The 210,947-nt window shown below is 70.0% G+C and carries 188 protein-coding genes, 2 tRNA genes, 1 other RNA gene and 1 pseudogene; 92 read left to right on the top strand and 100 right to left on the bottom strand.

The features are described 5' to 3' along the window. The 7 genes from J8J14_RS11745 to J8J14_RS11710 form a co-directional block, all read left to right on the top strand. On the top strand, positions 1 to 2,128 hold a 2,128-nt coding region (locus J8J14_RS11745), incomplete at its 5' end, for a mechanosensitive ion channel domain-containing protein (RefSeq protein ID WP_209379681.1). A 240-nt stretch (positions 2,129 to 2,368) separates the two neighbouring features. After that, a complete protein-coding gene (locus tag J8J14_RS11740) occupies positions 2,369 to 2,701 on the top strand; it encodes a hypothetical protein (protein WP_245215677.1) in 333 nt (110 codons plus the stop codon). A 135-nt stretch (positions 2,702 to 2,836) separates the two neighbouring features. Beyond that, positions 2,837 to 3,232 (top strand): DUF983 domain-containing protein, encoded by a 396-nt coding sequence (locus J8J14_RS11735; protein WP_209379680.1) that lies wholly within the window; start codon positions 2,837 to 2,839, stop codon positions 3,230 to 3,232. Between the two features lie 49 nt (positions 3,233 to 3,281). Continuing rightward, on the top strand, positions 3,282 to 4,682 hold the full coding sequence (locus J8J14_RS11730; RefSeq protein WP_209379699.1) for an aminotransferase-like domain-containing protein: 1,401 nt from the start codon (positions 3,282 to 3,284) through the stop codon (positions 4,680 to 4,682). 133 nt (positions 4,683 to 4,815) lie between these two features. After that, a complete protein-coding gene (locus tag J8J14_RS24985) occupies positions 4,816 to 6,459 on the top strand; it encodes a cytochrome ubiquinol oxidase subunit I (protein WP_245215676.1) in 1,644 nt (547 codons plus the stop codon). A gap of 5 nt (positions 6,460 to 6,464) precedes the next feature. After that, positions 6,465 to 7,520: a cytochrome d ubiquinol oxidase subunit II gene (cydB, locus tag J8J14_RS11715; protein WP_209379679.1), complete on the top strand. Its 1,056-nt coding sequence runs from the start codon at positions 6,465 to 6,467 to the stop codon at positions 7,518 to 7,520. 1 nt (position 7,521) lies between these two features. Continuing rightward, positions 7,522 to 7,626 (top strand): DUF2474 family protein, encoded by a 105-nt coding sequence (locus tag J8J14_RS11710; RefSeq protein WP_209379678.1) that lies wholly within the window; start codon positions 7,522 to 7,524, stop codon positions 7,624 to 7,626. A gap of 59 nt (positions 7,627 to 7,685) precedes the next feature. On the opposite strand, the gene J8J14_RS11705 is transcribed toward J8J14_RS11710, so the two are convergent. From J8J14_RS11705 to J8J14_RS11680, 6 genes are all read right to left on the bottom strand, one after another. Then, on the bottom strand, positions 7,686 to 8,366 hold the full coding sequence (locus J8J14_RS11705; RefSeq protein WP_209379677.1) for an FkbM family methyltransferase: 681 nt from the start codon (positions 8,364 to 8,366) through the stop codon (positions 7,686 to 7,688). 190 nt (positions 8,367 to 8,556) lie between these two features. Then, on the bottom strand, positions 8,557 to 9,168 hold the full coding sequence (locus tag J8J14_RS11700) for a malonic semialdehyde reductase (protein WP_209379676.1): 612 nt from the start codon (positions 9,166 to 9,168) through the stop codon (positions 8,557 to 8,559). Positions 9,169 to 9,315: 147 nt separating this feature from the next. Then, positions 9,316 to 9,879 carry a NifU family protein gene (locus J8J14_RS11695; RefSeq protein WP_209379675.1) on the bottom strand — a complete coding sequence of 188 codons (564 nt, stop codon included), beginning with the start codon at positions 9,877 to 9,879 and terminating at the stop codon, positions 9,316 to 9,318. 108 nt (positions 9,880 to 9,987) lie between these two features. After that, the gene (locus tag J8J14_RS11690; protein ID WP_209379674.1) at positions 9,988 to 10,452 is read right to left on the bottom strand and encodes a universal stress protein; all 465 of its coding nucleotides are present in this window, start codon (positions 10,450 to 10,452) and stop codon (positions 9,988 to 9,990) included. 17 nt (positions 10,453 to 10,469) lie between these two features. After that, positions 10,470 to 11,258: a TIGR02186 family protein gene (locus tag J8J14_RS11685; protein ID WP_209379673.1), complete on the bottom strand. Its 789-nt coding sequence runs from the start codon at positions 11,256 to 11,258 to the stop codon at positions 10,470 to 10,472. Continuing rightward, a complete protein-coding gene (locus J8J14_RS11680) occupies positions 11,255 to 12,163 on the bottom strand; it encodes a sulfite exporter TauE/SafE family protein (RefSeq protein ID WP_209379672.1) in 909 nt (302 codons plus the stop codon). The genes J8J14_RS11685 and J8J14_RS11680 overlap by 4 nt, the downstream gene beginning before the upstream one ends. A gap of 261 nt (positions 12,164 to 12,424) precedes the next feature. Between J8J14_RS11680 and J8J14_RS25430 the strand changes: the two genes are divergently transcribed. The 3 genes from J8J14_RS25430 to J8J14_RS11665 all read left to right on the top strand — a co-directional run bounded on the left by J8J14_RS25430 (position 12,425) and on the right by J8J14_RS11665 (position 15,361). After that, on the top strand, positions 12,425 to 14,035 hold the full coding sequence (locus J8J14_RS25430; protein ID WP_209379671.1) for a bifunctional metallophosphatase/5'-nucleotidase: 1,611 nt from the start codon (positions 12,425 to 12,427) through the stop codon (positions 14,033 to 14,035). Positions 14,036 to 14,141: 106 nt separating this feature from the next. Continuing rightward, positions 14,142 to 14,525: a histidine triad nucleotide-binding protein gene (locus tag J8J14_RS11670; protein ID WP_209379670.1), complete on the top strand. Its 384-nt coding sequence runs from the start codon at positions 14,142 to 14,144 to the stop codon at positions 14,523 to 14,525. Beyond that, positions 14,525 to 15,361, top strand: a complete 837-nt coding sequence (locus tag J8J14_RS11665; protein ID WP_209379669.1) for a SirB1 family protein — start codon at positions 14,525 to 14,527, stop codon at positions 15,359 to 15,361. Before J8J14_RS11670 ends, J8J14_RS11665 begins: the two co-directional genes overlap by 1 nt. A gap of 45 nt (positions 15,362 to 15,406) precedes the next feature. Here J8J14_RS11665 and J8J14_RS11660 read toward each other — a convergent pair whose 3' ends face one another. The 9 genes from J8J14_RS11660 to J8J14_RS11620 all read right to left on the bottom strand — a co-directional run bounded on the left by J8J14_RS11660 (position 15,407) and on the right by J8J14_RS11620 (position 26,349). Beyond that, on the bottom strand, positions 15,407 to 16,708 hold the full coding sequence (locus J8J14_RS11660) for a glycosyltransferase family 4 protein (protein ID WP_209379668.1): 1,302 nt from the start codon (positions 16,706 to 16,708) through the stop codon (positions 15,407 to 15,409). After that, a complete protein-coding gene (locus J8J14_RS11655; protein ID WP_209379667.1) occupies positions 16,705 to 17,739 on the bottom strand; it encodes a glycosyltransferase family 4 protein in 1,035 nt (344 codons plus the stop codon). The genes J8J14_RS11660 and J8J14_RS11655 overlap by 4 nt, the downstream gene beginning before the upstream one ends. Next, a complete protein-coding gene (locus J8J14_RS11650; RefSeq protein ID WP_209379666.1) occupies positions 17,736 to 18,752 on the bottom strand; it encodes a glycosyltransferase family 4 protein in 1,017 nt (338 codons plus the stop codon). Before J8J14_RS11650 ends, J8J14_RS11655 begins: the two co-directional genes overlap by 4 nt. Further along, on the bottom strand, positions 18,749 to 19,948 hold the full coding sequence (locus J8J14_RS25615; RefSeq protein ID WP_209379665.1) for an FkbM family methyltransferase: 1,200 nt from the start codon (positions 19,946 to 19,948) through the stop codon (positions 18,749 to 18,751). The genes J8J14_RS11650 and J8J14_RS25615 overlap by 4 nt, the downstream gene beginning before the upstream one ends. A gap of 107 nt (positions 19,949 to 20,055) precedes the next feature. Beyond that, complete coding sequence (gene recR, locus J8J14_RS11640; protein ID WP_209379697.1) at positions 20,056 to 20,685, bottom strand: recombination mediator RecR; 630 nt, start codon at positions 20,683 to 20,685, stop codon at positions 20,056 to 20,058. A 34-nt stretch (positions 20,686 to 20,719) separates the two neighbouring features. After that, the gene (locus J8J14_RS11635) at positions 20,720 to 21,061 is read right to left on the bottom strand and encodes a YbaB/EbfC family nucleoid-associated protein (RefSeq protein WP_209379664.1); all 342 of its coding nucleotides are present in this window, start codon (positions 21,059 to 21,061) and stop codon (positions 20,720 to 20,722) included. A 65-nt stretch (positions 21,062 to 21,126) separates the two neighbouring features. Beyond that, a complete protein-coding gene (locus tag J8J14_RS11630; RefSeq protein WP_209379663.1) occupies positions 21,127 to 23,178 on the bottom strand; it encodes a DNA polymerase III subunit gamma/tau in 2,052 nt (683 codons plus the stop codon). A gap of 55 nt (positions 23,179 to 23,233) precedes the next feature. Then, positions 23,234 to 23,328, bottom strand: an RNA gene (ffs, locus tag J8J14_RS11625) — signal recognition particle sRNA small type. A gap of 135 nt (positions 23,329 to 23,463) precedes the next feature. Then, positions 23,464 to 26,349 carry a molybdopterin oxidoreductase family protein gene (locus J8J14_RS11620; RefSeq protein ID WP_209379662.1) on the bottom strand — a complete coding sequence of 962 codons (2,886 nt, stop codon included), beginning with the start codon at positions 26,347 to 26,349 and terminating at the stop codon, positions 23,464 to 23,466. Positions 26,350 to 26,607: 258 nt separating this feature from the next. Between J8J14_RS11620 and nudC the strand changes: the two genes are divergently transcribed. Together nudC and J8J14_RS11610 are read left to right on the top strand one after the other, a co-directional pair. Continuing rightward, positions 26,608 to 27,537, top strand: coding sequence for an NAD(+) diphosphatase (gene nudC / locus J8J14_RS11615; RefSeq protein WP_209379661.1), 930 nt, complete (start codon positions 26,608 to 26,610; stop codon positions 27,535 to 27,537). Further along, positions 27,534 to 27,821 carry a hypothetical protein gene (locus tag J8J14_RS11610; RefSeq protein ID WP_209379660.1) on the top strand — a complete coding sequence of 96 codons (288 nt, stop codon included), beginning with the start codon at positions 27,534 to 27,536 and terminating at the stop codon, positions 27,819 to 27,821. The genes nudC and J8J14_RS11610 overlap by 4 nt, the downstream gene beginning before the upstream one ends. A gap of 33 nt (positions 27,822 to 27,854) precedes the next feature. On the opposite strand, the gene J8J14_RS24965 is transcribed toward J8J14_RS11610, so the two are convergent. From J8J14_RS24965 to J8J14_RS11570, 8 genes are all read right to left on the bottom strand, one after another. Next, complete coding sequence (locus J8J14_RS24965) at positions 27,855 to 28,247, bottom strand: phosphoribosyl-ATP diphosphatase (RefSeq protein ID WP_245215697.1); 393 nt, start codon at positions 28,245 to 28,247, stop codon at positions 27,855 to 27,857. Positions 28,248 to 28,504: 257 nt separating this feature from the next. After that, on the bottom strand, positions 28,505 to 29,284 hold the full coding sequence (gene hisF / locus J8J14_RS11600; RefSeq protein ID WP_209379658.1) for an imidazole glycerol phosphate synthase subunit HisF: 780 nt from the start codon (positions 29,282 to 29,284) through the stop codon (positions 28,505 to 28,507). 102 nt (positions 29,285 to 29,386) lie between these two features. After that, entirely contained in the window at positions 29,387 to 30,625 is a 1,239-nt protein-coding gene (locus J8J14_RS11595; protein WP_209379657.1) for a NupC/NupG family nucleoside CNT transporter, read from the bottom strand. Beyond that, positions 30,622 to 31,014 carry a gamma-butyrobetaine hydroxylase-like domain-containing protein gene (locus tag J8J14_RS11590; RefSeq protein ID WP_209379656.1) on the bottom strand — a complete coding sequence of 131 codons (393 nt, stop codon included), beginning with the start codon at positions 31,012 to 31,014 and terminating at the stop codon, positions 30,622 to 30,624. The genes J8J14_RS11595 and J8J14_RS11590 overlap by 4 nt, the downstream gene beginning before the upstream one ends. Before the next feature lie 7 nt (positions 31,015 to 31,021). Continuing rightward, entirely contained in the window at positions 31,022 to 31,237 is a 216-nt protein-coding gene (locus tag J8J14_RS11585) for a Trm112 family protein (RefSeq protein ID WP_209379655.1), read from the bottom strand. An 11-nt stretch (positions 31,238 to 31,248) separates the two neighbouring features. Then, on the bottom strand, positions 31,249 to 31,911 hold the full coding sequence (locus J8J14_RS11580; RefSeq protein WP_209379654.1) for an LON peptidase substrate-binding domain-containing protein: 663 nt from the start codon (positions 31,909 to 31,911) through the stop codon (positions 31,249 to 31,251). Positions 31,912 to 31,998: 87 nt separating this feature from the next. Next, positions 31,999 to 32,925: a tetratricopeptide repeat protein gene (locus J8J14_RS11575; RefSeq protein ID WP_209379653.1), complete on the bottom strand. Its 927-nt coding sequence runs from the start codon at positions 32,923 to 32,925 to the stop codon at positions 31,999 to 32,001. Between the two features lie 69 nt (positions 32,926 to 32,994). Continuing rightward, entirely contained in the window at positions 32,995 to 33,504 is a 510-nt protein-coding gene (locus J8J14_RS11570) for a prolyl-tRNA synthetase associated domain-containing protein (RefSeq protein ID WP_245215674.1), read from the bottom strand. Between the two features lie 75 nt (positions 33,505 to 33,579). Here J8J14_RS11570 and J8J14_RS11565 point away from each other — a divergent pair. The 6 genes from J8J14_RS11565 to J8J14_RS11540 all read left to right on the top strand — a co-directional run bounded on the left by J8J14_RS11565 (position 33,580) and on the right by J8J14_RS11540 (position 39,324). After that, positions 33,580 to 33,654, top strand: a tRNA-Gly gene (locus J8J14_RS11565). Positions 33,655 to 33,710: 56 nt separating this feature from the next. Beyond that, a tRNA-Gly gene (locus J8J14_RS11560) sits at positions 33,711 to 33,785 on the top strand. Positions 33,786 to 34,656: 871 nt separating this feature from the next. Then, positions 34,657 to 35,295, top strand: a complete 639-nt coding sequence (locus tag J8J14_RS11555) for a transglycosylase SLT domain-containing protein (RefSeq protein WP_209379651.1) — start codon at positions 34,657 to 34,659, stop codon at positions 35,293 to 35,295. A 530-nt stretch (positions 35,296 to 35,825) separates the two neighbouring features. Further along, the gene (locus tag J8J14_RS11550) at positions 35,826 to 36,674 is read left to right on the top strand and encodes a vWA domain-containing protein (protein WP_209379650.1); all 849 of its coding nucleotides are present in this window, start codon (positions 35,826 to 35,828) and stop codon (positions 36,672 to 36,674) included. A 26-nt stretch (positions 36,675 to 36,700) separates the two neighbouring features. After that, complete coding sequence (locus J8J14_RS11545) at positions 36,701 to 38,011, top strand: protein kinase domain-containing protein (protein ID WP_209379649.1); 1,311 nt, start codon at positions 36,701 to 36,703, stop codon at positions 38,009 to 38,011. 290 nt (positions 38,012 to 38,301) lie between these two features. After that, positions 38,302 to 39,324, top strand: coding sequence for a metallophosphoesterase (locus J8J14_RS11540; protein WP_209379648.1), 1,023 nt, complete (start codon positions 38,302 to 38,304; stop codon positions 39,322 to 39,324). A 1,072-nt stretch (positions 39,325 to 40,396) separates the two neighbouring features. Here J8J14_RS11540 and J8J14_RS11535 read toward each other — a convergent pair. Beyond that, positions 40,397 to 41,026 carry a 2-hydroxychromene-2-carboxylate isomerase gene (locus J8J14_RS11535; RefSeq protein ID WP_209379647.1) on the bottom strand — a complete coding sequence of 210 codons (630 nt, stop codon included), beginning with the start codon at positions 41,024 to 41,026 and terminating at the stop codon, positions 40,397 to 40,399. Between the two features lie 316 nt (positions 41,027 to 41,342). On the opposite strand from J8J14_RS11535, the gene J8J14_RS11530 reads away from it, so the two are divergent. Then, positions 41,343 to 42,110: a DUF3891 family protein gene (locus tag J8J14_RS11530; protein WP_209379646.1), complete on the top strand. Its 768-nt coding sequence runs from the start codon at positions 41,343 to 41,345 to the stop codon at positions 42,108 to 42,110. A 344-nt stretch (positions 42,111 to 42,454) separates the two neighbouring features. Then, positions 42,455 to 43,360: a c-type cytochrome gene (locus tag J8J14_RS11525; RefSeq protein WP_342452436.1), complete on the top strand. Its 906-nt coding sequence runs from the start codon at positions 42,455 to 42,457 to the stop codon at positions 43,358 to 43,360. Positions 43,361 to 43,410: 50 nt separating this feature from the next. On the opposite strand, the gene J8J14_RS11520 is transcribed toward J8J14_RS11525, so the two are convergent. The 9 genes from J8J14_RS11520 to J8J14_RS11480 are packed head-to-tail and all read right to left on the bottom strand — an operon-like array spanning position 43,411 to position 50,795. After that, positions 43,411 to 43,920, bottom strand: coding sequence for a c-type cytochrome (locus J8J14_RS11520; RefSeq protein ID WP_245215671.1), 510 nt, complete (start codon positions 43,918 to 43,920; stop codon positions 43,411 to 43,413). Beyond that, positions 43,910 to 44,803 (bottom strand): cytochrome c oxidase assembly protein, encoded by an 894-nt coding sequence (locus J8J14_RS11515; protein ID WP_209379645.1) that lies wholly within the window; start codon positions 44,801 to 44,803, stop codon positions 43,910 to 43,912. Before J8J14_RS11515 ends, J8J14_RS11520 begins: the two co-directional genes overlap by 11 nt. Continuing rightward, the gene (locus tag J8J14_RS11510) at positions 44,791 to 45,123 is read right to left on the bottom strand and encodes a hypothetical protein (RefSeq protein WP_209379644.1); all 333 of its coding nucleotides are present in this window, start codon (positions 45,121 to 45,123) and stop codon (positions 44,791 to 44,793) included. The genes J8J14_RS11515 and J8J14_RS11510 overlap by 13 nt, the downstream gene beginning before the upstream one ends. After that, the gene (locus J8J14_RS11505; protein WP_245215670.1) at positions 45,120 to 45,722 is read right to left on the bottom strand and encodes a cytochrome c oxidase subunit 3; all 603 of its coding nucleotides are present in this window, start codon (positions 45,720 to 45,722) and stop codon (positions 45,120 to 45,122) included. Before J8J14_RS11505 ends, J8J14_RS11510 begins: the two co-directional genes overlap by 4 nt. Continuing rightward, positions 45,719 to 47,632, bottom strand: a complete 1,914-nt coding sequence (gene ctaD, locus J8J14_RS11500; RefSeq protein WP_209379643.1) for a cytochrome c oxidase subunit I — start codon at positions 47,630 to 47,632, stop codon at positions 45,719 to 45,721. Before ctaD ends, J8J14_RS11505 begins: the two co-directional genes overlap by 4 nt. Then, positions 47,629 to 48,618 carry a cytochrome c oxidase subunit II gene (gene coxB, locus J8J14_RS11495; RefSeq protein ID WP_209379642.1) on the bottom strand — a complete coding sequence of 330 codons (990 nt, stop codon included), beginning with the start codon at positions 48,616 to 48,618 and terminating at the stop codon, positions 47,629 to 47,631. Before coxB ends, ctaD begins: the two co-directional genes overlap by 4 nt. Beyond that, the gene (locus tag J8J14_RS11490; RefSeq protein WP_209379641.1) at positions 48,615 to 49,157 is read right to left on the bottom strand and encodes a c-type cytochrome; all 543 of its coding nucleotides are present in this window, start codon (positions 49,155 to 49,157) and stop codon (positions 48,615 to 48,617) included. The genes coxB and J8J14_RS11490 overlap by 4 nt, the downstream gene beginning before the upstream one ends. Beyond that, positions 49,154 to 49,462, bottom strand: coding sequence for a PQQ-binding-like beta-propeller repeat protein (locus tag J8J14_RS11485; protein WP_209379640.1), 309 nt, complete (start codon positions 49,460 to 49,462; stop codon positions 49,154 to 49,156). The genes J8J14_RS11490 and J8J14_RS11485 overlap by 4 nt, the downstream gene beginning before the upstream one ends. Further along, complete coding sequence (locus tag J8J14_RS11480; protein ID WP_456307512.1) at positions 49,419 to 50,795, bottom strand: outer membrane protein assembly factor BamB family protein; 1,377 nt, start codon at positions 50,793 to 50,795, stop codon at positions 49,419 to 49,421. Before J8J14_RS11480 ends, J8J14_RS11485 begins: the two co-directional genes overlap by 44 nt. A 60-nt stretch (positions 50,796 to 50,855) precedes the next feature. On the opposite strand from J8J14_RS11480, the gene J8J14_RS25755 reads away from it, so the two are divergent. Together J8J14_RS25755 and J8J14_RS11470 are read left to right on the top strand one after the other, a co-directional pair. Then, positions 50,856 to 51,209, top strand: coding sequence for a transposase (locus J8J14_RS25755; RefSeq protein WP_408895880.1), 354 nt, complete (start codon positions 50,856 to 50,858; stop codon positions 51,207 to 51,209). A gap of 112 nt (positions 51,210 to 51,321) precedes the next feature. Next, on the top strand, positions 51,322 to 52,893 hold the full coding sequence (locus tag J8J14_RS11470; protein WP_209379637.1) for a GMC family oxidoreductase: 1,572 nt from the start codon (positions 51,322 to 51,324) through the stop codon (positions 52,891 to 52,893). A gap of 222 nt (positions 52,894 to 53,115) precedes the next feature. Here the strand turns inward: J8J14_RS11470 and J8J14_RS11465 are convergent, their stop codons facing one another. Genes J8J14_RS11465 through J8J14_RS11455 form a run of 3 tightly spaced genes read right to left on the bottom strand, consistent with a single transcriptional unit; the run spans position 53,116 to position 57,307 of the window. Next, a complete protein-coding gene (locus J8J14_RS11465) occupies positions 53,116 to 54,207 on the bottom strand; it encodes an ABC transporter ATP-binding protein (RefSeq protein ID WP_209379636.1) in 1,092 nt (363 codons plus the stop codon). Continuing rightward, a complete protein-coding gene (locus J8J14_RS11460; protein ID WP_342452435.1) occupies positions 54,204 to 55,946 on the bottom strand; it encodes an ABC transporter permease in 1,743 nt (580 codons plus the stop codon). The genes J8J14_RS11465 and J8J14_RS11460 overlap by 4 nt, the downstream gene beginning before the upstream one ends. A 5-nt stretch (positions 55,947 to 55,951) precedes the next feature. Next, a complete protein-coding gene (locus J8J14_RS11455; RefSeq protein ID WP_245215669.1) occupies positions 55,952 to 57,307 on the bottom strand; it encodes an ABC transporter substrate-binding protein in 1,356 nt (451 codons plus the stop codon). 528 nt (positions 57,308 to 57,835) lie between these two features. Here J8J14_RS11455 and J8J14_RS11450 point away from each other — a divergent pair. Next, complete coding sequence (locus tag J8J14_RS11450) at positions 57,836 to 58,324, top strand: hypothetical protein (protein WP_209379635.1); 489 nt, start codon at positions 57,836 to 57,838, stop codon at positions 58,322 to 58,324. Between the two features lie 166 nt (positions 58,325 to 58,490). On the opposite strand, the gene J8J14_RS11445 is transcribed toward J8J14_RS11450, so the two are convergent. Beyond that, positions 58,491 to 59,507 carry a tripartite tricarboxylate transporter substrate binding protein gene (locus tag J8J14_RS11445; protein WP_209379634.1) on the bottom strand — a complete coding sequence of 339 codons (1,017 nt, stop codon included), beginning with the start codon at positions 59,505 to 59,507 and terminating at the stop codon, positions 58,491 to 58,493. A gap of 41 nt (positions 59,508 to 59,548) precedes the next feature. On the opposite strand from J8J14_RS11445, the gene J8J14_RS11440 reads away from it, so the two are divergent. The 3 genes from J8J14_RS11440 to def all read left to right on the top strand — a co-directional run bounded on the left by J8J14_RS11440 (position 59,549) and on the right by def (position 62,813). Further along, a complete protein-coding gene (locus J8J14_RS11440; protein ID WP_209379633.1) occupies positions 59,549 to 60,388 on the top strand; it encodes an amidohydrolase family protein in 840 nt (279 codons plus the stop codon). Between the two features lie 305 nt (positions 60,389 to 60,693). After that, positions 60,694 to 61,893: a M20 aminoacylase family protein gene (locus tag J8J14_RS11435; protein ID WP_209379691.1), complete on the top strand. Its 1,200-nt coding sequence runs from the start codon at positions 60,694 to 60,696 to the stop codon at positions 61,891 to 61,893. 341 nt (positions 61,894 to 62,234) lie between these two features. Then, complete coding sequence (gene def / locus J8J14_RS11430; RefSeq protein WP_209379632.1) at positions 62,235 to 62,813, top strand: peptide deformylase; 579 nt, start codon at positions 62,235 to 62,237, stop codon at positions 62,811 to 62,813. A 74-nt stretch (positions 62,814 to 62,887) separates the two neighbouring features. Here def and J8J14_RS11425 read toward each other — a convergent pair whose 3' ends face one another. The 4 genes from J8J14_RS11425 to J8J14_RS11410 form a co-directional block, all read right to left on the bottom strand. Further along, positions 62,888 to 63,721: an alpha/beta fold hydrolase gene (locus tag J8J14_RS11425; protein WP_209379631.1), complete on the bottom strand. Its 834-nt coding sequence runs from the start codon at positions 63,719 to 63,721 to the stop codon at positions 62,888 to 62,890. 261 nt (positions 63,722 to 63,982) lie between these two features. Beyond that, positions 63,983 to 65,389 carry a sigma-54-dependent transcriptional regulator gene (locus tag J8J14_RS11420; RefSeq protein WP_209379630.1) on the bottom strand — a complete coding sequence of 469 codons (1,407 nt, stop codon included), beginning with the start codon at positions 65,387 to 65,389 and terminating at the stop codon, positions 63,983 to 63,985. 9 nt (positions 65,390 to 65,398) lie between these two features. Further along, positions 65,399 to 66,709 carry an ATP-binding protein gene (locus tag J8J14_RS11415; RefSeq protein WP_209379629.1) on the bottom strand — a complete coding sequence of 437 codons (1,311 nt, stop codon included), beginning with the start codon at positions 66,707 to 66,709 and terminating at the stop codon, positions 65,399 to 65,401. A 484-nt stretch (positions 66,710 to 67,193) separates the two neighbouring features. Next, positions 67,194 to 67,442 (bottom strand): hypothetical protein, encoded by a 249-nt coding sequence (locus J8J14_RS11410; RefSeq protein ID WP_209379628.1) that lies wholly within the window; start codon positions 67,440 to 67,442, stop codon positions 67,194 to 67,196. Between the two features lie 829 nt (positions 67,443 to 68,271). On the opposite strand from J8J14_RS11410, the gene J8J14_RS24960 reads away from it, so the two are divergent. Both J8J14_RS24960 and J8J14_RS11400 read left to right on the top strand, forming a co-directional pair. After that, positions 68,272 to 69,120, top strand: a complete 849-nt coding sequence (locus J8J14_RS24960) for a PEP-CTERM sorting domain-containing protein (protein WP_408895874.1) — start codon at positions 68,272 to 68,274, stop codon at positions 69,118 to 69,120. A gap of 170 nt (positions 69,121 to 69,290) precedes the next feature. Continuing rightward, positions 69,291 to 70,556, top strand: coding sequence for a tetratricopeptide repeat protein (locus J8J14_RS11400; protein ID WP_209379627.1), 1,266 nt, complete (start codon positions 69,291 to 69,293; stop codon positions 70,554 to 70,556). A gap of 108 nt (positions 70,557 to 70,664) precedes the next feature. Here J8J14_RS11400 and J8J14_RS11395 read toward each other — a convergent pair whose 3' ends face one another. Both J8J14_RS11395 and J8J14_RS11390 read right to left on the bottom strand, forming a co-directional pair. Then, positions 70,665 to 71,129, bottom strand: coding sequence for a hypothetical protein (locus tag J8J14_RS11395; protein ID WP_209379626.1), 465 nt, complete (start codon positions 71,127 to 71,129; stop codon positions 70,665 to 70,667). Beyond that, entirely contained in the window at positions 71,126 to 71,725 is a 600-nt protein-coding gene (locus tag J8J14_RS11390; protein ID WP_209379625.1) for a hypothetical protein, read from the bottom strand. The genes J8J14_RS11395 and J8J14_RS11390 overlap by 4 nt, the downstream gene beginning before the upstream one ends. Positions 71,726 to 72,182: 457 nt before the next feature. Here J8J14_RS11390 and J8J14_RS11385 point away from each other — a divergent pair, with 457 nt between their 5' ends. The 6 genes from J8J14_RS11385 to J8J14_RS11360 all read left to right on the top strand — a co-directional run bounded on the left by J8J14_RS11385 (position 72,183) and on the right by J8J14_RS11360 (position 79,475). Beyond that, the gene (locus J8J14_RS11385) at positions 72,183 to 73,577 is read left to right on the top strand and encodes an ATP-binding protein (protein WP_209379624.1); all 1,395 of its coding nucleotides are present in this window, start codon (positions 72,183 to 72,185) and stop codon (positions 73,575 to 73,577) included. Positions 73,578 to 73,609: 32 nt separating this feature from the next. After that, positions 73,610 to 74,923, top strand: a complete 1,314-nt coding sequence (locus J8J14_RS11380; RefSeq protein WP_209379623.1) for a sigma-54-dependent transcriptional regulator — start codon at positions 73,610 to 73,612, stop codon at positions 74,921 to 74,923. Between the two features lie 267 nt (positions 74,924 to 75,190). Then, complete coding sequence (locus tag J8J14_RS11375) at positions 75,191 to 75,655, top strand: tripartite tricarboxylate transporter TctB family protein (protein WP_209379622.1); 465 nt, start codon at positions 75,191 to 75,193, stop codon at positions 75,653 to 75,655. Positions 75,656 to 75,657: 2 nt separating this feature from the next. After that, positions 75,658 to 77,163: a tripartite tricarboxylate transporter permease gene (locus tag J8J14_RS11370; protein WP_209379621.1), complete on the top strand. Its 1,506-nt coding sequence runs from the start codon at positions 75,658 to 75,660 to the stop codon at positions 77,161 to 77,163. A 306-nt stretch (positions 77,164 to 77,469) separates the two neighbouring features. Then, entirely contained in the window at positions 77,470 to 77,925 is a 456-nt protein-coding gene (locus J8J14_RS11365) for a tripartite tricarboxylate transporter TctB family protein (RefSeq protein ID WP_245215668.1), read from the top strand. Further along, a complete protein-coding gene (locus J8J14_RS11360) occupies positions 77,925 to 79,475 on the top strand; it encodes a tripartite tricarboxylate transporter permease (RefSeq protein ID WP_209379620.1) in 1,551 nt (516 codons plus the stop codon). The genes J8J14_RS11365 and J8J14_RS11360 overlap by 1 nt, the downstream gene beginning before the upstream one ends. A 125-nt stretch (positions 79,476 to 79,600) precedes the next feature. Here the strand turns inward: J8J14_RS11360 and J8J14_RS11355 are convergent, their stop codons facing one another. The 4 genes from J8J14_RS11355 to J8J14_RS11340 all read right to left on the bottom strand — a co-directional run bounded on the left by J8J14_RS11355 (position 79,601) and on the right by J8J14_RS11340 (position 83,204). Next, positions 79,601 to 81,145, bottom strand: a complete 1,545-nt coding sequence (locus J8J14_RS11355) for a phospholipase D-like domain-containing protein (RefSeq protein ID WP_245215667.1) — start codon at positions 81,143 to 81,145, stop codon at positions 79,601 to 79,603. Positions 81,146 to 81,286: 141 nt separating this feature from the next. Beyond that, positions 81,287 to 81,451 (bottom strand): DUF411 domain-containing protein, encoded by a 165-nt coding sequence (locus J8J14_RS11350; protein WP_209379619.1) that lies wholly within the window; start codon positions 81,449 to 81,451, stop codon positions 81,287 to 81,289. A gap of 41 nt (positions 81,452 to 81,492) precedes the next feature. Beyond that, positions 81,493 to 82,773 carry a PQQ-dependent sugar dehydrogenase gene (locus J8J14_RS11345; protein ID WP_245215666.1) on the bottom strand — a complete coding sequence of 427 codons (1,281 nt, stop codon included), beginning with the start codon at positions 82,771 to 82,773 and terminating at the stop codon, positions 81,493 to 81,495. Beyond that, positions 82,773 to 83,204, bottom strand: coding sequence for a DUF2231 domain-containing protein (locus J8J14_RS11340; RefSeq protein ID WP_209379618.1), 432 nt, complete (start codon positions 83,202 to 83,204; stop codon positions 82,773 to 82,775). The genes J8J14_RS11345 and J8J14_RS11340 overlap by 1 nt, the downstream gene beginning before the upstream one ends. 417 nt (positions 83,205 to 83,621) lie before the next feature. Here J8J14_RS11340 and J8J14_RS11335 point away from each other — a divergent pair, with 417 nt between their 5' ends. The 12 genes from J8J14_RS11335 (at position 83,622) to J8J14_RS11280 (ending at position 99,937) form a co-directional block, all read left to right on the top strand. Further along, the gene (locus J8J14_RS11335; protein WP_209379617.1) at positions 83,622 to 84,824 is read left to right on the top strand and encodes a coiled-coil domain-containing protein; all 1,203 of its coding nucleotides are present in this window, start codon (positions 83,622 to 83,624) and stop codon (positions 84,822 to 84,824) included. Between the two features lie 169 nt (positions 84,825 to 84,993). Then, entirely contained in the window at positions 84,994 to 86,601 is a 1,608-nt protein-coding gene (locus tag J8J14_RS11330; RefSeq protein ID WP_209379616.1) for a GMC family oxidoreductase, read from the top strand. An 83-nt stretch (positions 86,602 to 86,684) separates the two neighbouring features. Continuing rightward, positions 86,685 to 88,265, top strand: coding sequence for an ABC transporter substrate-binding protein (locus J8J14_RS11325; protein WP_209379615.1), 1,581 nt, complete (start codon positions 86,685 to 86,687; stop codon positions 88,263 to 88,265). Positions 88,266 to 88,501: 236 nt separating this feature from the next. After that, positions 88,502 to 90,322, top strand: coding sequence for a methyl-accepting chemotaxis protein (locus J8J14_RS11320; RefSeq protein ID WP_209379614.1), 1,821 nt, complete (start codon positions 88,502 to 88,504; stop codon positions 90,320 to 90,322). Positions 90,323 to 90,326: 4 nt separating this feature from the next. Continuing rightward, positions 90,327 to 91,784, top strand: coding sequence for a chemotaxis protein CheW (locus J8J14_RS11315; protein ID WP_209379613.1), 1,458 nt, complete (start codon positions 90,327 to 90,329; stop codon positions 91,782 to 91,784). Beyond that, entirely contained in the window at positions 91,781 to 92,914 is a 1,134-nt protein-coding gene (gene cheB / locus J8J14_RS11310) for a chemotaxis-specific protein-glutamate methyltransferase CheB (protein WP_209379612.1), read from the top strand. Before J8J14_RS11315 ends, cheB begins: the two co-directional genes overlap by 4 nt. Then, on the top strand, positions 92,911 to 93,765 hold the full coding sequence (locus J8J14_RS11305) for a CheR family methyltransferase (RefSeq protein ID WP_342452434.1): 855 nt from the start codon (positions 92,911 to 92,913) through the stop codon (positions 93,763 to 93,765). Before cheB ends, J8J14_RS11305 begins: the two co-directional genes overlap by 4 nt. Further along, the gene (locus J8J14_RS11300) at positions 93,762 to 95,723 is read left to right on the top strand and encodes a chemotaxis protein CheA (RefSeq protein WP_209379611.1); all 1,962 of its coding nucleotides are present in this window, start codon (positions 93,762 to 93,764) and stop codon (positions 95,721 to 95,723) included. Before J8J14_RS11305 ends, J8J14_RS11300 begins: the two co-directional genes overlap by 4 nt. After that, on the top strand, positions 95,720 to 95,968 hold the full coding sequence (locus tag J8J14_RS11295; RefSeq protein ID WP_209379610.1) for a hypothetical protein: 249 nt from the start codon (positions 95,720 to 95,722) through the stop codon (positions 95,966 to 95,968). Before J8J14_RS11300 ends, J8J14_RS11295 begins: the two co-directional genes overlap by 4 nt. Before the next feature lie 71 nt (positions 95,969 to 96,039). Further along, complete coding sequence (locus J8J14_RS11290) at positions 96,040 to 96,423, top strand: response regulator (RefSeq protein ID WP_209379609.1); 384 nt, start codon at positions 96,040 to 96,042, stop codon at positions 96,421 to 96,423. Next, positions 96,420 to 97,070 (top strand): chemotaxis protein CheC, encoded by a 651-nt coding sequence (locus J8J14_RS11285; RefSeq protein ID WP_245215664.1) that lies wholly within the window; start codon positions 96,420 to 96,422, stop codon positions 97,068 to 97,070. Before J8J14_RS11290 ends, J8J14_RS11285 begins: the two co-directional genes overlap by 4 nt. Positions 97,071 to 97,174: 104 nt before the next feature. Beyond that, entirely contained in the window at positions 97,175 to 99,937 is a 2,763-nt protein-coding gene (locus J8J14_RS11280) for a hybrid sensor histidine kinase/response regulator (RefSeq protein ID WP_245215663.1), read from the top strand. 12 nt (positions 99,938 to 99,949) lie between these two features. Here J8J14_RS11280 and J8J14_RS11275 read toward each other — a convergent pair whose 3' ends face one another. From J8J14_RS11275 to J8J14_RS11255, 5 genes are all read right to left on the bottom strand, one after another. Then, positions 99,950 to 100,759 (bottom strand): shikimate dehydrogenase family protein, encoded by an 810-nt coding sequence (locus J8J14_RS11275; RefSeq protein ID WP_209379608.1) that lies wholly within the window; start codon positions 100,757 to 100,759, stop codon positions 99,950 to 99,952. A 98-nt stretch (positions 100,760 to 100,857) separates the two neighbouring features. After that, the gene (locus J8J14_RS11270; protein ID WP_209379607.1) at positions 100,858 to 101,541 is read right to left on the bottom strand and encodes an alpha/beta hydrolase; all 684 of its coding nucleotides are present in this window, start codon (positions 101,539 to 101,541) and stop codon (positions 100,858 to 100,860) included. Between the two features lie 72 nt (positions 101,542 to 101,613). Further along, the gene (locus tag J8J14_RS11265) at positions 101,614 to 102,594 is read right to left on the bottom strand and encodes an aldo/keto reductase (RefSeq protein WP_209379606.1); all 981 of its coding nucleotides are present in this window, start codon (positions 102,592 to 102,594) and stop codon (positions 101,614 to 101,616) included. An 18-nt stretch (positions 102,595 to 102,612) separates the two neighbouring features. Further along, positions 102,613 to 103,023: a DUF4267 domain-containing protein gene (locus J8J14_RS11260; RefSeq protein WP_209379605.1), complete on the bottom strand. Its 411-nt coding sequence runs from the start codon at positions 103,021 to 103,023 to the stop codon at positions 102,613 to 102,615. 29 nt (positions 103,024 to 103,052) lie between these two features. Continuing rightward, entirely contained in the window at positions 103,053 to 104,324 is a 1,272-nt protein-coding gene (locus J8J14_RS11255) for a family 1 glycosylhydrolase (protein WP_209379604.1), read from the bottom strand. A 319-nt stretch (positions 104,325 to 104,643) separates the two neighbouring features. Between J8J14_RS11255 and J8J14_RS11250 the strand changes: the two genes are divergently transcribed. The 3 genes from J8J14_RS11250 (at position 104,644) to J8J14_RS11240 (ending at position 108,250) form a co-directional block, all read left to right on the top strand. Further along, positions 104,644 to 105,750, top strand: coding sequence for a glycosyltransferase family protein (locus J8J14_RS11250; RefSeq protein ID WP_209379603.1), 1,107 nt, complete (start codon positions 104,644 to 104,646; stop codon positions 105,748 to 105,750). A gap of 10 nt (positions 105,751 to 105,760) precedes the next feature. After that, on the top strand, positions 105,761 to 106,987 hold the full coding sequence (locus J8J14_RS11245) for a beta-glucosidase (RefSeq protein WP_245215661.1): 1,227 nt from the start codon (positions 105,761 to 105,763) through the stop codon (positions 106,985 to 106,987). 147 nt (positions 106,988 to 107,134) lie between these two features. Continuing rightward, positions 107,135 to 108,250: a glycosyltransferase gene (locus J8J14_RS11240; RefSeq protein WP_209379602.1), complete on the top strand. Its 1,116-nt coding sequence runs from the start codon at positions 107,135 to 107,137 to the stop codon at positions 108,248 to 108,250. Positions 108,251 to 108,281: 31 nt separating this feature from the next. On the opposite strand, the gene J8J14_RS11235 is transcribed toward J8J14_RS11240, so the two are convergent. From J8J14_RS11235 to J8J14_RS11195, 9 genes are read right to left on the bottom strand one after another with little or no spacing between them, the layout of a single operon-like run. Beyond that, positions 108,282 to 109,304: an MBL fold metallo-hydrolase gene (locus tag J8J14_RS11235; RefSeq protein WP_209379601.1), complete on the bottom strand. Its 1,023-nt coding sequence runs from the start codon at positions 109,302 to 109,304 to the stop codon at positions 108,282 to 108,284. Then, the gene (locus tag J8J14_RS11230; RefSeq protein ID WP_209379600.1) at positions 109,301 to 110,821 is read right to left on the bottom strand and encodes an AMP-binding protein; all 1,521 of its coding nucleotides are present in this window, start codon (positions 110,819 to 110,821) and stop codon (positions 109,301 to 109,303) included. Before J8J14_RS11230 ends, J8J14_RS11235 begins: the two co-directional genes overlap by 4 nt. Beyond that, complete coding sequence (locus tag J8J14_RS11225; RefSeq protein ID WP_209379599.1) at positions 110,818 to 111,834, bottom strand: NAD(P)H-dependent flavin oxidoreductase; 1,017 nt, start codon at positions 111,832 to 111,834, stop codon at positions 110,818 to 110,820. The genes J8J14_RS11230 and J8J14_RS11225 overlap by 4 nt, the downstream gene beginning before the upstream one ends. 11 nt (positions 111,835 to 111,845) lie before the next feature. After that, positions 111,846 to 112,661 (bottom strand): SDR family NAD(P)-dependent oxidoreductase, encoded by an 816-nt coding sequence (locus J8J14_RS11220; protein ID WP_209379598.1) that lies wholly within the window; start codon positions 112,659 to 112,661, stop codon positions 111,846 to 111,848. A gap of 9 nt (positions 112,662 to 112,670) precedes the next feature. Then, positions 112,671 to 113,465, bottom strand: coding sequence for an enoyl-CoA hydratase/isomerase family protein (locus J8J14_RS11215; RefSeq protein ID WP_209379597.1), 795 nt, complete (start codon positions 113,463 to 113,465; stop codon positions 112,671 to 112,673). An 11-nt stretch (positions 113,466 to 113,476) separates the two neighbouring features. Further along, positions 113,477 to 114,625 carry a thiolase family protein gene (locus J8J14_RS11210; protein ID WP_209379596.1) on the bottom strand — a complete coding sequence of 383 codons (1,149 nt, stop codon included), beginning with the start codon at positions 114,623 to 114,625 and terminating at the stop codon, positions 113,477 to 113,479. Then, positions 114,622 to 115,026, bottom strand: coding sequence for a Zn-ribbon domain-containing OB-fold protein (locus J8J14_RS11205; RefSeq protein ID WP_209379595.1), 405 nt, complete (start codon positions 115,024 to 115,026; stop codon positions 114,622 to 114,624). The genes J8J14_RS11210 and J8J14_RS11205 overlap by 4 nt, the downstream gene beginning before the upstream one ends. A 5-nt stretch (positions 115,027 to 115,031) precedes the next feature. Further along, a complete protein-coding gene (locus J8J14_RS11200; protein ID WP_209379594.1) occupies positions 115,032 to 115,994 on the bottom strand; it encodes a Bug family tripartite tricarboxylate transporter substrate binding protein in 963 nt (320 codons plus the stop codon). After that, positions 115,991 to 116,977, bottom strand: coding sequence for a Bug family tripartite tricarboxylate transporter substrate binding protein (locus tag J8J14_RS11195; protein WP_209379593.1), 987 nt, complete (start codon positions 116,975 to 116,977; stop codon positions 115,991 to 115,993). Before J8J14_RS11195 ends, J8J14_RS11200 begins: the two co-directional genes overlap by 4 nt. Before the next feature lie 164 nt (positions 116,978 to 117,141). Between J8J14_RS11195 and J8J14_RS11190 the strand changes: the two genes are divergently transcribed. Then, positions 117,142 to 117,792 carry a TetR/AcrR family transcriptional regulator gene (locus tag J8J14_RS11190; RefSeq protein WP_209379592.1) on the top strand — a complete coding sequence of 217 codons (651 nt, stop codon included), beginning with the start codon at positions 117,142 to 117,144 and terminating at the stop codon, positions 117,790 to 117,792. A gap of 34 nt (positions 117,793 to 117,826) precedes the next feature. Here J8J14_RS11190 and J8J14_RS11185 read toward each other — a convergent pair whose 3' ends face one another. Together J8J14_RS11185 and J8J14_RS11180 are read right to left on the bottom strand one after the other, a co-directional pair. Then, positions 117,827 to 118,801 carry a Bug family tripartite tricarboxylate transporter substrate binding protein gene (locus J8J14_RS11185; protein WP_209379591.1) on the bottom strand — a complete coding sequence of 325 codons (975 nt, stop codon included), beginning with the start codon at positions 118,799 to 118,801 and terminating at the stop codon, positions 117,827 to 117,829. A gap of 82 nt (positions 118,802 to 118,883) precedes the next feature. Next, positions 118,884 to 119,636, bottom strand: a complete 753-nt coding sequence (locus J8J14_RS11180) for an IclR family transcriptional regulator (RefSeq protein WP_209379590.1) — start codon at positions 119,634 to 119,636, stop codon at positions 118,884 to 118,886. A 256-nt stretch (positions 119,637 to 119,892) separates the two neighbouring features. On the opposite strand from J8J14_RS11180, the gene J8J14_RS11175 reads away from it, so the two are divergent. Together J8J14_RS11175 and J8J14_RS11170 are read left to right on the top strand one after the other, a co-directional pair. Further along, positions 119,893 to 121,041 carry an acyl-CoA dehydrogenase family protein gene (locus J8J14_RS11175; protein ID WP_209379589.1) on the top strand — a complete coding sequence of 383 codons (1,149 nt, stop codon included), beginning with the start codon at positions 119,893 to 119,895 and terminating at the stop codon, positions 121,039 to 121,041. Next, a complete protein-coding gene (locus J8J14_RS11170; protein WP_209379588.1) occupies positions 121,038 to 123,131 on the top strand; it encodes an acetate--CoA ligase family protein in 2,094 nt (697 codons plus the stop codon). The genes J8J14_RS11175 and J8J14_RS11170 overlap by 4 nt, the downstream gene beginning before the upstream one ends. 280 nt (positions 123,132 to 123,411) lie before the next feature. On the opposite strand, the gene J8J14_RS11165 is transcribed toward J8J14_RS11170, so the two are convergent. The 3 genes from J8J14_RS11165 to J8J14_RS11155 form a co-directional block, all read right to left on the bottom strand. Beyond that, the gene (locus tag J8J14_RS11165; protein WP_209379587.1) at positions 123,412 to 124,485 is read right to left on the bottom strand and encodes a CaiB/BaiF CoA transferase family protein; all 1,074 of its coding nucleotides are present in this window, start codon (positions 124,483 to 124,485) and stop codon (positions 123,412 to 123,414) included. A gap of 271 nt (positions 124,486 to 124,756) precedes the next feature. Then, positions 124,757 to 125,254, bottom strand: a complete 498-nt coding sequence (locus J8J14_RS11160; RefSeq protein WP_209379586.1) for a hypothetical protein — start codon at positions 125,252 to 125,254, stop codon at positions 124,757 to 124,759. Positions 125,255 to 125,331: 77 nt separating this feature from the next. Then, complete coding sequence (locus J8J14_RS11155; protein WP_209379585.1) at positions 125,332 to 126,282, bottom strand: mechanosensitive ion channel family protein; 951 nt, start codon at positions 126,280 to 126,282, stop codon at positions 125,332 to 125,334. 140 nt (positions 126,283 to 126,422) lie between these two features. On the opposite strand from J8J14_RS11155, the gene J8J14_RS11150 reads away from it, so the two are divergent. The 4 genes and pseudogenes from J8J14_RS11150 (at position 126,423) to J8J14_RS11140 (ending at position 129,953) form a co-directional block, all read left to right on the top strand. Beyond that, entirely contained in the window at positions 126,423 to 127,802 is a 1,380-nt protein-coding gene (locus tag J8J14_RS11150; RefSeq protein WP_209379584.1) for an amidase family protein, read from the top strand. Positions 127,803 to 127,886: 84 nt separating this feature from the next. Continuing rightward, the gene (locus J8J14_RS11145; RefSeq protein ID WP_209379583.1) at positions 127,887 to 128,615 is read left to right on the top strand and encodes a hypothetical protein; all 729 of its coding nucleotides are present in this window, start codon (positions 127,887 to 127,889) and stop codon (positions 128,613 to 128,615) included. Positions 128,616 to 128,654: 39 nt separating this feature from the next. Beyond that, a pseudogene (locus tag J8J14_RS25930) lies at positions 128,655 to 129,026 on the top strand (HAMP domain-containing protein); the annotation flags it as partial. Beyond that, on the top strand, positions 129,012 to 129,953 hold the full coding sequence (locus J8J14_RS11140) for a methyl-accepting chemotaxis protein (RefSeq protein ID WP_456307513.1): 942 nt from the start codon (positions 129,012 to 129,014) through the stop codon (positions 129,951 to 129,953). The pseudogene J8J14_RS25930 and the gene J8J14_RS11140, both read left to right, overlap by 15 nt. 97 nt (positions 129,954 to 130,050) lie before the next feature. On the opposite strand, the gene J8J14_RS11135 is transcribed toward J8J14_RS11140, so the two are convergent. The 3 genes from J8J14_RS11135 to J8J14_RS11125 all read right to left on the bottom strand — a co-directional run bounded on the left by J8J14_RS11135 (position 130,051) and on the right by J8J14_RS11125 (position 134,115). Then, positions 130,051 to 132,336: a type IA DNA topoisomerase gene (locus J8J14_RS11135; protein WP_209379581.1), complete on the bottom strand. Its 2,286-nt coding sequence runs from the start codon at positions 132,334 to 132,336 to the stop codon at positions 130,051 to 130,053. 169 nt (positions 132,337 to 132,505) lie between these two features. Beyond that, a complete protein-coding gene (locus J8J14_RS11130) occupies positions 132,506 to 132,811 on the bottom strand; it encodes a hypothetical protein (RefSeq protein WP_209379580.1) in 306 nt (101 codons plus the stop codon). Between the two features lie 107 nt (positions 132,812 to 132,918). Continuing rightward, positions 132,919 to 134,115 carry an MFS transporter gene (locus tag J8J14_RS11125; protein ID WP_209379579.1) on the bottom strand — a complete coding sequence of 399 codons (1,197 nt, stop codon included), beginning with the start codon at positions 134,113 to 134,115 and terminating at the stop codon, positions 132,919 to 132,921. A 196-nt stretch (positions 134,116 to 134,311) separates the two neighbouring features. On the opposite strand from J8J14_RS11125, the gene J8J14_RS11120 reads away from it, so the two are divergent. Beyond that, positions 134,312 to 134,896 (top strand): histidine phosphatase family protein, encoded by a 585-nt coding sequence (locus J8J14_RS11120; protein WP_245215660.1) that lies wholly within the window; start codon positions 134,312 to 134,314, stop codon positions 134,894 to 134,896. 96 nt (positions 134,897 to 134,992) lie between these two features. Here J8J14_RS11120 and J8J14_RS11115 read toward each other — a convergent pair whose 3' ends face one another. Continuing rightward, a complete protein-coding gene (locus tag J8J14_RS11115; protein ID WP_209379578.1) occupies positions 134,993 to 136,129 on the bottom strand; it encodes an RMD1 family protein in 1,137 nt (378 codons plus the stop codon). Positions 136,130 to 136,275: 146 nt separating this feature from the next. On the opposite strand from J8J14_RS11115, the gene J8J14_RS11110 reads away from it, so the two are divergent. The 3 genes from J8J14_RS11110 (at position 136,276) to J8J14_RS11100 (ending at position 142,084) form a co-directional block, all read left to right on the top strand. Then, positions 136,276 to 136,677 carry a hypothetical protein gene (locus J8J14_RS11110; protein ID WP_209379577.1) on the top strand — a complete coding sequence of 134 codons (402 nt, stop codon included), beginning with the start codon at positions 136,276 to 136,278 and terminating at the stop codon, positions 136,675 to 136,677. A gap of 129 nt (positions 136,678 to 136,806) precedes the next feature. Beyond that, positions 136,807 to 140,646 carry a Calx-beta domain-containing protein gene (locus J8J14_RS11105; RefSeq protein WP_209379576.1) on the top strand — a complete coding sequence of 1,280 codons (3,840 nt, stop codon included), beginning with the start codon at positions 136,807 to 136,809 and terminating at the stop codon, positions 140,644 to 140,646. Between the two features lie 124 nt (positions 140,647 to 140,770). Then, complete coding sequence (locus J8J14_RS11100) at positions 140,771 to 142,084, top strand: O-acetylhomoserine aminocarboxypropyltransferase/cysteine synthase family protein (RefSeq protein WP_209379575.1); 1,314 nt, start codon at positions 140,771 to 140,773, stop codon at positions 142,082 to 142,084. 308 nt (positions 142,085 to 142,392) lie between these two features. On the opposite strand, the gene kdgD is transcribed toward J8J14_RS11100, so the two are convergent. Next, positions 142,393 to 143,316 (bottom strand): 5-dehydro-4-deoxyglucarate dehydratase, encoded by a 924-nt coding sequence (gene kdgD / locus J8J14_RS11095; protein ID WP_209379574.1) that lies wholly within the window; start codon positions 143,314 to 143,316, stop codon positions 142,393 to 142,395. A gap of 69 nt (positions 143,317 to 143,385) precedes the next feature. Beyond that, positions 143,386 to 144,138, bottom strand: a complete 753-nt coding sequence (locus J8J14_RS11090) for a FadR/GntR family transcriptional regulator (protein ID WP_209379573.1) — start codon at positions 144,136 to 144,138, stop codon at positions 143,386 to 143,388. Between the two features lie 148 nt (positions 144,139 to 144,286). On the opposite strand from J8J14_RS11090, the gene J8J14_RS11085 reads away from it, so the two are divergent. Further along, positions 144,287 to 144,817 carry a gamma carbonic anhydrase family protein gene (locus J8J14_RS11085; RefSeq protein WP_209379572.1) on the top strand — a complete coding sequence of 177 codons (531 nt, stop codon included), beginning with the start codon at positions 144,287 to 144,289 and terminating at the stop codon, positions 144,815 to 144,817. Between the two features lie 304 nt (positions 144,818 to 145,121). On the opposite strand, the gene J8J14_RS11080 is transcribed toward J8J14_RS11085, so the two are convergent. Further along, positions 145,122 to 146,651, bottom strand: a complete 1,530-nt coding sequence (locus J8J14_RS11080) for a CYTH and CHAD domain-containing protein (protein ID WP_209379571.1) — start codon at positions 146,649 to 146,651, stop codon at positions 145,122 to 145,124. A 394-nt stretch (positions 146,652 to 147,045) separates the two neighbouring features. On the opposite strand from J8J14_RS11080, the gene J8J14_RS11075 reads away from it, so the two are divergent. After that, the gene (locus J8J14_RS11075) at positions 147,046 to 147,975 is read left to right on the top strand and encodes a L,D-transpeptidase family protein (protein WP_209379570.1); all 930 of its coding nucleotides are present in this window, start codon (positions 147,046 to 147,048) and stop codon (positions 147,973 to 147,975) included. Positions 147,976 to 148,023: 48 nt separating this feature from the next. On the opposite strand, the gene J8J14_RS11070 is transcribed toward J8J14_RS11075, so the two are convergent. Then, on the bottom strand, positions 148,024 to 148,287 hold the full coding sequence (locus J8J14_RS11070; protein WP_209379569.1) for a hypothetical protein: 264 nt from the start codon (positions 148,285 to 148,287) through the stop codon (positions 148,024 to 148,026). Between the two features lie 267 nt (positions 148,288 to 148,554). Here J8J14_RS11070 and J8J14_RS11065 point away from each other — a divergent pair, with 267 nt between their 5' ends. The 6 genes from J8J14_RS11065 to J8J14_RS11040 all read left to right on the top strand — a co-directional run bounded on the left by J8J14_RS11065 (position 148,555) and on the right by J8J14_RS11040 (position 154,929). After that, the gene (locus J8J14_RS11065) at positions 148,555 to 149,871 is read left to right on the top strand and encodes a hypothetical protein (RefSeq protein ID WP_209379568.1); all 1,317 of its coding nucleotides are present in this window, start codon (positions 148,555 to 148,557) and stop codon (positions 149,869 to 149,871) included. Positions 149,872 to 150,220: 349 nt separating this feature from the next. Continuing rightward, a complete protein-coding gene (locus J8J14_RS11060; RefSeq protein ID WP_209379567.1) occupies positions 150,221 to 151,504 on the top strand; it encodes a D-alanyl-D-alanine carboxypeptidase family protein in 1,284 nt (427 codons plus the stop codon). A 66-nt stretch (positions 151,505 to 151,570) separates the two neighbouring features. Further along, positions 151,571 to 152,137 carry a DNA-3-methyladenine glycosylase gene (locus tag J8J14_RS11055; protein WP_209379566.1) on the top strand — a complete coding sequence of 189 codons (567 nt, stop codon included), beginning with the start codon at positions 151,571 to 151,573 and terminating at the stop codon, positions 152,135 to 152,137. Positions 152,138 to 152,252: 115 nt separating this feature from the next. Beyond that, positions 152,253 to 152,933: an LbetaH domain-containing protein gene (locus tag J8J14_RS11050; protein WP_209379565.1), complete on the top strand. Its 681-nt coding sequence runs from the start codon at positions 152,253 to 152,255 to the stop codon at positions 152,931 to 152,933. 17 nt (positions 152,934 to 152,950) lie between these two features. Further along, positions 152,951 to 154,402, top strand: a complete 1,452-nt coding sequence (locus J8J14_RS11045) for an alkaline phosphatase family protein (RefSeq protein ID WP_209379564.1) — start codon at positions 152,951 to 152,953, stop codon at positions 154,400 to 154,402. Further along, positions 154,399 to 154,929, top strand: coding sequence for a GNAT family N-acetyltransferase (locus J8J14_RS11040; RefSeq protein ID WP_209379563.1), 531 nt, complete (start codon positions 154,399 to 154,401; stop codon positions 154,927 to 154,929). The genes J8J14_RS11045 and J8J14_RS11040 overlap by 4 nt, the downstream gene beginning before the upstream one ends. Before the next feature lie 65 nt (positions 154,930 to 154,994). Here the strand turns inward: J8J14_RS11040 and J8J14_RS11035 are convergent, their stop codons facing one another. The 8 genes from J8J14_RS11035 to J8J14_RS11000 all read right to left on the bottom strand — a co-directional run bounded on the left by J8J14_RS11035 (position 154,995) and on the right by J8J14_RS11000 (position 164,446). Further along, positions 154,995 to 155,885: an ABC transporter permease gene (locus tag J8J14_RS11035; RefSeq protein WP_209379562.1), complete on the bottom strand. Its 891-nt coding sequence runs from the start codon at positions 155,883 to 155,885 to the stop codon at positions 154,995 to 154,997. After that, a complete protein-coding gene (locus J8J14_RS11030; RefSeq protein WP_209379561.1) occupies positions 155,885 to 156,820 on the bottom strand; it encodes an ABC transporter permease in 936 nt (311 codons plus the stop codon). Before J8J14_RS11030 ends, J8J14_RS11035 begins: the two co-directional genes overlap by 1 nt. Then, positions 156,820 to 157,866: an ABC transporter ATP-binding protein gene (locus J8J14_RS11025; RefSeq protein ID WP_209379560.1), complete on the bottom strand. Its 1,047-nt coding sequence runs from the start codon at positions 157,864 to 157,866 to the stop codon at positions 156,820 to 156,822. Before J8J14_RS11025 ends, J8J14_RS11030 begins: the two co-directional genes overlap by 1 nt. Then, the gene (locus tag J8J14_RS11020; RefSeq protein WP_209379559.1) at positions 157,863 to 158,843 is read right to left on the bottom strand and encodes an ABC transporter ATP-binding protein; all 981 of its coding nucleotides are present in this window, start codon (positions 158,841 to 158,843) and stop codon (positions 157,863 to 157,865) included. Before J8J14_RS11020 ends, J8J14_RS11025 begins: the two co-directional genes overlap by 4 nt. After that, complete coding sequence (locus tag J8J14_RS11015) at positions 158,843 to 160,492, bottom strand: ABC transporter substrate-binding protein (RefSeq protein ID WP_456307511.1); 1,650 nt, start codon at positions 160,490 to 160,492, stop codon at positions 158,843 to 158,845. Before J8J14_RS11015 ends, J8J14_RS11020 begins: the two co-directional genes overlap by 1 nt. Further along, complete coding sequence (locus J8J14_RS11010; protein WP_209379558.1) at positions 160,492 to 162,114, bottom strand: ABC transporter substrate-binding protein; 1,623 nt, start codon at positions 162,112 to 162,114, stop codon at positions 160,492 to 160,494. The genes J8J14_RS11015 and J8J14_RS11010 overlap by 1 nt, the downstream gene beginning before the upstream one ends. Then, entirely contained in the window at positions 162,114 to 163,631 is a 1,518-nt protein-coding gene (gene pehA, locus J8J14_RS11005; RefSeq protein WP_342452433.1) for a phosphoric/sulfuric ester hydrolase PehA, read from the bottom strand. The genes J8J14_RS11010 and pehA overlap by 1 nt, the downstream gene beginning before the upstream one ends. A 161-nt stretch (positions 163,632 to 163,792) precedes the next feature. Continuing rightward, the gene (locus J8J14_RS11000; protein ID WP_245215659.1) at positions 163,793 to 164,446 is read right to left on the bottom strand and encodes a glutathione S-transferase family protein; all 654 of its coding nucleotides are present in this window, start codon (positions 164,444 to 164,446) and stop codon (positions 163,793 to 163,795) included. A gap of 194 nt (positions 164,447 to 164,640) precedes the next feature. Here J8J14_RS11000 and J8J14_RS10995 point away from each other — a divergent pair, with 194 nt between their 5' ends. Then, complete coding sequence (locus tag J8J14_RS10995) at positions 164,641 to 165,633, top strand: cyclase family protein (RefSeq protein WP_209379555.1); 993 nt, start codon at positions 164,641 to 164,643, stop codon at positions 165,631 to 165,633. A gap of 313 nt (positions 165,634 to 165,946) precedes the next feature. Here J8J14_RS10995 and J8J14_RS10990 read toward each other — a convergent pair whose 3' ends face one another. Beyond that, positions 165,947 to 166,738: a DUF1206 domain-containing protein gene (locus tag J8J14_RS10990; protein ID WP_209379554.1), complete on the bottom strand. Its 792-nt coding sequence runs from the start codon at positions 166,736 to 166,738 to the stop codon at positions 165,947 to 165,949. 394 nt (positions 166,739 to 167,132) lie between these two features. On the opposite strand from J8J14_RS10990, the gene J8J14_RS10985 reads away from it, so the two are divergent. After that, a complete protein-coding gene (locus tag J8J14_RS10985; RefSeq protein ID WP_209379553.1) occupies positions 167,133 to 171,713 on the top strand; it encodes a choice-of-anchor I family protein in 4,581 nt (1,526 codons plus the stop codon). 506 nt (positions 171,714 to 172,219) lie between these two features. On the opposite strand, the gene J8J14_RS10980 is transcribed toward J8J14_RS10985, so the two are convergent. The 8 genes from J8J14_RS10980 to J8J14_RS10945 form a co-directional block, all read right to left on the bottom strand. Next, a complete protein-coding gene (locus J8J14_RS10980; protein ID WP_209379552.1) occupies positions 172,220 to 173,059 on the bottom strand; it encodes a metallophosphoesterase family protein in 840 nt (279 codons plus the stop codon). A gap of 83 nt (positions 173,060 to 173,142) precedes the next feature. After that, positions 173,143 to 174,432, bottom strand: coding sequence for an ABC transporter substrate-binding protein (locus tag J8J14_RS10975; RefSeq protein ID WP_209379551.1), 1,290 nt, complete (start codon positions 174,430 to 174,432; stop codon positions 173,143 to 173,145). 20 nt (positions 174,433 to 174,452) lie between these two features. Further along, positions 174,453 to 175,286, bottom strand: a complete 834-nt coding sequence (locus J8J14_RS10970; RefSeq protein ID WP_209379550.1) for a carbohydrate ABC transporter permease — start codon at positions 175,284 to 175,286, stop codon at positions 174,453 to 174,455. Then, positions 175,279 to 176,187, bottom strand: a complete 909-nt coding sequence (locus J8J14_RS10965; RefSeq protein ID WP_245215658.1) for a carbohydrate ABC transporter permease — start codon at positions 176,185 to 176,187, stop codon at positions 175,279 to 175,281. Before J8J14_RS10965 ends, J8J14_RS10970 begins: the two co-directional genes overlap by 8 nt. Next, positions 176,177 to 177,319, bottom strand: coding sequence for an ABC transporter ATP-binding protein (locus J8J14_RS10960; protein WP_209379548.1), 1,143 nt, complete (start codon positions 177,317 to 177,319; stop codon positions 176,177 to 176,179). The genes J8J14_RS10965 and J8J14_RS10960 overlap by 11 nt, the downstream gene beginning before the upstream one ends. Before the next feature lie 113 nt (positions 177,320 to 177,432). Continuing rightward, entirely contained in the window at positions 177,433 to 177,819 is a 387-nt protein-coding gene (locus tag J8J14_RS10955) for a TadE family protein (protein WP_209379547.1), read from the bottom strand. Between the two features lie 37 nt (positions 177,820 to 177,856). Further along, a complete protein-coding gene (locus J8J14_RS10950; RefSeq protein ID WP_209379546.1) occupies positions 177,857 to 178,267 on the bottom strand; it encodes a TadE/TadG family type IV pilus assembly protein in 411 nt (136 codons plus the stop codon). A gap of 4 nt (positions 178,268 to 178,271) precedes the next feature. Then, on the bottom strand, positions 178,272 to 179,540 hold the full coding sequence (locus tag J8J14_RS10945) for a pilus assembly protein TadG-related protein (RefSeq protein ID WP_209379545.1): 1,269 nt from the start codon (positions 179,538 to 179,540) through the stop codon (positions 178,272 to 178,274). A 656-nt stretch (positions 179,541 to 180,196) separates the two neighbouring features. Here J8J14_RS10945 and J8J14_RS10940 point away from each other — a divergent pair. The 14 genes from J8J14_RS10940 to J8J14_RS10875 all read left to right on the top strand — a co-directional run bounded on the left by J8J14_RS10940 (position 180,197) and on the right by J8J14_RS10875 (position 196,039). Next, positions 180,197 to 180,364, top strand: coding sequence for a Flp family type IVb pilin (locus J8J14_RS10940; protein WP_209379544.1), 168 nt, complete (start codon positions 180,197 to 180,199; stop codon positions 180,362 to 180,364). Between the two features lie 84 nt (positions 180,365 to 180,448). Continuing rightward, a complete protein-coding gene (locus J8J14_RS10935) occupies positions 180,449 to 180,970 on the top strand; it encodes an A24 family peptidase (RefSeq protein WP_209379543.1) in 522 nt (173 codons plus the stop codon). A 3-nt stretch (positions 180,971 to 180,973) separates the two neighbouring features. Then, the gene (gene cpaB / locus J8J14_RS10930) at positions 180,974 to 181,825 is read left to right on the top strand and encodes a Flp pilus assembly protein CpaB (RefSeq protein WP_209379542.1); all 852 of its coding nucleotides are present in this window, start codon (positions 180,974 to 180,976) and stop codon (positions 181,823 to 181,825) included. After that, positions 181,822 to 183,363, top strand: coding sequence for a type II and III secretion system protein family protein (locus J8J14_RS10925; protein ID WP_209379541.1), 1,542 nt, complete (start codon positions 181,822 to 181,824; stop codon positions 183,361 to 183,363). Before cpaB ends, J8J14_RS10925 begins: the two co-directional genes overlap by 4 nt. 4 nt (positions 183,364 to 183,367) lie before the next feature. Continuing rightward, entirely contained in the window at positions 183,368 to 183,673 is a 306-nt protein-coding gene (locus J8J14_RS10920; RefSeq protein WP_209379540.1) for a hypothetical protein, read from the top strand. Beyond that, entirely contained in the window at positions 183,663 to 184,904 is a 1,242-nt protein-coding gene (locus J8J14_RS10915; RefSeq protein ID WP_209379539.1) for an AAA family ATPase, read from the top strand. Before J8J14_RS10920 ends, J8J14_RS10915 begins: the two co-directional genes overlap by 11 nt. A gap of 10 nt (positions 184,905 to 184,914) precedes the next feature. Further along, positions 184,915 to 186,261 (top strand): CpaF family protein, encoded by a 1,347-nt coding sequence (locus J8J14_RS10910; RefSeq protein ID WP_245215657.1) that lies wholly within the window; start codon positions 184,915 to 184,917, stop codon positions 186,259 to 186,261. Further along, a complete protein-coding gene (locus J8J14_RS10905) occupies positions 186,261 to 187,220 on the top strand; it encodes a type II secretion system F family protein (RefSeq protein WP_245215681.1) in 960 nt (319 codons plus the stop codon). Before J8J14_RS10910 ends, J8J14_RS10905 begins: the two co-directional genes overlap by 1 nt. Further along, positions 187,220 to 188,164: a type II secretion system F family protein gene (locus J8J14_RS10900; protein ID WP_245215680.1), complete on the top strand. Its 945-nt coding sequence runs from the start codon at positions 187,220 to 187,222 to the stop codon at positions 188,162 to 188,164. The genes J8J14_RS10905 and J8J14_RS10900 overlap by 1 nt, the downstream gene beginning before the upstream one ends. 53 nt (positions 188,165 to 188,217) lie before the next feature. Beyond that, the gene (locus J8J14_RS10895) at positions 188,218 to 188,943 is read left to right on the top strand and encodes a tetratricopeptide repeat protein (protein WP_209379535.1); all 726 of its coding nucleotides are present in this window, start codon (positions 188,218 to 188,220) and stop codon (positions 188,941 to 188,943) included. Between the two features lie 311 nt (positions 188,944 to 189,254). Continuing rightward, complete coding sequence (locus tag J8J14_RS10890; protein ID WP_209379534.1) at positions 189,255 to 190,325, top strand: cache domain-containing protein; 1,071 nt, start codon at positions 189,255 to 189,257, stop codon at positions 190,323 to 190,325. A gap of 13 nt (positions 190,326 to 190,338) precedes the next feature. Next, on the top strand, positions 190,339 to 191,547 hold the full coding sequence (locus tag J8J14_RS10885; RefSeq protein ID WP_209379533.1) for an HlyD family secretion protein: 1,209 nt from the start codon (positions 190,339 to 190,341) through the stop codon (positions 191,545 to 191,547). Next, the gene (locus tag J8J14_RS10880) at positions 191,547 to 193,514 is read left to right on the top strand and encodes a glycosyltransferase family 2 protein (RefSeq protein WP_209379532.1); all 1,968 of its coding nucleotides are present in this window, start codon (positions 191,547 to 191,549) and stop codon (positions 193,512 to 193,514) included. Before J8J14_RS10885 ends, J8J14_RS10880 begins: the two co-directional genes overlap by 1 nt. Positions 193,515 to 193,684: 170 nt before the next feature. Continuing rightward, positions 193,685 to 196,039: a putative bifunctional diguanylate cyclase/phosphodiesterase gene (locus tag J8J14_RS10875; RefSeq protein ID WP_209379531.1), complete on the top strand. Its 2,355-nt coding sequence runs from the start codon at positions 193,685 to 193,687 to the stop codon at positions 196,037 to 196,039. A gap of 117 nt (positions 196,040 to 196,156) precedes the next feature. Here the strand turns inward: J8J14_RS10875 and J8J14_RS10870 are convergent, their stop codons facing one another. The 3 genes from J8J14_RS10870 to J8J14_RS10860 all read right to left on the bottom strand — a co-directional run bounded on the left by J8J14_RS10870 (position 196,157) and on the right by J8J14_RS10860 (position 198,597). Further along, positions 196,157 to 197,290 carry a patatin-like phospholipase family protein gene (locus J8J14_RS10870; RefSeq protein WP_209379530.1) on the bottom strand — a complete coding sequence of 378 codons (1,134 nt, stop codon included), beginning with the start codon at positions 197,288 to 197,290 and terminating at the stop codon, positions 196,157 to 196,159. A 65-nt stretch (positions 197,291 to 197,355) separates the two neighbouring features. Further along, on the bottom strand, positions 197,356 to 197,556 hold the full coding sequence (locus J8J14_RS10865; RefSeq protein WP_209379529.1) for a hypothetical protein: 201 nt from the start codon (positions 197,554 to 197,556) through the stop codon (positions 197,356 to 197,358). Between the two features lie 66 nt (positions 197,557 to 197,622). Further along, positions 197,623 to 198,597 (bottom strand): TIGR03885 family FMN-dependent LLM class oxidoreductase, encoded by a 975-nt coding sequence (locus tag J8J14_RS10860; RefSeq protein ID WP_209379528.1) that lies wholly within the window; start codon positions 198,595 to 198,597, stop codon positions 197,623 to 197,625. 302 nt (positions 198,598 to 198,899) lie between these two features. Between J8J14_RS10860 and J8J14_RS10855 the strand changes: the two genes are divergently transcribed. The 7 genes from J8J14_RS10855 (at position 198,900) to J8J14_RS10825 (ending at position 206,449) form a co-directional block, all read left to right on the top strand. After that, the gene (locus J8J14_RS10855; RefSeq protein ID WP_209379527.1) at positions 198,900 to 199,445 is read left to right on the top strand and encodes a hypothetical protein; all 546 of its coding nucleotides are present in this window, start codon (positions 198,900 to 198,902) and stop codon (positions 199,443 to 199,445) included. Continuing rightward, entirely contained in the window at positions 199,445 to 200,227 is a 783-nt protein-coding gene (locus tag J8J14_RS10850; RefSeq protein ID WP_209379526.1) for a DUF2243 domain-containing protein, read from the top strand. The genes J8J14_RS10855 and J8J14_RS10850 overlap by 1 nt, the downstream gene beginning before the upstream one ends. 79 nt (positions 200,228 to 200,306) lie before the next feature. After that, complete coding sequence (gene cphA / locus J8J14_RS10845) at positions 200,307 to 203,060, top strand: cyanophycin synthetase (RefSeq protein ID WP_209379525.1); 2,754 nt, start codon at positions 200,307 to 200,309, stop codon at positions 203,058 to 203,060. 2 nt (positions 203,061 to 203,062) lie between these two features. Then, positions 203,063 to 203,938: an isoaspartyl peptidase/L-asparaginase family protein gene (locus J8J14_RS10840; RefSeq protein ID WP_209379524.1), complete on the top strand. Its 876-nt coding sequence runs from the start codon at positions 203,063 to 203,065 to the stop codon at positions 203,936 to 203,938. Then, positions 203,931 to 204,770, top strand: a complete 840-nt coding sequence (locus tag J8J14_RS10835; RefSeq protein WP_209379523.1) for a cyanophycinase — start codon at positions 203,931 to 203,933, stop codon at positions 204,768 to 204,770. Before J8J14_RS10840 ends, J8J14_RS10835 begins: the two co-directional genes overlap by 8 nt. Further along, the gene (locus J8J14_RS10830; protein ID WP_209379522.1) at positions 204,770 to 206,083 is read left to right on the top strand and encodes an NAD(P)/FAD-dependent oxidoreductase; all 1,314 of its coding nucleotides are present in this window, start codon (positions 204,770 to 204,772) and stop codon (positions 206,081 to 206,083) included. The genes J8J14_RS10835 and J8J14_RS10830 overlap by 1 nt, the downstream gene beginning before the upstream one ends. Positions 206,084 to 206,086: 3 nt before the next feature. After that, a complete protein-coding gene (locus J8J14_RS10825; protein WP_209379521.1) occupies positions 206,087 to 206,449 on the top strand; it encodes a hypothetical protein in 363 nt (120 codons plus the stop codon). 40 nt (positions 206,450 to 206,489) lie between these two features. Here the strand turns inward: J8J14_RS10825 and J8J14_RS10820 are convergent, their stop codons facing one another. The 4 genes from J8J14_RS10820 to J8J14_RS10805 are packed head-to-tail and all read right to left on the bottom strand — an operon-like array spanning position 206,490 to position 209,207. Beyond that, positions 206,490 to 206,939, bottom strand: a complete 450-nt coding sequence (locus J8J14_RS10820) for a DUF2383 domain-containing protein (RefSeq protein ID WP_209379520.1) — start codon at positions 206,937 to 206,939, stop codon at positions 206,490 to 206,492. 56 nt (positions 206,940 to 206,995) lie between these two features. Next, positions 206,996 to 207,304, bottom strand: coding sequence for a hypothetical protein (locus J8J14_RS10815; RefSeq protein ID WP_209379519.1), 309 nt, complete (start codon positions 207,302 to 207,304; stop codon positions 206,996 to 206,998). 2 nt (positions 207,305 to 207,306) lie between these two features. Beyond that, on the bottom strand, positions 207,307 to 208,407 hold the full coding sequence (locus J8J14_RS10810) for a sensor histidine kinase (RefSeq protein ID WP_209379518.1): 1,101 nt from the start codon (positions 208,405 to 208,407) through the stop codon (positions 207,307 to 207,309). Positions 208,408 to 208,466: 59 nt separating this feature from the next. After that, positions 208,467 to 209,207, bottom strand: coding sequence for a Crp/Fnr family transcriptional regulator (locus J8J14_RS10805; RefSeq protein WP_209379517.1), 741 nt, complete (start codon positions 209,205 to 209,207; stop codon positions 208,467 to 208,469). Positions 209,208 to 209,369: 162 nt separating this feature from the next. Here J8J14_RS10805 and J8J14_RS10800 point away from each other — a divergent pair, with 162 nt between their 5' ends. Beyond that, complete coding sequence (locus J8J14_RS10800) at positions 209,370 to 209,714, top strand: response regulator (RefSeq protein ID WP_342452432.1); 345 nt, start codon at positions 209,370 to 209,372, stop codon at positions 209,712 to 209,714. Positions 209,715 to 209,749: 35 nt separating this feature from the next. On the opposite strand, the gene J8J14_RS10795 is transcribed toward J8J14_RS10800, so the two are convergent. Continuing rightward, a complete protein-coding gene (locus tag J8J14_RS10795; RefSeq protein WP_209379515.1) occupies positions 209,750 to 210,199 on the bottom strand; it encodes a helix-turn-helix domain-containing protein in 450 nt (149 codons plus the stop codon). A 138-nt stretch (positions 210,200 to 210,337) separates the two neighbouring features. After that, a partial coding sequence (locus J8J14_RS10790; protein WP_209379514.1) for an EAL domain-containing protein occupies positions 210,338 to 210,947 on the bottom strand: 610 nt, incomplete at its 5' end.

Below are 210,947 nucleotides of genomic sequence, written 5' to 3'. Positions count from 1 at the left end.
CGGCGCCGCGCCTGGCCCCGGGGCCGCCCCGGCGCCGGCGGCCGACGCGCCCCCGCCTGCCGCATCGCCACCCGCCGCAGCCCCGCCCGCCGCGCCGGCGGAGACGGCGATCCTGGCGCCGAACACGCTGGGCGCGCAGCTGATGATGGGGGCGTCGCAGCGCCTGGCCTTGCTGTCGGACCAGATCGTGGCCGGCGTGCAGGCCCTGACGGACCTGCCCAATGTCATCGCCTGGGCCTCGGGCGTGGCGCGGGACCCGGTGACGCAGGCGCGGGTGCTGGATGCCTCCTGGAAGCTCGTGCTGCTGTTCGGCCTGGGGCTGCTGGCCGAATGGGCGGTGTGGCGGCTGCTGGCCCGCGCGCGGGACCGGCTGGACGCCCATGCGCCGGAGCGGGAGGACCTGTGGAGCTGGTTCCGGCGGATTCCCTATGTGCTGGCGCGGCTGCTGCTGGACCTGCTGCCGGTGGGTGCCTTCGCCGTCATCTCCTACGGGCTGATCCGCGCGGTGGAACCCTTGCCGACGACGGAACTGGTGCTGCTGCTGGCGAACAACGCCTATATCGCGATCCGCGCGGTGATGGTGACGTCCCGCATGCTGTTCTCGCCCAACTCGGCGCATCTGCGGCTGGTGCCGCTGCATGACGAGACGGCGGCCTACATCACCGTGTGGCTGCGGCGGGTGGTGGCCGTGCTGGTGGTGGGCTGGGCGCTGGCCGAGGCGGGGCTGCTCTTTGGCGTGCCCTGGGCGGTGTATGACGGGATCACGCGCTTCTCGCTGCTGATCGTCTCGCTCTTCCTCATCATCATCGTGATGCAGAACCGCCATGTGGTGGCGGAGTTCCTGCGCGCGCCGGAGCTGAAGCCCGGCGACAATCCGGACCGTTCCCGCCGGATGTTCCGCGCGCTGCGGGACCGGCTGGCCGAGATCTGGCACGTGCTGGCTATTCTCTACCTGCTGGCGCTCTGGGGCGTCTGGGCGCTGGAGGTTCGCGACGGCTTCGAGCGGCTGCTGCGGGCCAGCGCGCTGACGCTTGCGATCATGGGCTGCGCGAAGCTGGTGGATTACGGGGTGCGGCGGCTGCTGGAGCGTGGCTTCCGCATCTCGCCGGACCTGGCCCGGCGCTATCCGGGGCTGGAGGGGCGGGCGAACCGCTACCTGCCCGTGCTGAAGGGCATCGTCTCGGGCATCGTGACGGTCGTCACCCTGTTGCTGCTGCTGGAGGCCTGGGGGATCGAATCGCTGTCCTGGTTCGCGCGCGGGCAGCTGGGCGCGCGGGTGCTGGGCAGCCTGGTTTCCATCGGGCTGACCGCGCTCGCGGCGGTGACGGTGTGGGAGGTGACGAACGCGGCGATTCAGCGGCGGCTGACGAAGCTTTCGCGCGATGCCCAGCCCGCGCGTTCCGCCCGGATCCGCACGCTGCTGCCGATGCTGCGGACGGCGCTGCTGATCGTGATCCTGATCTTCGTGGCGCTGAACGTGCTGAGCGAGATCGGGGTGAACGTGGCGCCGCTGATCGCCGGTGCCGGTGTCGTCGGCGTTGCCATCGGCTTCGGCTCGCAGAAGCTGGTGCAGGACGTGATCACCGGCCTGTTCCTGCTGCTGGAGGATGCGGTGGCGGTGGGCGACGTGGTGTCCGTGGCCGGGCAGGCCGGGGTGGTGGAGCAGCTCAGCATCCGCTCGATCCGGCTGCGCGCGCAGGATGGCTCGCTGCACATCATCCCCTTCAGCGGGGTGACCACGGTGACGAACATGACGCGCGACTTCTCCTTCGCGGTGATGGACGTGCAGGTGGGCTACGGGGAGGACACGGACCGGGTGACGGAGGTGCTGCGCGAGGTGGCGGCGGAGCTGCGCAAGGACCCGAAGCTGGGCCCGACCATCCGCGACGACCTGGAGGTGCTGGGCGTGGAGATGCTGGGCGAATCCGGCGTGGTGGTGCGGGTGCGGCTGAAGACCGACCCGATGGGCCGCTGGAACGCGCTGCGCGAGATGAACCGGCGGGTGAAGCGCCGCTTCGAGGAGGTGGGGATCGAGATCCCCTTCCCGCATCGCAAGGTCATCGTGCAGTCCCAGGCGCAGCCGCAGGGCGAGGTGCCGGCGGCGGTGGCCGCGGCGGCGAGCGACTGAGTTCCACGGGGGCGGTGGCATCCGTGCGTGAGGCGCATGGCTGCCACCCGCCCCGGGACTTGCGCCGGGGGAACGGGCGGCGGATCATCCGGGGATGTTGTTCTTCCGCAGCATGAGCGGGCGCCGAATGCGCCGAATTACCCGCCCGGTCGTCTGACCGGCGCGGGAGCTTTCGCTCATGTCGCGCGGGCGGGCGGCCGGGCCTTTGCCCCGCCCACCTTCGGAAGAAAAGACCATTCCATGTTCGATGCTGTTCCCGGCGCCCTGCTGGCCGCGCCCCTTCCTGTCCATCCTCCGGTTTGCGAGGAGGAGGGCGAGCGCCTTCTTTCCGTGCGCTACATGTTGCGGGCGGAGCCCTCGCCCGGCTTGTTGCCGCGCCTCCTGCAGCCGCTGGCCAAGCGCGACCTGACGCCGGAGCGCTTCCGCGCGGCGCGTGAGGGCGAGGTGCTGCGGGTGGAGATCCTGGTGACGCTGCCCGAGGGCATGGTGCATCTGGTGGCGGGCAACCTGCGCTCGGTGGTGGGCGTGGCCCGGATCGAGGTGGAGCATGGGCGGGTGATGCGGGAGGCCTGAGGGCGCCCGGCCCGATCCATACAATCCCGCGGCCTTGTCTGCGGGCAATCTGCTTGAGGGGCGAGGCCGGACGGCCGAGATAGGCCCCGTGGGAGCGGCCTTTCCGTGGCTGCTCCGAGGAGCGGGATGCCGGCCATGGACGAGGAGAGGTTCGAACTTGCCGGAGGGCGGTCGTCCTTCGCGCTGGGGGTGCGGGGGCTGTGCCCGCGCTGCGGCAAGGGGCACCTGTTCCAGGGCTTTCTCGGGCTGCGGCGGGAATGCGGGGCATGCGGGCTGGATTTCGGCTATGCCGATCCGGCGGATGGGCCGGCCTTCTTCGTGATGTCCACCGTGGCCGTGCCGGTGACGATCTTCGCCGGCTGGCTGGAGCTTCGGTACGAGCCGGCCTTCTGGGTGCACCTGCTGACGACCTTGCCGCTGCTGGTGCTGGGTTCGCTGGCGCTGCTGCGGCCCTTCAAGGGCTGGCTGGTCTGTTCCCAGTTCATCCACAAGGCGGAGGAGGGGCGGCCGGTGATGCGGGCGGCTCCCTGAGCCGGGCAGCCCGGCCCTTCTGTCGGACCCCATGACGGAGCGCCTTCCCATGCCGCCCGATTCCGCCGCGCTGGTGATCCGCCGGCATATGGAGGGGCACCAGGGGCCGCTCTATCGCGGGATCGTCGAGGCGATCCGGCTGGCGATCGAGAGCGGGGACCTGCAGGACGGGGACCGCCTGCCGCCGCAGCGGCAACTGGCGGCGGTGCTGAAGCTAGACCTGACGACGGTGACGCGCGCCTTCAACGAGGCGCGGCATCTCGGGCTGCTGCAGGCCGTGGTGGGGCGGGGCAGCTTCGTGCGCAGCGGGGCTTCCGCCCGGCTGTGGCGCGAGGGCGGGCGGGCCCTGATCGACATGACGATGAACCTGCCGCCGCCGCTGGAGGATCCCTCGCTCAAGCGGCTGGTGCAGGAGGGCATGGCGTCTCTGCTGCGGCGGCAGGAGGTGGGCGGGCTGATGTCCTATCGCAGCACCGCGGGCACGCCGGAGGAGCGGGCGGCGGGGGCGGCTTGGCTGCGGCCCGTGCTGGGGCGGCGCGGGCCGGTGGAGGTGCTGGTGGCACCGGGCGCGCAGGCGGCGCTGCTGGCCCTGCTCTCCACCCTGGCACGGCCGGGGGATGCGGTGCTGGCGGAGCGCTGCGCCTATCCGGGGCTACGGGCCGTGGCCGCGCAGCTGGGGCTGGTGCTGGTGGGGGTGGTCATGGATGGCGAGGGGCTGGTGCCGGAGGCGCTGGACCGTGCCTGCCGGGATCATGCGCCGCGGCTGGTCTGCTGCACGCCGTGCATCCAGAACCCGACGACGGCGACCATGTCCCTCGCGCGGCGGGAGGCGGTTCTGGAGGTGGCGCGGCGGCACGGGGTGATGGTGGTGGAGGATGATCCCTATGCGCTGCTGCCGGAGCATCCGCTGCCCGCGCTGGCGCGGCTGGATCCGCGACGCGTGTTCCACCTGGCCACGGTTTCGAAGGTGCTGTCCCCCGGGCTGCGCACGGCCTTTCTTGCCGTGCCGGACGAGGGCTGGGCGGAGCGGATGACGGCGGCATTGCGCGCCGTGGCCATGATGGCGCCGGGGCTTCTCACCGGGCTGGTGCACCAGTGGATCTCGGGCGGGCAGGCGGAGGCGCTGCTGCGCGGCGTGCGGCGGGAGATGACCGCGCGGCAGGCGATGGCGCACACGGTGCTGGGCGAGGCGGCGGAGGCGCATCCGCAGGGGCTGCATCTGTGGCTGCGGCTGCCGGCGCACTGGCCGAGCGCGGCCTTCGCCGCGCATCTGCGGCGACAGGGGCTGGCGGTGGTGCCGAGCGAGGCCTTCGCGGTGGAGGGCGAGGCGCCGTTGCGCGCGCGGCTGGCGCTCGGGCCCGCCACGGATCGCGCTCTGCTGCGGCATTCGCTGGAGATGGTGGCGGGCGTGCTGCAGAGGGATCCGCACCGCGACGCGGTGGTGGTCTGAGGCATGTCCGCGCGTTGGAATGGAAAACGCGCGCGGGGCGTCAACATGGCGTGCGAATGCGCGCCGCCGCATTGGCGCGGGCGGGGCGGCATCACATCTTCTGTCCTGGGAAGCCTCGGGGGGCCCCTGGAACATGATTGAAGCTCTGTTGCCCAGCGCGCTGGATCTGGCGCGCTTCCAGTTCGCCTTCGTGGTGGTCTGGCACTTTCTCTTTCCCGCTTTCACCATCGGGTTGGCCAGCTATCTCGCGGTGCTGGAGGGGCTTTGGCTCTGGACCGGGAAGGCGGTTTATCTCGACACATTCCGGTACTGGCTGAAGATCTTCGCCGTTGCCTTCGCGATGGGCGTCGTGTCGGGGATCGTGATGTCCTACCAGTTCGGCACGAACTGGTCCGTGCTGTCGGACAAGGCGGGGCCGGTGATCGGGCCGCTGATGGGATATGAGGTGCTGACGGCCTTCTTCCTGGAGGCGGGCTTCCTGGGCGTGATGCTGTTCGGGCTGAACCGGGTCGGCAAGGGGCTGCACATGCTGGCCACGTCCCTTGTCGCGATCGGCACCTTCTTCTCGGCCTTCTGGATCCTTTCGGCGAATTCCTGGATGCATACGCCGGCGGGTTTCTCCGTGACGCCGGATGGGCGCTTCATCCCGGAGGACTGGTGGGCGATCATCTTCAACCCGTCCTTTCCGTTCCGCCTCGCGCATACGGTTACTGGCGCGTATCTGACGACGGCGCTGATCGTGGGGGCGGTGGGCGCGTGGCACCTGCTTCGGGAGCGGCGGGGCGAGGAGCCGGTGCGGGATACCGGGATCGATTCGAGCACGGCGGCGCGCTTCCATGATGCCGGCCAGGCGCTGGTGCAGGGCGCGGAGGCACCGGACCGGCCGGGCCCGGGCAGCGCGGGCGAGAAGCGGGGAGTGGAGTCGAGCGAGCGCGGGTTGAACCCGCGCGCGAAGCTCATGTTCTCCATGGCGATGTGGATGCTGCTGATCGTGGCGCCCATCCAGGCCGTGCTGGGCGACCTGCACGGCACCAACACCTATGAGCACCAGCCTGCCAAGGTGGCCGCGATGGAGGGGCATTTCGAGACGGAGCGCGGCGCGCCTTCCATCCTGTTCGGCATCCCGGATGCGGAGCAGGAGCGGACGAAAATGGCGATCGGGATTCCGAATCTCGCCAGCCTCTATCTGACGCATGAGTGGAACGGCGAGGTCCGCGGGCTGAAGGACATTCCGCGCGAGTACTGGCCGACCAACATCCCGCTGGTCTTCTTCGCCTTCCGCGTGATGGTCGGGATGGGGCTGCTGATGATCGGGCTGGGCCTGGCCAGCGGGATCATGCGGTGGCGCGGGCGGTTGTACGAGACGCCCTGGCTGCTGAAGGCGGCGGTGGCGATGGGGCCCGCGGGGCTGATCGCGGTGACGGCGGGGTGGATCGTGACGGAGGCGGGGCGGCAGCCCTTCACCGTCTATGGGCATCTGCGCACGGCGGACAGCGTATCGCCGATCGGGCTGCCGGCAGTGGCGACCTCGCTCGCGCTGTTCGTGGTGGTGTACTTCCTCGTGTTCGGGGCAGGCATCTGGTACCTGTTCAAGCTGTTCTCGCAGACGCCGCGCCACCATGAGGGCTCGCCGCCGCATGGGCAGCCGATCCGCACGGCGGGCATCACGCCCGCGCCCTCGGTCGCGGCGGGTGCCGCGCCGGGACCGAACCTGGGCGCCGCCGCGCCTGGCTTGAATCAGGGCGCCGTCGCGCCCGGCGCGCAGCCGGCGGAGTAGGGGCCATGGAACTCGCGAACGGGCTGACGGGCTGGGCCTTCTGGCTGCCCCTGATCTGGGCGGTGCTGATCGCGCTGGCCGTGTTCTTCTATGTGTGCATGGACGGGTTCGACCTGGGGATCGGGATCCTGTTCCCCTTCATGCGCGAGAAGGCCGAGCGGGACGTGGCGGTGAATTCCGTCGCGCCCGTCTGGGACGGGAACGAGACCTGGCTGGTGCTGGGCGGCGGCGGGTTGCTGGCGGTGTTCCCGCTTGCCTATGCCGTCGTGCTGCCCGCGCTCTACATGCCGCTGATTATCATGCTGCTGGCGCTGATCTTCCGCGGCGTGGCCTTCGAGATGCGGTTCCGGGCCGAGAATGACGGGCAGCAGCGCTGGTGGGACCGCTCCTTCTCCTGGGGCTCCATGGTCGCGGCCTTCACCCAGGGCATCGCGCTGGGGGCCTTCGTGCAGGGCATCCAGGTGCAGGGGCGCGCCTATGCCGGGGGATGGTGGGACTGGCTGACGCCCTTCTCCATTCTCACCGGGCTGGCGCTGGTGATCGGCTATGGGCTGCTGGGCGCCTGCTGGCTGCTGTGGAAGACGGAGGGCGCGCTGCACCGGCGCGCGGCGGGGCTGGCCTGGACCTTCGCGGTGGGAACGGTGGCGGCGATCGTTCTCGTCTCGGCCATCATGCCCTTCCTGCAGCCGGCCTTCGCGGCGCGGTGGCTGAGCTTTCCGAACCTGCTCTATGCGCTGCCCGTGCCGGTGCTGGTGGCGGTGTTCGTGTGGCGCTTCTTCCATGCGCTGTCGCAGGACACCGGGCGGGGCGGGATGGCGGATGTGCGGCCCTTCCTGCTGGCGCTGGGGCTGTTCGCGCTGGCCTATGTCGGGCTGGGGCTTTCCATGTGGCCGATGATCGTGCCGCCGGCCTTCGATATCTGGCAGGCCGCGGCGCCGCCGGCTTCGCAGGGCTTCCTGCTGGTGGGCGCGGCCGTGCTGATCCCGATCATCCTGGCCTATACGGGCTATGTGTACTGGCTGTTCCGGGGGAAGGTGACGAGCGAGACCGGGTACCACTGAGATGTGGGGACGCCGGCTGCTCTGGTTCATCGGCTTGTGGGCCGCCAGCATCCTGGTGCTGGGGGCCATCGCGATGGTGCTGCGCTACGTGCTGAAGGTGGGGTGAGCGGGCAAGACGGCAAGTGGTGTGCCCTGCCGACTGTCCATTCTTTATACCTTCTCCGCTCAGAGCGTGAAGATCGAGGTTACCCAGACCTGGGAGCGTAGCTGGTAGCCCTTCGATACCAAAAGCTGAAAGACCCGGTTGGATGCGGGATCGTGCAGGTTCATGCCATGGGTTTCGACTGCGATCACAGCGGGCCTGAAGCGTGTCCAGTCATTAGCTTGGAGCGCAATGAAGTCGATTCCCTCCACGTCGATGTTCAAGAAATCGATCGTAGCCCCTGGCGGCAGGTGCTCATCTAGCAGGGAAGGGATGGTCCGCATCGGCACGCTCCGCTTCTCAGCAGATGTATTATCCTGCATCAAGCGCGCTTGGCGGCCAGGGTCAGCAGTGTTGAAGGCACCGTTCTCAAAAATTACTGCATCGATCGTGCCGTTCTCTCCACCGATGGCACAGCAAAGGTTGATGTCGCGTGGGCGTTGCTCTTGCAGGCGGTCCACATAGCGTTGGTCAAGATCGACGTTGATGCCGCGCCATCCCTTCTCATGGTAAAGAAGCGCGGTGTTCGAGAACACAAAAGGGTCGTGAGCCCCAATGTCGAGGTAAAAACCCTCCTTCTTTTTTTTAAGCAATATGTTGATAATGATGTCTTCGCCAAACTGCGAGAAATGCAAACTGGCTTGTCCTCTTGCCAGTCGCCCATAATACATCAAAGTTTTTTCATTCAAGTTCAAAGATTTCATGGGCGGCTCCAACATGGCCTCGGCGGCGCTTCTAGTGATTGTTGCGTATCTCGCCCGAAGGAGGAAGCCCGCGCACGGTTTGTCATGAGAAATTTCGCTTCTGCCACGAAGCAGAAAGCGCAACTGCCAAGGCGTGCTGCCTAGTCAGATCTGGCATGAAGGGGCGCAGCCCTCCATGCCATCCGCGTATTCAGGCCAGGAGCGCTGCTTCGTCGAAGCCCAGGCGGGGCAGGCGGCCGAAGGTCTTGGCGTGGTCGCCATAGCCGAGATTGATGAGCATGGTGGATTTCCAGCCGCTCTCGGCGAAGAACAGCTCGTCCACCTTCTTGGAATCGAAGCCGCCCATGGGGCCGGCATCCAGGCCGAGCGCGCGGGCGGCGAGGATGAGGTAGCCGGCCTGCAGGGTGGAGTTCATGAAGGCGCTGCGCTCGGCGAAGGCGGCGTTGCCGGTGAACCAGGACTTGGCATCGGCATGCGGGAAGAGGCGCGGCAGGTGCTCGTAGAATTGCGGGTCGAAGGCGATGATGGCCGTGACCGGGGCGGTGCGCGTCTTTTCCGCGTTGCCGGCGGAGACGGCGGTGAGGAGCTTCTCCTTCGCCTCGGGCGTGCGGACGAAGACGAAGCGGCCGGGCAGCTGGTTGGCGCTGGTGGGGCCGAGGATCACCAGCTCATAGAGCTTGCGGAGGGTGTCGTCGGAGACGGGGCGGTCCTGCCAGGCATTGGCTGTGCGGGCCTGGCGGAAGAGGCGGTCGAGCGCCGCGTCGTCGGGGGTGGTGCTGGAAGCGAGGTTGGTATCGGGCATGAGGGGTTCTCCTTGGGCCCGATACTTGTCCCGATGGTGCCGCGCAGCAAAGGCCTGCGCGGCATCGCCATCATAGGCCCGGTGAATGGCGCCTGGCCGGGCCTGGATCCCGGTGGATGCCGTCAGGCTTCCGCCCGGCGGGGGCCTTCAGGCCTCCACCTGCTCCACGGCCACGACCTCGGGCACATAGTGGCGGAGCATGTTCTCCACCCCATGCTTGAGGGTGGCGCGGGAGGAGGGGCAGCCGGAGCAGGCGCCCTGCATGCGCAGCTTCACGATGCCGTCGCGGAAGCCGCGGAAGACGATATCCCCGCCATCGCCGGCCACGGCCGGGCGGACGCGGGTGTCCAGCAATTCCTTGATCTGGGCGACCACCTCGGCATCGGCGGGGTCGGTGTCCTCGGCGTCGTCCTCGGCCTCTTCGCCGGCCAGGACGGGGCGGCCGGCCATGGCGTGCTCCATCAGCGCGCCGAGGACCTGCGGGCGGAGATCGGCCCAGTCCGCGTCATTGGTTTTGGTGACGGTGACGAAATCCGCGCCGAGGAAGACGCGGGCGACGCCGGGAAGCTGGAAGAGGCGGGCGGCGAGGGGGGAGCGGGCCGCGGCTTCCTCGGAGACGAAGTCGGCGGTGCCGCGGGCGCCCATCACCTCCTGGCCCGGGAGGAACTTGAGGGTCGCGGGGTTCGGCGTCGCCTCGGTCTCGATGAACATGGGGGACTTCCCTTCTGCGGCATGGACGCCGCGCTTTTCAGGAGGGGATGTGGGGCAGGCGGGGCGGGGGTGCAACCGTTCCGGGCGCAGGCTTGGGCTGCGCGGCGCTCAGGTGACCCGGTCCAGCTCCGCATCGTCCAGCCCGCCGGGCACGATGGTCATGGGGCAGCGGAGGCGGCCGGCATGGCGGCCGGAAAGGGCGCTGATCAGCGGGCCGGGCCCGCCCTCCGTGGCGGTGGCGAGGACGAGGATAGAGATGCGCGGGTCCTCCGCCAGGACCTCGAGGATCTGCTCCACCGCGTCGCCCTCGCGGATGATGAGGAGGGGAAGGCCGCCGGTGAGTTCCTGGACCTGGGCGGCGAGGGCGGAGAGGAGCTGCTCCGCCTCCTGGCGGCGCTCCTCCTGCATCAGGGCGCCGACGCCGGCCCATTCCTGCAGGCCGACCGGTTCGGTGATCCGCATCAGGGCGACGCGGCCGCCGGACTTGCGGGCGCGGAGGCAGGCATAGCGGAGGGCGACGGCCCGTTCCGGGCTGTCATCCACCACCACCAGGAAGACGCGGTCCTGCGGCATGCGGCGGTCCTTTCCCCTCAGCCCCTGCGGAAGATGACGCTGCCGAGCCAGCCGGCGAGCGCGGCGAGGCCGATGCAGGCCAGGCCATACAGCAGGGGATGGTCGCGCGATACATCGGCGATGCGGGCGGTGGCGCCCACGCGGTCCACCCGGAAGGGCAGTTCCTGGCGGGCGATGATGCGGTTGGCGCGCACCAGCAGCACCTGCACCACGTAATCCCCGGTGGCAATGGTGGAGGGCAGGGGAAGGCGGGCGTGGAAGAGGCGGCCGCCGGAGACCTCGACCGGGGCTTCCTCCTCGTTCCACTGCTCCGAGCCCTGCTTCAGCTCGATCAGCGCCTGGCGGAACGCGGGATCGCGCGGGCCGGGGATGCGGGCGGTGAGCATGTCGAGACCGAGGCGGCGCTCACGGCGGGCGGCTTCCTCGAGCAGGCCGGCGACGGGCGCGGTGGAGGCCAGGGCGTAGTAGTTCGGCACCTCGCGGAAGCGGGCGGCGGCGCCGTTCACCCAGATGCCCAGGCGCTTGACCCGGCGGCGCACCACCACGTCCCGCGCGGGGCCGATGCCGAGGATGACGACATTGTCCCCGGCGGGGCCGAGGAGGCGGTCGGTGGCGCCGAAGACCAGGAGGTTCGCGCCGCTGAAGGCGGTGTCCACGGCGATGCTGGGCTGGGCAATCTCGGCGGCCAGGGCCGGGCCCGGCTGGGGCGGCGGCGTGGGCTGGGCATCCCGCTGCGCGAGGGCGGGCGTGGCCATGGCGAGGAGGGCCGCGAGGAGCGCGGCGCCGGCGGGCAGGCGCGGTTTCACGTGGCGGGGCCGAGGAAGTAGAGGCTGCCGGGGGTCTGCAGCAGGTCCCAGAGCAGGCGGGCGGCGACGGCGAGGACGAGGAGGCCGAGCAGGGCGCGGGTCTCCTCCCCCCGCAGGCGGGAGCCCATGGCGGCGCCGAACTGCGCCCCGGCCACGCCCCCGGCCAGCAGCAGCAGGGTGAGGACGATGTCCACCGAGCCGGTCTGGAGCGCCTGGAGGAGGGTGACGTTGGCGCTGACGAAGGTGACCTGGAAGAGCGAGGTGCCGATGGTGGTGCCGGTGGGCATGCCCAGCAGGTAGATCATGGCGGGCACGAGCATGAACCCGCCGCCCACGCCCATGATGGCCGAGAGGATGCCGATGCCGAATCCCACCAGCATGGGCGGGATGACGGAGATGTAGAGGCGCGACTTGCGGAAGCGCATCTTGAAGGGCAGGCCGTGCAGCCAGGAATGCTGGTGCGTTCGCGCGGGCTTGGCGTGGCGGCGGCGCAGGATGGCCCGGACGCTTTCGCGCACCATGAGCGCCCCCACGGTGCCGAGGACGACGACGTAGAAGAGCGAGACGGCGAGGTCGATCTGGCCGAGGCTTCGCAGGAAGACGAAGAGCTGCGTGCCGGCGGCCGAGCCTGCCAGGCCCGCGACGAGCAGCACGGCGCCCATGCGCGGATCGACATTGCCGCGCCGCCACTGGGCGATGAGGCCTGAAACGGAGGCGCCGATGGTCTGGTTGGCGCCGGAGGCGACTGCGACGGGGGCGGGAATGCCGATGAGGATGAGAAGGGGGGTGAGGAGGAAGCCGCCGCCCACGCCGAAGAGACCCGACAGCCAGCCGACGCCGAGGCCTATGCTCAGGAGGAGCAGGGCATCCACCGACATCTCGGCGATCGGCAGGTAGACGGACATGCGTTCGCCGCTCCTCCCCCGGAAAGGGGGGCGCGTGGGGTCCGCGCGGGCCGCGCGCGGGCGGGGCCGCGGCCCGGCGGGCCGGGCGCGGCGCGATGGCGGTGCCGCCCGGGATGCAAGGCCTTCCCGGGAGCGTTCCCGGGCCGTTTGGACCCGCATCCCGTCCCGCGCAAGATGCATTCCGGTTCCCGCCGTGGTGGCGTAGGAGCCTTCCTGCCGGCGCGTGGCGGCGCCACATCCTGGCCGGCGAAAAGGGCATCCATGCGGCAGGATCCGGCGAATCGACCTCTCTCCCGACGGGGGCTGCTGCGCGCGGCGGCGGCGCTGCCGCTGGCCGCGCCGCTGGTACGGCGCGCGCTGGCCGCGGATGGCGCGCGCATCGCGCTGCTCCACATGAACGACTTCCACTCCAAGCATGAGGGGGTGGCGGAAGGCGGGAGCGTGTGCCGGGAGGGGCGGCCCTGCGCGGGTGGATCGGCGCGGCTGGCCGGGGCGATCCGGGAGGCACGGGCGGCGGCCATCGCGGAGGGGCGGGCGCCCTTCCTGCTGGATGCGGGCGACCAGTTCATGGGCAGCCTGTTCTACACGCAGCATCGCGGGCTGGCGGAGGCGGCGGTGCAGCGCGCCATGGGCACCATGGCCATGTCCCTGGGCAACCACGAGTTCGACAACGGGCCGGCGAACCTGGCGCGCTATGCGGCGGCCGTGCCTTTCCCGTTGCTCTCGGCGAATCTGGATGCGAGCCGGGAGCCGTTGCTGCGGGACCGGGTGAGCGGCTTCGCCGTGCTCGAATCCCATGGGGCGCGGATCGGGGTGGTGGGGCTGACGACGCAGGAAACGGCGACCTCCTCATCGCCCGGGCCGAATCTGCGCTTCACCGATCCCTTCGAGGCGGCGGAGCGGGCGGCTTTCGCCCTGCGGCGGCAGGGAATCGGGACGGTGGTGGTGCTGTCCCATCTCGGCCTTTCGCTGGATCGGCGGCTGGCGGCCGAGGTGGAGGGGGTGGATGCCATCATCGGCGGGCATTCGCATCTGCTGCTGGCGAATGGGCTGGCCGGGGCGGTGGGGCCGCATCCGCTGGTGGTGCAGGGGCGCGGGCGGGACGTGCGGATCGGGCAGGTGGCCTGCCATGCGCGCTATCTCGGGCGGATGGACCTTGACCTCGGGGCCGATGGGCGGGTGGCGTCACATGGCGGCGGCGTGCGGCCGATCGGGCCGGATGTGCCGGAAGACCCGGCAGTGGCCGCGGTCGTGGCCGAATACGCGGCGCCGCTGGGCGAGATCCGGCGGCGGGCCCTGGCGGTGGCGGAGGGGTTCTTCCCCAACGAGCCCTGCCGCGAGGGGGAATGCGCCCTGGGGAGCCTGGTGGCGGATGCGGCGCTGGCGCGGGTGCCCTCGGCCGAGATCGCCATCGTCAACGGGGGCGGGATGCGGGCGGCGCTGCCTTCGGGCACCGTGACCTATGGCGACGTGCTGGCGGTGCTGCCCTTCGGGAACACGCTGGCGACGCTGACGATCCGGGGCGGGGCGATCCGCGCGGCGCTGGAGAACGGGCTGTCGCGCCTGCCGCGGGATGCCGGGCGCTTCCCGCAGGTGGCGGGGCTGCGCTTGCGCTTCGATCCCGCGGCGCCCGTGGGGCAGCGCGTGCGGGAGGTGCGGATGGCGGACTGGACGCCGCTGGACCCGGACCGCGCCTATCGCGTGGTGACGATCAGCTTCATGCGCGCCGGCGGCGATGGCTATGCGGTGCTGCGGGACGAGGCGCTGGAGGCCTATGACGAGGGGCCGCCGATGGAGGAGGTGGTGGCCGACCACCTGGCCGCACGCGGACGGGTGGCGCCGGTGATGGACGGGCGCATGGCGCGGGATTGATCCAGGCCACCCCGGAAACGTGAAGGGGCGGATGGGGACGGGGGGGAATTCCGTCCCCCCGGGCTTTTCCTCTAGGAAGGAAGCGATGCCCGCCTGAGGAGCCGAGATGACCACCGGCCTGCCGCCCTATGACGAGAACAACATCTTCGCGCGCATCCTGCGCGGGGAGATCCCGAGCAAGCGCGTGCATGAGGACGAGCACGCGGTGGCCTTCCACGACATCAACCCGCAGGCGCCGGTGCATGTGCTGGTGATCCCGCGCGGAGCCTATGTGTCGCTGGCGGATTTCAGCACGAAGGCGTCGGATGCGGAGATCGCCGGGTTCTGGCGCGCGGTGGGGCAGGTGGCGAGGGAGTTGGGCCTGGAGAGCGGCGGCTACCGGGCGCTGACGAACATGGGGCCGGAGGGCGGGCAGGAGGTTCCGCATTTCCATGTCCATCTTTTCGGCGGGCGCCGCCTGGGGCGGATGGTTCCGGGCGTGCAGGGCTGATGCCGGATTCCGTCGCCGAGGCGCGGGCCGCGATCGAGGCCGCCGGGAACCTGCCGGATGACGAGCTGGACCTGGCCGCGGTTGCGCTGCAATTCGCGCGGATCGATGCGCCGTCGGCCGATTGGCGCGCGGCGGCGGAGCGGGTTTCCACCCTGGTGCGGGCGGTGCTGGCCGAGGAGCCGCCGGGGGATGTGGAGGGCCGGCGCGCGCTGATCGCGCGCGTGATCCATGAGGAAGGCGGCTTTGCCGGCGATTCCGAGACCTATGACGACCTGCGCAACGCCAATCTGATCCGGGTGACCGAGCGGCGGCTGGGGCTGCCGGTCGCCATCGGGCTGCTCTGGCTGCATGTGGCGGAGGCGGCCGGCTGGGCGGCGCGGGGGCTGGATTTTCCCGGCCATTTCCTGATCAGGCTGGACGGGGCGGAACGGGGCGGTTCCCTGGTGGTGGACCCGTTCAATGGCGGGGCGGCCGTGCCGGTGCCGGCGCTGCGCGCGCTGATCAAGCAGGTGGAGGGACCTTCGGCCGAGCTGCGGCCGGGGGTGCTGGCGCCGATGAGCCGCCGTGCCGTGCTGCTGCGGCTGCAGACCAATATCCGGCTGCGGCGGCTGCAGGACGACGACTTCGAGGGCGCGCTGGACTGCACCCTGGACATGCTTCGCCTGGCGCCGGATGCGGCGCCGCTGTGGCGGGAGGCCGCGGTGATGAACGCGCGGCTGGGCCGGCTGGGCGCCGCGATCGAGGCGATGGAGCGCTTCCTCGGGCTGGTGCCGGCCGGAGAGGCGGCGGAGCGCGGGCGCGAGATGATCGAGGAATGGCGCGGGCGGCTGAACTGAGGCCGCCGGGCGGGCGGGAAGGCGCCGGGCCTTCCCTGCCGGCCGCTATTTGCCCGGCGCCAGCCCCATTCCCTTGAGCAGGGTTGCGGCCCGCTGGCGGGCGGGGTCCTCGGGCGGCAGGCCGAAGCCGGCGAGGGTGGAGGCGATCCTCTCCGCCGCATCCTGGCGCGGGCGGTCGGCCACGATGCGCTGGAGGAAGGGGATCAGCGCATCCGCATAGGCCGTGGGGGCATGGCGCGTGAGGGCGACCATCCGCGCGCGCTCCCCCAGGGCCTCGATCTCGGCCGGATCGGCCACCAGGCGCTCGAGGTGGCGCATGGCGTCCAGCGCCTCGGCCTCCGGGCGGCAGGGGAGGACGGCGTCCGCGGGGATTTCCGCGTAGCACCCATGGTCGGTGACGAGGGTGGGACGGCCGGAGGCCATGGCGGTGACGACGGAGGCGGATGCGCCTTCCAGCACCGGGTTCCGCAGGCAGGCGATGACATGAACGTCGCGCAGCTGGCGGCGCAGCTCGTCGTCATCCACCCAGCCCGTGAATTCGGGAGGCTCGACGCCGAGCGCGGCGGCGATCCCCTCCAGGCGCGTGCGCTCCTCGTCCGGGGCCTGGCCGATCACCCGCAGGCGGCAGCGGCCGCGCAGGATGACGGAGGAGCCGATGGCCATGATCACCTGGTCCACGCGCTTGTTGGCGTTGGCATGGCCGATCACCGCCACGGTCAGCCGGCCTTCGCCCTGGGGCGGCGCGGGCGGCATGTTGGGCGCGACGAAGGCGAGGGGAATGACCGCGACCGGGCCGGGGCAACAGGCGCGCAGGCGCTCGGCGTAGTGGCTGGAATGGGCGACCGCGCCGATGCAATGCGTGGCCAGCCATTCGAGCATCGGGCGGCGCCGGACCATTTCCTCGAGATCGGTCCAGAAGGGCTGGCCCTCGGGCATGCCTTCCTCGCCATAGAGTTCGCGGGCCAGGCGGGAGGGGCCCAGGGGATCGCCGATGTCGTGGAAGTACTCGGCGGCCAGATGGGCGAGGAAGAGGTCGTGGAACACGCCGACCATGTGGTTGCCGGGCAGGCGGCGCACCTGGGCGTCGTGGAAGGGGTGGTGGTTGCCGACATGGGCCACCACCACGTCGAAGCGCGTGTGCAGGGCCTCGTCGTCCAGCTCGTCCATGTGGAAGACGGGGAAGGGGCCGGGGCGCGGGGGCAGGGCGGCGGCCTCGCGCGCCTCGCTGCGGAGGATGGTCACCTCATGGCCGCGGGCGGCCAGGACATGGGCCACCTCCCCGGCGAAGTCGGCAATGGCGGAGCGGGCGTTCCAGGGGGTGGACCAGCCGATTCGCAACGCGTTCATGACACGAGCCTCTCGATGGTGGTCGGCCAGTCCAGGCGCTGGGCCTCCATGGCGGCGCGGCCGGCCAGGCCCATGTCGCGGGCGCGGGCGGGGGCGGCGTGCAGCCGGGCCATGGCGCCGGCCAGGGCTTCCGGGCTGGGCGGGACGACATGGCCGTTCTCGCCTTCGCGCACGATGTCCAGCACGCCGCCGGAATCCGTGGTGGTGATCACGGGCTTGGCGGCGCGGAAGGCCTCCATGGTGCAGTAGCCCAGGCTGTCCTCGTCGAAGGGAAGATAGGCCACGCCCAGGGCGCCGTTGACGAGCTGCGCGAGATGGGCGCGGGGGACGAAGCGGAGGTCGAGCGTGACGCGGTCCTCCACGCCCTCCTGGGCGGCGATGCGGTGCAGCACCTCGGCGTCGGCCGGACTGTCCGGCGGGCCGGCGACGACGAGGCGCAGGCCCGGGACCCGGCGCAGGGCGCGCACGAGGAGGTGCTGGCGCTTGGTGTCGTTCACCCGGCCGGTGGCGAGGATGTAGCCCTCGGACTCGCCGCCGGGGAAAAGCTCGGGGTCGTTCAGGGGCGGGCGCAGCACCTGGCTGTCGAAGCCGTTGTAATGCTTCAGGCGGCGGCCGGTGATCGGAGCGTTGGTGTAGATCTGCCGGGATTCGCGGAAGGCCATGGCATCGGCGGCGCGGATGGCGTGGAGGATGCGTTCGCCGCTTGCGTCGCCGGGGATGTTGCTCTGGCCGGCATCCAGCAGGTCATAGGCCTGGCGGTACTGGTGGAGGAGCCAGAGCACCTTGTCCGGGAAGGGAACCATATAGGCCGGGAACTTGAGCGCGATCACCCGGTCCACCCCGCTCACGCGGAGGTTGCGGGCGAGCAGCATCTCCTCGATCAGCTCCTCCGCCGGGTTCCAGTAGAAGGGGATGCGCATGCCCTCCGCCTCCATGCCCTGGCGGCGGAGGTTGAGGACGAGATGGTCGTAGAGCTCCTCCGCCCCTCCATGCACGAAGGGGACGAGGGTGCTCAGCACGAGGACCTTCATGCGAGCAGCCTTTCAACGACGGCATCCCAGCCGGTGCCGCGTTGCGCCGCCCTGGCGCGGGCGGCGGCGCCGAGGCGGACGGCCAGGGCGCGGTCGGCCTGCAGGCGATCGAGCGCCTGGGCGAGGGATGCGGGATCAGGGGAGGTGACCAGCCCGGTTTCGCCATCCGCCACCGCATCGGCGGCTTCGCCCGCGTCGGTGGTGGTGAGGATGGGGCGCGCGGCCTGCGCGGCTTCCAGGACGGGATAGGCATGGCCGTTGCCGTGCCGCGGGAGGGTGGCGACGGCGAGCGCGTTCTCCAGGAGGTTCGCCTTCTCCTCCTCGGTGATCCAGCGGGGCTCGATGGTGACGCGATCCGCGATGCCCAGGCGCCGCGCGGCGTCCCTCAGCGCCTGCGGATAGGCGGGGTCGGAGGCGGTGCCGCAGAGGCGCAGGCGGAGGGGCCCCTGGGTGAGGGCGAGGGCTTCGAGGAGGAGGTGCTGGCGGTTCCAGGGTGCCATCCGGGCGATGACGACCACCTCATCCCCAAGGGGACCGGCGCGGAGGCGTTCCGGATGGGGCAGCGGGGGCGGGAGCACGCCGCTGCCGGGAAGCTTGTCCCGGTACAGGATCTCCCGCGCGGCCTCGGAGCCGGCGAGGACGGCATGGGCGGCGCGCAGGGCCGCCGCGTCGGCCCGGGTCACGGCGGCGCGCAGGGCGCGGGCGTGGCCATGCTCCTGCTCCGGTTCGTGGATGGAGCGCAGGGGGTGGGTGAACCAGACCACCTTGCGGCGATGCGCCACCGCATGGGCGGGGGCGCGGAGGGTGATCACGCGGTCGAAATACCCATCCAGCCGAACCATGCGGAAGGCGGCCATCTGGGGCAGCACCTCGCCGGGCGTGGCGTCGAAGGGGAGCCAGACGGGCTCGACCTCGTGCCCGCGGGCAACCAGCTGCTCACGCAGCCCTTCCAGGATCAGGCGATGGGCGCCGCCCGCCAGCGGAAGGGCCGCGGTGATCAGGCCGATCCTCATGCGAAGCGCAGCTCCGGATAGGCGGAAGGCGCGTCGCGCAGCATGAGGAGATTGACCGAGTGGACCTTCCCGAGCTCGGCAAGGGGGCGGACGGGGCGGAGCGACCCGTCGGCCTCGTCCACCTCGAACAGGGTGAAGCCTGCGGAGGTGAAAAGATCCGTCCACGCCTCGGGGGTGAGGCCGGCGCGGCGCAGATGGTCCGGGCCGAATTCCACCAGCAGGGCCAGCTGCGGATTCTCCACCGCGATGCGGCGCATGCCGCGCCATGCCTCGGCCTCGTATCCCTCCACGTCGAGCTTGGCGAGGCGGAGGCGCGTGCCGGGGGGGACGAGGTCGTCCAGCGGGCGGACCTCCACCTCCTCCGTTCGATCGGCGCCGGGCTGGCCGAGGAGCGAGGAATGGCCTGAGATGGCGCCGACATGCAGCGCGGCCTTGCCCGGGGCGGCGCCGGCGGCGCAGTCATGCAGCGTGACCCGCCCTTCCAGGCCATTGAGCGCGATGTTCCGCCGCAGCAGGGCGGCGGCCCGGGAGGCGGGTTCCACCGCGATCACGCGCCCGGCGGGCCCCACGCGCCTGGCCGCGGGCAGGACGGTGAGGCCGAGATTGGCGCCGGCATCCAGCACCACGTCCCCTTCGCGCAGGATGGCCTGGATGACCGCGACCGTGCCGGGTTCCAGCCTGCCGCCGCCTTCCACCATGGCGGTGAGGAGGGGAACATCCTCGGCGGGGAGGAGGAGGTACCCTTCCGGCATGCGCACCAGCGTCTCCCCGCCCAGCGGGATGGCGACGCGGCCCAGCAGCCGTTCGGTGCGGTCCCCGACCATGCCGGCGAGGTGGCCGGAGGCTTCGCGCAGCTGGCCGCCCAGGGCCTCTTCCCCGCGCGCCTGGGCGGAGAGCATGTCCTTGCCGAGCTGGTCCAGGCGTTCGCGGAGGGCGCGATGGGCGTCCCCATGGTCAAGCCGGAGGGCGTCCACCGCGATCTGCGTGCGCTGGAGCTGGATTTCGAGCTGTTCCAGCCGATGGAGCAGGGGGTCCTGCCGCGGCGTGGGATTCCGCGCCTCGGCCGATGCGTCGAGCACGCCGCGCAGGCGGAACCTGATGCGGGCCAGGACCGGCTGCGCGAAGGGGCGGAGGCGCCGTATCAGGCTGCGCGCGGCCCGCCGGTGGAGCTGGCGAAAGTCTTCCGATGATGCCACGGCCTGCCCCGATAATGCGTTGTCCCTCGCGGCGGCTCCCGCGAATCCGTGGGGTTCTGAGCGATCCACCCAGCCGCAGCAAGTGCGGCGAATCGGTTCGCGTGGCTTCAGGCCGGGCGGCGGGCCCGCAGGGCGGCGGCGAGGGTGCCGTCGTCCAGCACGTCCAGCGCGCCGCCCATGGGCACGCCCTGGGCCAGGCGGGTGACGGGAACCTGGAGGGGGCGGAGCCGGTCCGCCAGGTAGTGGCCGGTGGTGGCGCCTTCTACGGTGGCGGGGAGGGCGAGGATCACCTCCTCCACCTCGCCGGCGGAGACGCGCTCGACCAGCGGCTGGATGGAGAGGTCTTCCGGCCCCACGCCGCCCAGGGCGGAGAGGGTGCCGCCGAGCACGTGGTAGAGGCCGCGATGGGCGCCGCCGCGCTCCAGCGCCCAGAGATCGGCCACGCCTTCGACCACGCAGACCAGGCCGCGTTCCCGGCGCGGGTCGCGGCAGACATTGCAGGGGTCCTGGGTGTCGAGATTGCCGCAGACGCGGCAGGGGCGCACGGCGGCGGCGGCGGCGTTCAGCGCGCCGGCGAGGGGCAGCATGAGGCGCTGCGGGTCCTGCAGCATCTTCAGCGCCGCGCGCCGCGCGGAGCGGCGCCCTAGCCCGGGGAGGCGGGAGAGGAGGACGACGAGCTGCTCCACCGGGTCGTTCGGAACGGGCCCGCGGGACACGTCGGAGGGGTCGAAAGGCATCCTTCTCATATAGGAAGGATGCCCCCGGATGGCATCAGAAAGGCAGCTTGAAGCCGCCGAGGCCGCCGCCCATGCCCGGGATGTTCAGGCCGGAGGTGGCCTTGCCCATTTCCTCGGCCATCATGGCCTCGACCTTCTGCTTCGCATCGGCATGGGCCGCCACGATCAGGTCCTCGAGCACTTCGCGCTCCTCGGCCGCCATGAGGGAGGGGTCGATGGTGATGCCCTTGAGGTCGCCCTTGCCGGAGAGGGTGACCTTCACCATGCCGGCGCCGGCCTGGCCTTCCATGGTGGCGGCCTCCAGCTTGGCCTGCATCTCCTGCATCTTGGCCTGCATCTGCTGCGCCTGCTTCAGCATGTTGCCCAGGTTCTTCATCGGCGGTCCTTTGCTCTCTGCACGGGGCAGTCGGTCTCGGGGGAGGGGGCAGATGGGGCAGGGCGCTAGGGCCTGTCCATCCCCGCGGGCTCCGCATCCAGGGGCGCGAAGCCGAAATCGGCGTCGTCATCCGGTGGGGCGAAGGCGATGTCGTCCTCCCCCACCGGCTCGCCATCGCCCGTGACATCGGGCGGGGGGAGGCCATAGGCGTCCAGCGAGGCGTCGCGCACCTCCCGGATCTGGGCGCCGGGGAAGGCCTGCATGACGGCCAGGACGAGGGGATGGCTGCGCGCCACCTCAAGCCGGGCGACGGCGGCGGCGCGGCCCTGCTCGGCCAGGGTCGGTTCGCCCTGGGCATTGGAGAGGGAGACGGTCCAGCGCGTGCCCGTGACCTCCTGCAGGAGGGCGGAGAGCTGGCCGGCGAGGTCGCGCGGGGCGTCGGGCAGGGTGCGCAGCTCGATCCGCCCGCCCTCCGCCCGCGCCTCGAAGCGGACGAGATGGACGCTGTGGACGAGATGGGCGTGCAGGAAGGGCTTCCGGCCCGAGGCCAGGGCGACCACCTCGCGGAAGGTGGTGGGCAGGGGCGCCGGGGCGGCTTCCGTTTCCGGCTGCACCGCGGGCATGGGCGCCGCTTCCGGGGAGACGGCGCGCAGGGCCGCGCCGCCGGCGATGGCGCGGAAGCCACCGGCCGGGGCGCCGGCGACGGCGGTGCCGGAGACCGCATCGGCCATGGGCCCGGCGCCGTTGCCGCCGCCATTCGGCAGGGAGGGGCCCGGGCCACCACGCGGGACGGGCGCGGCGCCGGAGAGGCGGCGGACGATCTCGCCCGGGGTGGGCATCTCGGCCAGGTGGGCGAGGCGGATGAGGACCATTTCCGCCGCCGCGCGGCGGTCGGGGCTCTCGGCCACCTCGTTGATGCCTTTCAGCAGCACCTGCCAGGCGCGGCCGAGCACGGGGATGGTGAGGGTTTCGGCCAGGGTGCCGCCGCGCACGCGCTCGGCCTCGGGGATCGAAGGATCGGTGCGGAGGGCGGGGACCGCGCGGAAGCGGGTGAGGGTGTGGGTGAGCTCGGCCATGTCCGCCAGCACCACGCCGGGATCGGCGCCGCGCTCATGCGCGCGGTCCATGCCGGCGAGGAGGGCGGGGAGGTCGCCCCTCATGGCGGCCTCCATCAGCTCCAGCACCAGGGCGCGGTCGGCGAGGCCGAGCATGTCCCGCACCCCTTCCGCCGTGACCTGGCCGCCTGCCTCCGGCATGGCGATGGCCTGGTCGAGCAGGGAGAGGCCATCCCGCACCGAGCCATCGGCGGCGCGGGCGATCATGGCCAGGGCCTCCGGCTCCACCGAGGCGCCTTCCTTCTCCGCGATGCGGGCGAAATGGGCGCGCAGTGTTTCCTGCGGCACGCGCTTCAGGTCGAAGCGCTGGCAGCGGGAGAGGATGGTGGCGGGAACCTTGCGGATTTCCGTGGTCGCGAAGAGGAACTTCACCTGGGGCGGGGGTTCCTCCAGCGTCTTGAGCAGCGCGTTGAACGCGGCGCCCGAGAGCATGTGGACCTCGTCCAGGATATAGACCTTGAAGCGGCCCTGGCTGGGGCGGAAGCGCACGGCCTCCCGGATCTCACGGACATTCTCGACGCCGTTGTTCGAGGCGGCGTCCAGCTCCATCACGTCCGGGTGGCGGTCCGCCAGGATGGCGCGGCATTCCGGGCAGACGCCGCAGGGATCGGCGGTGGGGCCGCCCTTTCCATCGGGGCCGATGCAGTTCAGCGCGCGGGCGATGATGCGGGCCGTGGTGGTCTTTCCCACGCCGCGGACGCCGGTGAGCATGAAGGCATGGGCGACGCGGTTCTGCGCGAAGGCGTTGCGCAGGGTGCGGACCAGGGCTTCCTGGCCGATGAGGTCGTTGAAGTCCTGCGGGCGGTATTTCCGCGCCAGCACGCGATAGGGCTGCGAGGGTTCGGCGACGGAGGCGGGGGCCGGCGCGGCAGTGGCCGGTGCCGTGGTGGTTTGGGACGCGGCGGGCGGCGGCGAGGGATCGCCGAACAGGCCCGGGCCCTCCATCGGCGGCTCGGGCAGGTCGTCCTGCGATTCGGGCGAGAGGTCGGTGTCGCTGGTCATCCGGGCCGCGGGTTGGGTGCGGCCTGGGCCGCCAGGCATGGGGAAAGGCAAAAGGGTGGAAGACCGGCCACGACCCGAGCGTAACCCGCCTCGGCTGCTTCCTTCCGGACCTGACCGGGTCGACGAGGCGCCCGTCCGCGACCGGCCTTCCGGGGCGGAATATGGGGCGGCGGGGGCCGGGAGTCCACCGGGTGGAGCCGGGAAGGCGCTGCTTACCCCGGGCTCCCTTTGCCGGGTGCCGCCGGGGCCTCCCGGATTCCGCCTGTGGCCCCGCCGCCCCTGGGCCTACTCGGGGACGACCAGGGCCTGAGGCGCGGCCTGCTTCACCCGCGTTTCCAGCCATTGCCGGGCGCGGCGAACATGGCTCATCACCTCCTCCAGGACCGTTTCCATGTCCTTGTCCCGCAGCCCCATCGCGGCCTGGTGGAGGATGGTCGCCGAGACGAGGCTCTCATTGGCGAGCAGGATGAGGTCGTGCAGGTCGCGCACCAGGCCGAAGCCAGTGGACTCCGTGCGCTTTCTCACGAGAACACGCTCGAGCCGCTTTGGCTCCCCTTCCTGCTGGCGGCCGTAGCGGGCCAGCAAGGGCCCCAGGCGGGCGGCTGCCTCGCGCGACCATTCAGCGAAAAGGGCGCACTCCTCCTCGATGTCCGGCACCTTGGGGTGGTTGGAGCGAACCTGATCGCAGGCTTCGGCGAACATTTCCTCGCTGGCCTGCAGCAGGCCGAGATAATCGGCGAGATGGGCCCGTGGCGGCTTCACGGTTTCGGAGATGGCCTTCGCGCCGGACTTGACTGCCTGCCCGACGGCGCCGAGCAGCCCACCGCCGCGCTCGGCGGAAGCCAGATCCTCGGGCTGCGTGGTTCCTGGCGAGGCCACGCGCTCGACCTTCACCGCCGCATACTTGTAATGCGGCTGCTTGCTGACCGGATCCCAGGCGAAAAGGGTCAGTTCGTTCGCCGCGCGTGCCCGGCCCGGCTCGTCCCAGTAACCGTAGTGGAAGGGGACGAAGAGGTGCCCGGCGTGGATCGGCGCGATGCGCGCGGGAGCCTCCACCGAGCCGCGCCGCGAGGTCAGGCGGAGCATGTCACCTTCCACGACCCCGAGCCGTGCCGCGTCATTCTCCGATATCTCCACGAAAGCTTCGGGTTCGGCCCGCACCAGTTCGCGCGCGCGGCCGGTCTTGGTGCGGGTATGGAAGTGGTACGTCACGCGCCCGGTCGTCACCAGGAACGGATAGTCGGCATCGGGTGCCTCGGGCAGCGGGCGGTAATGCACCGATTTCAGGAAGGCCCGTCCTGCGGGCTGCTTCGCCCGGTATTCGGTTGGCGTGATCACGGCGCCGGTCTGAAGGTCGTGCCCGTAATCCTCGCAGAGGGCCGGATCCGTTGGAAACCGGTGGTCCGTGTAGATGCGCGGGCTTCCGTCCGGATGCTCCGCGTTGCAGGGCCAGGGGATACCGGAGCCGCCCGTCAGCTTGGCATAGCTCAGGCCGGTGTAGGCGCAGGGCCGGCCGCGCGTGCATTCCTTCCAGGCCTCGAAGGCTTCTTCGGACGTGCTCCATTTCACCAGGGGCGCGCCGTCCCGGTCACGGAAGTCCATGCGCCGCGCGTAGTCGAGGAAGATGTCGAGGTCGGACCGTGCCTCTCCGGGCGGGTCGATCGCCTTGTGGGAAATATGGACGGTGCGATCCACATTCGTGAATGTGCCCGTCTTTTCGCCCCAGATCGCCGTGGGGAGCACGACATCGGCGAGGGCCGCCGTTTCGGTCATGAAGGCGTCCTGCACCACGACGAAGAGTTCGGGCTTCCCAAGGATCTTCCGGATGCGGCCGAGATCGGGCAGCGAGACGGCCGGGTTCGTCGCCTGGATCCACAACATGTGGAGCGTGCCGGTCTCGGCATAGTGGAAGATCTCCATCGCATGGGTCGGGGGCGCCCAATGCGGGATGATCCCCGGGTCCACCCGCCAGAGGCGCGCGAGATCCTCGATGTGCTGAGGGTTGTCCCAGTTGCGGAAGCCGGGCAGGTCGCCGTCCGCGCCGCATTCGCGCGTGTTCTGCGCCGTGGGCTGGCCGTTCATCTGGAGGATGCCGCAGCCCGGCCGCCCAACCATGCCGCGGATGAGGTTGATGTTGTTGACCGCGCAGGCCGCCGCGGTCGCCTGGTTCGACTGGTAGACGCCCTGGAGACAGGTGGAAAGAAGGGTCGGCGCCTCACCGATGATGCGCGCGGCCTGCTCCAGATCTCCGGCCGGAACGCCCGTGATCTCCTCGACCCGGGCCGGCGGGTAGTCCGCCACGACCTTCTCCAGCTCATCGAAGCCCAGGGTGTGTTCCGCGACGAAGCGGCGGTCCACATGCCCGTTCCGGATGAGGAGGTGCAGCAGGCCATTGAGCAGCGCGAGGTTCGTTCCGACGCGGGGCGAGAGCCAGAGATCGGCCTCCCGCGCGGTCATCGTGCGGCGTGGGTCCACCACGACGAGGCGTGGCGGCTTCGGCCCGCGCCGGCGATCCAGCATACGCGACCACAGGACCGTGTCCGTCGCCGCGATGTTGTGGCCGACCAGGAAGAGGCAGTCGGTGACATCGACATCGTAGTAGGAGCCGGGCTGTCCGTCAGAGCCGAAGGTCTCTTTCAGGGCCTGCGCCGCCGTTGCGGTGCACAGCCGCGTGTTGCCGTCCATGTGGGGCGTGCCGATGCCCGCCTTTCCGATGATCGCGAGCGTGTAGTACTCCTCCAGCATCAGCTGGCCGCTGGTGTAGAAGCCGATGCCGCCGGCGCCATAGCGTTCCATGATCTCGCGCGTCCGCCGGACGATCAGCTCCATCGCCTCGTCCCAGCTGGCCTCGCGCAACCGGCCGGCGCGGCGGACCAGCGGCTTCGTCAGGCGGTCCGGACTGTTGTTGGCTTCCCAGCCATGCAGGCCTTTCGGCCCCAGGCGGCCGCGATTGACCTCGTCCTGTGCCCGGCCCCGCACGCCGACGATCCGCCCGTCCCGGACGCCGATATCGAGACCGCAGCCATTGGAGCAGAGGACGCAGGCGGACTGGACCCAGTGCTCCGGCTCCGCGGTTGTCCGCGCGTCCACGCGAATGGGCCAGGTGCCTTCGCCGTGATAGGGAGTGCGGTCGCCCCAGATGTCCTGGATGCTGTCTCGCGTCTCTGTCATTTTTTGGACTGCCCGCTGTCAGCTGTCAGTCAATTCCAAGAAGCTGGATTGGTTTCAGGGACGGGGTTGCGCCTTCCGCCTGGCACTCTCGCCGGCCGGGGGAGGCCGGCACCTCGGATCGGGTACTGCGGCGCCGTGCACTGGACCGGAAGCGGCTGAACGACTCGCTTTTGGGTGCGCTTGCCAGGATGCAGGGGCAAAGCCCCTGCCGGGCCCCGGTTGCCCGCCCCATCCGCGCATGCGACCTTCCGCGCGCCCATGCTTTCCATCCCCGCCAGCCGCCCCAATGCCTATACAGGCAGTCCTCTCGACCGGATTTCGGACCGGCGGGAGGATGCTGTCTTCGTGGAGGCCGCGCTGGCGGCGCCGGGGAGCCTCATCATCCCGGTTTGGCGGGCCAGGAGCCTGATGCGGGGCCTGGAGGAAGGGGCCCCGGAGGCGGTGCTGCTGACGCGCGAGGCCGCGGAGGCCGTGCTGATGGCCGGCGGCCCCTGGGCGCTGCTGGGGCTGCGGGACGGGGTGCCGGTTTTCGCCGTGGATTGCAGCGCGGCGGAGGACCCGCTGCCGCTGTTGCCCGAGGGCTTCGGAAGCTTCGCCGACCTGCGCGCCGTGGCGGGACTGCTGCCGCCGGGCGAGGCTTCCATGCTGGCCCATGCGCGCGGGCTGATGCACTGGCGCACGCGGCATCGTTTCTGCGGGGTGTGCGGCGGGGTGTGCGAGCCGCGCTCGGCCGGGAATGCCATGGCCTGCACGCAATGCGGGGCGCAGCATTTCCCGCGCACGGACCCGGCGGTGATCATGCTGGTGGTGGATGGCGACCGCTGCCTGCTGGGGCATTCCACGCGCTTTCCCAACAGCACCATGTACTCGACCCTCGCGGGCTTCGTGGAACCGGGCGAGAGCCTGGAGGAGGCGGTGCGGCGGGAGGTGTTCGAGGAGACCGGCGTGCGGGTGGGCGAAGCGCACTACCATTCCTCCCAGCCCTGGCCTTTCCCGGCCTCGATCATGCTCGGCTTCCATGCCGAGGCGCTGAGCCGGGAGATCACGGTGGACCCGGCCGAGCTGCGCGATGCGCGCTGGTTCACCCGTGACGAGATCCGTAACCACGAGAATGCCGGCTTCTCGCTGCCGCGGGTGGATTCCATCGCCCGACGGCTGATCGAGGACTGGCTGGAATCCGATTCATGATCCGCGCCGTTCCCCTTTTCCTCCTGCTGGCCGTGGCGGGTTGCGCCCGGGACGCCTTGCCCGAGCCGACCAACCCGACTGAGGCGGGCTGCCGGTCCGAGGCGCGGTCCGCGCCGGAGGTGCGGGAGATGTTCCAGCGCATGCCGCCGCCGAACAACCTGACCGCCTATGATCGTGCCCAGGCCGAGATGGCGGCGGTCGAGCGGCGGGCCTATGCACGCTGCCTGCGGGCCCAGGGCCTGGCGCCGCGCGGCGGGGTGGAGCCGGTGCAGCCGCTGCGCTGAACCGGCTGGGGCGGGAAGAGGAGGAACTGCCCCTCAGGGCAGCTTCGTCGTCTCCCCCGCCTTCACCACCCCTGCCGTGGAGAGGTTCTGGCGCGCGGCCTTTTCCGCGATCCCGCTGATTCCCTCACGCCGGACGAGCTCGGCCCAGACCTCCTCGGGGTGGATGCCGGCATCCACCCAGGTGACGATGAGGTGGTAGAGCAGGTCGGCGCTCTCGCTGATCAGGGCGGTGCGGTTGCCCGCCATGGCCTCGATCACCGTCTCCACCGCTTCCTCGCCGAGCTTCTGGGCGACCTTGGCGGTGCCGCGCGCGAGCAGGCGGGCGGAGTGGGAGGTCTGGATGTCGCCGGAGACGCGGCGCTCCTCCACCATGGCCCAGAGGCGGTCCAGCACGGCGGGTTCGGGGATACCCTGGCCGGGGTTCAGCGGCTGGAGATGCCGGGTCTCGGCGCGGCGCACGCGCTTGGGTGGGCGGGCATTGGCCGCGATGGGGGCATCCGCCAGGTCCTGCGGCACGGGAAGCGAGGGGAGGACGCGCAGGTCCTCCTTCCACTTCGCGGGCTTCAGCTTCGGCTTGGCCTTCACCGCCTTCGTGGCCTTTTTCGGCGCGGCGGCCTTCCTGGAGGGCGCCTTCGCCTCCGTGCCCGTGACCTTCTTCCTGCGCGGCTTCGCGTCCTTGCCCATCACGCCGCCTCCCTTGATTCTGTCGTTGGCCGCACCGGCCAGCCCGCGGCGCCGAGGGCCGCCTTGGCTTCCGAGATGCGGAACTGGCCGTAATGGAAGACGCTGGCGGCGAGCAGGCCCGTGGCGCCCGCTGACGCACCTTCCACAAAATGTTCAAGTTTCCCCACCCCGCCGGACGCGACGAGGGGCAGGCGCGTGGCCGCGCGCACGGCGCGCAGCAGGTCCAGGTCGAAGCCTTCGCCGGTGCCGTCCCGGTCCATGGAGGTGAGGAGGATCTCGCCGGCGCCGAGGGATTCCACGCGGCGGGCCCATTCCACCGCATCCACCCCCGTTTCGCGCCGGCCACCATGGGTGAAGATCTCCCAGCGGCCCGGGGCGGTGCGGCGGGCATCGATGGCCACCACGATGGCCTGGCTGCCGAAGGCCTCGGCGCCGCGGCGCACGAGGTCCGGATCGGCCAGGGCCGCGGAATTCACCGAAACCTTGTCGGCGCCCGCGAGAAGCAGCGCCCGCATATCCTCAACGCTTCGCACGCCGCCTCCCACGGTGAGGGGAATGAACACCTCCGCTGCCGTGCGGGAAACAACATCGAGCATGGTTCCACGGTTTTCATGCGTGGCGCCGATATCGAGGAAGGTGACCTCGTCCGCGCCTTCCCGGTCATAGGCACGGGCCTGTTCCACCGGATCGCCGGCATCGCGCAGGGAGACGAAGTTCACGCCCTTCACGACGCGGCCGTCCTTTACGTCCAGGCAGGGGATCACGCGCAGCGCGAGCATGTGGGACCTTCCAAACCGTGCCGAGTTGCGATTGCGCAGGATCGGGCACGGGGGTCAAGCGCCATCCTGCATGATCAGGCTTGCCGGCCGCGCGGCGCGGCATCAGGGCGATAGGAGGCCCACCGTGGCGCCGGTCATGCAGCAGGCGATGGTGGCGGCGAGCAGGGCGGGCAGGCCGAGGCGGACGATCCCGGCGCGGCGCTCGGGGCAGAGGGCGCCCATGCCGGCGACCATGATGCCGACGCTGGCGAAGTTGGCGAAGCCGCATAGGGCCCAGGAGAGGATGAGGCGCGTGCGCGGGGCGAGTTCGGCGCCGGCGGGGCCGGCCATTTCCAGATAGGCGACGAATTCGTTCACCACGCCGCGTATGCCCAGCAGGCGGGCCGCGGCGGTGGCGTCCTCGGGCGCAATGCCCATGGCGATGGCCAGCGGCCAGAGGAGCACGCCCGCGATGGATTCGAGGGTGAGGCCCGTGAGGGGCTGGATGATCATGTTCGCCAGCGCGACCAGGGCCACGAAGACGATGAGCCCGGCCATGATGTTCAGCAGGAGGGAGAGGCCATCCGATGTGCCGCGGGTGAGGGCGTCCATCGCGCTGTCATAGAGGCGGGGTGCCTCGATATCCGCCGATTCCGGGGCGGTTTCGCCGGGGAGCATGAGGCGGGCGGCGAGGATGGCCGCGGGGGCGCTGACGAGGCTGGCGGCGAGGAGCTGGCCGGCGGCATCCGGCACGGCGGGCGCCAGCATGGCGGCGTAGATGACGAGCATGTTGCCGCTGATGGTGGCGAGCCCCGCCGTCATCACCACCAGCAGTTCCGAGCGGGAGAGGCTGGCGAGCCAGGGGCGGATGAAGAGCGTGGCCTCCACCATGCCGGTGAAGACATTGGCGGCCACCGACACGCCGCAGGCGCCGGAGACGCCGAAGGCGGCGCGGAGGGCGCGGGACATCACCCGCACCAGGGCCGGCAGGACACGCCAGTGATAGAGCAGGGCGGAGATGGCCCCGACCAGCAGGACGATGGGAAGGGCCTGGAAGAAGAGGATGAAGGCGCCGCCGGGGCGGGCTTCGGCGAAGGGCAGCGGGGCGCCGCCGAGATAGCCGAAGACCAGGCTGGTGCCGGCCTGGGTGGCGCGCGCCAGGGCATCGACCACCCGTCCCGCCACGGAGAAGGCGGCGCGGAGCGGCGGGATGTGGAGGAGGGCCGCGCCGAGGATGATCTGGAGGGCGAGGCCGGTGGCGATGGTCCGCCAGGGGAGGGGGCGGCGGAAGCCCCCCACCGCCCAGGCCAGGGCCGCGAGGGCGAGGAGGCCCAGTGCCGATTGCAGCTGGAGAGGGATCAAGCCGGTTCGGAGCGGGGCGCGGCGCGGCCGCGCAGGTCCCGGGAGAGGCCTTTCGCCTCCAGCTCGGCCAGGTATGCGGGCCAGCGGGTTTCGTATTCGCGGCCCAGGCGGTGCAGGGTTTCCCAGCTGTAGATGCCGCTGTCGTGCCGGTCGTCGAAGATCAGGCGGACGGCGTATTGGCCGACCGGCTCCACCCCGGTGATGCCGACCATGCGCTTGCCATGCACCAGAGTCTTCTGCCCGGGGCCATGGCCCTGGACTTCGGCGGAAGGGCTTTCGACGCGGAGATATTCAGCGGGCAGGCTGAAATGGCTGCCGTCGTCGAAGGCCACCTCCAGGCGGCGCTCGGTGCGGTTCAGGCGGATCTCGGTGGGGGTGGGTGCCGCCATGGGCCGTTCAGCCGGCCAGGCGGCGGGCCTCGTCGGGCAGCATGATGGGGATGCCGTCCCGGATGGGATAGGCGAGGCCTGCGCCCTCGCTCACCAGTTCGCCGGCCGCGCGGTCGTAGCGGAGCGGGCCCTTGGTGACGGGGCAGACGAGGATCTCCAGCAGGCGGGGATCCACGCTGGGGGAGGCGGGGGCATCACCCGCCGGGGTCGTGGTCTGGCTCATCGGGATGGTCCTCAACTCGGGCGCATGTCTTGGCCCGGACCGGGCAGGCTGTCCATCCGCAGCATGGCGAGAAGCGTGCCGGCACGGGCGGCGGGGTCGGGGGCTTCCAGCAGGGCCTGCTTCTCCACGGGGTCGAAGGGGCAGACGATGGAGAGGGTGTTGACCAGGGAATGGTCGTCCAGCCGCTCCACCGCCTCCCAGTTGGCCTCGATGCTCTTGGCGCGGAAATAGGCGCGGAGCGCGTCCAGCAGCGGGGGGCGGGTGATCTGGATGGGGAGTGCGGGGCGGAGGAGGTCGGTGGCGAAGGGGGTGTAGTCCGCGCGGATGCGGCGGTAGCCGTCCTGCATCGGCAGTTCCTCGGCGACTTGGAAGCGGATGGTGCCGGTGAGGGTGACGAGGAAGCGGCCATCCTCCGTTTCGGCGAAGGAGGAGAGGCGGCCGAGGCAGCCGACGCGGTAGAGGCCGGGGCCGCGGGCGGTGGTGGGCAGGGAGAGGTCCGGCTGGATCATGCCGAACTGGCGGCCATGGGCCAGGCTCGCCTCGACCAGGGCGAGGTAGCGGGGTTCGAAGACGTTCAGCGGAAGGCGGCCGCCGGGCAGCAGCAGCGCGCCGGTGAGGGGGAAGATCGCGATCTCCGCCGGCAGTGCTTCAAGGCCCGTGGGGTGGAAGGGCATGGCCTGTTCCCGTTCTCCGGATGATGGATGGAAACGCGCCCGGTCAGGCGCGTTTCACTGGCAGGAACGAGGCGCGGTTCCCCGGCCTCAGCTGAACAGGAGGGCTGAAAGCTTGCGGCGCCCGGCCTTGGTGGCCGGGTCCTCGAAGCCCCAGGCCTCGAAGAACTTCAGGAGCTGCTTGCGGGCGGCCTGGTCGTTCCAGGCGCGGTCCCGACGGAAGGCTTCCAGCAGGGCATCGACGGCGCCGGCCCGGTCATCCGCGGCGTTGAGCGCCACGGCGAGGTCGATGCGGGCCTGGTGATCATTCGGATCGGCGGCCAGGCGCGCCTCGTACTCGGCGAGCTTGGCGCGGGCCTCGCGGCCGGCGCTGGCGAGTTCGAGGGCAGAGCGGACGGCCGAGATCTCGGCATGTTCCTGGAGCTTGGCGGGAAGGCTTTCGATCAGCTGGGCGGCCTGCTCCTCCTCCCCCAGCTGCATGAGGGAGCGGGCGATGCCGGCGAGGGCGGCGGCGTTCTCGGGTTCCTGCTGGGCCAGGGCGCCGTAGAGCTGCAGGGCGGTCTGGTGGTCACCTTCCTCGGCGGCCTGCTTTGCCTCGCCCAGGAGGTCGGCGGAGGGCATCTGGCCGCCGGCGAGCTTCAGCAGGTTCTCGACGAACTTCTTCAGCTCGCTCTCGGGCAGGGCGCCCTGGAAGAGATCGGCGATCTGGCCCTGCCAGAAGGCGGCGACGGTCGGGACGGACTGGAGCGGCAGGCCGAGCTGGGCGAGCTGCTGGACAAGGGCGCGGTTCTGGTCGATGTCGATCTTCACCAGGCGCACGCGGCCGCCGGCGGCGCGGACGACCTTCTCGATCGCCGGGGTGAGCTGCTTGCAGGGGCCGCACCAGGTGGCCCAGAAATCGACGAGCACCGGCACTTCGCGCGAGGCCGCGACGACATCCTGCATAAAGCTCTTCTGGTCGCCATCCTTGATGATGTCGGCGGCCGGGGGAGGGGTCTGGTCGAGGAGGGTGCTCATCGGGCGGTGTTCCGGAAGGGCTGGCGTGGTTGGCTGGGCTTGTAGCCCATAGATGCGCTGCGCGGGCTTTCAGGCAAGCGGGGCGGCCAGATCGATCGGTTCGATGGGGTGGCCGAGGCTTTCGAGGAAGCGGCGGAGATCGGCAGGGGCGAGGGCGGTGGTGGCCTCGTTCGTGAGGGGGTGGATGTTCACCGGCCCCGGGCCCGTGAGCAGGCGGTGGTCGATCACGGTGCGGACGCTGCCCGGGGGGGCGTTGACCAGGGCGAGCGGGGTGACGGAGCCCGGGCGGACGCCGAGCTTTTCGTAGAGTTCCGCCTCATTCGCCATGGACAGGCGGCCGGTGCCGAGCTGCCGTGCGAGGGCGTTGATGGAGAGGGGTGTGTTCTCCTCGGCCACCACGAGCAGGAAGGGCTGGGGCGATTTTGCCCGGAGAAAGAGGTTCTTTACATGCAGGCCGGGCAGGTTCCCGCGCAGGGCCTGGCTTTCGGCGACGGTGTGCAGGGGCGGGTGGCGGTGCGTCGTGGCCAGGATGCCCAGGGCTTCGAGCCGGGCGAGAAGGGATTCGGGCGTCTCGGGCATAGGGGTGTGATCCATGCGTGGGAGGGGGCTTGCAAGCCCCCCCGCCCCATGTCATACGCCCGCCACGCACGGAGTGCGGGCGTAGCTCAGGGGTAGAGCACGACCTTGCCAAGGTCGGGGTCGAGGGTTCGAATCCCTTCGCCCGCTCCAGCCTCTCTTCCATATCATGGAATGCTGGCTGGATCGCCGGACTTCGTGCGCGGAGCGCGGGCGTAGCTCAGGGGTAGAGCACGACCTTGCCAAGGTCGGGGTCGAGGGTTCGAATCCCTTCGCCCGCTCCAATCCGCCTCCCTCAAAACATTCTCCGGTGCAGGTTAGGGCGCTCTTTAGGCGTGGTTTTGCCTGTACCCTCCAGCGCCACCCCGTCTCGGACCCTGGCTCGATCCAGTTCCTGCGGGCCAGAACCATGCGACCGCGGCAAGGTTCGTAGCTTGAGGCCCCCTCGGGGCTGGCCTCGCGTCCTTCTTGGGAGCTTGCAGCCTGATCGGCGTCAATCCGCAGTGCTACCTCAACGACCTGCGCATCCGCCTTGCCAATGGTTGGTCGAACGACTGCAGCGACGGGTTCACGCCGTCGCACGGGGTGAGGCGAAACTGGCCGAGCGTCGGCAACGTCCCGCAAGGGCCTATGGCCCGCGTTACCACTTGCCTGCTGGTGAACGTCCTGATGAATACCTCATCAGTACTCGCATCAGTAAAGATGGTGATGGAGACTTTCCCGCACCGCGGGTATTTCGCCAACGATTCCGTTATTCAAAATAACTTCCGCGGAGTTTGAGGGTTAGTAGGCGGCAGGCCGCACGGCCCGCGGATGAGGCGAGGAATCCGGGTGCCCACACCTGCTGCCACCCTGCCCCGGCGCACAGCTACACTCCTTCTTGGCGCGGTAGCACCACTTTTGCGAAGGTGTCTGCCCGCCATTGCCCTGGCGACCTCAATGCTCGCCCACCCCTCAGTTATGTCCGAAGCGGAAGCTGCCCGGGGGGCGCAACGGCGCGCCAACGCGGCAAGTCAGGAGCGGCACGCGGCTGTGCCGGCCCGAAAGCCCGCTGGCCAGCGAAGGGAAGCGAGATCTGCACGCAGACAGGAAAGCCGGCGAGCACCGACCAGATCTGGAGAGAGGAGCGGAGGGGGTAGCCAGGAGGCTGTTCGCGTGGCTCTCGAGCGAGCGGAGCGTGCAAGTGGACTGAACGCCGATGTACTGCGGCGGATCGCCGACCGAGAGAGCCGCCTGAACCCATTGGCGCGCAATCCAGCATCCTCCGCCACCGGCCTGATGCAGTTCACTCGGGACACCTGGCTGGAGGCTGTTCGCGATTTCGGGTCACGTCATGGCCTCGCGGGGTATGCTGCGGTCCTGGTGACTGACCGCGACGGCAACATCTCGGTCCGGGATGGACGGGTGCTGCGGCGTATTCTGCGTCTCAGGGAAAATCCGGCACTCTCGGCCATTCTTGCGGCAGAACGGCTGAAACAAGCTCGTCCTGTCCTTGAAACCTCGATTGGGCGACCTGCTCGCGCTGCTGACCTCTACCTCGTGCACCTACTCGGCCCTACCGGCGCCAGGCGCTTTCTTGCGGCGTTGAATGAGAGCCCGAGGCGGTCCAGCGTGGCGGTCGTGGGCGAGGCAAGCAAGCGCAATCCCGGTGTCTTCGAACGTGGTGGACGAGCTTTGCCTCTGGGCAAGGTCTACGCAGAAGTGGCCGAGATGTTCGGCCCGAGAGACACGCCTTTGGCGCCGCCGGTGCGAGAGAGCACGGAACCGGTGCTGATAGCGACCTCAGAAAACTGACATTCCGGCTCAACGCAAAACCGGGCCAATGCCAACTTTTCGCACCCGCAAATCCGAGTGGCGTTTCCAAGGCCACTCCGCCGCAGCTGACCTGGGAGGAACAGGTTCGGCACCGGAAGTGCATCTGGCGCCATGTCGGGCCGGGTGCGTAGGCGGCGATAACTGGGAAGTCCAGCGCCTTTGTCTGTTGTCTCGCAAGCTACTCACGCAGTGGTACCGCAACGCCGCTCCTTTGGCCCGCGCCCGCTGAGCAGCCTGGCGGCTTTGCGTGGCGAGATCCCGGCCTCAGCTTTCCTGAAGCCGGCTGGTCAGGCGCGCACACGGTTCGTGGGCTAACTAGCTGAAACGTGCTGGAAAAGCGGAACTCCGGGCAGCGAGTGAACTTCCACATGCTTAACCCGTTACCCGCGGGTGCAGATCGGCCCCTTGTCGTTTGGCCTTGTTCGCGGAGCAGAAGAATGAGCGGCACTGAGCATTCGCCAATCCCGTCCGCCACTGATCCGGAGATGGGAACGACGCCCGGCGCGGGGATGGACCTTGAGGCCGGATCAGTGCCGGAGGCGTCTACGACAGGTTCCGCGGCCGATACGGCGCCTGTGCCGGAGACCTCCTCCGGCGTCGCAGAGCCCGCGGCGAACCTGCAGGTTCCGCAGACACGCGGCAAGACGAAGGGCGTGGCGGATATCGTTTTCGTCGTCGATGTCAGCGGCAGCATGGCGCCGTGCATCGACGCGCTTCGCTACAATATCGAGGCCTTCGTTGATTCCCTGAACCGTGGCGACGCGAACAACGCTGCACCCGTCAAAGACTGGCGCGCCAAGGTTGTCGGTTACCGGGACCTGGAAAGCTCGGTGACGGAGGGATTGCCCTGGATCGTCGACAATCCGTTCGTGCGCGAGGCAGCGGCCCTGAAGGCCCAACTCGGGGCGTTGACGGCGGCGGGTGGCGGCGACGAGCCGGAATCGCTCCTCGACGCACTCTACAAGATCGCCACGATGGAGGCGGTTCCCAAAGGCGCCCAGACCATCGATCCCGGCAAGTGGCGCTATCGGAGCGATGCCGCCCGGATCGTCGTGGTGTTCACGGACGCATCCTTCAAGGAGACGATGGGCATCCCCGAGGCGAAGGGGGGATCGCTGCAGGATGTCGCGAATGTCGTCATGGCCAACCGCATTATCCTCAGCCTCTTCGCGCCTAATTTTGAGGGCTATGACCGCCTGAGCCAGATCGATAAGTCCGAATGGGAGGTGGTGGAATATGAGGGCCTGAGCCCGCAGGAGGCCCTGCAGAAGTTCACCTCCGATCCTGCGAACTTCCGGAACACGCTCAAGCAGCTTGCGGCCAGCGTGTCTCGGTCGGCCGAAACCGTGGCGCTTTGAGCGCTCACGGAGGCTGAGCGCCCATCATGGCGAAGAAGCTGAAAGCCGGCGACATCATCCACGGCTACCGTATCACCAAGGTGTTCGGTCCAGGGATGATGGCCATCTCCTATGCCGCACAGGGCCCGACGGGGCGAAAGGTCTTCTTCAAGCAGTACAAGTCGCCCGCCCCAACGGTTGTCTGGTACAAAGCCTTTGTTGACTATCAGAAGGAGCTTTCAGCACGCGTCCTGAGCGGCAAGGCCGCGCATTTCGCGGTTCGCCAAGTCGATGCCTTCGAGGAGCAATGGGGTGGCCGTTGCTACTTCCAGGCGTATGAGTTCGTTGAGAACGGCGCCGACCTGCAGCAGGTCCTCGACGAGGAGCGGGAAGCGCACCGCCGGACGGGAAGGGCGCCCACCAGTGACCCGGCCGTGTGGTCGCAGCACGTAACCTGGGCGAAGGTCCTCATGGCCGGGGTCGGGGCGCTCCATTCTTCTGGCATCGTGCATGCGGACCTCAAGCCGGCCAATGCTTACCTCATCAAGGACCCGACCATCGGCGCCGGCTACCAGCTGAAGCTGATCGATATGGACTTCTCCCTGCTCGCGGATCGGCGGGCGCCCTGGCATGGTTTCCAGGGCTATGTCGGCACGGACAATTATCGCTCGCCGGAGCACCTTTCCCGAGGCGGCATACCCGTGCCTGCTTCGGATATATTCACCTGCGGGCTGATGCTCTACGAACTTCTGGCCGGGCAGCATCCCTATTGGTCCGAGGATCCAGGGGAGTATGCGAGGCGCGTCCAGGCCTATGAGGCCAGGCCGCCCGCCCTGGTCGGGATGATGGCGGAGCCGGCCGGCAACGCCGATGTCAGCTCAGCGCTCCATCGTTGCCTCTCGCCTGATCCGGCAACCCGACCGACTGCGGAGGAATTGCGCGCCGTGCTGAGCGGGCGGAACCGTGCGCCTGCGGCGGGGGCACCGAAGACAGCCCCGGCGCCAGCCTCCCCCGCCTCCGCGGTGCCGCCTCGCAAGCCGCTCGTCTCCGAAGGGGTTGAGCTCCAGGGCAGTGATGGCCGGGCTCTGCGCATCAGGGTTCGAACGGAGCTGGGAAAGGCTCTCATGCGGCAGTTCGGGCCGGAGGCCGAGTTCTGGGACAGCCGCCAGTGCGTGATCGAGCGCGGGTCGGCCGGGCAGTGGGTGCTGGCGCCAGTCGGCCCGACCACGAACGAGACGCTCGTGAACGGACGTGCTCTGACCACTTCACGGCTCCTGAACCAGGGTGACGTGATCGCAGTGGGCCGCGAGGCGAAGGGCGTGGCCAAGCTGCCGCTGACCCTGCGCGCCGCCGGATGAGCGATCCGCCCGAGCCTCCCGCCGCGCCCGTCCCGGGCGAGCCAGGACCTGAGCCCGCGGTACCGGGGCCTGCCCCGGAAACACCCCCAGCCTTCGAAGCCCCTGGTACAGCCACACAGGACGCAGCGCCCCCCCTCCTGCCTGAGGCCGCGGAGGCGGCGAACCTGCCTCCTGCGCCTGAGCCCGCCGTCGCTCCGGCCGAAATCCCGATCCCGGAGCCGCGGGACCTTCATGACCTTGACTGGGATGCGATCCGGCGGGCGGTGGATCCTGCTGCGCTGCGCGCGCGCATGCGTGCGACGGTGGAAGCCATGGAGAGCCTGCTCGACCGCGCCGGCGGTCCCGGTCTGCTTTTTGACCGCGATCGGGCTAGCCCGGACGACCGGTCTATCCAGGTGGCGGAGGTGGATGCCGCGCTCCCGCTATGGATCGTTGGCGACCTGCATGGCGATCTCCTGGCGCTTGAGGCGGCCCTGGCAGCCATCGCGCAGGAGACGCCCGGATCAGGCGCAGAGCAGCCACGGATCGTCTTCCTCGGTGACCTGTTCGACGACGAGGGCTTCGGCCTCGAGACCCTCCTGCGCGTGTTCGAGCTGATCCTTCAGGCGCCGGAGCGGATCTGTGTGATCGCCGGCAACCACGACGTGGCGCTGTCCTATGACGGCGTCCGCTTCGCCTCGAGCGTTTCGCCCGCCGACTTTGCCGATTTCCTGAACGCGCATCTCAGCCATGAATGGATGGAGCGCACGGGCAAGCTGGCGGTCCGGTTTTTCGCGACGGCGCCGCGCGCCCTCTTCCTTCCGGACGGCCTCCTGATCGCCCATGCGGGGTTTCCGCTCGGCGACCTGCATGAGCGGCTCGAAGGGAGCGGCGACTGGAACGACCCGGCCTGTCTTGCGGATTTCACCTGGACCAGGGCGCACCCGACAGCGCGCCGGAAGCTGCCTAACCGCTTCTCGCGCGGAAGTCAGTTCGGCTACCAGGACTTCGCGGCCTTCTGCGATCTGGCTGCCCGGATGGGGCGACCGGTCACGCATATGGTGCGCGGGCATGACCACATCGAAGAGCGATACGCCATTCCCCCTGCCTACCGTGCGCGGCCGCTGCTGACGACCGTAGCGCTTTCGCGCCGCCTGCCCCGCGAGACGTTCGGCCCGCACGAACGGACACCGACGCTCGCGCGCTTCGTCGAGGGCTCCCTTCCGCAGGTGCACCGCTTGCACATTCCCGCGGCGCTGGTCGACGCGATCTTTCCAGATGCGTCAGCAGAGGACAGCGCTGTCGCGAAGCCAAGCCCGGGAGCCTGTCCATGAGCGGTGTTGTCCTGCGATGCCCGAACTGCGGGACCACCCAAACGGCCCAAGGCGAGTGCAGCGCGTGTCATGAGGAGCAGGTCCGCTACTTCTGCACCAACCACGATCCGGGGCAGTGGCTGACCTCCTCCAGATGCCCCCAATGCGGCGCGCAGTTTGGCATGGCCGAGCCGGTGCGCCCGGCCGCCGCGCCGTACCGGAGGCCTGTTGAGCCGGATAGGCCGAGGGTCGCGCCCCGGCCCGCCGCGCCTCCCCCGCCACCAGCCACACCTGCCTCTCCGCCTGTGGCGCATGCTCCCCGGCGCAGGTTTGACCCGTGGGGGTCTCCATCCGCGCCCGCAGAGGGTACTGAGCGGGACGTACTCGCGAGGCGTCTGCGGGACATGCTTGCGGGGGCGGCGCGACGCCGGCGACTGCCGGACACAGGACCCTATGGCGTGGAAGCTCCGCCGGCTCCGGCGGCCAGGGCCGGGTGCCTCGGGCGGGCACTCATGCTGGTGTTCTTTATGTTGGGTCTTCTCCTTCTGCTCGTTGTCCTCGTCGGAGGCCCATTCGTGCAGATTCTGCTCAGCCTTCTCTTGTCATCGGGAGCCGGGAGATGACACGTCTCGAGGATGTACTTGCACCCAGGAGAACCGCGTGGCTTTCCTCATTCGGCAGTCAGCCCAGTGATGGGCCGGCCATTGACGAAGACGCCTGAGGAGCACTGCTCCTGCACCACGGCTGATTGAGCTTGGACGGTCCGGGAAATTACCAGGCGGACTCTCCCGGCCAGGGCGACGTGCTTGTCTGTTTCACTCCGACAGTGACGCAAGAAGAGCCTAAACAGTTCAAGGGGTACGGGCCGTGTTCTGTCAGGCACCGCTTTTACGACCTCCGGTGCCAGCAGCGTCAATTGCAGCAGCTTCCCTGTAGCCCGTGATCCAAGCACTCGACCTGAGTCAACTCGGTGGTGGAGAAAGGCCTGCTTTCGTCCACTTTGAGTTCCGACGGCTGGTCTGACTGGACGGCAGCACTCCCCTGGCCCGAACGACCACTTCCGTCCCCGGCTTTCCCGTAACCAGGCCGGGACTTACGCCCGGGCAAGTCGGCGTTCGAGGAATTCCAGCCGATCCTGTCCCCAGAAGATCTCATCTCCTACGACGTAGCTTGGTGCGCCGAACACACCCCGTGCGAGCGCGTCCTGCGTGTCCTGGGCCCGTCGCTCCGCCCAGCGCTCATCCGAAGCGGATGCCAGGACGGCCGCGGCATCCAGGCCCAACTCGCCGATCAGGGCTTCCAGAACGGCCCTGTCGCCGGTGTTTCGGTCTTCCTCCCACAGGGCCCTGAGTACGCGGTGCGCCAAGGCGAGCGCAGGCCTGTCTCCAAGTGTCTCACGGAGGGCGATAACGCAGCGGGCGGCGGTACTTTCATCGGTGGGAAAGGCGCTTGGGCGGAGATGGATTGGGATACCCAGATGCTCCCGCCACCGTTCCAGCTCCTGCATGCGATAGGCCTGACGCTGCGGCGAGCGCTTGGGCAACGGAAGCCCACCCGAGGCGGGGAAAATGGTGCCGAAGTCCACGGGATAGATGCGCAGGGTGGCTCCGTGGCGCTCTACCATCGCCTCGAGCCGGGCGGCGCCCAGATGTGTCCAGGGTGAGTTCAGCGAGGCGAAGTAGTCGACGTGCAAGCCCATCGCCATTGTTTCCTGCTGCTGCATGTGCGCCGCGGGTGTGGGCAGATTACCCGCCCGCTCGCGCGGGTAACATTTACCTCGCGGACGGCGGTGTGCCCATCAGCTGTAGCTTCGCAACAGTACTTGGGGGCCTGCAGGGTGCTGGTGCGAGTCCGTGATTGTGCCCACCGGAAGGGCCGATTAGCAGGGGGGGCTCGATGGACAAGGATGAGCTGACTGCTTGGGCCGGGCCACTGGCCTGTGCTGCCGTCCTGGTGCTGACAGCGTTCTACGGCTGGCGCACAGGGGCGCGCACCAGGGCTCGCTATGTCCCGAAGTCCCGCTCGCGCGTTGATGCTGCATGATCCTGCGACCTCCGGAGGACGGCACCCGCCTCCTCATTCCCCAACCCTCCCACGCCCTGCTCTCTGGCCAGATGATGGCTGCCTGGGGCGCCCCCGGCTTCGCGCGGCCAGACCCGGCGCCCGAGGTGATCCTCGCTGCCGGGCAGCACGACATTGCCTGGCTCTCCTGGGAAACCGCCCCGACCCTCGATCCGGAGACGGGCCTGCCCCACGCCTTCACCAGCCTCGGTGCGGCGGTCCATGCCCCGATGTGGGCGCGGGGCGTGGAGACGGCCCGCGCCGCCTGGGGCCTCTGGCCTGCCCTGCTGATCTCCCTCCACGGTAGCCGGATCTACACGCAGTACATGGACCCGGAGCGCCTGCCGCACGAGGATCAGGCCGCGATCCACCGCAACGCGGCCAAGGAGGAGGCGCTCCAGGCGGACTGGACTGCCAGGCTCGGCGCGGCGCCCGACCAGGTGGCGCGGAACTCGGCCCTCATCGCAGCGACAGACGCCCTCTCCCTGGCACTCTGCTTCGCTGATCCAAGCAAGGCGGGCGAAGCGCCGATGGAGGATGGCAGCACCTGCCGGATGAACCTTGTGCGGCAGGACACGTGCCGCTGGTCGCTCGACCCCTGGCCCTTCCGCGAGGGCATGCTGACCTTACGCTGCGAGGCGATCCGCCTCCCCCCCGGAACCCGCTGGACCGACCAGGAGGCAATGCGCCGCGACCTGCGCGAAGCACAGTGGGGCACGCTGACGGAGACCCTGGTTCCGCCCTGATGGATCAGGCGGCCGGCGTGGCTGGCTGCGGCACCTGTCAACGATGGCGCCTGCCGCGCCCGCGCACGCCTCATCGCTGAAGGGGCCAAGGAGGTCTCACAACCGGACAGTCAGGCTGGCGTTGGTTACGATCAGGCGCTCTCCAAGAGTCACCACATCCGAATGAGGGAGGCCATTATGATCCCTGACCGGGCAGAGGGCGCCGAATTCGGCGTCGAAACAAGCGCACTGCGAAGCGGAAACGGCAGTTCGGCCGTTGTGGGGCAGGGCGCCCGGAACTCGGGATTCTTCAATGGTGCCGGCTGGCCTGTCAGAACAGGAGAAGGCAGCTTTTGCGCAGGATAGTGATTCTCGGCATCTTCATCGCGCTCCTTGGAGGCGCGGGCTTCTGGGTGCTCTCAACGCCCCGTCCTGCCTTTGTCGAGGCAGAGGCAGCGCGCTTCGAGAACGGGGATGTGGAACATGGGCGAGTTGTCTTTCTGGCGGGGCAATGCGCTTCCTGCCACGCCTCTCCGGGCCAGCCTGACCGATTGCGCCTGGGCGGCGGCCTGGCCCTGGCCTCACCTTTCGGCACCTTCAACCTTCCCAACATCTCGCCGCATCCTCGCGACGGGATCGGGGCCTGGCGCGGGATCGACCTGGCCAATGCTCTGATGTCCGGCGTCTCGCCCAGGGGGACGCATTATTATCCCGCCTTGCCTTACGTCGCCTATGCCCGGATGCGGCCTGAGGAGGTCCGGGACCTCATGGCCTATCTGCGCAGCCTGCCGCCCGTGGAAGGCAAGCAGCCGGCGCACGATCTGCCCCTGCCGTTCCGCTTTCGGCGGGGCATCGGACTTTGGAAACTGCTGTTTCTCGACCGCACAACCATCGCGCATGACCCTGAACGCAGCCCTGAGTGGAACCGCGGGCACTATCTGGTAGAGGCCATGTCGCATTGCGCGGAGTGCCATTCCACGCGCAACCTGCTCTACGCTGTGAAGGAGAGCGCGCGCTTCGCAGGTGGGCCGGACCAAGAGGGTACTGGCTTCGTGCCGAACATCACGCCGCACGCTATCGGAACCTGGTCCGTTGAGCAGGTTGATGCGGTGCTTGCAAAGGGCTGGACCCCTGATCTTCGCAAGACCGGCGGCTCCATGGCTGATGTCGTGCGCAACATGTCGGAACTGCCGGAAGAGGACAGGCGCGCGATTGCCACCTACATTCACAGCCTCCCCTCGCGCCGCACGCCGGGGCTCTCTTCGGATTGAAATGGCTGGCCGCTCGTCATCGCACCGCTACGCACGGCGCCGCCCTTGGATCACCGGGTGTAGAGAAAGGCGGCCACGTCCCGGGCTTCCGCCTCGGTGATACCGGTGCGGGGCATGGCCGAGCGCGGCGAGAGGCTGCGCGGATCCACGATCCAGGCGACGAGGTTATCGGCCGAGTTGCGCACCACGCCGCCCACATAGACCCGTTCCCGCAGTCCGGTGAGCGGGGCGGCCACGCGGCCCGTCGCGCCGGGCACGCCAGGGATGGCGTGGCACCCACCGCAGCCGTAGCGGATCATCAGTTCCGGCGCGCGAGAGGGGTCCCCGCCGGTGATGGCATGGGCAACCTGCCGCTGCTCGCTTCGCTGCAGCGCCGTGATGCCGAAGACGATGCAGGCGGCGAACAGCAGGGCGGCGGCCATGGAAAGGAACAGGACGCGGCGGCGGGGAAGCTGGATGGCAGGCGCTGTGGTGGCGACAGGCTGGTCCGTGGTGCCGCGCCAGGCAGCCCATCCGAGCAGGCCGATCGCCAGGAGGCGGAGGGCGTTCCTAGGGCGCATGTGCGACCTTCCCGCCCCGGCCTGCGCGGCTGATCCAGGAGGCCGTGAAGCCGAGCGCGGCCGCCACATAGATGGTGCCAGCCGGGATCCACATCACCAGACCCGCCAGCTGCTGGTCCTCCAGCGGGGTGAGGCCCCAGAGGCCGGCCTGCGCGGTCTGCGTGGTGTAGAGCACGCGCGGCGCAAGGGCCATCAGCGCCCCCAGCACGCCCGTGTGCATCATGGTGACGAAGAGGTGGAGCGCGGCGGAGCCCGCGGAACATCGGCGCAGCAGGGCCCACCAGAAGATGAGGGCTGTGAGGATGAAGCTGAGATGTTGCAGCCGATGCAGCAGGGATACGACCACCGCCGCGTCGAAGAGCACGGGGATGTGCCAGGCCCATATGGCCACGCCATGCGCCAGGGTGGCGAAGACAGGCGCGGTGACTGCCAGCCAGGCCGCGCGCATCGGGCGGGTGCGGCCGATGCGCCCCAGGGCATGGCGCCAGCGGGCGGGAAGCGCCCAGGCGAGCGCGCCGGCGGGACGAGCGAGGACTAGGAGCGGCGCGGCCACGGCCATGACGATCTCATGCTCGATCATGTGCAGCGTGAAGACGCGTTCCCCGAACCAGTGCAGCGGCGAGAGGAGCGCGCCGGCCATGAAGAGCCAGCCAGCGAGATAGGTGGAGAGCTGCCACGGGCGGATGCCGCGCCCATACCCGGCGCGGCTCCACAAGCGGGCGGTGCCGGCCAGATAGAGGGCGAGGGATACCAGCAACGGGGTGAGCACCCAGGGATCGAAGGTCCAGCCAGGGCCGTGCTCGTGTTGCTCGCCGCCATGCGCCCAGGCGGCATGAGGCAGGAGGAGCAGCGCCGTGAGGGCGGGGGCGGCTAGCGCGCGCATGCGCTGATCACCAGTGTGGCAAGGCTCTGCAGCAGCAGGGCGAAGGCAATGATCAGCCCGGTCAGCGCACCGAGCGAGCCGATGAAACCTGGCATCCCCGCTCCGCTGCGCCGCAGCCCCGAGGCGCGCCAGGACAGCCAGGCGCCGAGAAGGGAAAGAAGGACGGCTGCTCCGGACAGGAAGGGGCCCGGCCGGAGGGAAGCCCCGCATTCCGCATAGGGGAGCGTCAGGCCAAGCTGCGTATTTGCCAGCAAGGCCGCCGGGCCCATGACCAGCCCCGCCCAGGCCAGCAGTACCGGATGCGCGGGCGGCGGCGTCACAGCCGGGGTATCCCATAGAGGCAGGCATAGACAGGCAGCCAGGTAAGGGTGACGAAGTTCCAGTACAGGGCATTGTCCTGCACGTCGCCGTAGCGGCGCTTGTTGTCCCCGTGCCGGGTGAACATCACGGCGGCCAATACGAAGGTGTCCGCCACGTCGGTAACAAGATGCGTGGTGTGCAGGCCCAGCAGCAGCCAGGTGATGGAACCATAGGCGTTGCTGTCCCAGGACATGTTGAGCGCGCTGAACTCGAACACCCGCAGCGCCAGCGGCACCAGGCCGAGGACCGACATCAGCACGATCCCGATCCGCACTTTCCGCAGATCCTCCTCTCCCGCCCAGCGGGAGAGGAGGAGGTTGGGCACGATACTGATCACGAACACGGCGGTGACGGCGGTGCCCCAGAGCGGATCCGGCGGCACGCCGCCCGGAGGCCATTCGGCGGCCACGCTGACGAGGTAGAGATAGGAGCCGATCGCCAAGGCGAAGCCCATGCCCTCGATCAGCATGAAGGCCAGCGTGCCCCACCAGGTCAGGCTGGCGGTGCCCGATCCGTGCAGGGGCAGGCGCGAAAGGTCGGTGATGATCCGCTGGTTCATGAATCATCCTCCGGCGTGCCGCGTGGCCAGAACCAGCCGATGAGCCCGATGGCCACGGGAATGGAGCCCCAGACCACGGCCCATGGCGTGAAGATGGAGCCGACAAGCATGATCGTGGTGGCGATGGCCGAGAGGAAGGGCCAGATGGAGTTGCCTGGCGAGGTTTCGCGCACTTCCGGCTCTGCATCGGCGGTGGTGGTGACGAGAAGCTCTCGCCTGTTGACGCTGAGGCCGGAGGCAACCGGCAGCGACTGGCCTTGGTCCCAGATCGGGTTGGCGCTGCTCACCACCGGGATGCGCGCGAAGTTATAGGGCGGCGGTGGTGAAGAGGTGGCCCATTCCAGGGTGGCCGCGCCCCAGGGATTGTCCCCGGCGGCTTCTCCCGAACGGGTGCTGCGGATGGCGTTGAAGGCAAAGAGCGCGAAGCCCAGCGCCAGCGCGATGGAGCAGAGGCTGACAAAGAGGTTCATCCCGCCCCAGGGAAGATCCATCTGATAGGTGTAGATGCGCCGCGGCATGCCCTGCAGGCCGAGGATATGCATGGGGAAGAAGGTGAAGTTGAAGCCGAGGAAGAGCAGCGCGACGGACCACCGGCCCAGCCGCTCGCTCATCATCCGCCCGGTCATCTTCGGGAACCAGTAGGTGATCGCGGCCAGCAGCGGAAAGACCGCGCCGCCCACCAGCACATAGTGGAAATGCGCGACGACGAAGTAGGTGTCATGCACCTGGGTGTCGAGCGGGACCGAGGCGACCATCACGCCTGTCAGCCCGCCCAGGACGAAGGTGAAGAAGAAGGCGAGGATGAAGAGGAAGGGCACGCGCCAGACCGGCCGGCCGAGCCAGATCGTGGCGAGCCAGCAGAAGATCTGAACTCCGGCCGGCACGGCGATGGCCATGGATGAGGCGGTGAAAAAGCTTTCTCCGACGCGTGGCAGGCCCGTGGTGAACATGTGGTGGACCCAGAGGCCGAAGGAGAGCAGGCCGATGCTGACCATCGCCAGCACGAGGGCCAGGTAGCCGAAGACCGGGCGCCGCACGAAGGTGGGCAGCATGGAGGAGATCATGCCGGTGGCCGGCAGGAAGATGATGTAGACCTCCGGGTGGCCGAAGAACCAGAACAGGTGCTGCCAGAGCAGCGCATCGCCCCCTTCGGATGGGTTGTAGAAATGCGTGCCCACCAGCCTGTCCAGGATGAGCATGGTGCTGGCGAGCACGATGGCCGGCATGGCGAGGATCACCACGAGCGAGGTGACGAAGCTCGCCCAGACGAAGAGCGGGATGCGGTCCAGCCTCATGCCCGGGGCGCGCTGCTTCAGCACCGTCACCACGATCTCTACCGAGATGGCGAGGGCCGCGATCTCGGTGAAGGTGATCATCTGGGCCCAGATATCGACCCGCTTCCCAGGCGAGTATTGCGGCCCGGAGAGGGGGACATAGGCGAACCAGCCGACATCCGGCCCCATGTCCAGCACGAAGGCCACCCAGAGCACGAGCCCGCCGGCCAGGTAGATCCAGTAGGAGAAGGCGTTGAGGCGCGGGAAGGCGATGTTGCGCGTGCCCAGCATCAACGGAACCAGCAGAACCCCCACCGCCTCCATCACCGGCACGGCGAAGAGGAACATCATGGTGGAGCCGTGGATGGTGAAGATCTGGTTGTAGAGATCCGGCCCGATCAGACCTGCTTCGGGGCGCGAGAGCTGCCAGCGCATCAGCATCGCCAGGATGCCGCCCAGGAACAGGAAGGCAAAGGCGGTGATGATGTAGCGCACCGCGATCCGCTTGTGGTCCACCGTGGTGAAGAAGCCGATCAGGCCCGGGGGCGTGCGCCAGGTATGCGCCAGGCGCGCATGCAGCAGCTTCTCCTCCAGCGCGGTGTCGCGAAGGTCGCGATCCTTGAGCGCCGCGGTCAACGCAGCCTCGTCAGATAGGCGGAGACGGCCTGCAACTCGTCTGCGGTCAGGGGCACCATGGGCATGTTGCTGCCGGGCTTGATGGATTGCGGATCGGCCACCCAGGCGGCGAGGCTGCCGCGCGTGGTGGGCAGCATGCCGGCGGCGATGAACTGGCGGCTGCCGACATGGGTAAGGTCGGGGCCGAGATTGCCTGCGGCCTGGGTGCCGCGCACCGTGTGGCAGGCGCCGCATGCCTTGCTTTCCAGGATGCGGCGGCCTTCGTCCTCTTCCGGCCCGTGGGGGCGCGCGGCCTCGGCGACCTGCGCCGTCCGCCAGCGCTCGAAAGCCTCCGGCGGTTCGGCCACCACGTGCAGGGCCATATGGGCGTGCTGCAGACCGCAGAATTCAGCGCATTGGGCGCGGTAGGTGCCGGGCTTCCGGGCGGTGAAGGCCAGGCTGTTGGCGCGGCCGGGGATCATGTCCTGCTTTCCGGACAGATTGGGAACCCAGAAGGAATGAATGACATCAGCGGCCGCCAGTTCGATCCGCACGAGGCGGCCGGTGGGGACGTGGATCTCGTTCGCGGTGATGAAGTTCTGGTCCGGGCGGGGATCGGCATAGGTCGCCTCCCACCACCACTGGTAGCCGCGCAGGCGGATCACCAGAGCATCCTCGGCATGGGCGGAGATGCTGCGGGTGGCGAGAAAGCTGGCGACGGTGAGGCCGGCGACGATCACCACGGTCGCGGCCACCGCGCCGCCGATCGCGCGCGCGGAGTGCTGCATGGCCCGCTCCTGCCGCGCCTTCCCATCCGGCGGGCGGCGCAGCAGGGCCGCCAGCAGCACCAGCATGACAGCGAGCCAGACCAGGGCGCAGGTGATGGTGAACAGCCAGAACAGCCCGTGCAGGTCATCCGCAACCGGGCCGCGCGGTGCCAGGGCCGATTGCCAGCCCGTGCAGCCCGCGAGCAGCCCGGCTGACAGGAGCGGTAGGAGCCGCCTCATGGCCCGCCTTCATAGGGGGAGGGGAGGCGCGACATGGCAGGGGCGCGGTTCTCCGCAGGGCGCGTCTGCATGGCATCGTTCCGGCTGGGAGCCGCCCCACTCGCCCGAGTGGCGCCAAGGCTCTGGATGTAGCCGGTGAGTTGCCAGATCTGTTCGGGGGTCATTCGGTCACGGAAGGCGGGCATGCCATTCGGCCTGCCGTCGCGGATGGAGAGGAAAATGGAAACGGCGTCCGGGCCGTAGCGCCACCAGCCATTCATCAGGGCAGGGCCTGTGCCGCCGCCGCCATCGGCGTGGCAACCTTGGCAGTTGAAGCCGGCATAGAGCCGTTTTCCCTGGCTCAGCTGATAGGCGTTTGTGCGGTACGGATCCCCTGTGATCGTGATCACCCGGGGCGGTCGCCCGTTGATGCCGACAGGCAAGACCTCGACCCTGTCGAGCGACTCTGCGATGGCAGGATCAAGGCGGTACTGGCGCTGCTCGCGCTTGCAGCCCGCGAGCAGCAGGAGGGTGAGGAAGGCGGCGTGCCAGGGCTTCATGGCAGGCCGAAGACGAGAAGCAGGCCGCCCGGCTCGCGCGGGGGGGGCAAGTCCCGCAGCGCATGGGCCATGCCGGAATCGGCGCTGGCGTCCCGCATGTCGATCTCGCGGCCCGCTCCGCGCCCATCGCCGGCCAGCACGGCGAGATAGGGCCTGCCATCGCGGCCGCGGAAGGCGAGGGGGCGGCTGACGATCCCCGTTCCCGCATCGTAGCGCCACAGCTCCCGCCCGGTGCGCGCGTCCCGCGCCTTCAACCAGCCATCACGCGTGCCGTAGAGAACCACGCCGTCGGGCAGGGCCAGCACGCCACCGCCCAGGGGGTAAGCCTCCTCGGCCGTCCAGGCCGGCCGTGCCGCGGCCGGGTCCCCAGGCCACCAGCGCGCCACGCGGCTGGCCTGGCCGTGCTCCCAGGCGGATGTTCGCCCCGGTGTAGCCGGTGCCGCGGATATAGGAGGCGTCGCGGAACTCGATATCCATGCAGAGCCGGCTGGCGGGCAGGAAGAGCAGCCCAGCCTCGGCCAGGAAATCCGGCTCGCCTCCCAGCGCACCGGGGCGGCCCGGGCAGACATTCCGCAGCATGCCGTTCCCTTCGAGCCGCTTGGCCTCGTTCCAGCGCGGGCGCCCCGTGGCCAGGTCCACCCCCTCGGTCGCGTTCACCGCCACGAAGGGCTCGGCGGAGAGGATCTCGCCGCTGCCAGGGTCGAGCAGGTAGACGCGGCCATTCGGGTCAGGATGGATCAGCAGGCGCCGGCGCTGCCCCTCCCAGGGGAACTCGGCGAGGATATTGGCGGTCGCGCTGCCCAGGGCGTGCGGGTCATGCGGGCTGAAGCCGGTGAACCAGCGGGCCTCTCCCGTAGCGGGATCGCGGGCGAAGAGGCCGGCAGTCCATTTGTTGTCCCCCGCCCGCCGCGCCGGATTCCAGGGTGCGGCATGACCGGTTCCGTGGAAGAGGAGGTTCAGCGTGGGATCGAGCAGGATGGGCCCGGAGACTCCTCCTCCGCCTTGCTGCCAGGCGGAGGGCGGCCAGCTGACCTTTCCAAGATCCTCTCCCAGTTCGCCTGGATAGCGCGGCCGGAAGCCCTGGCCGATTCCAACTTCGGAGTCCGGGCCGGTGCTGTGACGCTGCCAGAGAAGGTGTCCCGTCGCTGCATCACGGGCAGCCACCCAGCCGCGTGCCCCGAAATCGTCCCCTGCATTGCCGAGGAAGATCCGCTCATTCCGTATCAGTGGCGCTGCACCCAGGGTTTCTCCCTGCCCTGGATCGGCCGCGGTCACGGTCCAGCGCAGGGCGCCGCTCGCAGCGTCCAGCGCGGTCAGGCGCCCGTCGAGCGAAGCGACGTACAGGCTATCTCCCTGCGACGAGAGACCACCCACGGCGCCGCAGCAGGCCAGCCCGACTGCGCGCCCGTCTGCTTCGGGCGTGTGCCGCCAGAGGGGAGGCGCGCTGGGCTGCATAGGGTCCAAGGCAAGCACTTCATGGGGGAAAGGAGTGAGGACAAAGAGAAGGCCTCCAGCGGCGACCGGGGCTACCTGATGGGGCTCTGGGCGGCCTGTTGGGCGGGCGAGGACAACGCGCAGTGAGGCCACATTGGCAGCGGTAATCGCCTCCCCACGCCCCTCCTGAGCGAGGGCGGGCATTCCGATCAAGGCCGCAAGTAGGCACAGGGTCATGCGAGCGGCGAGCTGTGCCCACCCAGGATGCCGCACGGCGTGATGCAGCGGGCCCATGCCCTGTGTTGTCCCCCAGCTGACGTATCCATTAGCCGAAACGCTGGATCGGAGCAGAGTTGCTGGAATCGGAGCGCAAAACGACATCGAAGCTCCAATAGCGGTCAAGGAGCCATTGTGACGGCCTGGAGGGGACGGGCTGGCCGGCGAGGCTGCCCTCGGGTCTTCGCGGACGGGGCGATCCCGTGCGTGCTGACGCCAAAGGTCTTCTTGCAAGTCCTGTTGCGAGCGGCCCTGGGCCTTGCGGGAAGCCTGATCTGCCTCACTGGCCTGGACTGGCGCAGAACGCTGGCGAGCTCCGTTTCGCACATCGCGGCTCGGTGAGGCACCTGAGGCAGCGCTCTACGCCACCAGCCATGGCGCGAGCTGCGAAGTTGTGCTGACGACTTGACCCAGCGACAGCCCTGTCCTTCACCGCCTGGAGAGATTCGTCACCATGTACGATGTCATCGTGGTCGGCGCCGGTTCGGCTGGAGCTGCCCTTGCTGCGCGTCTCTCGGAGGACCCCTGGCGCCGCGTTCTGCTGCTGGAGGCCGGCCGCGACTGGCGCCCGGCGGAGGCGCCGGCCGCGCTACGCAGCCCCAATATCGTGCCCTTCATGCACGACCCCCGGCATCAGGCGGAATGGCAGTGGCCCGGCCTGATGGCCCGCCGCACCCGGGCGCAGGCGCCGAAATTCTACTGGCGCGGCAGGACCATGGGCGGGTCGTCCACCGTCAATGCCCAGATCGCGATCCGCGGGGTGCCCGCCGCCTTCGATACCTGGGCCGAGATAGGCTGCGAGGGATGGTCCGCCGCAGAGGTGATGCCGCTCTTCGACCGGATTGAGGACGACGCAGATTTCGGCGTGCCGGGCCGGCGGCAGGGCGGGCCGCTGCCTGTCTGGCGCATGCCCGAGGCGGAATGGGGGGCGGTGGACCTGGCCCTGCGCGACGCCGCGCTGCTGGGCGGCTATCCCCTGAAGCCGGATCTGAACGCGCCGGAAGGCGAAGGAGTCTCCTGCAACCCGATCAACCTGCGTGGGGGCGTGCGGGTGACGACGAACGACGCCTATCTGGAGCCCGCGCGGGGGCGCGCGAATCTGGAGATCCGGGGCGAGGCTCTGGTGGATCGGGTGCTGTTCGAAGGACACGGCGTCCGCGGCGTCCGCGTTCGCTTCGGCGGTGGTGCGTGGGAGGAGATCGGCGCCCGGGAAGTGGTCCTCTCGGCCGGCGCGATCCACAGCCCCTGCCTTCTGATGCGCAGCGGCATTGGACCGGCGGCGACGCTGCGTGACCTCGGCATCCCGGTCCTGCATGACCAGCCTGCGGTGGGGCAGCACCTGATGGACCACCCCATCCTGCGTGCGAGCCTGGCCCTCAGGCCTGAGTTTCGCGCGGGGCATCCGGATGCCCGCCACACCAACCTCTGCGTTACCTACAGCAGCCGCCTCGGGGGTGGCGGCGAGCGGGACATGATCATGGTCGCGTATAACCATCGCGGCCTGGTGGAGGGCGGCGTGTCGCCAGCCGGCGGCATCGGGGTTGCGCTCTACGACGCCTTCTCCCGGGGCGAGATACGCCTGACCTCGGCGGAACCGGATGCGCAACCGGTTATCGATGAGAACATGCTGGACCATCCGGCCGACCGGTTGCGGATGCGCGACGGCGTTCGGCGCCTGGCGCGTCTTTGTGGGCTGGAGCCCGTGGCCCGGATCGCGGACGCGATCACCTTCGGGGAGACCGGATTGGCCATGACGGAAGCGGCGGCCCTGCCCGACGCTGAGTTGGACGCCCTGATGCTTCAGGAAGCCGGAGATATCCAGCACGCGGCCGGCACCTGCCGGATGACCGTCCACGAGGATCCGCGAGGTGTGGTGGATCCGGACCTGGTTGTACGCGGTGTCCGCGGGTTGAGGGTGGCGGACGCATCCATCATGCCCACGGACTGCCGCGCCAATCTGCATTTCACCTGTGTCATGATCGGAGAGATGGCCGCGCAGCGCATGCGGACAGCAAAGCCAATGTGAGTCGAGAGCATTCCGCGCCGATCAGGTTGAGTGACGCTCATTCCGCCACTTTCATCAGCGCCGGCTGACCCACCCCTGCGGTGGTAAGGGTCAACGCCTAACCAGCAACTCCATAATCCCCCCTGCTTTGCTGGGAATAGCTCACCGCAGAGCGGGGTCAGCTGGTGCAGCGCATCCCATGCATCGCCCTCGCGCAGGTTCCGCGCGGTTGCGCCGGGCGGCTCAGGCGGTCAGCAGCTTCACCCGTGCGGCATCCAGCGCCAATACGGCGCGTCCACCCACGGCCAGATGTCCCTCTCCCCCCATATGCGGTGCATCCACCAGCACCTCCGCCCCGGCCACCCGCACACCGTAGCGGATGCTCGCGCCCAGGAACTCGCGATGCGTGATCTCGCCCTCGATCAGTCGCCGCCCGCCGGCATCCGCACCGGGGGGAAGGAAGGAGACATCCTGGGGACGGAAGACCAGCCGCGCGTCGTCGGGCGCCGCGAGCCCGGGCGGCAGTGGAATGCGCGTGCCGCCCGCGATCTCGAAGGCAGCGCCCCCGCCATCCCGAAGCACCGTGCCCGGCATGATGTTGGCCGTCCCCAGGAAGCCAGCAACAAAGAGGTTGGCGGGGTGGTCGTACAGTTCCATCGGCGTTCCGACCTGTTGCACCACACCGTCATTCATCACCGCTATCCGGTCGCAGACCGTGTTCGCCTCCTCCTGATCATGGGTGACGAAGATGGTGGTCAGGCGAAGCCTCTGCTGCAGTTCACGCAGTTCCCGCCTGACCTGCACGCGGAGCCGTGCATCGAGATTGGAGAGGGGCTCATCCAGCAGCAGCACCATCGGGCGCACGGCGACCGTGCGGGCGAGCGCAACCCGCTGCTGCTGTCCGCCCGACAGCTGTGCGGGCCGCCTCTCCCCCATGCCCTCGAGCCCGACGAGCTTCAGCGCCGCCTCAACACGCGGGCCGATCTCGGTGCGGGCCACTCGACGCTCCTCCAGTCCGAAGGCGACGTTGCGGCGGACGGTCATGTGCGGCCACAACGCATAGGACTGGAACACCATTCCCACATCGCGCTTCCAGGGGGGCAGGGCCGAGATATCCTTGCCGCCCACCAGCACGCGGCCGCGCTCGGCCGTGTTGAAGCCCGCGATCAGCCGCAGGAGCGTGGTCTTGCCGCATCCGGAGGGACCGAGGAAGGCGAAGAACTCGCCCGGGCGGATCTCCAGGTTCACATCCTTCAGCACGCGGGTCGTGCCGTAGGAGAGATCGACCCCCTCGACCCGAATTCCCGCGGGTTCGCGGGCCAGTAGCTCGCTCATGCGGATTTCCTCCCGCCGCCACGCTCGGCGACCAGATGGGACAGAAGGGTGGACAGTCCCACGATGACCACCGCAACAATACCGAGCGCCGCTCCCGCCCCCCGGCCGGCCGGCGACTGCATGAACACGTAGAGGCCATAGGCCAGCGGCGCGTCATTGCTGGATTGGACGAGCATCAGCGTGGCCGAGAGCTCCACCGCTGCCGTGGCGAAGGAGGTGATGAAGCCTGCCGCAAGGCCGCCAGCCATGAGGGGTAGCACGATCCGGCGGACCACGCTCAGGCGGCGGGCACCAAGGTTCTCGGCAGCCTCCTCCAGGCTGGCCGAAATCTGCTGCATCGCCGCGGTGCATGCCCGCAAGGCGTAGGGTAGGCGCCGTACGGCCAAGGCCAGCACGATGATACCCCAGAAGGCCGCGAGCGAGGTGCCGCCCGGCAGGGTGACGCCGAAGAAGGTACGAAGGTATCCGATTCCCAGCACCAGCCCCGGGACGGCGAGCGCCGACATCGCCAGGTAATCCAGCCAGCGCGCCCCCGCGAGCTTTGTGCGCAGCACGAGATAGGCGATGGTGGTGCCGAGGATCACGTCGATCAGCCCCGCCAGCCCCGCATAGATCAGCGTGTTGGTGATGTACTGCGAGCTTTCCGCGAAAACCCGGGTGTAGTGCGCCAGGGTGTAGCCATCCGGCAGCGGTGCAAAGGACCAGATCGTGGCGATGGAGAGCAGGAACAGTCCAAAATGCGGAGCCAATACGAGCATCAGGATCAGGATGATGACCGCATAGGCTAGGACGGCCTGGCCGCGTGACATGCGCCGCCGCGCCAGCCCGCCGCCGCCGCGCTGCACCGTCGCGTAGTCCTTGCCGCGCAGTGCCAGCGATGAAACCCAGAGGGACAGGACGGAAAACAGGATCAGGACGACGGAGATGACGTAGCCGATCGGATCCTCCAGTCCCACGGAAGTGATCCGCAGATAGGCCTGCGGCGCCAGCATTTCCCGCACGTTCAGAAGCAGCGGTGTCGCGAGGTCATCGAACACCTTGATGAACACGAGGCTGGCACCGGCAACATAGCCCGGCATGGCCAGCGGCAGCACGATGCGGCGAAACAGCCGGAACCCGTGGCTGCCCAGGTTCTGCGCGCTCTCTTCCATCGCCCGGTCGATGTTTTTCAGGCTGGCGACGAGGTTCAGCAGGATGAAGGGAAAGTAGTGGACGGACTGGACGAAGATCACGCCGTTCAACCCCTCCATGAAGGGGATGTTGATATCGAGCCAGTCACCGAGCAGCAGGTTCACCGTGCCGGTCCGGCTGAACAGCAGACCCATGGCGACAGCGCCGGCGAAGGGCGGCATGATCAGCGGCAGCACGCCCAGTGTTTGCACGAGAATGGCGCCGCGGAATTCGAAACGCGTGGTGAAGTACGCCAAGGGCAGAGCGATGAGGCTCGCTACCACCACCGACATCAGCGAGACGTAGAGCGAGTTCAGGAAGCTCGTCCGGAACAGGTCGTTGGACAGGAAGTCCCCGAAATGGGCGAGGGTGAAGCTGCCCGACGCCCGGTCCTGGAAGGCGACCGTCACCACTGTGAGGACCGGCACGACCAGAAAGGCGAGCAGGAACAGCGCCACCAGCGTGAAGGCCACCGCCTCCCCCGGTCGCGCTGGCCAGAGGCGGCGTGCCGAGGGGCTGGGCGGTGCCGATGCGGTAGCCTCGATGGTGGCGGTAGCCGGCGTCGTCACCTGTTTCAGCCCGCCGCTTTCGCCGCTTCCGCGGCCTTGGCGGCGGCGGCCTGGTACTTTTCCCGAGCGAAGGCGGACCAGCGCTGCTCCAGCTCTGCCTGGCGCGGGCTGCCGGCGCGGCCACTGAAAGCACCCGTAACGGCGTCGGAGGACGCCTCCGCCTCGGTGATCGGCATCGCGCTGATCAGCGACCGTGCTTCCGCCAGCAGCGCCCGGGCGGCAGAGTTGTCCCGGCGTGCAAGCCGTGTCTCGACATCACCAATTGCCTTGGTGGCGCGCTTCAGGCTGTCCAGGTTGGTGCCGATGGTCTGGTCGTAGAGGGCGTCCACCACCGCATAGCGCTTGCCGGATTCCACCACGTCGAAGCGCAGGCTCGGCATGCCGATGGAGCCGGTGAAGGGATTCGGATAGCCCGCCGGCGCCTTGGCGTAAACGGCGGGATTAACGGGCAGGCGGCGGATCGTCGGCTCCAGCAGGATTTCCTGGCCCTGGGTGGAGAGGAGGAAGTCGATGAAAGCTTTGGCGCCTGCCAGGTTCGGCGGGTTCTTCACGATGGCGATGTTCGCCGGCACCACCGTGGTAACGGAGGGATAGACGAACTTCACCGGGAATCCCGCGCCCTGGGCGGAGAAGGCGAAGAAGTCGATCACGATGCCAATGCCAACCTGTCCGGAATTCACGGCATCCGGCACTCCGAAGGACCGCTCCGTGATCTGCCGCAGGTTGCCCGAAAAGCCCTTCACCGTTCCCCAGCCTTTTTCCCACCCCTCGCCCTGGAGGATGGTTTCGAGCGTCAGGTGCGTGGTGCCGGAACGGGAGGGTGCAGTGATGATGACATGGTCGTGGTAGACGGGCTTCGCGAGATCGGACCATTCTTTCGGGTCGGGCAGCCGGTTGGCGCGGGTGTAGCGCTCGTTCCACATGATGCCGTAGCCTGAGGCCGCGAAACCCGTGACGTATCCCTCCGGGTCGTTGATCGTGTAGGGACCGATCCTCTCCGGAATGCCCTGCGCGTTCGGGCGGTAAACCTCCAGCAAGCCGGCGGTCTTCAGGACCTCGAAAGCATCGGGCGCTGAGGCCCAGAAAAGGTCCACGGCGTTGTTCGCGCGCGTCTCCTGGACGAAGCGCACGCCGGCGGTGGTGTTGCGGTTCTGAATGTCGAGCGTGACGCCGGGATGTGCGGCTTCGAAGGCTCGCTTGAACGGGCCCGTTACGTCGTTCGAGAAGGAGGTAACAACGCTGACCTTTCCGGATGCGCCTGCCGTCTGGGCCTGGGCAGCGCCGGCGATGAGAGGAACCAGAGCACAAAGGCTACGGCGCCCGATCATGGGCTGCCCAGCCTGCTCAAGCTTGGAACGCATCACTCCCTCCGTTGCATTTTCATGACCAACATTGTTCTGGGTCACTCTTTCAGGGCTGGCAAGTCTCTTCACCTGTCCAGTTGCTAGGGCTGAGTTACTGACCAGGCTCTCGGCGTTCGCTGCTTCGCAATGGTGGGTGAGGCTTGCCGGCACTGGGGGGAGGAGCCTCCTACGAGAATGCGTCTGCCGGCCACACTGCGATGGTGGTGGCTCTCCGCCGAGTTCTCCTTCGGCTCTGCTGCTTTCGGGCGTCCAGCCCCGCCGCATCCTTCCCCATGGCTGAGCGCCCGCGAAGCTTCCGCAGCAGCGCCGACATGCCTGATCATCGGCCATAGGGTGTCGCTCAGCACAGGCTCGAATTTGCCCATGCGGCTCACCCATGGCTGGGCTAGCTTGAAGATCCCACTCTTAGGTGGAGGCAAGGCAATGGAAGGGTCGGCGAAAGGCGCTGGGGGACGGCGCGGGCGCTTTTGGCGGGCGCTACCCTGGGGAACCGCAGCGCTCATTTTACTGCTGCCTCTGGCTGCGATGCAGTTCACCGCTGAAGTGGCCTGGGACAAGGGCGATTTCGCTGTCATGGGCGCCATGCTGTTCGGCGCTTGCGGCGTGTACGAGCTGACGGCAAGGATGACGGCCAGCACCGCCTATCGGGCCGCCGTCGGCATTGCTGTCCTGGCGGCCTTCGCCCTTGTCTGGATCAATCTTGCCGTCGGCATCATCGGGTCCGAGGAGAACCCAGCCAACCTGATGTATGGCGGAGTGCTCGCCGTTGGTGTCCTCAGCGCCTTCATGGCGCGCTTCCGGCCCCATGGCATGGTGCGCGCCTTGGCCGCGACGGCGCTCGTCCAGGCCCTGGTCGGCCTGATCGCCCTGGGCGCAGGGTTGAGCTCCACCGGGGCGAACGGGCCAGAAGCCATTATCGTCCTGACCGGGTTCTTCGCCGCGCTGTGGCTCGTGTCGGCCTGGCTGTTCCGGAAAGCCGCACGGGAGAAACCTGCGCTGGGCGCGACGCCGTAGACCTGATCCGCAGCATGCCAGCTTCTCCCGGACAGCTGCTTCCCCAGCGCCGGTGACATGAGGACCTCCCCAACTTCACCACCCAGCATCAATCGATGCTGGGTGGTGAAGATGCCCGCGGATGGTATCCGGCTGGGCCGCTTGCCACCTCGCGCTGACGAGGAGGCTAGGTTCTCCCAAGAGCTCCCCGGAGTGCGTCGATGACGCTGTCCGTCACGGCCTGGAATCCTGGCCCGTCCAGGTACCCGTCCATGGCGCCGGTGCGTTCCAGGAAATTGCGCCAGACCGGTGTTTGCATGCCGCGGCGGAAACGGTCGTGCAGCGCCGAATAGGCGTCATCCGGCAGGCCGGCCGGGGCGCAGAGGCCCTTCATGTTCTCGACAACCACGTTCCAGCCAAGTTCCCGTAGCGTGGGTACGCTGGGGTACCCCGGAAGGCGCTCCGCAGAGGCGACGCCGAGTGGACGCACGTCTCCGCTCTCAGCAAGTCCGACCATTTCCTCGGGGGCGAGGACCGCGAGTTCGACCGTGTTCGAGAGCAGCGCCTGCAGCGACGGGCCCCCGCCGGTGAATGGCACATGCAGCAACTCGACGCCTGCCGCTTTCGACAGCAGCACAAAGACCGCGTGATAGATCGAGCCCTGCCCTGAGGAAGCATGGGAGATGGTGCCCGGGCTGCGGCGTGCCGCCTCTACCACCGATTGAAGATCGCTGAACCGGCTGCCGCGCCGGGCAACGATCAGCAGGGGCTGGCGGGTCAGCCGGATGATGGAGCGGAAGGAGCGCTTTGGATCATAGGGGAGCTCGCGAAAGGCGGGCAGGGAGGTGCTCTCACTGCCGCCCCCGACAAGAAGGTTCAATCCGTCTGGCGCCAGGTCAGCGACGTGCTGAGCCGCAATGGCGCCTCCTGCACCTGGACGGTTGATCACGACGATGGGTGCCGGAAAGAAAGGGGAGGAAGCCTCGGCGATCGCGCGCGCGGCGAGGTCGGCACCGCCGCCCGGCGCGAAGCCGACAATGAACTGGATCGGCCGTGTCGGCTCCCATGCTGCCCGTGCGCCATGCCATGGGCCGGCTGCCGCAAGCGCTGCCGCACCCGCCAGAATACCCCTGCGTCCATGCATTTCTGCCTCCTCCATGATGATTTTCCTTCGACGATAGAGCGAGGGCGCAGCGGTGGACAACCGGCCCCGAAGGGGCTTGGCTGGCTCCGACAGGAGGAAACATGCCGGCCAAGCCCAGCTTTCCCGTTCCGCCCGGTGCGGTGGACTGCCACATGCACATCTACGGCCCGCCGGAGCGCTACCCGGTCGCGGCAACGAATCCGTCTCCTGTTCCCCTCGGCAGCGACCTTGCGGCTTACCGGACGGTGCAAGCGCGCCTCGGCTTGACGCGGACGGTTGTGGTGCAGCCCACGGCGTATGGCGCTGACAATTCCTGCACGCTGGACGCTGTGGCCGAACTCGGCCTGGACAGGGCGCGTGCCGTGGTGGTTGTCACGCCGGAGACGCCAGAAGCCGAGCTCCGGCGCCTGCATGCGGCGGGAGCTCGTGGTGCGCGGGCGTTCATGCTGGGGGGCGGGTTGGTGCCATGGGAGCGGCTGCTCGATCTGGCCACGCACGTAGCCCCCCTGGGCTGGCACGTTCAGCTCCAATTCGACGGCGGCGAGATGCCCGAGCGGGAGAGCCTTATCCGCAGCCTGCCATGCCCCGTGGTGATCGACCATATCGGGCGGTTCCATGAGCCTGTGCGGCCCGATGCGCCCCCCGCCCGTTCCTTGCTGCGGCTTCTGGAGAGTGGCCGCATCTGGGTGAAGCTCTCGTCGCCCTACGGCGTGTCACGTCATGGGCCGCCTGGTTATGCCGACGTTTCGGCGATTGCGCGCGCGCTCGTCGCCGCGGCGCCGGGCCGCCTGGTCTGGGGCTCCAACTGGCCCCATCCCAACGCGCCGGCTCCGAAGCCCGATGAGGCGCCCCTCCTTGATTTGCTGATGGACTGGGCACCTGAGGAGGCGGCGCGGCACGCCATTCTCGTGTCCAACCCGGCACAGCTGTATGATTTCTGAGGAGATATGCCTGGGCGATGCTGCACCGCCACCGGGAGCGGCTGCCTTCGCCCTCCGCGCCCATGGCCGTCATGCGAATGCTTTGGAGGCTCTCGGGAAAGCGGAGACAAGCTGCCCGGACTGCCTATGGCGGTAACCCTCCATGCCGGCGCTACTGCTGGATGGGGGATCAGTGTCTCAGTGGCGCTGGTCTGAATGAGCAAGATCAAGGCATCGTGGCAATGTCTGATCAGGCACGTTCCCCAAGCGCCGGATCGGCCGTAACATCTGCACGGCAGGAACCGCATCATCGGGAGGCTAATCCGATGGACCACACGACTTTGGCTCGGATCAAGGCGCTGCAGCCCGAGTTGGTGCCGATCCGGCGAGATATTCATGCTCATCCGGAGCTGGGAATGGAGGAGGTGCGGACCTCTGCGCTGGTCGCGAAGACGCTTCGCGACTGGGGGCTGGAGGTGACGGAAGGGGTGGGTCAGTACGGCGTCGTGGCCACCCTCAATGGTCGCCTGCCCGGCCAGCGTGCCATCGGACTGCGTGCGGACATGGATGCGCTGGCGATCCCAGAGGCGACGGGGTTGCCGCATGCCTCGACCACGCCGGGTAAAATGCATGCCTGCGGGCATGATGGGCATACGGCCATGCTGCTGGGCGCTGCGCGCTACCTCTCGCAAAACCCGGATTTCGGCGGCACGGTGCAGTTCATCTTCCAGCCTGCCGAGGAGGGGCGCGGCGGCGCGAAGGCGATGCTGGTGGATGGACTGTTCGAACGTTTTCCGGTGGACGCGGTCTATGGGTTGCACAACACCCCGGAACTGCCGCTGGGACAGTTCTCCACGCGGACGGGGCCGGCCTTGGCGGCGTCGGACCGCTGGGTGGTGAACTTCCGCGGCACAGGCGGCCATGGCGGAGCTGCTGCGCACCTCTCGACCGATGTCACGGTGCTTCAGGCACAGTTCATCCTGGCACTGCAAACCATCGTTTCCCGCAATATCGCGGCGGTGGACACCGCGGTCGTCAGCGTTGGTGCGGTGCATGGTGGGTCGATGGAAGCCCTGAACGTGATGCCAGCGGAGCTGGTCATTGGCGGCACGGCGAGGTCCTATACGCCGGCCGTGCGGGACATGATCGAGCGGCGGATCGGGGAGTTGGCCTCGGGGCTGGCAGCTAGCTTCAGCTGCTCGGCGGAGGTCACATACCGGCGCGGCGCCTCGCCGCTTGTCAACCATGTGGAGCAGACGGCGATCGGCGTGGCTGCTGCCGCACGGGTCGTCGGCGAGCCGATGGTCGAAAGGAACGCGCCGATGGTGCTGGGGGCGGAGGACTTCTCCGCCATGCTGGAAGCCCGGCCGGGGGCCTTCATGTTCATGGGGCAGGGTGCAGGCGGCGCGACTTCCGCAGGCCTGCATACGCCGCATTACGACTTCAACGACGATGCTATCCCCTATGGGATAGGGTACTGGGTCAGCCTGGTGGAGCAGGAGTTGGGCAGCGTTGGAGGAAGGTGAGCCCGGCGCTGGTGAGCGCTGTGGGCCGGGGCGATGAATGTGCTGTGCCTGACAGGCCAGGGGCGAATGCGACCGTGTGGTGGGGGGCAGGAATGGCGCTTCTGTGCGCGGCGTCCTTATCGTGCCCCGCGCCCGTCCGCCATGCAAGTTGATGGCGCCATGGCCCGTGTTACCGTGCAACGTTTCGCCGCTTCTCGATAACGCGAGGCTTCAAGTGAGTGGCCCCCGCGTATTGGCGGCCCTCGATGACCCTGGTGCAGGGGGAGGAGCCAAGTGAGGCCGTGCAGCGGCCTGAGACGCTCGTGCTTTTCCGATAAGCACTGTCCTAGTAAGACTAGCGGATGGCTATCCGCAAGATTGCCCGCATGGGCCACCCAGTTCTCCTCGAGAAGTGCCAGCCTGTAGCAGACCCCACTGCGCCGGAGATCCGCCGCCTCGTCCAGGATATGTACGAGACGATGGAGGACGCGCCCGGGGCCGGCCTTGCCGCGCCGCAGGTCCATGTGCCGCTCCGGCTTTTCGTCTTCCGCGTCCTGCCCTCCCGCTCCAGTGGGGCACCGGGTGATACGGTGGTTGGCAACACGGTCCTGATCAACCCGACCGTTGAGCCGCTGGACGACGAGAAGCACCTTCGCTGGGAGGGTTGCCTTTCGATCCCTGGCTTGCGGGCGGCCGTGCCGCGCTTCATGCGCGTACGCTACTCGGGTGTCGATTGCGACGGCCGCATGGTAACCGCCGAGGTCTCTGGCTTCCATGCCGGTGTCGTCCAACACGAGTACGACCACCTGGACGGTATTCTGTATCCCACGCGGATGAGTGACTTCCGCATGATGGGCTTCAACGAGGAACTCGCTCGTGCGGACGAGCTGGAGGCCCGAACGAGGGCTGCGCGGGCCTACTGGACGGAAGTGGCTCAGTGACGCTCAGGGCTGCAGGGGCGGCCCGATCCGCAAGATGCCGATAGACCTTGGTTCACCACCCGCAAGTCCAACAGTCATGCGGGCTCAGCCAGAAAGGCATCCACAAGTGCATTGAACATGTCAGGGCGCTCGAAGTATGCCGAATGGCCGGAACCGTGGATGGTTGCCGCGCGGCTTTCCGGAACAGCAGAAGCGAGCGCCGCCGCGGAGAAGGGAGGCATGACCACGTCCTCGTCTCCTGCCAGGAACAGCACAGGGCACCGGGCAGCGGCAAGTTCGCCTGGGGCGCGCCGCCGCATCTCCCGCATGCGCTCGCGCAGGGCCTCCTTGTCCAGGCCGCCGCTAAGCGCATTGAGTTGCCGATAGAGGAGATGCATGGCCGGCTGCTCGCGTGCCATCCTTTCACCCGCGGCCGGATGGATGTTGCAGGCATGCAGCTCATCCCGCGCCGCCGAAGCCTCGGCCGACCAGCTTTCGTAGCGGCCCCGCTCCGGATCACGCATGAGCCGCGGGTCGATTGATCCGGTTGTTGCTGCGAGTACCAGTTTCCGGACGCTGCCCGGCCGCATCAATGCGTATTCGACACCGGTCCAGCCCCCCATGGACTGGCAAACGAGGCTTATGGAGCCGAGCCCGAGTTCATCCACAAGGGACGCCAAGTCATTTGCGTAGGCTTGTGGATCAGGCCCAGCGGCCGGCGCCGTGGAGGGAAAGAATCCCCGGTGGGAGAAGGTGACGCAGGTAAAGCGCGGGGCAAAATGCGCCACCTGCTGGAACCAGGAGAGCAGGCAGCCACCCAGTCCATGGGCGAAGACGAGAGGCGGACCCTGCCCGGTGATCTCATACGCGATCTCGCAGTCCGACCGGATGACCCTACCCTGCCGGCGGGAGGAAGCAGCAAAGCTCATGCAGGGAGGTCCTCAGCAAGGGGGGGCATGATATCGTCCTGGACACCCGCTGGGCTTCCGCAGAACCACATCGGCGCCGATGTTGTCGCAGGCCGCGCCGGGCCGCAATCTTCGGGCGCATCCCCGCATGCCTGAGGGCGTCGGCGTCAGGATCGGATACGGTCGTCCTGTTCGAGGTGACCGGCTTCGCTGTGGATCGGCGTGCAAATGGGCTCTGTCGCTAATTGGGAGCCGGGATTAGGCCGCCGTCACTGCGCAGGGTTAATCGCACTCCCCTCCGCTGGCGGGCTCCAGGCCATGCTTCGCCAGGCGATAGCGCAGCGTGTCCCTGGTAATGCCGAGATCACGGGCTGCGCGGGAGATGTTGCCTTCCGCCCGACGCAGCGCGCGCTGGATGGCTGCCTGCTCCACGCTGGCCAGCGTCACGTCCTCGGCCGTCTCAATCTCGGGAGCCGACGCTGCTGGCCTGGTCATCCGGGCCGGGATGAGGGCGAAGTCGCCGGGCGAAACCACGTCCCCTTCGGCGGAAAGGGCTGCCTGCTCCATGGCGTTCCGCAGCTCCCGCACGTTTCCAGGCCAGGGATGCCTCGCCAAAGTCGTGCGCGCCGCAAGATCCAACCGCGGTACCGCCTTGCCGTAGCGACGGGAATTGAGGGCGAGAAAATGTTCGGCAAGCAGCGGTATGTCCGGTCCGCGCTCCCGCAGTGGTGGCACCGTGAGGCTGACGACCCGTAGCCGGTAGAGCAGGTCGGCACGAAACCGGCCCTCTGCGACCAGATCCTCAAGGGGGCGGTGTGTGGCGGTGATGAAGCGGACATCCACCTCGCGATCCCGAACGCTGCCGAGCCGCCGCACGGTCCGGTCCTCCAGAAGGCGAAGCAGTTTCGCCTGCACGGAAGCGTCGAGGTCACCAATCTCGTCCAGAAGAAGCGTGCCGCCATGCGCCGCCTCTACCAATCCGATGCGGCGCTCCCGTGCGTCCGTGAAAGCGCCACGCTCATGACCGAACAATTCGCCCTCAAGAAGGTGCGTGGGCAGCGCGGCGCAGTTCAGTTCGATGAAGGGGCCTTCGCGGCGCGGCCCGTCAAAGTGGATGGCTCGGGCGACCAGCTCCTTTCCGGATCCGGTTTCTCCGCGCACCAGCACCGCCGGTGGCTGTCCCTCGGTCATTCGCCGCTCAGCCTCGAGCAGCCGGGTGATCTGAGCCTTCAGTGCCAGCATCGGCAATGATTCACCGAGAAGCTGTTCAAGCCCGCTCTGCCGCGCGTCCCGGCCTCGATAGTAGGAAAGGCGCCCCTCCAGCCGCTCCTCCCCGGCCGCCCGGTCGATCAGCAGCTTTACCTCGGCCAGTGCCAGGGGTTTGCCCAGATAGTCCCATGCCCCGGCCTTCATGGCCTCCACGGCCGTTTGCACGCTGCCATGGCCGGTCATCACGATGACCTTGGCCTGGGGGTCCCGTGCCCGAATCTGCTCGAGCAAGGTCATTCCGTTCCCGTCGGGAAGGGCAAGGTCGAGCAGCACGACATCCGGGCGGAATTCTTCTACTTCCCGCAGTCCCTCCCGCAACGTGCCAGCTGACCGCACCTCCAGTCCCTGGCGCTGCAGATAGCGCTGCAGGTTGCGCGCCAGCACCGCCTCATCCTCGACCACCAGTACCGCTTGCGACATGGCTGCACCTTAATCCGCCGCGGGAAGGCAGATGGTGGCGCGGGTTCCCCTGCCGCCCGGCCCTTCCTGAAGCTCCAGCGTGCCATCGTACAGGCCGACGATGCGCCGCGCGAGAATGAGCCCGAGACCCGTGCCGCGTGGCTTGGTGGAGAAGAAGAGCGGATCGTGGCCTCGTTTAAGCGGCTCCGGCATGCCGACCCCGGTGTCGCAAATCCGGATCTCGACCATCCTTCCCTCCCGAGCGGGCCGCGCCTGGATGCGGAGTTCGCCACCTTCGGGCATCGCCTCGATCCCGTTTGCAATCAGGTTATTGAATGCCTGGGTGAGTGGTCCTGGGTTGCCCCGCGCGGGCGGTACGGCATCCGTTCGCACGGTGAGCGTCACGCCTTGCCGCTCCGCCATCATTGTGAAGCGCTTTCCCGCATCCGCGAGGAGGGCGGCTACGTCCACCGCAGCCGGTGCGATTGCATCGCCGCGTGCCGTGAGCAGCAGGTCCCTTACCCAGCCCTCGACACGGTCGGCCTCGCTCTCGATGTCGGCAAGGGCCGCCCGGACCAGCGAGGGATCGTCCTCCAGAGAGGCAAGTTCGGCCGAGGATCGGATTGAGGCCAGCGGGTTGCGGATGCCGTGCGCGACGGCAGACGCGACGGCACCAACGGCTGCCAGCGTCTCAGCCTCGATCAGCCGCTCCTGCTGGTCGCGCAGCATGTGCTCGGCCCGGCATATCAGGCTGGTAAGGGCGACATAGAGAAGTGCAGCTCCGGCCAGGGCACTCAACCAGACCAGCCGGACCCCTTGATCGATCGCTGCGAAGAGGGCGAGCGGAAGGCGATAGATCTCGACGACGCCAATGACATGCTGCCTCGCCTCGTCCCGGACCGGCAGATAGGCCTCGACGAAGCGGGATCCTCCCGCCTCAGTGTCGAGTGCTTCATGCTCGGCCTTGAACTGCGATGTGACCTTTCCCGCCTCGACCACGACCTGGCCGTGCAGTGCCTGTTCCAGCTCCTTGTTCTCGGTGAAGCGCCGTCCCCTGAGCTCGGGATTGCTCGACCAGAGGACTGTCCCGTCGGGAGCATAGATGTTCGCGCGAACGACACCCGGCAGGCGGGCGACATGGGTGAAGAATGACTCCAGCGCGGGCCTGGACCCCGGTGGAACGGAACTGTCGAAATACGACCAGGTGCCCTCTGCGCGCACGATGCTCTCGACGAACTCGGCGCTCACGGCCGCATCGCGCTCCAGCATGTGGTGGCTCAGAAATCCGCTCAGGACCCAGGCCGTACCGGCGGCCGATGTGAGGATGCAGACGAGGCTCAAGGCAGCAAACCAGCGTCCGACACGGAAGCCGCCCGGATCATGTTGCCGACGGGCCGAGGGCCAGCTTCCTTGTCCGTTTGCATGCACGGCTCGGCCGATCTTCCTCCTCAAACCGGTGAACAGGCCTGCCTTGCCAGGCGCAGGCCGGACGGGCTCCCGCGGTTCAGCGGACCGGTTCAGAAGTGTCCACATCAGAGTAGGCTAACACGGGCCGGGCTGATCGTCGCGCGAAACGCGCTGCCCTGCCCGCGGGGTTGGATGCTATGGCCGGATGGGAACCGGCGGATTGACTGGCGGCCGCCCTTTCCACTTGTCGGCCGGCCACAGCCCAGCACGAGAGCCGTGCTCCTGGCGGACCCTTCCGGGCCCGCCAAGGGCAACCCGGATCGGCGCCGGGCGTGTACAAGCAATCGGTGCTGCTTGATCCTGGGCTCCCGGATTCCTGGCATACACTCACGGGAACTGTCGGGTCAGCGGCCGCCCGTCACCGCCGCAGAAGATCCTCGAGCTGGTCGTGGCAGCGATCATCCTGGCGGGCCCGTTCACCCGTTGCCTGCCCCAGTACAGGGTTGCGGCCGGAGTTCAGGCCGGTGCGGCCAGCTTCCCGGGCTTTCTGATTGCTTTCAGCACCGAAGGCTGTCCCCGGCTGGGTCTGGGCGAAAACATGCGTGGCAGTCATGGGGAGAGCGCTCGTGGCCGCGAGAAGACAGGCGAGCAGCAGATGCTTGGTCATGACGATTCCTCAAAACATGGTGCCGCATCCGTTGCGACGGCCTCCTTTGTGCACGGGATATGCCAGACCACTGCCGGGTGGCGCCCGAGGGGCTACGTAATTGTAATGGCAAGACAATCGGGGCTGATGCCACAGGCCCGATGGACCCCAACTCCGAGGGAAGCGGAGGTTATCCCCCACCCAGTAGGTGTTATCACCCAAACATCCCCAACCCCGGTGCTGGCTTCCACTCACCCACGATCGTCTGGTGGATGCGGTGCCGGGCCGGGATTGGCGCTGTGGCCAGAGCACCCGCAGCGCGCTCCAGCGCCACCTTCGCCTTGAACCCGCCGAATACCGCAACCGCGTGGCGCGCATCGTCATGTCTGCCATCGGCTCGCCAGCAGCGCCCGCGTTTGATGGGGTGAGGCCTCGGCCTAGAGATGACGTAAGATCGGAGTGCCTCAGGGCGTTTGAGTGGAGATGCGGTACCCAACCCGCGGATCAGAGCTGATCACCGAGATCCAACGACCCCGCCTCTTTCCCTGCGGCGGCTCCATCACGGCCGCTCTGCGAGAGCGGGCAATGTCGCACGCCTAATCGGCCTGACGGCGGATATCAGGGGCAACAGGCGGGCTCAGCCCAGCCCTGCGGCAGCGATCCCGCGGGCAGCCTTGCCGCCGGGCGCCTCTCCAAAGGCCTGAGCCAGCACGGCCGGGACCTTGTTGAAAAGCATTACAGCTTCCGTTTCTTTTGCCGGAAACTAAAACAATTACAATATCATAACAGTTGGCACGGCTGATGCTCGGCAGGGCCGCCCAATGTCGGGCTGACAAGAATGAAGAATTGGGTGGCAACGATGAAGTTCTACAAACAACTGATCGGCGCGGCGGTGGTTGCCGGCGGCCTGTTCCTGGGGGGGGCAGCCCAGGCCGGTCCCTTCATCCTCGCTGGCACGGATGCCGACGACCACGGTTCCGCCAGCGCGACGCAGAACCTCGATGGTTGGTTCTTCATGCAGAGGGCCGTCGAGAACCTCGCCAGCGCGGTGACGAACGGCAACAAGGTCGTGGTCGCCCTTGGCAGCAGCGCCGGCACGGCCCTGAATGCGGCACAGTCCGCCTTCAACTTCTCCAACCTGGGCGCGGCAGGCTGGACCTTTGTCAACGTGGACGGGGCGGCGAACATCTCCGCCTTCTTCGCCGCCGGTGGCGGTGCCGAGACGGCCGGCATCGTCATGCTGGACTCGGGTGACAACGTCACTGGCGGCCTTACCGACGCTGAAGAGGCCGCCCTGGCCGCCAATGCCGGGGCGATCAACAGCTTCCTGGGCGCCGGCGGTGGCCTGTTCAGCCAGGCCAACGACTACGGATTCCTCAGCGCGCTGGTTCCCGGCCTGACCGCGCCGGACGAGTTCGAGACCGGCATCAACCTGACCGGAGCGGGCTCGGCGGCCTTCCCTGGCCTCACGAATGCCGACCTCGGTGCCGGTCCCTATCACAAGCGGTTCGCGAACTTCGGGACCATCCCGGTGCTCGGCGTCAGCGCCGTGACGGGCAACGCCATCATCATCGGCTCCAACACCGGCACCATCACGGATCCGGGTGGAACGCCGGTGCCCGAGCCGGCCTCGCTCGCCCTGCTCGGGGTCGGGCTGGCCGGGCTGACCATCGTTCGCCGGCGCCGGAAGGCGGCCTGACAGGTTCCGGGGCGGCCCTTCCGGCCTCCCCGGCTCCCCTTCACCGGCGCGGGAAGCCATTGCCCGCGCCGGCATTGCCGGCTGATCGGGGCGAGGCTGGCCACTGCCCTGGCCGCCCTTCGGGCCACCATGGTCCGCCGGCGGATGTCCCGGACGATAGGAGACACACCGTGCGCCACTGCCTTTCTCTCCTCCTCCTTGGTGCCCTCGGCGTCGCGCCGATGACCGCGTCCGCGGCGGAGATCCAGTTGCCCGGCTCGCGCCCCGTGCCGGCCCAAGCCTTCGAGCCGCATCTCCGGATGGGTCTCCGTGCCCTGGCGGCGGGGCAGTTGGACGAAGCGGAGAGGGCTTTCACGGTTGCCGCGCAGGCCAATCCGGCGAGCCCCCGGCCATCCCTGGGGCTTGCCGACATCGCGTGGCGGCGCGGACAGCCGGATCTGGCCGAGCCACATTTCCTTCGCGCGCGCCAGGTTGCGCCGCGCGAGGCGGTCCCCGAGCATGCCTGGGGACGTTTCCTCGTCATGCGGGGCCGGACGGACGAGGCGGCGGCTGCCTTCCGTGCCGCGCTGGAGCGGAACCCCTCATCCCCCGCGCGCCTCGACCTGGCGGACCTCCTCACCGCGAAAGGTGATCCGGCTGCCGCCGAGCCTCTCTACCGAGAGGTCCTGGCCCGCGAGCCCGGGCGGACCGGGGCACGCCATGCCCTCGGCAATGCACTCCTTCTGCTCGGACGCCTGGACGACGCCCGCTCGGAACTCCAGGCCGCGAGCGAGGCGGACCCTCGGAACCCCCTGCCGGTCCACCTTCTCGGCGTGGTCGAGGCCCGCCGGGGCGACCGGGCGGCGGCCCTGGCCGCCATGACACGGGCGCTTGAGATCGAGCCCCGCTTCGCGGAGGCGCATGCCACGCGCGGCAGCCTCCTTGTCGCGGAGGGACAGATGGAGGCCGCGCTCGCCGCCTATCGCTCGGCGCTGGAGGCCAGGCCGGGCTTCGTGCCGGCGCTCCTCGGGGCCGGGATGATCCAGCAGTCGCTCGGGCGCGTCGCGGAGGCGGAGCGCGTCTTCCGGGATGTGCTGCAGCATGATGCGAACAGCGTTGTGGCCCTGAACAACCTCGCCTGGATCGCCGCCGAATCCCGCAGGAACCTTAGTGAGGCGGAAGAATGGGCCAGGCGGGCCGCCTCCCTGGCCCCGGCTTCCGCCGAGGTCCGCAGCACGCTCGGCTGGGTGCACCGGGCGCGCGGTGATCTCCGGAAAGCCGTGGAGGCGTTGGAAGCCGCCGACCGGCTCGGCACGTCGCCGGCGATCCTCGTGCAGCTCGGGACGGTGTACCTGCAGCAGGGACGGCGCGGCCTCGCGGCCGAGGCCGCCGACCGCGCCCTGCGCCTCGATGCCAGCAATGGCCCGGCACAGGAACTGCGGCGCCGCGCGGGATAGGGAAGCCGCGCGGCGGGCAGGGCGTTGCGCAGGGCTGGCGGCGCGGGACAAAGGCCGCGCTGGAACATCGGGAGGGAGGTCTCCGGGCGCGACGGAGGCTCGCCGGCGCTAGTGGAGAGCCCCCCAGCGAGGCACGGCCGGCTCCGCGGCGGCCCATTTCCAGCGGTCGCCCTGTTGGCAGGCGCTGGTGATGAACCAGGCGCCGTCCGAGACGGAGAAGAGCGCCTCGCGGCAGGTGGCGAGCGGCGTCACCATCTCCCGCACCAGCCGCACCTCGCCCGTCTCGTTGCCGATCGGGATGTCGTGCTCGATGCGCCATGGGCGCACCTCGCCGGGCGCCAGGCTCCCGATGGCCTCGGCGACGGCATCCTGCTCGCCGCGTGCCCGCACGCGCACGGCCCAGTTCAGGCCCGCCTGCACGCCGGCCCGCGTGCCGACCGCGATGGCGAAGCCCGCCGCCGGGTTGCCGGTGGCTGTCCCGGCCGCGATGCCCGCCACCGCCCCGGTCAGGTCCGCGGCCACCCCGCATCCGCCGAGAGGGAGCAGGAGCAGCAGCGCCAGCCCGTGCCTCATTGCAGGCTACCCCAGCGCTCCGTCGCGGGTTCGGCGGATGCCCAGCGCCAGGCCTGGCCGTCCCGGCAGATGAAGGCGGTGTAGAAGCCGCGCCTGGGCGCCTGCTCCGGCCGCGTGGTCGCATCCACCGAGAAGACGATCTCCTTGCAGTGGATCGACCCGGCATCGATCACCCGCACCACCGTCACCTCCCCACGCTCGTCCGGTTCGATCGGCACGTCATGCGTGATCGACCAGGCGGCCACCCCGCCGACGGGCAGCGGGCCGGCGGCCGCGGCCAGGCTGTCCTGCGCCGCGCCATGGGCGCGCCGCTGCGCGTAGTGCAGCCCGGCCCGCATGCCGGCCTGCACGCCCAGCCCGATCCCGGTGGTGACCGTTGCGCTCGCACCGACCGCATCGGCGACGGCGGCCCCGCCCAACCCCGCCACCGCCGCGCTGCCCTCGGCCAGAAGCTCGGAACAGGCGGGCAGGGCCAGGGCGGCCAGGGCTGGCAGCAAGGCGGCGCGGAGGGGCCGGGCCTGGCGGCCGCGAGCCCACTGGACCGGCCAGCCCAGGATTGGCTGCCCCAAGGCGCCCGCCTGGCGCCCGCGGCTCATGGCCGGGCCGCCGGCATGGCCCGCCCGCATTCTCCTCTGCCAGAACGGCACGGACCATCGCCCGGCCCAGCCTTGCGAGGCAGGTCTGCCCTTGCCCGCGAGGGACGCATGGGCAGGCGCGGCGCTTCGGTTCGGTGCTGCATGAGGAAACTCTAGACCGCCCGCCCGGGTACAGAAGCCAGGCGGCGTTTACATTCGCGGCATCACGCCGGGGAGAGCCACGGGGCTCCTGGCCGGGCGCTTCTCCCTGCCCGGGGCGGCTGCCCGGAATGCATCGAGCCCTGGACCAGGAGACGGGCAGGATGCAGCCATGGCGGCCGCCTCCTCCCGGCGGGGTGGCCGGTCATCGGCCTCGGCCCGCTCCCATGGGCGGATGATGGCAGGGCGGCACGTGCTAGACGGGGTGATGGCGCAGGCCGGTCCCGGTCCCGCCTGACCCGGACATGTTTGCATCCTGATGAAGACCTTCGCCCGCCTGCCCCTTTCCGTTCGCCTTCCGCTCCTGGCCGGCCTGGCCGTGCTTGCCTCCTGTGTCGTTACCTCGGCGCTCGGCTTTCACTTCATGGATCGTGAGGTGCGGCACCAGGCCCAGAATCTTGCGGATACCTATCTGGACAGCCTTTCGGGCGCTTCGGTCCAGGCGCTGCAGAGCGGGAACATCGACCTGCTGCAGCAGGCGCTGGAGACGGCCCTCGGCTACCAGACCGGGGTGGTGGACCGCATCATCGCCGTGGGCCGGCCGGACGGAACGGTGCTGGCGCGGGCCGGGGCCGCCGATGCGGAGCCGCCCATGCGGCGCGGCCTGCTCTCGAGCGAATGGGAGCCGAGCGAGGATGGCGCCTCGGCCTGGGCGCAGAGGGAGGTGGTGGTGAACGGCCAGGTCATCGCTCTCGCCGCCGTCCAGCTGGCCTTCCCGAACCTGATCGAGCGGCGGCAGGCCCTTTTCGTTCGCATGGCCTTCGCCACCCTTTTCGTCACGGCCGCCAGCGCGGGGTTGGCGGCCGGGGTGGCCCGGCGGGTCATGGCCCCGGTCCTCACGGTCACCCGCACGCTGGAGGGGATGGCCGCCGGGCATGCGATGGCGGAGGCGCGGGGCCAGGGCGAGGATGAGCGCCTGACCGGCGCGCTGGAGATGCTGCTGGCCCGCCTGCAGGAGCGCGAGGAGCTGGCGGCGCGGCTGGCCGAACGTGAGCGCATCGCCGTGCTGGGCCGGCTGGCCGCGACCGTGGCGCATGAGGTGCGCAACCCGCTGGCCGGAATGCTCACCTGTATCGACACGATCCGGCATTACGGGGTGGATGATGCGGTGCGGCAGCGATCGCTCGACCTTCTTGAGCGCGGCCTGCGCCAGATCGAGACGGTGGTGCGCACCACCCTTGCGGCGCATCGCGAGGAGAACGCGATCCGCGCCGTGACAACCGAGGACCTGGACGACCTGCGCGTGCTGGTGGAGCCCGAGGCGCGCCGCCGCGGCGTGCGGCTGGACTGGCGCAGCGACATCGCCGTGCCCTTCCCGGCGGATGCGGTGCGGCTGCGGCAGATCCTGCTGAACCTGCTGCTGAATGCCATCGCCGCGACGCCGCCGAAAGGACGGGTCAGCCTGCGCGCCTGGGCCGATGAGGCGTGGCTGACCGTGGAGGTGGAGGACGAGGGCGGCGAGCTGCCGGCCCTGGTGCGCGACCGGCTGAGCGGCAACGCGGTGCCCGCCGCGGGCGACGGGATCGGGCTGGAGGTGGCCGCGCGGCTTTCCACCCTGCTGCGTGGCCACGTCACCGCCGACCAGCAGCCGGAGGGCTCGCTCATCGCGCTCACGGTGCCGGTTGCACCCGAACTGCAGGCGCCGCGCGGCTAGCCGCCGCGCCTCCGCAAAGCCAGGATCCCGCCATGTCCCCCACGCCCAACCGCTCCGTCCTGCTGATCGAGGATGATCCGGTCCTCGGTGAATCCCTTGTCCAGCGCCTGAACCTGGAAGGCATCCGCACCTGGTGGGGCCGCAGCGCCGCCGAGGGGGAGCGGCTGCTGCGCACGCAGAAGCCCGGGCTCATCGTCTGCGACATGCGCCTGCCCGATGGCAGCGGGGAGGAGCTGCTGACGCGCCTGCTGCCGGAGGTGGGCGGCACGCCGGTGGTGGTGGTGACAGCCTTTGGCGAGGTGGACCAGGCCGTGAGGCTGATCCGCGCCGGGGCGGACGACTACATCGAGAAGCCTTTCCCGCCGCAGGTGCTGCTGGACAAGCTGCGCGCCTTCGCCGAGTGGTCCCCCCCGGCCGAGCCCCAGCGGGAAGGCAGTTCCGGCCAGCCCAACATGCAGAAGCTGGAGCGCGACCTCGAGCGGCTGGCGCGGGTGGACACGAATGTCCTCATCACTGGCGAAAGCGGCGTGGGCAAGGAGGTGGCGGCGCGCCGCCTGCACGAACTGGGCGACAGGGCCGAGGCACCCTTCGTGGCTGTGAACTGCGCGGCCATTCCGGCGGAGCTGCTGGAGAGCGAGATGTTCGGCCATGAGCGCGGCGCCTTCACCGGCGCCGCCCAGCGGCATGAGGGCTTCGCCGAGCGCGCCCGTGGCGGCACGCTTTTCCTGGACGAGATCGGGGAGATGGCGGCCCCCTTGCAGGCGAAGCTGCTGCGCCTCATCCAGGAACGGCGCTTCAACCGGGTGGGCGGCCGGGAAGCCCTGCCACTCAAGGCCCGCATCGTGGCCGCCACCAATCTCGACCTGGAGGCCCGCGTGGCGGAGGGGAGCTTCCGCGAGGACCTCTATTACCGCCTGGCCGTGGTGACGCTGCACGTGCCGCCGCTGCGCGAGCGCCCGGCCGATGTGGAGCGCCTGGCCCAATCCTTCCTGGCGCATTTCGCAAGCGCCTTCCGCCGCCCGCTGCCAACCCTGTCCCGTGCCGCGCAGGACGCGCTGCTGGCGCATAAATGGCCGGGCAATGTGCGGGAGCTGAAGAATCGCGTCGAGCGGGCCATGGTCCTGTCGGATGCCGCGGTGATCGAGGCGTCGGACCTTTTCCCCGGCCGCCAGGAGGCGCCGACGCCCGTCCTGTCCCTGGCCGATGCGCGGGACGCGGCGGAGCGCGACCATATCCGGCGGATGCTGGTCCGCTTCGGCGGCCGCATCGCCGAGACCGCCCAGGCGCTCGGCGTTTCCCGCACCACGCTGTGGGAGCGGATGAAGCGCCTGGGCATCGAGGCCTGAAACATTACAGCCCATCCGCCGCGGAGGGCACCGATCCGGCCCGCCGGGGCCGCGATGTCTAGAGTTCCGGACGAACCGGTGCGGCGCGCGGATGAACTGCCGTTCATGTAATTGAATCGGAACAGCTTTTCCGCTTGGCATGTCGTTTGACTAGCCCTCCGTCACGCCGCCTGGCGATCCGCACCTCCCGCGGGTTCCGGCGGTCCAGATGGAGGATCGATCCTTGTTCACGGGACATCATGCTTCGGCGCCGGAGGGAACGGCGTCATGAGGCGGCTTGCGTTCGACCCGCGCGACGTCATCGGCGGGCTTCTGCTACTGGCCCTGGGGGTCGCAACGGTGATCGGGGGCGAGGAATACGCCATCGGCACCGCGCGCCGCATGGGGCCGGGCTATTTCCCCGTCCTGCTCGGCTATATCTGCGCCGCCCTCGGTCTGGCGGTGATCGCGAAGGGCTTCATCCGCCGCCTGTGGGACGAGGGCGAGATGCAGCTGCCCTCGGTCCGCGCCATCCTCGGCATCACCGGCAGCGTCGCCGCCTTCATCCTGGCGGGCCAGCATCTCGGCCTCGTGCCGGCCATCCTGGCGCTGGTCGTGATCGGTGGCTTCGTCGATCGCGGCAACACGCCCCGCAGCATCATCCTGCTGGCGATCGGCGTGGCCGCAGGCGGTGTCGCCCTCTTCTCCTACGCGCTCGGAATCGTCTTCCGGCTCTTCCCCTGGAGCTACTGAGCATGGACTTCGACAATCTCATCGCCGGGTTCGGGATCGCCCTGACCTTCCAGAATCTCGGCTACTCGCTGCTCGGCGTCTTCGTGGGGAACCTGATCGGCGTGCTGCCGGGCATCGGCCCGCTCGCCGCCATCTCGATCCTGCTTCCTGTCACCTTCGGGCTGGAGCCGACCGGTGCGCTCATCATGCTGGCCGGCATCTATTACGGCGCCCAGTATGGCGGGGCGACCACCTCCATCCTGCTGAATATCCCGGGCGTGGCCTCGCATGCGGTCACCTGCCTGGACGGCCACCCGATGGCCAAGCAGGGACGGCCGGGGGTCGCGATCTTCACCTCGATGTACTCCTCCTTCATCGGGGCCTGCATCGGGATCGTCATCATGATGTTCTTCTCGCCCTTCATGGTGAAAGCCGCCCTCAGCTTCGGGCCGGCGGACTACTTCGCCATGATGGCGCTCGGCCTCATCGCCGCCTCCACCCTGGCCCAGGGCTCGGCGCTGAAGAGCATCGCGATGGTGATCGTGGGCCTGCTGATCGGCGCGGTTGGCACCGATGTGCAGACGGGGCAGCAGCGCTTTACCCTCGGCATCCCCGAACTGTCCGACGGGATCAACCTCGTGGCCGTGGCAACCGGCCTGTTCGGCATCGCCGACGTGCTGGCCAACGTGAATCGCTCCCAGGGTTCGATCCTGACGAAGGGCAAGAACCTGGCGTTGCGCGCCATGTTCCCGACGCGCGCCGAGTTCCGCTTCATGACGAAGCCGATCCTGCGCGGCACGGGCATCGGGGCCATCCTCGGCATCCTGCCGGGCACGGGCGGCACCATCGCCTCCTTCATGTCCTATGCGTTCGAGAAGAAGATCTCCCGCACGCCCAGCCGCTTCGGCAAGGGCGCGATCGAGGGCATCGCCGCACCCGAGGCATCCAACAACGCCGCGGCGCAGACGGCCTTCATCCCCACGCTCACTCTCGGCGTTCCGGGCGACGCTGTCATGGCGCTGATGCTGGGGGCGCTGATCATCTTCGGCATCCAGCCCGGCCCGCGCTTCCCGGCCGAGCATCCGGACATCTTCTGGAGCCTCATCGCCAGCTTCTGGATCGGCAACCTGCTGCTGGTGCTGATGAACATCCCGCTCATCGGCCTCTGGGCGCGGATCCTGCTGGTGCCCTACCGGATCATGTACCCGGCGATCCTCTTCTTCATCTGCATCGGCGTGTACAGCATCAACAACTCGCTGTTCGATGTTGGCCTTGCCATGGCCTTCGGGTTGCTCGGCTATGGCATGAACATCCTGGGCTTCGAGCCGGCGCCGCTGTTGCTGGGCTATGTCCTCGGGCCGCTGATGGAGGAACACCTGCGGCGGGCCATGTTGCTCTCGCGCGGGGACCCCTCGGTCTTCATCGAGCGGCCGATCAGCGCGACGCTGCTCGCCCTCTGCGTCGCCCTGATCGGCTGGAGCGTCTGGTCCGCGCTGAAGCCGAAACCGCCGGAGCTTGCGGTGGCCTGATCCGGCCCATTCCGTGAAAGCACCGCCCGCGCCCGGGCGGTGCTTTTTTTTGCCCGGTGCGCCGTGCCTGGGCCGGGGCCGGGATGGGTGCCGGCCCGGACCGTTCAGCTTTCCGGACAAACCGGCCATCCGAGAGCCGGAGAGCTGAACGCCCCGATCGATCCTGACAGAAAAATTGCAGTCATTTCACCTGGTTGCCGCCAGGGTCCTGTCTGGCAAGGCCTGTGCACTGCAGCCGCCAACCCGCCCGGCCGAACAGGCCGCGAAGCAGGGCTGAGACGGACCGAGACAGGGAAGGAGGATCGGTTGAGAAGGACCATCAAGCTGGACTACGCCGATGCGATCGGCGGCGTCCTCCTCATCGTGGGCGGGATATGGTTTGCCCTCTATGCGATGAACTACGACATGGGGACGGCCCGCCGCATGGGGCCGGCCTATTTCCCCTTCGGCATCGGGTGCCTCGTGGCGCTTTTCGGCCTGGGCTGCCTTTTGGGCGCGCTGCGCCGCGCCGGCGCCATGCCCGTGATCGAATGGCGCCCGTTCTTCGCCATTTGCGGGGCGGTGCTGGCCTTCACGCTGGTGATCGAGCGCTTCGGCCTGATCCCGGCCACCATCGCCCTCGTGCTGATCTCCGCCCTGGCTGACGAGAAGCCGAGCGCGACCGTCACCATCATCCTCGCCGCGGCGCTCTGCCTGGTCGGTGTTGGAATCTTCAGCTGGGGCCTTGGCATCCCCATGCCCATCCTGCGGTGGACCAACTGATGGAACTCTTCTCCAACCTCGCCCTCGGCTTCTCCGAGGCCTTCAGCCCGCAGACGCTGCTCTATTGCTTCATCGGCGTGTTCCTGGGCACCTTCATCGGCGTGCTGCCGGGGATCGGGGCGCTTGCCACCATCTCGATGCTCCTGCCGCTCACCTTCCACGTGCCGCCCACGGCGGCGCTGGTGATGCTGGCCGGGATCTATTACGGCGCGCAATATGGTGGCTCCACCGCATCGATCCTGCTGAACCTGCCGGGCACGCCTTCGGCGGCGGTCGCCTGCCTGGACGGCTATCCGATGGCGCAGAAGGGCAGGGCGGGCGTCGCGCTGTTCCTGACGACCATCGCCTCCTTCGTGGGCGCGAGCCTCGGCATCATCATCCTCACCGCCTTCTCGCCCATGCTTTCAAGTGTCGCGCTGTCCTTCGGGCCGGCCGACTACTTCGCGATGATGGTGCTGGGCCTGGTGGCGGCCGCGACCCTCGCCCAGGGTTCCCCGGTGAAGGGGATCTCCATGGTGCTCGTGGGGCTCGCCCTCGGCATGGTCGGCACGGATGTGCAAACCGGCCAGCAGCGCTTCACCTTCGACATCCCGCAGCTCTCGGATGGCATCAGCCTCGTCGCGCTGGCCATGGGCCTGTTCGGCGTGGCCGAGGTGATCGCCTCCATCCGCCGCATGGGCAGGAACGAGGGCGCGAAGGAGAAGATCACGCTCCGCTCCATGATGCCCACCGGGCAGGACATGAAGCAGTCCACCCTGCCGATGCTGCGGGGCACGGGGATCGGCGCGATCTTCGGCGCGCTGCCGGGCGCGGGCGCCACCATCGCCTCCTTCATCAGCTACGCGGTGGAGAAGAAGGTGGCGCGGGATCCCTCGCGCTTCGGCAAGGGCGCGGTGGAGGGCGTGACCGCGCCGGAATCCGCCAACAACGCGGCGGCGCAGACGGCCTTCATCCCGACCCTCACCCTTGGCATCCCCGGCGATGCGGTGATGGCGCTGATGCTGGGGGCGATGATCATCCAGGGCATCCAGCCCGGGCCGCGGCTGGTCTCCGACCATCCCGAGCTCTTCTGGGGGCTGATCGCCAGCTTCTGGATCGGCAACATCATGCTGGTGATCCTGAACCTGCCGCTGATCGGGATCTGGGTGAAGATGCTGGCCATTCCCTACCGCCTGCTCTACCCCACCATCCTGCTCTTCATCTGCATCGGCGTGTTCAGCGTGAACAACAGCGCCTTCGACGTGCTGCTGGTGATGCTCTTCGGCATCTTCGGGTACGCGATGATGCTGCTGCGTTTCGAGCCGGCGCCGCTCATCCTCGGCTTCATCCTGGGGCCGCTGATGGAGGAGCACCTGCGGCGGGCCATGCTGCTCTCGCGTGGTGACCTGATGGTGTTCATGGAGCGCCCGATCAGCGCGGGCTTCCTGCTTTCCACCGCCGCGCTGCTGGCCTGGGCCGGGTATGGGCTGCTCCGCAAGCGCAAGGCGGACAGCCTGGAAGCGGTGGAGGCCGCCACCCCGGCGGCCGACTTGGCCCGCAGGGCTCCCTGAGGAACGAAGGCGCCTGCCTCCACGGGGGCAGGCGCCTGAAGGCCACGGGACATGCCCGGGAGGTCGGCCCGCTGGTCGCCATCCTCCCGGCCCGCCGGGAAAGGGTGCCGGTGGCTTCCCCCTGCCTACCGCACCGGCCGTATCGCCCGGCGAAGCCCCCGGAGGAGGCTATGTTTCGCGAATGGCTCAAGGATCTCGTCCGGACTTTCGGGATCGAGAACCTCGTTGTCGGCCAGCCATTGCTCGACGGCATTGAGGTCCGGGGTTTCGTAAGGGCACAGCGTCCTGTGCTCCCCGCGCAGTGCCTCGATCGTGGCGATCAGGGATCCCGTGCTCGACAGGCTGCGGGAAATCTCCTCCACGGAGCGCCCGAGATGCTCCGCCAGGAGGCTGTCGCGGATCGCCACGATGTCGGCCTCGATGCCGGCATTGCCGGGCAGGGCGGCATCGATCACGATGTCACATTCGGTATCCAGGCGCATGGAGCGGTTGTTCAGGTTCGACGACCCGACCCGCAGGACCTGGTCATCGACGATCAGGATCTTTGCATGGACATAGATCGGCGCACCGCTTTCCGTGCATGGATGATAGATGCGGAAGCGCCCGTGGGGATCGTGCCGGCGCAATGCCTCGCGTAGCCGCGCGCGCGCCGTATCCATCGCAAGGGGTTCCAGCCAGCCCTGCGCGGAAACCGGGTTGATCAGGACGATTTCCGGCCCGCCAGGTTCCGCGAGGCGGCGTGCAACGGCCTCGGCGACCCGTCGCGAGGCGAAGTACTGGCTCTCGGCGTAGATATGGCGCCGCGCGGACGCGATCAGGTCGAGCCAGAGCTGCTCGACCTCCTGCACGCCTTCGGCGTCGCCGAACTCCGGGCTGGTGCGGGCGATGGCGACGGCGACGTTGCGGAAGCCCGGCCGGAGATCCTCCGGCCAGGACTGGGTGCGATGCTCGACCGGCGGCAGCGGGTCCCCGCCGGCGGCCTGCCATCGGCGCCGCGCGAGCTCGCCCAAGGTGGCGGCGACCGGCCCTTCCAGGGCTGTCGTCGCATCGTGCCAGGGAGGATGCTGGTAGCGGCCTGGATTCCGGCGCCCCGGCTCGTCGTCGCGATGCTGGCGCGTATCCCAGCGGCCGCTCGTGATGTCGATTCCGCCGCAGAAGGCGAGGCTGTCGTCGATCACGATGATCTTCTGGTGGTGGGAGGCGGCGGGGGGATGAGCGCTGTCCAGCTTCAGGGTGATGCGCGGATGCCGCATCCAGCGCAGCACGGTCAGCCAGGTGCTGCCGCGGAACAGGCTTTTCATCGCGCCGAAATCCCAGCGCAGCACGAACACCTCCAGCTCGGGCTTCCGCTCCACCAGCCACAGGATGAAGTCGCCGAGACGGGTGGGCACGCCCGGCAACTCATCCTCCGGTGCCAGGGCGATGCGCGCGTCGAAGTCCCAGCCGATCAGCATGATGCGGCGTTCCGCCGCGAGCATGCCGAAGCGGGCGTTCCGGAAGTACTCGGCCGCGTCGATGATCACCGTCACGCGGTCGGCGGTCGTAATGCGCCAGCAATTGCGTCCTGGCTGGAGGATCGTGCCCGGGAGATGGGTGCCGGCTTGGTCCATGCCCAGGCTCGTCCCCCCGGGCTCGCCGCTTTTCCACATGCTTGCCGTTGCCGTGTTCATGGGATTCAGGACTGCTGCCCGTGCCTGCTGGTCAGGTTGGAACATTCACATGCCGTACCGTTTCCGTCACTTGCCGGCCCCGGGCCGCCGGTGCCCGGCCCAGGAGCGATCGCCGCCGGGCGCGTCGAACAGCGCGACGCCTTACGATAGGCCCGGCATGTCCGTGCCCGGCGCGGATGGCGGCATCCCGGGGGTTGCCGGCCCCCTGGCCCGGGGACGGTCCGTGAGCAAACGCCCGATACCGGCCGCGGGAACATGCCCCCCGATCACATGATCGCTGATGCCGGTGGCGTGGCAGGGCCGCATCAGGCACGGCCCTGCCCGCGGAATCGAACGGGAGGGATCCGCTACCGCGGGGTGATCCGCCAGACCGTGTTCGATAGGTCATCGGCGACGATCAGGGCCCCGCGAGGGTCCACTGTCACCCCCACAGGCCGGCCTCGCGCGTTGCCTTCGCCATTCAGGAAGCCGGACACGAAGTCGATCGGTTCCGCGGCGGGCCGGCCATCGCGGAACGGCACGAAGACCACCTTGTAGCCGGAGGGCACGCTCCGGTTCCAGCTTCCGTGCTCGCCGACGAACACCCCGTCGGCGAAGTTCGTCCCCATCGCCGGGGTGGAGAAGGCCACGCCGAGCGCGGCGACATGCGCCCCCAGGCTGTAGTCCGGGCGAATGGCCGCGGCGACCTTCTGCGGGTCCTGCGGTTGCGCGCGCGTGTCGACATTCTGGCCCCAATAGCTGTAGGGCCAGCCGTAGAAGCCTCCCTCGCGCACGGAAGTCAGGTAGTCCGGAACGAGATTGGGGCCGATCTCGTCCCGTTCGTTCACCACAGCCCAGAGCTGGCCCGTCCCGGGCTGGATGGTCAGGGCGGTGGGGTTGCGAAGGCCGGTTGCGTAGGGCCTGTGGGCTCCCGTCTGGGCGTCGATCTGCCACACCATCGCCCGGTCAACCTCGGCCACCATCCCACGCTCGGTGATGTTGCTGTTCGAGCCGATGCCGACATAGAGGAAGCGGCCGTCAGGGCTGACGGTCATCGCCTTCGTCCAGTGGTGGTTGATCGCCGAGGGCAGGCCTGCGACCACTGTCGGCGGCCCGCTCGCCTGGGTCTGGCCGTCACGGTAATCGAAGCGCACCAGCGAATCCTGGTTGGCTACGTAGATGGCGCCATTGGCCAGCGCGAGGCCATAGGGTGCGTTGAGGTTGTCCGCGAAAACGCCTTGCGCCTCATAGGTGCCGTCGCCATCGCTGTCGCGCAGCAGCGTGAGCCGGTTGCCGCCCTTCGCCGAACTCTTCCCGAGGCTCTTGATGAAGCCGGCGATGATGTCCTTGGGGCGGAGCGCAGGCGCGTTGCCGCCGGAACCCTCCGCGACCAGGATGTCGCCATTCGGTAGGACAAGCGTCTGGCGTGGGATCCGGAGATCCGTGGCGATCGCCGTGATCGTGTATCCCTCCGGTACCGTGGGCCGGTCGTTGCCCCAGTTCGCCGGCCTCGGGATCGTCATGCTGGGCAGCAGGCCCCGCTGCGGTTCCGGCAGGTTGGGCGTGGCGCCGTATTGCTGCGGGCCGGGGTCGCCGTCGCAGGCGGACAGGGCGATCGCGGCGATGCCGATCAAAAGAATCGAGCGCATCAGTGCACCTCTCTGGCCTGAAACCCGGCATAACCGATCCAGGACGCGACAAGCGCCAGGAGTGACGTGATCCCCGACAGGTAGAGACCCTCCGGCATGGTCGCCCAGGCGTCCTTTGCGTGGACCAGGGCATTGATGAAACCCAGGGCCCACATGGCCAGCAGCACGACGAAGTAGGCGATCGAGCGCCCCGTGCGTGGCCTTGCGCTGCGGAACAGGTTCACCAACGCCCAGAGCACCACGAAGGCACCGACAAGCAGGCCCCCGGCGATCAGCCAGGACGAGAAATTGGCCCATTGCACCTGGTAGGTTGCCGAATAGGCAAAATCGCTGGCCAGCGCCCCCAGGAACAGGGGGAGGGGGAAGGCGAGAAGGATCGCGTGAAGCGGATGGATTGGCCTCAGGACAGCTGGCGCGGATGTGGCAACCACAACATTTCCTCTCCTCCTTGGGGCAGGCCAGGTGACCTGCTTCCGGTAAGGGCGCGTTGGGGCAACGGAGAAGTGGATAAAATGTTTCCGGGGGCTTCCGGGCCGTGCGGGAGCGGTGGCCGCCAGGAGTGCGCGACGGAACGGCATCCGGGAAAGCGGCGCGGAAGGCACCCCGCCGGACCGGCCGGCCGATGCTCGGGCCGGAAGGGAACGGCGTGGCGGTTCCAGCAACGAGCGTGCCGGGCGCCATCCGCGCCTGCCTGCTCGTCCTGCCGGGGATGCCCCTCGACAATCTATGGTCCTCTTCCGGAAGTCCTGTGATACCTCTCCTGCGTCATCGCATTGAGGCGGAAGAGCATGGCAGGAAAGCAGCGCAATCAGCCCACCCAGGCGAGCCGATCCCAACCCGCCCCGACGATGGCGCCAGCGGCCCCGCCCGCGCCCGCGCCTTCTTCCGGGCTGTTCGGCATCTCCTGGTGGCTGCTCGGGGGCGCCTCCATCGGTGTCGTGCTCCTGGTGCTGGGCTGGTCCCTGGCGCTGTCCCGCGGCGGCCGCCTGGAGGACGCCGAGGCCGGGCGACGGGCCGAGGCGGCGCGCGCTGCCGAGCTGGAGAACACCCTCGGCCAGGAGCGCCGCGCGGCCGGCGATCTCGCCGCGATCACGCAGCGGACGGAAGCGGCCCGCTCCGCAGGCGTGGCCGCCGAGAACCGGAACCGCGAACTTGCCGCGAGCGTCGCGCAGGCGGAAGCGCGGATGGCGGAACTGGGCCAGCAGGCCGAGGCCGCTCAGGGACGTGTCGCGGCGCTGAGCGGGCAGGCCGAGCAGGCGCAGCAATCCCTGACGGAACGCCAGGCGGGCTTGACCGAGGGCGAGAGGCAGCTCCAGGGCCTGCGGGAAGCGGCCGCCGCGGCAGAGGCCGAGCTGGCGACGCGCCGTGCGGCCATGGCCCAGGCGGAGGCACGCCTGGCCGAGGTCACCCGCTCAGCCGAGGCAGGCGCCCAGCAGCTGCGGGCTGGCGAGGCACGGGTTGCCGAACTGGCCAATGCCGCATCCCAGGCCGAGGCGCGGCTGGCGGAACTGCGAAGCGGCATCGAGGCCGCCGGCGCGGCGCTGGCGGAGCGCCAGGCCGGGGTGGAAGCGGCGCAGGCCCGGCTGGGCGAGCTGAGCACGGCCGTGGCCGCCGCTGAGCAGCGTGTCGCTGCCGCGGGAAGGCAGGCCGCCGAGCTCGATGAGCGCACCGGCACGCTGCGCCGCCAGGTCAGCGAGGCCGAGGCCGCCCTGCAGGCGCAGCGGCAGGCTGCCGCTGAAGCGGAGCGGCAGCTTGCCGGGCTGCGCGAGGCTCTCGGCGCGACATCCTCCGAGTTGGCGGCCCGTCGTGCGGAGGCCGATGCGGCCTCTGCCCGCGTGCAGGAGGCCGGACGCGCGGTGGAGCAGGGAACGACGCGGATCCAGGCCCTGCAGGGCCAGGCAACGGCGCTGGAGGCTGATCTTGCGAATGCCAATGCCGGGCTTGAGCGTCTCCGCGCCGAAGCGGCCGAGTTGGAGCGCGTGATCGCCGAGAGGCGGCGGTTGCTGGCCGCCCCGGATTCGGAGGAGGCTCGCCAGGCTCCCCAACGCTGAGACCGGCCAGCCCGGCGCGGCCGGAGCCGCGCCGGGACCGTGCGCCGGCACCAGGGGGGCGGATCGGGAGCGCCTGCGGCCGGAGGTGGCCAGCGGGCGGCATCCGTGGTGACAATGGGCGAGGAGGCCCCCGCCGCTTCGGTCACAGGGGCGGCTTGGAGGCCTGAGCTTGGCGGGACATGTCCTCGGTTGCGACTTCCTCGTGATCGGCGCCGGCTCGGCCGGCTGCGTGCTGGCCAGCCGCCTTTCTGAGAATCCGGGACATCGCGTGGTGCTGCTGGAAGCGGGCGGCAGGGACAGCGACCCGCTGCTCCGCATTCCCGCCGCCGTGGGACGGAACGTGTCCGCGCCGCAGCACAACTGGAACTACGAGAGCGAGCCGGAGCCGGAGCTGAACGGAAGGCGGATCTTCTGCGCCCGCGGCAAGGTGCTGGGCGGCTCCAGCTCCATCAACGGCATGATCTACATCCGCGGCCATCCCCGCGACTTCGACGACTGGCGCCAGCGGGGCTGCACAGGCTGGTCCTATGACGAGGTGCTGCCCTTCTTCCGCAAGGCGGAGCGGAGCGAGCGCGGCTCGGACGATCACCATGGCGATCAGGGCCCGCTGCATGTGAGCCTGGGCCGCCCGGTGCCCCCGATCTGCGAGGCCTTCCTCACCGCCGCGGCGGATGAGGGCTATCCGGTGCATGTGGATTTCAACGGCGCCAGCCAGGAGGGCTTCGGGCATTACGACCTGACCACCCGCCGTGGCCGGCGCTGGAGCACGGCCAGCGCCTATCTGCGCCCGGCCATGAAGCGGCCGAACCTGACGGTGCTGACGCGCGCGGAGGTGCAGCGGCTGGTCCTGGAGAATGGGCGCGTGGCGGGCGCCGAGATCCTGCGGGATGGCGCGGCGATGCGGATCGAGGCGGGGCGGGAGACGATCCTCGCGGCCGGCGTGTTCAACTCCCCCAAGCTTCTCATGCTGTCGGGCATCGGCCCGGCGGAGCACCTGGTGGAGCATGGCATCCCCGTGCGGCTGGACCGCCCCGCCGTGGGCGGCAACCTGCTGGACCACCTGTCCTACCGCATGCACTACGCCTGCCGCGGGCCGGTCACGGCCTATGCCCATACAAGGCCGCTCCGCGGCGCGAAGGCCGTGCTGGACTACGCGCTCTCCGGCCGCGGCATCATCGCCAACACGCCCTTCTCCACCGGCGGCTTCTTCCGATCGAGCGACGATCTGGACATCCCCGACATGCAGCTGGGCATGGCCATCGGCCTCATGCCCGCGCGCGGCCACCTGCCGGAGCGGGAGGGATTCACCGTGACGGTCCGGCAGGGCCGTCCGAGCAGCCATGGCACGGTGCGCCTCCGCTCGGCCGATCCGGGCGCCGCGCCCGTGATCGCCCCGCGCTATCTCAGCAACCCCGCCGACCTGCCCGTGCTGGTCCGCGGGATACGCCGCATCCGCCGCGTGCTGCAGGGCCCGGCCCTCGCGCCGCATATCGAGGGCGAGCTGGTGCCAGGGCCCGAGGGCGACGGGGATGAGGGGCTGATCGCCAGCATCCGCGACGTGGCGAACACCACGCATCATTTCGTCGGCACCTGCCGCATGGGCGGGGATCCGGATTCCGTCGTGGATCCCGCGCTGCGCCTGCGCGGCGTGGAGGGGCTGCGCGTGGCTGATGCCTCCATCATGCCTGTCCATATCAACGGCAACACCAATGCCGCGACCATCATGATCGCGGAGAAGGCGGCCGCCATGATCGCCGCCCGCTGGGCGCGCGGCTGAGGCGGCCCGCCCGAAACCGGTGGCGCCGGCCGCCGGCCGCGGGATAGGCTTCGCGGTGTAACGCTGCCGAAAGGGTTGAATGGATGGATCGTCGCTCATTGCTGAAGGGCACCGCCACCTTCGGGGCCGCGCTGGCCGCGCCGGGCATCGCGCTCGGCCAGGCCCGCACGCTGCGCTTCGTCCCCCAGATCGACCTGGCCTTCCTGGATCCGCACTGGACCACGGCCAATGTCACGCGGAACCACGGCTTCATGGTGTTCGACACCCTCTACGGGGTTGACGAGAACTTCGCCGCCCATCCGCAGATGGCCGAGGGCCACAAGGTGGAGGATGACGGCAAGCGCTGGACGATCCGCCTGCGCGAAGGGCTGCGCTTCCATGATGGCGAGCCGGTGCTGGCGCGGGACTGCGTGGCAAGCATCCGGCGCTGGGCCGCGCGCGATGCCTTCGGCGGCGCGCTGATGCGCGCCACCGACGAACTCTCCGCGCCGGATGACCGCACGATCGTCTTCCGCCTCAAGAAGCCCTTCCCGCTGTTGCCGGACGCGCTGGCCAAGACCACGGCCATGATGTGCGCCATCATGCCCGAGCGCATCGCGCGCACCGATCCGGGCACGCAGATCAGCGAGGTGATCGGCAGCGGCCCCTATCGTTATGTCACTGGCGAGCGGCTGCAGGGATCCCGCAACGTCTATGCCCGCTTCGATGGCTACCGCCCGCGCGAGGGCGGCCCGGCGCTCGGCACGGCCGGGCCGAAGGTCGTGCATTTCGACCGCGTGGTCTGGACCACCATCCCCGATGCCTCCACCGCCGCGGCGGCCCTGATGGCGGGCGAGCAGGACTGGTACGAGCAGGTGGCGCACGACCTGAAGCCCATGCTCGCCCGCGCGCGCGGCGTGCGCCTGATGGTGCAGGAAGAAACCGGCACCATCGGCATGCTGCGGCCGAACCACACCCAGGCGCCCTTCAACAACCCCGAGATCCGCCGCGTGCTGATGCGCGCCATCGACCAGGCGGCCTACATGCAGGCCATCGTGGGCGATGACCGCGATTCCTACCATGTGCCCACCGGCTTCTTCTGCCCCGGCACGCCCATGGCGAGCGAGGTGGCGCTGGACCCGCTGCGCAACACGCCGGACTTCGAGGCGGTGAAGCGCGACCTGGTGGCGGCCGGCTACAAGGGCGAGAAGGTGGTGCTGCTGGTGCCCACGGACTACGTCACCATGAAGGCGATGGGCGACGTGGCCGCGGACATGCTGCGCCGCGTCGGCGTGAACCTGGACTACCTGGCCACGGACTGGGGCACCATGCTCCAGCGCCGCAACAACCGCGGCCCGGTGGAGACCGGCGGCTGGAGCCTGTTCGTGACGAGCTGGACGGGCACGGACTGGATCAATCCCGCCACCCACATCTCCATCCGCGGCGTGGGCGCCTCCGGCTATGCCGGCTGGAACGAAAGCCCGCGGCTCGAGGCGCTCTACAGCGCCTGGTTCGATGCCCCGGACCTCGCCGCGCAGCAGGCCGTCTGCCGCGACATCCAGCGCGTCTGCATGGAGGAGGTGCCCTACTACCCGTTGGGCCAGTTCAAGCAGCAGACCGCCCTGCGCGGGCTGCGGGACCTGCAGCCCGGCTTCACCAAGTTCTGGGGCGTCCGCGCGGCCTGAGCCGGGCGGCCCGGCGCCATGCCAGGCGCCGGGCCCATCCGGGGTGGCTATGTGCCTTCCGGGCCGGGGCGCGTATGCTGGCCCGGAAGGGGCGGGGCCGCCCGGCTGGAGATTGCATGGCGCTGGTCAAGACATCCGCACTCACCCGGGGCAGCGGCGGCGCGCCGGCCACCGGACGGGAAAGCCCCCCGCAAGCCCCGCAGCCCACTCCCGCGGCAACGGCCGCCCGGCGTTCGGTGGACCGCTCGCGGGCCCGCCGGCAGAAGGCGGCGGAGCGGGTCGGCGCGGCATCGGAGCAGCTGGCCGCGGGCGTCGTCGAGGCATCCGCGGCGGCCGGGCAGCTCCGGCGCGCGCTGGAGCAGATCGCCTCCGCCGCCGAGGAGGCGGCCGGCGCCACGCAGGAAAGCCAGGGCACGATCAGCAGCCTGGGCGCCGCCTTCGTCCAGGCGAAGGAGCGGGCCGATGACTCCCGCCGCGTGACGGCCGCGCTGCAGTCCCTGCTGGCCGAGGTGGGCGCGCAGGTCGAGCAGTCGGCGGCCTTCGTGCAGGACCGCGCCGCGCGCCAGCTCCGCTCGGTGGATGTGGTGGCGGTGCTGGAGGGGCAGGCGGCGCGGATCGGCGAGATCACGGCGGTGGTCGGCGAGATCTCCGACCAGACGAATCTCCTCGCCCTCAATGCCGCGATCGAGGCGGCCCGCGCCGGGGAGCATGGCCGCGGCTTCGCCGTGGTCGCGGAGGAGGTGCGCGCCCTGGCCGAGGTGTCGGAGGCGAGCGCGCGCGACGTGCAGGGGCTCGTCTCCGGCATCCGCGACGAGGTGCGCGCCATCGCCGGCCGCATCCGGGCGGCCGCCAGCGCGGCGGAGGATGACAGCCGGGACGGGCGCGCGGTGGTGGCCAGCCTCGACGCCGTGCGGACGGGGATGGGCGTGATCATGGAGCAGGTCCAGGCCATCCTGTCCGCCGCCCTGGAGGCCGATGCCGGCGCCCGGGAGGCGCAGCGCGGTGCCGAGCAGGTGGCCAGCGCGGCCGAGGAGCAATCCGCCGCCAGCACCGAGGCCCAGCGGGCGGTGGAGCAGCAGGCCGTCGCGCTGGAGGGAAGCCAGCAGGCGGCCCAGGCCCTGGCCGGGATGGCGGAAGCCCTCCAGGCGGAGAGCGCCGGCAATGCCGGGGCGGAGGAAGTGGCCTCGGCCGCCGAGGAGCTGTCCGCCACCGTGCAGGAGCTGTCCGGGGCCGCCGGCCAGATCATGACGGCGCTGGGCCAGATCGCGCGCGGGGCGGAGATCCAGGCCGCCGCCACGCAGCAATCCTCCTCCGCCATGGCCCGGATCGAGCGCGCGGCCCTTGCCACACGCGGCGCCGCCACCGAGGCGGTGCAGCGCTTCGAGGCCCTGGCGCCCGGGCTGGCCGAGGGCGCCAGGGGCGTGGCCGGGCTGAGCGGAAGGCTGGAGGCCGCCCTGCAGGAAGGGGAGGCCGTGTCCGGCCTCGTTGGCGGGCTGGAGGCTGCCCGGCGACGTATCGAGAAGATCGTGGACGCCATCGCCCTGGTGTCCGTGCAGACGAACATGCTGGCCGTCAGCGGTTCCGTGGAGGCGGCGCGGGCCGGCGAATCCGGCCGCGGCTTCGCCGTGGTGTCCTCGGACATCCGCGAGCTGGCGCGCGACGCCTCGGGTAATGCCGACCGGATGAAGGATGTGGTGCGCAACATCCGCGACCAGGTGGATGTGGTGCGCCGCGACCTCGACACGGTGGCCGCCGCCTCGCTGGGGGAGGCGGGCAAGATCCGCACCCTCGCCGAGCGGCTCGCCGCCGCTGAGGCGGAGCTGGCCGCGCTGCGTGCCGGCGGCAACGAGATCCTGGCCAGCGCCGACATCGTGCTCGGCGCGGTGCGCGAGGTGATCGGCGGCACCCAGCAGATCGCGGCCGCGGCGGAGGAGGCCAGCAGCGCCGCCACCGAGGCCTCCTCCGCCGCCCGCCAGCAGGCCAAGGGCGTGGAGGAACTCGCCGCCGCCATCGAGGAGATCGCCAGCCTCGCTGACGAGCTCCGGACGGGGGGCTGAGCCCGTGGCGGCGCCGGCGCGCCCCGCGATGGCGGCCGGGGGTGCCCAGGCCCTTACGGTGACGGTGTCCGGCCAGGCCATGGCCCTGCCCGCGGGGGCGGTGCAGGAGGTGCTGCGCCCCCGCCCCCTCACGCGCGTGCCGCATGCGCCGCCCGGCCTGCTCGGCCTGATCAACCTGCGCGGCGCGGTGCTGCCGGTGCTGTCCCTGGCACGGCTGGCGGGGCTGGAGGCGTCGGTTCCATCGCACACGCCATCGCAGGCGGCGCGCATCGTCGTGGTGGACGGGCGGAGCCGCGTCGGCCTTCTGGTGGATTCGGTCTCGGCGCTCGGCGGCGCCGGGGATGCGCGGCCGGTGGAGCTGGACGCGCTGCTGGCGCAGGGATCCGGCGCCCTCGCCCGGCGCGGGGACGCGCCGCGCGGCGCCTCGCCCGCGATGGCCGCGGCGCCGGTCCCCGAGGCTGCCGGGGCTGCGGCGCAGGAGATGGCGCTGATCGCCTTCGTCCTGGCCGGCCAGGAATACGCCCTGCCGCTCGACCGTGTCCTGGCGGTGGCGCGCCTTCCGGCGGAGGTGACGGTGGTGCCGCGCACCGGCCAGGCCATGCTGGGCGTCACCGGCTTTCGCGGCGGGTTGCTGCCGCTGGTTTCCCCGCACGCCCTGCTCGGATTGCCGGCGGGGGAGGGTGGGCGCGATCGCGCCCGCATCCTCGTGCTGCGGCTGGGGCCGGCCCTGGTCGGGCTGGCCGTGGATCGGATTGCGGCCATCCTGCGCCTGCCCGAGGGGGCGATCGATCCCGTGCCGCCCGTGCTCACGCGCGGAACCGGGGAGGCGCGGGTGGAGGCGATCGGCCGGCTGGAGGGTGGCAGGCGGCTGGTTTCCATCCTGTCCCCGGCGCGGCTTTTCGATGACGAGACGGCGTCGCGCATCCTCGCCGACGCGAAGGAGGCTGGCGAGATGGCCGGAAGCACGGGCGAGGCGGCCGAGCAGTTCGTCGTGTTCCGCCTGGGGGACGAGCATTACGGCCTGCCCATCGGCGCGGTGGAGGAGGTGGCCCGCCGCCCGGAAAGCCTGACGCGGGTGCCGCGCGCGCCGGCCTTCGTGGAAGGCGTGATGAATCTCCGGGGCAGCGTGGTCCCGGTGATCGACCAGCGCCGCCGCTTCGCCGCGGGCGGCACGGCCGAGGAACGCGCCCGGCGCATCGTCGTGGTCACGATCGAGGGGCTGCGGGCCGGCTTCGCCGTGGATGCGGTGACGGAGATCCTCTCCCTCCCCGCCGCGTCCATGGCCGCCGCCCCGGATCTGGCCGCCGGGGATGCCGCCGTGATCGACCGGATCGCGACGGTGGAGCGGGACGGGCGGATGATCCTGCTGGTCGATCCAAGGGCGCTGCTGAGCGGCGCCGAGCGCGACCTGCTGGCCGCCATCGCCGCGAAGGCGGCGGCAAAGGCCGCCCCCGCCCCGTGATCCGTCTTCTCGTGGTGGATGATTCCGCCTTGATGCGCCGCCTGCTCGGCGCGGTGTTCCAGGCGGCGGGCGGTTTCGAGCTGGCCTTCGCGCGGGATGGCGCCGAGGCGCTGGAATTGCTGCCCAGCTTCCGGCCGGATGTGGTGACACTGGATGTGAACATGCCGCGCATGGACGGGCTGGCCTGCCTGGACCGCATCATGCTGGAGCGGCCCTGCCCGGTGGTCATGGTCTCCTCCCTCACGGAGGCGGGGGCGGCGGAGACGCTGATGGCGCTGGAGATGGGCGCCGTGGACTTCATCGCCAAGCCGCGCGGGGCCGTATCCCTGGGCATGGACGAGTTGGCGCCGCTCCTGGTGGAAAAGGTGCGGGCGGCCGCCGGGGCGCGGCTGCGCCGGAGCCACCGGCTGGCGGAGCGCGTGCGCCTGCGCGCCGGGCTGGCGCCGGCTGGCCTGCGGGACGCCGCGCCGGATCTCGCCGCCCCGCGCCGGGCCGCGCCGGCCCCGGTTCCTTCCCCGGCTCCTTCCCCGGTCCCCGCCCGGGGTGGTGGCGCCCCGGCCGAGCGCCTGGTGCTGGTGGGCTGTTCCACCGGCGGGCCCGCGGCGCTGGATGCGCTGCTCGCGCCGCTGCCGCGGGGCTTTCCCTGGCCGGTCCTGGTGGCCCAGCACATGCCGGCCGCCTTCACCGGCCCGCTGGCGCGGCGGCTGGACAAGCTCTGCGCCCTGGACGTGCTGGAGGTGACGCGGCCCATGCCGCTGGTGCCGGGGCAGGTCTATGTCGGGCGGGGCGATGCGGACATCATCCTGGGCCGGCGTGCCGGCGGGCTGGTGGCCCTGGCGGCGCCCGCCCTGCCGGAGCATCGCTGGCATCCCAGCGTGGACCGGATGGTGACGAGCGCGCTGTCGCACCTGCCCGCCGCTGGCCTGGTCGGCGTGCTGATGACGGGGATGGGGAATGACGGCGCCGCCGCCATGGCGCGGCTGCGGGCCGAGGGCGGCCGCACCATCGCGGAGGCGGAGGAAACCGCCATCGTCTGGGGAATGCCGGGGGAGCTGGTGCGTGCCGGGGGCGCGGATGCCGTGCTGCCGCTCGGCGCGATCGCCGGCACGCTGATCGGCTGGGCCTCGTGAGCGAGGAGGGCGCGCCGCTGAGCGCCGAGGACCTGCAGCGGCTCTGCGACTTCCTCTATCGCCGCACCGGCATCTCCTATGGCGAGACCAAGCGCTACTACATCGAGCGCCGGCTGGCGCAGGGCATGGAGCGTTCCGGCACGCCCTCCTTCCAGTCCTATCTGGCGCTGCTGCGGGCCAGCCCGCCCGAGGCCGAGCGGCTGATCAACAGCTTCACGGTGAACGAGACCTATTTCTACCGCGAGGAGCACCAGCTCCGCTGCCTCGGCAGCTCCCTGCTGCCGGAGATCGTGGAACGGCGCGGCGCGGGCGACCTGGTGCGCCTCTGGTCCATGCCCTGCTCCACCGGCGAGGAACCCTATTCCATCGCCATCTGGCTGCTGGAGAACTGGCCGCTGGTGGATGCCTACAACATCGAGATCGTCGGCTCCGATCTCGACACCGCGGTCCTGGCCGCCGCGATGGAGGGCCTTTATGGCGAGCGTGCCCTGGCGCGGCTGCCCGGCGATCTCGTCGCCCGCTATTTCGAGGCACCGCGCGGGGCCCGGCGGCGGATCATCCAGGACCTCCGGGAATCCGTGCGCTTCACCGATGCGAACCTGGTGGATGCCGGCAGCATGGCCGCGCAGGGGCAGTTCGACGTGGTGTTCTGCCGCAACGTGCTCATCTATTTCGACGACGAATCGCGCCAGGCGGCTTCGCGGAACCTCTTTGATGCCCTGAATCCTGGCGGTTTCCTCTGCCTCGGCCATTCGGAGTCCATGGCCCGCATCTCCGGCCGCTTCACCTTGCGCCGTTTCGAGGATGCCATCGTGTACCAGCGCCCCCATGAACCGGCGGTGGCCCCGTGAGCGAGCTGCTGGAACAGTTCCTGATCGAGGGGCGCGAGCTGGTGCAGCAGGCCACCGAGGACCTGTTGGCACTGGAGCGCGACCCGGCGGACGCGGCGCGGCTCGATGGCGCCTTCCGGGCCGTGCACACGCTGAAGGGCTCGGTGGCGCTGTTCGACCTCGGGCCGATGGAGCGCGCGCTGCACGCGGCGGAGGACCTGCTGGATGCGCTGCGGGCCGGCCGGCTCCGCGCCGGGCGCGGCGTGATCGACCCGCTGCTGGACTGCATCGGTGCTAGCGAGGCCTGGATCGAGGCGCTGGACGCCGAGGGGCGCCTGCCCGGGGATGCGGCGGAGCGCGGGCGCCGGCTGGAGGAGGCGCTTCGGGCCTCGCTGGGGGGCGATGCGGCATCCACCGCCGCGCCGTCCCCGGCGCGCGATCCGGAATGGCTGCGCGGCCTGGCCGTGGCGGAGGCGGCGGCCCTGGCGCAGGCGGGGGCCGCCGGGCAACGCGTCACCGCGCTGCGCTACGTGCCGGCGCCGGATTGCTTCTTCCTGGGCGACGACCCGATGGCGCTTCTGCGCGCCGTGCCCGGGCTGATCGCCCTGCGCCTGGGCGCGCGTGAGCCCTGGCCCGGGGGATCGGCGCTCGATCCCTTCGCCTGCAACCTGGTGATCGAGCTGCTGAGCACCGCGGCGGAGGAGGAGGTCCGGCAGGTCTTCCGCTTCGTCGCGGACCAGGTCGAGACGGGCGAGGTTGCCTCGCCCGGCCCTGCGCGGCCCGCCCCGGCGGAGGAGCCGGCCACCGGGGGCGGCGCGGGGCGCAGCCTGCGGGTGGAAGCGGGGCGGATCGATGCGCTGCTGGGCCTGGTGGGCGAGCTGATCGTGGCCAAGAACGGGCTGGCCCATCTGGTGGCGCAGCTGGAGGGGGCCGATCCGGGCCTGGCGCGGGCCTTCGGGGAGAGCCGGGCCGGGATCGAGGCCCTGGCCGAGGCGATGCACCGCGAGGTGCTGGGCCTGCGCATGGTCCCGCTGGCCCGGAGCTTCCGCCGTCTGCCCCGGCTGGTGCGGGAGGCGGCGGCCGCGCTGGGCAGGAACGTGGCGCTTGAGATCCGGGGCGAGGCGGTGGAGGCGGACAAGGCGATCGTGGACGGGCTGTTCGATCCGCTGCTGCACCTGCTGCGCAACGCCGTGGACCATGGGATCGAGGATCCGGCGGCACGGGCGGCGGCGGGCAAGCCCGAGGCGGGGTCGATCATCCTGGAGGCCTGGCAGGCGGGCGGGGGGATCGTGGTGGAGGTGCGGGATGACGGGCGCGGCATCGATCCGGCGCGTGTGCGCCGGGCCGCGAAGGAACGGCGCGTGATGCCGGAGGCGGCGATCGACGCGCTGGACGACGAGGCGGCGATACAGCTTGTGTTCCAGCCCGGCTTCTCCACCGCCTCCGCCGTCACGGCGCTCTCCGGGCGCGGGGTGGGGATGGATGCGGTGCGGGCAGGGGTGGAGGGGCTGGGCGGCCGGGTTTCCCTGGCCAGCCGGCCCGGCGCCGGCTCGGCCATCCGGATGCTGCTGCCGCAGGGCGCGACGGTAACCACCGTCCTGCTGGTGCGGCTGGGGGCGGAGATGTTCGGCGTGCCGATCGGGGCGGTGGCGGAGACGGCGCGCATCCCGGCCGGGCTTATCCTGCCCCTTCGCCAGGGGGAGGCCTTCGTGCTGCGGGACCGGACCCTGCCGCTGATCCGCCTGCCCGCGCTGCTGGACCGCCCGGCCACGCCGCGTGGCGACACCGCGCGGGTTCTGGTGGCCGGCGCCGGGGCCGGCCGGGTGGGGCTGGAGGTGGATGGCTTCGCCGGGCAGGCGGATGTGCTGCTACGCCCGCTGGAGGGGTTGCTGGCGGGGATGCCAGGGCTTCTCGGCACGGCCATGCTGGGGGATGGGCGGGTGCTGCTGGTGCTCGACCTGCCCGGGCTGATCGGATGAGCGTGCGGCTGGACGGGGCGGTGATCCGCCTGGAGGGCGAGTGCCGGGTGGAGGATGCGGAGCCCCTGCTCTCCCTCCTGCAGGAGGAGGCGGGCCGGGTGGTGGACCTCTCCGCCGCCGGGCGGCTGCACGCGGCAGTGGTGCAGGTGCTGCTGGCCCTGCGCCCGCCCCTTTCCGGCGAACCCGCCGATTCCTTCGCCGCCCGCTGGATCACCCCGCTTTTGGCAACGGCCCGGCCGGGCTAAGGTGAGGACAGGAACGGCGTTTGGGGATACGGGCTCCGCGGCCGGTAGCAGTGTCTTCCCGGGAGCATCGCATGGCCACCACGGTCCTTATCGTCGACGACAGCAAGCTCGCCCGGATCGTGGCCGCGAAGGCGATCAACGCCCTGGAGCCGGGCTGGGAGCGGGCGGAGGCCGGCAATGCCGACGAGGCGCTGGCCCGCGTGGCGGCGGGGGGGATCGACCTCGCCCTGCTCGACTACAACATGCCGGGCAAGGACGGGCTGGCCCTGGCCGCTGAGCTGCGCGCCCTGCACCCCGCCATGCCGCTGGCCATCATCACCGCGAATGTGCAGGACGAGGTGATCGCCCGTGCCCGCAGCGTGGGTGCGGCCTTCGTGGCCAAGCCGGTGACCGAGGAGGGGCTGCGGGGCTTCATCTCCGGCGCGGCCCTCCGCCTGCGCGCGGGGCAGCGTTGAGCGAGCCCGGGGCCGTGCTCGGTGAGATGGAGCGCGATGCTCTCACCGAGCTGGTCAATATCGGCGTGAGCCGCGCCGCCGCCAGCCTGCGGAAGATGGTGGGCGGGGAGGTGCTGCTCTCGGTTCCCTCGGTCGAGGTGATCGGGAACCGCCAGGCGGCCGCGCTGATCCAGGAGAGGGAGGGCGGCGAGCTGGTCGCCGTCTGGCAGGAATTCTCGGGCGCCTTCAAGGGGCGTGCCCTGCTGATCTTCCCCCATGCCAACAGCCTGGAGCTGGTGCGCGCGGTGGTGGGCGCGGCGGTCCCGGCCGAGGAGGTGACGGGGCTGGAGGATGAGGCGCTGACCGAGACCGGCAACGTCATCCTCAATAGCTGCCTGGCCACCATGGCGAACATGCTGCAGCGCCCCCTCGCCATGTCCCTTCCGCAGGTGCTGCGCGGCCGGGGCGAGGCATTGCTGAGCGTGCCGGGCGGGGCGGGGGATGAGGGGCTGGTCCTGTTCCTCTACATCAACTTCTCCGTCCGTGACCGGAGCATCCGTGGCTACATCGCCATGGTCATGGACCTGCCCTCCCTCGGCGCGCTGCGGCTGCTGGTGGGTGATTTCATCGAACGGGTGATGCGCGACGAGCCGGACCATGACCTCTAGGCCCCGGGATGGGCTGGGCAGCCCCGCGAGCCGGTCCGGGGACTGAGGCCTTGGCGGATGAAACGGACAGGATGCCCGTCCCTGCGTGGCCGGGCCCGCCAGGCATGGCGGATGAGCAGGACGCTCCGGCGGAGCTGAGGCGCCTGGCGGGGCCGCTCTTCGCCGCCATGGCCCGCTCCGGCCTGCCGGTTCTCGTCAGCGATGCCCGGCGGGCCGGCGAGCCCGTGGTCTATGTCAACGCCGCCTTCACGCGGCTGACCGGCCTTGAGCCCGGCGATATCGTCGGTCGCGCTGCCCTTGTCCCGCTGGCGCCGGAGGCCGATCCGGGCACCCTGGCCGCCCTGGCCGGGGCGCTGCGGGCGGGAGAGCCGCTGGAGGCGGAGCTGCCGGTGCAGCGCAAGGATGGCAGCCGGTTCCAGGGCCGCCTCGTCATCATGCCGGTGGCGGACGAGGCCGGGCAGCCCTGCTTCAGCCTGGCGACCCTGGCGGATGTCACCGCGGCGCGGGAGGCGCCGGTCCTGCGGGCGGAGCAATGCCTGCAGCGGCGGGCGCTGGACGAGGTGAATGGCCGCCTGCGCGCCACCCTGGCCACATCCGGCGTGATGGCATCCTGGGAATGGCACATCGCGGAGCGCCGGATCATCGGCGATGCGCGCTTCGCCGCCCTCTACCAGCTGGAGGTGGAAGAGGCAGCGCGGGGCGTCGCGCCCTCGGTCTTCTTCTCCATCATCCATCCGCAGGACCTGACGCGCATCCGGCTCGCCGTGGGCGGCGTGCTGCGGGGGGCGGAGGTGTTCTCGAAGGAGTACCGCATCGTCCTTCAGGGCGGCGAGACGCGCTGGGTGCAGGCGCGGGGCCGCTGCTACCGCGAAGGCGAGGAGGTGCGGACGGGCCGCTTCATCGGCACGCTGGTGGACGTGACCGAGCAGAAGCGTGCCGAGGAGCGGCTGCGGGTGGCGCAGACCGCCGGCGGGATCGGCACCTATGAATATGTCAGCGGCTTCGGCACCGCTTCCGTTTCCGGGCAGTTCTGCCGGTTGCTGGGCCTGCAGCTGGCGGAGAGCCTGCCGCTGCGGACGATCAACGCGGTGGTGCATCCGGAGGACGTCCCGATCATCGACGCCTCCGCCGAGCCGCAGATCGGCAGCATCAGCCAGGCCGAGTTCCGGATCACCCGGCCCGATACGGGGGAGCTCCGCTGGCTGATGCGGCGGGGCGAGTACCAGCGGGACACCGAGACCTCCGACATCCGCTTCAGCGGGGTGATCTACGACGTTACCGATGCCAAGCGGACCGAGGCGGCGCTGCGCCGGCTGAACGAGGGGCTGGAGGCACAGGTCGCCGAGCGGACGGCCGACCGCAACCGGCTCTGGCGGCTTTCGGCCGAGATCATGCTGGTGGCGCGCTTCGATGGAACGATCGCGGCGGTCAACCCGGCCTGGCTGGCGGTGCTGGGCTGGTCGGAGGTCGATCTGCCCGGCCGCGACCTCTTCTCCCTGATCCATCCCGAGGATGCCGGCCGGGTGCGGGACGGGATCGCCGCCCTGTCGCGCAGGGAGGGCCTGACACGCTTCGACAGCCGCCTGCGTGGCCGGGACGGGGCCTATCGCTGGATCAGCTGGTCCGCCGCCTCGGGCGAGGGGCTGGTCAACGCGGTCGGCCGTGACGTGACGGCGGAGAAGGAGCAGGCGGAGGCCCTGCGGCAGGCGGAGGAGCAACTGCGCCAGTCCCAGAAGATGGAGGCTGTCGGCCAGCTGACGGGCGGGCTGGCGCATGACTTCAACAACCTGCTCACCGGCATCATCGGCAGCCTGGAGCTGCTGCGGATGCGGGTCGCCCAGGGGCGCCTCGCCCAGGTGGACCGCTATGTGATGGCCGCGCAGGGCGCCGCCAACCGGGCCGCGGCGCTGACGCACCGGCTCCTGGCCTTCTCGCGCCGGCAGACCCTGGCGCCGAAGGCGACGCAGCCGAACCAGCTGATCAGCGGCATGGAAGAGCTGATCCGGCGCACCATGGGGCCGGAGATCCGGGTGGAGACGGTGCTGGACGCCGGGCTCTGGACCACGCTGTGCGATCCGAACCAGCTTGAGAACGCGCTGCTCAACCTCTGCATCAACGCGCGGGACGCCATGCCGGATGGCGGCCGCCTGACCATCGAGACCGGGAATGCGCAGCTGGACGAGCGGGGCTCGCGCCAGCGGGACATGGAGCCGGGCGAGTATGTCGTGATCTGTGTCAGCGACACGGGCATGGGCATGTCGGCGGAGGTGGCCGCGCGGGCCTTCGACCCCTTCTTCACCACCAAGCCGATCGGGCAGGGCACCGGGCTGGGGCTTTCGATGATCTACGGCTTCGCGAAGCAGTCCGGCGGCCAGATCCACATCCATTCGGAGCCGGAAAAGGGCACGCGGATGCGGCTCTACCTGCCGCGGCATGTGGGCGAGGCGGAAGGGGACGAGGCCTCGGCCGTCCCCTCAGCCCTGCTGCGTGCCGTTCAGGGCGAGACGGTGCTGGTGGTGGATGACGAGCCCACCATCCGCCTGCTGGTGGCCGAGGTGCTGGAGGATCTGGGCTACAAGGCCATCGAGGTGGGGGACGGCGCCGCCGCGCTGCAGGTGCTGCAGTCCGGCGCCCGCATCGACCTGCTGGTGACCGATGTGGGGCTGCCCGGCGGGATCAACGGCCGGCAGGTGGCGGATGCGGGGCGGGCCCTGAGGCCCGGGCTGAAGGTGCTGTTCATCACCGGCTATGCCGAGAGCGCGGTGATGGGGAGCGGCCAGCTGGAGCCGGGAATGCATGTGCTCACCAAACCTTTCGCGATGGAGGCCGTCGCGGCCCGGATCCGGGATCTGATCGGGGCGCCGTGACGCCCGGGCCGGTCAGAGCGCCAGGAATTCCCGGACCAGGCGCGGCTGGTCCAGCAGCATCTCCTTGCCACGGATAATCCGGCATCCACGTGCCGCCGCGGCCTCCAGCAAGGGGGTCGTCTCCGGCGCCATGATGACATCCGCCACGACGGCCCCGGCATCGAGGCCGGCGAGGTCGGCCGGCAGCGCGTCCTCCTCATGCATGCCGAGAGAGGTGGTGTTCACCACCAGGTCATGGCCCGCGCTGTCCGGCCCGGCGGCCGTGGTGGCGCAGGCGGGATAGGCGGCGGCCACCGCCCGGGCGAGCGCCAGGGCCCGGTCCTCCGTGCGGTTGTGGATCGCGATCCGGGAGGCCCCGGCCTCGGCCAGCGCGAAGGCGATGGCCCGCCCCGCGCCGCCGGCGCCCAGCTGCAGCACGCGGCGCCCGGCCACCTCCACCCCGTTCCGGCGCAGGCCGGCGACGAAGCCGATGCCGTCCACATTGTCCCCCACCAGGGTTCCATCCGCCTCGCGCCGCACGAAGTTCACCGCGCCGATGCCTGCCGCCCGCCCGGTGGTGCGGTCCAGATGGGGGATGACCGCGATCTTGTGGGGGATGGTGACGCCGAAGCCCGCCACGTTCCGCATGGCCCGGATCGCCTGGACCACCTGGCCCAGGTCGCCCGGCGCGACATGCAGGGGCGAGACGGTGGCGTCCACCCCGTGCCGGAAGAAGTCCTCGTTCAGGATGGCGGTGCCGATGATATGGGCCACGGGATCGCCGAGGATGAACATCACCCTGGTCCGGCCCGTCACGCGCTTGAGGATGGGGGGATTGCTCATGGCGGCGGGGATCCTTCGGCGCGTCCGGCCGGGCAGATTGGCAGCGCGCGGCCCGTGCTTGAAGCCATGATGCCGGGCCGGGGCACCCGCGCCGTGCGTCAGGCCTCCAGCATCGCCACGGCCTCGTCCGCGATCTCGGGCGGCACATGGTGGCCGCCCGGGAATTCGCGGTAGCGCAGCTCGTAGCCTGCGCGCTGCAGCCGGGGGACGAGGCGGCGGCTGCAGGGACCAATGGGCAGCACATCATCCGCCACGCCATGCGAGACGAAGATGCGGGGCTGCCCGACCGGTTCGGGCGGGGCCGCGAAGCCGGGCGAGAAGGCGAGAGCGTGGGTGAAGAGGTCGCCATTCCCGATCGCTAGGGAGAGCGCATAGGAGGCGCCGTCCGAGAAGCCGGCCAGGGCGATGCGCCGCGGGTCGATGCGGTGCTGGCGGAACACCTGCGCCAGCGCCGCGTCCAGGAAGGCGACATCGGGGCCATAGGCGCCCAGGATGATGTCCCAGGTCGGCCCGCGGCTCTCGGGCAGCAGGAGGATGGCGCCCGGGGCGGAGCGCTCGATGAGGCCGAGGGTTCCCGCCGCGTTACCGCCGGCGCCGTGCAGCATGACGACCAGCGGCAGCGGGGCCGTGGATGCGCCATCCGGCACCCGCAGGATCCCGTCCCTTCCCGTGGCGAGCCCGAGGTGCCGCTGCCCCGGCACCATCGGCCGCGGGGCCGGATCGGCTTCGGGGCGGGACAGCAGCCGGCCTCGGGCCGCCGGGGAATGCGCTGCGCTGTTCATGTCCATGACCTGCCATTGGCCCTGGGCGGGGCGGGACCGCCGGGCGGTTTCCTGTTCCGGATGGCGCGGGGCCTATGGCGTGGGCGCATCCCCGGGCAACAGATCTTCCCGCTTCAACGCCTGCCAGAAATCGCCTGGGATGGGCTGCGCCATCAGCGCGATGTTCTGCCGCACCCTGTCGGCCGCCTTGGCGCCGGGGATGACGGAGGCCACCACCGGATGGGCGGCGCAGAACTGAAGCGCGGCGGCGCGGATATCCACGCCGAAGCGCCCGCATACAGCGGCGATGCGGTCCCGCGCCGCGATGCGCTCGGGCGGGGCCTCGACGTAGTCGAAGGTCTTTCCCCCCGCGAGCAGGCCGGAATTATAGGGGCCGCCGACCACCACATGCGCGCCGCGCCCGGCGCATTCGGCGAAGAGCCCGCCCAGCGCCGCGGTGTCGAGAAGGCTGTAGCGGCCGGCCAGCAGGAAGACATCCGGGTCCGACATGCGCAAGGCGCGGGAGCAGGGCTCGGTGCGGTTCACGCCCAGGCCCCAGGCCTTGATCACCCCTTCCCCGCGCAGGCGGATCAGCGCCTTCGCCGCGCCGCGCTCCATCGCCTCGTCGAAGATTTCCACCCAGCCCGGGCCGAGATGGTCCTCCGCGATGTCGTGGATGAAGGCGATCTCGATGTGATCGAGGCCGAGACGCTGGAGGCTGTCCTCGATAGAGCGGAGCGTCGCGTCGTAGGAATAATCCGCCACCACGCGGAAGGGCAGCGGATCGAGGAAGGGTTCGTTCACCGGGCGGCTGGCATCCGGGCGCAGCAGGCGGCCGACCTTGGTGGACAGCACGAATTCGCCGCGCGGGCGATAGCGCAGCGCCTCGCCGAAGCGGTGCTCGGACAGGCCGGAACCGTAGTGCGGGGCCGTGTCGAAATAGCGGATGCCGCCATCCCAGGCCGCGTCCAGCGCACCGCGCGCCGTCGCGTCATCCACCGTGGCGAACATGTTGCCCAGCGGCGCGCCGCCATAGCCCAGCGGGCCCGGCGGTGCGAAGCGCGTTTCAGCCATGGTTCAGCTCCATTGGAATCATCGCCGGCGGGCTGCCTGGCGCAGAAGGATAAGGGCGCCTGTCCCGATATAAACCCCGCTCGCCCCATGCAGCAGGAGATGCAGGGGCGAGGAGAGGCCCCTCATCGCGACCAGCAGGACCATGTCGCTCACCGGGATCAGCACGGTGACGGCGAGGACGATGCCCGCCGCGCGCCGCCCGGAAAGGGCCGCCAGGGCAAGCACATAGCCGCCAAAGGCGATATCGCGGATGCCGAGGGCGTGAAGATAGCCGATCGCCTCGCCTTCGGGCGCGGGAAGCCCGAACAGGGCGGCACCCATCCGGGGCGCCGCCACGATGAGGATGCCGAGCGCGGCCAGCGCCAGGCCGGGCGAGACGGCGAACCAGCTCCAGCCGTTCCAGGCCTGCGCGCCTTGCCGGTCAGGCAAGCCGCAGCGTTCCGGCCTGCCTTCCCTGGTCAGTCATGCGCGGCCATGGCCTGCGGTTCGACGAGAAAGCGGTCCTCGCGGCGCCACCAGCCCGGCTTCTGCACAACGGGCGCCTCGAAGCGGCCCTCCGTGGCCAGGGCGCGCACGGCCTGGGCGAGCGGGGTGGGGCGGGGCGGGGAATGGCGCCCGTCGAAGACGCCCGGCTCGTATCGGCCGTTGCGGCTGCGCAGCAGGGAGCACCAGTCCATCGCTCCGAACATCGACCACACCGTCACGGCGCGAATATCCGCGCCCTCCTGCCGCAGGCGCCCCGCGGCATTCCACACCTCCACCAGCCAGCGGACGCATTCCTCGGGCTCGACGCAGCCGAGATGCGCTTCCGTGACGGCCACCGGCAGGCGGTAGCGCTCCCAGGCCTCGCGCAGCCTGGCCTCGGGACCGGTATGCACATCGGGAGGAAGGGGAACCCGGACGGCTTCCGTATCGGCATAGACCATCTCGCCATTCCCGCCGATGGTCCGCGGCGGGTAGAGCGCGATGCGGTGATCCAGGAAGCGGTCGCTGGTGACGTAGTGGTTGATGCCGATGATGTCCGGCGGGCAGGGCTCGGCCGCCATCTCGTCCAGCTGGGCCTGCGGCACGCCCTCGGCGAGCATGATCGGGTACCAGGGATGGTGCCGGTCCACCCGGCCGCAGAGCAGGTCCAGGCTCAGCCAGCGCCGCTCGTTCTCATGCGCGGCCTGGCCCGCGAGCGGGCGGGTGGAGAAGACGCGGCCCAGATCCTCGGTCTGGATCAGCCGTGCGTCGGGGCGGATCCGGCGGATGGCCTTCATGGCCAGGGCCACGCCGCGGCACTCGTTCATCAGCGCCACGAGGAAGCTGCGCATGTCCTGCGCATGCGGGAACCAGTGCCCGTAGAGGGCGGAGAAGCGTGCCGTGGTCAGCGGCTCGTTCACGGGGGTCCAGTCACGCACCCAGGGGTAGCGGGCGGCGGCCTGCGCGGCATAGGTCGCCAGCTTCTCCGGGAACTCCGGATCGAGAAGGCTGGTATAGGCGGGGCCGGAACCGTGATGCACCAGGCCCAGGATGGGGTCGCAGCCCAGGGATCGAAGCCGGCCCAGCTGCCGGTCCGGCCAGCTCCAGTCCAGCCGGGATGGGTCCTCGGGCGCCACCTGCTCCCACAGCACCGGGTAGCGCAGCTTGCGGATCCCGAGACCGGCGATCAGGTCGAGGTCCTCGATACGGTCGTAGTGGCCGGTTTCGCGCAGCTGGTCCCGCCACTCTCCATCGATACGAAGCACGGTGCATTCCACACCGCCCCACAGCTCCAAGCCATTCCGCGGCTCGTTGCCTTCCGCCAGGCCAATCCGCATCAGCAAGCACCCGAATGCTGTTCCGGTTGTTCTAGCGCTCGCGAGCCGGGTTCGTTTCCGGCTCCTCCGGACAAGTTTCATGCGAATTGGCCGGGGAGGCGATAATTTATCTGTGTTAACCGGGCCCGAGCCGAGCATCTTCCCTGGCCTGTCCGGCCGAAAGGCTGGAACTTCCGTGCGGCCCAGGCGTCAAAGGCCAAACGGCGAGAGCGAACGGATCGATGGCATTTCCGCCCGGGCAGCGCCCATGAAGGTGATCATGCTTCCCTGCGTGGAGGGCGGCATCGGCCATGTCTCCCGCACGGCCACGCTGGCACGGGCCCTGAAGCGCGCGGACCCCTCGGTCGAGATCGAATATGTGATCGATACGGTCCGGCTGCGGCCGCCCAATGTCGAGATGACCGTGCAGATGGGCTACCAGCCCCGCCTGCTCCCCCCGATTTCGCGCCAGAACCGGGAGGCCGTCACCCAGGCCTGCTTCGGGGATGCAGATGTAATCGTGGACGACACGGCCCGCTACCTGCTGCCGCTCCGTGCCGGCGTGCCCCGGGCCGCCTGGGTCTCCATTCCCATCCCGCCCGTGGGGGACGAGCTGTTCGGCGACTGGCCGATGATGAAGCAGATGGATGCGATCATCTGGGCCTATGCGCCGCTGGTCGCGATGCCCCAGGAACTGTCCCTGGTCGAGGACCTGATCGTGCGGACCGGTCCCTTCCTGGACCTGGCCGCCGTGCCGGGGCGGGAGGAGGCGCGGGCGAGCCTCGGCGCCGAGCCGGGAAGCCCCATGATCCTCTATGCGGTGCGGAACTTCCCCTTCACGCGCGAATTCGGCATCCGCGTCCTCAGCAGCGTCTATGGGGCGGCGGAGCGGCTCCGGCGCAGCAGCCATCCCGGGCTGCGGCTGCATCTGGTGGCGGTGCATGACCGCGAGGAACTGCGGAGCATCCTCGGGCTGGAAGCCTTTCCCGACTGGGTGCGGCTGGAGGGGGTGGTGCCGCAGGCCGACGCGCTGCGCCATATCAGCGCTGCCGACATCGTGATCGGGGAGGGAACGAGCACCATGCATGAGGCGGCTGCGCTCGGCACGCCCATGGTGCTGGTGCCCGGCCCCATCTCCGAGACGCTGATCCTGGGCGAGGCGCTGGGGCGCCACAAGGCCGCGCACAGCTTCCTGCCGGATGCGGTGAGCCCGGACGCGCTCGAGGGCGCCTTCCGCGCCGTGCTCGACAGGCCCGGGGAGACCAGGGCCATGGTCGAGAGCGCCAGGAGCCTCGTCACGGGCGGGGGCGGCGTGGAAGCCGCGGCCCGCCTCGTCCTGGATATCGGCGCGAAGCGCCGCACCGCCACAGCCTGACAAGGCCCCGATGCAGAACAACACCGACGAGATCCGCACTGCCGACCACGCCCTTGCGGATGAGGATCGATCCAGCCCTTCCGGCACCGGCCCCGAGCTGGCCTTCCGGCCCAGCCTGTTCCGCAGCTTCTTCCTGGGCGGCTTCGAATGCTCCACGCATCGCCGCCGGGACGGGCAGCGGCTGGATCTCATCCGCGGCACGCGGCACGATGTCCTCATCACGCAGGATTACCGGCAGCTCGCGGATCACGGGATCCGTGCCGTGCGCGACGGCGTGCGCTGGCACCTGATCGAAACCGCGCCCGGGCATTACGACTGGTCCTCGCTCCTGCCCATGATCCGGGCCGCGCGGGAGACGGGGACGCAGGTGGCCTGGGATCTCTGCCATTACGGCTGGCCCGATGGGCTCGATGTCTATTCCGCCGCCTTCGTCGAGCGTTTCGCGGATTATTCCCGGGCCTTCGCGCGGCTGCACCTGGAGGAGACGGGCGAGGCCCCGATGGTGTGCCCGGTGAACGAGATCTCCTTCTTCTCCTGGGCTGGCGGGGAGGCGGGGCTGATGAATCCCTGCGATACGGACCAGGAGCATAGCGACGAGCTGAAGCGCCAGCTCGTCCGCGCGACCATCGCCGGCACGCTGGCGGTGCGGGAGGCGGCGCCGGGCGCGCGCATCCTGGCCATCGACCCGATCATCAACATCGTCGCGCGCCCGGAGCAGGATCCGGCCGAGGCCGAGGCGCGCAACGAAGGCCAGTTCCATGCCTGGGACATGATTGCAGGCCGCATGTCGCCCGAGCTGGGCGGTGCGCCGGAGATGCTCGATATCCTCGGGGTGAACTATTACTGGAACAACCAGTGGCTGCATGGCGGCCTGCGGGAGGCGCTGCTGCCCGGCGATCCCCGGCACAAGCCCCTGCGCGAGCTGCTGGCCGATGCCCATGCGCGCTATGGCCGACCGATCTTCATGGCCGAGACCAGCATCGAGGGCGATGAGCGCGTGCCCTGGTTCCGCTATATCGGCGAGGAGGTGCGCGCCGCCATGCGCGCCGGGGTGCCGATGGAGGGGATCTGCCTCTACCCCGTGCTGTCCCATCCGGGCTGGGACGATGACCGCTACTGCCCCAACGGATTGCTGGAACTGAGGCCGGACGGCGACATAAGGCCGGTGCATGAGCCGTTGGCGACGGAGCTGGCCGGGCAGCGGCGCCTGTTCAAGGCCCTGTGCGGGGCTTCCTGACACGCCGGGCGGGGCCGCCATCCCGCCCGACCTCACGCAGCATTCAACACCCCTTCATCATGGGTTAAGTTACGCGGGGCACGTTCCGGTACTTACGGTAGCATGGCTCCTCCCCACCATGCCCCCTCCCGTCCCCTGCTCCTGTGCATGTCTCACCTTCCATGGGATCTCGTGCTGCAAAGGCCGCAGCATCTTCTCTCCCGCGCCGCGCTGGACTGGCGGGTGATCTATTTCGAGGAGCCGCGCTTCGAGCCGCCCGCGCCGGACCTTCCCCGGCTCCGGCGCCGCATGGTCGCGGAGGGCGTGGAGGTGGTCACGCCGCTGCTGCCCTACTGGGATGGCGTGCCGGGCAGCGTGGAGCGGATGCAGCGGCCGCTCCTGGACAGCCTGCTCGTTGAGACAGGCACGCCCGACGTCCTTTGGTATTATACGCCGCTCGCCCAATCCGTTGCCGGGCATGTCGTGCCGGAACTGACCGTGTATGACTGCATGGATGAGCTTTCGGCCTTCCGCGGCGCCTCGCCGCAGATGCTGATCGAGGAGCGGCGCCTCATGCGCCGGGCCGATCTCGTCTTCACGGGCGGGCAATCCCTCTATGAGGCGAAGCGCGCCATCCGGGCCGATGCGCATTGCTTTCCCTCCTCCATCGACCAGCATCATTTCGCGCAGGCGCGCACGGGCGAGATCCCGGAACCTTCTGAGATGAAGGACATCCCGGGGCCGCGCATCGGCTGGTTCGGGGTGGTGGATGAGCGGCTGGACCTGGAACTGCTCGCATCCTGCGCGCGGCTGCGGCCGGACTGGTCCTTCGTCATGATCGGCCCGGTGGTGAAGATCGATCCCGCCGACCTGCCCCGCCTGCCGAACCTGCATTGGCTGGGCGGGCGCCCCTATGCCGAACTGCCCCGCTATCTCGCGCATTGGGATGCGGGCCTGATGCCCTTCGCCATCAACGAGGCCACGCGCTTCATCAGCCCGACCAAGACGCCGGAATACCTTGCCGCCGGCGTGCCGGTGGTTTCCACGCCCATCGCCGATGTGGTGCGCCCATGGGGCGAGACGGGGCTGGTGGAGATCGCCGGAACCGCCGAGGCCGCGGTGCAGGCCCTCGGGCAGGTCATGGCCCGCCCGCATGCGCCCTGGCTGGAGCGGGTGGACCAGCAGCTCAGCCACATCTCCTGGGACCGGAGCTGGGCGAACATGGCCGCCCTTATCCGCAGCGCACGGAAGGATCCGGCGCGGGCCAGGCGGATGTCGGCCTAGCGGCCTCCCCGCGCCCTGTCCCGGCCGGGCATCAGGGTCCCGGCGCGGGGCTGAAGCGCCATGCGGCGCCCGCATCGGTGCGGCGCAGCAGGTCGCCCCGCGCGGTCAGATGGACGAGATGCGCCAGGGCCTCGGCCAGGGCGAAGTTGAGCTGCTGGCCCTCGAAGCCGCGGCTGAACAGGAGGGGCAGGGCCTCGGCGGCGGTCAGCCCCGTGCCTGCCGCGGCGCGCAGGCCGCACAGGGCGGCATGGTGGTGCTGCAGCAGGGCATCGATGCGCGCCTGCAGCCCATGGAAGGGCTCCCCATGGGAGGGAAGCACCAGCGTGTTGCCGGGCAGGGCGCGAAATCGCGCCAGCGCGCCCAGGAAGGTGCCGAGCGGGTCGGCGCTGGGTTCGGATGGCTGCACGCCCACATGGGGCGAGATGCGCGGCAGGATGTGGTCCGCGGAAAGCAGGATGTCGGCGCCGGGATCATGCAGGCAGGCCATTTCCGGCGAATGCCCGGCCCCCACCAGCACGCGCCAGTCCCGCCCGCCGATCCGCAAGGCCTGGCCATCCGCGATGGGCTGGAAGGTGGAGGGCAGGGGAAGGACGCGCTGGCCATAGGTGATGCCCCGCGCCGCCATCCAGCGCAGATGCTCCGGCGGCGCACCCATCCTTTCCAGTAGCGCGAGGAAGAGCGCGGTGGTGGCCGCCTGGTCCTCGGCCAGCAGCAGGCGCGCCCGCTGCCACTCGCTGCGCGGCATCAGCAGCGGCGCATCCCATTCCGCGCAGATCCACCCGGCCAGCCCGACATGATCGGGATGGAAATGCGTAACGAGGACGCGGGTGACGGGACGGCCGCCAAGGGCGGTGGCGAAGACCTGGCGCCACAGGGTGCGGGTTGGCTCGTCGCCATAGCCGGTATCGACCAGCATCCAGCCGGCGCCGTCCTCGATGAGCCAGCAATTGACGTGGGAGGGTGGGCCGGGAAGCGGCAGGCAGACGCGCAGGAGCCCGGGCGCGACCTCAGCCACCTCGCCCGGCGGAGGCCGGGTGCGCGGCAGGGGCCTCATGCCGGCACGCCGGCATAGGCCTCCCGCAGGCGGCGCTTGAACACCTTGCCCATGCTGTCGCGCGGCATCTCGTCCAGGAACCAGATGCGGCGCGGCACCTTGTAGCCGGCCAGCCTCTCGCGCAGGAAGGCGCGCAGATCCTCGGCCGAGAGGGAGGCGCCGGGGCGGGGCTGCGCGGCGGCCACCAACGCTTCCCCGTATTCGGGATCGGGCATGCCGAAGACGGCGCAGTCCATCACCGCGGGATGGGTGATGAGCACGGCCTCGATCTCCGCGGGGTAGATGTTCACCCCGCCCGAAATGACCATGTCGCGCTTGCGGTCCGTGACGAAGAGGTAGCCTTCCTCGTTCAGGTAGCCCATGTCGCCATTGGTGATATGTCCGTCCCGCTCGATGCGGGCCCGTTCCTCCGGCATGTTGTGATAGGTGAAGGGCAGGGCATTGGGGCCGGAGTTCACATAGATCTCGCCCACCTGCCCTGGCGGAAGGATGTTGCCCTCCTCGTCCAGGATGCGGATGGAGGTGCCGGGCAGGGCGCGGCCCACCGTGCCGGGGAAGCGCAACCATTCATCCGAGCTGGCGCCGGTGATCAGGCTGGCCTCGGTGGAGCCATAGGTCTCGCTCAGGATCGGGCCCCACCATTCGATCATGCGGCGCTTCACATCCGGCGCGCAGGCAGAGCCGCCATGGGTGGCGCCTTGCAGCGAGGAAAGGTCGTATCGGGCACGCGTGGCCTCCGGCAGTTTCAGCAGCCGCACGAGCATGATGGGTACGAGCGAGAGGTGGGTGAGCCGGTGCCGCTCGATGGCCTGAAGCAGTTCCTCCGCATCGAAGCGCGGCATCACCAGGATCAGCTCCGCCTCGGCCAGCGCCACACGGGCATTGGAGGCGGGGCCCGCATGGTAGAGCGGGCCGACAACCGCGGTGCGCATGCCCGGCCGCGCGCCGCCGACAAGGCTGCGGATGCGGCGTGCGGCGTCATGCTGTTCCGGCGTGCCGGGCAGGCGGCGCACGCCCTTGGCGCGGCCGGTGGTGCCGGAGGTGTAGAGCATCATCCCAAGCGAGGGCGGGGCGGGCGCCGCCCAGGGTTCCCGTGCATCGCGCCAGGCGGGCCATTCCGGCATGCCTTCGGGCCGGGGCGGGACGGAAGCGATGCCATAGGTCTCCATCATCTCCGGCGGGGTAGGGACCAGGATCACCGACACGCCTTCCGGCACCAGCGGCGCGATCTGCGGCAGCAGGTCCGCATGGACCACCAGCACGCGCGCGCCGCTGTCCTGCAGCACATGCCCGGCCTCATCCGCGCGGAAATGCCAGTTGATGGCGACCAGCGGCGCGCCGAGCCGATCCGCGGCCAGGATCACCTCGAGATAGCTGGGCTCGTTCCGCATCATCACCGCGATGCGGTCGCCGGGGCGCACGCCGAGTTCGGCGAAGCCGGAGGCGGCACGGGCCGCGCGCGCGCGAAGCGCCTGCCCGTCGATGACATGGCTGCCGAAGAGGATCGTCTGGTTCATGCGTCCACGCTCTCCGCCAGGGCAAGGCGCCGCAGGCGGCGCTGCGCGGCTCCCGCCTCGGCCATCAAGCTGTCGATGATGGCTTCCATCGGCTCCACGGCCTTGCTGAAGACGGCGGCGGGGCCGCAGGAGAGCATGCCGCGTTCCACGTCCCCGTCCCGATAGGCGTAATCGCGCGACTTCGTCCCACCGACGAGATCGGCGAACTCCTCGTAGCTGCGTGCGCCCGAGGCTTCCCGCCGCAGCACCTCGCGCGCCGTCTCGTTCTCCAGCACACGCCAGGCGCCCATGGGATGGGTGCCGGCAAAGGTGAGGACGGAGGATTCCTGCTCCGCGGCGAGAATGCGGGCCTTGTAGTTGGCATGTGCCCAGACCTCCTCCGCTGCCAGGAGGCGCGAGCCGAGCACCACCCCTTCCGCGCCCGCGGCGAGCGCGGCCAGGATGCCCTCGCCGCTGCCGATGCCGCCGCCGATCACCAGCGGCACGCGCAGCGTGCGCGCGGCCAGGGGCGCGACCACGTAGCAGGAGAGCTCGGCATTGCCGGGATGGCCGCCCGCCTCCACCCCGATGATGGTGATGGCATCCGCCCCTGCGCGCTCGGCATTCAGCGCGTGGCGCAGCAGCGGGCATTTGTGGATGGCGATGCCGCCCGCCGCGTGGATGCGGTGGATCAGGTCGCCCGGGGCGCGGCCGACGGTTTCGAAATGCCGCACCCCCGCGCGGAGCGACAGCTCCAGCCATTCGTCCAGGCGCAGGTTGTGCCCCTCAACGCGGGAGACGTTGAGGTTCACGCCGAAGGGCATGCCATCGCACAGCTCGCGGCAGCGCACGAGCTCGCGGGCGAAGGCGCCGGGTTCGGGGAAGGAGCGCGGGGTGAGGAAGGCCATGCCCCCCGCCCGCACGACAGAGGCGACATATTCGGCGTTGGAGAGCCACATCAGCCCGCCAGCCAGGATCGGGTGGCGGATGCCGAACAGCTCGGTGATGCGCGTGCGGAAGACCGGGGGGTGCATGGCCGTTCTCCTCAGGGCATCGCGTAGCCGCCGCTGGCGCCGATATGCTGGCCCGTGATGAAGGCGGCGCGATCGGAGGCCAGGAAGGTGACGACGCCGCTCACATCCTCCGGGCGGGAGAGGCGGCCCAGGCCCTTGGCGGAAGGATAGGCGTTCAGCATCTTCGCCAGGCGCTCGTTATTCTCGGGCGTCGCATCGGGGCTGGTGGCCTGGTTGGGGGCGATGCCCTCATGCGAGACGGCGCCGAGGACAACCACGTTCGCCGTCACCCGGTCCCGCCCGTGTTCCTTCGCCAGCGCCTTGGTGAGGCCGATGATCGCGGCCTTGGCACCGGAATAGGCGGCCAGCCGCGCCTCGCCGACGCGCCCGGCCTCGGAGGCGATGGAGATGATGCGGCCCCATTTCTGCGCCACCATGTCGGGCAGCACGGCGCGGCAGCAATACATGGTGCCATAGACGTTCAGCTCGACCGTCTGGTGCATCTCGCGGTCGGGCGTCTCGATGAAGGTGGGCGGCATGCCGCCCTTCGCGCGCCGCTCCGGCGTGACTCCGGCATTGTTCACCAGGATGGTGATGGGGCCGAATGCCTCGCGCCCTTTCGCGGCCAGCGCATTCACGGAATCCGCCCGGGTGATGTCACCCGGGGCGGCCGTGGCCTCGCCGCCGGCCTCGCGGATCTCCTGCGCGACCTGCTCGGCGCGCTCGGGGAAAAGGTCGTTCACGATGACCTTCACCCCCTCCGCCGCCAGTTCCCTGCAGATGGCGCGGCCGACGCCCTGGCCGCCGCCGGTGACGAGGGCGACCTTGCCCTTCAGCTTCAGTTCCATCTCTTTCCCTCAGCGCCCGACATAGACGGGCTTGCGCTTCTCGACGAAGGCGCGAAAACCCTCGCGCCGGTCCTCGCTATCCGTCAGCATGCCGGCGGCGTAGCGTTCGAATTCGAGGCCGGCATCGATGCCGCCCTGCATGCCGGCATTCACGGCGCGCTTGGCGAAATGCACGGCCAACGGTGGCATATCCGCGATCCTGCGGGCCGTTTCCATCGCGGCATCCAGCACGCTGCCTTCCACCACCTTGCTCACCAGCCCGATCGCGAGCGCTTCCTGCGCCGTGAGATGGGCGGCGGTGAACATCAGCTCCTTCGCCATGCTGGCGCCCACCAGGCGCGGCAAGGTCTGGGTGCCACCGGCGCCGGGGATGGCGCCCAGGCGCACCTCCGGAAGGCCCAGCTTCGCATGCGCGGCGGCGTAGCGGATATCGGCGGCCAGGGCGATCTCCAGCCCGCCCCCGAGCGCCACGCCGTTGATGGCGGCGATCACCGGCCGCTCGAATTCCTGGATGCCGCGGATCAGCGCGTGGGTGGCCTTCTGCGCCATGAAGTATTCGGGACCGGTGCGGCGCAGCTCCGCGCGTTCCTTGATGTCCGCACCCGCGCAGAAGGCGCGGTCGCCGGTACCGGTCAGGACGACGCAGCGCAGGCCCTGGTCGTTCTTCGCGATCTCGAAGAAGGCGCGGGCCAGGTCCTCCTTCATCGTGCCGCCGATGGAGTTCATCCGGTCCGGCCGGTTGAGCGTGACGACCGCGACCCCATCCGCGGATTCGTAGATCAGGGTTCCGAGTTCCTCGCGCATCGGCGTTCCTTTCAGTCCCGCTGCAGCACGTGGCCGACCGCCACGGAGCCCAGCCCGATCATGTGGGCGAGGGCGGTGCGCGCCCCCGGATGCTGCCGCCCCTCCGCCTCGCCGCGAAGCTGGCGCACGATCTCCGCGATCTGGCCTGCGCCAGTGGGGCCGATGGGATGACCCATGCCGAGCAGCCCGCCGGAGGGATTCACGGCGCAACCACCGCCACCGATGTCCCACTTCCCCTCGCGCAGCTGCGCCGCGCCTTCCCCGAGCGGGCAGAGGCCGAGGGCCTCGGCATAGACGATCTCCTCGATGGTGAAGGCGTCGTGCAGCTCGATGATGTCGATGTCCTCCATCCCCACGCCCGCGGCGGCGAGGGCGGAGAGGCCGGAGCGCTGGACCATCTCCACCAGGCTCCATCCTTCATCCGCCACCGCATGCTCGGAGGAGGAGACGGAGGAGAGCACGCGGATGGCGCGGTTGCGGTCCAGCCCGTGCCTGCGGATGGCCTCCTCGCTCGCCACGATCACGGCGGCGGCCCCCTCTCCGCGCGGCGTGCATTGGAGGGAGGTGAGGTCCCCCGCCACGGGGTTGGAGTTCAGCACCTGCTCCAGTGTGCGCGGCTTGCGGAACTGGGCATAGGGATTGCGGGCGGCATTGCCGTGGTTCTTCACGGCCACACGCGCCATGTCCTCACGCGTCAGTCCGAACCTGTCGCGCCAGGCCCGGGCCATGAGGGCGAATTTCACGGCCGGGATCTCGGCGGCGGGCGTCAGGCGCGGGATGCCGTCCTTGTGGGCCGCGCGCTGGGCGCTGCCGAACTTGTCCACGCCCAGGGCCAGCGCGACCTCGTGCTGGCCGCTGGCCACCATCAGGCATGCCATCCGGAAGGCGGAGGAGCCGGAGGCGGAGGCATTCTCCACCTGCACCACCTCCAGCCCGGTGGAGCCGATATGGCGCAGCATCACGCGGCCGGCGGCCATGCCGATGGCGCCCGTGCCGATGGCGGCGAAGGTGACATCCGGCCATTGCAGCCCCGCATCGGCCAGCGCGGCGCGCAACGCGGTGAGGCCGAGCGTGACATAGGGGGTTTCGGTCGGGAACTGGTAGGGATGCATCCCGATACCGGCGACGCGCACCGGGCGCATGGAAGCGAGATCGGTCATGCGCCGCTCTCCACCACGCGGAAGCGGCAGGCGAGCCGCGTGCCGCCCTCCGCGTCCTCCGGCACGAGAACGGCCCGCACCGGTGTGCCCGGGCGCGGTTCCTCCGTGCCCTCGATGATGCCATCCAGCACGAGCCCTTCCTCCAGCCGCAACCGCGCGACGAGGAGCGGCACCTTCATCCCGGGGGAGAGGGGCTGGTGCACGGTGACGCAGACCAGCACCTCGCCCCGGCCGCTCAGCTCCACCGGCTCTGCCGCCTCGGAGGGCGTGCCGGTGGCGCCAATGCCATAGGGGGTGCGGGGGAAGGCCAGGGCGCCGCTGGCCGGGTCGCGAAGGGCCAGCAGCACGGCGCCGTCGGCGCTACCCGAAGGCGCATAGAGGGAGGGGTCGCGAAGCTCCAACGCGTCTACTCCTGGCGGATCTGGGCGCGGCGGATCACATCGGCCGCGCGCTGCCGTTCGGTGGCGAGAAAGGCGGCGAAATCCTGCGGTCCGGCCCAGTAGGCCTGGCTGCCCAGCTCCTTCAGCCGCGCGGTGAAGACCGGGCTGCGCACCACGTCGCGCAGCACATCGGAAAGCCGTGCGAGGATCGCGGGCGGAAGCTTCGCCGGCCCGACGAGGCCGAGCCAGGTGGTGAGGACCACATCCGGCACGATGCTGCGCAGGGGCACGGCATCGGGAAATTCGGGCCAGGGTTCCTCGCCCGTCACAGCCAGGGCGCGCAGCACGCCGTTGCGGATATGGGTCGCGGTGGTGGAGACGCTGTCGATCATGAAATCGATCTTGCCGGCCACGAGATCCGTCACCGCCGGGCCGCTGCCGCGATAGGGGACATGCTCGGTGCTGAGCGCGCCATGGGCCTTCAGCATCTCCCCCGCGATATGCATGGAGCTGCCGACGCCGGCCGAGCCGTAGTTCATCACGCCCGGCCTCGCGCGGATCGCCTCGATCAGCGCGCGCGCATCGCGATAGGGGGAGGCAGCGGGCACGACGAGCACCAGCGGGCTGCTGGTCACCTGCCCGATCGGGGTGATGTCGCGCGCGGCGTCGAAGCTGGAATTGCGGTCCAGCAGCGGGTTCACCACCAGCTGGCCAGGGCTGGCGACCATCAGCGTGTGGCCATCCGGCTCAGCGCGGACAAGAAAGTCTGTTGCCACCATGCCGCCGGCGCCGGAACGGTTCTCCACGATGACGGATTGTCCCAGCGCCTCGCCCAGCAATGGCTGCAGCAGGCGCGCGACGATATCGGTGGCGCCACCGGGCGCGAAGCCGACCAGCAGGCGGATGGGGCGCGTGGGAAAGGATTGCGCGCGGGCCAGCCCCGGCATGGCGAGCGTGGCGGCGAGAAGGGTGCGGCGCGGGAGGTTCATTGCGGCGTGATCCGGGCCAGCTCCACGCCCCTCGCGGCGCGGGCGCGTTCCTCGGCGAAGAAGGCGGCCAGGGCCTCGGGGCCGAGATAGGCGGGGCCGTTGCCGATGGCACGCAGCCGTTCCACCACCTCCGGGTCCTGCAAGGTGGCGCGCATGGCGTCATCGAGCCGGCGGAGGATGGGGTCGGGGATGCCGCCGGGCGCGGCGATGGCCGTCCAGCTCTGCACCACCACATCCGGGAAGCGGTCGGAGAGCCGCGGCAGGTCCGGGTAGACGAGATCGGGCAGCGTGCCGCCATTGGCGATCACCCGCAGCTTGCCCGATTGCAGCCCAGACAGGAGAGGGCCGCGGCTGTCGAAGAGGAAGTCCACCTCGCCCGCGAGCAGCGCATTGATGGCGGCCGCGCTGCCGCGATAGGGCACATGCGTGACCTTCAGCCCGGTGGCGTTCAGGAACACCTCGGTGCCCACATGCATGGCGAAGCCGATGCCGGGGGAGCCGTAATTCGCCGCCTCTCCCTTGCGGCGGAGATGGGCGATCAGCCCGTCCACATCGGTCACGCCGATCGAGGCGGGAACGGCGAGGAGGAAGCCGCCGGCGGTGATGCGGGAAACCAGCTTGATGTCCCGCGCCGGGTTGAAGGGCATTTCCCGGTAGAGATGCGGGTTCAGGGTCATGATGCCGCCGGAGACCACCATGATGGTGTGGCCGTCCGGCGCGGCGCGGGCGAGGAACTCGCCGGCGATGTTGCCGCCGGCGCCGGGGCGGTTGTCCACCACCACGGTCTGGCCCAGGCGCTGGGCGAGGCCGGGCTGCACCACGCGCGCGATCAGGTCCGTGATGCTGCCGGGCGAGGAGCCGCAGACGGCGCGGACGGGCTGTGTGGGGGACCAGCCGGGCTGGGGCTGGCTCTGGGCCAGGGCCGGGCGGGCGAGCGGGGCGCTGGCAAGGCATGCCAGGGCCGCACGGCGCGGGATGAGCAAGGGCGTTCCTCCTCGCCCGCGGCTCCGGTCGCCGCGGCGTTGCTTCGTTATTGTGACCCTATGGTATGATAAGTGACTTTGGAGTCAACTATCTTGAACGGGATCGCCGCGCGGCTTGCACTCGGGGCGCGGGGCGGTCACATGGCGGAAAGCGGGAAGGCGAGATGAGTCGTTCGGCGGGCCTGAAGAAACCCGCGCGCTGGGCCGATGCCGTGCCCGCGCGCGAGGCACAGTTCGAGATCAAGCGGCGCGCGCTGGTGCGCGAGGCGGCGCGCGCCTTCGGGCGGCGCGGCTTCCACAACACCTCGCTGGAGGAGATCGCGGAGGCGCTGGGCGTCACCAAGCCCGCGCTCTACCGCTATGTCCGCACCAAGCACGAAATCCTGTTCGAGGCGAAGACCATCGCCTTCGATGCGGGCGCCCGCGCACGCGACATGGCCTTTTCCGGCACGGAGGACCCGCTGGAGCGGCTGCGCCTCTATATCGTGCATTACATCGAGCTGGTCACGAGCGAGCTGGGCTCCTACGCCGTGCTGGCGGAGCCCGTGACCTCCCTGCCCCCCGAATATGCCGACCCGATCCGCGCGCGCATGCGGGAGGCGGACCGGGCGCTGCGGGGCATGGTCCAGGCAGCCATGGATGCGGGCACGCTGGCGGCGGGGGACCCGAAGCTGGTGGTGGCCTTCTTCATGGGGGCGATCAACCACATCGCCCGCTGGTACATGCCGGACGGGCCGCTGACCGGGCGCGAGATCGGCGAGACCTTCGCGCATTTCGTCCTGAACGGCATCCGGGCACCGCTGCCGCGGGGCTGAGCCGCCGCGGCGCGGGCACCGGACGGGGCCTGGCTCAGGCCGGCTGGGCGCCGGAGTGGCGGACGATCTCCCCCCAGCGCGGGATCTCCTCCTCGATGAAGCGGGCGAAGGATGCGCGGTTCAGCTCCGCCATGGGGCGGCTGCCATTCATCTCCGCGTTCCGGCGGATCTCCGCATCCTGCATGGTGGCGGCACATTCCACCGCCAGCTTCTCCACCACCTCGGGCGGGCAGCCCGCGGGGAGCAGGATTCCGGACCAGGCGGCCGCGACGGCCGAGGGCATGCCGATCTCGGCGACGGTGGGAACATCCGGCAGGGCGGGGATGCGTTCCTTCGCGGTCACGGCCAGCGGCCGCAGCCGGTTGCCCTCGATATGGTCGCGCGTCGCCACCGCATAGTCGAACATGATGTCCGTGGTGCCCGCGATCAGGTCCGTCAGCGCCGGGCCGCTGCCGGGATAGGGCACATGGGTCATCTGGATTCCAGCGACCGTCTGGAACAGCACGGCGGTGAGATGCGTGCCGGTGCCCACGCCGGCCGTGCCGAAGTTCACCCGGCCTGGATTGGCCTTCGCATAGGCCACCAGCTCCGCCACGTTGCGGTAGGGGCGCGCCGGATGGGTGACAAGGACAAGCGAGGTCTCAAACAGCCCCTGGATCGGGGTGAAGCTGCGCAGCGGATCATAGGGCAGGCGGCGGAACAGGGCCGGGGCGGTCGCGAGCGTGCCCTGGGTTCCATACACCATCGTGTAGCCATCGGGCGCGGCGCGCGCGCCCAGCTCCGTGCCCAGTGTGCCGCCCGCGCCGGGACGGTTGTCGATGATGACGTTCTGGCCAAGCCGCGCGGCCAGCTTGCGGGCGAAGAGGCGCGAGTTGACATCGGTGATGCCGGCCGGGGTGAAGGGCACGATCCATGTGACGGGGCGATTGGGATAGGCGCCCTGGGCCCGGGCGCCGCGCGTGCCCAGCGCCGCGAGCCCCAGGGCGAGCGTCCTTCGGGTGATCCGCATGTTTCCTCCTCTGCAGGCGTTTCCCGCCCGTTTCCTCCAGTTACCCGAAGGTCACTTCAGCATATCGGAGGAAGGCGGGGAATCAACCGGAACCGGGGGCGGGGCCGAACAGAAGGGGCCGGATCTCCTCCAGGATGGTGAGATAAGCCCTGCGGCTTCCCTCAAGCCGGCCTGTGGGGCCGGCGAGGGAAACGGCCAGGGGCTCGTCCCCCACCAATCCGGCAATGGCGATGGCCGCCACGCCCTCGCCCGCCTCATCGGCCACCCAGGCCCAGCCGCGCTCGCGCACGGCCTCGACCTCCGCCTCCAGCGCGTCGGCATCCGTGATGGTGCGCGAGGCGAGCTGGCGGAGCGGGCGGGCGCGGATCAGGCGGCGCGTCTCCGCAGGCGGCATCAGCGCCAGCAGGGCCTTGCCCATGGCCGAGGCATGAAGCGCCAGGCGCTCCCCGGGCCGGAGCATGTAGCGCAGCGGATGGCTCCCTTCCTGCACCCCCACAACCTGCACGCGCGCGCCATCGGGGCGGCCGCAGATGGCGGTCTCGCCGGTCCGCTCGCTCAGCGTGGCGATCGCCTCGGCCCCGAAGGTGGCGAGGGGGTCGCGCTCGGCGGATTGGCGGGCCAGCTCCAGCAAACGCCGTGTGGGGTAGAAGCGGCGCGAACGCACGGTGCGCAGGAGATATCCGGCCTCGTGCAGCGTGTGCAGCAGGTCCGAGGTGCTGCTCTCGGGCAGGCCGATCAGTCGGGCGAGCTCGGCATTCGACAATTCGCGCTGCTCGCGGGCGAAAGTCTCGAAAACGGCGAGGGTGCGCAGCGTCGCCGGGACGGTGGTCGGCATCGGGACCCCAGGTTTGTGGGCGGGCGCCAGGCCCTTGGCGGCAGGCGTTAGAGGAGGCCGGGCCGGGATTCCAGAGCGGGCGCCGGAAGAACCACGGCAAGACCCGCCGGGCATCTTGTTGACTTGAAAGTCACCATTGCTACCATGACTTCACCAGATGAGGCGCCACGGCGGGGAACGCCGGGCGGCGGGAGGGGAATGGCCATGGCGCTGCGCATCCACGGGCCGGGGACCGGCATCCAGGGGAGACGCCGGCATGGCGGTTGACCTTTCCCCCGAGCAGGAACTGCTGCGCGACAATGTGCGGCGCTTCATGGAACGCGAGGTGGCGCCGGTGATCAACCGGCACGAGGCGGCGAAGAGCTTTCCCTTCGAGCTGCTCGGGGCCATGCGGGAGTTCGGCTATCTCGGCGGGCGCCTGCCCGAGGAGGATGGCGGCTTCGGGCTGGACTACGTCACCTGGGGAATGCTGCTGGAGCAGACCGGCTACTACTGGATGTCGCTGCGCACCCTGGTGAACATCACCAACGGCGCGATCAACCGGCTGCACGCCTTCGGCACGGCGGAGCAGAAGGAACGCTTCCTCAAGCCACTGCTGGAGAACACGCGCCGGGCCTGCTTCGGCCTGACCGAGCCCGATACAGGCTCCAACGCCGCCGGCGTGCAGATGCGGGCGGACCGGCGCGGGGACAGCTATGTCCTGAATGGCCGGAAGATGTGGATCACCAATGGCGCGAACGCGGATTTCGCCATCGTCATTGCCCGGACCTTCAGCGAGACCTGTGACGGCCAGCTCTCCGCCTTCATCGTGGAGCGGGAGGTGGCGAACTACGATGTGCGCCCGCTGGACACGATGGTGCTGCGCTGCACCGGCACGGCGGAGCTGGGCTTCAGCGACGTGTCGATCCCGCGCGAGAACCTGTTGGGCGAGGAGGGCGGCGCCTTCAGGAACGTGCTGAAGGGGCTGAACGCGGCGCGGGTGAACATTGCCATGGGCGCGGTCGGCGCGGCCCAGGCGGCGCTGGACCTCTCCGTCGAGTATGCGAGGACGCGCAAGCAGTTCGGCAAGCCGATCGGCAGCTTCCAGCTGATCCAGAAGCATATCGTGGACATGACCATCCGGACGGAGGCCGCGCGTGCCCTGTCCTACAACGCGGCCACGGCGCTGGATCGCGGGCGGGACGCGCGCACCGAATGCTCCATCGCCAAGCTCTATGCGACCGAGGCGGCGCATGAGGTGGCGAATATGGCGCTTCAGGTGCATGGGGGGCTCGGCTATTCCACCGACTACCCGATCGAGCGGATCTTCCGCGACACGCGCGGCGGCATGATCCCGGAGGGGACGACGGAGATCCAGACCCTCATCGCGGGGCGCGAGATCCTCGGGCTTTCGGCGCTGACATGAGGGAATTCTCGGATCTCACCCCGCTTTTCGACCCGCGCTCCGTCGTGCTGGTCGGCGCTTCGGAGCGGGAGGCGAGCGTCGGCGGCCGGACGCTCGCGAATGTCCTGGACCATTCGGATTTCGGGGGCACGCTGCATCTGGTGAATGCCACGCGGCCGGAAATCCGCGGCATGCGCTGCTTCAGGCGGGTGGCGGAACTGCCCGCGGTGCCGGAGCTGGCCGTGATCGCGGTGCCGGCGGCGGGGGTGATGGAGGCGCTGCGGGACTGCGCCGCGCTGGGGGTGAAGTTCTGCGTCATCCTCACCTCCGGCTTCGGCGAGACGGGCGATGAGGGGCGCGCGGCGGAGGCGGAGATGCGCGCGCTGGCGGAGGCAAGCGGCATGCGCCTCTACGGTCCGAACTGCCCGGGCGTGACCAACATCAACAAGCGCCTGGGCTTCACCTTTTCCCCCGCATTCGCGAATGACCTGCGGCGCGGGCCGATCGGGCTGGCCACGCAGGGCGGCGGGCTCGGGCGCAACCTGCTGCAATCCATGGAGCGCGGGACAGGCTTCGCCCTCTGGTGCTCCACCGGCAATGAGGTGGACCTGCAGGTCGCCGACTTCATCCACTACATGGCCGGCGCGCCGGACGTGACGGTGATCGGCACCATCCTGGAGGGAATCAAGGATGGCCCGCGCTTCCTGGCCGCCGCCCGGGCGGCGGCGGAGGCGGGAAAGCCGGTCGTGGCGCTGAAGGTCGGGCGGTCGGAATACGGGATGCGCGCCGCGGCCTCGCACACGGCATCCCTCACAGGCTCGGCGGCGGTGAACAGCGCGGCCTTCCGGCAGCTCGGCATCATCGAGGTGGACGATATCGACGAGCTGGTGGACGTCGCCTCCCTGCTGGCGCGCGGACGGCCGCGTGGCGGCGAACGGATCGCGGTATTCGGCTCTTCCGGCGGCGCCTGCGCACTGGCGGCCGACATGGTGGGGCAGGCCGGGCTGGTGCTCGCCGAACTGGCGCCGGAAACCACGGAGGCGCTGGCCGCGCGGCTGCCTTCCTATGCCGCGCTGGGCAATCCGGTGGACACGACGACGGTGACGCTGACCAATCCCGGCGTGATCGAGGAGACGCTGGCGGTGGTGGCGAATGATCCCGCCGTGTCCCTGGTCATGATGCCCATGCCGCTGGATTACGGCCCCGTCTCCCACACCGTGGCGCAACGGATGGTGGCGGCGCAGGGGCATACGCAGACCCCGCTGGTGCCGGTGTGGATGAGCGAGCGGACGGGCGCCGCCTATCGCTGCTTCGCCGAGGCCGGGATGGTGCCGATGCGCAGCCTCCGCAACGCCGCCAAGGCCTTCCGCCGCTTCGTCGACCATGGCGCCTGGCGGCCCGGCACCATGCCGGCCGGGCTCGGCGCCGGCCTGCCGGAGACGCCGCTGCGCACCCTCTCCGAGGCCGAGGGCAAGGCGATGCTCCGGCAGGCCGGGCTGGCCGTGCCGGACGGCGTGCTGGCCCGCAGCGGCGCGGATGCCGCGGCCGTGGCCGCGCGGATGGGCTTCCCCGTGGCCTTGAAGATCGCCAGCCCCGATATCCTGCACAAATCCGATATTGGCGGCGTGGTGCTGGGGCTGCGCGACGCGTCGGCGGTGGAGGCGGCCTTCGCGGCCGTGACCGAGGCTGGCGCGCGCCATCACCCCGAAGCCCGGATCGAGGGGGCGCTGGTGGAGCGCATGGCGCCACCGGGCGGGACGGAGATCCTGCTTTCCGTCTCGCGCGATCCGGTGCTGGGCCATGTGATGACCTGCGGGCTGGGCGGCATCCATGTGGAACTGCTGCGCGACGTGGCGCATCGCCTTCTGCCTGTGGATGCGGCGGAGGCCGGGCGGATGCTGCGGGAATTGCGCGGCTTCCCGCTGCTGGAAGGATTGCGAGGCGCCGCGCCCTGCGACCTGGACGCGCTGTGCCGGGCCATGGCGGCGCTTTCGGCCCTGGTGGAGGCGCGTCCCGAGGATTTCGAGGAGATCGAGATCAACCCGGTGCGCGCCGGGGCGGAAGGGGAGGGCGCCTTGGTGCTGGATGCGGTTGTGACGCTGCGGGATTGATGGGTTGCTTCCCGGAGAGGGCTCTGCCCTCTCCGGACCTCACCCGCCAAGGGCCTGAGGCCCTTGGAACCCCGTCTGGCTGCCGCGGATACGGTGCAACACGGGGTTTCAGAGGTCTCATCCTGCCTCTGCAGTCGCCTCGGGTCATGGACCCGAGGCGCGCCGTCAGCCGAACTTTTCCAAACTTCTAGAAAAAGATGATGGTGAGGGGTCCGGGGAGAGGAAGAATTCCTTCTTCCTCTCCCCGGGACAGACCGCCAGAGCAGGACCGTACCGAGACCTAACCAGCCTGAAGGCCCCCGCTGCCCAGGGCTGGCGCTTCCTTCAGCGGTGCCATGCCTTCCAGCCGCACGGGGAAACGCGCCAGCGGCCCCGACGCCGTGCCTTCCATGGCGCCGCGTGCGACGTGCTGGGGGAAGCCCGCCACTTCTCCTGGCGCGAGGACGGGTGCGGCGGGGATGTCGGCCGCCAGCAGCCGGGCGAGCAGGGGTTCGCTTTCCTCCTCCGCGCATCGCGCGGCGATGAGGGCGTTGATTTCCTCCGTCAGAGGCGCGCGCTGCGCCATGCGGGCATGCTCCGGCGTGTCGAAGGGCGCGAGTTCCATGGCGCTGGTGAGGCGCGCCCAAAAATGATCCTCCAGCGCGGCGATGCTGATGGAGCGGCCATCGCGGCAGGAGAAGGCGCCATAGGCCGGGCGTGCGAGGGAGAGGCGACGCTGCGCTTCCAGCGTTTCCGCACCGGCGCCGGAGAAGCGGCCGAGGCGGGGATTCAGCCAGTGCAGCGCGCATTCGGTGATGGCGATGTCGAGATACTGGCCGCGGCCGGTGACGCCACGCTGGATCAGCGCCGCCAGCACCCCCGCAAGGCCATAGACCGAGCCACAGAGATCGGCGACGGGCACCCCCGCATGGCCGCCCGAGAGGGATTTCAGCCCGGCGACGGAGAGATAGTTCAGGTCATGGCCCGGCACGGCGGCATAGGGGCCGTCCTGCCCATAGCCGCTGAGGGAGGCATAGATGAGGCGCGGATTCACCTCGGCGAGTTCCGCATGGCCCAGGCCGAGGCGGGCCATCACGCCGGGGCGGAAGCTTTCCACGAGCACGTCGGATTCGGCCGCGAGGGCGCGGGCCTGGTCCCGTCCTTCCGGCTGCTTGAGGTCGAGAAGCAGGCTGTCCTTGCCGCGGTTCACGGCGCCGAAGACGCCGGGCGACATGCGGCGCACCGGATCGCCGGCCGGCGGGCGCTCCACCTTCAGAACCGTCGCGCCAAGCTCCGCGAGGCAGGTGGTGAGAAAGGGCCCGGGCAGCAGCTCGGAGAAATCGAGCACGCGGATGCCATGCAGCGGGCCTGGCATCAGGCCATCCCCGCCATCGCGCCGCTGCGGGCGGGCAGGAGCGGGCTTTTGCCGGGGCTTGGAGATTCGGGGGCGGCCCCGCGCTGTTGAATCACGCGTCTTCTCCGGAAAGGCAGGCCACGGGCCGCGTCCGGATGCTACGAGATATCGACGGAGTATGCGATATCTCGGACGAATTCGGTGGGGTGCGATCCTGCCCCTGTGGTGACGATGGGGCGCCGGCTGTGCCGGCAGCCCCAGCATGCCCAGCCCGAGCCCGCTGTGCTGCGCCTCAGGCCGGGCTGAAGCCCCAGGAGGAGGAGCGAGTGTCGGGTTGGCTGCCCGGCAGGCTGGATGGGCGGATCCCCATTCCCGGACGAAGCGGGGCCCGCCAGGCGGACGGGCGCGTGGGGCAGGCCAGGGTCCAGGGCAGCCGGGCCGGCGCCCTGCCCGCCTGTGCCGCCGCCCGCATGGTCTGCGCCGTCTCCGGTGTTGCCAGATCCACCAGCAGGTCGAGCGGAGGCCGGCAGGCCGGGACGGGGGGCGCTTCTGCCTGTTCCGCGGCCCTGAGGTTGAGGACCATCGGTCCGAGCGTGCGGGCCGCCTCGCGTTGGGCGAGTGGCAAAGGCCAGTCCGGATGGGCCGCCCCGAAGGTCTCCACGGCCTGTTCCCAGGCCTCGATCTTGAGGAATCCTCTGGCAGCGGCCGATCGGTAGACCTGCACGGCCTGGCGCGCGGCCAGCACATCCAGGTCGGCGGGAGGGGCTTGGAGGGTCTGTGGGTCAGGCATGAACAGAAGGTAAACACAGAGCGAAGGATTCGGGAACGCGATTCGTGCCTCACCGCTCCCTTCGGGCGCGCGGTGTATCAATCCTGCGGAGCGCGGCGGATGGTCAGCGCGTTCAGGGGCCGCGGGGCAGGCGGGTCCTTGCCGGCCGGCCAGCCCTCGCGCTGCCGGGTGCGGTCGCCATCCGCCTCGTCGGTCTGGTCGTGGAACAGCACGGTGCGGGTGGGATAGGGCATGTCCACCCCCGCTTCCTGCAGGGCCCCGCGGATGGCGGCAACGGCGCGGCCCTGGGCCGCGACCACCTTGCTTCGCGTGCTGTCGGTCCACCAGCGGACCCGCAGGACCACGCCCGATTCGCCGATCTCCCAGGCCCGGGCGTCCGGCGGCGGGTCCTGCACCACGCCCTCCACGCGGGAGAGCGCGGCGAGGACGGCGGCGGCGGCGGCATCCGGATCGTCCGCGTAGCCGATCGTCACGTCGCACTGGCTGCGCCGCACCGGGTAATGCGTCCGCACGACGATGCTGCGCGTGTAGAGATTGCTGTTGGGGATCACCACGCGCTGGCCGTCATAGGTCTTGATGAGGGTGGCGCGGGCCTCGACATGCTCCACCGTTCCCTCATGGTCGCCGGAGACGATCTGGTCGCCCACCCGGAAGGGCTGGGAGTAGAGGATCATCATCCCCGAGAACCAGTTCTGCAGGATGTCGCGGAAGGCAAGGCCCACGGCGAGGGAGCCGATGCCCAGCGTGGCCAGCAGGTCCGAAGGCTTGACCGAGGGGAAGACGATCGTCGCGAAGACGAGGACGCCGGCCAGGATGAGGGTCCAGCGCAGGAAGCCGCCGAGCAGCTCGCCCAGGTCGTGCCGGCGGCGGCGCTTGAAGGCGAAGACGATGGCCCGCCGCGCCGCCCAGCCACCGATCCAGAACCCGGCCAGCACGGCCAGGCCGATGCCGATATTCGGCAGGAGCCAGAAGAAGCCCTCCACCAGGCTCTGCATCTTGCTGGTGGTGAGCTGTTCGGGGTCTTGCATGGTCTGTCCCGGCTGTTCCGCTGGGCAACAACGCCGGGATGCTGGCCGGGTTCGGGCAAGGGCGCCTCGGCCGGGGCGGGGGTGCACGCCGCCGCGATCTCCATGCAGACTGCGCGGCCCCGGCCAGGAGAGAAGCCCCCGTGACCTACGACCCGACGACGCACCAGCCGCGCACCTTCCATGATGCGGTGCCGCGCTTCCTGGCCGGGCAGGACACGCCGCGCGACTACCTGGAGCGCTGCATCGCCACCATCGAGGCGCGCGAGCCGGAGGTGCAGGCCTGGATGGCGCTGAACCTGGAGGGCGCGCGCGAGGCCGCGGATGCCGCCACGGCCCGCTACCGGGCGGGGCGGCCGATCGGGCCGGTGGACGGCATGCCGACTGGCGTGAAGGACATCCTGCAGACGCATGACATGCCCACCAGCCTGGGCATCGCCGGCAACGAGAATGCCCGCACCCGGCAGGACAGTGCCTCGGTCTGGGCGCTGCGCGAGGCCGGGGCGGTGATCCTGGGCAAGACGGTGACGACGGAGCTGGGCGGCGCGCATCCCAGCAAGTCCCGCAACCCCTTCGATGTGCGCCGCACGGCCGGCGGCTCCTCCAGCGGATCGGGCGCGGCGGTGGGGGCGGGCATGGTGCCGGCGGCGCTGGGCACGCAGGTCGTGGGCTCCATCATCCGCCCCGCGGCCTTCAGCGCCAATGTGGCGATCAAGCCGAGCTTCGGCGCCCTGCACCGGGGGGAGCGGCAGGGGCTGAGCCAGAGCTGCCTGGGCGTGCATGCCGGGGCGGTGGAGGACATGTGGCATGTGGCGGCCGAGATCGCGGCGCGGGCGGGCGGGGATCCCGGCCATCCCGGGCTGGGCGGCACGCTCGCGCCGCCGCCGCCACGCCGCCCCGCGCGGCTGATCGTGGTGGAGAGCGAGGGCTGGGAGGCGACCGGGGCACCGACGCGGGAGGCCTTCGCGGACCTGCTGCGCCAGCTGGCGGATGAGGGCGTGGAACTGCTGCGCCGCGGCGACAACCCCCTGATCGAATCCTTCGAGCGGAGCATCCTGGATTCCGTGACGATGAGCATGGGGCTGGTCGCCTTCGAGAATCGCTGGGGCCAGGCGAATCTCCTGCGGCTGTTCCCGGGCCAGCTGAGCGACACGACCATGGCGCAGATGGACCATGCCAATGGCATGACCGTCTCGGACTACCGCGACCTGCTGGCGCGCCGCGCGGAGGCGAGGCTGCGCCACGCCGCCATCGCGCCGCTGGCGGATGGCATCGTCACCCTTTCCTGCACGGGCCCCGCGCCGCTGCTGGAGGATATCGTGCACCGCCCCACCGGGCGCACGGGGAACACGGGCTTCAATGCCTGGACCTCGCTGCTGGGCTGCCCGGCGGTGACCCTGCCGCTGCTGGGCGTGGAGGGAATGCCCGTGGGCGTCCAGCTGGTGGGCCAGCCGCAGCAGGACGAGGCGGTGGTGGCCATGGCTCGCTGGCTGGGCGCCACGGCGAAGCCGGTGGTGCGCTAGCGCCCGCGCCGGGGCGCGTTATCCCGGCCTTAAGGGCACGGCGCGATCCTCGCTGGATAGGACTGACAGCGAGGACTCCCGGGGATGCGCATACGCACTCTTTTCCTGGCCTGCTTCTGCGGCATCGCCCTTCCTGGTGCCGGGGCCTCGCTCTGGCTCGCGGGCTCCGGCTGGTCGGCCTGGGACAGGGCCGAGGAGGCGCGGCGGATCACCCGAGCGGTGAGCGATGCGCAGCGGGCCCAGACCGCGATCGCGAGCGAGATCGGCGGCTATGCCTCCATGCTGCGCATGCCCTCCCCCGATGCCGGGGAAGCGCGGCGGATGGCGGCGGTGACGGACCAGTTCCTCCGGGCCGCCGAGGGGAGCGCGACGGCCGGCGGCTTCGATGCGGGGCTGGTGCGGGACCTCGTGCCACGCGTGGCCGATATCCGCGGGCGCGTGCTGGAGGCGATGGCCAGGCCGCTGGAGGCGCGGGACCAGGCCCTGCCGGCAGCGAGCCAGGCGCTTCGGAACCAGGGTGTGGAGGCCATGCGGCGGCTGGCGGCGCAGGGTTCGGCCCGCGCCGCCGGGATCTCGCCCCGGACGGCGCTGCTGATGGAGATCGCCGGCGCCGTGATGGATGTGCGCGACTTCGTGGGGCAGCGGAACGTGCTGATCACGAGCTGGGTGAGCGGCGTGCCCGTGCAGCAGGCCGCCTATGACGACGCGACGCGCTTCACGGGACGGGCCGAGCAGGCATTCGCGGGCGCAAGGCGGCTGATCACGGGGATGCCGGAGGAGGAGGCGCTGCAGGCCGCGCTGCGGGCGCAGTAGCGCAGCTTCGTCCAGGACTCGGAGCTGCGCTGGCGGGAGATGCTTTCCCTGGCCCGTGGCGCGCTGGCGGGGCAGGCGCCGCGCTGGCCGCTCCCGGCGCCGGAATACCGGTCCTGGTCGGTGGGCGTGCAGGCGGAGATCCTGGGCCTGCGCGACGCGGTTCTGGACGAAGCCATCGCGGAGACCGCCGCGCTGTCCGGCGAGGCGCGCATGGGCTTCCTCGCCTCCGCGGCGCTGGCGCTGGCGGTTTGCGGGCTGACGCTCTTCTCGGTGTTGCTCCTGCTGCGCCGGGTGCTCGGGCCGCTGCAGGAGATGACCGGGAGGGTCGGGCAGATCGCGTCGGGCGAGCTGGAGGTGCAGGTGCCCGGCCGTGGCCGGGGCGATGAGTTGGGCGAGATGGCCGAGGCGTTGGAAACCCTCCGCGTCGGCGCGATGGAGCGCCGGGACCTTGCCGCCGCGCAGGCGCGGGAGGCGGAGGCGAAGGTGGCGCGGGGCGCGCGTGTCGATGCCCTGCTGCGGGGCTTCGAGGCGGAGGCGGCGGAGGTGCTGCGGGGGGTGGCCTCGGCCGCGGTGGAGCTGAACGCGACAGCCGGCGAGATGGCCGGCACGGCGCAGGACGGCGTGGCGCGGGCGACCTCGGTGGCCGCGGCCTCGGAGCAGGCGAGCGCGAATGTGCAGACAGTGGCGGCCTCCGCCGAGGAGTTGGCTTCCTCGATCGCCGAGGTCTCGCGCCAGGTGGGTTCGAGCGCGGAGGTGGCGCGGCGGGCGGCGGGGGATGCGCGGGCGACCGACAGCGCGGTGCAGGGGCTTTCGGAGGCGGCGCGGAGCATCGGGGATGTGGTGCGGCTGATCAGCGACATCGCGGGCCAGACGAACCTGCTGGCGCTGAACGCGACCATCGAGGCGGCCCGCGCCGGGGAGGCCGGGCGGGGCTTTGCGGTGGTGGCGAGCGAGGTGAAGACCTTGGCGGCCCAGACCGCGAAGGCGACCGAGCAGATCGGGGCGCAGATCGCGGCCATGCAGGGCGAGACGGAGCGGGCGGTGCTGGCCATCGGCGGGATCGTGCGCACGATCGAGGAGATGAACAGCATCACCACCCAGGTGGCGGCGGCCGCCGAGGAGCAGACGGCAGCCACGCGCGAGATCGGGCGGGCGGTGGCCGAGGCGGCTTCGGGCACCCAGGAGGTGTCACGACACACGGCGGGCGTGACAGAGGGCGCCGAGCGAACCGGGGCGGCCGCTTCCCAGCTCCGCGCCGCCTCGGCCGAACTCGCCCAGCAATCCGAACAGCTCCGGGGAAAGGTTGACGGCTTCCTCGCCGAGATCCGGGCGGCCTGAGCGATCGTTGGAACCTGTCTGACTACCGGGGACAGGGCGCTCCTATGCATGCCGGCGCCTCCGGGCATGGACCGGAGGCATACCGTCAGGGGCGCTTTCAGACCCAGCCGCGTTCCCGGAAGGGACCGAGATCGCTGCCGGGCGGGGCGTACCAGCCCCCGGTGCGGTAGCGGGCGCCAAGGCGGAGGGCGGCTTCCTTGTTCCCAAAGGGAATCCGGAGGGGTGTATCCCCGCCCGGCAGATCCTCCGGCGGCGCATCGGCCGTAGCGCGGGTGCGCCGCTTGCGCGATGGGGCAGCGGCGGCATCGGGTGCGGGCTTTCGCGCAGCGCGGCGGCGGGTGGCCGGGCGTTTCGCGGGGCTGGCGGGCGCTTCCCCGCTCCCGTCCTGCCGGCCGGCATGCTGGTCCAGGAAGGCGCGGCAGGCCGTGCCGGAGGTGGCGTAGTCCGCTGGCGGCTCCAGGCCCTTCTGCCGGGCCAGGCTTTCCACATAGCGCTTCATGGCCGGGGTGGGGGCGCCCCGCATGGGGCGTGCGCGGGACGAGCCCCCGCTGGCGAGCAGGCTGGGGTCGATGCGCTCCGCGCCGTCCTGCAGCCGGGCGATGATTCGACTGGCCTGCGCGCAGACGGCGTCGATGGCGCCCATCATCTCCTGCTGCCCGACCAGCACCTCGTCCAGCAGGCGTTCCATCTGCGCGGTCACGCCCGGATCGACCAGGGCGGGGTCGGCCTTCTCCAGGATCCCGTGCAGGGCAAGGCCGCGCGGCGTGGGCACGATGTGCTTGCCATCGGCCATCAGAAGTTCCTGTGTCTTCAGGCCGCGGATGACCTCGGCGCGGGTGGCGGGGGTGCCGATGCCCTTGGCCTCCTTCAGCCGCTCCTGCAGCGCCTCATCCTCCACGAAGCGCCAGGCATTCTGCATGGCCTCGATCAGCGTGCCCTCGTTGTAGCGCGGCGGGGGGCGGGTTTCCTTCGCCTCCACCTCGGCATCCTGCAGTCGGGCTGGTTCTCCATGGCGGAGCTGGGGGAGGAGCTGCGCATCCTCGCCCCGTTCCTCGGCGGGCTGCCAGTCCGGGAAGGCGGCGCGCCAGCCGAGTTCAATGGGCTGGCGGCCCGTGGCGCGGAAAGGATGGTTCCGCACATCCATGGTCACGGTGGTCTGCCGGTAGCGGTAATCCGGCATGGTGGCGGCGAGGTAGGAGCGGGCGATGACGTCAAACAGCCGCCGCTCATCCGTGGAGAGGCGGGGCCAGACCTCGCGCAGCGTCTCCACCGTGTTGGCGTTGGGAATGACGGCGTGGTGGCTGGCGCCGGCCAGGCCCTTGTCATGGAAGGCGCCGCCCGCGCCGCGGCGGATCACCGGGTTCTCGGGCAGGGGGATCGTGGCGAAGCTGCGGCCCACGCGCAGCCCGGCGATGATGCGCGGCACGTCCCCAACCAGGCTTTCTGGCAGGTAGCGCGTCTCTGCACGGGGGTAGGTGATGATCTTCTTCCCCTCGCCGTCATAGAGCTGCTGGGCGAGTTCGAGGGTGCGCGCGGCGGACCAGCCGAAGCGGGAGCCGCAGAGCTTCTGGAGCGAGGGCAGGTCGTGCAGCCGGGGCGGGGATTGCCGCTTCTCCTCGACCTTCACGGCGAGCGGGCCCTCGAACCCCTCGGCCAGGGCTGCGATGGCCTCGGCCTCCTCGCGCTTGAGGATCCGCTCCTTCGGCGCGTGGCGCATGCGCAGCGTGCCGCCCTCGGCCCGGGCGGTGGCGACCACCTCGAAATAGGCCTGGGGGACGAAGTTGCGGATCTCCAGTTCCCGCCGGCAGACGATGGCGAGGGTGGGGGTCTTCACCCGCCCCACGCCGATGACGCTGCGCGCGCCCTTGGCCAGGGTGACGGTGGCGGTGCGGGTGAGGGAGAGGTTGTAGATCTGGTCCGCCTGGCGCCGGGCGACGGCGGCGGCGTAGAGCCGGGCGAATTCGTCATTGGGCCGGGCGCGGGCGAAGGCCTCCCGGATGGTCTGCGGGTCCTGGGCCGTGAAGATCACGCGCATCACCCGGCCGCGGTATTTCAGGTGTTCCAGGATTTCCTGGCCGATGAGCTGCCCTTCCCGGTCGCAATCCGTGGCGAGCCAGACGCATTTGGCCGAGCGCAGCGCCTGGCGGATGGCCTGGAGCTTCGGGCGCTTGTTGCCGCCCGAGGCGGGCTTGGTGGGATAGAGGCCTTCGGGGCGCAGCAGGACAGGGGACCAGCGCTTCCATTCCGGCACGGCCTCCTCGGGCTCGACCAGGTCGAAGAGATGGCCCTCGGCCGGAAGGATGGCGCCGTAGCGATGGCCGACCGCGGCGCGGACATCCTTGGCCTGGCTGGTCTTCTCAGTGATGACGATCTGGTCGGTCATGGGCGCCCTTAGATGTTCTCTAAAGGTTCCAGGAGCGATTTTCCAGTCCTTGCGCCCGGGTGAAGGGGGCGGGCACCGGCGCCCCTGCCATGCTCAACGTCTTCGTCGGATGCGGTCCGCTGGCGGCGATCAAGGCCTGTGCCCGGCGGGCCTTCGGCCTGGTCCGGCTTCAGTCGGAATGCCGCGCCGTCAGCACATCATCCGTCTCGGCAACCGGGGCGGTGTCGCGCGCCATGCGGATGAGGTGCTGGACATAGGCGCGGGTTCCCGCGCTTCCCAGGGCTTCCGGCTCATGCAGCGGGATATGGGCGGTGCGAAGGCGGAACCGGTCCAGCAGCGCGCCATCGGCCTGCAGGAAGGCTTCGCTGTCCCGCATCTCCGCAGGGATATGGGCGTGGAAAAACACGGCCAGGGCCGACAGGTAGTCGATCGTTGCGGTGAGGGCTTCTGTGCCGGGATCGGACATGGGGGTCACGGAGTTGTGAGCTTGTGTCCTAGACATGACCTGCCGGCAGCGGAGAGTCCAGAGATAGTTGTGAGGGCGGCAGCCCGGGTATAGCCCGGGCTGCGCATCCGGCCGGTTCAGGCAGGAACAGTGGCCCGGATCGGGCCGCGCGTGGCCCAGTTGGCCGCGACCGCACCGAGCCCGACCACGACCATCACAGGCCAGAAGGCCGCGTAGCTGCCGGTCTGGTTCACCAGGATGGCCGCGGCGCCGGCCCCGAGGAAGCCGCCGATCTGGTGGTTGAAGAAGCACACGCCATAAAGGGCACCGAGATCGGCCACGCCGAAGCGGCGGGCGATGGCCGCCGCCGTGAGCGGCACCGAGCCGAGCCAGATCGAGCCGAGGACCGCGGCGAAGAGCAGCGTGCCCCATTCCGTGACCGGCAGCACCGCGAACAGCGCAATGGCCACGGTGCGCGTGAGGTAGATGAAGCCCAGCCCTACCTCCGGCCGGATCACGTTGCCCAGCTTCCCGCAAAGCCAGGAGCCCGGGATGTTGAACAGCCCCACCAGCATCAGCGAGGTGGCGCCGAGCCAGGGCGGCATGCCGCACAGGGCCAGATGCGCGGGCAGATGGGTGGTGAGGAAGGCCAGCTGGAACCCGCAGGCGAAGAAGCCGAGGGTGAGCAGGGCGAAATCCCTCTCCCGCAGGGCTTCGCGGGCGAAGCGCGGCAGGTCCGAAATGGCGCGGCGCGGCGCGGCGGCATCGCGGGGGCGCCATTCCATCACGCGCGCGGCGGGCAGGATCATCAGCGCCGCCAGCCCCAGCGCGCCCAGCGCCGCCGCGGCGCCGACCCAGCCGATGCCGATCTGCGCATAGGGCACGAGCAGCGCCTGTCCCACCGAGCCGCCCGCGGCGGCGATGCCCATCATGCTGCTGCGGCTCTCGGCAGGCGCCGCACGGCCGACGGCGGCCACCACGCTGCCCGTGCCCGTGCAGCCCACGCCCAGCCCCGTCATGATGCCGATGCCCAGCACCGCCGTGACCGCGGAGGGATGGATGGCGACCAGGGCGAGGCCGAGCACATAGAGCGCCCCCCCGGCGGCCGCGACGCGCCCCGCGCCGTAGCGGTCGCCCAGGGCGCCGGTGATGGGCTGGGCAAGGCCCCAGGTGAGGTTGTGCAGGGCGATGGAAAGGCCGAAGGCCATCGCCGTGATGCCTTCCTCGGCACCCAGGGGGAGAAGGAAAAGGCCGAAGGTCTGGCGTATCCCCATGGCCATGGAGGCCGTGACGGCCGCGGCGATGACCACGGCCCAGACGCTGGGATTCCTCATCACGCCTGCCCTTCGCTTTCCTGGACTTTCCTCTGTAGCGCGCTGCCGGCGCTGGCCACATGCGCGCGTGGCGCATGGCAGGCCGTGCTTTCCCGCGCGGTGGCGGCCCGGGGCCGGCCGGGCGCTTCACATCGGCCCAAGGGCCACAACATGCCCGCCGGGCCGGCATCGCCCGCAATCCAGGGAGCGGCATGGGATGAACACCGATCGGGCTGGCGCGGCGCGCCGCCATCTCCTCGCGATGCCGGCCGCGGCCCTGCTCGCCCTTGGCGTGGGCCAGGCGCGCGCTTCCGAGGACGCGGCCTGGGACGCGCTGCGGGCGGGGGGAATCGCGCTGTTCCGCCATGCCAGTGCGCCGGGCGGCGGTGACCCGCCCGGGATGCGGCTGGGTGATTGCAGCACCCAGCGCAACCTGGATGAGGCCGGGCGGGACCAGGCGCGGCGCATCGGGGAGGCGATCCGTGCCCGGGGCGTGCCGGTGGGGGCCGTGCTCACCTCCCGCTGGTGCCGGACGACGGAGACGGCGGAGCTGGCCTTTCCCGGCCGGGCCGCGGCGGAGCCGGCCTTCGACTCCTTCTTCGGCGGCCGCGGCTCGGCGGAGGAGCAGACCGCCGCGGCGCGGCGGATCCTGCTGCGCTGGAACGGCCCGGGGGCGCTGTTCGTCAGCACGCATCAGGTGAACATCACCGCGCTGACCGGGGTCTTCCCGGCCTCTGGCGAGGGGGTGGTGCTGCGGCGCGAGGGTGACGGGCTGGTGGTGGCCGGCCGTATCCGGCCGTGAGTCCCGGCCCACGCCGTGGCGCGGGCGGGCGGCAGGATGCAGGCTCCAGGGTGATGCTGCCGGCCCGTGGCGCCGGAAATGTCCCGCGCCGCGCGGTCAGTGCCGCACGAAGGAAAGGATGATCTCGAAGGCGATGAGCAGGAGGATGGCCGCCTCCAGCACCTCCGCACGGCCGCCCGCGGCTTCTCCGTGCAGGGCCGTGTAGGTCTGGCGGATGATGTCCAGCTTGCGGTCCACCGCCGCGCTCACCTGCGGCACGCGGAACAGGCCGATGGCGGCGCCGTAGACACGGGCGAGATACACGTCCTCCGTCACCTGCAGGGCGTTGTCCACGCGCTCGGCCAATTGCGTGACCTCCGCGACGAGGGTGTGGAGCTGGCGGGCCAGGCGGGCATAGTTGCGGGAGCGGAGAAGATTGGAGCGGCGATGCGCGGCCTCTACCAGGTCCCGCATGCGGGGCAGCTCGTCATCCAGCAGCTCGTCATAGCTGCGAAGCTCCAGGAGCTGCGCATTGGCCATTTCCAGCACATCGGCCACGTCGGTTTCGCGCCGTGGCTCAAGGATGAAGGCGCGGTCCCAGGTGATCACCGCCAGGTCGTCCGGATGATAGGAGAAGCGCTGCGCCAGCAGGTCGCGCCGCGCGCCTTCCGAAAGCGGGCGCTCCTCTCCGGAAAGGAGGGGGACGAGGTCGGCGCGCTGCTGCAGGGCCTCGGCCGTCATGGGCTCGCCCAGCTCGTTCACCACGGCGATGAGGTAATCCTCCTCCAGCGGCGCGGCATTGGGGCGGTCCAGCGCCTCGCCCAGCAGGTCCCGCAGCTGGGCGCGCAGGCGGGCCCAGATCTCCGCCCCCGCTTCCGGCCCGATGGCGCGGTCGATCCGGTTCACCAGCGCCGAGTAGGCGGGCCAGGACAGGCCGCTGGCGGGAAAGTCCAGCGCCAGGGCCACGATGCCGAAGTCGTAGAGGCGGAAGCTGGCTTCCGCGGTCAGCTCCTCGCCGCCGATGCGCAGGGACAAGGGGCCGAAGGACAGGGCCAGGGGCGGCACGCCGAAGGACACGGCCTTGGGCGGGGTGCCGGCCAGGCGGCTCCGGGTGCTGGCTGCCTGGGTCCGGCTCGCCCAGAGTTCCTCGGCCCGCTTCAGGTCGATCTCATAGGCCATGTCGAAGAGGCGAAGGGCGGTGACATGCCCCGATGCCACCATCACTTCGCCATGGGGCGGCTTGCCGTCCGGCATCGCGTCCTCCTTTCCCGTCCGGCCATAAGCTGCACGAAAGCACGCTTGCACGCTAACCGGGGGCGACATTATCCTGGCCCTGACCCGAAATGTTCATCTTTCCCGGCGACGCTTCGGCGGAACGGATCCGCGCAAAGGAGACTGGCATGCAGGCACCCACGAAGCGCCGCCCGGCGAAGCCGGCTTCCGCCGTGAAGGGAGGGGCGCGAAAGGCAGGCGGGGCGAGGCCGGCGGGTGCCAAGGCAGCGCCGAAGGCGGCACCCAAGGCGCCGAAGCCCGCCCGCATAAAGGCGGCCGCGAGCCGGCCCGCCGAGACAGTGGCGCCGCCGGAAAAGCCGCGCCTGCCCGAGGCTGCCCCGGAGAAGGCCGTGAAGCCCGCGGAGAAGGGGGCCAGGAAGCAGTCCAAGGAGCGGACCGATCCGCTGAACTTCCGCGTCTCGGTGGAATTCCGCCGGGCCTTCAAGCGGGCCGCCGCCGCGCAGGACTGCAAGAAGGTGGAGTTGCTGGAACGCATCTTCGCCGAGTGGACCGCGCGCAACGGCGGCTGAAAGGCGCCGTGCCCGGACCAGGCGTTAACCGACCGCGCACGGACACCGCGGTTTCATCCAGCTGTCACATGCCACCCTTAGACACGCGCCAAGGCCGGGATAGCCCGGCACTGCGCGTGGAGATGGTGCATGACCGCGACCTACTGGTCCCTTCGCAACCAGGGCAGCCTGACGCAGGACTGGACCGATACGGGGCTGATCACCGCCAATGACGACTGGTCCGGGGTGCCCTCCATCATCGGGTATCGCGGGGACGACATCACGGGGCTGACGGGCGCCGACCCGGCCACCCTGACTGGCGACGGCACTCCGGTGGTGGATGTGATCGCCAACCAGTCCAGCACCGCCAACACCGCCGGCGGGGTGGCCGAGTTCGAGCTGGCCAACCCGACCGTGGCCCTGCAGGGCTCGGGCACCGCGGATGCGCCGAATCTTGTGATCCACCTGAACACCGTGGGCGTGCGGGATGTGCGCCTCTCCTTCGCCGCGCGGGACATCGACAGCACGGGCGACAATGCCGTGCAGCCCATCGCCGTGCAGTACCGCATCGGCGAGACCGGGGCATGGACGAACCTGCCCGAGGGCTATGTGGCCGATGCCACCACTGGCCCGGGCGAGGCCACGCAGGTGACGAATGTCTCCGCCGCCCTGCCGGAGGAAGCCTGGGGCCAGGCCCAGCTCCAGCTGCGCATCATCACCGCCAACGCCTTCGGCAGCGACGAGTGGGTGGGCATCGACGACATCGCGGTGACGGCGGAACCGGTGGCGGGCAGCACCGTCTCCATCTCCGACGCCGTGGTGGCCGAGGGCGACGAGGGAACGCAGTTCCTTGTCTTCACCGTGACGCGCAGCGACGAGGACAGCGCCTTCACCGTGGATTTCGCCACCGCCGCCGGCACCGCGACCGAGGGTGTGGACTTCTCCGCCCTTACCGGCACCGTCAGCTTCGGGGTGGGCGACGGGCTGACCCGCACCATCACCGTGCCCGTGATCGGGGACACGGTGATCGAGGCGGATGAGACCCTGACCATCTCCCTCTCCAACGCCACGGGCGGGGTCTCGATCGGCGATGGCGAGGCGACCGGTACCATCCAGAACGACGACGTGCAGATCACGCGCATCTTCGATATCCAGGGCGCCGGCCACACCTCCGGGCACCTGGGCGAGGAGGTGGTGACGCGCGGCGTGGTCACCGGCATCTACCGCAAGGGCAACAACGAGCGCGGCTTCTTCATCCAGGACCCCGAGGGCGACGGGAACGACGCCACCTCGGATGCCATCCTCGTCTTCACCGGCGGTTCCTATGCCGATGTGAAGGTGGGTGACATGGTCCAGGTGGCGGCCACGGTGGCCGAGTACACGCGTGGCGGCCAGGCCGGGAACCTGTCCGTCACCGAGCTGACGGGCGCGACCGTGAGCAAGATCGGCGAGGTTGCGATCAACCCGGAGACGGGGCTGCCGGTGAACATCACCCCCGTGGTGATCGGCAATGGCGACGCCCCCGGCGAGCGCGTGGTCCCCTCGGGTGAGTTCGGGGACGACCCGGAAACCGGCAGCTTCGACATCGGCAGCCATGCGATCGACTTCTGGGAGTCGCTCGAGGGTATGGCGGTGACGCTGGAGGGTTTCCAGGCCACGGCCCCGTCCTCCTCCTTCACGGAGAGCTGGGGCGTGACCAACGGGGCCTCCAACCCCGACCAGACGCCAAATGGCGGCGTGATCGCCACCGAGGAGACGCCCTTCGTCAGCCATGAGCCGGGCCAGGAGGGCAGCTACGACTTCAACCCGGAGCGCGTGCAGCTCGAGAACGACCTGGACAACGACAAGGACGGCAATCTCGACTTCTCCTGGACCAACAACACCGGCGCGCAGTTCGGCGATGTCACGGGCATCGTCCACTACGACCGTGGCGCCAACGAGGTGCATGTGACCCATGGGCAAGCGCCCGTGGACACGCTGACCGAGAAGGAGGTGACCACCATCGAGGCCCATGCGGACCGCATCCGCATCGCGAGCTTCAACGTGGAGAACCTCTCACCCAATGACGGGACGCCGGTCCTGGATGCCAGCCCGGACAAGCTGGACAGGCTGGTGACCGCCATCCGCGACAACCTGAAGCTGCCCGAGATCATCACCCTGCAGGAGGTGCAGGACAGCAACGGCACCACCGACAACGGGGTGGTGGACGCCACCGCGACGCTGCGGGAGCTGATCCAGGCCATCTACAACCAGACCGGCAAGCTCTACGCCGCGATCGACGCGCCGCCGGAGAACAACCAGGATGGCGGCGCCCCCGGCGGCAATATCCGCGTGGCCTACCTCTTTGATCCCGAGGCAGTGCGCGCGGCCGGCACGGCTGAGCTGGACGGCTACAACAACCTCGCCCTGGTCGCCGGCTCGGATGATCCCTCCACCCCCTATCAGGAGTTGATCTACAGCTACCCCACCGCGAACCGGATCGGCCATGACGCGCCGGAGTTCGATCCCTATGTCGATGCCGCCGGCGCCAGCCAGGGCGGCACGCGCAAATCGGTGCCGGTGGTGTTCGAGAGCGTTCTGAGCGGCGAGAACTTCCTGGTCGTCAACAACCACTTCAATTCCAAGAGCGGCTCCAACGCCCTGTTCGGCACCGAGCAGGACACGCCGTTGCCGAACGAGGACATGAACCAGTCCGGCTACCGCCGCACGGCGCAGGCCGAGGCGGTGCGCGACTATATCGAGGGCGTGCTCGGCGCGATCCCCAAGGTGGTGGTGACGGGCGACATCAACGAGTTCCAGTTCTTCCCGGCCACCAAGGTGCTGACCGGCGCGCTGGAGATGGTCAGCAACTGGGCCGGCGGCGCGGCGGAGAACACGCCGCCGGTGCTGGTGGAGGGAACGCAGATCCTCTTCCCCACCGTGGACAGCCTGCCCGAGAACGAGCGCTACACCTATGTGTTCGAGGGCAACTCGCAGGTGCTGGACCAGATCCTGCTCTCGGCGGCGGCCAATCGCGGCATGATCTACGACGCCGTGCACATGAATGCCGAGTTCGCCGACCAGATCTCGGGCCACGACCCCTCGGTCGTCTCCATCGTCATGCCGCGCTCCGCGGGGATCGCGACCGAGGGCGATGACCGGCTGGATGGCCGCAGCTTCGGCCAGCGCTACGGCAAGGCCACCGACCTGAAGGGCGACGACATCCTGCAGGGGCTGGGCGGCAATGACCGCATCGCGGCCGGCACGGGCGACGACGTGCTGGATGGCGGCGACGGGAACGACACGCTCTATGGCGACGAAGGGCGCGACATGCTCATCGGCGGCGCGGGCAATGACCGCCTGCTGGGCGGGGCGGGCGACGACCTGATGGTCGGTGGCGCCGGCGACGACACCTACTATGTCGATGATGCCGGCGATGTGGTGCTGGAGCTGCCGGGCGGCGGGGTGGATCGCGTCTTCGCCTCGGTGAACCACAGCATGGCGGACCAGGTGGAGAACCTCTACCTGAGAGGCACGGCGCTGCAGGGCACGGGCAATGCCCAGGCCAACCGCATCAGCGGCAACGCGCTGGACAATGTTCTCTCGGGCCAGGGCGGCGATGACAGCCTCTTCGGCCTGGGCGGGAACGACCTGCTCATCGGTGGAACCGGCGTGAACCGGCTCTTCGGCGGCGAAGGGGCGGATCGCTTCCGCTTCGACGTGGCCGGCGGCGCGGGGAACCTGACCCGCGTGATGGATTTCGCCAGCGGCGAGGACCGGGTGGAATTCGATGCCGCGGTCTTCACCGCCCTTGGCGCCTCGGGCCAGCTGGCGGCGGAGGCCTTCGGCACGGGCCGCGTGGCCACCACGGCCGAGCAGCACATCCTCTATGAGCAGACCACCGGCGCGCTGTTCTACGATGCGGACGGCGCCGGCGGCGCGGGCGCGGTGCGGATCGGGTCCTTCGGTTCCGGCACGGTGCTGACGGCCGCGGATCTCTGGGTGGCCTGAGCCGCCCTTCTCCCTCCGCGCCCTCTTCCCGGGGCGCGGGGCCGGGACACCGCCTTCACCCGCCCGGCCCGGGCGGGTGTAGGATGGCTGCTGCCGCCAGGCGGCCCATCCAAGGAAGGAAGCCATGTCCCAGCACCCGGAGACGATCGCCCTGCATGCGGGCTGGCGGCGCGATCCGGCCACCAAGGCGGTGGCGGTCCCGATCTACCAGACCACCTCCTACCAGTTCGACGATGCGGCCCACGCCTCGCGTCTCTTCGGGCTGGAAGAGCTGGGCAACATCTACACCCGCATCATGAACCCCACGACGGACGTGCTGGAGAAGCGCGTGGCGGCGCTGGAGGGGGGCGTGGCGGCGCTGGCGGTGGCCTCCGGCCAGGCCGCCTCGGCCATGGCGGTGCAGAACCTGGCCCATGCGGGGGACAACATCGTCTCCTCCACTGACCTTTATGGCGGCACCTGGAATCTTTTCGCGAACACGCTGCGCGACCAGGGGATCGAGGTGCGCTTCGTGGACCCGGCGGATCCGCAGGCCTTCCTTCGCGCCTCCGATGAACGCACCCGCGCCTGGTATGCGGAAACCTTGCCCAATCCGAAGCTGGAGGTCTTCCCGATCGCCGAGGTCGCGGCGCTCGGGCGCCCGATGGGCATTCCGCTGATCATGGACAACACCGCGGCGCCGCTGCTGGTGCGGCCCTTCGACCACGGTGCGGCGGTGGTTGTGATGTCCACCACCAAGTATCTTGGCGGCCATGGCACAAGCATCGGCGGGATCATCGTCGATGGCGGAAATTTCGACTGGGCGGCGCATCCCGCGCGCCAGCCGGCGCTGCACCGGCCCGATCCCTCCTATCACGGCGCGGTCTGGGCCGAGGCGGCGAAGGCCATGGGGCCGATCGCCTATATCCTGAAGGCGCGCGTGACGCTGCTGCGGGATCTCGGCGCTGCCATGTCGCCCTTCAACGCCTTCCTCACCCTGCAAGGGATCGAAACTCTGGCGCTGCGCATGCGCGAACACAGCCGCAATGCCGCGACCGTGGCGGACTTCCTGGCGGGCCGGCCAGAGGTGACACGGGTCATCCATCCAGGCCATGCGAAAGGCGCCGCGGCGGAGCGCGCGTCGAAATACCTCACCCGTGGCATGGGCGGCCTGGTCGGTTTCGAACTGGCGGGCGGAGTGGAGGCCGGACGACGTTTCATCGACGCGCTGACGATGATCTACCACGTGGCCAATATCGGCGATGCGCGCAGCCTGGCCATCCACCCGGCCAGCACCACCCATTCCCAGCTCTCGGCCGAAGATCAGCTCTCCACCGGCGTTTCGCCAGGCTATGTGCGGCTCTCCATCGGGCTGGAACATGCGGATGACATCCTGGCCGACCTCGCCCAGGCGCTGGATGCCTCGGGCGCCGGGCAGACGACCCTGGCCGCGGATTAAAGAGGCACTGCCGGCCTGGGGAGGTTTTCCCGGAGAGGGCTCTGCCCTCTCCGGACCTCACCCGCCAAGGGCCTGAGGCCCTTGGAACCCCGTCTGGCTGCCGCGGATACGGTGCAACACGGGGGCTCTTGGTCCCCATCCTGCCCTTGCAGTCGCCTCCGGTCATGGACCGGAGGCGCACCACCAGCCGAACCGCTCCAAACTGATAGAAAAAGATGATGGTGAGGGGTCCGGGGAGAGGAAGAATTCCTTCTTCCTCTCCCCGGGACAGACCGCCACCGCAGGATCAATCCAAAGCCGCGCGAGTCTTATTGCGGCCCGAGCTTCTCAATGAGAGGACGCAGCGCGTCCATCTCCGTCTCGGTCAGGTCGCTGAGCGGCGAGCGAACGGGGCCGGCGGAGTGGCCGACGATGGTGGCGCCGGCCTTCACGATGCTGACCGCATAGCCCGGCTGGCGGTTGCGGATGGCGAGGTAGGGGAAGAAGAAGTCCCGCAGGATGCGGTCCACCGTCGCCTGGTCCTTGCTGACCACCGCGTCGTAGAATTCCTTGGCCGTCTTCGGGATGAAGTTGAACACGGCGGAGGAGTAGGTGGGCACGCCCATGGCGAGATAGGCCTGGGCATAGACCTCCGCGGTGGGCAGGCCGCCGAGATAGGTCAGGCGGTCGCCGAGCTTGTTGTAGACCGCGACCATCGCCTCGATGTCGCCAACGCCATCCTTGAAGCCGATGAGGTTCGGGCAATCCTCGGCCACAGCAGCCAGGGTGTCCGGCGTGAGGCGGCAGTTGGCGCGGTTATAGACGATGACGCCGAGCTCCGTGCTGCGGCAGACCGCGGCGATATGCGCGCGCAGCCCGGCCTGGGAGGTCTCGGTGAGGTAGGGCGGCATCAGCAGGATGCCGGCCGCGCCCTGCTTCTCGGCCTCCTGGGCGTATTCGATGGCGATGCGCGTGCCATGGCCTGCGCCGACCACGATCGGGGTCTGCCCCTCGCAGGTCTGCACCGCCACGCGGGCGACATCGGAGAACTCGCGTGGGGTGAGGGAGAAGAACTCGCCCGTCCCGCCGGCGGCGAAGAGGGTGGCGGTGCCATAGGGGGCGAGCCATTCGAGGCGGGCGCGGTAGCCTTCCAGGTTCAGATCGCCATTGGGATGGAAATCGGTCAGCGGGAAGGAGAGCAGGCCAGTCGGCAGGACGGCCTTGAGTTGCTCTGGGCTGAATGACGTGGGCATGGGCAGGACTCCTCTGCCAGAGGTCATACAAGTGCACAACTTGTCAGACAAGTGGTCCGGGCGGCCGGATCAGCCTCCCTGCCGTGCCGTTTCCAGGGCCAGGCGCAGGCGTTCGCGGCTGTGGGAAAGATGCAGGCGCATCGCGGCCCGGGCCTCGTCGGCGTTGGAACGGGCAATGGCGTCTCGGATCTGGGCGTGCTCCATCAGAAGCCGACGGAGATAATCGGCCTTGGCGCGCTGGTCGCCCCGGTACAGGTCCACCCGGGTGCGCGGCAGCAGGCTGGGCGAGAGGCCGGAGAGAAGATCGGCGAAGTAGCTGTTCCCGGACATCCGGGCGACGCAGAGGTGGAAATCCTGGTCATGGGTGGCGGAATCATCCGGCTCCTCCAGGGTCTGCGCGAAGGCATGGGAGATGGCGTCCAGCTCCGTCAGCTGGGCCGGGCTGCGGTGCTGCGCGGCCAGGGCGGCGGCTTCCGATTCCAGCGCGATGCGGATTTCCACGAGCTTCAGCACATCTTCGAGCGGCCCGATATCGGCCGCATCCAGCCTTTGCGGCACGGGCACGGGCGCCAGGACGAAGGCGCCACGGCCCTGCTGCGTCTCGATCTGGCCGCTGGCGCGCAGGGATGAGATCGCCTCCCGCACCACGGTGCGGCTCACCCCGTAGCGCGCCATCAGCTCCCGTTCCGTCGGCAGGCGGTCACCGGGGCGCAACTCGCCATGGTTGATGCGCGCCTGGAGATCGCGGGAAACCCGGATCGTCAGCGGCAGGCGGCCACCTTCCCCGGTCGTGCCTGGCGTGACGGGGTTCGGGCTTTCCATGTCGGTCCTCGGCGTGTGCCTCATTTCTGGGCAGGGCAAGCAAGATCGCATGCCCCCCGCCGGAGTTCCAGGCCGGGCGCCCATGGCTGGCCCCGCCGGGGGGCGGTGCTAGGCTCCCCGCCTTCAGCGCCTGGGAGGACCATCCGGAATGCCGGTCTACGCACTGCATGACATCACGCCCACCCTGCCCGGGGCCGGCCGCTACTGGGTTGCGCCCGATGCCCATGTGATCGGCGACGTGACGCTGGGGGAGGATGTGGGCTTCTGGTTCGGCGCCGTGGCACGGGGGGACAACAGCCCCATCCGGATCGGCGCGCGCACGAACATCCAGGAAGGCGCCATGCTGCATTCCGACCCGGATGCGCCGCTCACCATCGGGGCCGGTGTCACGGTCGGGCACCACGCCATCCTGCATGGCTGCACGGTGGGGGATGGCTGCCTGATCGGGATGGGCGCGACGGTGCTGAACAAGGCCCGCATCGGCGCCCATTGCATCGTGGGCGCCAATGCGCTGGTGACCGAGGGCAAGGAGTTCCCGGACTTCTCCCTGATCGTCGGCGCCCCCGCCCGCGTGGCCCGCACGCTGGACGAATCGGTGATCGAAAGGCTGCAGCACTCCACGGCCAATTACGTGGCCAACTGGAAGCGCTTCGAGGCGGGGCTGCGGCGGATCGACTGATCTCGGGAATGGTGGTTCCCGGAGAGGGCTCTGCCCTCTCCGGACGTTCGAGGCAGTGCCTCGAACCCCGCCAAGGGCCTGAGGCCCTTGGATCCCCGGCTGGCTGCCGCGGATACGGTGCAAGCAGGGGTTTCTGCCCCTAATCCTGCCCTTGCAGTCGCCTCCGGTCATGGACCGGAGGCGCACCACCAGCCGAACCGCTCAAACTGATAGAAAAAGATGATGGTGAGGGGTCCGGGGAGAGGAAGAATTCCTTCTTCCTCTCCCCGGGACAAACCGCCACCGCGGGATCGAAGCCTGCTTCCTACCCCGCGCTGACCCGCGGCAGAGCCGCGTGCCGGAAGCCACGCCAGGCTTTGGGAAGCCTTTCCAGCGCCTCTGCCCGGCGATGCCCGGCCCAGGCCTGAAGGGAATGCACCGCTGGTTCCAGGGCCTTGTCCCGCGCGGCCAGCTGTTCCGCCAGGGTCACCGCCATGGCGCCGTCATTCAGCGCCCCCAGTTCCTCCTGCAGGTCCTTGCAGCGGCGGAGATAGGCGCTCACCCGCTTGCGGCGGTGCAGGGGGGCCAGGAACTCCACCCCGTAGCGCAGCCTTTTCAGGGACTTGCGCAGGTCATGAAGTTCCTCATCCGTGCGGTGGCGGATGCGGCGCCCGCGGCGCAGCACCCGGCGGGCGAGGCGTTCCTCCAGTTCGGGCGCGAGGTCGGCCAGGGGCTCGGCCATGTCGCCGCCATCGGGCTGGCCGGAAAGCGCCACCGGATCCTCGGCCCAGGCGGCCAGGCCCAGCACGGTGCGCGTCAGCGCCGGCCGGGCGAATTCGGCGGAAAGGCTTTCATGCGCGGCCGCGCGCTCGGTTTCGGCGGCGGCGAGGAGACGCCCGAGCAGGGGCTCGGGCAGGCCGCGCCCGGCGAGATGGGGCAGGGTCTCGGCGCAGAACACGTCCCAGTCCCGCGCCGCGCCCAGGCAGCGGCCGAGCTGGCGGAGTTGCCCGGTGAAGGCCTCCTCCCGCTCCTCGTCCAGACAGGGACGGAACAAGGCCAGGCAGGCGCGCAGGCGGCGTATGGCCACGCGCATCTGGTGAATGCCTTCCATCACCCCCGCGGCGGCGGCGGGCTGATTGGCAAGGAGGCTGGCCAGGGTGGCGCCGGTGATGTTCCGGAAGGCCTCGCCCGCAGTGATGTCGGGCGGGAAGTCGAGGTCGTCCTGCTTCTCCACCTCGCGCGGCTGGCCGGTGAGGAGGCGCCAGCCGCGGTCGGACTTCGCCTCCGTCCCCAGGAGGAGCGGCGTTTCGGCCTGGATCGCGCTGGCGAGGCGGTAGAGGGCGGCGGGGTCACCCTCCTTCAGCTCCAGCTCCATCTCGCGGATTGGCTCCTGCGCCTCCCCCGCCCGGATGGCGCCGAGATCGGTGGTGACCTCCACCAGGGTGCCGTCCTGGCGCAAGGTGCGGATGCTGCGCGTCACCTCGGCGGTGAAAAGGGCGATCAGCCGCGTGCCGTCATTGGCCAGGGAGGCGAGGGGGGTCTGGGCGAGGCGGGCCGGATCGGGTTCCTCCCCGGGAAGGGGCCATTCCCATTCCGCGCGGCCGAAGGGGCCCGCGCCGTCCCGCAGCTTCAGGGTCTGCACATGCCGGCCCTCGCTCTGGCGCACGCGCAGGCTGGCGCCCGCATCGGCGAGCCGGTGGTCCGGCGTGTCGAAGTAGGTGGTCACCTCCCGCCGGGAGGAGTGGGCCTCGCAGGAGGCGAGGGCAGGGTGGGAGGCGAGCGCCGCCTCGCAGCCATCCGGGAGTTGGAACTTGATTTCCAGCTCCTTGGGAGGGGGCTCTGTGGTGTGGTTCATGGTCCGGTCGAACGCCTCGGTCGGGGCCGCGTTGCCATGCCGGTAGGGAGGAGGAAGTCGCAAGGCCGCTGACATCACATTGTCAGCGATGCCGGGCAGCGGCGGCCTCCGCCCCGGGTAAAGGCGTGGGAGGGCACCGGGAGGATGGGATGCATTTCCGCCCTGCCTGCAAGCGTCGGCTACCTGTGGGTGGCGAAGGACGTTTCGTGGTCAGGAACGAAAGAGAACGCAACGAACCGGTGGGCAGCCCGGAGTTGGGAAAGGTCCTGAGAATCAGGCAGCTGGGCGTTTATCGCAGGTTTGTGTGCGGCCGCGCTGCATTTCGCTGCATGGGACGGAGCCACTTCTTTCGCCATCGCTTGTTAACATGGGCGTATCGTAATTTGACCGGACCATGCTTCAGACCCGCCGCTCCCTTGTCCGCGCGCTTGCTCTTGGCGGCGCCGCTGCTCCGCTCGGATCCCTTCTCCGTCCTGGGGTCGCCCTGGCCCAGCCGGTGTCGGGCGGGATGGCCGTGGACATGCGGGACTATCTCCGCCGGGCCCGCAACGCCATGCCATCGGCGAACCGGTCCGGCCGCGTGGCCGTGGAGCGGACGCTGGAACGGCTGGACGATCTCAACGTCGATCTCTCGGTGGGCCGGCTGATCCTGGTGAACATCGCCGCCGCGCAGCTGATCGCCTATGAGGGCGGGCGCGAGGTGATGCGTTCGCGCGTGATCGTCGGCGCACGGAAGACGGCGACGCCGCAGCTGGCCAGCTTTGTCACCGGGGCGCGCTACAACCCGCCCTGGTACGTGCCCGCCAGCATCGAGCCGGAGGTGCGCGCCAGCGGGATTTCGGGCTTCCGCGTGGTGAACGGGCGCCTGATCCAGCCGCCGGGGCCGAACAACCCGCTGGGGCAGGTGCGCATCGGCCTGTATGATTCGGACGGCATCTTCCTGCACGGCACCAACAGCCCCGGGCTTTTCGCGCGTGAGAACCGCGCCCTCTCGCATGGCTGCGTGCGGGTGGAGAAGGTGCGGGAGGTCACGGCATGGATGCTGAACCAGACCCCGGCCGCGGTGCAGGCCCGGCTGGCGACCGGTCGCACGCTGGAGATCACCCCGCCGCAGGATGTGGAGGTCGTCCTGGCCTATCTGACGGCCTGGCCGGATGCGAACGGGCGGGTGCAGCTGCATCAGGACCCCTATGGGCTGGATGCCGCCGGGGCCCGCCGGGCCCCCTACCGCCGTGTGACGCGGCCAGTCCCGCCGAATCCGGAGGAGGTCCAGCCCACTATCGAGGCCAGCGGCATGGCGCCCGCGGAGGACAATCCGCTCTAGAAGGGCGGCCCCTACGGGTGAGGCGCCGCCCCTGGCCCGGGCTGCGCATCACCTGTCATACCAGGGGCGGTGATCCCGGAAAGCGTCACGCCGCCCGGCCTCATAGGCCCGGCGCTCCGCCATTTCACGCTGCTGGCGGCGGAACTCGCGCCGGGCGTCGCGCCATTCCATCCGCTCCCGCCACTGCTCCCTTTCCCAGCCGGAGGGGGCATAGGGCGCATAGCCGTAGCCAAAATCCTGGGCCTTTGCCCCGGGGGTAAGGGACAGGGCCCCCGCGATCGCGATCAGCGCCCCGAACACTGCGTTCTTCATGGTAACTGGTGCCTTTCGCCGGGCCTATCCCGGCTGTGACAAGCCTGATTATCGTGGCCATTCCGGCAGGGCTTGGGCGGTTCGTGCCGCCTTTCCGTCACCTTGTGGAGGAAGGCGGGCCGGGAAATGGGGCGATCAACTGATGGACAGAAGGCGGCCCGGCGCGGCGCCCCTGCTTTCCGCCCCGTAGGCTCCTGGCTATCGTCCGGCCGCGCCACCGCATGGTCGCACCAGCCGCCCGATCGCATTCTTCATCCCTGGGTTCTCGTGCGCTTTCATTCCCTCATTGCCGCCCTGCTCCTCATCTCCCCGATCGCCGTGCCGGCGGCCGCCCTCGCGCAGCCGCGCCAGGTGGCCGAGGCCACGGCCGAAGCGCCCGCGCTCACCGGGAAGGACATCCTGTTCGCCTATCACCGCATGGCCGGGACGGAGCCCGATTTCGCGTTGCTGGCCGAGCAGGCGGTGGATAGCCGCCCGCCGCCCCTGCACCCCGTGCGCGACCCCGAGCGGGAGCGCCGCTACCTCATCCGCCTGGCGGAGCGGCGGCTGAAGGCGGAGTTCGCCGGCTTCGACCTGAACCGCGCCTTCAGCATCCGCATCAGCGCGGAAATCCTGGGCTATGACCGGGAGCGCGGGGGCATCCCGCTCCGGGCCGGTGGGCTGCGGGGCGTGTTCCTGCGCGACCCCACGGATGGGAGCCGCGGCTTTTCCCTCCGGTTCCGCAATGCGGATGCGCTGGGCGTCATCCCCGCGGCCGATGCCGAGGCAGCGGCCAGGCTGCTGCAGGACGCGCAGCTCGCCTCCCTGGGGGACCGGGCGGGGACAGGCGGCATCACGATCCGCTTCGCCTTCGCCGGCGCCCTGCCGCAGGCGGAGGAGGTGAAGGATGCGCCCGTGCTGGCGGAGATCGTTTCGGCGCAGGTGGACAGCGCGGCGGGCTTGCCCGTGCATGGCTTCCGCTCCCTTGGCTCCCTGTCCGCGGCGGCCCGGTCGCGGCGAGCCGGCCCGCCGGTCCTGGCCGAGGCGGATCTCGCCGGGCTCGGCATCGGGATGCCCCTGGCCCAGGCCCAGGCAGCGGCCCGGCGCGAATACCCCGAAAGCCTGGGCCAGGCCTTCTACGAGGGATTGCCGGAACTGGTACGGCGGGGGCGTGGCCAGCCCGAATGCTCCACGGGGCTGGTGGCGGATATCCGTGCCTTCGAGCTGCCCGTGGCGCCCGAGGATTCCTTCGAGGGCTGCATCGCCTTCTCCGCGAGCCCGGAGGAGGACCCGGCCGCCGCGGAGGTCGCCCGCGTGGTGCAGCTGCGCTTCCTGCCCGGCGCCTTGCCCGACGAGGTGCGCCAGGAGTTGGAGGAGCGCTTCGGGCCGGTGTTGGAGGAGCTTCCCACCGGACAGCTTCTCTGGATCGGGCGCCATCCGGCCCAGGGTGCGGCACGTGGTGCTGCACGAGGTGCGGCACCGGGCTTGCTGGAACTGCGCGCGGAGTTCGTGCGCGTGGCGAAAGGCGGGCCGGACCGCGTGCCGGGAACCCTGCTCTCCATGACCCTGCAGCGCCATGCGCCGGAGGATGGCAGCGGCGGCTGAAGCCGCCGCCCACGGGGCGCGGTCACAATTCGCCACAAAGCATCCGGAGCATCCGGCGAGCCGTGCCGCGGAGCCGGGGGGAGCCCCTTGTGGCGGGGATTGTTGAGCATCCGGTCCGCGCGCCTGCCCGTGAAACAGGGACGAAGGCGCAATGGCTTTTTCGGGCATGTTGGCATTCCCGCGCTTTCCCCGGCCCCATGCGGCGGGCATCCTGCCGGGACGGGCGCCATCCAGCGGCTTGCCGGCGCCCGGCTGATACGGTTTTCCGGCCTGCATGAGGCCCGGATGAACCGCCGAGGGGCATGTGGGATCCGGGGGGGTCCCACGCGCAAGGTTTGGGGGCCTGCCGATGCTGGACAGCCGAGTTCATGCCGGCGCCCGCGCGCGTGTTTTCGCACGATGCGCCGGCGTGCTGGTGATGCTTGCTCTTTTGCTTTTCTCCGCGGGCGCCGCGGTGGCGCAGGCTGGCGACAGCCGCTACGCCGCCTTCGTGCAGGATGCGGAAACGGGCGCGGTGCTGTTTTCGATCGATGCGGATGAGCCGCGCTATCCGGCATCGCTCACGAAGATGATGACCCTCTATCTCACCTTCGATGCGCTGCGGCGGGGTGCCATCACGGAGAACACGCGCATCCGCGTCTCCGGCCGCGCGGCGGCAATGGAGCCCTCGAAGCTCTGGCTTCGCCCGGGCTCCACCATCCCGGTGCGGGACGCGATCATGGCGCTCGTCACCAAATCCGCGAATGACGTGGCGGTGGCGCTGGCCGAGCATCTGGCCAAGGGCAGCGAGGCCGCCTTCGCGCGCCGGATGACGCAGACGGCGCGCGGCATGGGCATGTCGCGCACCACCTTCCGGAACGCCTCCGGCCTGCCGCATCCGGGGCAGATGACCACCGCGCGCGACATGGCGGTGCTGAGCCGCCGGCTGGTTCAGGATTTTCCGAAGCGCTACGCCTATTTCGGCGCGACCGGCTTCAACTGGCGCGGCCGCCACATGCCGAACCACAACCGCCTGCTGACGCAGTACAACGGGGTGGATGGCATCAAGACCGGGTATATCCGCGCCAGCGGGTTCAACCTGGCCGCAAGCGCCACGCGGGACGGCCGGCGCCTGGTGGCGGTGATGTTCGGCGGCAGCACGGGGCAGGAGCGGGACCAGCATGTGATGGCGCTGCTGGATCGCGGCTTCAGCGAGATGGAGCGCGGCGGCTCCACCGGGATGATGATGGCGCGTGGCGGCAGCACGGGGCTGCGCCTGGTCGGCAACGCCAATGCGGCGCCGGTCTCGGCCGCGCGCAGCGGTGCCGCGGCTCTTTCCGCGGCGCGGGCGCAGCCGCCCCGGCGGGCGGCGCCTGTCCGGCAGGCGCGGCCCGCCCGGCTGGCGCCGCCGAGGCCGCGCGCCACGGCTGCGCGCGGGCGTTACGCCGTGCAGGTCGGCGCCTTCGCGGCGCAGAGCACGGCCCGGGCGGCAGCCCGGCGGGCCGCCGCGCGCGGAGGGCAGGTGGAGGTTCGGCGCATCCGCAGCCGGGGGCAGTGGCTCTGGCAATCCCGCGTGACGGGGCTTTCCGCCGCGGCGGCACGGCAGCGGTGCCGGGTTGTCCGCGGGCCCTGCATGGTGGTTGCCGCCCGCTAGCGCTTCCCCCTGCCGTGCCGCGGGCGGCGATGCTATCGGCACGGCAGGCTCTTTCACCGAGGTTCCGTGGCCGTCCTTCCGCAAGGCTTCTTCGCCCGGCCCGCGCCCGATGTGGCGCGGGACCTGATCGGGGTGCTGCTGCTGGTCGCCGATGCCGGCGGGCTGATCGTGGAGACGGAAGCCTATGACCGGGACGACCCGGCCTCCCACAGCTTCCGTGGCCGTACCCCGCGCAACGCGGCGATGTTCGGGCCGCCGGGCCATGCCTATGTCTATCGTTCCTACGGCCTGCACTGGTGCCTGAACCTCGTCTGCGGGGCGGGGGAGACGGGGAGCGCCGTGCTGATCCGGGCGCTGGAGCCCAGCGCGGGGCTGCCGGCGATGCGGGAGCGGCGCGGGGTCGAGCCGGTGCGGCTGCTCTGCAGCGGGCCGGGGCGGCTGAGCCAGGCGCTGGGCGTGACCGGTGCGATGGATGGGCTGCCCCTGGATCGCCCGCCCTTCGCCCTTCTGCCGCGCGAGGGGGAGGTGCCCGTGCTGGCCGGGCCGCGCATCGGGATATCCAGGGCGGTGGAGATTCCCTGGCGCTTCGGGCTGGCGGGCTCGGCCTTCCTCAGCCGCCCCTTCCGCGGCTGAGCGGCGCGGCAGGACGAAGCCGCGGGCGGGGAGGTGGCGTCACCAATCCTTCCCGGAAGCGTCACCGGACCGGGCGGGCGAATCATCCGGATGTCTGGGCAGTTCCCCAGCCAGCATGACGAACCCTGCCGAGCCCCGCCCCCCTTCCCCGCAGGCCGATCCGGACAGCGCCGGGAAGGTGCTGGGGCATGCCCCCGCGATCCATGAGACGGCGCGGGTGCGCGACACGCGCTTCGGGCGCTGGTGCGAGGTGGGGGCGCGGACACGCGTGGCGGAAAGCCATTTCGGGGACTACGCCTATGTCGCGAATGACAGCGACATCATCTACGCGGAAATCGGCCCCTTCTGCTCCATCGCGGCGCAGGTGCGGATCAACCCGGGCAACCATCCGCTGGAGCGGGTGGCGTTGAACCACTTCACCTATCGTTCCTCGGCCTATGGGCTGGGCGATGATGACGCGGCCTTCTTCCAGTGGCGGCGCGACCACAAGGTGGTGCTGGGGCCGGATGTCTGGATCGGGCATGGGGCGGTGATCCTTCCCGGCGTGACCATCGGAACCGGTGCGGCCATCGGCGCGGGCGCGGTGGTGACGAAGGACGTGCCGGATTTCGCCATCGTGGTGGGCGTGCCCGGGCGCGTGCTGCGCCATCGCTTCACGCCCGAGGTGATCGCGGCGCTGCATCGCATCGCCTGGTGGAACTGGGGCGATGAACGTCTGCGCCAAGCGCTGCTGGATTTCCGCAGCCTGGGCGCGGAGGCCTTCTGCGCGAAATACGATCCCGCGCCGCAATCCTGAGAGACGAAGTCCCCGCCATGACCCATCCGCGTGCCGCCCGCGTGCTGATCGTGCTGTTCGACGGGCTGCGCCCGGATCTTGTCACGCCGGACCGGATGCCGGTCCTCTCGGCCTTCCTGGGTGGCACGAGGCGCTTCACCGAGGCGTCCTCGGTCTTTCCATCCCTCACGCGGGTCTGCGCCACCACCATTGCCACGGGCCAGCCCCCGGCGGTGAACGGGATCATCCAGAACGCCTTTCCCGACGTCTCCGCGCGTGAGGGGACCTTCCTCAACACCGCATCGGCAGAGGACATGCGGCGGGCGGTGGCGCATCACGGCGCGGGCTTTGTCGCCACGCCGCGTTTCGCGGATTCGCTCGCCGCCGCGGGGCGTCGCTTCGCGCTGGTGCATAGCGGTTCGGCGGGCGGGGCCTATCTGCTCGATCCCCGCGCCCGGGCGAATGGTTCGGCGGTGATGAGCCTGGCCGGGCGCGAGGCGAGCGAGACGCCGGAGGTGTGGGACCGCGTGGTGGCGCGCATCGGCGCGCCGCCCGCGGGCGCCGACAAGGTGCCGTTGATGGAATATGCGGGACGCGCCATGGCCGATGTGGTGCTGCCGGAATGGCAGCCCGACGTGGCGGTGCTCTGGCTGACGGAGCCGGACTGGTCCTTCCACTACAGCGGCATGGACACGCCGGCCACGCGGGCGGCGCTGCGTGCCTCGGACGATGCCTTCGCGCGCGTGCTGGCCGCGGCTTCCGCGATGCCGGGGGCGGAGGAGATGGCGGTGATCGCCATGTCCGACCACGGGCATGTCGGCACCACCGAGTCCTTCGACCTGCTGGCGGAACTCTCGGTCCTCGGCTTCGAGGGCGTGCTGGACCGGCCGGGCGCGGATCTCTCCATCGGGGCCGGGACCATGTGCTGGCTCTGGCCCGCGGAGACGGATCACGCGCGCATGGGCCGGCTGGCGGCCGCGCTGCAGGAGAAGCCGTGGTGCGGCGCCTTGCTGGCGCAAGGCGGGAACGGGGTGGAAGGCCCATGGCCCGGCACCTTCGACCTGGCGCTGGTGAATGCGGAACATGGCCGGTCCGCGCCCCTGCTCCTCGGCATGCGCGGCGGGCCGGATGCGGATCGCTGGGGCCTGGCCGGGAACAGCCCGATCGTGGGCAAGGACCTGGCGCCCGGCGGCGGCATGCATGGCGGGCTGCACCGGCAGGAAATGGCCAATCTCATCGCGCTGCGGATGCCGGGGGTGGAGGCGGCGGAGGATGTCGCGCCCGTGGGGCTGATCGACATCGCGCCGACGCTGCTTTACCTGCTGGGCGTGGCGCCCCTGGCACCGCTGGCCGGGCGCTCGCTGCTGGGCGATGAGGCGCCGCGGGAGCGCCGGGTGCTGGAGACGGGCCTGGGCGAGTATCGGCAGCAGATCGTGCTGGCCGGCGAGGGGCGCGGCACGGTGATCCGCCATGGCGGGCGCATGGGGTGACGCCGGATCTTCGGATCCGGGCCGCTCGCGCCAGCGACCATGCGGCGCTGGTGGAGCAGTTCCTTGGCCTGAACCGCTTCGAGGAGCCGATCGCGGGCAATCGCCGCACCGACCCGGAAGGCGCCGGGGAGTCCCTATCGGCCGCGCTGAAGCGCGTGGAGGAGACCGGCGGCGCTGCCCTTGTCGCGGAACGGGGCGGGTGCGTGGTGGGGCATCTCTTCCTCTGCTTCGAGGAGGACGCCGCCTATGTCCGCGCGCCCTTGCGGCCCTATGCCTATGTCGCCGAGCTGTTCGTGCGGGATGAGGCGCGCCGCCAGGGTATCGGGCAGGCCTTGCTCAGGGAAGCGGAGCGCCTGGCAGCCGCGCGCGGCGTGCCACGGCTGATGATCGGTGTGCTGGCGGGAAATGCGGGGGCGGAAGCGCTGTATCGGCGCTTCGGGTTCCGGGCCCATGCGATCGAGATGGCGAAGGATGTTGCCTCCGGGGAAGGTTCCGCCTTCCCCGGGCCCCTTTCGCCAGGAAACTAGGTTTCCTGGACCTTCCATCCGTTTGCGGCCTTGCTGGAGGGCTGCCCAGGGTTCCCTCCGGTGCCCTACCGCAGCGTGGGGTCCAGACGGTCCCGAAGCCAGTCGCCGAGCAGGCTGACGGAAAGGGTCGTCAGCACGATCACCGTGGAAGGCGCCAGCAGGATCCAGGGCGCGCGCGTCAGGTATTCGCGCCCGTATCCAACCATGTTGCCGAGCGATGTCATGGGTGGCTGCACGCCGAGGCCGAGAAAGGAAAGGCCGCTTTCCAGCAGGATGATCTCGGGGAAGGCGAGGGTCATGGAGACGATGAGGGTGGAGGCGATGTTCGGCAGCACGTGGCGGCCATAGACGCGCCATGGCGAGGCGCCGAGCTGGCGCACCGCGGCGGCATAGCCCTGTGCCCCGGCGGAGACCGCCAGGCCGCGCGCGATGCGGGCGTAGCGTTCCCAGCCATGCAGGCCGAGCAGGCAGATGAAGAGCGGCAGGGAATTGCCGAAGAAGGCGAGCACCGAAAGCGCCAGGATCAGGAAGGGCATGGCGGCCTGGAAATCCACCAGGGCGAGCACGGCCTGTTCCACCAGCCCGCGGAAATGGGCGGCCAGGAAGCCCAGCGAGACGCCGAGCACGGCGCCGATCACGGTGGCGCCGAAGGCGATCAGCAGGCTCATGCGGACGGACTGGATGAGGCGGGACAGGACATCGCGCCCCAGCTCATCCGTGCCCAGGGGATGCACCCATTCGCCGCCCAGCCCGATGGGCGGCGTCAGCCGGTTCCGCAGGTCCAGCGCCGTGTAGGAATAGGGGCTGATGAGATCCGCGGCGAAGGCGGTGAGGAGCATCAGCGCGAGCCAGATGATGGCGAAGATCACCATGGCCGGCATGCGCGCGCGCTTGCGGGCGGGTGGCGCGGCGGTGGCGGGCGCGGCGGGGGCGGTGTTGAGGGTGATGTCGGACATCAGGCGGTCGCTCCCTTCGGCGCCACGCGGAGGCGGGGATCCAGGGCGCCGTAGAGCAGGTCCACGACGAGGTTGGCGGTGACCATGGTGGCGGCGACCAGCAGCAGGATGCACTGCACCACCGCCAGGTCGCGGTTCGCCACCGCCACCACCAGCAGGCGGCCCACGCCGGGCCAGGAGAAGACGCTTTCCACCACCACCGCGCCCGCGAGCAGGCTGCCCACCATGAAGCCGACGATGGTGACGGTGGGGATGGCCGCGTTGGGCAGGGCGTGGCGGCGCACGGCCACATGCCAGGGCACGCCCTTCGCCAGGGCCGTGCGCATATAGGGCTGGCCCAGAACCTCGAGCATGGCGGAGCGGGTGAAGCGCGCCAGCACGGCGGCACCGCCGATGCCCAGGGTGATCACGGGCAGGATCGCGTGCCGCCAGCTTTCCTGCCCGCCGGAGGGCAGCCAGCCCAGCGTGACGGCGAAGACCAGAACCAGCACCAGGCCGAGCACGAAGGAGGGCACGGTGAAGCCCGCCACCGCCAGCAGCATCACCGCGCGGTCCGCGAAGGAATTGCGGTGGAGCGCGGCATAGACGCCGGCCGGGATGCCCAGCCCGATCTTGATCAGCAGGGCGGGGAGGGTGAGGGCGAGGGTCGCGGGGATGCGCTCGGCCACCAGTTCGATCGCCGGGCGCCCATCGCGCATGGACTGGCCGAGATCGCCGCGGAAGATGGCGGTGAAGTAGCGGAGATATTGCTGCCATAGCGGGTCGTTCAGCCCCCAGGATTCACGGAAGGCGGCGATCGCCTCCGGCGGCGCGTCGGCGGACATGATGAGCAGCGCGGGATCGCCGGAGAGGCGCAGCACGACGAAGGCAAAGGTCACCACCAGCGCCAGGGTCAGCAGGGCGCGGGCGAGACGCAGCCCGAGGAAGCGGAACATCAGGCGGCCTCGCGGGCGGGAAGGGGATCCGAAATGGCGGTGGGCACGGCGCCGTCATTCGGCGCGACGTCGCCATGGGCGACGTGGCAGGCGACGAGGCGCCCATCGCTGGGGCGGCGCTTCAGCGCGGGAACTTCCCGCGCGCAAAGGGCGGCGGCGAAGGCGCAGCGCGGGTGGAAGGCGCAACCGGGCGGGCGGGCGGCGGGGTTGGGCGGATCGCCACGCAGCACGATGCGGCCGCCCTTGCGGCCCGGATGCGGGATGGCGGAGACGAGGGCCTGCGCATAGGGATGGGCAGGGGCGTGCAGCACGTCGTCCGGCTCGCCTTCCTCCACCACGCGGCCGAGATACATCACGGCGACGCGGTGGCTCATCTGCCGCACGGCGCGCAGGTCGTGCGAGATGAAGAGCATGGCCACGCCGGTGCGCGCCTGCACCTCCGCCAGCAGGTTCATCACCTGGGCCTGGATGGAGACATCCAGCGCGCTGATGGGTTCGTCGCAGACCAGGAGGTCGGGGCCGGTGGCCAGGGCGCGGGCGAGGACGGCGCGCTGGCGCTGGCCCCCGGAAAGTTCATGCGGGTAGCGCCGCGCATGATCCGTGCGCAGGCCCACATCGCGCAGCAGCGCCTCGACCCGCGCGGGGCGGTCGGCGCGTGTGCCGATCCTGTGGATTTCCAGCGGCTCGGCGACCTGCGTGCCGATGTCCAGGCGGCGGTCCAGCGCGCCGAGCGGGTCCTGGTACACCATGGCCATGCGCGCGCGCAGGCGCCGCCATTCCGGCGTGGAAGGATGCGGCATCGCCTCGTTCCTGAAGGCCACGCCGCCGGAATCCGGAACTTCCAGCCCCAGCACCATGCGGCCGGTGGTGGACTTGCCGCAGCCGGATTCGCCGACCAGGCCGAGGGTGCGGCCACGATGCAGGGTGAGGGAAACGCCATCCACGGCGCGCACCTCCACGGGGCGGCCGAAGAAACCCTGGCGCATGGTGTAGCGCCGGACGAGGTCCTGCGCATGCAGCAGCGGCTCGGGCGCGGTGTCGGTCATGCCGGGATCAGCTCCGGGTTGCGCGCGGGCTCGATGGGGCGGATGCAGGCGGCACGGTGGCCAGGGGCCACGGTCATCAGCGCGGGCGGCGCGGCATCGCAGGCCGCGACATGGCGGGGGCAGCGCGGGGCGAAGGGACAGCCGGGCGGCATGGCCCAGGGCTCCGGCACGCCGCCGGGAATGGCGGCGAGCGGCCGGCGCGGGCCATCGATGGGCGGCAGGGCGGCGAGCAGCCCGGCGGCATAGGGATGGGCGGGGGCGGCGAAGAGATCGGCGGAGGCGGTCTCCTCCACGATCCGGCCGGCATACATGACGCAGACCCGGTCGCAGGTTTCCGCCACCACGCCGAGATCGTGGGAGATGAGCACCAGCGCCATGCCGGTGTCCCGCCGGATCTCGGCGAGCAATTCGAGGATCTGCGCCTGGATGGTCACGTCCAGCGCGGTGGTGGGTTCGTCGGCCACCAGAAGCTCGGGCTGGCCGGCCAGGGCCATGGCGATCATCACGCGCTGGTTCTGGCCGCCGGAGAGTTCATGCGGATAGGCATCCAGGCGGCGGCGCGCATCGGGCATGCCCACGCGGTCCAGCAGGCGGCGCGCCTCCTCCCGCGCGGCATGGCCGCCCATGCCGCGATGCAGGCGCAGCGCCTCGGTGATCTGGCGGCCGATGCGGTGCACGGAGTTCAGGCTGCTGGCGGGGTCCTGGAAGATCATCGCCACCCGTCCGCCGCGCACCTGATCGAGCACGGCGGGGGCGGCATGGAGGATCTCCTGGCCATCCAGCCGCACGCTGCCATCCACCTTCGCCTTGCCCGGCAGGAGGCCGAGGGCGGCGAGCCAGGTGACGGACTTGCCGCAGCCGGATTCACCGACCAGCGCCACGGCTTCCCCCCGCCCGACGGCCAGATCCACGCCGCGCAGGGCGGGGATGCCGTCGAAGGCGGCAGTGAGGCCGCGGATCTCGACCAGCGGCTGCATCAGGCGCCCCAGTTGCGGGCGGAGAAGTCCATGAAGAAGGACTGCCCGGCCTTCCAGGGAAGATCGCGCCGCTTGGCGGTGAAGTTCAGGGTCTGGTGCAGCACGGTGTAGGCGGGGTCCTCCCGCTCCGCGATCTCCAGCATGCGCCGGAAGGTGCGGCGGCGCTCCTCCTGGTCCATCGAGCCCTCCAGCACGGCTGAGAGCTGGCCGAACTCCTCGTTGCGCCATTCCCCGATCTGCCATTGCTGCCCCTGCGGGCCGTGCTGGGCGGTGAGGGAGGCGACGGGATCGTTGAAGGAGGCGGAGTTGGACCAGTCCCGCACGCCGCGGCCGGCGGGCGTGCCCGCGCCGGCATTGGAGAGAACCTGCGGGAAGTTCTCCTTCATCTCGATCACCACGTTCAGCCCGACGGCGCGCCAGCCTTCCAGCAGGATCTGCGCGGTGGGGACCTGGGCGGTGTAGTAGTTGTTCAGAAGGCGATAGGGGATCGGCTCGCCCTTGTAGTTCGCCTCACGCAGCAGGCGGCGGGCCTCGGCGGGGTCGAAGCGCGGGGCTTCCCAGCCCTCCACCAGCATCGGGCCGTAATAGGCGAATTGCAGGCCCGGCGGCACGGGCGCGCGGCCACCCCAGAGGGCATCGGTGATCGCCTTGCGGTCGATCGCGTGGGTGAAGGCGCGGCGGATGCGGGCGTCGCGCAGGCTGGGGTGCGACTTGTCGAACACCGTCAGCCGGTGGTTCATGATCGGGCCGCCCACCACCTCATGCCGGGCCGAGCGGTCCAGCGCGCCGATCTGGTCGGGCGGGATGTCGCAGGCGAAGTCGGCCTCGCCCGAGAGCAGGGCGTTGATGCGGCCGGAAACCTCCGGCACCTCGATGAAGCGGATCTGGCGCAGCGGCGGGCGGCCGCGCCAGTGCTCGTCATGCGCGACGAGGGTGAGGGACTGGTCCGGGCGGAAATCGGTCACCTTGTAGGGGCCGGTGCCCACGGGCTTGCGCGCCCAGTCCAGCCAGGAACCGGCGGCCTCGAAGCCAGCCTGGGAGAGGATCATGCCGGTGGTGCGGGAAAGCCGCCCCTCCAGCGCCGGGTCGGGAACGCGGTTGACGAAGCGCACGGTGCGCGCATCCACCACCTCGATCCGCTCGAATCCCGGATAGGTGCGGCGGGCGATGGCGGCGGCCTCGGGCGGCGGCTCCTTGCTCCCGGTGCGCCCGGGGACATTGCCGAAGAGGTTGCGGGCGGCGGCGGGATCCGCGCCCCACATGCGCTGGGGGCCGAAGGAGAAGGCGACGTCCTCCGCCGTCATCTCCCTGTTGTCATGGAAGCGCACGCCGGGGCGCAGGGTGAATTCCAGCGTGCGCTCATCCACCCGGCGCCATTCCGTGGCCAGGCCGGGTTGCAGGCGGAGATCGCCGAGCCAGTCTTGCTCGATCAGCGCCTCGCCATAGGACCCGCCATGGCGGGTGCCGACATTCGACTGTTCGCGCAGGGTTTCCAGCGTGTTCGTATTGGCGATCTTCTGGACCGCCACGGTTACGGAAGGGCGCTGGTCGGACTGCGCGATGGCGAAGCGCGCCAGGGGGAGCTGGCTGGCGAGGGCCGCGCCGGCCGAAGCCAGCGCGGAACGGCGGGTCAGGACCGGCATCGGCATCAGCCCCAGTTGCCCTGGCGGAAATCCATGGCGAAGGCCGGGGCCGCCCGCCACTTGATGTCGCGCCGCTTGGCGGTGAAGGTCGCGTTCTGGTGCAGCACCGTGTAGGCGGGGTCCTCGCGCTCCGCGATTTCCAGCATCCGGCGGAACACCTGCTTGCGGCGGGCGCGGTCCGTGCCGGTCTCCAGCTCCACGGAGAGGCGGTTCAGCTCGTCGTTGCTGTATTCGCCAACCTGCTGCTGCTGGCCGTTCGGGCCGTGCTGGGCCACGAGTGACGAGACGGGGTCGTTGAAGGGGGCGGAGTTGGACCAGTCGCGCACGGCGCGGGCATCGCCGCGCTCCAGGATCTGCGACCAGTTCTCCTTCATGTCGATGGAGACGTTCAGCCCGACCTGGCGCCACATCTCCACCAGCACCTGCGCGGTGGGGGTCTGGTTGGTGTAGTAGTTGTTCAGCAGGCGATAGGGGATGGGCTCGCCCCGGTAGTTCGCCTCACGCAGCAGGCGCCGCGCCTCGGCCTGGTCGAACTTCGGCACCTCCCAGTCCTGGACATACATGTCGCCGTAATATTCGAACTGCAGGCCGCGCGGCACCACGGTGCGGCCACCCCAGAGGCTGTCCACGATCGCCTTGCGGTCGATGGCATGGGTGAAGGCGCGGCGCACGCGCGGGTCGCGCAGGGCGGCGTGGTTCTTGTCGAACACCGTCAGCCGATGGTTCAGGATGGTGCCGCCCTGCACCTCATAGGCGCGCTCGCGCTCGATGCCCGCGATCTGGTCGGGCGGGATGTCGCAGGCGAACTGCACCTCGCCGCTGCGCAGGGCGTTGATGCGGGCGGAGACCTCCGGAACCTCCAGGAAGCGGATCTGGCGCAGCGGCGGGCGGCCGCCCCAGTACTCATCGTGGGAGGCGAGGGTAAGGGAGTGGTCCGGGCGGAACTCCACCACCTTGTAGGGGCCGGTCAGCACGGGCTTGCGCGCCCAGTCGAACCAGCCACGGGCCTCCTGATAGGCACGGCGGGAGATGATCTCGCTGCCGAAGCGGGAGAGGCGGCCTTCCAGCGTCACATCCGGGGTGGCGTTGTGGAAGCGCACGGTGCGGGCATCCACGATCTCCACCCGCTCCAGCGCGGGCCAGGAGCGGCGGGCCACGCCCGTCACCTCCGCCGGCAGCTCGCGCTGGGCCGGGGAGGGGATGACATCGCCGCGGACCGAGATGGTGCGGCCCTGGGCGGTGGCGGGGGTGTCGCCGAACATGCGCTCGCGGCCGAAGGAGAAGGCCACGTCCTCGGCCGTCATCACGTCGCCATTGTGGAAGCGCACGCCCTCGCGCAGCGTCAGTTCCACCACGCTGTCGCTGATGCGGCGCCAGTCGGTGGCGAGCATGGGGACGGTCTTCAGCTCGTTCAGCCAGTCACGGCCGATCAGCCCTTCCCAGAGGGAGGAGAAGAAGATGCGCTCGCCCACATTGGACTGCTCGCGCAGCACCTCCAGCGTGTTGGAGTTGGAGATCTTCTGCACGGCGATGTTGATGGCGGGGCGCTGGTCGGACTGGCCGATCGCGAAGCGCGGCAAGGAGGCCACGGCGGCGGCGCCGAGCAGGAGGGGACGGCGGGAGAGCATCACGGGTTACGCTCCTCAAGACCTTGGGGGGTGGCGCGGAAATGGGTCAGCGTGCGCTCGGCATGGCGCATGCGGTGCGACAGGGCGCGCTGCGCGTAGTCGCGCACCACGCCGGCATAGGCGGGCTCGTCCGCCAGATTCTCGAAGCCGTGCGGGTCCTTCTCCAGGTCGAAGAGAAGCGGCGGCAGCGCGGCGAAATGGACGTATTTCCAGTTCTCGTCCTGCACGACGCAGAGCGAGCAGTCGTCCATATGCAGGCCCAGGCTGTCCTCGGGGCGGGAGTAGAAGACGTCGCGGAAGTCGTACTCGTAGAAGAGATGGTCGCGCCAATCCGCGGGCTTCTCGCCCGCCACCAGGGGCAGGAGGGAATGGCCATCCGCGTTGCGCGGCTTCTCTCCGCCGAGCCATTCGAGGATGGTCGGCATCACGTCCACGCTTTCGGTGAAGGCATCCTCGATCCGGCCGGCGCTGCCGGGCGGGGCATCGGGGGCCTTGATCACCAGCGGGATGCGGAAGCTCTCATCGTGGTAGCCGACCTTGCCGAGCAGGTAGTGGTCGCCCAGCTGCTCGCCATGGTCGGAGGTGAAGATGACCAGCGTGTCCTTCCACTGGTTCGTCTGGTCCAGATAGGCGATCACCTGGCCGAGCGCCGCATCCACCTCGGAGATCATGCCGGAATAGGTGGCGCGCATCTGGGCGATGGCGGCGGGGTCCAGCTCCGTCGCGGCGCCGCCGGCGCCGTGGAAGAAGGAGCCCTGGCTGATGCCGCGCAGGTAGAAGTTCAACAGCGGGTGCTGCCTGGCCTCGGCCTGCCAGGTCTCGCGCCGGTGCAGGGCCGGCATGTCCTCCGGCCGGTACATGTCGTGATAGGGCGCGGGGGCGATGAAGGGCGGGTGCGGGCGGTAATAGCCGAGATGCAGGAACCACGGCTTGCCGTTGCGGCCCTTGAGATAGGTCAGCGCGCGTTCGGTGAAGTAGGCCGTGTCCGAGAACTCGGCGAGAATGCGGCTGGGGCGGTTGGTCACGCCGGGCAGGCAATCCTCGCCCTCCGGCAGCCAGATATCCTCGCGGTTCGGCGGCAGGGTGAAGCCCTTCTGCGCCAGCCAGCCGAAATACCCGTCCATGGTCGGCTCGAAGGCACCCACGGCCCTGAAGCCGTCCATCAGGTCGCCCAGCGTGGTGAAGCGCGGGTCGCGTTCGCCGGTCGTGCGCGGGTCGGGCGTGGTGGTGGTGTAGCCGATCAGCGCCGGATCATAGCCGATGCGCCGCAGCTCCTTCGCCAGGTTGGTGTGGCGGGCATCCAGCGGCACGGTGTTCTGCACCGCGCGGTGATTCATCAGGTAGAGGCCCGTCAGCAGGCTCGCGCGCGCCGGGCCGCAGGGCACGGTGTTCGTGACGTGGTTGCGGAAGGTCACGCCTTCCCGGCACAGGCGGTCGAGATTCGGTGTCTTCAGGAAGCCGGCGCCGAGGGCCGGGACAAAATCCGCGCGCCACTGGTCCACGACAACCAGGAGCACGTTGCGATGAGACGAGGTGTTGAGAGGCATTCCGTCCGCCAAGGGGTCCGTAGCGCGGGACCCCTTAGTGCGGTGCGGCTACAGCATGGCGTCAGCCCTGTTGCCGTGCGATGACACTCGGCTGACGGAGCCGATCTGATCGCCGGAAGCGGGAAGGCTGCTCAGGACAGGGGGCCGGCGATCTGGCTCTGGAAGGCGGGGCGGGCGCTCAGCCGGTCGTGCCAGCGGCGGAGTCGCGGCAGATCGGGGCGTGATTCGATCTCCATGCTGAACCAGCGCCGGACATAGGAGCCGAGCGTGATGTCGGCGAGGGTGAAGTCATCGCCCTCCAGATAGTCCCGCCCATGGGCGAGATGGGCATCCACGATCTTCCAGGCATTGCCGGTGGCCTTCGCCGCGGCGGTGATGGCGGCCATGTCGCGGTCCTCGGGCCTGGTCCGCACCAGGCCCCAGAAAAGCGGGCGCTCGGCCGGTTGCATGGTGGACAGGGTCCAGTCCATCCAGCGCTCCATCCGGGCACGCGGGGCGGCCCCGGCGGGATAGAGATGGCGGGCTTGGGAATCGGGCCGGCGCTCGATCTCCCGCAGGGCGAGGTAGCGCAGGATCGAGTTCGACTCCCACAGCACCACGTCACCATCCACCAGGGTGGGCACGCGGCCATTCGGGTTCATGGCGCGGTATTCGGGGCTGTTCACCATGCCGAAGTGCAACCCGGCCTCCCGGCGCTCGAAAGGCAGGCCGAGCTCGCCGCAGCACCACAGCACCTTCTGCACATTGACCGAATTGGCCCTTCCCCAGATGAGCAGTCCGCCCAAGGCATTCACTCCCGGTGTTCTGGCCCGCGGCCGGCTGGTGGCGGCGCAAGCAGTTTTGATGGCGCACGGGCCGTCCAGAGGCGAAAGCCCGGCGAAATCGGGAGTGGCCCTGGCCATTCCGCCCCGCCATTCTGGACCCTGGCCGCCCGAAGCCATCCATCATGGCCGGAGAGCGCGCCGGGAGGAAATGCCATATGACGATGCTTTCGCGCCGGAAGACCCTGTTCGGCACGGCTTGCCTGGCCTGTGCGGGGATGCACGGGCTGTTCGCCTCATCGGTCGAGGCGCAGGAGGCGCAGCGCTGGTCGCCGCCCGCCGCCGGGGACCGCTGCCCGTCCCGCTGGGGGCCGGCGGACCGGCGCGGTTCGATGAACCTGATGACGCCGGAGCGGGCGAAGCGGGCCGCCCAGCTGATCCGCACGGGCGAGATCGTGGAGTGCGGGCAGACGCTGAACCAGACCATGCCTTTCTTCGGCACGCGCCGGTTCGACGTGCATCTGAAGCAGATGTTCATGAACCCGCAGGCCAACCGCCGCGGCTCGAACGAGGAACTGGTGGTTTCGGAGATCGGGCAGGTGGGCACGCAGCTCGATGCCTTTCCCCACCAGACAATCGGGGACGAGGGCTACAACTGCGTTCAGATCCCGCGCATTTCCGGCCGCAACGGCTTCACGGAAATGGGCGTGGACACGGTGGGCACGATCTTCACGCGCGGCGTGATGATCGATGTCGCGGGCCTGAAGGGCGTGGCCACGCTTCCCGACACCTATGAGATCACCCCGGCGGACCTGGAGCAGGCACTGTCCCGGCAGAACACGCGGATCGAGGAAGGGGACGCGGTTATCATCCACACGGGCTGGGGGCTGCTCTGGGGCAAGGAGAATCCCCGCTACGTCGCCTCCTGCCCCGGGCTGGGCGTGGCGGCCGCGGAATGGATCATCCGCCAGAACCCGATGCTGATGGGGGCGGATAACTGGCCCGTGGAGTGCTCGCCCTCCAAGACCATGCCGGATGCCAGCCTGCCCGTGCACCAGCTGGCCCTGGTGGTGCATGGGGTGCACCTGCTGGAGAACATGAAGCTGGATGTGCTGGCCCAGCGGCGGCAATACGAGTTCGCCTTTGCCGTGCAGCCGTTGAAAGTGCAGGGCGGCTCGGGTTCCACCGTGGCGCCTTCCGCCATTTTCTGACGTGCTGGGCTGTGGGGGCGCCTGCAGCTATCGGTTCTTCGTCGCTTGTGGCCCCGGGGAGAGGAAGAAGGAATTCTTCCTCTCCCCGGACCCCTCACCATCATCTTCTTCTAGAGGTTTGGAAAGCTCGGCTGACGGTGCGCCTCCGGTCCATGACCGGAGGCGACTGCAAGGGCAGGAGCAGGGGCAGAAACCCCGTGTTGCATCCTATCCGCGGCAGCCAGATGGGGTTCCAAGGGCCTCAGGCCCTTGGCGGGCGAGGTCCGGAGAGGGCAGAGCCCTCTCCGGAAACCGGTGAACCAAGGAGGCGAGGTCAGGGCGCGATGCGGCGGTAGCGTGCCTCCGCGAACTCGAAAGCGCCGAACGCGGCCAGGCCCAGGGCGACCAGGCCGAACGCCGTGCGCCCGAAGGGTTGCGCCTGCAGGGCCACCAGTGCGCCGCCCAGGCCGCGCGCCTCGCTCGGGTCGGCCTGGAGGGCGGCGATGATGAGGAAGGCGCTGATAATCAGGAACACCACGGCCCGCGCCGCGTAGCCCGCCCGGCCCAGCGGGATCACCCATTCCGCCGCGCCGGGCCCGCAGGCCAGATGGCGGCGGAAAGAGGCGGTGAAGGCCTTTGCCCCCATGCCCAGGCCTGCGCCAAGGATCGCCAAGCCGACCGCGCCGACCAGCCAGCGCCCGAAGGGCTGCGCCAGGAGCCAGCGGGTCCAGTCGCGGGCCGCCTGGTCCTCCGCCCCGCCGCTGGCCGCGCCGATGGCGAGGTTCACCGCGAAGATCCCCAGGCTGACATAGATGACCGAGGAGACGAGCTGGCCCGCGCGGGCTGCCAGGGCGCCCCAGCCCGTTCCCCGGCGGTCCGCATCCGCGAGGGACTGCATGGCGCGCCAGAGGGCGAAGCCGAAAAGCCCGAGGGCGACGACGAGCAGCATGGCGCTGCCCCAGGGTTGGGTGAAGATGGCCTGCAGGGCGCCTTTCGAACCCGCGACCTCGCCACCGCCATTGACGGCGGCGAGAAGGGCGATGAGCCCGACCAGCAAGCTGACGAGGCCCCGGGCCGCGTAGCCCAGGCGTGCGAGCCATTCCAGGCCGCGGCGTCTTGCCTCCATCTCTGTCTTGCGCTCCTCGTCTCGGCTGCCGCAGCGCCAACGCGGGTTGCGCCGCCGGGGTTCCTCCCGGCGCAACGAAAACGCAGTGCCGCTGCCCCGCTCCTTTCTGCTTTCCGGCTCTCAGCCGGTTCGCCGGGTTTCGCTTCCCTGGCGGATGATGGCGCTGGGGCGCAGGGTCTCCCGCTTTGGGGAGAAGGCTGGCTCGTTCGGATAGCCGGGGGAGATGGCGCTCTCACCGCGTTTCCGGTGCCGCGCGTTTCCGGGTGGATGCGGTGGCCCCACCCGCGACGGCAGGCGGTCGGTGCCGTCTCAACTGTCACAAAACCATGCATGAAGACCCGTTCATGGCTCGTTAACTCACCGTCCCAGCTTCGACATGGTGGGGACCATCTGCATGCCTTCGATCAACTCTGGGCTTCTCTGGACGAAGGACAGCTCCGAATCGGCCGCAGGCAGCGCCGAGGTCGTGGCCTATGACGCGCAGCGCGGCCTCGTGCTCGTGCTCGGCCCCACGGGCGTCGAGGCGCTGGCCATCGCCGATGGCGCGCTGCGCTTCAGCCTGCCGGCCGCCGATCTTGGCAGCCTGGGCACCGGCAACAGCGTGGACGTGCATGGCGACATCATGGCCGTGGCCTATGACAATGCCGAGGCGGGCGGGAACGGCGTGGTGGCCTTCTACCGCATCGCGGCCGATGGCAGCGGCGCCACGCTGATCCGCCAGGTCGAGGTCGGCGCGGTGCCGGACATGGTGACCTTCACCCCCGATGGCAGCCGCCTGCTGGTGGCGATCGAGGGCGAGCCGAACGACAATTACGGCGTGGACGCCTCGGGCGATCCGGTCGGCGGCGTCGCGGTCATCGACGTTGCCACCGGCAACAGCCAGTTCCTCGGCTTCGAGGGTTTCGACACGGAGGCGCTGCGCGCGGCCGGCGTGCGCATCACGGGCGTGGACGGCATCACCGCCGCCACCGACCTGGAGCCGGAATACATCGCCCTCTCCGAGGACGGGCTCACGGCCTATATCACCCTCCAGGAGAACAACGCGATCGCGGTGCTCGACCTGGAAACCATGTCCTATACGGGCGTGTACGCGCTGGGCACCAAGGACCACTCCATCGAGGGTAACGGCCTCGATATCTCCGACCGCGATGGCGGCGGGAACATCGTGACCGCGCCGATCCGCGGCATGTACATGCCGGACGGCATCGCCACCTTCTCCCACCAGGGCAAGACTTATCTCGTCACCGCCAATGAGGGCGACGCCACGGAATGGGGTGATTACGGCGACACCGCCCGGGTGAAGGACCTGAACCTGGACGAGGAGGCCTTCGGCGGGGCCGCGGCGATCGCCGCGCTGAAGGCCGATGCGGTCCTAGGCCGGCTTGAGGTGTCCGCCGTGGATGGCGACATCGACGGCGATGGCGACATCGATGTCATCCACGCCCTGGGCGGTCGCAGCTTCTCGATCTGGGAGGTGACGGAGACCGGGCTGGTCCAGACCTTCGACTCCGGGGACATGATCGAGCGCATGCTCCTGCAGGAGCGCCCGGACCTGTTTGACGACACGCGTTCGGACGCGAAGGGGCCGGAGCCCGAGAGCATCACCCTCGGCACCATCGACGGCCAGCTCTACGCCTTCGTGGCGCTGGAGCGGTCGGATTCGGTGATGTCCTTCGCCATCACCTCCCCTACCAGCGCGGAATATGCCGGCATCATCGCGACGGAGGACGCGCCGGAAGCGATCCTTTTCGTGCCGGCCGAGGACCTGCCGGACGGCATGAACGGCCCGATCCTGCTCTCCCCGAACGAGGGGTCGGGCATCACCACCGCCCATGAGCTGGAGGTGGAGGCGCCCGCCTCGGGCCACTTCACGCTGCAGATCCTGCACGCCTCGGACTTCGAGGCCGGCCTTGCGGCCACCACCCGCGCGGCCCAGTTCGCCGCGATCGTGGACAAGCTGGAGGACAGCTACGCGAACAGCATCACCCTCTCCTCGGGCGACAACTTCATCCCCAGCCCCTTCGGCGCGGCGGGGACGGACCCGACCGTGCGGGAAGAGCTGATCGACCTCTACGCTTGGCTGCTGGGCGTGCCGGCGGCCGACCTGGCAGGCCTCACGCTCAGCCAGGGCGCCATCGACATCGCGATCATGAACGCGCTGGGCGTGCAGGCCAGCGTCCTGGGCAACCACGAGTTCGACTACGGCACCACCGCCCTGGCGGCCGCGATTGACTTCGTGAAGGGCGGCGGCAGCACCAGCGGCGCCATCACCTCGATCGGCGCGATGTTCCCCTACCTGTCGTCCAACCTGGACTTCAGCGGCGACAGCGCCATGCGTAATCTCTTCACCGAGCTGCTGCGCGACGCCGCGAGCTACGCCACCACGGCCGAGGACATCGCCACCCCCGGCGGGCTGAACGCCGAGGCGGCGGACCAGCAGGTGGCGCCCTGGACCACCATCACCGAGGGCGGCGAGACGATCGGCGTACTCGGCATCACCACCCAGATCCTTGCCTCCATCTCCTCCGTCGGCGGGGTGCGCGTGAAGGATCCCGCCGGTGATGGCGGGGTGAACAACACGGATGAGCTGGCGGCCGTCCTGCAGCCGCTGGTGGATCAGATGACGGCGCAGGGGATCAACAAGATCATCCTGCTGAGCCATCTGCAGCAGTACCAGCTGGAGCTGGACCTGGCCTCCAAGCTCAGCGGCGTGGACGTGATCGTCGCCGGCGGCAGCCATGCGGTGTTCGCCGACGGCAACGAGCCGCTGCAGCCGGGCGACACGGCTTCCGAGACCTATCCGGTGATCGTCACCGGCGCGAACGGCAAGCCGGTGGCTGTGGTCAACACGGGCAGCGAGTACTCCTATGTCGGCCGCCTCGTCGTCACCTTCGACGAGAATGGCGACATCATCACGGACAGCATCAACCAGGGCGTCTCCGGCCCGGTGGTGGTGAACGAGGACACGGTGTCCGACCTCTGGGGCAACGAGGATGCCTATGCCGAGGGCACGCGCGGCGGCGAGGTGAAGGCCGTCACCGACGCGGTGGCCGCGGTGATCCAGCAGAAGGACGGCAATGTCCTCGGCTACACCGACGTGTATCTGGAGGGCCGGCGCGCCGAAGTGCGGACGGAGGAGACCAATCTCGGCAACCTCTCCGCCGATGCGAACCTCTTCGTCGCCCGGCAGGTGGATGCGGCGGTGACCGTCTCCATCAAGAACGGCGGCGGCATCCGCGCGGAGATCGGCGCGGTGGGCACGGGCGCCGAGGCGGGCGAACTGCCCCCGCAGGCCAACCCGGCCGCCGGCAAGCCGGAGGGCGCTGTCAGCCAGCTCGATATCGAGAACTCGCTGCGCTTCAACAACGCGCTGTCGATCGTGACGGTCTCGGCCGAGCATCTGGTGCGCATCTTCGAACATGCCGTGGCCGGCGTTGCCCCGGGCGCGACGCCCGGTTCCTTCGGCCAGGTGGGCGGCGTCTCCTTCAGCTATGACGCGGCGGCGACCTCGCAGGTGCTGAACGCGGATGGCAGCGTGCAGCGCGCCGGCGAGCGGATCCAGAACCTCGTCATCCTCGGCGAGGATGGCTCGGTGCTCGACACCATCATGCGGAACGGCGAGCTGGTGGGCGATGCGTCCCGCCTGATCAAGATGGTGACGCTGAGCTTCATGGCGGATGGGGGCGATGGCTACCCGATCGGCCGCTATGCCCAGGACCGCATCGACCTGCTGAACAGCGACCTGCTCACTGATGGGGCGGCTGGCTTCGCGGCGAAGGGCAGCGAGCAGGACGCGCTGGCCGAGTATCTGAAGGCGGTCCATGGCACGAAGGAAACGGCCTTCGAGCAGCTGGATGCCGGCCAGGCGACCGATGAGCGCATCCAGAATGTCGCGGTGCGCGAGGATACGGTGCTCGGCGAGCGCCAGGACGGCACGGACGGTGCCGACCGCCTGGTGGGCGGCGACGGCCGCGACGCGCTCTACGGCTTCGCGGGCGATGACCGGCTGGTGGGTGGCGCGGGTTCGGACCAGATGATCGGCGGGGCGGGCAACGACGCCTACTATGTCGATCATGTGGGCGATGTGGTGGTGGAGCTCTCGGGCGAGGGCTACGACCAGGTCACGGCCTCGATCGACTATGTGCTGGGGGAGAATGTCGAGAAGCTGATCCTCGAGGGCTCGGCCAAGCTCGGCACGGGCAATGCGCTCGACAACCGCATCCTGGCCGCGGAAGGGGGCGGCACGCTCTACGGCCTGGGCGGCGATGACGCGCTGGTCGGGCGCGGGGGCAATGACCAGCTCTATGGCGGGCTGGGCAATGACCGGCTGGTCGGCGACAAGGGCGCGGACACCATGGCCGGCGGCGAGGGCGACGACGGCTATGTGGTCGACGATGCCGGCGACGTGGTGATCGAGCTGGCCGGCGAGGGCTATGACCGGGTGACGGCGCTGATCGACTACACCCTGGGCGCGAATGTCGAGAAGCTGATGCTGGAGGGCGCGGCCCGGATCGGGACGGGCAACGAGCTGGACAACCGGATCCTGGCCAATGAGCTGGGCAGCACGCTCTACGGCCTGGGCGGCAATGACGCGCTGGTCGGGCGCGGTGCCGACGACCTGTTGGTGGGCGGGTCCGGCCTGAACCGCCTGACGGGCGGGGGGGGGGCGGACCGGTTCCGCTTCGATGCCTTCGGCGCCGGGAATGAGAGCCGGATCCTAGACTTCGCCGAGGGCGAGGACCGGATCGAGCTGGACGGGGCGGTGTTCACGGCCTTCGGGGCCGCGGGGCAGCTCTCGGCGGCGAGCTTTGGCCTTGGCACGGAGGCGAGCACGGCGGATCAGCACCTGCTCTACAACGCCGCGACCGGCGCCCTCTACTACGACGCCGATGGCGTGGGCGGCGCGGCCTCCATCCGCATCGGCCATGTCGCCCAGGGCACGGCCCTCACCGCCCAGGATATCTGGGTGGTGTGAGAAGAGGACCTGGCGCGGCGGGAGCTCCGCCCGGGGCTCCGCCGCGCCGGCCCAGGACATCAACGCCGCCGGGCAGAATGCCTGGCGGCGTTGGTTTTTGAGGAACGCTATGCGGCCTGCCTGGTGCGATGCGGCCGTGGCCCTGTTTTGACGCTGGTGGCCCCGGGGAGAGGAAGAAGGAATTCTTCCTCTCCCCGGACCCCTCACCATCATCTTTTTCTACCAGTTGGAGAGGTTTGGCTGGCGGTGCGCCTCCGGTCCATGACCGGAGGCGACTGCAGGCGCAGGAGCAGGGGCAAGGACCCCGTGTTGCACCCTACCGCGGCAGCCAGACGGGGTTCCAAGGGCCTCAGGCCCTTGGCGGGTGAAGTCCGGAGAGGGCAGCGCCCTCTCCGGGAAATTGTGGTTCAGAATCCTGCTCGATCGTCAGGCGCGGCGGGAGCGCAGCTGTTCGCCTGCCGTGGCGCATCGCTGCCGAGCATGCGCCTGCAGCCAAGGTGGCCTGGTCAGGCCGCCAGGCGCCTCTGCGGGCCGTAGACTTCGGGCATTTCGCCGATGTCGTGAAGGACGAGGCCGGGTAGGGTCACGAGGCGGCTCTCGAAGCTGCCATCGGCGTGCAGCGCGTGCTCGACATAGCCGAGCTGCTTCTCGCCGACCGCCTCCTGATAGGCATCGCCGACGATGAAGGCGGCGGAGGGGGCCCAGATCTGGCGCAGCCCCTCGCTCACGCCGCGGTCCCGCCACTGATGCACATGGCCGCTGGCCACGAAGGCCGGGCGCTGTGGCATCAACAGGTCCAGAATGCGGTGGCGCGGGGTGGATTGGACGCACCAGTAGGTGCTCTCCATCTCGTCCATCCGTTCCTGGCAGAGCGGCTTGTGCAGGAAGATGGCGAGCGCGCGCCCGGCGGCACCTTCCAGCGCGCGGACCAGCGCCTCCATCTGCGCCTCGGCATCGGGCAGGGTGGTGGCGGTGATCTGGCTGTCCAGTCCGATCAGCCGCCAGCCCGGCACGTCCTGCACGAACATGTTCTGGCCGATATGGCGCCGCCAGCGGGCCAGGCGCTCGGCATTGGCGGGCTGGCGGCAGCCGGGGAGGGGATCGTCCCCCACATCATGGTTGCCGGGCACCGCGAGCCAGTCCAGGCCGAGCCCGTCATGGGCGCTGCGGGCCAGCGCCAGGTCCTCGTCCTGGTCGGCGCCGTCGAGCGAAAGGTCGCCGGTGTTGATCACGAGATCCGGGCGCAGGCCGCGCAGGTGCTCCGCCAGATGGTCAAAATTGGCGCTGAAAGCCGGCACCCGGGCGGAGAGATGCGTGTCGCTGATCTGGGCGAGGCGAAAGGCCATGGGCGATCCTCGGGCTTCGCGGCGGGCGGCCGCAAGGGTGGACCGGGCGCCGGCCGGTGGCAGCCGGCGCCCGGTGGGCGGGATCAGGAGCGGCGCGGCAGCAGGCGGCGCACCTCGGCCGCCATGTCGCGCTGCACCTCCTCCGGCGTCGCGCGCTGCTCGACGATGCGGGCCATGTTGTCCACCATGGTCTGCGTCACGCGCACGGAGTTGGTGCCGGGGAAGGCGTACCAGGGGATGGAGACCGGGATCTGCTTCACGGCCGCCATGAAGAGCGGGTTCTCGCGGTAGAATTCGCCGAGATATTGCGGGTCGTCGATCGCGATCTGGTTGCAGGGCAGGTAGCCTGTGTTCTTCACCATCAGCGCCTGGCCTTCGGCGCCGGTGGAGAAGCGGAGGAACTTCCATGCCGCGTCCCGCTTCGCCGGATCCTTCGCGGTCAGCATGCCCGCGGCGCCGCCCGTGGGCAGGCGGCCCTTATCGGCGTCGATCACCGGCATGCCGGTGGTGCGCAGGGTGAAGTTGTTGCCGGCGCCGGCCACCATGCCGCGCACCAGCGCCGTGGTTTGAAAGATCATGCCCAGCTTGCCGGCGGTGAAGGCCTGGCGGGCGGCGGCGGCGGAGAGGTTCGGCATGCCGCCCTCCTTTACCATCCGGTCTAGCAGGCGCAGCGCACCCAGCCCCTCGGGGCCAGCGAAGCCGACGTCGCGCTCATCCTCGGTCAGCATCCGGCCGCCATGGCCGAAGAGCAGGGAGGAGAACATCCAGTCGTCACCGCTCCAGGTGAACCACATGCCCTCGACGCCATCGCCCAGCCGGTCGATCTTGCCCGCCAGTTCCAGCACGCCGTTCCAGTCCCTGGGGAAGTTCTCGGGGTCGCCACCCGCGCGGCGGACCAGATCGGCATTGTAGTAGGTGACGGGGTTGGAGGCGGCGAAGGCCAGGCCGGACTGGAAGCCGCCGAAATGGGCGAGGGCCAGCAGGTTCGGCGTGTAGCCGATGCGGGCGGGGTCGGCGGCCTCGGCCTTCAGCAGCGGCATGAGGTCCTGGGCGATGCCGCGCTCGGCGAAGACGCGCAGGCGGTTGAAGCCCTGGTAGGAAAGATCCGGCAGCTGGTTGGTCGCGGCCTGGCGCAGGATGAGCTGCGCGCCTTCCTCGTAGTTCGGCGTGGTGACGTAGTTCACCTTGATGTTCGGCTCGCGCCTTGTGAAGGCGGCCAGCAGCGCGTCATAGGCTTCCTTGTAGATGAAGGGCTGCGCGTAGTGCACGGTGATCTCCACCGGCGACTGGGCGCGCAGGACGCGGGGCGCGAACAGCATGGCGGCGGGCGCGGAAAGCGCCACGCGGCGGCTGAGCGGCGAGTGGGTCAGCATGGTTCTCTCCAGAGAAGGCCTCAACCCTTGAGGCCGGTTGTCGCGATGCCTTCGATGAAGCGGCGCTGGGCGATCAGGAAGGCGAGGACGAGCGGCGCCGTCATCAGAACCGCGGCGGCCATGAGCGCGCCGAAATCGTCGCCCGCCTCGTCCGACCGGAAGTAGAGGACGCCGAGCGCGGGGGTGGCGTACTGGGTGCCGTTCACCACGATGAGCGGCCAGAACAGGTCGTTCCAATGCGCAACTACCGAGAAGATCGCGAAGGCGGTGGCGGCCGGCCAGGCATTGGGCAGCACAATGCGCCAGACGATCTCGGCCTCGCTGATCCCGTCCATGCGGGCGGCATGGATCAGGTCATCCGGCAGGGACCTGAAGAACTGCCGGAACAGGAAGATGGCGAAGACCGAGATGGTGGAGGGCGCGATCAACGCCGTGTAGCTGTTCAGCAGGCCCAGCTGGCTGAAGCCGACATAGAGAGGCAGGGCAGGGACGTGATAGGGCACGAGAAGGCCCAGCATCACCGCGCCGAAGGCCAGCCCGCTGCCCGGAAAGCGCAGCTTTGCCAGGGCGTATCCCGCCGGCACGGCGAAGAGCAGCTGGAAGAACAGGATGCCGCCGCAGACGACGACGCCGTTCCAGAGATAGCGCCAGACCGGGATCTTCGCGAAGACCTTCCCGTAGTTCTCCACGGCGTGGAAGCGCTCGGGCACCAGAGAGAGGGAGGCGCGGAAGATCTCGTCCAGCGGCTTCAGGCTGGCAGCCGTCATCCAGATATAGGGCATCAGCACGAGCAGCCCGAGCAGGCCGAGGAGGAGCAGGCGCGGCAGACCGCGCAGGGCCGAGCGCTCAGGCATAATGCACCCGCTTCTCCAGCACCTTGGTCTGCAGCCAGACCAGGGCGAGTACGATCGCGAGGAAGACGAGGGTGATGGCCGCCGAATAGCCTAGGCGGAAATAGGTGAAGCCTTCCTCGTACATGGCATAGAGCAGCACCTGGGAGGCCTTGTTGGGCCCGCCCTGGGTCAGCACCGCGACACTGTCGAAGACGCGCACGGCGCGGGTCATGGTGATGGTGACGACGAAGAGCGTGGTGGGCCCGAGCAGCGGCCAGGTGACAAGGCGGAAGCGTTCCCATCCGCCCGCCGCGCCATCCACCTCGGCCGCCGCGTAGAGCTCGCGCGGGATGGCGGTGAGGCCGGCAAGGAAGAGGACGAGGTTGAACCCCATGTTCTCCCAGATGCCGATGGCGGCCAGGGAGATCAGCACCGTGTCCGAGGAGGAGAGCCAGGCCGGGCCGTCGATGCCGATGCCGCGCAGCGCGGCATTCAGCGGCCCGATGGTGGGGTGCAGCAGGTATTGCCACGCCGCCGCCATGGCCACGGGCAGGGAGACGACGGGCAGGAAGAACACCGCGCGGAAGAAGGAGCGGCCCCGCGTCCCGGACTCGATCAGCAGGGCCAGGCCCAGTCCGCCCAGCACCGAGAGCGGCGCGACGATGCCGACATAGAGAATGGTGTTGCGCAGGGCGATGGCGAAGCCGCGATCGGAGAGCAGCTCGCCGAAGTTCTCCAGCCCGATCCAGGCGAAGGCCGGTGCGCCCAGCTCGTAGTCGGTGAAGGCCAGGGCGATGGTGGCCAGGGTCGGCAGCAGCAGCATCAACCCATAGGCGATGGCGGCCGGGGCGGTGAGCATCCAGCCCGCCAGCGCCTCCCCGGTGCCGCGCCGGGGCAGGGGGGCGGCGAGGCTAGCGGACAAGGGCGGCCTCCGGCAGGAGGGAGCGCAGGGCCACGCGCTGGCCGCGGGCATCGAAGACCAGGGCGCGGTCCAGCGGGAAGCGCAGCCCGATCTCGCCCGAGGCGGGCAGGCTCTCGCGCTCCTCCGGCGCCAGGCGAAGCACCAGCGGCGTGCCGGTGGCCGGGTGGTGCAGATGCATCAGCAGGCTGTCTCCCAGGAATTCCACGGTCTCGATCACGGCTGGAAGGCCGGCATCGCCGGGCTGCAGGTCCTCGGGCCTGACGGCCAGGGTCATGGGGCCGCTGCCCTCCACCCGGAGTCCCACCGCCTGTCCCGCCACGCGCAGCACGCCTTCCGCATCAGCCTCCGCCGGCAGGGTGTTGATGCGGGGGGAGCCGATGAAGGTGGCCACGCGCAGATCCTGCGGATCGGCGTAGATCTCCGCCGGGGAGGCTACCTGCAGGATCTCCCCGGCCTGCATCACCGCCACCCGGTCCGCCATGGTCAGCGCTTCGGACTGGTCATGGGTGACATAGACGGTGGCGACACCCGCGGCGCGATGGATGGCCACGATCTCCCGCCGGGTCTGCACGCGCAGGCTGGCATCGAGGTTGGAGAGCGGCTCGTCCATCAGGAAGGCGGCGGGGCGGCGCACGATGGCGCGGGCCAGCGCCACGCGCTGGCGCTGCCCGCCGGAAAGCTGGCCGGGGCGGCGGCCGAGAAGGGCGCCGAGGCCGAGGGAGCTGGCGGCCTGCCGCACGTCGCGGGTGATGGAATCGCGCGCGGCACGGGCCCCCGGCATCCACCCGCCGACCAGGGGCAGGCGCTGCGCGGCGTTCAGCCGGCGCATGGCCAGCGGCACCGCGATGTTCTCCTCCACCGTGAGCTGGGGGTAGAGGGCATAGGACTGGAACACCATCGCCACGTCGCGCTGCGACGGGCGCAGGCCGGTTACATCCCGCCCGCCGATCTGGATGCGGCCGGAATCCGGGTGCTCGATTCCCGCGATGCTGCGCAGCAGGGTGGACTTGCCGCAGCCGGAAGGGCCGACCAGGGCCAGGAATTCCCCCGCGGCCACGCGCAGCGAGACATCGCGCAGCACCGGCGTGGCGCCAAAGCGCTTGCCCAGCCGGTCAACGGCAATTCCCTGCACAGACAGCCCCCGTGGATCCCGGGCCGCGCAATAGGCGCGGGGGCTGACACGGGTGTTGCCGTTTCATGAAGGAACTGTGTCATGGCCCCGGCGCCTGCCAGGGATCGCGGCGCCTAGTGGAAGATGGCCCGCGCCGTTTCGCGCAGTTCGCGTGCGGGATTGGGAAGCATGGGGACTGAGTGCTGGAAGGGATAGGTGACCGTGACCGTGACGGTCGTCACCCCCGCATTGGTCGCGCAATTGCTCAGGACGACGGAAAGGGAGGCCGGGTCCAGCGCGCCGGTGCGCGCGCTCGCGCCACTCAGCGCGCCGGCCATGTTGGTGCAGGCCGCGCGGTTGGCGTTCAGGTTCGCCGATCCGCGCAGCACGACCATGCGCGCCGCATCGGCCGTGACCGTCCGCAACGCCTCCAGCGTCATCAGGTAACGGCTGGCCTCCATGATGCCGATGACGAAGGTGAGCAGCAGGCCGCCGATCAGGGCGAACTCGACCGTGGCCATGCCGCGCCGGCTGCGCCAGGCGCCGCGGGCCCGGGCGCTAGCGGATCTGCACGACCGCATGGCCGGATCCGCTGGAAAGGGAGGAGATGAGCAGCGGGGTAAGGTTCCGCTGCGCGGTGAGGGTGATGTAGCGCGACTCCCCCGAAGGGCAGGAGCTGCCGCAGGTAGAGGCCGCGCCCGCGCATTCGCAGGTCAGGCGAGGCATCGGCACTTCAGCCGTGGTGAGGCCGGGGGAAGCGGCGATGACGGCGTTGCGGATGGCGGTGAGGTTGCCGGGCGTGGCCAGGGCCTGCTGCGCGCCGGTCTGGACCGCGGATTCGAGCTGCAGCGAGACCTGGATCCTGTTCGCGACATCATGGACTCCCGCCAGGAGCACCAGGAGCAGTGGCGCGATGACGGCGAGTTCGCTGGCCGCGATGCCGCGGCGGCCGATTCGGGGCAGTCGCATGGCTTCACTCCACGAGGCGCACGGTGCGCACGATGGGATAGGGCGTGACGCCCGGGCAGCCGGAGACATCGACCGTGGTGTTCGAGCTGCCCGAGAGGGAGAGCCGGTAGCCGACGACGGAGAAGCAGTTCGAGCCCATGGCGCTGCGCCCGTTGATCACCACGTCCGAGGTGGGGAAATATACCCCGCCGAAAATGTCCATGGAGGCACCGCCGTTCAGCTGCACCTCCTTCGCCGGGCCGTTATTGGTTGCGCGCGCATCGCGGTAGAGCACGAGGCCCGCCGCGGCAGGCACGCCGGGTATGACCGAGTTGATGGGGCCGCGGAGGTGGCCCTCGGCCTGTGCGTTGATGCGGACCGTGCCGACATTGTCGGGCTCGCCGGTCATGACGATCGTGACGCCATCGCCGGTGATCCTGCCCTGCACCGTGAGGTCGCCACCTTTCACGTAGTAAAGGCCCGCCCGGAGCGTGAGGGACTCGTTGGAACCGACGCTGAGGCTGCAATAGGTGCCGGGCCCGATTTCGGAATCCCGCCCGGAAGGCTGGTTCACGCAGGGTGAGGCCGGAGTCGGTCGCCAGGACCGCATGGCTGCGAAGGGATCGCGGATGGGATCGGGGCGCTGGCTGGTCACCGCCGGGCGGGTGGTGCGGTAATCATTGGTCCAGACATCGCCGCTATCGCAGCCGATGCAGTCGCCTGTCGTGATGAGGGAGGATGTGCGAACCGAGGCGCTGCCGACGATATGGATGCCGTTGGGGGCGGCGGCATTGCTGGCCAGCGCGCAATCCACCGAATGGCTGGTGCTGTTGCCACCCAATTCCAACCCACCGCCGAGGGCAAGCAGGCAGACCCGTTCCGTGACCTTGCCAATGGCCACGGCCCGGGTCCGCACGGTGGGGGCCTGGGGCATGAAAAGGCTTGCGAAGACTGAGCGCTGGGGCTGCGAGATCAGCACCTCCACCGCGCCGCTGACGCCTTTCTGCGCCCCGGTGAGGGGAGGGATGTTCACCTCCACCGTTGCGCCGGTGCTGCTGCTGAAGCCGTTGCGGCCGGCGATGCCGCGCGCGGCGTTCTCCCCATTCCCGCCGCGGTCCAGCGTGGCCGCGCCGGCCAGGGCGGCCAGGTCCGCGGCGCTGGTGGCGTTCCGGAGGGAGAGGAACCAGACGCCGCCATCGGCCGCCAGCCCGACACAACCCAGCAGCAGCGTGCCGATGGCCGCCACGAAGGTGGAGGTTGCGCCACGCCGGTCCAGCGGGCGGAGTCGTCTCATCCCGTGAGTCAGGCCGGCGAGGCTTGACAGTCCGGCTCTGACGACCGGGTTGCATCCCGCGCCGCGGTTGCGGAGCTCTTCAGGTATCTGCCAAGACGCTGAAACTGCGATGTTTTTGAGGCGCGAAACGGCTTTCATCCCTGCTACCCCGCGTGTGGGTTCGATCTTTCTAGCACTCTCACGAAGTGTTGACATGGAAATACGCAACTCTTAGTTGTCCTCTGCGGAACGGCTGACCCGCAACCCTGGCATGGCTGGCTGGTCCGGCAGAAAGCGGTACTTCGAATCGCTGGCGGAGATTAGACCAGACACGCATGGGTTGTGTCATGCCCTGCGAGCGCCAGCTCGATTTGAGGCGCTCCGGGCGGAAGTCTGGCTGTGTTCCGGCTCGCCCCTATGGAGGATTTCGCGTCCGGGGCTAAGGAACGCGCACAAAATCCTGTAAAGATGGACACAATGCGGCCGGTTGGCGGGCCGAAATGTCTCGGTCCATGCGATTACGGTCATGGATCGCTGCACACCTTAAAAAAGTTTTAATCGTCCGGCATGCAGCTTGTGGTTGCATTCGAGTGTGGGTTTCGAGCTATGGTGCTCTCGGCAGGCCCCAATGCCCCAAGCGACGGGCCGAACCACCCGATCGAAAGGAAGCCGCATCCATGTTCACCAAGCTGATCACCTCCGCCGCCGTCGCCCTGCAGTGCCGCAAGGGCGTGACCGCCGCCGAGTACGCCATCCTTGCCGCCGGCATCTGCGTGGTTGTCGCTGCCGCCGCCACCTCCCTGGGCCCGCTGCTGAACGCCAAGCTGGCCGGCATCTTCAGCTGATCTCGCGGCCTGCCAGCCCGGGCACCTCCGTGGGGGTGCTCGGGTCGGCCTCTCCGCCTCGAACCGGTGGAGTTCGGATTAACCATGATGGGTCACATCGCAGACGCTACGCTGATCCTGGTCATGGTTGGCCTGCTGCTCGTGGCGGCCTGGCGTGACATCGCCACCCGGATCATTCCGGACAGTCTTTCTCTTGCTCTTCTGCTTGCCGCGTTCCTGATGCGCGCGCCTGCGGGCCTGAGCCCGTTTCTGGCCTCGCTCGGCGCTGCCCTCCTGCTCTTCGGCGTGCTGTTCGCTCTCGCGATGCGGGGGCTTCTGGGAGGCGGCGACGTGAAGCTCGCCGGGGCGCTGGCCCTGGCCTTTCCGCCGTCTGCGACCTGGGATTTCGTCGTTGCCACCATTCTTGCGGGTGGCCTGCTGGGTGCTGCCTACATCCTGGCGGCCCGGCTTCTGCCCCAGCCCGGATCCTTCCCTGCCCGCGAGGGATTGCTGGGCCGCGTCCTCGTGGTTGAGGGATGGCGCATACGGCGCCGAGGGCCGCTTCCCTATGCCGTCGCCATCGCCATCGGCGGCGTCGCCACCCTGCTTGCCACCCGGGGGGTCTGATCCATGTTTCTCCGCGTCCTAGTCATGGTTTCCCTTCTCCTCAGCGCCGTTGGCCTTGGCGGCCTGGTGCTCCGGATGCTGGCGCCAGAGGAGCCGGTGCGCGTCGCCGAGGCTGTGCCGGCGCCCGCCGCGCCGCCTCCGCCGCCCCGCGCCCGCGTCCTTGTCGCGGCCCGTGCCATGCCGCCGGGCACGCTGCTCAAGGAAGGCGACCTGACCGTGCAGGAACTGGCGCCCGAGGCCGTGCCGCCGGGCGCGGCGCTGGAGGATGCCCGGCTGGAAATGCAGGGTGGCCTGCTCCGCCGTTTCCTGGAAGCGGGTGAAAGCCTGCCGCGGGATGAGGTGCTGCGCCCGCGCGACCGCGGCTTCCTTGCCGCCGTGCTCCGCCCGGGGCGGCGCGCCATCTCGGTGGGGGTGGATGTCGTCACCGGCGCGGCGGGGCTGATCTGGCCCGGTGACCAGGTGGACCTGATCCTCACGCAGGAACTGGCTGCCGGCGATGCCCCCCTGGGGCGCCGCGTGATCGGCGAGACCGTGCTGGTCGATGTCCGCGTCATCGCCGTGGACCAGCAATTCACCCAGGGCGCTTCCGGCACCGATCCCACCGTACCACGCATTGCCCGCACCGTGACGCTGGAGGTCAGCTCGGACCAGGCGGAGCGCGTGGCCGTGGCCAGCCGGCTGGGACGCATTGCCCTGACCGTCCGCGCCATCGAGCCGCCCCAGGATGTGATGCCGATCGGCAACCCTGTCTTCAGCGCCGACGTCTCGCCGGCCCTGAACGCTGGTATGGTATCGCGAGGCGCCCGGATGCAGGTCATACAAGGAGGAGAGAAGCAGGAGGTTCTGTTCCGGTGATCAAAGGACTGCGCGCCATCCTGGCCATGGGCCTTCTCCTGCCCGGCACGGTGCTGGCGCAGGGGGTGCTCCCGCCGGCCCCTGTTTCCCCGCGCGCGCCCTTCCCGGACCTGGCCCGCAACGCCCAGGCCTTCGCCCCCACGCCCGTGGTGCCGACGAGCATCGCGCTGGAGGCGGGCACCGGGCGGCTGCTCAACCTGCCCCGCCCGGCCGTGACCGTGCTGGCGGCCGATCCGCGCGTGGCGCGGATCCAGCCCGCTTCGCCCACCAGCCTTTTCCTCATGGCCGTCAGCGCCGGGCGGACCACTGTCCTGGCCACAGCCGAGGATGGTACCCCGGTGGCTGAATATGATGTGACGGTCGCGCCCAGCCGGGCCGCGGCGGCCGGCGCGGCACCCGGCCCGGCCCCCCTCGGCACGGCTGCCCCCGCGACGCCCCCGCCTTCCGCCGCAGCGATCGAGAGCATGATCCGACGGATGGTGCGCGGCGCCGATGGGCTGCGCGTCTCGGCCGCGGGCCGCAACGGCTATGTCCTTTCGGGCACGGTTCCCAACGCCGCGGATGCGCAGCGGGCGGAAGCCATCGCGCGCGCCGCGATCGGCGAGGGACCCGCGCTGGTGAACGACCTGTCTCTTCTATCCTCCCTGCAGGTGAACCTCCGGGTCCGCGTGGCCGAGATTTCCCGCCAGGTGACGCGGGAGCTGGGCTTCAACTGGCAGGCCCTGGCCTATGACGGGAACAACTTCCTCCTGGGGCTGCGCACGGGCACGGCGGGTGGCCTGGTCAATGCCATCACCGGCGCGGCGGCGGCGGGCTCTGCCACCCGGCGCCTCGGAGTCGGCATCAGCTCCTCGCGCTTCGACATCAATGCCGTGGTGGATGCGCTGGCCAGCGATCAGCTGATCAGCATCCTGGCGGAGCCCAACCTCACCGCCCAGTCCGGCGAGGTGGCGAGCTTCCTGGCGGGGGGCGAATTTCCCGTGCCCGTCGCTGCCAGCAACAGCACGAACTCCATCACCATCGAGTTCAAGCAGTTCGGCGTCTCCCTCGCCTTCGTGCCCACCGTGCTGGGCCCGGACCGCCTGAACCTGCGCGTTCGCCCGGAGGTGAGCGAGCTGTCGCAGAACGGCGCGATCACCGTGCCCCTGGCCAGCGGTACCGTCACCATCCCCGCCGTGACGGTGCGCCGCGCCGAGACGAGCGTGGAGCTGGGCAGCGGGCAGAGCTTCGCCATCGCGGGGCTGCTGCAGCGCTCCAGCACCATGGTGAACAGCGGCCTGAGCGGGCTGGGCGACATTCCCGTGCTGGGGGCGCTGTTCCGTTCGGACTCCTTCCGCCGGAACGAGTCCGAGCTGGTGATCATCATCACGCCCTATCTGGTCCGCCCCGTGTCGGACCCCAGGGCCCTGGCCGCGCCGACCGACAATGTCCGCCCTGCCTCCGATCTCGACCGCATCCTCTATCGGCGGCAGATCGCGCGCGGGGGCGCGGGCCAGCCACTGGGGGCCCGTCTCGATGCCGGCTTCATGGTGGAGTAGGGCGATGCGCGCGCTGTCCCTTCTTCTCATCACCGCCTTGGCGGCCTGCAGCCAGGACGGTGACTTCGGCCGCCCCGGTACCTGGGTGGCCACCGGCGTGAACGACCGGAACCTGAACGCCATGCTGGTGGACCGCTCCCACGCGGCGCGCGGCATCGAGGCGCGGGATTCGCGTGGGAATTCCGGCACCGCTGCCGTGGACCGGCTCCTTCGCGACAGGCTCAGGCCGCTTCCCGCCGCGAACCAGGTGCCCGCCCTGGCTGGGGCGGGTGCCGCGCCCCCTGCCGCAGGAGGCCCGAATGCTCGTTGAGCGCAAGCCGCCGCCTGACGCCCCGAAGGAGAGCCGCTATGTCGCGGCACCGGACGAGCCGCGCCTTCCCGTCCTCGCCTTCGTCGCCGATGAGCAGACCGAGACCGCCCTCCGCAGCGGGCTGGTGGGCGTGGGCACCGGGCTGCAGGTCCGGCGCGGCGATGCCCGCGCCGCCGTGCGCGCCCTGGAGCAGGAGCCGACTCCCTCCATCCTGGTGGTGGATGTCTCGGGACTGTCCGATCCGCTGGACACGCTGGATGCGCTGGCCGGGGTGTGCAGCCCCGATGTCCGGGTCCTCGTGGTCGGGGAGGCCTCCGACCTCGTCCTCTACCGCCGCATGACGCGTGACCTTGGCGTGGCGGAATACCTGTACAAGCCGCTGACGCGCGATGCGGTGGTTCGCTTCTTCGGCCCGCATATCACGGGCGGCGCCGTCTCCGCGAGCGCGGAGCGGGGCGGCTCCGTGATCTCGGTCTGCGGTGCCCGTGGCGGCGCGGGAACGACCACCATCGCCGTGAACCTGGCCCTTCAGCTCGCGGAGGCGACCCGCGGCCATGTGGCATTGCTGGACCTGCATCTGCGGGCCGGCACCACGGGGATGATGCTGGGGCTGCGCTCCGGCACCGGGTTGCGGGTGGCCCTGGAAGACCCGGACCGGGTGGACAACCTGTTCCTCGACCGCTCCTCCGTTCCGGTCAATGACCGCGTGCGCCTGATCGCGGCCGAGGAGCCGATCGACTCCGATCCGCGCCCCAGCGAGGGCGGCATCAAGAACCTGCTCGCGATGCTGACGGCCCGCTTCAACTACGTGGTGATCGATGTGCCTTCCCCGCCGGGCGTGGCGGAGCGGATCGCGCAGGCCATGTCGCAGCACCGGCTGGTGGTGATGGGGCCGGATCTCGGCGGGATCCGCGATGCGCTGGCGCTGCGCAGGCTGCTGGGCTCCCAGGGAGCGGGATCGGTGACCACCGTGTTGAACCGCGCCGGGCTGCCGGGGGGGCTGAAGCCGAAGCTGGTGGCCGATGGGCTGGGCGGCGCGCCGGACTTCACCATTCCGGACCTGCCGAATCACCTGCCGCGCTCCGCCAATCTCGGGCAGCCGGCCCTGGCCCAGAGCACCCAGTTCCGCCGTGCCCTGGCCCCGCTCACGCATCACGTGGCGGACATGAAGGCCGCCGCGCCCTCGCCCTCCCTGTTCGCCCGCCTGCTTGGCGGCCGCGCGGCACGTTGAGGAAATGGCCATGAGGACCTTTGGACGGCGCACCGAGGAAGCAGCACCCCTTTCGTCCTCCGTGGCGCCCATCGCCGCCGCCCAGGCCGCCATCGCCCCGGATGACGTGATGCGCCGCCTGCGCAGCCAGGTGCTGGAGCAGGTGGACCCCGTGGCCGCGGGACGCCTGGCCGGCCCCGCCCTGCGCGCGCAGCTCGAGGCGCTGGTGCATGATGTCGCGAACCGGGAACGGGTGGAGATCTCGGGCCGGGACGAGGCGCGGATCGCGGAGGAGCTGACCCATGACATGGTCGGCTACGGGCCGCTGGAGCCGCTGCTGAACGACGACAGCATCAGCGACATCATGGTGAACGGCCCGGACAAGGTCTTCGTGGAGGTGCGCGGCAAGGTCAAGCTGACCGATGTCCGCTTCCAGAGCCATGCGCAGCTGAACGCCATTGCCCAGAAGATGGCGGCCACCGTGGGCCGCCGCGTGGACGAATCCAGCCCGCTGGTCGATTGCCGCCTGGCCGATGGCAGCCGCGTGAACGTCGTTTTTCCGCCTCTGGCGATCGATGGCGCTTCCATCTCCATCCGTAAGTTCGCCAAGCGCAAGGCGGATCTGCAGGACCTGGCCGCCGGCGGCTCCATGTCTCCCCAGCTGGCGCGGGTGCTGGAGATCGCGGCGCGCTGCCGGCTGAACGTGGTGATCTCGGGCGGCACGGGGTCGGGCAAGACCACCATGCTGAACGCGATGAGCCGGCTGATCGACCATGGCGAGCGCGTCGTCACCATCGAGGACGCGGCCGAGCTGCAACTGCAGCAGCCCCATGTCGTGCGGCTGGAGACGCGCCCGCCGAACCTGGAGGGCAAGGGCGAGATCAACCAGCGCGACCTGATGAAGAACGCGCTGCGCATGCGCCCGGACCGCATCATCGTGGGCGAGGTGCGCGGCGCCGAGGCCTTCGACATGCTGCAGGCCATGAACACCGGCCATGACGGTTCCTACTGCACCGTGCACGCCAACACCACGCGGGATGCGGTGATCCGTATCGAGAACATGGTGATGATGGGGCAGAGCAGCCTGCCCAGCCGCGCGATCCGCACCCAGATCGCGAGCGCCGTGGACCTGATCGTGCAGGTGGAGCGCATGCGCGACGGTGGCCGCCGCGTCTCCCAGGTCTCGGAGGTTTGCGGCCTCGAGGGCGAAGTGATCACCATGAACGAGATCTTCACCTTCGAGTACGAGGGCGATGGTCCCGATGGCCGCATCCGTGGCCGCTGGACGAGCCCCGCCACCCGCCCCGGCTTCATCGACCGCCTGGAGTATTTCGGCTTCGCCGATGCCTGGATGCGGTCGGTGCGCGAGGCCGCGTGATGGGCCATGCCCCGCTCCTCCTGCTGGCGGGTTTCCTTCTCTCCGGCCTGACGCTCGCGGTGGTGAGCATGGGGGAGCTGCGCCGCACCCGCCAGCTCAGGAACCGGGTGATGAGCGTTGCCGTCATGCCGGCGGCGAAGCTCGACCTGCCGCTTCCCAGTATCCGCATGGTCGATAGCCGCTACAGCCCCTTTCAGCTGCGCTTCTTCCGCCTGGTGGGCTTCGATCCGGACCTGCCGGAGGCGGCGCGCATCCTGGCCTGGCCGCTGGTGGCGGGGATCGCGGTCGCGGTCGGCCTGTTCGGCGGCTCCCGGCTGGTGGCGATGCTGGGCCTGCCGCTCGCGGTGCTGGCCGGGGTGGCCTCGGCCTGCATGACCTCGCGCAGCCTCTTCAAATGGCAGGCCAGGCGCTACCAGGATGCGGTGTTCCAGCAGCTTCCCGACGCGCTCGGGCTGATGGTGCGCGCCATCCGCGCGGGCCTGCCCCTGGCCGAGGCGCTGCGGGGCATCGCGCGGGAAAGCCCGATGCCGATTCGGGAGGAGTTCACCCGCGTGGTGGGCGATATCGCGATCGGGCGCCCTGTCGATGCGGCACTGATGCGCGTGCATGCGCGCACCAAGCTGACGGAATTCTCCTTCCTCGCGGTCACGCTTGGCCTGCAGTCCCAGACGGGCGGCAGCCTCGCGGAGACGCTGGATACCCTGGCTGACATGGTCCGCAAGCGCGTCGCCATGGTCAAGCGGGCCAAGGCACTGGCGGCCGAGGGGCGCATGCAGGCCGGGCTGCTGACGGCACTGCCCTTCGTGGCGGCGTTCGGCATGTCCGTCATCCAGCCCTTCTATCTCCGCACCTTCATCGAGAATCCGACCGGCCAGCGCATGGCGCTGCTCGGCTTCGGCTTCATGGCCTTGGGGCTGCTGACGATCCGTCACCTCATCCGCCAGGCGGGACGGGATTGATGGAGCCGCTTTCCACCACCTGGCTGCTCGCCGGCGCGGCGACGATCGGCGCCCTGGGGCTGGCCGTCGCTGCCGCCGTGGTCCTGGCCCATGCCGCCGAGAACCGGGATCTTTCCAACCGGATCCGCGCCGTGCTGCCGGGGGCGGCGGAGCAGCCGCGGGCCCGTTCGCGGGGATCGGCGTGGCGCCCGATCCGCGCGATCGGCGAGAAGCTGCGCGACAGCGCCATTCTTTCGGAGAAGGAGCTGAAGGAGTTCCAGCGCGCCCTGGCCGCGGCGGGGATGGATGCCACACAGGCGGTGCCGGTCTTCCTCGGCCTCAAGGCGCTGCTCTTCGTCCTGGCGCCCGCGGCGGGCTTCGGGATCGGCCTTTATCTTGAACTCGGGACGATGCACCTGGCCATGTCGGTCTTCGGCGGGCTGGCGGTGGCCATCTACCTGCCCAACATCGTCATGAACCGCTTGCGCAAGCCCTTCCAGCAGAGCCTGCGCAAGGGCCTGCCGGATGCGCTGGACCTGATGGTGGTGGCGGCCGAGGCCGGGCTGGGCCTCGATACGGCGATCGAGCGCGTGGCGCGGGAAATGGCCGGGACGAACCGGGCGATCGCGCTGGAACTCACCGTGCTGGTCCAGGAGATGCGGATGTTGCCGGACCGGCGGGAGGCGCTGGAACGGATCGGTGAGCGCACGGACCTCGATGGCTTCAAGCGGCTGGGATCAACCCTTTCGCAAACCCTTCGCTACGGCACCCCACTGGCGCAGGCGCTGCGGGTGCTGGCCACGGAGATGCGGCAGGAGCGCATGCTGCGGATCGAGGAGAAGGCGCTTCGCCTGCCCGCCCTCCTCATCGGCCCGCTGATCCTCTTTATCCTGCCTGCCTTGTTCATCGCCCTGATCACGCCTAGCATCATCCAGATGGGGAGAACCTTCGGCTCCGGTCAGTGAAAGCGCCTTGTCCTGCCTTTCCGGCGCGTCCTGCGCTGGCCTGCCTGGGCGCGTTGCTGCTCTCGGCCTGTTCCCTGGTCTCGGGTGAGACCAGCCGTGGGCTGCGCGACCCGGACGCGGGTTCCCGCCTGCGGGTGGCCGCCGCCGCCGAGGCCTCTGGCCAGGCGGATCTGGCCCTTTCGCTCTATGCCGCCGCGGCGGAGGCCGAGCCGCGCAACGCGGAGCTGCAGGCCCGCTTCGCCGGCGCCCTCTCCCGGGCAGGCAATGCGGCGGAAGCCCAGGCGGTGCTGCAGCGCGCGTTGCAGGCCAACCCCAATGATCCAGCGCTGATCAACCAGCTCGGCCGCCTGCAGCTCCGCAATGGGCAGGCGCAGGAGGCGCTGGGCAGCTTCGACCGCCTGATCGCGCGAAGGGCCACGGATGCCGCGGCGCTGGATGGGCGCGGCATCGCTCTCGACATGCTGGGCCGCCACCCAGAGGCTCAGGCGAGTTACCGGTCCGCCCTGGCGGCTTCCCCGGCCGCGATCGGCCCCGCCAATAATCTCGGCCTGTCGCTGCTGCTCTCCGGCCGCTTCGACGAGGCACGCTCCGTGCTGGAGCCCCTGGCGCGCCGCCCTGGCGCACCACCGCGCGTGGCCACCAATCTGGCGATCGCGCGCGCGGCGCTCGGGGACCAGGCGGCCATGCGCGAGCTGGTCGGCGAGAGGGCAAGCCAGGCGGATCTCGACGCCCTGCTGCGGGAGCTTGGTGCGCAGGGTTTGGCCGCCTCCCGCAGCTAGATGGCGGTGGGCATGGCCCACCCCGCATGCGGACGATCGGGGCAGGGGTGGTACATCCGGGCAAGCCCTGCGCCAAAATCCTGGGTTAAGTGAAAATACTACTCCGCCGCGAAGTTAATGTATGGCAAACAGCCGCCGGTTGCGCTCAGCTTGGTGAGAACCAAATTGGCGCAACGATGTTTTTAAGCTGGAAACGGCGAGACGTATCAAGGGTGACGTAAATGGCTGTTGCCAAGCCTTCCCGGTCTGGCCTGCTGGGTCTTCGCGGATGGATCGTTCTGCTTGCGATCTTGATGGCTGTTATTCCGGCCGTGATCCTGATACCTGCCACGGCCCGGCTTTCCTCGGCCATCAGCCAGCGTTCGGCGCAGGAGACGGTGGGCGCCACCGGCCGCTTCGTGGCTGCCCGCCTGTCGCAGGCTCTCCACAACGAGTGGCAGAAGCATGAGCGCCTCGCCGATCTGTTCCGCACCACCGGCGACACGGCAGACCTTCGAATGCGTCTGGATGCGCTGCGTGCCCTGAACGACCAATATGTCTGGATGGGCATGGCCCTGCCGAACGGCCGGGTGGCCGTTGCATCCGGCGGGTTGCTGGAGGGGCAGGATGTCTCCACGCGCCCCTGGTTCACCGCCGGGCTGCAGGGCACCTTCGCGGGGGATGTCCACAAGGCCGTCCTCCTGCAGAGCCTGGTCGCGCCGAATGCCCGGGAGCCGCTGCGCCTGGTGGATTTCGCCCTTCCGCTCCGCCGTGCCGATGGGAGCACGGCCGGCGTGCTGGGCAGCCATCTGAGCTGGGACTGGGTGCGCTCCCTCGTCCGGGAGGTGCCACTGGCCGAGAATGTGGAGGTGATGCTCGTCTCGAATGACGGGCAGGTCCTGATCGGGCCCGAGGGGATCGAGGGCACCTCCCCCAACCTGCCGAGCCTCATGGCAGCCCGCCAGTCCGTGGCGGCCCAGCGGGTGGAGACCTGGCCGGACGGGCAGAGCTATCTCACCGCCGTCCTGCCGGAGGTGAGCTACCGGAACCTGCCGAGCTTCGGGTGGAGCATCCTGGCGCGGCAGCGGGAGGATGCGGCCTTCGCCGCCGCCCGCACCATGACCTTCGGCCTGCTGACCGCCATCGGGCTCACGGCCCTGGCCATCCTGGCGGCCGGCGTCCTGGCCGCGCTCTTCCTGCGCGCTCCGCTGCGCCGCGTGGTGGCCGGCGCGGCGGCGCTGGCGGAGGGGCGCTTCGACCAGCCCGCACCGGATGAGAGGCGCTACAGCGAGGTCTCGGCGCTTTCGGGGTCCCTGGCCGGGATCCACAGCCGGCTGACCGAGCAGGCCGACCGCGCGGAAACCGCGCCGCCGAAGCTGACGGTCGTGAGCGGGCGTTCCTGAAGCCGGCCGACCCATGAGCAAGATCCTGAAGATCGTCGCTGGCCTCGCCCTGGTCATCGCCGCGATCTACGCCATCCTGGGCGAGCAGCTCGCCGGCACCAGCACCGATGCCACGGTCAATGCCCAGGTGGTTACCATCCGTTCGCCGATCGATGGCGACCTGACCCTGAACCTGCGCACCCTGGGCATGCGGGTCGGCGCCAACCAGCTCATCGGCACGGTGCGCGACCCGCGCCCGGACGAGACGCGGCTGCTGGAGCTGCAGCGCAACCAGACGACGTTGACGAGCGACCGGGACCGCATCCGCGACATCATCGCGCGGCTCGACGCCTCCCGCGGGGTGTTCGAGCGGCAGGCCGCGGCCTATGTGGAAGGGCGGGTGGACCAGCTGGAGGCCCGGCTGGCCGAAACCCGCGCGCTGCAGCAGGCGGCCGAGGCCCGGGCGCGCGAGGCATCCGCCACCCTGCAGCGCGGCACCGAGCTGAACCGAAGCGGCATCCAGACCGCGGCCGAGCTGAGCCGCGTCCGCTCCGCCTATGAGGTGGCGACGCAGGATGTGGAGGCGGCCCGGCAGCGCGCGCGCTACCTGACCGTGGAGCTGGCGGCGGCCCGCCAGGGCATCTCGCTGGGCGATTCCTACAGCGACATGCCCTATTCCCGGCAGCGGCTGCGCGAGATCGACCTGCGCGTGGCGGAGCTGACGGCAGAGGCGAATGAGCGGGAGCAGCGCCTGAAGACGCTGGCCGAGCAGATCGATGCCGAGCGCGTTCGGCTTGGCCGCTTCCAGGAGGCGCGGCTCGTCTCGCCCTCGCCGGGCATCCTGTGGGAAATCATGGCCGCCAACCAGGAATATGTCCGGCGTGCGCAGGACGTTGTCCGGATGGTGGACTGCTCCACCGCCATCGTCACGGCCAGCGTGCGGGAGACGGTGTATAACGGGCTGCGGGTGGGGGATCCGGCCCAGTTCCGCCTTCTCGGCGATGGGCGCGTCTTCCAGGCCACGGTGGCGCGGCTGGCCGGCTCCGGCGCCTCCAGCATCTATCGCAACCTCGCCGTGGGGGCGAGCCCGGGGCAGCTCACGCGCTTCGACGTGGCGCTGACCGTGCCCGAGCTGGCGGCGGACCCGGAGCTGGGCTGCGCCATCGGCCGAACGGGCCGCGTGGTCTTCTCCGGCCGGCCGCTCGATTTCTGGCGGCGGCTGCGCGACCAGGCCGGATTCTGATGCTCGCGCTCAGCCCCTATCTCCGGGCCCTTGCGCCGACCATCCTGATCATCGGCCTGGCGATGTTCCTGCTGCCGATGTTCCGCAAGGACAGCCCGGCGGTGCGGGCGGCTCTCTTCATCATCGGCATCATCCTGTCCTGGCGCTACATGGCGTGGCGCTTCACCGACACGCTGGCGCCGGCGGAATTCAGCCTCAACACGCTGCTCTCCTGGAGCTTCGCGCTGCTTGAGGCAGGGACGATCCTTTCCTCCACCATCGCCTTCATCGTGCTCTCCCGCACAAGGGACAGGCGGCCGGAGGCGGACCGGCACGCGGCCTGGTGGAAGCCAGGCCCCGAGCCGATGCTCGACATCCTCATCGCCACCTACAACGAGGAGGAGGCGATCCTGGAGCGCACCATCGCCGGCGCCCTGGCCGTGCGGCACGGGCGCAAGCGCGTCTGGGTGCTGGATGATGGGCGGCGGCCATGGCTGGCCGAGCTCTGCGAGCGCATGGGGGCGCGGCACCTGACGCGGGCGGACAATGCCCATGCGAAAGCCGGCAACATCAACGCCGCCTTCAACGTGCTGCGCGCCCTGGAGGAGCCGCCGGACTTCATCGCGGTGCTGGACGCCGACTTCGTGCCGCACCGGGACTTCGCGGAGCGCACGCTGGCGCTGTTCCACGACACCAAGGTGGGGCTGGTGCAGACGCCGCAGCATTTCTTCAACGCCGACCCCATCCAGAACAACCTGGGCATCGGCCGCGCCTATCCGGATGAGCAGCGCTTCTTCTTCGACCACATCCAGCCCGCGCGGGACGCCTGGGGCATCGCCTTCTGCTGCGGCACCTCATCCGTCATGCGCTGGGAGGCGCTGGAGCGGATCGGCGGCTTTCCCACGGGCAGCGTGACCGAGGACTACCTGATCACCATCAAGCTGCAGGAGATCGGCTGGTCCACCGTCTATCTGAACGAGCCGCTGACGGAGGGCCTGGCACCGGAAGGGCTGGGCGAATACATCACCCAGCGCGGCCGCTGGTGCCTCGGGCTCATGCAGATCGTGCGCGGGCCGCTCGGCCCCTTCTCCCGCAATGCCATGCGGCTGATCGACCGCATCGGGATGGCGGATTCCTTTCTCTACTGGGCCACCACCTATCCCTTCCGGCTGGCCTGCCTGATCATGCCGCTGCTCTACTGGTATTTCGGCTTCACCGTGGTCTACGCGACCGTGCCGGACGTGCTGCTCTACTTCATGCCCTATTATGCCGCGGTGCTGGTGGCGCTGAACCACATCTCCGGCGGGCTGGTGGTGCCCATCCTGAACGATGTCAGCCAGATCCTCGGGGCACGGGAGATCACCAAGGCGGTGGTGATCGGGATCACCAAGCCCAAGGGCCACAAGTTCAAGGTGACGGCCAAGGGCGGCGACCGTTCCAGGATCGTGGTGCAGTGGCCCCTGATCAAGCCGCTGCTCACCCTGTTCGTGCTGACCCTGGTCGGCCTCTTCGTCTCCGTGCTCTCGGATCTCGGGCCCACGGATGACGCCGGGGACGGCAAGATCGTCATCCTGTTCTGGAGCTTCTACAACCTGGCCGTGCTGGCGGTGGCGATGGTGGTCTGCATCGAGCTGCCCGGCGGTTCCAGCCGGATCAATCCCACCGTGGAGCGCACCGAGGTCTGGACGGGGCAGGCGCGCTTCGGGGCCTGGGTGGCCGACCTCACGGCGGAATCCATCATGCTGCGCGGGGGCCTCTTTCCGCCCGAGGGACAGGAATTCGAGGTGGAGATCGGCGGCGTCGGCCGGGTGCGGGCCCGGGTGGACCAGCTGGAGCCGGGCGGCTGCACGGCGCAGCTGCTGCTGACCCCGGAGGAGCGTCAGCGCGTGCTGGCGAAGCTCTACACCCAGGTCGGTGCCAAGGGGACGACGAGCACCAGCATGGCCGGTCTCCTGTCCGGCGTCGCGAGGCGGGCAATGCGGCCCTAGCAGCCGCCGGGGCGCCGGGCCAGGTGACAGGCGTGCCGCCTGTGGCCCGGCCTGTTGCCGTCCGGGGCAGGGGTGGAAGCCGGAAGAATTCGACCGGAATCCGCGTCTTGCGGTTCATCTCTCCTTCGGAACCCTTCCCACAGGTTGCACCTGTCGGCAGGATTGCCCCCATGGGTATCGGATCGGGCGGCCTGATCGCGTGGCTGAAGGATGTTCCAGGGAAGGGCCCCGGCCTGCCCGGTGCCGCCATGCATGTCGATGATGCCGCCTCCCTGATCGCGCCGCTGTTCGACCGGCTCTCCTCCCTGGTCGTCGCGCATGCGGCGCCCCTTTCGCTTTGCGCCTATGTCGCCGCGCGCATCGATGCCCAATGGCCGCTGTACTTCCTCCTGGCCGATGTTGTGCTGCTGCTCGCACGCATCTGGGTGGTGATCTCGATCCGGCGGCGCGGGAACCCGTCCTCGGAAGCGCTGCTGCGGGCGGCGCTGCCCTACTTCGCCATCGGCGTTGCCTGGGCAGTGGTCACCGGCGCCTTCTGCTTCCTCTGCTATGTCGCCCTGGACGACGAGGCGAGCCGGGTCCTGGCCGTGACGCTGGCCATGGGCACGGTGGGCGGCATCGCTTCCCGCAACGCGGCCACGCCGCGCTTCGCCCTGGCGCAGATCGCGGCGCTTCTCCTGCCCCAGGCGCTGGGCGGCGCGCTCCACGGGTCCTGGCACTGGGTGCAGACGGCCTTCGTGCTGGTCTATTTCGTCGCGCTCTGCTCGATCGTCCGCCGCCACTATCTTGATGTCCGCCGCATCATGGATGCGCAGCGCGAAAAGGCGGCGCTGGCCGCGCGCTTCGATGCGGCGCTGACGAATATGGGCCAGGGCCTCACGCTCTATGACGCGGAGGGCCGGCTTCGCGTGGTGAATCCCCGCTTCCGCGAGATCTTCGGTTTTCCAAGGGATGCGGCGCTGACCGGGATGAGCGCCGCGCAGCTGGCGGAGGCACTCTCGATCCGTGGCGTGCCGGACGCCGCCGCCTGGGCCACGCCCGCCGCCACGGCCGGGGAGAGGAGCACGCTGGAACTCCCGGACGGGCGCTGCGTGGCGCTTTCGCGGGAGCCGATGCCGGATGGCGGATGGGTGGCGACCTTCGAGGACGTGACCGAGCGGCAGGAGGCGGAAGCCCGCGCGCGGCACATGGCCCGGCACGACTCCCTCACCGGCCTGCCCAACCGCACCTTGTTCCAGGAAAGGCTGGAGAGCGCCGTGGCCCGGCTTTCCTCCGGTGGCGCCTTCGGCGTGCTCTATCTCGACCTGGACCACTTCAAGGAGGTGAATGACAGCCTGGGTCATGCGGTTGGGGACCGGCTGCTGATGGCCGTGGCGGACCGGCTGCGCCTCTGCCTCCGCCCCGGGGACATGATCGCGCGGCTGGGCGGGGACGAGTTCGCGGCCATCATCGAGGGCGCGCCGGCCGCATCCGCCGTCGCGCAGCTGGCCGAGAGGCTGGCGGGCGAAGTCGGGGCGGAATACCTGATCGATGGCAAGGCCGTCTTGGTAGGGGTGAGCGTTGGCATCGCCCTCGCGCCGCGTGACGGCGCTTCCGCCGACCTGCTGCTGCGCCATGCCGACATGGCCCTGTACGAAGCGAAGGGCGCGGGCCGCGGCACGCACCGCTTCTTCGACTGGATCATGTCCAGCCGGCTGCAGGCGCGGCGCGACATGGAGGCGGAGCTGCGCGCCGCCCTGGCGCGGGATGAGCTGGAACTGTTCTACCAGCCGCAGGTCGCTGCCACGGGTGGCGTGGTGGGCTTCGAGGCGCTGGTGCGGTGGCGGCATCCGGAGCGCGGCCTCGTCTCCCCGGCGGAGTTCATCCCGGTGGCGGAGGAATCCGGGTTGATCGTGCCGCTGGGCGAGTGGGTGCTGCGAACCGCCTGCGCCGAGGCCATGCGCTGGCCGGAGCCGGTGCGGGTGGGCGTGAACCTTTCCGCCGCGCAATTCGCCGGGCGGGACCTGCATGCTTCGGTCCTGGCTGCGCTGCAGGGCTCGGGGCTTCCGGCGGAGCGGCTGGAGCTGGAGATCACGGAAGCCGTCGTGCTGAAGGACAGCCCGGAGGTGGTGAGCACGCTGCGGCGCATCCGCGCCCTGGGCGTGCGCGTGGCGCTGGACGATTTCGGGACGGGCTATTCCTCGATCGCCTATCTGCGCAGCTTCCCGCTGGACAAGATCAAGATCGACCGTTCCTTCGTGCGCGACGTCGCGCATTCCGAAAGCGCGGCCGCCATCGTGCGCGCGATCAGCATGCTGGGTGCCACGCTCGGCCTCACCCTCAACGCGGAAGGCGTGGAGACCGACGCCCAGCTCGCACAGCTTCGCAGGCTTGGCTGTGCGGAGCTGCAGGGCTTTCTCTTCAGCGCGCCGCGACCCGCGCATGACGTGCCGCAGCTGTTGCGGGAGCTCGCGGTCTGCAGGCAGCCCAGCCTGGCCGCGGGGGAGGCGGTGACACCTTTTCTGCCCATGCGTGCGGGCGGGTGAGCAAGGCGGGCCACCAGGCTTCCCCCGCCGCATCCCTGCCCGGTGGCCGCCGGCGTTGCGCAGCCGAGCGGCGCCGGGCCGCTTCCACCTGCCGCGGAGCCGGCGCGAAGCCCCGGATCAGCCAGGAACGACTTCCAGCGCCGCACTATATGGCGCCTGCAGTTCCAGCAGGGTCAGGCCCGGAGCGGGGCGGGTGCCACCATCCGGCGAGGCAAGCTGGGCCAGCCCTTCCCGAAGCGCCGCCTGCCCTGCGTCCCAGCGTTCCGCCAGGGTGACCTCCGAGAAATCGAAGGGCTTGATGAGCCCGGCCTCGTCCGGATCAGCCCGGTAGCCGAGGACCAGGAGGGTCATTTCGCGGGCTTCCGCCGCCGCCCCGCCGAGAAGCGGCGCCACGGCCGGGTCTTCCTGCATCGCGGGCGGAAGCGCGCCGGCCAACTGGGTGAGAAGGCCGCGCAGCCGGAACTCGCGGATGCAGGCCTCCACCATGCGCCAGGTCTGGTTCCCGAAGGCCAGGTCGCCCGCGCGGGAAGCGGCGGCGAGCAGGTTGCGGGGCCTGCTCCCGGCACGGCAGAACTGCTCCGCGATCACGCAGCGGACCGGGCGCCGGGGCACCTCGTCCAGCAGGAGGTCGAGCGGGGCGTTGGAGGCGAGGCCGCCGTCACAGAGCAGCCGCCCCTCGATCTCCACGGGCGCAAAGAGAGGCATGAGGGCGCCGGAGGCCAGGATGTGCTCCACCGTGATCCGCGTGCCCCGTGCCGTATCGAAGACCACCCGCTCGCCGCTGAGCACGTCGGTGGCCACCAGGGTCACGCGGGGTGCGCCGGGGCTGTTCAGCAGGTCGAAATCGAGGTGCTCCGGCAAGACCCGGCGGAGCGGTTCCAGGTCGTAGAGCGCGGGGGGCTCGCTAGTGCGAGGCGTGGAGAGCCGGCTGCGGAACAGGCCCGGCCTGCCGAGCAGCAGGGATTGCAGCGCGGCCGCCTCGTTATGCGCGCGGCGCCACGCGCCGCGGGTGGGCGGCTTGCCCAGCCAGAAGGAGGTCAAGGGCGTCGGGTCGGCGGAAATGGAGGACCAGAACCGGCGCAGCGCCGCCGCGCGCCTGCCCGGGGGATTCCCGCCGATGATCGCGGCGTTCACGGCCCCGGCGGAGGCGCCGAGCAGCCACTCCGCCTCGCCATGCTCCTCCAGCCCCGCATAGACCCCGGCCCCGAAGGCGCCGAGGCCGATGCCGCCCGAAAGCACCAGGGCCGTCATCGGCGGTTCCTTCTGCCCGCCTGGGGGCTGGGCCATGTCGGCGGCAGCCGCGTCCACGGGCGCCCTCAATCCGTGTTCTTGTGCCCGGGGCGCCCGCTGGCGGCCTTTGCCGAGGGCGTGCCGGCCAGGTTGTGCTGGTTGTCGTGCCGGGCCTCCTGCGAGGGGGCGGTGCCGGCGCCGGCGGCGGGGCCTTCGGCGTTGCTGGTGCCGCCCTTGCCGGAGCCGAGTTCTTCTGCGCGCTGGTTGGCCTTCTTCGCGGTCGTCATGCTGGTGTTCCTCGTGGCTGGTGGGGCGCCTGGGGCAGAACGCTTCGCGGGCGCGGAGGTTCGCCTTCAGCCCGGCGCCCTAAGGGCCGGCAGGACACTGGTGCCGAAGGTTTCGATGAAGGCGCGCTGGTTGCGGCCGACCTGATGGAGCTGGATCTCCCCGAAGCCAAGCTCCACCAGCTCCCGCAGGCGGGCGACATGCCAGCCCGGGTCGGCGGAGATCCAGACGGATTCCCGCATGTCCTCTGGCCGGACATGGCGCGTGGCCGTGTCGAAGTGCTCTGGCGTGCGGAGCTCCCAGTTCACCTCGCCGCCCAGCGCATTGGTGCGCCACTGCTCATGGGCGCCGGCCAGCGCCTCCTCCTCCGTCGGGGCCCAGTTCAGCGCGACCTGCACGATCAGGCGCTTGCCGCGCCCGCCGCCGCGGTGGAAGGCCGCGATGACCTTGCGCAGCTGCTCAGGCTCTGCGGAGACGGTGAGCAGCCCATCGGCCCAGGCGCCCAGCTCCTCGGCCGTTGCTTCCGTCACGGCCGCGCCGAGGAGCGGGGGCGGGGTTTCGGGGCGGCTGTAGAGCTTCGCATCCACCACCGTGACACGGCCGTGATGCGACACCGTCTCCCCCGCCAGCAGGGCGCGGATGATGGCGGCGCATTCACGGAGCCGGGCGTTGCGCTCGGCCTTCTCCGGCCAGGCCAGGCCGGTGATGTCCTCGTTCAGCCGCTGGCCGCTGCCCAGGGCGAGCCAGTAGCGGCCGGGAAACATCTCCGCCAGCGTGGCCGCGCCCTGCGCGATGATGGCGGGGTGGTAGCGGTAGCCCGGGGCGGAGATGACGCCGATGGGGAGCTGCGTCCGCGCCATGGCCGCGCCCAGCCAGGGCCAGGCCAGGCCGGAATGCCCCTGTGCCGCGCCCCAGGGCCGGAAGTGATCGGAGGACATGGCGGCATCGAAGCCGGCCGCTTCGGCAGCCTGCACGAGGGTGAGCAATTCGGAAGGCGGGAACTGTTCGTGGGAAGCGTGGAAGCCGAAGCGTACAGGCGGCATGAAGGGCACCGTGTCTGGGCGAAAGCGGGGAACACGGAAGCCGTGTGCGAGTTGCGGGCCTTGCCGCCGCCTGCGCTGCGACGCGGGAGAGAGCCCGCCAGATCAACGATTTGGGAGAAGTACCGGAAGCGGGGCGCACGGTAACACAGGTTAGCGGCGCGGCGTGGAAGGTGAGCGAGACATGCTTACCGGTGTTCCTCCGCCAGAGGGTTCATGTGCAGGCCTTCCTGTCCGTTTGCCTTCCCCCGCATGCAGCAAGACGCGGCGCATGGACGGATTCACCGGATCCGGGAGGGCCAGCCGTGAGACAATATGTTCCGTTCGAGCAGGGCGCATGGACGGATGCCGCGCGGCCGCCCCGCTTTCTGGCCGAGGACGCCGGAATGCGCGCCCTCTTCGTGAAGGGCATCCGCGCGGCCCATGCCAGCAGCGGCACCCTGATCCAGGCCGCGGGAGAGTGGCGTCGCGCGGCACGCGATCCCTTGCTTGAGCAGGGCTTCGCCCTTCTGCAGGGCGAGGCGGAGGAGGGTCTGCGCCGCGTGGAGTATGTGCTGGCCGATCTCGGCTGCGATGCCCGCGCGGCGACATGCTGGATCAGCCGGAACGACCTGGAGGCGCAGGAGAGAGCCGATGACGGGGCCCTTCTTGCTGTCTCGGCCTGGGCGGTCGGGCGTGTGGTGGCCGGCATGGTGCGCGTGCAGGTCCTGGCGCATGAATGCGGGGAGTACCAGGCCGCGCGCCTGCAACAGATGACGACGCAGGGCCTGCTGTTCAGTGCGCGCCGCCTCTTCGGCGCGGCGCGGATGCCACGCGCTACCTCGGCGCACGCTTTCCCGCAGGACGCCTGATGGGCACCGCGCCGCATCCGTACCGCAAGCTCGGCCTGGCAGGCGGGGTGCTCGGCTTCGCGCTCGGTGGTTTCTTCGACGGGATCCTGCTGCACCAGGTTCTGCAGTGGCACCACTTCCTGTCCCTGGTGCCGGGGGAGGCGCTGCGCGACCTCCGCGCGCAGGTCTTCGCGGACGGCATGTTCCATGTCGCCGTCTATCTCATCGCGATGCTCGGGCTGCTCCTGCTCTGGCAGGCGCGCGCCATGCTGGCGGAACGGGCGGGCAGCCGCCTTCTCGGCGCGGCGCTTCTCGGCTTCGCCGCGTGGCAGATCGTGGATGTCGTGGTCTTCCACTGGCTGCTGGGCATCCATCGCATCCGCGTGGACGTGCCGGATCCGCTGTTCTGGGATATTGGCTGGCTGCTTGCCGTGGGATTGCCGCCGCTGCTGGTCGGCCTCTGGCTGCGCCGCCAGGGGCCGCCGGGTGGACGGCATGGCGGGGCCGCCGCATTCACCTTGGTGGCGCTTGTCCTGGCCGCGATGCCGGTGGCCGCGCTGCCGCCCGCGGGCAGCACCACGATGCTGGTGCTGTTCCGCCCGGGCATCCCGCCGGGCGAGGCCTTCGCCGCGGTGATCGCATCGGGCGGGCGCGTGGCATGGAGCGATCCGTCCGGCGGGCTGCTTGCGGTGGACACCAGGGACGGCGTTTCCATGCTGGACCTGTACCGGCGCGGAGCGCTGCTGGTGGGGCGTTCCGCGGCGACGGGCGGCTGCCTGGCATGGACGAGGATATCCGTGTGACAGAAGCGGCGTTGTTGAAGCCGGACGCCCGGATGGCCGTTGGAACGCCGAAGAACTCATAAAAACGAGAAGGCCAGTCATGAGTACCGAAACCGGGGATGCCGCCGTGGCGGCTCCCATGAAGGTGCTGCATTCCGCCGTGTATCGCGGGCCCCATCTTTTCAGCCACACCCCGATGATCAGGATCCGGCTGGATCTCGGCGCGCTGGAGGAATGGCCGACCGACCGGCTGCCCGGCTTCACCGATGCGCTCATCGCCATGCTGCCCGGCCTGCAGGAGCATGGCTGCTCCTATGGCGTGCCGGGCGGCTTCATCCGGCGCATGCGGGAAGGCACCTGGCTCGGCCATGTGACCGAGCATGTGGCGCTCGAGCTGCAGACCCGCGCGGGCTCGCGCGTCACGCGCGGCAAGACACGGTCCGTGCGCGGATGCCCCGGCTGCTACAACGTCCTCTACGCCTATCGCGAGGAGGAGGTGGGGCTGCTGGCCGGGCGCCTGGCCCTGCGACTGGTGGATTCCCTGCTGCCGGCGGAGCTACGCGGCGTGCGCGGGCTGGACGAGCTGCATGAGCGCGACCCGATGGCCGGTGGCGGCGGGCTGGAGGAAGGGCTGCGGGCGCTGGGCCGCCTGGTGGGCCGCCGCGCGCTGGGGCCCACCACGCGTTCCCTTGTGCAGGAGGCGGAGCGCCGCGGCATTCCCGTGATGCGGCTGGACGATTTCAGCCTGGTGCAGCTCGGCCATGGGAAGAAGCAGCAGCGGCTGCGCGCCAGCATCACGGGGCGCACCTCCTCCATCGCGGTGGAAATCGCGGGTGACAAGGATCTCACCAAGTCCCTGCTGGCCGATGCCGGGATTCCCGTGCCGAAGGGTGCCGTTGTGCGTTCGGCCGAGGCGGCGATGCGCGAGGCCGGGCGCATCGGCTATCCGGTGGTGACCAAGCCGCTGGACGGCAACCACGGCCGCGGCGTGAGCCTGGACCTGCGCACGCCGGAGGCGGTGCGCGCGGGATTCGAGCATGCCGCACTGCACGGGCGCAGCGTGATCGTCGAGCAGCAGTTCACCGGGCACGACCACCGCATCCTCGTGATCGGCGGGGAGGTCCGCGCGGTGGCCCAGCGCGTCCCGGCGCATGTGGTGGGTGATGGGGAGCGGAGCATCGCCGAGCTCATCGAGGAGGTGAACCGCGATCCCCGCCGCGGTGACGGGCACGAGAAGACCCTGACGCGCATCGTGGTGGACGACCATGTGACCGACCTTCTCGCGAAGGAAGGGCTCACGCTGGAAAGCGTGCCGGAGAAGGATCGCTGGGTGGCGCTGCGCGACACCGCGAATCTGTCCACCGGTGGCACGGCCATCGACCGGACGGACGACATCCACCCGGAGAATGCCTGCATCGCCCGCCGCGCGGCGCAGATCGTGGGACTGGACGTTGCCGGGATCGACTTCCTGGCGCCCGATATCCGCCGCTCCGTGCGCGAGACTGGCGGCGGGATCGTGGAGGTGAACGCGGCCCCCGGCTTCCGCATGCATCTGGAGCCCTTCGAGGGATGGGCGCGCGACATCGCCCGTCCTGCCATCGACATGCTCTTCCCCGATGGCGAAACCGGGCGCATCCCGATCATCGCCGTCACCGGTACCAATGGGAAGAGCACCACCACGCGCATGGTGGCGCATATCCTCGCCCATGCCGGGCTCTGCGTGGGCATGACCAGCACCAGCGGCATCTGGGTGAATGGCGAGAAGATCCTGGATGGCGACGCCAGCGGTCCGCGCAGCGCCCGCATGGTGCTGCGCGAACCCACGGTGGAGGCGGCGGTGCTGGAAACCGCGCGTGGCGGCATCCTGCGCGAGGGGCTGGGCTTCGAGGCCGCCGATATCGGCGCCGTGCTCAACATCGCGGCGGACCACCTGGGTATCAAGGAGGTGGACACGCTGGACGACCTGGCCGCGGTGAAGTCCGTGGTGGTGGAATCCGTCCGGCGCGACGGGTGCAGCGTGCTCAATGCCGATGATCCGCTCACCCTGGCCATGGAGCGGCATGCGCGCGGCCGCATCGCCTTCTTCTCGATGAAGGGCGGCGATGCCATGCCCGAGCTGCTGCGCGAGCATGTCCGTGCCGGCGGCCTGGCCGTGGTGAATGAGGATGGCCCTGCTGGCCGCGACATCGTGGTGCATGACGACGGGCGCCGCCTTCCGCTGATGAGCGCGGCGGAAATCCCGGCGACGCTGGGTGGCATGGCCGGGTTCAACATCCAGAACGCCCTGGCGGCGGTGGCCATCACCTATGCGCAGGGCATCTCCCCGCCGGTGATCCGCGCGGCGCTGCAGGGCTTCTCCACCTCCTTCGAGCAGAGCCCGGGGCGGCTGAACATCCATGACGCCCATGGCTTCCGGGTGATCCTGGACTACGCGCACAACCCCGCGGGGCTGGCGGCGCTGTGCGAGGTCGTGGGGAAGCTGCGCCCGAAGCACCGCCGGCTGATCGGCATGGTCAGCATCCCCGGCGACCGGCGTGACGAGGATATCCGGGAGATGGGCCGCATCGCGGCCGGAACCTTCGACGAGATCGTGCTGCGCGAGCGGCCCGATGGGCGCGGCCGCGAGGCGGGGGAGGTGATCCGCCTGCTTGCCGAAGGCGCGCTGGCCGCGGGCTTCCCCGAGGAGCGCATCCATCGCGTGATGGATGAGCATGACGCGACGCGGCACTGCCTCGCCATGGCGCGACGGGGCGATCTGGTGGTGCTCACCCCGACCTCGGTGGAAGCGGTCTGGGCGCAGGTCCTTACCTTCACGCCGGAGGAAACCCCGGCCCTGGCGGCGGAGATGGCCTGAAGGTGGCGGACGCGACGGGGCGATGGGCGCTGGTGCTGCATGGCGGCGCCAAGGAGATCGAGCCGGGCAAGGAGGAGGCCAATCGCCAAGGCTGCCTCGCCGCGCTGGAGGCCGGTGCCGCCATCCTGCGCGGGGGCGGCACGGCCCTGGAGGCGGTGGAGGCGGCCATCCGGGTGATGGAGGATGATCCCACCTTCAACGCCGGCCTCGGCTCGGTCCGCAACGCGGACGGGATGGTGGAGATGGACGCCGCCATCATGGATGGCGCGACGCTCGATATCGGTGGCGCGGCGGCCATCCGCGATGTCCGGCACCCGATTTCCGTGGCGCGCGCGATGCTGCGCGAAACCCCGACCCTGCTGGTCGGGGAGGGGGCGCAGCGCTTCGCGAGCGCCTGCAACGCGGAGCTGCGGGATCCTGAGGAGGGCGGTACGGCCGGCGCGGATGCCGGGCATGACACGGTGGGCTGCATCGCGCTGGACCGGCACGGCAATCTCGCGGCGGGTACCTCCACGGGCGGGCTCGAGGGGTGCATGGCCGGGCGGGTGGGTGACTCACCCCTGCCGGGCTGCGGCTTCTACGCCGACAACCTCCAGGGTGCCGTGGCGTTCTCCGGCGATGGCGAAAGCATCTCCCGCAGCATGCTGGCGGCCCGCGTGATGCAGGCCATGGAATTCGCCCCGCCCCAGGCGGCGATCGAGGCGGCCATTGCCCGGATGGGTCGCGTCGGGGGCGATGCCGGCGGCATCGTGCTGGACCGTTCCGGCGGGGTGGGCTGGGCCCATAACAGCCCGCATTTCGCGGTGGGCCTGGCAACCGAGGAGGATGGCGTGCCGCGCATCTATCTCCGCAAGGCCGAGGAGTTGGCCATTGACTGACCGCAGCCGCAAGGGAAGCGGCCCGCTGATCATCATCGGCGGGCATGAGGACAAGGACGGCGAGCGGATCATCCTCAAGGAGGTCGCGAAATACGTGCGCGGCGGGCGGCTGGTGATCGCCACCGTCGCCTCCCACCAGCCCGAAGGCTATTTCGATGCCTATAAGGAGGCCTTCGGCGCGCTCGGCGTGACGGATCTGGTGGAGCTCTACGTCCAGGAGCGTTCGGAGGCCCAGGACGAGGAGAAGCTGCACCTCTTCGATGGGGCGACCGGCGTGTTCTTCTCCGGTGGCGACCAGCTTCGCATCAGCAGCCAGCTCGGCGACACGCCGGTGGAGCGGCGCGTGCGCGAGATCCATGAGGCCGGCGGAGTGATCGCGGGCACCTCCGCCGGGGCTTCCGCCATGAGCGACACGATGCTGGTGAAGGGGAAGGGGCAGGAGACGCACCGCATCGGCGACCTTCACCTTGCCGCCGGGCTGGGGCTGGTGCGGGACGTGATCATCGACCAGCACTTCGCCGAGCGCGGCCGGATCGGCCGCCTTCTCGGCGCCGTGGCGCAGAACCCGCGGGAACTCGGGATCGGCATCGACGAGGACACGGCCATCATCCTGCGGGGCGACAACTTCGAGGTGATCGGCAGCGGCGGCGTCTATGTCGTGGATGGCGGCGGCGTGACCCATTCCAACATTGCGGAGGCCGAGACGGACCGGGCCCTGTCCATCCACGATGTCCGTCTCCATGTCCTCTGCCACGGGGACCGGTTCCAGCTGGGCGACCGGCGGCCGGGCATGGCGGAGGCCCAACGGGTGGCAAAGGCGGCGGAGAGCTGATGACGGCAGCGGCGGGCGGCCCGATGCGCGTGGTGATCGTTGGGGCGGGCTTTGGTGGGCTGGAGGCCGCGCGGGCCCTGGCCGGCGCGCCCGTGCAGCTCACCATCCTGGATCGCCAGAACCACCACCTGTTCCAGCCGCTGCTCTACCAGGTGGCCACGGCGGCGCTCTCTCCGGGCGATATCGCGTGGCCCGTGCGCACCATCTTCCGGCGCCAGCAGAACGTCACCGTGCTGATGGCCGAGGTGACGGGCGTCGATGTGGCGGCGCGCATCGTCCATGCGGATGGCGTCGCCTTTCCCTATGACATACTCGTCCTCGCCACCGGCGCGACGCATTCCTATTTCGGGCGCGACGATTGGGCGCGCTTCGCCCCGGGGCTGAAGACCATCGAGGATGCGCGCGCGATCCGCCGCCACCTCCTCCTCGCTTTCGAGCGGGCGGAGATGGCCAGTGACGAGGTGGAGCGGCAGCGCCTGCTCACCTTCGTGGTCGTGGGCGGTGGGCCGACCGGGGTGGAGCTGGCCGGCGCCATGGCGGAACTGGCCCGCCAGGCGCTGAAGCGGGAATTCCGGCGCGTGGACCCGCGCCGCGCCAGGATCGTGCTGATCGAGGCCGGCCCCAGGCTTCTCGCGACCTTTCCCGAGGAACTCTCCGACTACGCTGCCGCCTCGCTCGGCCGCATGGGGGTGGAGGTCCGCACGCAGGCGCGGGTGACGGAATGCGATGCCGCCGGCGTCTCCATCGGGGATGAGCGGATCGATGCCAGCACCACGGTCTGGGCCGCCGGCGTCGTCGCCTCGCAGGCCGGAGAATGGGTCGGGGCAGAGCGCGACCGCGCGGGGCGGGTGGTGGTGGGGCCGGATATGAGCCTGCCCGGCCGCCCCGAGATCTTCGTGGTGGGCGACCTGGTGACCATGAAGGACCGGAACGGCAAGCCCGTTCCCGGCAATGCGCCCGCCGCCAAGCAAATGGGCCGCTATGTCGGGCGGGTGATCGCCGCCCGCGCCAGGAAGGCCGCCGCGCCGGCCCCCTTCGCCTATCGCCACCACGGCGATCTGGCGACCATCGGCCGCCGCTCCGCAGCCGTGGACATGGGCGGCTTCCGGCTGAAGGGCCTGCTGGGCTGGTGGTTCTGGGGAATTGCCCATGTTTACTACCTCATCGGCTTCCGCAGCCGCGTCGTCGTCTCCTTCGAGTGGCTCTGGAGCTATCTCACCTTCCAGCGCGGCGCCCGCCTGATCACGCGCAGTGCCTCCGCTCCCACGCCGGAGGAACGCAGGGCCGATGCCACCCCGGCAGCAGGAGGCTGACCCATGCCAAAGAACGACGATCCCACCGAGCTGGAGCCGCGCCCCGTCCCGGCTCCCCTGACGCGGACCGCGAATGTCGCGCAGCTCAAGCGCGACATCGAGAGCGGCGCGACGGGCGACAAGGTGCCCATGCTCGACCCCGGCCTCTCGCCCCTGGGCACGGATGACGAGGCGGCCGGCGCACCGCCGGACCCGAAGCTGGTGGCGGAGGTGCGCGAGAGGGAGCGGCGCGATGCGCCGATCCCGCCGGACGCGGCCAGCCATGCCCAGCGGGTCGGGCCCAGCTCCGGGCACCGGATGCTTGCCATCGCCGTGGGGGTGGCCTGCCTGGCCCTGCTGGTGGCTGTCCTGATCTGGCGGATGTGACGATGGGGCCGGGGGAGGCGCTCCCCCGGCCCTCAGCGCGTCAGGCGGATTCGGATGCGTTGTTCATCCATTCGCGGTGGCGCAGCTCATCGTTATAGGCGCGGCGGAAGATCGCCTGCGCCTCGGGCGTTGCTCCGGCATGGCTGGAGGCACGCTCATAGGCCGTGACCGTGTCCTCCTCGTTGGAGCGCATGGCCTGGAGGGTGGCTGCATCGCCCATGATGCTGGCCAGCGCCACCTTGCCCGTGGTGAGCAACTGCTTCGCATCGCCTTCCCGATGAGGCGCGGCACCGATGCTGGATGCCAGCGAGGTCAGCTCCTGCACATGGCGGTCGTGATCCGCCTTGAACTCCGCGATCTTCGCCTTGAAGGCCGGGTTCTCCAGCCGCTCGATCGTCTGCTCATAGGCGGCGATCGCGTCATGCTCGAGCAGCAGGAGGTTCTCCACTAGCCCGGTCAGCGTCGATTCCGTTCCAACCATCGTCACCATGAAGGCATTCCTTTCGGTTGCGGGGGACGGTGCCGGCTGTCCGTGCGCTCAGCTTCTCAACGCAGCACCTTCACCCGGCCCAACGGTTTCCGCGCGGCGACGTTGCGGGCAGCCGGTGCGGAAGCCGGCGGGCGGGTGCGCGGCGGCAGCGGCACCCAGCATTCCGGCACCTCCCCCTCCATCGCGGAGGGAGAGAGCACCCAGTGCCCCTGCTCGCCACTGCCGATCCAGCGCCCGATCGCGGCACGGGCTTCATGCACCTTGCCATCGGCGAGGTTCCGGGCCGGGCACCAGACCAGCACGGGGCTGCCATCCTTTGGTGCGCGGCTGATGGGCCGCCAGACATTCTCCGGGCTGCCGGTCATGGTCAGTCCTCCTGCGGCGCCGGGGCGCCAGGAAGGATTGCTTCCGCGCAGGGCACCGTGATGGTGCAGTGGAGCCCCTCCGCGGTGAAGTCCTGCTGGACCTCGGCCTGCAAGTCATAGGGAAGGCTGCGGGCGAGCAGGTCGCCGCCGAATCCGCGGCGCGACGGCTTGTCTGGGCGCGGCCCTCCGCGCTCCCGCCAGGTCAGGATCAGGCGCGGCTGGCCCGGCTCGTCCTCGATGCGCCAGGACACGGCGACCTGGCCGTCAGGCCTGGAAAGGGCCCCGTATTTCACAGCATTGGTCGCCAGCTCATGGAAGGCGAGGCCGAGCGTCTCCGCGGCCCTGGGGCGCAACTCCACCGGGGGACCTTCCATGGCCACCTGCTTGTCCTCCCGCGCCGCATGGACGAGGAACTCGTCCGCGATCAGCTGCGCCAAGTCCAGCCCACCGGCCGGATCGCGGATGAGCGCGGTCTGCACCCGCGAGAAGGCGTTGATCCGGCCGTCGAGATGCATGGCCATCTCCTCGACGCTCTCGCTTGTCTGTGCCGTGCGGCGCAGGATGGAGCGGACGATGGAGAGCGTGTTCCGCACGCGGTGCTGCAGCAGGGCCAGAAGCTCGCCCTGCTTCTGGGCCACGCGGTGAAGCTGGTCCACATCGGTGAAGGTGCCGAGCCATTCCGGGGCATGCCCTTCCTCGGCAGGGCAGGGCTGGGCCCGGCCGAGCACCCAGCGGTAGCGGCGCTCCGCGGCCTCCCACAGGCGCAGCTCGGCATGGAAGCCAAGCCCCGCTTCGGCCTGCCGCCATGCGGCCAGCGCCACGTTGTGGTCTTCGGGATGAAGGACATCGAGCCAGCCTGAGCCCAGGCTCGCCTCGCCGGGCTGGCCGGTGAAGGCCTGCCATTGCGGACTGGCCCAGATCCAGCTTCCGCCGGCCTGCGACCGCCAGAGGAGATGGGGAAAGAGGGCCGGATCGACCATGGGCATGGCATGCACGCCGGGCCGCACCGCCCCGGATTCGTCCGCTGCGCGCCGCCCCTGGCCTGCCGGTCCGCCTGCGTCGGGCCCTGGACCGGGGGATGGAACCTCCGCTTCGTCGGACAAGCTCTTGTCTCCCGGTATTGCGTATGCGGAACCAGACCCGGTGGTTCCCGGCCGGAACCCTACTCGTTCGCGTCGAGGTGCCGTCCTTCGTGCTCCAGATGAAGATAGGTCGGCGTGAACTGCGCGACACTCCGGAGTGCGTTCAAATCCGGGATGGTGAGCGTCTTGCCCTTCAGCATGATGAGCTGGCTGGCCCGCAGCTCCTGCAGGGTGCGGTTCACATGCACGGTGGACAGGCCGAGCGCATCCGCCAGCTCCGCCTGGCGGAGGGGCAGTTCGCAGGAGGTGCCATCGGTCAGCCCCACGGCCCGCAGGCGCAGATACAGTTCGCAGAGAAGATGGGCGAGTCGTTCCTGCGCATCGCGCTGGCCGAGGCTGACGGTCCATTCACGCTGGATCGCCATCGAGGTCAGGGCTTCCCAGGACAGCGCCTGGGCGACGCGCGGGTGGTGAAGCGACACCTCCTCGATCCGGTGGCGCGGGATCTGGGCGATGCTGATCGGTGTGAGCGCGCCGATCGAGTGGTCCATCTGCCGCAGCAGGAAGAAGTTGTTGTCGCAAAGGTCGCCCGGCACGAGGAAGGCGATGATCTGCCGGCGGCCGTCCTCCAGGTATTTGTACCGGCAGGCCCAGCCGGAGAGGACCAGGTTGACGCTCTGCGGCCGCTCGCCCTCGCGGATGATGTCCTCGCGCGGGCCGAGGTGCCGTATGCCCTCGTGCAGGAACTCCGAAAGAAGGTGCTTGTCCTGACCAGAGAGGCGCGTGAAGTTCTCAAGCTTGCGGATGAGAGGGTTGACCATAGCCGCTCCTGGCTGTGCCACTTCTCCTAGCGGGCCGGCACGAAGCTGCCTTAACATGGGTTATTGTGGATGCGGGACAATCGCGGTTGCCCCGTACGTCATGGTGTAGGATGGCTTATGGTGGCAGAGGAAAGTACCGGTTCAGAGCTCAGCGGCCGGAGAGTGCTGGTCGTTGAGGACGAGTTCTTCATTGCCGATGACCTCGTAAGAGCCTTGCGCGTCGCGGGCGCCGAGGTGCTCGGGCCCGTGCAGAACCTTGAGCGCGCCCTGACCATCATCTCGAACGAGGCGGAGCTGGATGCGGCGGTGCTGGATATCAGCCTGGGGCGCGACATGAGCTATGCGATCGCGGACAGGCTGCTCCAGCTGGGCATGCCCTTCGTGATCGCCACGGGCTATGCGCGGGATTCCCTGCCCAGCCGCTTCCAGCATGTTCCGTACTGGGAGAAGCCCTATGATCCCAGGGCGCTCGCCTCGTCGCTCCCGGGGGTGATGCTGCGGCGCTGAAAGCGGCTCCGGCATCGGTGGGGCCGCAACGCCGCTCATCCCTGGGGAGCGAGGCTTCGCACCAGCCCCAGGACGCGCCTGCGGATCTCCGGCACCATGATCCCGTGGAAGGCCCGGATGAGCGCCAGGGTTTCCGGTGCGTTCATCAGCTCGGCGGGCACCGAGGCGGGTGAATCGGGCGGAGCGGCCTCGTCCGGATTGGCGCCGTCAGGCGCCCCGTCGAAGAAGAAGCTGACAGGCACCTGCAGGACCCGGGTCAGCTCGAACAGGCGGCTGGCGCCGATGCGGTTCATGCCCCGCTCGTATTTCTGGATCTGCTGGAAGCTGATGCCCACCGCCGTGGCCAGCTGTTCCTGGCTCAGGCCCAGTTGGACCCTGCGGAAGCGCAGGCGGCTGCCCACATGCTGGTCCACCAGGATCAGCCTGCCTTCACCCTCCAGCCCGGCCTCGGCGGGCTGTGGCTCGCTCCTGGATGGTTCCGCCATGTTGTCCTCGCAGGATCGCCGCGCGGTGGGCAAAACCGTGCATGCAACCTCTATCATGGATAGTCGGGGAAGGAATTATCCTGGGTTGCTTGCCGCGCCGGTCACTCGCCTGAATGGCGGGGCTGCGTTGGCCCCGGGTCAGAGCAGGGCGCGCTGCGCCACTCTCACCAGCTCCGGCTGCGCCAGAAGCCGGGCCAGCTCCTCCGGCGGTAGCGGGGGTGCGAAGAAGAAGCCCTGGGCGGCCTCGCATCCTTCCTGGCGCAGCATTTCGGCTTCCTCGGCGCTTTCCACCCCTTCCGCCAGGGTGCGCAGGCCAAGGGCCTGGCTCATCCGCAGGATGGCGCGCAGGATCGCGGCCGCGCTCGGGTCCGCCTCGAGGTTGCGGATGAAGGAGCGGTCGATCTTGACCTTGTCGAAGGGGAATTTCTGCAGGTAGACGAGGCTGGAATAGCCCGTGCCGAAGTCGTCCATGGCGATCCGCACGCCGGCGGCGCGCAGCCGGCGCAGGGTGGCGAGCGTCTCCTCGGTTTCGGCGAGCAGCACGCCCTCGGTGATCTCGATCTCCAGCCGGTGCGGCGGCAGTCCGCTTTCCTCCAGCGCGGCCATCACCACGCCATGCAGGTCCGACTGGCGGAACTGCACGGGCGAGACATTCACCGCCACCGTGGTGTCCTGGGGCCAGTCCATCGCCTGGCGGCAGGCCTGCCGCAGCACCCAGTTGCCGATCGGGGTGATCAGCCCCGCATCC

This window comes from Pararoseomonas baculiformis (assembly GCF_017813395.1).
Taxonomy (GTDB): domain Bacteria; phylum Pseudomonadota; class Alphaproteobacteria; order Acetobacterales; family Acetobacteraceae; genus Roseomonas; species Roseomonas baculiformis.
Note: the sequence above shows the minus strand (reverse complement) of the source record. Positions and strands in the feature narration are given on the sequence as shown.

Coding starts and splice junctions, on each gene's coding strand:
- J8J14_RS11740 (WP_245215677.1), top strand. CDS start 2,369: ATGTTCGATGCTGTTCCCGGCGCCCTGCTGGCCGCGCCCCTTCCTGTC.
- J8J14_RS11735 (WP_209379680.1), top strand. CDS start 2,837: ATGGACGAGGAGAGGTTCGAACTTGCCGGAGGGCGGTCGTCCTTCGCG.
- J8J14_RS11730 (WP_209379699.1), top strand. CDS start 3,282: ATGCCGCCCGATTCCGCCGCGCTGGTGATCCGCCGGCATATGGAGGGG.
- J8J14_RS24985 (WP_245215676.1), top strand. CDS start 4,816: ATGATTGAAGCTCTGTTGCCCAGCGCGCTGGATCTGGCGCGCTTCCAG.
- cydB (WP_209379679.1), top strand. CDS start 6,465: ATGGAACTCGCGAACGGGCTGACGGGCTGGGCCTTCTGGCTGCCCCTG.
- J8J14_RS11710 (WP_209379678.1), top strand. CDS start 7,522: ATGTGGGGACGCCGGCTGCTCTGGTTCATCGGCTTGTGGGCCGCCAGC.
- J8J14_RS11705 (WP_209379677.1), bottom strand. CDS start 8,366: ATGAAATCTTTGAACTTGAATGAAAAAACTTTGATGTATTATGGGCGA.
- J8J14_RS11700 (WP_209379676.1), bottom strand. CDS start 9,168: ATGCCCGATACCAACCTCGCTTCCAGCACCACCCCCGACGACGCGGCG.
- J8J14_RS11695 (WP_209379675.1), bottom strand. CDS start 9,879: ATGTTCATCGAGACCGAGGCGACGCCGAACCCCGCGACCCTCAAGTTC.
- J8J14_RS11690 (WP_209379674.1), bottom strand. CDS start 10,452: ATGCCGCAGGACCGCGTCTTCCTGGTGGTGGTGGATGACAGCCCGGAA.
- J8J14_RS11680 (WP_209379672.1), bottom strand. CDS start 12,163: ATGTCCGTCTACCTGCCGATCGCCGAGATGTCGGTGGATGCCCTGCTC.
- J8J14_RS25430 (WP_209379671.1), top strand. CDS start 12,425: ATGCGGCAGGATCCGGCGAATCGACCTCTCTCCCGACGGGGGCTGCTG.
- J8J14_RS11670 (WP_209379670.1), top strand. CDS start 14,142: ATGACCACCGGCCTGCCGCCCTATGACGAGAACAACATCTTCGCGCGC.
- J8J14_RS11665 (WP_209379669.1), top strand. CDS start 14,525: ATGCCGGATTCCGTCGCCGAGGCGCGGGCCGCGATCGAGGCCGCCGGG.
- J8J14_RS11660 (WP_209379668.1), bottom strand. CDS start 16,708: ATGAACGCGTTGCGAATCGGCTGGTCCACCCCCTGGAACGCCCGCTCC.
- J8J14_RS11655 (WP_209379667.1), bottom strand. CDS start 17,739: ATGAAGGTCCTCGTGCTGAGCACCCTCGTCCCCTTCGTGCATGGAGGG.
- J8J14_RS11650 (WP_209379666.1), bottom strand. CDS start 18,752: ATGAGGATCGGCCTGATCACCGCGGCCCTTCCGCTGGCGGGCGGCGCC.
- recR (WP_209379697.1), bottom strand. CDS start 20,685: ATGCCTTTCGACCCCTCCGACGTGTCCCGCGGGCCCGTTCCGAACGAC.
- J8J14_RS11635 (WP_209379664.1), bottom strand. CDS start 21,061: ATGAAGAACCTGGGCAACATGCTGAAGCAGGCGCAGCAGATGCAGGCC.
- J8J14_RS11630 (WP_209379663.1), bottom strand. CDS start 23,178: ATGACCAGCGACACCGACCTCTCGCCCGAATCGCAGGACGACCTGCCC.
- J8J14_RS11620 (WP_209379662.1), bottom strand. CDS start 26,349: ATGACAGAGACGCGAGACAGCATCCAGGACATCTGGGGCGACCGCACT.
- nudC (WP_209379661.1), top strand. CDS start 26,608: ATGCTTTCCATCCCCGCCAGCCGCCCCAATGCCTATACAGGCAGTCCT.
- J8J14_RS11610 (WP_209379660.1), top strand. CDS start 27,534: ATGATCCGCGCCGTTCCCCTTTTCCTCCTGCTGGCCGTGGCGGGTTGC.
- hisF (WP_209379658.1), bottom strand. CDS start 29,284: ATGCTCGCGCTGCGCGTGATCCCCTGCCTGGACGTAAAGGACGGCCGC.
- J8J14_RS11590 (WP_209379656.1), bottom strand. CDS start 31,014: ATGGCGGCACCCACCCCCACCGAGATCCGCCTGAACCGCACCGAGCGC.
- J8J14_RS11585 (WP_209379655.1), bottom strand. CDS start 31,237: ATGAGCCAGACCACGACCCCGGCGGGTGATGCCCCCGCCTCCCCCAGC.
- J8J14_RS11580 (WP_209379654.1), bottom strand. CDS start 31,911: ATGCCCTTCCACCCCACGGGCCTTGAAGCACTGCCGGCGGAGATCGCG.
- J8J14_RS11575 (WP_209379653.1), bottom strand. CDS start 32,925: ATGAGCACCCTCCTCGACCAGACCCCTCCCCCGGCCGCCGACATCATC.
- J8J14_RS11570 (WP_245215674.1), bottom strand. CDS start 33,504: ATGCCCGAGACGCCCGAATCCCTTCTCGCCCGGCTCGAAGCCCTGGGC.
- J8J14_RS11550 (WP_209379650.1), top strand. CDS start 35,826: ATGGACCTTGAGGCCGGATCAGTGCCGGAGGCGTCTACGACAGGTTCC.
- J8J14_RS11545 (WP_209379649.1), top strand. CDS start 36,701: ATGGCGAAGAAGCTGAAAGCCGGCGACATCATCCACGGCTACCGTATC.
- J8J14_RS11540 (WP_209379648.1), top strand. CDS start 38,302: ATGCGTGCGACGGTGGAAGCCATGGAGAGCCTGCTCGACCGCGCCGGC.
- J8J14_RS11535 (WP_209379647.1), bottom strand. CDS start 41,026: ATGCAGCAGCAGGAAACAATGGCGATGGGCTTGCACGTCGACTACTTC.
- J8J14_RS11530 (WP_209379646.1), top strand. CDS start 41,343: ATGATCCTGCGACCTCCGGAGGACGGCACCCGCCTCCTCATTCCCCAA.
- J8J14_RS11520 (WP_245215671.1), bottom strand. CDS start 43,920: ATGCGCCCTAGGAACGCCCTCCGCCTCCTGGCGATCGGCCTGCTCGGA.
- J8J14_RS11515 (WP_209379645.1), bottom strand. CDS start 44,803: ATGCGCGCGCTAGCCGCCCCCGCCCTCACGGCGCTGCTCCTCCTGCCT.
- J8J14_RS11505 (WP_245215670.1), bottom strand. CDS start 45,722: ATGAACCAGCGGATCATCACCGACCTTTCGCGCCTGCCCCTGCACGGA.
- coxB (WP_209379642.1), bottom strand. CDS start 48,618: ATGAGGCGGCTCCTACCGCTCCTGTCAGCCGGGCTGCTCGCGGGCTGC.
- J8J14_RS11490 (WP_209379641.1), bottom strand. CDS start 49,157: ATGAAGCCCTGGCACGCCGCCTTCCTCACCCTCCTGCTGCTCGCGGGC.
- J8J14_RS11480 (WP_456307512.1), bottom strand. CDS start 50,795: ATGCCCGCCCTCGCTCAGGAGGGGCGTGGGGAGGCGATTACCGCTGCC.
- J8J14_RS25755 (WP_408895880.1), top strand. CDS start 50,856: ATGCCGCACGGCGTGATGCAGCGGGCCCATGCCCTGTGTTGTCCCCCA.
- J8J14_RS11470 (WP_209379637.1), top strand. CDS start 51,322: ATGTACGATGTCATCGTGGTCGGCGCCGGTTCGGCTGGAGCTGCCCTT.
- J8J14_RS11465 (WP_209379636.1), bottom strand. CDS start 54,207: ATGAGCGAGCTACTGGCCCGCGAACCCGCGGGAATTCGGGTCGAGGGG.
- J8J14_RS11455 (WP_245215669.1), bottom strand. CDS start 57,307: ATGCGTTCCAAGCTTGAGCAGGCTGGGCAGCCCATGATCGGGCGCCGT.
- J8J14_RS11450 (WP_209379635.1), top strand. CDS start 57,836: ATGCAGTTCACCGCTGAAGTGGCCTGGGACAAGGGCGATTTCGCTGTC.
- J8J14_RS11440 (WP_209379633.1), top strand. CDS start 59,549: ATGCCGGCCAAGCCCAGCTTTCCCGTTCCGCCCGGTGCGGTGGACTGC.
- J8J14_RS11435 (WP_209379691.1), top strand. CDS start 60,694: ATGGACCACACGACTTTGGCTCGGATCAAGGCGCTGCAGCCCGAGTTG.
- def (WP_209379632.1), top strand. CDS start 62,235: ATGGCTATCCGCAAGATTGCCCGCATGGGCCACCCAGTTCTCCTCGAG.
- J8J14_RS11425 (WP_209379631.1), bottom strand. CDS start 63,721: ATGAGCTTTGCTGCTTCCTCCCGCCGGCAGGGTAGGGTCATCCGGTCG.
- J8J14_RS11420 (WP_209379630.1), bottom strand. CDS start 65,389: ATGTCGCAAGCGGTACTGGTGGTCGAGGATGAGGCGGTGCTGGCGCGC.
- J8J14_RS11410 (WP_209379628.1), bottom strand. CDS start 67,442: ATGACCAAGCATCTGCTGCTCGCCTGTCTTCTCGCGGCCACGAGCGCT.
- J8J14_RS11395 (WP_209379626.1), bottom strand. CDS start 71,129: ATGAGGCACGGGCTGGCGCTGCTGCTCCTGCTCCCTCTCGGCGGATGC.
- J8J14_RS11390 (WP_209379625.1), bottom strand. CDS start 71,725: ATGAGCCGCGGGCGCCAGGCGGGCGCCTTGGGGCAGCCAATCCTGGGC.
- J8J14_RS11385 (WP_209379624.1), top strand. CDS start 72,183: ATGAAGACCTTCGCCCGCCTGCCCCTTTCCGTTCGCCTTCCGCTCCTG.
- J8J14_RS11380 (WP_209379623.1), top strand. CDS start 73,610: ATGTCCCCCACGCCCAACCGCTCCGTCCTGCTGATCGAGGATGATCCG.
- J8J14_RS11375 (WP_209379622.1), top strand. CDS start 75,191: ATGAGGCGGCTTGCGTTCGACCCGCGCGACGTCATCGGCGGGCTTCTG.
- J8J14_RS11370 (WP_209379621.1), top strand. CDS start 75,658: ATGGACTTCGACAATCTCATCGCCGGGTTCGGGATCGCCCTGACCTTC.
- J8J14_RS11360 (WP_209379620.1), top strand. CDS start 77,925: ATGGAACTCTTCTCCAACCTCGCCCTCGGCTTCTCCGAGGCCTTCAGC.
- J8J14_RS11355 (WP_245215667.1), bottom strand. CDS start 81,145: ATGAACACGGCAACGGCAAGCATGTGGAAAAGCGGCGAGCCCGGGGGG.
- J8J14_RS11350 (WP_209379619.1), bottom strand. CDS start 81,451: ATGCGGCCCTGCCACGCCACCGGCATCAGCGATCATGTGATCGGGGGG.
- J8J14_RS11345 (WP_245215666.1), bottom strand. CDS start 82,773: ATGCGCTCGATTCTTTTGATCGGCATCGCCGCGATCGCCCTGTCCGCC.
- J8J14_RS11335 (WP_209379617.1), top strand. CDS start 83,622: ATGGCGCCAGCGGCCCCGCCCGCGCCCGCGCCTTCTTCCGGGCTGTTC.
- J8J14_RS11325 (WP_209379615.1), top strand. CDS start 86,685: ATGGATCGTCGCTCATTGCTGAAGGGCACCGCCACCTTCGGGGCCGCG.
- J8J14_RS11295 (WP_209379610.1), top strand. CDS start 95,720: ATGAGCGTGCGGCTGGACGGGGCGGTGATCCGCCTGGAGGGCGAGTGC.
- J8J14_RS11290 (WP_209379609.1), top strand. CDS start 96,040: ATGGCCACCACGGTCCTTATCGTCGACGACAGCAAGCTCGCCCGGATC.
- J8J14_RS11280 (WP_245215663.1), top strand. CDS start 97,175: ATGGCGGATGAGCAGGACGCTCCGGCGGAGCTGAGGCGCCTGGCGGGG.
- J8J14_RS11275 (WP_209379608.1), bottom strand. CDS start 100,759: ATGAGCAATCCCCCCATCCTCAAGCGCGTGACGGGCCGGACCAGGGTG.
- J8J14_RS11270 (WP_209379607.1), bottom strand. CDS start 101,541: ATGAACAGCGCAGCGCATTCCCCGGCGGCCCGAGGCCGGCTGCTGTCC.
- J8J14_RS11265 (WP_209379606.1), bottom strand. CDS start 102,594: ATGGCTGAAACGCGCTTCGCACCGCCGGGCCCGCTGGGCTATGGCGGC.
- J8J14_RS11250 (WP_209379603.1), top strand. CDS start 104,644: ATGAAGGTGATCATGCTTCCCTGCGTGGAGGGCGGCATCGGCCATGTC.
- J8J14_RS11245 (WP_245215661.1), top strand. CDS start 105,761: ATGCAGAACAACACCGACGAGATCCGCACTGCCGACCACGCCCTTGCG.
- J8J14_RS11240 (WP_209379602.1), top strand. CDS start 107,135: ATGTCTCACCTTCCATGGGATCTCGTGCTGCAAAGGCCGCAGCATCTT.
- J8J14_RS11235 (WP_209379601.1), bottom strand. CDS start 109,304: ATGAGGCCCCTGCCGCGCACCCGGCCTCCGCCGGGCGAGGTGGCTGAG.
- J8J14_RS11230 (WP_209379600.1), bottom strand. CDS start 110,821: ATGAACCAGACGATCCTCTTCGGCAGCCATGTCATCGACGGGCAGGCG.
- J8J14_RS11225 (WP_209379599.1), bottom strand. CDS start 111,834: ATGCACCCCCCGGTCTTCCGCACGCGCATCACCGAGCTGTTCGGCATC.
- J8J14_RS11220 (WP_209379598.1), bottom strand. CDS start 112,661: ATGGAACTGAAGCTGAAGGGCAAGGTCGCCCTCGTCACCGGCGGCGGC.
- J8J14_RS11215 (WP_209379597.1), bottom strand. CDS start 113,465: ATGCGCGAGGAACTCGGAACCCTGATCTACGAATCCGCGGATGGGGTC.
- J8J14_RS11210 (WP_209379596.1), bottom strand. CDS start 114,625: ATGACCGATCTCGCTTCCATGCGCCCGGTGCGCGTCGCCGGTATCGGG.
- J8J14_RS11200 (WP_209379594.1), bottom strand. CDS start 115,994: ATGAACCTCCCGCGCCGCACCCTTCTCGCCGCCACGCTCGCCATGCCG.
- J8J14_RS11190 (WP_209379592.1), top strand. CDS start 117,142: ATGAGTCGTTCGGCGGGCCTGAAGAAACCCGCGCGCTGGGCCGATGCC.
- J8J14_RS11185 (WP_209379591.1), bottom strand. CDS start 118,801: ATGCGGATCACCCGAAGGACGCTCGCCCTGGGGCTCGCGGCGCTGGGC.
- J8J14_RS11180 (WP_209379590.1), bottom strand. CDS start 119,636: ATGCCGACCACCGTCCCGGCGACGCTGCGCACCCTCGCCGTTTTCGAG.
- J8J14_RS11175 (WP_209379589.1), top strand. CDS start 119,893: ATGGCGGTTGACCTTTCCCCCGAGCAGGAACTGCTGCGCGACAATGTG.
- J8J14_RS11170 (WP_209379588.1), top strand. CDS start 121,038: ATGAGGGAATTCTCGGATCTCACCCCGCTTTTCGACCCGCGCTCCGTC.
- J8J14_RS11165 (WP_209379587.1), bottom strand. CDS start 124,485: ATGCCAGGCCCGCTGCATGGCATCCGCGTGCTCGATTTCTCCGAGCTG.
- J8J14_RS11160 (WP_209379586.1), bottom strand. CDS start 125,254: ATGCCTGACCCACAGACCCTCCAAGCCCCTCCCGCCGACCTGGATGTG.
- J8J14_RS11155 (WP_209379585.1), bottom strand. CDS start 126,282: ATGCAAGACCCCGAACAGCTCACCACCAGCAAGATGCAGAGCCTGGTG.
- J8J14_RS11145 (WP_209379583.1), top strand. CDS start 127,887: ATGCGCATACGCACTCTTTTCCTGGCCTGCTTCTGCGGCATCGCCCTT.
- J8J14_RS11140 (WP_456307513.1), top strand. CDS start 129,012: ATGGCCGAGGCGTTGGAAACCCTCCGCGTCGGCGCGATGGAGCGCCGG.
- J8J14_RS11135 (WP_209379581.1), bottom strand. CDS start 132,336: ATGACCGACCAGATCGTCATCACTGAGAAGACCAGCCAGGCCAAGGAT.
- J8J14_RS11125 (WP_209379579.1), bottom strand. CDS start 134,115: ATGAGGAATCCCAGCGTCTGGGCCGTGGTCATCGCCGCGGCCGTCACG.
- J8J14_RS11120 (WP_245215660.1), top strand. CDS start 134,312: ATGAACACCGATCGGGCTGGCGCGGCGCGCCGCCATCTCCTCGCGATG.
- J8J14_RS11115 (WP_209379578.1), bottom strand. CDS start 136,129: ATGCCGGACGGCAAGCCGCCCCATGGCGAAGTGATGGTGGCATCGGGG.
- J8J14_RS11110 (WP_209379577.1), top strand. CDS start 136,276: ATGCAGGCACCCACGAAGCGCCGCCCGGCGAAGCCGGCTTCCGCCGTG.
- J8J14_RS11105 (WP_209379576.1), top strand. CDS start 136,807: ATGACCGCGACCTACTGGTCCCTTCGCAACCAGGGCAGCCTGACGCAG.
- J8J14_RS11100 (WP_209379575.1), top strand. CDS start 140,771: ATGTCCCAGCACCCGGAGACGATCGCCCTGCATGCGGGCTGGCGGCGC.
- kdgD (WP_209379574.1), bottom strand. CDS start 143,316: ATGCCCACGTCATTCAGCCCAGAGCAACTCAAGGCCGTCCTGCCGACT.
- J8J14_RS11090 (WP_209379573.1), bottom strand. CDS start 144,138: ATGGAAAGCCCGAACCCCGTCACGCCAGGCACGACCGGGGAAGGTGGC.
- J8J14_RS11085 (WP_209379572.1), top strand. CDS start 144,287: ATGCCGGTCTACGCACTGCATGACATCACGCCCACCCTGCCCGGGGCC.
- J8J14_RS11080 (WP_209379571.1), bottom strand. CDS start 146,651: ATGAACCACACCACAGAGCCCCCTCCCAAGGAGCTGGAAATCAAGTTC.
- J8J14_RS11075 (WP_209379570.1), top strand. CDS start 147,046: ATGCTTCAGACCCGCCGCTCCCTTGTCCGCGCGCTTGCTCTTGGCGGC.
- J8J14_RS11070 (WP_209379569.1), bottom strand. CDS start 148,287: ATGAAGAACGCAGTGTTCGGGGCGCTGATCGCGATCGCGGGGGCCCTG.
- J8J14_RS11060 (WP_209379567.1), top strand. CDS start 150,221: ATGCTGGACAGCCGAGTTCATGCCGGCGCCCGCGCGCGTGTTTTCGCA.
- J8J14_RS11050 (WP_209379565.1), top strand. CDS start 152,253: ATGACGAACCCTGCCGAGCCCCGCCCCCCTTCCCCGCAGGCCGATCCG.
- J8J14_RS11045 (WP_209379564.1), top strand. CDS start 152,951: ATGACCCATCCGCGTGCCGCCCGCGTGCTGATCGTGCTGTTCGACGGG.
- J8J14_RS11035 (WP_209379562.1), bottom strand. CDS start 155,885: ATGTCCGACATCACCCTCAACACCGCCCCCGCCGCGCCCGCCACCGCC.
- J8J14_RS11030 (WP_209379561.1), bottom strand. CDS start 156,820: ATGTTCCGCTTCCTCGGGCTGCGTCTCGCCCGCGCCCTGCTGACCCTG.
- J8J14_RS11025 (WP_209379560.1), bottom strand. CDS start 157,866: ATGACCGACACCGCGCCCGAGCCGCTGCTGCATGCGCAGGACCTCGTC.
- J8J14_RS11020 (WP_209379559.1), bottom strand. CDS start 158,843: ATGCAGCCGCTGGTCGAGATCCGCGGCCTCACTGCCGCCTTCGACGGC.
- J8J14_RS11015 (WP_456307511.1), bottom strand. CDS start 160,492: ATGCCGATGCCGGTCCTGACCCGCCGTTCCGCGCTGGCTTCGGCCGGC.
- J8J14_RS11010 (WP_209379558.1), bottom strand. CDS start 162,114: ATGCTCTCCCGCCGTCCCCTCCTGCTCGGCGCCGCCGCCGTGGCCTCC.
- J8J14_RS10995 (WP_209379555.1), top strand. CDS start 164,641: ATGACGATGCTTTCGCGCCGGAAGACCCTGTTCGGCACGGCTTGCCTG.
- J8J14_RS10990 (WP_209379554.1), bottom strand. CDS start 166,738: ATGGAGGCAAGACGCCGCGGCCTGGAATGGCTCGCACGCCTGGGCTAC.
- J8J14_RS10985 (WP_209379553.1), top strand. CDS start 167,133: ATGCCTTCGATCAACTCTGGGCTTCTCTGGACGAAGGACAGCTCCGAA.
- J8J14_RS10980 (WP_209379552.1), bottom strand. CDS start 173,059: ATGGCCTTTCGCCTCGCCCAGATCAGCGACACGCATCTCTCCGCCCGG.
- J8J14_RS10975 (WP_209379551.1), bottom strand. CDS start 174,432: ATGCTGACCCACTCGCCGCTCAGCCGCCGCGTGGCGCTTTCCGCGCCC.
- J8J14_RS10970 (WP_209379550.1), bottom strand. CDS start 175,286: ATGCCTGAGCGCTCGGCCCTGCGCGGTCTGCCGCGCCTGCTCCTCCTC.
- J8J14_RS10955 (WP_209379547.1), bottom strand. CDS start 177,819: ATGGCCACGGTCGAGTTCGCCCTGATCGGCGGCCTGCTGCTCACCTTC.
- J8J14_RS10950 (WP_209379546.1), bottom strand. CDS start 178,267: ATGCGACTGCCCCGAATCGGCCGCCGCGGCATCGCGGCCAGCGAACTC.
- J8J14_RS10945 (WP_209379545.1), bottom strand. CDS start 179,540: ATGAGACGACTCCGCCCGCTGGACCGGCGTGGCGCAACCTCCACCTTC.
- J8J14_RS10940 (WP_209379544.1), top strand. CDS start 180,197: ATGTTCACCAAGCTGATCACCTCCGCCGCCGTCGCCCTGCAGTGCCGC.
- J8J14_RS10935 (WP_209379543.1), top strand. CDS start 180,449: ATGATGGGTCACATCGCAGACGCTACGCTGATCCTGGTCATGGTTGGC.
- cpaB (WP_209379542.1), top strand. CDS start 180,974: ATGTTTCTCCGCGTCCTAGTCATGGTTTCCCTTCTCCTCAGCGCCGTT.
- J8J14_RS10920 (WP_209379540.1), top strand. CDS start 183,368: ATGCGCGCGCTGTCCCTTCTTCTCATCACCGCCTTGGCGGCCTGCAGC.
- J8J14_RS10915 (WP_209379539.1), top strand. CDS start 183,663: ATGCTCGTTGAGCGCAAGCCGCCGCCTGACGCCCCGAAGGAGAGCCGC.
- J8J14_RS10910 (WP_245215657.1), top strand. CDS start 184,915: ATGAGGACCTTTGGACGGCGCACCGAGGAAGCAGCACCCCTTTCGTCC.
- J8J14_RS10905 (WP_245215681.1), top strand. CDS start 186,261: ATGGGCCATGCCCCGCTCCTCCTGCTGGCGGGTTTCCTTCTCTCCGGC.
- J8J14_RS10900 (WP_245215680.1), top strand. CDS start 187,220: ATGGAGCCGCTTTCCACCACCTGGCTGCTCGCCGGCGCGGCGACGATC.
- J8J14_RS10885 (WP_209379533.1), top strand. CDS start 190,339: ATGAGCAAGATCCTGAAGATCGTCGCTGGCCTCGCCCTGGTCATCGCC.
- J8J14_RS10880 (WP_209379532.1), top strand. CDS start 191,547: ATGCTCGCGCTCAGCCCCTATCTCCGGGCCCTTGCGCCGACCATCCTG.
- J8J14_RS10875 (WP_209379531.1), top strand. CDS start 193,685: ATGGGTATCGGATCGGGCGGCCTGATCGCGTGGCTGAAGGATGTTCCA.
- J8J14_RS10870 (WP_209379530.1), bottom strand. CDS start 197,290: ATGACGGCCCTGGTGCTTTCGGGCGGCATCGGCCTCGGCGCCTTCGGG.
- J8J14_RS10865 (WP_209379529.1), bottom strand. CDS start 197,556: ATGACGACCGCGAAGAAGGCCAACCAGCGCGCAGAAGAACTCGGCTCC.
- J8J14_RS10860 (WP_209379528.1), bottom strand. CDS start 198,597: ATGCCGCCTGTACGCTTCGGCTTCCACGCTTCCCACGAACAGTTCCCG.
- J8J14_RS10850 (WP_209379526.1), top strand. CDS start 199,445: ATGGGCACCGCGCCGCATCCGTACCGCAAGCTCGGCCTGGCAGGCGGG.
- cphA (WP_209379525.1), top strand. CDS start 200,307: ATGAGTACCGAAACCGGGGATGCCGCCGTGGCGGCTCCCATGAAGGTG.
- J8J14_RS10830 (WP_209379522.1), top strand. CDS start 204,770: ATGACGGCAGCGGCGGGCGGCCCGATGCGCGTGGTGATCGTTGGGGCG.
- J8J14_RS10825 (WP_209379521.1), top strand. CDS start 206,087: ATGCCAAAGAACGACGATCCCACCGAGCTGGAGCCGCGCCCCGTCCCG.
- J8J14_RS10820 (WP_209379520.1), bottom strand. CDS start 206,939: ATGGTGACGATGGTTGGAACGGAATCGACGCTGACCGGGCTAGTGGAG.
- J8J14_RS10815 (WP_209379519.1), bottom strand. CDS start 207,304: ATGACCGGCAGCCCGGAGAATGTCTGGCGGCCCATCAGCCGCGCACCA.
- J8J14_RS10805 (WP_209379517.1), bottom strand. CDS start 209,207: ATGGTCAACCCTCTCATCCGCAAGCTTGAGAACTTCACGCGCCTCTCT.
- J8J14_RS10795 (WP_209379515.1), bottom strand. CDS start 210,199: ATGGCGGAACCATCCAGGAGCGAGCCACAGCCCGCCGAGGCCGGGCTG.